Below are 229,839 nucleotides of genomic sequence, written 5' to 3' on the forward strand. Positions count from 1 at the left end.
CGATCATTTCCTTGAAGCCTACCATCGGGCGCATCCGGGAAAGATGTCGCTGGCCGCAGGCATGCGCAAGACACGCCATGTCTCGCTGATCGTTCCCGATTTCGGCGACGACAAGCAGAACGCGGCGCTCGACCGGGCGGTCAACGATTTCATCCAGAAGATCACCAGCATCGCCGGCAAGGGCAGCTGACGCTGGGCTATTTCGGGAGGACAGCCATGAAGAAATTTCTGAATTCCGTCGATACGGTGCTGACCGAGAGCCTCGACGGCTTCGTTGCCGCGCATGCCGACATCCTGGCGCTCGGCGAGGAGCACAAATTTGTCCGCCGTAGGGTGCTCAAGCCGGGCAAGGTGGCGCTGATCTCCGGCGGCGGCTCGGGTCACGAACCGCTGCATGGCGGGTTCGTCGGGCACGGCATGCTGGATGCCGCCTGCCCCGGCCAGGTATTCACCTCGCCGACGCCTGACCAGATGATGGCGGCGGCTGAAGCCGTCAATACGGGCGCCGGCTGCCTGTTCATCGTCAAGAACTACGAGGGCGACGTGATGAATTTCGACATGGCCGCTGAAATGACGGCAGGCGTGATGCAAATCGTGACCAATGACGACGTCGCGGTCGAAAACTCGTCCTACACCACCGGCCGGCGCGGCGTCGCCGGTACGCTGGTGGTCGAGAAAATCGTCGGCGCGGCAGCCGAACAAGGCATGCCACTGGAGTCTTTGAAGGCGTTGGGCGAGCGCGTCAACGGCGCGACGCGTTCGATGGGCGTGGCGCTGACCAGTTGCACCGTGCCGGCGGCGGGCAAGCCGACCTTCGACATCGGCGACGGCGAGATGGAGTTCGGGGTCGGCATCCACGGCGAGCCTGGGAAGCGGCGCGACACCTTGAAGAGCGCCGATGCTATCGCCGAGGAGATCTGTACCGCAATCCTGGGTGACCTGGGCGACGGTGCCAGAGGCCAGGCGCTGCTCTTCGTCAATGGCTTTGGCGGCACGCCGTTGATGGAGCTTTATCTGATGTACAATAGCGCCCGCAAAATCTTCGAGAAGCACGGCGTGACGGTGGCCCGGTCGCTGGTCGGGTCCTATGTGACCTCGCTCGACATGGCCGGCTGTTCGATCACGCTGAGCATGCTCGACGACGAGGCGGCTGTTTGGTGGGATGCGCCTGTGCACACCGCCGCGCTGCGCTGGGGCATGTAGCGGCGGAGAATGCCCCAGAAATAGTCGGTGATAAGACCGACAGCAGCAGCGTGGTGCCTAGAGTATCCGTCTTGGTCAAGGACTCGATGGGGCCCATTTTCGGTCGTCGCTGATTAGAGTGTTTGCGAGGACGATGAGCTTTCGCATGATAGCGGTAATGGCGACTTTTGGTGGTTTGCCGCCGGCTCTGAGGCTTTCGTATTTTACCTTGAGTGGTTCGTTGAAGCGGGTGGCGACGAGGGCCGGCATATAGAGTGCCTGCCTGAGGGTTTGCCGGCCGCCCTGGATGAAGCTCTTACCCTTCCATTGGCCGGATTGGCGATCAACCGGTGCGAGGCCTGCGAGACTTGCAGCCTGCTTGTTGGCAAGGGTTCCCAACTCCGGCATGTCAGCGACGAGGGCGAAGGCGGTCGCCTCGCCGAGCCCCGGAATGCTGATGAGAATGTCGAAGCGGCGGCTGAGATCAGCTTCGCTGGCGATCCGGATACGGCATTCGGCGTCGATCGCCGCGATCTGGGCGGCGATCTGTTTCAACCGTTGCTCGGCCTGGCGCTTCAAAAGCGGGATGGTCAACGACTTTTGTCGGTTCAATGTGGCGGTGCGGTCCTTGATCAGCGCTCGCCGGGTGGCGACCAGTTCGCAAAGCGTATCAAGGGTCTCGTTGCGGATCGGTCGGATCTGCGGCGTCATCAGCGCTCCGAAGCGAGCCAGCATAGCGGCGTCGATCCGGTCGGTCTTGGACAACTGGCCGGCGGCCTTTGCGAAGGCGCGCGTGTGCTGCGGGTTCATCTTGACCAATGGCAGGCCCTTGGCACCCAAGGTGCGCTCGAGCAGCCGGTGGTAGGCGCCGGTTGCTTCATAGACGATACGGGTGGGCGTCAGTTGCGCCAGCCAGCGGATCAGCTCGCGCAGGCCATTAGCGTCGTTGGCATATCGCCGCTCCGTCCCTTCCGGCAGGAGATGGACGTCTAGGCGATCTTTCGAGATGTCGATTCCGAGCGTGCGTGCTATGATTGCGGTCATCTTTTCCGTCCCGTGCTTGTCATCCGGGCCTGGAAACCCGGCTATCCGTTCAGGCCTCATGGAAAAGAGAGGGGCGATCATCCTCTAGCTCGGTCCATCACGACCGGCGGTTCATCGATCCCACCCCTCCCGCCGCCTGCGGGTGGTGAAGGCCCGCAGGCGGCAACCCACTTTGGCCTCGAAACAACCGAAAGTCATAAGACAAGCGGTTCCTGATTTGACGGAATCGAGAGGGATTCCGGATCAGTCGGTTTTGTGATTCAAGATGCTGGCTGGAGTGGAGGCCAGCATCTGATGACGCGACCTCTTTCGGATGATCTTCGCGAACGTGTTGTAGCGGCGGTTTTGGGTGGCGAGAGCCGCCGGTCGGCCGCGAAACGGTTCGGCATTTCGCTTTCGGCGGCGGTGAAGTTGTTGCAGCGCCATCGGGCGACCGGCTCAGTTGCGCCTGGCAAGATGGGCGGACATCGCAAGAGGGTGCTGGAGCCGCACCGTGCCTTCATCGAGGCGCGTATACGTGAGACACCGCATCTGACGCTGCACGGTTTGAAGGATGAGTTGGCCGCACGCGGGGTCAAGGTCTCGCACAACGCGGTGTGGCAATTCCTGCGCCGCGAGGGGCTGAGCTTCAAAAAAAACGCTGTTCGCCCTTGAGCAGGCACGCGCCGATATTGCCCGCAGGCGTCAGCGATGGCGCTCCTGGCAGGCCGGCCTCGATCCGCAGCATCTGGTCTTCATCGATGAGACCTGGATCAAGACCAACATGGCTCCGCTGCGCGGTTGGGGGCCGAAGGGCAAGCGGCTGCGCGGCTTGGCTCCGCACGGCCACTGGCGCACGCTGACTTTCCTTGGCGCGCTGCGCTGGGATCGGCTCGCGGCACCTTGCGTCTTCGACGGCCCGATCAACGGCCAATGCTTCCGCGCTTATGTCGAGCAACAGCTCATCAGCGTCCTGAAACCCGGCGATATCGTCATCATGGATAACCTGGGAAGCCATAAGTCGGCCGCCATCAGACAGATGATCAAGGCCGCCGGCGCTAGGCTTTGGTATTTGCCGCCCTACTCTCCCGACCTCAACCCGATCGAGCAGGCCTTTGCCAAGATCAAGCACTGGATGCGCCAAGCCCAGAAGCGCACCCTCGAGGACACTTGGCGCCACATCGGCCACCTCGTTGAAACGATCGAGGCAACCGAATGCAACAACTACTTCGCAAACGCCGGCTACGCTTCCGTCAAAACGTGAAAGACTCTAGCCAGACTGTTGCCCTCCTCACCCTGCGTAAGATAAAGAATCGGCGGGTTTGGGGAGTGGAGCATGCGTTACAATTGGGATCGGGCGCCGACGGGTTTCGAGCGCCACGGAAAGATGCTGGCAGCCGCCTTGCTGATCGCCGGTGGGGTCGGCCTTATGCTCGCTGCCCTCCCGCTCTAGGGACAACAACTCGGGTAGCGGACTACTTCTCAGCGCGTTGCCTCAGCGCGCCTGGCCAGTCACGGCGATGAAACGGCGGTCGCGCCCTTCAAATCCCTGACTGAAGCGCTGCACGAGCACGACAAGCACGCCCGGTTTTCCATCCGGGGTGAATGCGTAAGATTCCGACAGGCTGTAGGAAGTCGGGCAATTCCTCGAACCGGGCACCGCCTTGTCCTCATGGAGCAGCTTGATCGGCTTGCCGTCCTGACCCTGCAGCGTCAGGCGAAAGCCGAGCGCCTTGCCGATCGTCTCGCCTTGCTGCGTCCCGTCGAAACTCGCTGAACAATCCGCAGTACTATCGGCAAGGATCTGCTCGAGCTGGATGGTCGAAATGCCAAGCTCGTCATAAGCCGGCGAAAGCCATTTCTGCGAAACCTGCTCGAGGCGCGCAATGTCGTTGTAGGCGACCAAGTCGTCGGGAAAGGTGAATTTGTCTAAGCCCGTCCGCTCGCCGCGCGGCGCTATGGCGTATTTGGCCAGCAAGGGCGCCGCCTGCGCCGCGGCACGCTCCCGCGCCTGCGCAAGCGTCAGTGTCGCATCCTCCGTCTCGTCGACGATGACGATCGGCTTACCGCCGACGAACTCATCGGTGCGCGTGTCGATGATGTCGATCTCCGACCAGCCCGAATCCGAAGCACCGGCATCGAGCGTGCCGTACTGTTCGAAGGCGAAGTAGTTGCCGTCTGGCGAAAAGCCGATGACACGCCGGGCCGCCGCGTCGCCGGCCTGAGCAGCTGAAGCGAGCACCAACGCCAGCGTCGCAACCGCGGCAAATTCAAGCCCGTATCGCAGTTTCATCGCGCCCTGCCCCCAATGTCGAAAATTCGGCCGATATCAGCCCCGCAGACCACGACGACCCTGCGTTTGCGGCCGAATTAGAACGACGGCAAACGAAAAGCACAAATACATGGTTACAGAAAGCAGCATACGCTATTTCAAGGACAGCAAACATTCCTGGGGAGGAAGCTGGATGGCGTCACGCTACCATGAGGTCTATGACGACTGGAAACGCGACCCGGAAAAATTCTGGGCCGATGCGGCGAGTGCAATCGACTGGTTCTCGCCCTTCGAGACCGTGTTCGACGCGAATGCCGGCGTCTATGGCCGATGGTTCAATGGCGCCTCGTGCAACACCTGCTTCAATGCCGTCGATCGTCATGTGACGGGCGGTCGCGCCGACCAGATCGCGTTGATCCATGACAGCGCGATTTCCGGCACAATCACGAAATTCACCTATGCCGAGCTGAAGCGGGAGGTGGTCGCGCTGACCTCGGTGCTCAAGAATCGCGGCATTAAGAAGGGCGATCGCGTCATCATCTACATGCCGATGGTGCCGGAAGCAGCCTTCGCCATGCTCGCCTGCGCGCGGATCGGCGCAGTGCACTCGGTGGTCTTCGGCGGCTTTGCCTCGCATGAGCTCGCCACCCGCATCGACGATGCCAAGCCGAAGCTGATCATCTCGGCGTCCTGCGGCCTGGAGCCAGGGCGCGTCGTTGCCTATAAGCCGCTGCTCGACAAGGCGATCGAGATGTCGCGACACAAGCCCGAAAGCTGCCTCATCCTGCAGCGCGATCAACTGCGCTGCGAGCTCAGGGAAAACTACGACATCGACTATGCCGACGCCGTGGCGCGCGAGCGGGCCGCCGGCGCCAATGTCGACTGTGTTCCGGTGCTTGCCACCGATCCGCTCTACATCATCTACACGTCGGGCACGACCGGCCAGCCGAAGGGCATCGTGCGCGACAATGGCGGCCATATGGTCGCGCTGAAATGGTCGATGGAAAACGAGTTCGGCGTCAAGCCGGGCGAAGTGTTCTGGGCGGCTTCCGATGTCGGCTGGGTAGTCGGCCATTCCTATATCGTCTATGGCCCGCTGCTGCATGGCTGCACAACGATCCTGTTCGAGGGCAAGCCGATCGGCACGCCCGATGCCGGCACCTATTGGCGTGTGATCGCCGAGCATGGGGTCGTCGCGCTGTTCACCGCGCCAACCGCCTTCCGCGCCATCAAGGGACAGGATCCGAAGGGCGAATTCGTCCCGAAATACGATCTGTCCAAATTCCGCACGCTGTTCCTCGCCGGCGAGCGCGCCGATCCGGAAACCATCAAATGGGCGGAGCAGAAATTGAACGTGCCGGTGATCGATCATTGGTGGCAGACGGAGACCGGCTCGCCGATGACCATCAACCCCGCCGGACTGGGCCTGTTGCCGGTCAAATACGGCTCGCCCGGCGTGCCGATGCCCGGCTACGATATCCGTGTGCTGGACGATGCCGGGCATGAGGTCAAGCGTGGTACGCTTGGCAATGTCGTGGTGAAATTGCCGTTGCCCCCCGGCTGCCTGCCGACGCTGTGGAATGCCGACGAGCGGTTTCGCCAAGCCTATCTCGAGGAGTTCCCCGGCTTCTACAAAACCGCGGATGCCGGCATGATGGACGATGACGATTATCTCTATGTCATGGCCCGCACCGACGACATCATCAATGTCGCCGGCCACCGGCTGTCGACCGGCGCCATGGAGGAGGTGCTGGCCGCGCATCCCGACGTTGCCGAATGCGCCGTCGTCGGTATTGCCGATGCTATGAAAGGCCAGGTTCCACTCGGCTTCGTCGTGCTGAATGCCGGCGTCGACCGCGACGCCGGCATCATCGAAAACGAGGCGGTCACGCTGGTGCGCGAACGGATCGGCCCGGTCGCTGCCTTCAAGACGGTGGTGACGATCAAGCGCCTGCCGAAGACGCGCTCCGGCAAGATCCTGCGCGGCACCATGCAGAAGATTGCCGACAAGGAGGAATGGGCCATGCCGGCAACGATCGACGACCCGGCCATCCTCGACGAGATCACCGCCGCGCTGAACCGCCGCGGCATCGGCCTGTAGGGACGCCGAAGCCGAGTTGCGTCCGAAGCTCCGGTATGGAACGACCGGCGCCGGACATGGTATCCACGCGGTGTGTCGCCATGTTGTTCCGAAATCGAGGCGCACCCACAGCCATGCGAGATGCCATACGTGACCCTGTTCCAGCGATCGAGAAAGCCCCAGGCCGCGGCGCGCCAGCGGCTGGAGATCGATATGCGGGGCACAGTCGTCTATGCGATCGGCGACGTGCATGGCTGCTACAAGGAACTCCGCGCCCTGGAGCAGAAGATCCTGCTCGATTCGGCGCCCTTCGAAGGGCGCAAGCTCATCATCATGCTTGGCGACTATGTCGATCGTGGACCCCAGTCGGCGCGTGTGCTCGATCATCTGCTGGCGCCGCCGCTCCATGGTTTCCAGCGCATCTGCCTTGCCGGCAATCACGAAGTCGTGATGCTGAACTATCTCGACGGGATCATTTCGAGAGAGTCGTGGCTGGCGATAGGTGGCCTGCAAACGCTGTTTTCCTACGGCGTGGATCCGTCGCGCATGGCCGATCTCTACGGTTCAAGCGAGGAGGTCGACAAGCGCATTCGGGAAGTCATTCCAGCCGACCACATTAGCTTCATGCGCGCGCTGCCGGTCATGGTCTGTTCGGCGAAATTCGTGTTCGTTCATGCCGGCATCAGGCCCGGCATCGACCTCGCCGCGCAGGACGAGGACGACCTGCTGAATATCCGTTCGGACTTCTTCGACGCTGCGCATCTTCTCGACCGCTATGTCGTGCACGGACATACGCCGGTCGAGTTTCCGAAGCTCGAGGGACGCCGGCTTGGCATAGACACCGGCGCCTTCCAAAGCGGCCAGCTCACCGCCCTCAGGATCGTGGACAACCGCGCCAGGTTGATATTTTCCTGAGCGCGATATCGTCGCTCAGGCGGCTGCCTTAGTACGCGCTTCCGATTTTTCCAGATAGTAGCTCGAATATTTGTCGAAGAATTTTTCCGAGCCGCCGATCGCGCCATACTTGGCCAGCTTCTTCAGTTCGACCTTGTTCAGCACCGCGCCAATGATCTTCTTGGCGATGTAGGGCTCCGAGCTGAGCACGGATTGCACCATCGCACGCGGCGTGCGTCCCCACTCGGTGACCAGCACGAAGCCGTCGACAAGCGGAGCGAAGGCCTTGGCGTCGACGACAGGCCCGAGCGGCGGCAGATCGACGATAATGTATTCGAAGGTTTCCTTGGCGTTATCGATGAAACGCCGCATGCCGGCTGAAGACAGAAGCTCGCTGGTATGCGAAAACTGGCCACGCAGGACGGCCGGGATGATCGCCAGCTTAGTCTGCCGGTCGATCTTGCCGACCGACTGCCACGTCTGCCCGCTCACCACAGCTTCCATCAGGCCCTGCTCGGCCTCCATACCGAGGCTGCGGCTGAGGCCGGGATTTCGCAGGTCGCCGTCGATCAGCAGCGTTTTAGATCCGTTGACGGCAAGCAGCCCGGCAAGATTGGCCGCCACCGTCGACTTGCCTTCGCCGGGAAGCACCGAGACCACGCCGATGACCCGGCTGCCCTGGCCCTCCATGACGACGTCGAAGGCGATCTTTGCGTTGCGCAGCGTCTCGGAGAACATCGATGCCGGTGCATCGACGGTTACCCGCATCCGCGCACGTTTTTCGGCTGCCGACAAGGTTTTGGAGGGCTGGGATTTGGAGGACGTGGCGGTCTTGGATTCAACGACTTTGACGTCAGGCTGACCGCCATTGCGTTGCTCATCCTTGCCAGCCTTGCCGATGACCGGGAGATAGCCGAGGAATTTGAGGCCGACACGGTCGCGCACATCCTCGCCGGTCCTGAAGAAGCGTTCCCTGAATTCATTCAGACCACCAACCCCGGCCCCCATCATTATGCCAAGCGCCAGCGAAAGCCCCAGCACGATGGCCGTTCGCGGGGTTGCGGCCGACTGCGGCATCGTCGCGTCCGAGATGACCCGGATCTTGCCGACCGGGAAGGATTGCTGCTGGGCGGCCTCCTCGTAGCGGTTCAGGAACGTCTGGTAGAGCGTCGACAGCGCCGTCGCCTTCTGGTCCAGCTCACGCAGCTTGACCTGCGACTGGTTGTCGATGGAGCTCTTGCCAGCCGCCAAGGCGACATTTGCGCGGAGCGCGGTTTCGCGCGCCAGAGCGACCTCGTATTCGTTTCGGTAGCTTTCGGTCAGTTGCTTCAGCTCGCCGAAAATCTGCGCCGATATGTCGGCCTTCTCCTTGGCGAGCGCGACGGCCTGCGGGTGTTGCGGGCCGAAATTCGCTTCGACGTCCTGCTGCCGCTTGGCGACGGTGAGATAGCGGTTCTTCAGCGTCGTGATGACGGAGCTGCTCGGCTGGTCGTTCGATATCGCTGCGTCCTTGAACGCATTATCCGAGCCGCTTTCGACGATCGACTTGTACTGCTGATAGCGGGCGCCGGCACGTGCGGTATCGGCCTGCGCGACGATCAGCTGGGTGTTGAGATCGGACAATTGCTTGTCGCTGATCAGCTGGCCGTCATTGACGGCCAGTCCATGTTCGGCCCTGAACTTTTCGACCGCCAGTGCAGCCGCCTGGGAGCTCTCGCGGAGCTCGGTCAGCCGGCCTTGCAGCCAGACCGCCGCCCGCTCGGTCGCGTCGAAGCTGGCATCGAGCTGATCGGCGAGATACGCGTCGGCATAGGCCTTGGTGATGGCGGTCGCAAGCGCCGGATCCGTCGCTTGGAAGGAGATGCTGATGACAAAGCTTCGTCCGATCCGCTCGGCGTCGAGTTGGTTCTGCAGTTTGAAGATTGCGTAGTCGCGGGGCGACGACGATGCGGTGATCGCATCACGCGTCGCAGCATCAAGCTGAGTGACATCGGATGTGCTAGCGGCGCGCTTGGGGCGGACAGACTGGATGACACCGCGCACAAAGCTTGCGACCTTCGACAGGGCCGATGTCGGAGGATTCATGAAAGCGTCGTTCTGATCGAGCTTCAACTTATCGACGACTACCCCCGCCAGCCTGGCCGACTGCAAAATTTCGATCTGGCTTAGAACGGCGGAGTCGGTCTGCATGCTGACCGACGCCGCCGAAATGTCGTCGACGACCTTGTTCAATCCTTCGTCGATCAGCACGCTGCTCGTCGCCACATAGGTAGGAGGCGTGGTCTGCAAATAGAGCACGCCGAGAAAGAGACCGATGACGGCGCAGGCGGCAACCACTTTCGCCTGCCGCGCGGCCATGCCAAGCAGGCGCTCGATGTCGATGAAGTCTTCGGCGTTTGCCGCATTTGAAGCCGGCAATTGCGTCCTCTTGTCGACAGGAAAATTGGCATAGTTCATCTTCGGTCCAATTCTAGTTTGCAGGCGCTACCGCCTCGAAGATCGGGACATAGGGTGCAAACCTTGCGCCGGACAGTGCGCGTTGCGCGCAGCGCAACGGCCTGTCCTGCGTCATCAGCCGCACCCACAATGCCTCGAAAAAATGGACATTATGCGGCTTCTTCCCGACGCTGATGCGACTGGACGAATTCCTGCAGCATCTCGAAGATCGGGCCCTTCATATCCTCTCGCGCCAGCGCGAAAGCGACATTGGCCTGGATGAAGCCCTCTTTCGAACCGCAGTCGAACATGCGGCCGTTGAAAGGCTGGGCAAAGAAGGCCTGCGTCTGTGCCAGGCGCACCATTGCGTCGGTCAGCTGGATCTCGTTGCCGGCGCCGCGCTGCTGGCTGGCCAGCAGCGAGAATATCTCGGGCTGCAGGATGTAGCGGCCGTTGATGTAGAAGTTCGACGGTGCGTTGGCAGGAGCCGGCTTTTCGACCATGGCCGTCACCTCGAAGCCCGTGCCGACATCCGCGCCGCGCCCGACAATGCCGTATTTGCTGGTCTCGGTCGGATCGCAACGCTCGACGGCGATAACGTTTGCGCCAGTTTGCGCATAAAGATCGGCGACCTCGGCGAGACACCCGCGCCCGCCGAAGGACACCATGTCCGGCAAAAGCAATGCGAAGGGCTCGTCACCGATGACTTCGCGCGCGCACCAGACGGCATGGCCGAGGCCTTGCGGCGACTGCTGGCGGATGAAGCTCGTCGCGCCGGCGACGGGAAGCAGGCTTTCAAGCGATTCGAGTTGCGCCTTCTTGCCGCTCTGCTCCAGGGTTCCGATCAGTTCAGGATGCAGGTCGAAATAGTCCTCGATCACGGCCTTGTTGCGGCCGGTGACGAAGACGATGTGCTCGATGCCGGCCTCGAACGCCTCGTCAACCGCATATTGCACGACAGGCCTGTCGACCACTGGCAGCATTTCCTTCGGCATGGACTTGGTCGCCGGCAGGAACCGCGTTCCAAGCCCCGCCACCGGTATGACTGCCTTCCTGACTTTTTTCATTGCATGTTCCTTCTGAGGAGATCGATTTCAACCTGTCGCAGGCGGCGAAAACTGTCTTCATTCATTCGCCTGCAGCCCTTCACCTCCCCGCCACCACGGCAAACTGTGCCGCTACCCTTCGCAGCCGGACGGCGATCGGCATGCTCATATGCCGAACCGCCGCCGGATCGCTGAGCGCCGTCCATATCGCCTTGAGCGGGGACCGCGCCTTGATGTGCTGGACCAGCGACAGGAATGATACCGCCCGCCGCAGGCTGCGAGCGCGCCTGGCGAAGGCCGCCGCGGCCGGAGCATCCATGGAATGGGTCGCGGCGAAGCTGGCATCGGCCCTGCGCATCGCCTCGACGTGGTGAAGTTCGAGCACCCGGGAGATGGAACCGGTGCGAATGTGGTAGATATAGCCCGTCGTCGGCTCGACCACGCATTTGCCGCCTTTGGCCAGAGCACTGGCCAGGAGGATATAGTCTTCGCCAATGATCAGGCTTTCATCGTAACGAAGCCCGTTCTCGTTCAGGAACCGGCGCTGGAAGATCGGCTTGAGGTAGCCGAGATTGAACCTCGATTCGAAGAGGACATTGCCGCCGATGAAATCCGCCAGCGAGATTTCACCGAGGCCTTCCAGATAGTCGGCCGGGAACATCGTCTCTTCGGCAACGCCATCCTCGCGAACGACCTGCAGATTATCGACCGCGATCTCGGCGCCCGCTTTCTCCGCGCGTTCGATCATGGTGCAGATTCGCCCGGGATAGACCGCGTCGTCCGAATCGAGGACCGCGACCCACCTGCCGCGGGCAAGCTCAAGGCCGGCATTCCGTGCGCCTCCGGGGCCACGGTTTTGCTCAAGCGCGACAACGCGCACGATGTCTTCGGGGTAGGATCTCGCCAGGTCGAGCGTCCGGTCGCGCGACTTGTCGTCGACGACGACGACCTCGACGCTGACATTGCGCTGGGCGACGGCGCTGGCAATCGCCCGATCGATGGTCGCCTCGGCATTGTAGGCGGCAATCACGAAGCTCACGTCAGGCTGCACGCTTGCCCCCTTGCTGCGGCGAAGACAGGCCGTATTGGCGGATTTCACGAACCCCGACGAGGCCGCTGACGACGCCGGCATGCATAATGCCGCGAAGCACGCTGCGGTTCCGGCGTACGGGGTCGATGGCGACCGGAATTGCCGACAGGAAACTGTAGGTGGCCTTTGCCGTGGCAATGCCGACCTGCTTGAGCCGGGCAAGGCCGTGTGCGTTGCGCCCCAGAAGGTGACCGTGCGTCTGCCCGACGCGGAACCGGCGGCGGCCGAGCCAGTCGAATGCCGCCCTGGCAGGTGGCACCGCTTCGTCGACCCAAGCCTCCGGCGAAAAGGCGATGCGGCCGCCGGCCTTGACCATCTGGTCGAAGAATTCCGTATCTTCGCCGCCGGTCTGGCCACGTGCCAGGCTGAAGCGCCGGCCGCGCAGGCTCTCAGCGCCAATCCTGAGCAGGACGTTGCAGGTGTAGCCGGTGCGGATTTCGCCGCGCACCCAGACCGGCGAGGTCGAGTGGAAATCGCCTTTGCGCATCCAGGCGGGCGCCTCCGGCCGGTACCGGGCTTGCACCGGCCCAAGCACCGCCGCAGCACCAGTTGCCTCCGCCGTCGCAACCAGTTCGGCAAGCCAGCCAGCGGTTGCCGTCTCGTCGTCGTCGATAAAAGCGACGAAATCCGACGCACTGGCATCGAGGCAAGCGTTGCGCGCGATCGAGATGTTGCGGGCCGGGGCGTGCCGGTAGGTCACCGGCAGCCTCAGCTCCCCTGCCAGCTTGGCGACCAGCGGTTCGGCCGTCGGCGTATCGTCGTTGTCGGCAATGACGATACCGACATTGTATCCCGCAGGCATATCCATGGCTGCTACGGAGCGAAGCGTGTCGGCAAGCTCCGGCCGGCGAAATGTGCAGACGCAGATATCGATGCTTAGATTTTTCCTGACCGGGTCCATCACGCTACCCCGCGCTGCGGTCGCGGTGCGAGCAGTTGCAGCCAGAAACCGACCGACCAACCGAAATGCATGACCATTGCCGAGACCCCAGCAAGTGCAATGTCGGGTTTGCGCTGACTGAGGGCGGTCCAAAAGCCGTAGCCGAGGCAGACCGACGCCCATAGCAAAAGCGGCACGGCCGCCAGCCAGTGGACGAAGGAAAAGGCGGCGAGAAGAACCACGGGGAACACCAGAAGCGGCACCATCTGCCGGATCTTCGGGATCATGCGGTGCTTGAGAACGTTCTTCGCCCGGCCACGGCCATAGCCGAGGTACTGAAAATAGAGACCCTTCAGCGAGGAGCGCGGGTAGTAGACCATTTGCGTCTTGCCGGTCATCCAGATGCGGTAACCGGCCTGGCGGAGCCGATAATCGAGCTCGGCATCCTCATTGTGGCTGAACGTTTCGTCATAGCCGCCGACTGCGGTGAAGGCCGAGATCCGCATCATTGCGTGGTGGCCATGATCGACCCACTCCCCGGCCGAAAGGTGCCGGTGCTTGGAGCCGCCGGTGCCGAGCCTGGAGTTCTGCGCCGCTGCCGCTGCTTTCTGCACCATGCCGCTGCCACTGGTCAGCATCGAGACGACGACCGAATCCGCGTGGGTGGCCTGCGCTTCTTCGACCAGCCGGTCGCAATAATCCACGGGATAGCCGCCATGCGCGTCGATGCGAATGAGATAGTCGACGCCATCCCCGAATCTGGCGACGGCGAGATTGATCGCCGCGCTCTGCAAGCGCTTTTCATTGTGGAGCAGGATCACCCGCCGATCTTTTGCGGCGATGTCTGCGACGATCGTCCTGGTGCCGTCCGTACTGCCGCCATCGGCAACGATGATCACGGCGCCCAGCCTCTCGGCCGCAGGGCGAAGCTCTCGAAGCAACGCGCCGATATGGGCCGCTTCGTTCAGGCACGGAACCACTATCATGGAGGATGGGAGCGTTTCGGTTTGCGTCATCGGCAGTCCTTCTATGCCAATGCTTCGGCAGCATATGGACCGGGAGCCGCGACCAGGCCGCGGAGTTTTTCGACGAGCGCCCGGCAATCGGCGCGGTCGTGGCTCCAGGTGCGCGGATTGCGGGCGAGAACACGCGCCCTCAATGTCTCGAACCGATGCTGCTCCATCGTGCCGACGGCAGCTTCAAGCGCCTCGGGCGTGGCTTCTGGCAAAAGAACGCCGATGCCTTGTCGGTCAAGGAACCGGCCGGTTTCGGTGTTACCCATTGAAATCGGCACGGCTCCGAAGCGGCAGCCCTCATATAGCCGGTTGGGCAGCAGCCATTCGGAATTCAGGCCCTGCTCAAAAAAGTCGATTGCCCAGGAAAAGTGAACCTCGCGGTAGATCGCCGCCATGTCCTCGGGATTGCGGTAGGGCCCGCCAAACGACAGCCAGGGTTCCGATTCAACAAAACCATGGAAATCAGGAAATTCGGACAACGCCGGCCGGCCCCTGAGGACGATTTCAAAGCGGCCGTCGAGACGGCGCGTAAATTCGGCCAGAAGCTCCAGGGATCGGCGGCAGCGGAGCGCACCGAACCAGCCGATCCGCCATGGCGGCGCAACGGGATTCTCCGCCGTAATGCGGTCATCCAGCGAAGCCGCGGCCGGCTCGAAATACTTGTTTTCGAGCAGCTCGACCGGCGCGGCAATCTGTCCGAACGGCTTGAAATAGTTAGCGATGAAGGCCGGAGAGCTCGTCACCAGAAGCTTCACATCCCTGGCCAGGAAGCGTTCTGCGCCGCGCATCGCCCAGCCCAGCGGATCGTCGCGAAGCAGCAGGCGATGGATGTCCAGGCACTCGTAGACGATCGGCACTGTTGCCTGGAAGGCCGACCTGGCCCGGCGGGCAAGCGCCAGCATTTCCAGATTGCGCGCGATAATGAGGTCGGGCCGTCGCATTGAGCCCAGCTTCGAACCGGTCGAGACCACCGCCTTCATGATCGCCGCCAGACGCTGGGCGAATCGGCCGTCACGAGTCGGGCCGAGATCGATCGGCTGCAAGCCCTCGACATCAGCAACTGCGCTTGCCGTACGGCGAAAGCCCGCCAGCGTAACCTGGGCGCCGCCTGCCTTGAGCATTATGATCCGCCGGCGCACTGCCGGGTCGGAGACGTCGTGTACCAAGTACAAGACATGCAGCATGAAAACTCGACCGCTGTTGGCCCGCCCGCGACGATGCTAGTACAGCTCTTGCTGCATCGCAACATTTTTGGTTGCAGCGTAGCAAAGTTCCACATTTTTTGTTGCACTGCAAAATCGATGGGTTAATCTCGCTCTGCTTGGGCCGCATGGACCGCGCGTTGGCCTGCCATCGGGCTGCGCGCCAATAATCAAGACGCGAGGACCATCCTGGCGTGCAGCATTTTCGGCCAACCCGCCCCCTCGGCATCCGTCGACCGAACCGCGGGACTACTCACGAAATGAGGTCATTCCATGAAGATCGCGGTTGAAAACACCGTCTGCTTGAATACCGGGGATGCAGCGATTCTCCTGGCGATCCGCCATGTTTTCAAGACGATCGTCCGGGACGACATCCAGTTCTACGTCTTCGACAGCCAGCCGGAGGTAGCGGCGAGGCTCTACACGAAGAAGGACTATCCTGATCTCGAATTCCACAAGCTGCTGTCGGAATCGCTGTTCCGCTACAAATACGGCAGCGGCCTGAAGAACCTGTTCAAGCCGATCTACAATTGGCTCGTCCTCAATGCCCTGCGGCGGTTCGGCATCCGTGGCGTTCTCGGGCGTTTGTTCGGCTCAAGCAATCGCCGTGGTCTCGAGGTCTACAAAGATGCCGACCTCGTGGTCACGACAGGCGGAACCTATCTCGTCGAGACCTACAATCTGGAGCGGCGCCTCAATCAATTCAGGATCGACGCGCTTCTGGGCAAGGACCCCGTCTTCTTCACGCAATCGCTTGGCCCGTTCAACAAAAGTTACAATCGCCGGGAGTTGAGCCCGATCTTCGATCGGAGCCCGCTTATCCTGCTGCGCGACGAACGTTCGAGAGGCCACATTGTGGACATGGTGAAAGACCTCGGCAAATGCCACGTCGTGGCCGACGCCGTCTTTGCCCTGGCCGACACCGACAGGATCGGAAAAATTCTGGCCTCTGGCCAGTCGGCGACCGTCACCGGCCGCGTCGCCATTTCCGTCCGTCACTGGAACTATGTTAGCGACGGCGAGGGCGGCATGCGCCGCTACATCGACTCGATCCGCGAGATCGCGACCATCCTGGTCAGGGACCACGCCAAGGAGGTCACCTTCGTCTCCACCTGCCAGGGCGTGCCGGAATACGCCCATGACGATTCCAAGACGGCGCGGACGATCGTTGCCGAACTCGATCCGGAGATCGCCAAGCATGTCAGCGTGGACGCTTCGTTCCACACGCCGGAGCAACTGATGGAACTGGTGAAAGGCTTCGACTTCGTTGTCGCAACGCGCATGCACATGATGATCATGTCGCTCTGCGTCGGCACGCCGGTGCTGCCGATCGCCTATGAATTCAAGACCAAGGAACTTGCCAAGCGGATCGGCGTCGCCGACCTGCTGCTCGACATCGACACGGTGACGCCCGAGGAAGCGAGCGAGAAGCTCGGCAAACTTACCGCCAATCTCGACCTCTATCGCAGGACGAGCCTTCAGGCAGTGCTTGAGGAGCATGCGTCGGCGATGTCGGCAGGTGAGCTTTTGAGGCCGGTGATTGCCGGCCTAGCGGGCGTTGCGCATGGCGCTGGAAAGCGTGGTGAACAGGGCGCTGCGCGACTGGCGAAGGGCAAGCATGAGGACCAGTCCGATCGAATAATTGAGGGCAACCGCCAAGACCACCGCGAGCAGGTCTGACTGGCCGGTCAGCGATGCCGGCAACTCCCGGTACACGGACCAGGCAAGCAGCGACGACGCGATAAAAAGCCCCTGCATGACCAGGAAGTCGGCTGCGGTCACCGGGCCGACCCGGTGGACAAGAACGGCAAGTACCGGGACGCGCAGCACATAGCCGCTGATCGCGTAGGCCGCGGCAACGCCGACGGCGCCCCAGTGCAAGCCGATGATGAAGGCGGCGACCGTCGTCAGCGACGAGTAGATGCCCCAGTGGAACATGGTCTTGGTCTTGCCCTGGCAGATGAAGATCCATCCGGTAGTGCTCGAGACGGACTGGATCAGGCTGGCGATGCCCAGCCAGGCGAAGATCGGCGCCACCGCCGCCCAGCGCTCGCCGAAGAGAAGCCCGACGACCTGGTCCGACGTCAGCGTCAGCGCCGCGATGCCGGGCATGGTGATGGCCGCCAGCATCCAATTGGTTCGCACATAGATGTCGCGAAACCGCGCCTTGTCCTCATGGATGCGGCTCAGCAGCGGCACCATCACGCGTGTCAGCGGCTGGTTGATGTTCTGCAGCGGAAACAGCAGGAGCTTATAGGCGCGGTCATAGTAGCCGAGTTCGATCGCGCCCGAATATTTTCCGATCAGGATGTTGTCGAGATTGCGCGAGAAGAAGTTGGCCAGATTGAAGCCGGTCAGATTGGCGCCGAAGGACAATATGTCGGTATCGACCTTCAGGTCCGGCCGCGACGGCGTCCAGCGCGCCACCTGCCACGCCGCAGCCAGCGCGACAACGGCCGAAACCGCCGGGCCGATGACCAGCGACCAGTAGCCCAGTCCCGCATAGGCGGCGATTGCGGTAGTCGCAAGTCCGGCAGCGGCGGTAATCACATCGTTCAGTGCGAGCTGGCCAAAGCGCAAATGGCGGTTCATCAGCGCCAGCGGCACCGCGGCGAGACTGCCAAGAAGCAGCGGCAAGGCAGAGCCGATGGTGATCCCGACCATGCGTTGATCGCCGTAGAAGGCAGCGATGGCGGGCGCCAGGCATGCAACCACCACGGCACTGCCCAGCCCCACCAGCGCACTGATCCAGAATACCTGGTTGAGCTGCTCGGTGCTGATGTCCTTGCGCTGGACCACAGCCTGTTGCAGGCCAAGGTTTTGAAGCAGTCCGACAAAGGCCACGATCGGCCCGACGGAAGCCACCAAGCCGAAATCCTCGGGCACGAGCAGACGGGCAAGCACGATGACCGAGAGAAACTGGATCGCCATCTTGAAGCCTTGCGCGCCGATCGTCACCACGCCGCCGCGCAGGGCGACGCGACCGAACTGGGGGGGCGGGTTGGCGTTCATGCCGGGTGCCTGGCTTCGGCCAGCTGGGCAACGATCTGCGCAAAACGTTCGTTGAGTACGTCCGCGTTGAAATCCTGCTCGATCTTGCGGCGCGCCGCACGTGCGATGCGCTCGCATTTGTCCGGGTTCTCGGCCACCCAGACAAGCTTGCGGGCCAACGCCGCAACGTCTCGCTCCGGTGCGAGGAAGCCTGTCTCCTGATCCTCGATCAACTCGGGAATGCCCGAGTGATAGGTGCTGACCACGACCAGTCCGGCGGCCATGGCCTCCATCAGCGCCACCGGAATACCCTCGAGATCGCCGTCTCGCGCGGCAACGCTTGGCAGCAGGAATACGTGGGCATCGCGCAGGCGCTGCTTGACCTCGGCGTGCGGGCGCGGCCCGAGGAAAGTCACCCGGTCGGCAATGCCGAGCTTTGCGGCGAGCTTCTTCAACTCTTCCAGCAATTCGCCGCCGCCAATCACCGTATAGACCCAATCGCGCCGCGGCAGGCTGGCGAGCGCCCGAAGGGCGAATTCGATGCCCTTCTTCTCGGTCAGCCGGCAGACCGAGATGAAGGACAGCGTGTCCCGGTCCCAGGAACGCCAATGGTAGCCGATCTCATCGGGCCGCACGCCCATATGGTGAACCATGACCTGCGCGGAAGGTGCGCCGACGCCGATCAGGGCATCGCGGAAAAACGCGTTCACCGGGAGCTGGAGAACGCCCTTGTCGAAGACAACCTTGTAGCGCGTGAGCGTGTTGTCATGCAGCGGTTCGCCGACATCGCGGCCGTGGAATATGGTCACCAGCGGAGCGGAAATCCGGCCTCGTTTCATGGCGCGGGCGACGCGCATGCCGTTATTGCCGAAATGCGCGACGATCACATCGGCGTTCTGCAATTTGCGCGCAAAGGCGATGTCGATAGCGGTCGAGAGCTTATCCCAGAACCTGCCCGACCATCTCCTGAGCGTCGGGCGAAAGCGCCCCAGCCCGCCCCACCAGCAGACGACCTTGCCAGGTAGCGCCTGCCAGCGGCGATCGTCGATGTTGCTGTCCTTGCCGAAGGACGTCTCGTTGCAGATGACGCCGACCTGCATGCCGCGCTCGAGGCACCCTTCTATCTGATCGAGGACGAAGGTCTCCGACAAAGAGGGGAACTTATCAACTACGAAGCAAATCTTCATCGAATGGACGATCTTTCGAGGCCGGTCGGCGATCTGCTCGCGCGGATGAGGGCTGACGCCAGTCGCCGTAGTGCGAGGCGCTTCAAGCGTCCGGTGTTGTGCGCGATGTTGTCCCAAGCCATCCCCTCGGGTCAGGCGCGAAGGCTGGCTTTTGGGCGACATGCACGGCTTTGGGCGAAATGCATCAGGCGGCACGCTCCAGTGCGCCTTGCCTGGCGTTGTCGAGAACGCCGAGGAAGGTCGCGAACTGAATGTCGGGATTCATCTGCGGCCGCTCCGAAAACAGCTGCGCCGCCGCCGACAGCCGGTCGTACTCGGCCTTGTCGCTCCATAGCCGCCTGACCGCGGCGACCCAGTCGTCGACCGGTGCGTCGTAGTCGAGCACAATGCCGCCGGTGCCAATCGCTTCCGGCAGGCCGCCGCGGCGGGACCCGACGACCGGAATACCGCTGCAATGGGCCTCGGATGCCACCCGCCCCCAAGCTTCTTCCCATTTGCTGGGCGCCAGCAGGATCTTGGTGCGGCCATAGACGGTCTTCATGTCGCTGGTGCGGCTTTCCAGCCTGACGTTGCGCAGCGGCGAGATGATCCGTTCGATCTGCGCCCGGTGGTCGTCGTCGAGCTTCCAGCTTTCGACGAACAGGAACGGAATTTCGGGGCATTGGCCGGCGATGCGCACGGCGAGTTCGAACCCTTTTTCATTGTAAGGATTGATCAGTGTGACGAATTCACCGGTCGTCGGCGTGCTGTAGAGCCCGGGATTGATGGTCGGCGGGATCACGGTCGAATCGATGCCGAACTTTTCCTTATAGGTGAGCGCGGTGAATTCGGAGTTGGCGATATAAAGTGCCGAATGCAATTCGCGCAGGTCGCCGGCCAATTCGTGGAATTCGACGTTCCGCAGATAGACCACCAGCGGCACGCCGAGCGCCTGCAGCGCCTTTCCGATCGGCACCGATTTGTGGCACTGCACGACGGCGACATCGGGATCGAGCCGTTCGACCGCGAAGTGCGCAGCCTCCCAGGGAAACCATGCCCGCACGACCGGATAGCCAGGATAGCTGTCGATGACCGCACGCTGGCGAAGCAGCTTCATCTTGGCACGCGCCTTGAAACCGAACATGCCGTCACCGAACAGCGCCGCCAGAACCGAGGCGTCATGACCGTGCTCGCGCAGTTGCTCGACCAGATGATGCGTGCTCGACTGAACGCCACCGCTGAACTGCGGCGTGTAGCCGTTGCCGCCCGCAAACAGAACTTTCATGGACCTGGCTCCTTGCTGGACCGCCCTGGCGTCACGCCGCCATTCTGCCGATGCTGTGGTATTCAATGCCGTGGCGGGCGATGACCTTGGGGTCGTAGATATTGCGTCCGTCGAAGATGACGGGCGTGGTCAACGCGTTCTTCAGCGCATCGAAGGACGGCGCGCTGAAGCTTTTCCACTCGGTTACGATCAAAAGCGCGTCGGCGCCTCGCAGCGCAGCCTCCTTGGTGCCGCACAGCTGCAGGTCGTCGCGCAGCCCGTAGATCGCCTGGCATTCCTGCATCGCCTCGGGATCGTAGGCCTGAACATTGGCCCCGGCGGCCCAGAGCGCCTCCATCAGCGTGCGGGACGGGGCCTCGCGCATGTCGTCGGTATTGGGCTTGAAGGCCAGGCCCCACAGCGCAAAGGTCTTGCCCTTGAGATTGCCCTTGAAATAGCGGTCCACCTTCTCGAACAGGACCGACTTCTGCTGGTTGTTGCGCTCCTCGACGGCGCGCAGCAGCTTGGCGTCGAACTTGACGGCCTCGGCGGTCTTGATCAGGGCGCGCACATCCTTCGGGAAGCACGAGCCGCCATAGCCGAGGCCCGGATAGATGAAGTGGTAGCCGATCCGCGGGTCGCTGCCGATGCCCTTGCGGACCTCCTCGATGTCGGCACCCAGTTGCTCGGCGAGGTTGGCCATTTCGTTCATGAAGCTGATCTTGGTGGCCAGCATGCAATTGGCCGCGTATTTGGTGAACTCGGCACTGCGCACGTCCATCACGATCATCTTTTCGTGGTTGCGGTTGAACGGCGCGTAGAGCTCGCGCATCACCGCCTCGGTGTCCTCGTTGCTGGTGCCGACGATGATGCGGTCGGGCTTCATGCAGTCGCTCACAGCGGACCCTTCCTTGAGAAATTCCGGATTGGAGGCGACGTCGAAAGCCAGATCCTCGCGCCCGCGCGCCTTCAGCGTCTCGGCGATCCTTGCCTTTATCCTTTCGCAGGTGCCGACCGGCACGGTCGACTTGCCGACGACGATCTTGGGCGTGTCCATCTCACGACCGATGGCCTCGGCGACGGCCAGCACATATTTGAGGTCTGCCGAACCATCCTCGCCCGGAGGCGTGCCGACGGCGATCATCTGAATCTGGCCATGCTTGATCGCCGCGGCGGCGTCGGTGGTGAACTTGATGCGGCCGGCGGCATGGTTCTCCTTGACCATGTTTTCGAGCCCAGGCTCGAAGATCGGGACATGACCCTGGTTGAGCCGCTCGACCTTTTTTGCATCGATGTCGACGCAGACCACCTGATGGCCGACTTCGGCAAGCACCGCCGCCTGTACAAGACCGACATAGCCGATTCCAAAGACAGTCAAATTCATTCGGTTTCATTCCTGTTCAAGGCTTCGGGCCTGTTCGAGCTTCGGTTTTCCGACCACCTTCGGCCCGGCCGGTTCAGATGCGCTTCTAGTTCGTGTTGCATGCCAGCGATTCCGGGAATTGGCAGGGCTGGCCGAGTGCGGTGAACGCAACGCGATCCACCTGCATGGTGAGCTTGCGGCCGGGATCCGAGAACGGCCCCATCCAGCCCTTCATCGTATCGCTGCCCCACAGGCTGAAATAGATCCTTTGCGAATGGGTGGGCAGCTTCGCCGGATCGGTGATCTCGTGGACAAGCTTGCCGTTGACGTACCAGCGCAGCCGGTCCTTTTCCCAGACGAAGGCGTAGTCGTTGAAGGCCTTGTCGGTGCCGCCGGCGACGTCGACCAGTTTCTCGTTCTTGCCTTTGCCGGCTATGTAAGCGTTGACTTGGACCTTGGACGTGTCCTTGGTCAGCACCTCGAAGTCGATTTCATCATGCGGCTGCTTGTCGGCATCGCCGACGAAGCTGAAGAATGCCGCGTTGACGCCGGAGCCCGTGTCGGTCTTCATCCGCGCCTCGTAGGTGCCGTAGCCGAAGCGCTGCTTGGTCTGGATCTCGGCGCAGGCGAATTCGCGATCCTTCAGCTTGCGCTTCTCGAAACCGAGCGTCAGCATGCCGTCGGAAAGCCCGATCAGGCTTTTGGACCAGGTACAGTTCTGATGCTTGCCGTTCGTCCAGCCGTCGGAAACATACCAGCGCGCGCGACTGAGGCTGGTGAAATCATCGACAAAGGACGGCGCGGTTGGGAGATCCTGGGCGCGGACGGGCACCAGGCCCGCAACCAGGCTGACGAGAACGAGCAGCAGAAACGCGCTATCTGAACAGAACCGCCGCAGCTTGCCCGGCATCGGGCGCGTGAACGGGGTGCCGCGGGTTGCCGGGGCGGACGTGCTTTTAGGATCTGCGTTCATATCAAACTCACCTTGTGCTGTGCGCCCCCCAAAGCGATCGTTCGAACCGTGACGAAACAACCTGATCTTGACCTCTGTCGCTCCTAAGCTCCGTGTTGTGCCTAAAACCATTGCGCCGACCCGGGGTGTTCGCTCAGCCTTTGCCGGAATCGGCGGGCTTCACAAAATCGGTCCTTATGTCGGGACCGTTCTGCCGCTTCTCCTCGAAGATTTCATCCAGCGAATGACGGAGATCCTTCATCATCTGCATCTGGCGCGACAGCGCTGCGATCCGCCGCTCGCAATTCAGGATCGACCTGGTCAGTTCGCCGACTTCGGAAGACCTGCGAGAGGAGACCGCTCCGTTCTCCATGGCCTCGACCAGAAAGGCGGCATTGGTAGCCGTCGTCCTGTAGCGGTTCTCAAGTCCGCTCTTCTCCGCCTCGACTTCGGCCGCGATCTGGTCCAGCAGCTTTGCCAACCGATCGAGGCGCGAGGTGTCGGTCTGCGTGTCGCGCGCCGGATCTCTCGATCGGAAGCGAAAGATCGAGGCCATGTAGTCAGCGCCCCATCATCGTCGAGCTGGTGACCGGCCTTGGCGCCAATCCACATTCAAAAGACATTTCTTGCATCGTCCAGCTCCTCCGACAGGGGATGTCTCGGGCCAGTTCGGTTGGCCGTCCAAAATTGCTGCACCGCAACATAGATTGCCATTCCCTGCGCGCATAGGCAACCACCTAGATCGTAAACTCATGAATCTCGTTGAAATGGTGCGAGCCGACCGAAGGGTAAGGGCGCGGCTACCGCGATCGCACGTTGACGGGCCTAGCTTTCGCTGGCCGTGCTGGTTCCGGCCATGAGGAAGCGCAGCGGCGGCACATGCTGACGCTTCGCGGCGAGGCCAGCGCGGCGAAACAGCGCATCCAGCTTGTCGGAGGCAACGCCGCGGACGATCGCCGTGAGGTTGGACGAGCCGGCCAAGGCGTAGGCCGCGGCCGACGCCAGCCCGCGCTCAGCCTTCACGTCTAAAAACTTCCGCAACCGGTATTTGTCGCGGATGTGCCGCTCGTGCCTTCTCAGCGCAGCCTTCGATGCCTCCGGCAAACTGTCGATCGCAAGCAGTGCCAGGTCGGCATCGGCCAGATGCTTCAGGTCCTGGGTCTTGTGCCGTCCACTCAGCGAATCGGCGCGCACGATCGCGCCGTAGCCACAGGATTTGATGACCTTGAAGCGCGCGCCGTGGGCAACCGCGCGCGCATAGAGTTCATAGTCTTCACCCAGGCGCAGCTTCTCGTCGTAGCGCAGCCCATGCCGATCGAGGAAGGCGCGGCTGATCACTGGCTTGAGGAAGCCCAGTTCCCCTCGTTGCACACGGCGCCTGGAGATGTTGGCGTCGATGAAACCCTCGAAATCGAGGAATTCCGGTTCGGGAGAGAACGGTGGAGCAACGATTTTCGAAACGTCGGTTGCCGCGTCATCCCTGACAAGCATGATGTTGTCTGCAGCGAAATCCCAATCGGTGCTGGCGAACAGTCTGTGAAACCTGCCTTCGAAAAAGAAATCATCAGCGTCCAGAATGCTGATGAACGGCGACCTGGAACCGGCTATCGCGGCGTTGCGGGCAAAGGAGGGGCCGCGATTGACGTCGAAGCGGATGACGGAAAGGCGGCCCGTGCCGTCGTCGGCTGCGTGGGCGACTTTCGCGGTATCGTCGGTGGACGCGTCGTCGACGACGACAACTTCCGCAACCTCCGGCTCGCGTAATGCCGATGCAATGGCAGCCGGGATTGTCCGCGCCGCATTGCGCGCGGCGATGATCACGCAGACCTGGGATGATGTCATGGACATGCCTCTCGATTGCAGAAGTCGTTGCGGATTTCCTCGCCTCGTCCGCTCAATGCCCCACCGCCCATCTGAAATGCATCGGCCCAAATGCCTATGCTGCAATTGCGAAGCAGCATCGCCAAAATCATCGGCGCCGTCCAGTTTTTCATTTCGCTGGGTGTCATGGCCCGGTTGCGCAGGCGGCGAGCCTCAATCGGGATGGCTCCAGAAATGCGGCGCTTGGCAGAGCCGTTCCTGCACGCTCCATCAGAGCGTTCGACTGGCGGAAACCAGTTGCTGGTCCTCGCCGACCGGATGGCGGTGACGCAGAGCGAGCGCGTCGAGGCCGGCAGTGTCAAGCAATTGAAAGGACAGGAATGCCGACAGCCGGTGTTGTTGAGGCGAGCAATCCGTCAGAGGACCGGCAAGCTTAGCCACAGGTCACATGGACATCGCAGACCGCGGCCATGCCTGAAATCAGTGAAGGCCCCTTCTGGCGCTGAATTTCTCGCCTTCGGCCGCTTCGTTCGAACTCAGCTTTCGTTCAGCGTCGCGAATTTTGTCGGCCGGGGTCGGGGCATTTCTGGCGATCATGGCAAAGACCAGCAGAAAATAACCCAGTTGGATGACTATAGCGCAGCCGATGACACGAAAAAGCGTCGTACCGAGCGAGGCGCCGCCCAAATACGACCAGACGATCACGATCGCCAGCGCAAAACACATTCCGATAATGAACTTTGGCAGTGACATACCCGATAGCCCATCAACCGGCTCGGGAAAAAATGTCGACAAGCCCACCCCGAGCACCTCCCTTAAACTCTGCGAGCTTATTTAGGTTGCCCGCATCTGGCCGGTTGCTTCCGGCCTAGCCCAATCTGTCCATAGTCCGACAGCAACAATTTGCAACTCTATTGACCCGCGCAATAGGCGGCAAGGGCAGCTGCGGAATAATTTTAAACGAATCCTCGGGATCGACTCTGCCATGGTGCAATGCACACGTCGGCATCACCACTGATTGCCGGATATCGACTCGCTCCAGTAAGATTTATAATATTGGCCAGTATTTTAGCATAACATCAGTCGATATTTTGAAATTCTAAATGATGGCAAAGCTCCACAGCAGGGTATAAAGAGCGATTCGCCTAAAATCAGCCCCAAAATTGGACTAGCTTTTCCAAAATTGCCCATAATCTGTCTCTTTTGCGACATAAAGGCGAAATTTTGTGCAGGACGAGTTTATTATTTAGTCAGTTCATGACGCGACTATTACAGCCGTCTGGGAAATTGTGTGTTGCGCTGCAACATTTTTTTGGTATCGTGCGGTAAACCATCCGTTCAACGTATGGAGTTTACGCATGAGGGACGTAGCCAAGCCGGCCGATGCGGATTTTTCGCAGGCCGGCGTCGATTTTCCGCCACCGATCGGCGGCCTGCTCAAACGCAGCTTCGATATTGCCGGTTCGCTGATCGGCCTGATCGCTCTCAGCCCGCTGTTCGTGATGATAGCGCTGCTTGTCAGGTTTTCCGATGGCGGGCCGATTTTCTATGGCCACAGCCGGATCGGCCGCGGAGGACGGATTTTTCCGTGCCTCAAGTTCCGCACCATGGTTCCAGACGGCGAGCGGGTGCTTGCTGCCTATCTCGCCTCGAATCCGGAGGCCAACGCCGAATGGATAGCGACCCGCAAGTTGAAGAACGACCCGCGGATCACGCGCGTCGGAGCGGTGCTGAGGAAGCTCAGCCTCGATGAGCTGCCGCAGATCATCAACATCCTGCAGGGGGATATGAGCCTGGTGGGGCCCCGTCCCGTGGTGCGCGATGAGCTGGAGATCTATGGCAATTCGGCCGTCTATTACCTGAAATCGCGCCCCGGCCTGACCGGGCTCTGGCAGGTCAGCGGACGCAACGATGTTTCCTACGACAGCCGCGTCGCATTCGACAGGCACTATGTCGAGAACTGGTCGATGTTCGAAGACATTCGCATCATCATCAAGACCGTACCTGCGGTCTGGATGTCGCGAGGCTGCTACTGACGGCCGCTTGCTGGCCGTGCATCGAGGAGCGACTGTCCAGAATTCGGGCCTAGAACTCGGGCCCCTAACTCAGGCATCGGCAGCTCATCGGGCGGGGCAAACCAGATCGGAAACGCTCAGTTGAAAGCAGATATAATCGATATCTTTTGCACCGGCATTCTCTCCAGACGCATGCGGCGAGTACGGCTTTTGACGACTTGCCTCACAATGGCGACCGGCCTGACGCTGTCGCTAGCCCTGCCACAGTTTGCCTTCGCCGACGACTATCGGCTAGGAGCACAGGACAAGCTGACCATCCGCGTGGCGGAATGGCAGACCGTCGAAGGCACGTTCCGTGACTGGTCGGCCATCAATGGAGAATACACAGTCGGCCCCGCTGGAACCTTGTCGGTGCCGTTCGTCGGTGAGATGCCCGCATCCGGCAAGACGACTTCGGAGATCGCGGCATCGCTCGGCGAGGCGCTGCAGCGCAAGCTCGCTCTGGCCGACAAGCCGGAGGCTTCCGTCGAAATGGCGCAGTACCGGCCATTCTACATCTCTGGCGAGGTGCAATCGCCCGGCCAGTACCCTTGTGTGCCTGGGTTGTCCGTGCTGAAAGCGATGAGCATTGCCGGCGGAGCCCGGCGGAACCCGGAGAGCGGGCAGCGCTTCGACCGCGACCTAATCAATGCCAAAGGCAATTTCGACGTACTACAAGACCAATTGGTCAGGCTGACCGTCAAGCGCGCCCGCGTCGAAGCGGAACTGGCGGACAAGCCGACATTCGCGGTGCCGAAAGAGGTGGCCGACGATCCAAAGCTGCCCAGCATCGTTGCCGATGAGACGGCGATCCTGGCGGCCGACCAGAAGAAACTCAAGCTGCGCTTGCAGGCGCTCGACGATTTGAAGGCGCTGCTGCAGAGCGAGATCGATTCGCTGCAGAAAAAGATCGTCAACCAGCAGAAGCAGGTCGATCTGGCGAAGGAGCAGCTCAACGGCATCGGCTCGCTGGCGCAAAAAGGCCTGGTCGTCAACACGCGGGTTTTGAACTCGCAGCAAACCATCGCCGACCTTGAAGGCCAGATCCTGGATTACGAGACGGCGATTCTCACGGCCAAGCAGTCGATCAGCAAGGCCACCCAGGACGCCATCGATCTGGAGAACACCCAGAACTCCAGCCTCGCGACCGACCGGCAACAGACGGAAGCCGATCTCAACGAGGTGACGCTGAAGCTGAATATGGAAAAGGCCTTGATGTCCGAAGCCTTGTCGGGCAGCCCCATGCCGCAATTCTACGGCAACAACGAACCAGCGGCCTTGTCATTTTCCCTGGTGCGGGTGGTCGACGGGAAGACCAGCGAAATCACCGCCGATGAAGACACACCGGTGCTGCCAGGGGACGTGATCAAGGTCAAACCGGCGCCCCTGGCCATCCAGTAGCTTCTTTCCACCGGAGCGAAGCACCAACCCCGCAGGCAGCGGTCTGCGGGTTTTTGGGCTTGGTATCTTATGGATCAGAAAACAAGGCAGCCTTCGGGCAACGAACCGCCTGGATCCGCCCGCTCTACCCTCGCACGGCGTCCGGTTCCTCGATATGGTTCACGGCGTTCCACCGGGAAGGAGCGACGGCCGGCACCCTCACCAGCTTGAAGTAGCTGTAATACAGCAGGAACGATCCCATGATGTAGGGATTGAGGGTCTCGACCTCGACGAAGGAGCGGATGAACAGAAGCACCATGACGCCGGCAAGAATCACCGAGTCGGCTTGCCATGTCCTGAATATCAGCGCCGAGACGTGCCCCCAGAGCGTGCGCAGGATGATCAGCGAAAGCAGTGTCGCACCGACGAAGCCGAGTTCCACCAAGGTCTCGATGTAGGTGTTGTGGAAGTGGAAGCCGCTTCGCGCGGCGATGTAGAATTCGTTCCACAGCCGCTCGGCCTCGGAGAAGCCCTGCACCCAATAGGCCGCGTAGCCGACGCCGAGGATGGGCGATTGCTGCGCGGCATTCCAGCCCTGTTGCCAGAGGTAGGTTCGTCCGGTGAGCGTCGAATCCTTGCCGAAAAGGCCAAGGACAAAGTCCATCAGCCCGAGATTCAGCGCAATCACGGTACAGGCGACCAGCGCGCCCGCACCGATCATGAAAATCACCCGGCGATGTCGGAGCGAAAGCAGCTTGCCGATGGAAAGCAGGGCGACCAGAGCCAGAACCGCCGGGGTCGATGCCATCGAAGTGGCCGAATGCGACACGACCAGCAGATAGCCCGACAGAAGGACAATCGGTACGATCAACAAAAAGCTTATCCTGCCGCGCCTGAGAAAGGCGAGGTAGCCAACGCAGAAATAGATGCCAAGCGATGCGACAAAGCCGATCTGGTTCTTGGAGCTGAACGCGCCGACGAAATTATACGTGCCATCGAGAACGTCATAGGAATAACTCGCGACCTTGAGCGAGTAGAGCAGGACGACGAAAATCCCGATCAGGGCGCCTATGGTCAAGGTCCGGACGCTGACGGTGCGCGCGGCAATGTAGGCGCAGGCGATATGGGAGCAATATTGGACGGCCGTCCTTGCCGTCGTGCCGGGGGCTGCCGACCAGAACACCGAGAAGCAGACATAGGTTGCAAAGGCCAGCGGAAGCCAGGCGCTGGAAGCGTGCCTTAATATCTTCCGGTAGTCGACCAGGATGAGCGGCAGCCAGACTGCATAGTAGGCCAGGATCATAGCCTGGCCGAAAATGGTCGAGTAGGAGAACGCCCAGATAGAGACGGCAACGGCAAAGCTGCCATAGACCGTGTTCTTGTCCGGATCGATCAACAGAGATTTTGGAATCTTCATCTCGGTAGCGGTTTTCCGTCCTTGCAGCTCAATGCCGATTTCATGGGCCGCTCATGGGCCGATTCATCGGATCGATGGGAGGCTCGCCTGCAGGCGCTCGCATTGTGCAGTGCAATATAACCCATCCGGCGCCGCCTGTCACCCGGATGCCAACTGGGCGTCCAATTGCGCGGTGCTGGCCCATCACAAGCTGTTCTGAGGTTGCAAGTCCGCGCTTGAACTTGTCGGCCGTTGACTTCACATTCGCCGCCAATTGGGAGGAAGACCACATGCCGATGAGTTTCGCGGGACGATTTGCCGGACGATCTGCTGTTATCACCGGCGGCGCCTCAGGCATCGGCCTGGCGGTCGCGCAAAGGATCACTGACGAAGGCGGGCGTGTTTCGGTCTGGGATCGCGATGCCGCTCAGATCGAGCAGGCCAAGGCCAGTGTTCCAGGCCTGCACAGCGTGACCCTCGACGTCGCCGACCCCATAGCGGTCGAAGCCGCCGCCGGAGAGACGATCGAAGCGCTTGGCGTAGTCGATGTGCTTGTCACCAGCGCTGCCATCACCGGACCGAACATGACGGCCTGGGAGTATTCGGTGGAGGATTGGCGCCGGGTCATCGACATCAACATCAACGGCGTCTTCTTCTGCAACAAAGCGCTGGTCCCGCATATGCTCGAACGCAATTACGGCAGGATCGTCAACATCGCCTCGATTGCCGGCAAGGAAGGTAACCCGAACGCCTCGGCCTACAGCACCTCCAAGGCGGCGGTGATCGGCATGACCAAATCGCTCGGCAAGGAACTGGCCAAGACCAAGGTGACGGTGAACTGCGTCACGCCGGCGGCTGTGCGCACCGCGATCTTCCAGCAGATGAGCCAGCAGCACATCGACTTCATGCTGTCCAAAATACCGATGGCGCGGTTCGGCGAGGTCGAGGAGGTGGCGGCGCTGATTTGCTGGATCGCGTCCGAGGAATGCTCGTTCACGACGGCTGCCGTCTTCGACGTCTCCGGCGGCCGGGCGACCTACTGAGGCAGGCCGGACGCAAACCGCCCGACCGGATCGCGGCGCCTCAGTCGTGAAGCTCTCGCGAGATCGGCGGGCCGATGGAAAAATCGCTGAATGTCACTTCGAAACCCTCGCGCTGCGGCGAACAGCACATCATGCCGACATCGACCGTTTTCGACGGCGGGAAATAGGCAAGCCGCACCGGTTTCCAGTGCTTGTCGGTCGCGTCCAGATACTGGACGCGGATCGTCTCGGCATGGCGGGTCAGGCGGATCCTGACCCCGTCCGGATCCGCCGGAATGCTGGCCAGCGACCAGTCAGAGGCATCGTTGGTGACGACGACGGAAAAATACATCAGCCCGTCTGTGTATTCGATGCCGGCCTTGATCCAGTGCGTCTCGCTCAGGCGGACCATAAGCCCGGCCTGATCGTAAAGCACCTCATAGTGCCCCTTGACCGCGACTTCGGCGCTGAAATCGCCCTCGACCTCACGATAGAGGAAATGGCCATTGTCACGCCAGAAGCCGTAGAACGTCTCGCGCCAGAAGTCGGTCTCCTTGCCGGTTCGCACATCCACCGTATTGTTGCCGAAGGCGTGGTGCGGCGGCGGATTGAGCCAGGTCAGGTCGGTATTCTCAGATGTCATCGATTTGCTCGCCTGCCTGGCTGGTCCGCCGCCCTTTCTTAGCCGGCAAACGTGTAAGCGGTCTTCACCGTGGTGTAGAACTCTGCGGCATAGCGGCCCTGCTCGCGCGGGCCGTAGCTCGACCCCTTGCGCCCGCCGAAAGGCACGTGGAAGTCGACGCCGGCCGTCGGCAGGTTGACCATGACCATGCCGGCTTCCGAATTGCGCTTGAAATGCGTGGCGTGCTTGAGGCTCGAGGTGCAGATGCCGGATGTCAGGCCGAACGGCGTGTCGTTGGCCACGGCCAGCGCCTCGTCATAATCCTTGACGCGGATGACGTTGGCGACCGGTCCGAAAATCTCCTCGCGCGAGATGCGCATGGCGTTGGTGGTTTCGGTGAACAGCGCCGGCTGCAAATAGAAGCCGCGGGTTTCACGATCGAGCCGCTCGCCGCCGAAGGCAAGGTCCGCGCCTTCCTGACGGCCGATGGCGATATAGTCTTCGTCCTGTTTCAACTGGCTCTGGTCGACAACCGGTCCGATCTGGGTCTTGGCATCGAGAGCGTCGCCGATGACCAGCTTGCCCAGGCGATCTTTCATCGCCTCGACGAAGCGGTCATGGATGCCGTCCGTCACCACCAGGCGGGACGACGCCGTGCAGCGCTGGCCGGTCGAGAAGTAGGCGCCGTTGACCGCGCAGTCGACGGCGACGGCAAGGTCGGCATCGTCGAGCACGACGAGCGGGTTCTTGCCGCCCATTTCGAGCTGGAACTTGCGCATGTGCTCGACGCTGGCGGCGGCGACGCGCTTGCCGGTGCCGACAGAGCCGGTGAAGGTGATGGCGTTGAGGTCAGGGCTGTCGAGCATGGCCTGGCCAACCACCGAACCTTTGCCCATCACCAGGTTGAGCACGCCCTTGGGCAGCCCGGCGCGGTGCAGGATGTCGACAATTGTCCAGGCGCTCTCCGGAACGAGTTCCGCCGGCTTGAAGACGATGGTGTTGCCGTAGGCCAGCGCCGGAGCGATTTTCCAGGCCGGGATGGCGATCGGGAAATTCCACGGCGTGATGATGCCGACGACGCCGACCGCTTCGCGGGTGATCTCGACGCCGACGCCGGGCCGCACGCTTGGCACCAGCTCGCCCGACAGGCGTAGCGTCTCGCCGGCGAAGAAGTCGAATATCTGGGCGGCGCGGACAGTCTCGCCGATGCCCTCGACCAGCGTCTTGCCTTCCTCGCGCGCCAAGGCCCGGCCGATTTCATCTTTCCGCGCGGTGATCTCGTCCGACGCCTTCCTCAGCACCGCATGGCGTGCCAGCAGGCCCGATCGGGACCATGCCGGAAATGCCGCCTTCGCCGCAGCGATGGCCTGCCGGGCGTGCTCGGCGCCCCCCGACGCATATTCGCCGACCACGTCATCGAGATTGGACGGGTTGATGTTGCGGGAGCCGGCATCGCCTACCCACTCGCCATCGATGAGGTTCTTTCGAAACGGGATCATGTCGCTGTCTTCCTTGTCGTCCTTCGATCGCCGTCTATCTGGACCACCGACCGCCGCACCGCAAGGCCGAAGGCAGGCAAACTTCTCCTCCTCGACAGGCATGTGATAGGTGTCGGGGCGGGAAAGACGATTCTAGTGCGGTGCGACGCGGATCGCACGGGAGGAAAGGTATCATGTCCGACAGCGCCTTGCCGCTGGTGATCAGCGCACCCGAACCGCGCACGCTCGACCTGATCTTCACGCCGGCTGCGCTGGCGAAATTTCGATCGAAATACCGCATCGTTGAAACATCGCCCGAAGATGTCAGAGCCCTGCCTGCCGATATCCTTGCCGAAGCCCGCTACATCGTCGGCCAGCCACCTATCCCGCCGGAGACGCTGGAAAAAATGAAGGCGCTGCGCTGCATCTTCAATGTCGAGAGCAACCTCATCAACAACATGCCGTATGAGACGCTGTTTTCGCGCGGCATCCATGTCGTCACCACCGGGCTGGTCTTTGCCGAACCGGTGGCCGAGCTCGGCCTTGCCATGGCGCTCAACCTTGCCCGCGGCATCGTCGATGCCGACCTCGCTTTTCGTCAGGGCAAGGAGCTGTGGGGCGGCGACGGCAACCGGACGGCGCGGCTTCTTTCCGGTGCGGATGTCGGCATCATCGGCTTCGGCGATCTTGGCCGTGCGCTCAACCGGCTGCTGTCGGGCTTTCGCACGCAGACAAAAGTCTTCGACCCGTGGCTGCCGCCGTCGATCCTGATCGAAAACGGCGTCGAGCCGGCCTCTCTCGACGACGTACTGTCGAACAACGATTTCATCTTCGTCGTCGCTTCGGTGACTAGCGAAAACCAGGGTTTCCTTGCTGCCGAGGCGTTTGCCAGGATGCGCAAGGGAGCCGCTTTCATCCTGCTCAGCCGAGCCGGCGTGGTCGATTTTCCGGCACTGATGGACGCCGTCCGCAGCGGCCATATCGTCGCCGCCAGCGATGTTTTTCCTGAGGAACCGCTGGCCCAGGATGACCCGGTCCGCACATTGCCGGGATTCCTGCGCTCCGCCCACCGGGCCGGTGCGCTCGACATCGCCTTCAAGCGGATGGGCGACATGGTGCTGGAAGACATGGACCTGATCGACCGCGGCCTGCCGCCGATGCGTTCGAAGCGGGCCGAGCGTGAGACCGTTTCGCGAATGCGTTCAAAACCGGTCGACAAGAATTAAGCCGTCTGCCGACGGTCGCACATGCTCAGACGGTGAAGGACCAAAACAGGCAGGCCAGTGTCGCTGCGGCAAAGACGACGAAGAACAGGCTTCTCAACAGGATGTTGCGGCGCAGCTCGTTGATGAAGAGATGGCATCCGACGACGGCTGCGACAAACAGGAACCGCCAGTTCAGCAGCGCCGAGAGCACATCGCGCTGACCGAAAGCAAGTCTCGCGGCGAGACATCCAACGATGACCGCAAACAACACGATGACCGTCCAGAAGATCGCATCGGCGGCATGTGTCAGGACGATGCCAGCGAGCCTGATCGGCAGAACCATCATCAGCAGTGCGCTGAAAAAATAGATCGCCGCGAGCGGAATGAACGTCCCCGCATCGGCGACGTCGCTCAAGCGCTTGGCGCCGATCGCGCCATAGGGATAGCCATGCCTGGCCACCGTCAGGCTGAGCGCCATCAGCAAGGCCGTCAGCACGGCGGCAAGCGCGAATGAGGTCAGGGCTTTGCTCATAGGGTTCCCGTTCCGAGCGAATCGAAGTCAGAACGTTGGTAGCCCATGGTTTGTAAATTGCTAGTAAGCATCGTGCAGCGGCGCGGCAGAGTTCCTCGGCGCATTCACTCCGCAGCTTGTAGACGCCGCCCGTCGATAATGGTCTTGATCTCGGCGCGGCAGGAGCCGCAATTGGTGCCGGCGTGAAGCGCGGCGCCGATTGCCGCGACGCTGGTGCAGCCGCCGCGCACCGCTTCCGCGATCTGGTTGGCACCGACCCCGAAACAGGCGCAGACGATGGCACCGCGGTCGACGCTCTTGCCGCCAGGCCTGCCGGCGACAATCGCCAACCGCGCCTGCCGATCGGCATGGTCGGCACCCAGTTGTTCGACCGCCCAGCCGCGCGACACCGCTACCGGGGTAGGCGCAAGATAGAGCGCGCCGACCAGCCGACTGCCCGCGAAACGGGCGAAGCGATGGTGCCCGCCGGCGATGTCGTGATAGGCGAGTGTTTCCCCTTCCATGCCTAACAGGGAGGCGGCAAACCCGGTCCAGTCGCGGCTGTCCTGCAGCGCAATTTCAAGGCGCCAGCCGGCGGGGCAGCGGGCGAGGCTCCAATAATCGGCGTCGATGGATGCTGGCCGTTCGGCAAGCACGGCGAATCCGAAGGCCGTGGCGGCGAACCGCTCGATGCGGGCGGCAACGTTCTTCGAGGCCGGCTGGCCTGAAATCGCATCGGTCGTCGGCGCGACGAGTGCATCGACGCGCGCGCGGGCGGAGAACTGATCGGTCCAGTGCATCGGTACGAATACAGAGCCCTGGCGTTGCCGCACCGTCACCAGCGCGCGGACCAGCACCTCGCCATGGGCAGTCGAGACGCGGACGATGTCGGCATCGCCGATGCCATAGTGCTGCGCATCCGCCGGGTGGATTTCGACGAACGGTTCGGCCATGTGCTGCGACAGGCGCGGGCTCTTGCCGGTCCGCGTCATGGTGTGCCAGTGGTCGCGGACGCGCCCGGTGTTGAGGACGAGCCGGTAGTCCGGGTTGGTGCGGGTTTGTGCGGCTGGGCGGATAGCAATGAAGCGTGCCTTGCCGTCGGGCGTGTAGAAGTTGCCGTTGGCGAAGAAGCGGGTACTTTTGTCCTCCGGCTGGCGCCAGGCACCCCCCTCTGGCCTGCCGGCCATCTCCCCCTCAAGGGGGGAGATTGGCAGTTTTGACGCTGCAACGCTGGAAATTGGCGAAGGCCGTGGTGGCGGCGGATCTCCCCCCTCGAGGGGGAGATGGCCGGCAGGCCAGAGGGGGTCGGCACGACCGGGCTCCACCTCGTTGGGACGGAATGGCGTTGGAGAGGCTTCACCGACCCCACCCCGTCCCGCTTGTTTCGCTTCGCTCAACGCGCGTGCCGACCCTCCCCTCAAAGGGGAGGGTGAGGCCGGCGCTGGCCATTGGAACGGCAGAAGATCCTCATAGGTCTCTGCACCGATATCGCCATACGCGCCGATGTCGAAATCGCGTGCCCCGTCATTCTCGAATGTCGACAGCGCCGCATGCTCGGCGAAGATGTCGGCCGGCGACACATGCGAAAAAGCCTCACCAAACCCCATCCGCTTGGCGACTTCAGCGATGATCCACCAATCTGGCCTTGCCTCCCCGGGCGTGGCCAAAAACGCCCGCTGGCGCGAGATGCGGCGCTCCGAATTGGTGACGGCGCCATCCTTTTCACCCCATGCGGTGGCCGGCAGCCGGACATGAGCATGGCGGACCGTGTCGGTCTCGCCCAGCACGTCCGAGACCACGACAAACGGACAGGCCTTGATCGCCGCTTCGACCGCATCGGCATCCGGCATCGAATCGACCGGATTGGTCGCCATGATCCACAGCGCCTTGATGCGTCCGTCGGCCACCGCCTCGAACATCTCGACCGCTTTCAGGCCGGGTTTTTCGGCGACGGTTGGGGCATTCCAGAAGCGCTGCACGCGTTCGCGGTGCTCGGGGTTTTCGATCTCCATATGGGCGGCCAGCATGTTGGCCATGCCGCCGACCTCGCGGCCGCCCATGGCGTTGGGCTGGCCGGTCACCGAAAACGGCCCGGCGCCGGGCTTGCCGATGCGGCCGGTGGCCAGATGGCAGTTGATGATGGCGTTGACCTTGTCGGTGCCCGAAGACGACTGGTTCACGCCCTGGCTGTAGACGGTCACCGTCTTCGCTGTCGCGGCAAACAGGCCGTAGAAGCGGGCCAGTTCATCCTCGCCAAGGCCCGTGGCCGCTGCGATGCCGGCAAGGTCGAGCGCCGAGGCAGCGAAAAGCGCTTGCCCGAAGCCGGTCGTGTGCGCCGTGATATAGGTGCGGTCCAGCGCGTTGTGCTGGCCGAGATAGGCGAGCAGGCCGGTGAACAAAGCGACGTCGCCATCGGGCGCGATCGCCAGATGCATGTCCGCGATATCCGATGTCATGGTGCGGCGTGGGTCGATCAGCACCACCTTCAACTCGGGCCGCTTTTCCCGGGCGGCGGCAATGCGCTGGTAGAGCACCGGATGGCACCAGGCGAGATTGGAGCCGACCAGCACGATCAGGTCGGCAAGTTCCAGATCCTCGTAATTTCCCGGAACGGTGTCCGAGCCAAAGGCGCGACGGTGGCCGGCGACCGACGAGGCCATGCACAGGCGCGAATTGGTGTCGATATTGGCCGAGCCGATGAAGCCTTTCATCAGCTTGTTGGCGACGTAATAGTCCTCGGTCAGCAACTGGCCGGAGACGTAGAAAGCGACCGCGTCAGGGCCGTGCTCGGCAATGGTTTGCGAGAAGGTCGAAGCGACAAGGTCGAGCGCTTCGTCCCAGTCGGTGCGGCGACCGTGGATCTCCGGATATAGCAACCTGCCGTCGAGGTCGGTGGTCTCGGCCAGCGCCGAGCCCTTGGAGCAGAGCCGGCCGAAATTCGCCGGGTGGTCCGGGTCGCCACGAACGGTTATTTCGCCGTCCGCGGCGACCTTCGCCAGCACGCCGCAACCCACCCCGCAATAGGGGCAGGTGGTCCTCACCTCGCGCGCTTCATCAATCTTCATGGTTCACGCCGCGCGGCTGGCCAGCGCTTCCGGCGCAATGAACAGCCGCTCGCCGTCGATCCGGACCGCAATGGTGCGCACCACGCCCTCGTCCGCGCCGAGCGCCTTGCCGGTTTCCAGCGAGATCACCCAATTGTGCAAGGGACAGGTCACCGCCGTGCCATGGACGATGCCCTGGCTGAGTGGCCCACCCTTGTGCGGGCAATGGTCCTCGATGGCGAAGACCTGATCGTCCGCCGTGCGGAAGACGGCGATCTTACCTTGAGGCGTTGCGACGCAGCGGGCGCCGCGGCGCGGAATGTCTGACATCGAGCCGATAGATACCCAGTTCATGTGGCTATTCCTCTTTTGCGCGTGTTCTTGTCCGAAAACCGCATTCCACTTTTCGGGAACACGCGCCTACTCCGCCGCCTGCGCGAAACCGACCGAAGCCATCGGCCGGAATTCATGCTTGTCCTTGCCGGAAGCACGTTCCGACCACGGATCGACCTGGGCGAATTTCTGCGAAAAGACGAAGCGGTCGAAATAGGTCTTGCGCTTCTCGCCATCGTCCATGATCTGGCGCTTGATCTCGGCGATGCCGACGCGCTTGGCCCATTTGTAGATGCGCTCGAGATAGCGGCCCTGCTCGCGATACATCTGCGTCAACGCCACGATATGCTCCAGCGCATCGTCCTCGGTCTTGACCAGGCCGAGCACTTCGGTGCCCTTGATGTCGAGGCCGGCGGCGCCGGCGAAATGGATTTCGTAGCCACTGTCGACGCAGATCACGCCGACATCCTTGCAGGTCGCCTCGGCACAGTTTCGGGGACAGCCCGACACTGCCATTTTGACCTTGGCCGGGGTCCACGAGCCCCACATGAATTTTTCGATACGGATGCCCAAGCCGGTCGAATCCTGCGTGCCGAAGCGGCACCAGTCCGAGCCGACGCAGGTCTTCACCGTGCGCAGTCCCTTGGCATAGGCGTGGCCGGAGACGAAGCCAGCCTGGCCGAGATCGGCCCATACCGCCGGCAGGTCTTCCTTGCGGATGCCGAGCATGTCGATGCGCTGGCCGCCGGTGACCTTGACCATCGGGATCTCGAACTTGTCTACGACGTCGGCGATGGCGCGCAATTCGGCGGCGTTGGTGACGCCACCCCACATGCGCGGCACCACCGAATAGGTGCCGTCCTTCTGGATGTTGGCGTGGACGCGCTCGTTGATGAAGCGCGACTGGTAATCGTCGGCGTATTCGTCGGGCCAGTCGCAGACGAGATAATAGTTGAGCGCCGGCCGGCATTTGGCGCAGCCGCAGGAGGTCTTCCACTCCAATTCCTGCATGACGGCGGGAATGGTCTTCAGGCCCTTGGCCTTGATCAGCCTGCGGACCTCGTCATGGCCGAGCGTGGTGCAACTGCACATCGGCTGGACCGCCGCGGGGTTGTATTTGTCGCCGATGGTCAACACCATCAGCTTTTCGACCAACCCGGTGCAGGAGCCGCAGGAGGCCGACGCCTTGGTGTGGGCGCGCACGTCGTCGAGCGAGGTCAGGCTCTTGCCAGTGATCGCGCCGGTGATCTTTCCCTTGCATACGCCGTTGCAACCGCAGATTTCCGCATCATCCGGCAAGGCTGCAACGGCCGCCATAGGGTCCAGGGGGGCGCCTCCCTGGTAGGACTGGCCGAAGATGAGCGTATCGCGCATCTCGGATATGTCGGTCTGCTTCTTCTTGAGGTCGTTGAACCAGGCGCCGTCCGCCGTCTCGCCATAGAGCACGGTGCCGATGATGCGGTCGTCCTTGAGCACCAGGCGCTTGTAGACGCCGGCCGCGGCATCGCGCAGCACGATCTCCTGGCGGTCATCGCCCTCGGCGAAGTCGCCGAGAGAGAACAGCTCGATGCCGGTGACCTTGAGCTTGGTCGGCGTGTCCATGTGGACGAAAGCCGCCGCCTCATTGCCGGCCAGATGGCTGGCGGCGACGCGCGCCATGTCGTAGAGCGGCGCGACCAGCCCGTAGACCTGGCCGTTGACCTCGGCGCATTCGCCAATTGCGTAGATATCGGGATCGTTGCTGCGCATGCCGGCGTCGACGACGATGCCGCGATTGACGGCAATGCCGGCTTCCTTCGCCAGCGCCGCATTCGGCCTGATGCCCACCGCCATGACGACAAGCGTTGCGGGAATGACGGTGCCGTCGGCAAGCTCCACCCGCTCGACCTTGCCGTTGCCGATGATCGCCTGGGTGTTGGCCTTGGTGATGACCTTGATGCCGCGCTGCTCGACGGCGCGCTGCAGGAGATAGCCGGCGGCCGGATCGAGCTGACGCTCCATCAGCGTCGGCATGACGTGCAGCACGGTGACGTCCATACCTTGCGCGTTCAAGCCCGCAGCCGCCTCCAGGCCGAGCAGGCCGCCGCCGATGACCACCGCCTTGGCCCGCGACTGGGCGGCAAGCATCATCGCCCGGACGTCATCGAGATCGCGATACGTGAGTACGCCGGGCAGATCATGGCCTGGCACCGGAATGATAAACGGCACCGAGCCGGTGGCGATGACCAGCTTGTCGTAGGGCTCGGTCACGCCATGATCGGAGGTGACGGTCTTTGCCTGCCGGTCGATGGCGACGATCTTGTGGCCCTTGTAGAGGGTGATGCCGTGCTTGATGTACCAGCCGTCGCCGTGGATGATGATCTCCTCATAGGCCTTTTCGCCCGACAGAACCGGCGACAGCATGATGCGGTCGTAGTTCACGCGCGGCTCGGCGTTGAAGATGGTGACCTGGTAGCGCCCAGGCGCCTTTTCCAGGAGGTGCTCCAGCATGCGCCCAGGGGCCATGCCGTTGCCGATGATAACGAGTTTCTCGGTCATGTCCTGATCCACTCCGGTCTCACTCAGCCGCGTAGGAAAGGCCTGAAGCTTCGTCAGACGCCGTGCGCTCCATCCGCCGGATGGAAAAATGCATCCAGGCAAAGCAGGTGGCGACGATGACGAAGAGCAGCATGAAGCAGCTCGACCAGACGCCGGTGAGGTCGTTGAGCGCGCCGAAGACGATTGGCAGGATAAAGCCGCCGAGCCCGCCAATCATGCCGACAACGCCGCCGACCGCGCCGACACTCTGCGGATAGTAAGCCGGGATGTGCTTGTAGACGGCAGCCTTGCCAAGGCTCATGAAGAAGCCGAGCACACAGACAACGGCTATGAAGGCGAGCGGGCCGACCTCGAAATGGAAGGCGATCGGCCCGCTGACACCGCGCACGACGTAGTCTGCCGAGGGGAGAGACAGAACGAGAGTCGCGGCGGCACTGACAGCGAAGGTCCAGTAGAGCACGGTGCGGGCGCCGATCCGGTCGGAAAGCACGCCGCCATAGGCGCGGAAAATACTTGCCGGAATTGAATAGGCCGCGCCGATCATGCCGGCGGTCGCAAGCCCGAAGCCGTAGACGCCGATCAGGTAGCGGGGCAGCCACAGCGACAGCGCCACGAATGCACCGAAGGCGAAGAAATAATAGAAGGCGAAACGCCAGACCTGCAGGTTCTTGAGCGGCGCGAATTCCTGCAAGAAGCTTCCCGCGGGTGCAGCCTTGCCGGCGCGACGCTCGCGAATGACCGGATCGTCGCCGGTCGTGAACCAGAAGACGGCGGCCATGACAACGAGTGCTGCCGCCCAGATCAGCGCGACCGACTGCCAGCCCCAGGAGAGAAGCACGAACGGTGCCAGGAACTTGGTGACCGCGGCGCCGACATTGCCGACACCGAAAATGCCAAGCGCCGTACCCTGCTTGCCGGCCGGGAAGAAGCGCGAGACATAGGCGACACCGACGGCGAAGGAACCGCCGGCGAGCCCAACGCCTAGCGCAGCGACCAGCATCTGCCCGTAGGTGTGCGCAAAAGCGAGCAGGAAAGTCGCGACCGCCGCCGCAAGCATGGTAGCGGTGTATACCAGCCGTCCGCCAAAACGGTCGGTCCAGACACCGAGCACCATACGCACGAGCGAGCCGGTGAGGATCGGCGTGCCGACGAGCAGGCCGAACTCCGTCTCGTTCAGGCCCAGCTCCTGCTTTATGCGCACGCCGATGATTGAAAAGATCGTCCACACCGCGAAGCAGACGGTGAAGGCGATGGTGGACATGGCAAGCGCCTGCCGGGGAGCACTGTCCTGGCTGGGCGCTGCTGGGAGATTTGCGGTCATTTTCTGGCTCCGGTTTGCGGCGTGGGAGGCACCGCCCTTGTCTGTTCGTTCGCGACTGTCAGCGGCGCGGCGCCGCGGTCAGCGCGCTGACGGCCAGAAAATCGCGGCGTGTGAAGTCCGCGAGGGACGCGCCAGTTCCGATCCGTTTCGTCATCGTCGTCTCCGGGTGGGCGCCGCTTGGGACCAGCGCCGTCGATTGCGTCAAAACAAAAAAGCCGCCGGCCAGGTCTTCGCGTCCAGAGTTCCGGGAGCGCGTGTGGACCTGAGCGGCAGCTTTGCCTGTGGCGCCCGCCATTGGACGCCGTGTCACTTGGCCCTTGCGGACCCACATTTTGAAAAGCAGGAAGCGTGCCAATTCGACAGCGCTCTGAATTATCGAATGAAACCAATGTGAACCGCAGCCGCGCGACTTTTGACCAAGCTCGGCAGCGGATCAAAGATTAGTCAGAATGCCTTGCACGGCAGCATAATATTTGTGCAATGCGGTAGATTGCCCGTTGCCGATGCAGATTGCCAATGATGATGACGAGTTTTCAGGTTATTGCCTTACTCCGCGGCTTCGACGAAGCGGTGGCGTTCGTAGAGGAATTTCAGCACCGCCTCGCGGCAGCGCAGGAAGGTGCGGTCGGAGGAAAGCTCGATGCGCCGGCGCGGCCGGGCCAGCGGCACGGCAAGAACCTCGCCGATAGTGGCCGCCGGGCCGTTGGTCATCATGACGATGCGATCGGACAACAGCACCGCCTCGTCGACATCGTGGGTGATCATGATCGTCGTCGAGCCGAGCCTCGAATGGATATCCATCACCGCGTCCTGAAGATGGGCGCGCGTCAGCGCGTCGAGCGCGCCGAAGGGTTCGTCGAGCAGCAGGATCTTCGGCTCCATGGCCAGCGCCCGGGCAATGCCGACGCGCTGCTTCATGCCGCCCGATATCTCGGCCGGACGTTTGTCCTTGGCATGCGCCATCTGCACGAGATCGAGATTGCGCATGATCCAGTCATGCCGCTCGGCCCGGCTCTTGCTCCGGCCAAAGACCTTCGTGACTGCCAAATTGATGTTTTCGTAAACGGTCAGCCATGGCAGCAGGCTGTGGTTCTGGAACACCACGGCGCGTTCGGGGCCGGGGCTGTCGACTTCCTTGTCTTCGAGCAGAACCGCGCCGGCCGAGACCTTGGTCAGGCCGGCGATCAGGTTGAGCAAGGTCGACTTGCCGCAGCCCGAATGGCCGATGATCGAGACGAATTCGCCCTTGTCGATGGTCAGGCGGATGTCCTTCAGGACGTCGCTGACCTGGGTGCCGCGGGCGAAGGATTTGTCGATGTGGTCGAGCTTCAGATAGGCCGTCATGGTGCCCTCCTCACTTTGCCGTTGTGCCGCGGGTGACGAAGGCGCCGACCGCCGCGACCAGGCGGTCGAGGCAGAAGCCGGTGACGCCGATATAGGCGAGCGCGACGATGATGTCGGGCAGCCGCGACGAGTTCCACGCGTCCCAGATGAAGAAGCCGATGCCGACGCCGCCGGTCAGCATTTCGGCGGCGACGATGGCCAGCCACGACAGGCCGATGCCGATCCGCAATCCAGTGAAGATGTAAGGCGCGGCCGCCGGCACCATGATCTTCACGAAGAAATCGAACTGGTTGAGCCGGAGGATACGGGCGACGTTGCGGTAGTCCTCGGGGATGTTGCGGACACCGACCGCGGTGTTGATGATGATGGGCCAGATCGAGGTGATGAAGATGACGAAGATCGCCGACGGGCTGGAATCGCGGAACGCCGCCAGCGACAGCGGCAGCCAGGCGAGCGGCGGCACCGTACGCAGGATCTGGAAGACCGGATCGAGGCCGCGCATCGCCCAGATCGACTGGCCGACGAGGGCGCCGAGCGCCACGCCGACGATCGCCGCAAGGCCGAAGCCCATGGCGACGCGCTGCAGCGACATCAGCACCCGCCAGGCGAGCCCGATATCCTGCGGGCCGTTGTCGAAGAACGGATGGGCGATCAGGTCATAGGCCTCGTTCCACACCTGGCTTGGCGGTGGCAGGCTGGCTGTGGGCGACGAACAGGCGACCTGCCAGACGACGAGCATGATGGTGATGACAATGACCGGCGGCACCAGCGTGCTTGCCAGCTTGGCGGCGATCGCGGCCGGGTCGAAGCGGCGCCGCGCCCTGGCTGTGAAAGCGATGACCTCGGCGGGCTTGGCCGGCGCGGGGAACGGCTTCACCTTGCTGTCCTCGATGGCTTGGATAGACATTTTTTCGAAAAACTCCTTGGCAGCACGTGCAAGGCAGGCGGCGCTGCCACCGCCTGCCCCGCATCTATGTCAGGCTCAGGCCGACACCTTGATCTTCAGGCTGTCGAGATAGGCGGACGGGTTCTCCGGATCGAAGATTTTGCCGTCGAAGAAGGTTTCGGGGCCGCGCGATGACGAGGCCGGGATATCGGCCGCGGCGACACCAAGATCCTTGGCCGCCTCGCGCCACAGATCCTCGCGATTGACCTGCGCAACCAACGCCTTGATGTCGGTGGTCGGCGCGAACTTGCCCCAGCGGATATTCTCGGCGAGGAACCAGCTGTCGTGGCTCTTGAAGGGATAGGACACGCCGCCCTGCCAGAACTTCATGTAGAGATCGGTTCCGTTGGCGACGCGGCCATTGCCGTAGTTGATGTCGCCCTTGAGGCGGCCGATGATGTCGGCGGTCGGCACGTTCATCCATTGCCGCTTGCCGATGATGGCGGCCATCTCGTCCTTGTTTTCTTTTGCTTCGCACCATTGCTGGGCTTCCATGACAGCCATCAGGATCGCCTTGGTGGCGTTCGGGTATTTGTCGATGAAGGCGGCGCGCAGGCCGAGCGCCTTTTCCGGATGGCCCTTCCACAGTTCGCCCGTGGTGGCGGCGGTGAAGCCGACGCCCTGATGGACGAGCTGCTCGTTCCACGGCTCGCCGACGCAGAACACGTCCATGTTGCCGACCTTCATGTTGGCGACCATCTGCGGTGGCGGCACGACGATGGTCGAGACGTCCTTGTCGGGATCGATGCCGCCGGCGGCCAGCCAGTAGCGCAGCCAAAGATCGTGCGTGCCGCCCGGGAAGGTCATGGCGGCCTTGACCTTCTTGCCCGACGCCTTCTTGGCGGCGAAGGCGTCCTTCAGCTTGGAGGCGTCGCGGCCGACGCCGGTGCCGGCATATTCCTGGGCGACAGAAATGCCCTGGCAGTCGTAGTTGAGCCGGGCCACGATCGCCATCGGCAGCGGCTGGTTGTTCTGCGTCACCTTGCCGGTGTGCATCAGATAAGGCATCGGCGTCAGGATATGGGCGCCGTCAATGCCGTTGGCTTCGCCGCCGAGCACCAGATTGTCGCGCGTTGCCCCCCAGGAGGCCTGCTTGAGCACCTCGACATCGGGCATGCCGAATTTCTCGAACAGGCCTTTTTCCTTGGCAATCATCAGCGGCGCCGCATCAGTCAATGCGATGAAGCCGAGCTTGGCACCGGTGACTTCCGGTACGGCGGGTGCCGCATAGGCGCCGGAGGGCAGCAGCGCACGCGCCGCGGCCAGCGTTGCCGCGGTGGCCGCGCTGATCCTCAGGAAATCGCGGCGGCTGATCGCCGTTTGGGCGGAATAGCTCTTGATGCGTTTCGTCATCGTCATCTCCGGTTGGGCGCGGCTTGGGATCGGCGCCGTCGATTGCGTGAAAACAAAAAAGCCGCCGGCCAGGCCTCGCGCGTCCGTCCATCCGGGATCGCGTGTTGACCTGAGCGGCAGCTTTGCCTGTAGCGCCCGCCATTGGACGCGCATTCCGTGACTCCGAGAAGAGTCTGCCTATTACAAGGCAGGAACCGTGCCAGTTTCGGAATGGACGGCAAACATCAATGAGATCAACGACATGCCACAATCTTCGGCGCCCCGGCCCGCCGGGCGAGCAAGCCAAAGATTGTTCATTAGCGCATTTGCACGCACATTTTTTGTGCAGTGCACAAGAATGGCGCGGAAATGATCAGGCTTCGGCGCGCGCCAATTTCTGGCCGGCAATGTAGGCGTCGATCTCGTCGGGATCGAAGATCTGACCATCGAAGAAACCGTCCGGGCCAAGAACCAGGCTGGCACCAGCCGAGCCGACCGGCGTGGCAACGGTAAGCGCTCCCTCGACCTTGGCATTGGCACCCGGCAGAGCGACGCCGAGCGGCTTCAGCGCCGCGCGATAGAGGTCGGGCCTATAGGTCTCGCGTGCCAGCGCCATATTGGCGGCGCTGTGCTTGACCTGCCCCCAGCGCACCATCTGCGTGTAGAACCACAGCGCATGGCTCTTCCACGGGAAGTTCGCCGCCTTGTCGAAGGGCAGAAAGAAGTCGCCGACGCTGAGTTCGGCGCCGCCGCCGAGCGCAAGATGGCCGCTGAGGATCGGCATCTGCAGCGCCGGCGCAAGGCCAAGGAAGGCCGGCTGCGCCATCAGGGCCGCGAGTTCTCCGCGGTTTGCCGGATCCTGGCACCAGCGCGCCGCATGATGCAGCGCGCGCAGCAGGGCCGAAAGCGCGTCCGGCTGTTTTTCGGCCCATGCCTTGCGCACGCCGACGACTTTCTCCGGGCTGGTCTTCCAGATGGCCGCCTTGACCGTGGCGATGCGGCCGGTGCCGGCGACGACCGCAGCACTGTTCCAGGGTTCGCCGACGCAGTAGCCGTCGATCCTGCCGGCGGCGAGCGCGTCGGCCATGAAGGGGGGCGGCACGATGACGATTTCGATTTCATGCGACGGGTCGATGCCGCAGGCGGCGAGCCAGTAGCGCAGTTCGTAATTGTGCCCGGAGTGCGGATGGACGACGGCGAAGCGAAGCGGATCGCCGCCGGCATTCGCCCGTTCGCGGATCAGCGCCCCCAACGCCCTGCCGGCCCGCGCCGGATCGAGGTCGGGTCGGGCGCCGTGCGCGGCCATGCCCGCCCAGACGGCGTTCGAAACCGTGACACAATTGCCGCCGAGGCCGAGCGAGAACGGCACTACCGTGTCGGAGGCGAGCGGCGTCAGCCCGAGATTGCAGGCGATCGGCATCGGCCCCAGCATATGCGCGAGATCGAAATGGCCGATAGCGATGCGGTCGCGGATGTTGGCCCAGGACGTTTCCCGGTTGAGCGTCAGATCGACGCCTTCGCGCAGGGCGAAGCCGATTTCCTTCGCTGCGACAAGGACAGCGCTGTCGAAGAGCGGCATGAAGCCAGCATTGATCCGGTGCTCGGCGGCCATCGTCAACTCTCCTCGGGATCCAGAAGGCCTGCCGCCGTCACCAGGCTCTGGGCGATTTCGGCGATCTTGCGGTTCTGGTTCATGGCGGTCTTGCGCAGCAGCGTATAGGCCGCGTCCTCCGACAGGCCACGCGACTTCATCAGTATGCCCTTGGCACGATCGATCACCTTGCGGCTTTCCAATTCGCAGCGGGCCTCTTCCAGTTCGCGCGCCATGCGCGAAAACGCGTTGAAGCGGCTGATCGCCATGTCGAGGATCGGCTTGACCCGCTCCTGGCGCAGCCCATCGACGACATAGGCCGACACCCCGGCTTCCACCGCGGCTTCGATCGACGCCTGGTCCGAGCGGTCGACGAACATGGCGATCGGCCGCTTCACCACGCGCGAAAGCTGGAACATGTTTTCGAGCATGTCGCGGTTGGGATTTTCGAGATCGATGACGATCACGTCGGGTTCGATCTCGGCGATCCGCCGCGCTATGCCGGTGACGTCGTGGATAACCGTGACCTGCTGATGACCGGCCTCCCGCAGTCCCGCTTCGATTATCGAAGCACGGATGTGGTTTTCATCGATCACCAGGACAGTGAGGGATTTGCGGATCATGCCCGCATTTTGCGCAGGTGAGACGATTGTGCAATGCGGCATGGCGAGATTTATGGAAACGAAGCCGCGCGCCGACGGAGGAACTGGATGCGACAGCCAGCGTCGCGGGCGGGGACAACGAACGGGCAACGCGCCTGTCCGGCGTCCGCTACTGGCAGGTGATCACCGCACTCTACGCCATCTCGAGCCTACTCGCCGACACTGCTCTACATCGGCCTGATCAAGGCGCTGTCGCTCGCCGCTGGTGCTGCCTTCGGCGGCAGCCGCGTGATCGGCGGCACCTCGATCTCCGGCGACCGCGGCGGCTACACCGGCACATCATCGGCGCGCTGATCCTCACCGTGCTGACGATGCTGCTGATTATTTTGCAGATGCCGGAAGGGGTACGGCGGATTTTGTTTGGGCTGATCGTGCTGTTTGTGACGGCGGCGTATTTGCGGATGGAGGAGAGGCGGTCCGCTTTCGGGGGCGAATTCGACAGAAAGCGGTCTCGTTCCGCTCACAAAAACCCATGTCTGCTGTACAACATTGTTCGATTCTACCCAAACACGGAAGCTGACGGATGACTAAGCTTCGCAATGGCATTGTGTTGTAACGCCACTAATTGGAGCTGACTTGCTTGCCTCATTCTGCCAAGAAGCACGCTGTGGATGTTGCACGTAGGGGAAGCAGGTGCCAACGGTTTCGCAGTCTTTTCAGCCGCCGCTCTACTGGCAGCAGTTTGAAGATCTCGCGCATGGAATGCTAGGCGAGGTCTATAACATTCCCGACGCGCAGCAGTTCGGCCGTCCTGGCCAGGCGCAACATGGGGTCGATGTCTATGGGCGCTCGAAGCGCTATGGAATGATCGGTGTTCAGTGTAAGCGCCTCGCCGACCTCGATTCAAAGGGCAACCCATATCCGGGCGGCCCGATTAGCCGGAAGTTCCTGCGCGATGCGGCAAAGGAAGCACTCTTATTCAAGCCCCAGCTTTCGCTATGGATCCTAGCGACCCACTGCCAGGCGCGACACTGCGGTCCAAGGTTGGACCAACGAGCTCAACGAGGATTGGGAAGACGAAGGGCGTAATCGTCGCGCAGTGGTCTGGACCTGGGACGAGTGCGTCGCCTATCTCAATAGCTTTCCCGAGTTGCAGCGCTGGTACTATCACGACGTCATCAAGGTCCGCGGCGCTGAAGATCTCGACGAAGTGATCCTGAGCACGATTGCCATGGCCTTCTCGAGGCCGGCCTTTGAGGTGCCACTTCATTGCGAAAGCCCGGAGGAGTTTCTCAATGCATTGTCAGACACACAACGCGCTGTACGCACAGGCGAACTTCTCGACCGTGAAAGTCGACACGTGATACGCAAGGCCGTGGGAGGCTGGCGCGAACTCAATGATCTCGACTCTCGAGATGGCCTCAGGCGCGTCGATAGGCATCTCCGAGAATTGCGCGCGCAAGTCGAGCAAGGGCGTAAGGACGAGCGAATTCGTCATGTGAACGGCTTCCTCGACTTCGGCGATCCGGCCCTTGCTAGCCATCTTGACGACCTGCGCAGCCGGTGCGTCCGAGATCTCAACAAAGTGCTTACTCGGGCAGGTTTGCCGTCAGTCTGAGCGAGGGTGATCGGCGCCGCGCAGGCGCGGGAACGTCCTGTAGCCGGCACGGTCATTTGGGCCGGCAAACAAGTACGACTGACCTTTTTATATTGGTTGCGCAAGTTGCCGCGCGGAGCTGTGGTTATCCCGGAGGAATAATGCTTACCCCGCTGCAGATCCGGACAACTCGTTGCCTCGACGGTTTGCACTACTCGTTCGAGCTATTGACCTATTTTCACCAAAGTCTTCACTCGATCTGCAGCAAAATCCCAGAGGGAACTTCGAACGTGGTTCCGGCTCTGGCCCATTGTTGGGGCTTTGTGGACACGCTGCATCGGATCAGATCGATCGTTCTTGCGCTGCCGACGCTTAGTCAAAAGGGAGCTGAGATAAGAGCCTTTTTAAAGGCCACGGACCTTGCCGAGACTTTCCGCCATTACATTCAGCATCTCAGTAGCGAACTTTCGAAAGCTCCACACACGTTCCCGGTTTGGGGCTCTATTGCATGGGTGGACGAGTATGATGATCAGAAGTCGCATGTGGCCCTTTTCGGGGCAATGATGGGTGACACCACCTTTGCCGGATGCGTGTACGACCGATTAAACAAAGCGTGGGTTAGCAAAGTCTGCCTCACTGTAGCCCAACACTCCTTCAATTTCGATCCGATTTTCGAGGCCTCCGTAAGGTTCAGAGACTTTGTGGTGCCATTCATTGTTGATGGCGGCGCCACACCTATCGAACTGCTGGACAAGCCCCCAATCTTCACGATGAGAGTGCTACACTCGCCAGAGGAGCAGCCAAACGACGAAAAGGACCCTGGCCAACAATGATCTGGCTTCGATCTCACATCGAAAAAATTAAAAGTCTCGTTGAAGCAAACACAGTCGCGAGCCTAACCTATGCTGCCTTGGAGTGTCGCTTAGCAATCGAACTAGTCTGTTACGATCGGCTAAAGGTAGCTCACGATTATATTTCGCACGACGATCTAAAAAAATGGCAGCCAAAGGATGTCGTCAAAAAACTCATCCAGGACGTTGATGCCAACATTGCCAGCACTTTCACGCTTTCCATTTCAACAAGGCCGGCCGACGAAACCGCCGATGAAATGACGCAAGCAGACTTCGATAGGTACGATTACGTCCCTGTAGGCACGCAGATCGGTTTTGATGCCAATAAGATCGGCAAATTATGGAATGCACTCTCGTCTTTTTTACACGTCACAGCTCCGCGCTCGGCGAGACATAGTGTTGAAGCTTACGGGAACCCTGAGGCCATAGGGCGCAAGATCTCAGAGGCTATCGACGAACTTGAGCGACTTGCCTCAGGAACCCTTATATCAAGCGGTGTTGGTGAGACCGTAAATTTCGAGTGCAATTGCGGAACGTTTAACAAGCGTCGCGCAGCTCTTCTTAAATCCGGTCAGACAATTAATTGCATCAATCCAGAGTGCACCGAACGGTGGGATGCTGTCTTCGAGGACGACAGCATTAATTTCCAGCGCCGCACCATCGCCGTCAATTGCAGACGTTGCGGCCATCCCACTGGCATTGCAGAGCGTCCCGCGCTTGAGCTACCTCTTAATACGATGGCATATTTCATATGCGAACAGACCGCTTGCCAAGAGAAGAACCCGGTGATGTGGCGCCTAATGCAGGGTGCACCAGACAATGCGCCACAGAAGTAGCAGCAAATGGGCCTCAATTGTGTTGTTATCTTCGCCGTGCGAAGTTGGAGCTTAGTTATTGACCTTTCCGAAGGCCGGGCGTGCCGCTAAGGTTCCCATCTTCGAGAAGATGGGGTCTTGGGAGTGGGTCTTGAGGATTAACATCGCATACGCGCCGCTATTGCAACGGCGAATACTTCAATATGCTGCTCTATCTTTCCTGTTCGCCAGTTCCCTCCCTGCTTTCGCAGAGGACTGGTGCGTGGGAAAGGATGCTGTGCCGATTAATGATGGTCACTACCAGTTCTCTGTTGAAAGCTGGGTTAGGGCCAGGGCCAATGCTTTCATGTATGGTCGCTGCATCAAGGTGCTCGATCCCACCACAAAGCTGCGCAACCATTGGGAGGGCGTTCTTCCCCAGGCCATAGCCACAAAGGATCGGCCCACCACGGGCGGGCAGGACTACATCGACAAAGCTAGCGAGAACGGCGTTGCGAAGCTTCACTACGGGAACTCCGACGACAGCTTTGATGCGATCTATAAGCGACATAAAAGCGAGCCGAACGGGACAACGCCTGAGAAGAGGGAAACGACCTATCGGGAGAAGATCTCAACCGCAATCAGGTCGGCTGGGTCGTTTGTTTTGGAGAGTATCTATTCGTTTTCGGCCCCACTCGTTTATGGGGATGACGAGAGCGTCGCGGACATCGACCTCCTATTCAAGTCTTCCTTCGACGGCCAAACCTTCACCTACAGCCTCAGCTACTCCAAGCAAGCATTGTCGCCGCAGTACGCGGAGACCGGTCTCTCTGTTCAATTCAAAGGGGAAGAAATCTCTCGACTGGAGAAGCTTGCCGACACTCAGTGGTCCCTGTCGAGAGGCAAAGACGAGTTGTCCTTCCAAGCGACGGCGAAGATCGCCGATCAAGCTGATTTTATAGACCACGAGATGACACTGCTTGATCAAGACGGCCGTCCCATCGCGACTGTGCCGATCTCTTACATGCTGCCAGCAGAGAATTGAAATGGCCTCGCCTCTTGATGCTCTCAAGTACGGGCAGAGCTATCTAGCGACGCTGCCACCGCTGATCGCACCGTGGTTCGGTCCATTTAAAGAATTGGGTTGGATCAATTCAGAATGGTCGCCAACTATAGACGGTGTCGCGAGCGTCGTAGTAGCCCTTTACCTTCTCTATCTAAGTGGACGCGGCTTCTTCGAAAGAGACAGGAGCCTGTTTGGATCATCATTCAAATGGGCCGTCGCACTCACTTCGCTCCTAGCTCTATTTTGCTATCTGATGAAGCACTACCTAATCTATCTTTTCGACCCTGATTGGCTGTTTCTTGGGTACGCCTCCGGCGAAGGCCGCCTTGCGGGAGGATGGCACGGTAGCGAGGCTGCGCTCTTAAGGTCGTCCTTACGAGCGTAGTTAGCAGCACAGCATGAGCCATGTGACGTTATTGACCGGGCCGGAGCGGCGGCGCCGTTGGAGTGAAGCGGATCAGTGCCGGATACTGGCCGCGGCATTCGCGCCCGGGGCCACGGTGGCGGCGGTGGCGCGTCAGTACGATGTCGCGACCAGCCTGATCTACAAGTGGCGCCGCACGATGAGAGCCCGCGAGACGGGCTTTGCCGAAGTTGTCGTGGCTCCCGACGAGCCTGTCGCCGTTTCGCGGCCGGCGGCATCCCCAGCGGTGATCGAGCTGGAGGTCGCCGGCAAGGTGCGGCTGCGGATTCCGCTGACCACGCCGCCGACACTGGCGGCGGCGATGGTGAAGGCGCTGGGCGTTTCATGATCCCGGTCCCGAGCCAGGTGCGGATCTGGTTGGCGGTCGGCCGGACCGATATGCGTCGTGGGATGCAAGGCCTCGCTCTGCAGGTTCAGGAGACGTTGGGCCGGGATCCGCATGCCGGCGATATTTATGTCTTCCGCGGCCGCAGCGGCAATCTGATCAAGATTATCTGGCATGATGGGCTCGGCATGTCGCTGTATGCAAAACGGCTCGAGAAGGGCCGGTTTCTATGGCCGTCGCCGGCGGACGGCATGGTTTCCATATCGCCGGCGCAGCTCGCCTACATGCTCGACGGGATCGATTGGCGCAACCCGGTTCACACCTTCCGCCCGCAGCGCGCGGGCTGAGTTTTTCTTTGAGTTTGCGCCATTTTCCGCGAGTCAGCGGACGCGTTTTATGATTCACTCCAGGGCATGGTTGCCACCGCCCAGGATGCTGTTCCGGACGATATCGGCGCGCTGAGAGCAGCGCTGACCGCGGCGCTGGCCAGAGCCGAAGACGAGGCTGCGCGCGCTGCGCTGGTCGAGGCCGAACTGGCGGTCGCCAGGGCCAAGGCATCGGATGATGCGGCGCTGATCGCGCATCAGCATCTGACGATCCGCAAGCTGCAGCGGGCGCTGCATGGTCAGAGTTCTGAACGCTCAGCCCGCCTGCACGATCAGATGGAGCTCACCTTCGAGGAACTCGAGAGCACCGCGACGCAAGACGAGATCGCCGCCGAACAGGCCGCGGCCCGGACCACCGAGGTGGCGCCTTATGTGCGCAAACGACCGGCGCGCCAGCCATTTCCCGAGCATCTGCCGCGCGAACGCGTGGTCGAGCCGGCGCCGACCGCTTGCCATTGCTGCGGCGGTCATCGGCTGCGCAAGCTGGGTGAGGATATCACCGAGACGCTGGAGGTGGTGCCGCGGCAATGGAAGGTGATCCAGCACGTGCGGGAGAAGTTCACCTGCCGCGACTGCGAGACGATCAGCCAGGCTCCGGCGCCGTTCCACGCCACCCCGCGCGGCTGGGCCGGTCCCGGCCTGCTGGCGATGATCCTGTTCGAGAAGTTCGGCCAGCATCAGCCGCTCAACCGCCAGGCCGAACGCTATGCCCGCGAAGGTGTGCCGCTCAGCCTGTCGACGCTCGCCGATCAGGTCGGCGCCGGCGCCGCGGCGCTGATGCCGCTGTTCAAGCGGCTCGAAGCCCATGTGCTGGCCGCTTCACGTCTGCACGGCGACGACACGACGGTGCCGGTCCTGGCCAAGGGCAAGACCGATACCGGCCGATTATGGACCTATGTGCGCGATGACCGACCGTTCGGCGGCGCCGATCCGCCGGCGGCAGTGTTCTACTATTCCCGCGATCGTCGAGGCGAACATCCCGCGGCGCATCTCGCCGGCTGGAGCGGCATTCTGCAGGCCGATGCCTTTGGCGGTTATGGCGATCTCTATGCGACGGGTCGTCAGCCGGCGCCTGTTCTGGAAGCCAGCTGCTGGGCCCACAGCCGGCGCAAAGTGTTTGAGCTGGCCGATGTCGAAGCGGCGGCGCGCAAGAAGGCGCACGGCGAGAAGCCCAACCTGGTCTATCCGCTAGCGGTTGAAGCCGTGAAGCGCATGGATGCCCTGTTCGATATCGAGCGCGCGATCAACGGCCTGTCGCCGGCCCAACGCCACGCCGGGCGCCAAGAGCGGAGCGCGCCGCTGGTCACCGAGCTCGAGCGCTGGATGATCGAGACGCGCGACAAGCTCTCGCGCGGGCACGACCTGACCAAGGCGTTCAACTACATGCTGCGCCGCTGGTCATCCTTCACCCGGTTCCTCGAGGATGGGCGGATCTGCCTATCCAACAATGCTGCCGAGCGAGCCCTGCGCGGCATCGCTCTCGGCAGAAAGTCCTGGCTGTTCTGCGGTTCCGATCGCGGCGGACAGCGCGCGGCCGTTCTCTACAGCCTGATCGTCAGCGCCAAGATGAACGATATCGACCCGCAGGCCTGGCTCGCCGACGTCCTCGCCCGACTGCCCGCCTATCCGGCCCATCGGATCGATGATTTGCTGCCGTGGAATTGGAGATCCGCAAAATTGCGGACCCAACCAGCGGCGGCCTGATCATGCAGCGCAATAAGGTGCATCACGTCTACACCGTCGAACGTGTCGCCAGGGACCTCGGCGTCAGCGAAGCGCTCATCCAGGAACTGACCCTCGGTCTCGAGCCCGAGGACGGCGTCATCTGGGTGTACGGCGCCAACGATGACGACGAGATCTTGGCCTTCACCGATGAAGGCTTCGAGGAGGTCAAACTCCTCCTCGAAGAATATCATCGCGTCTCCCCATCGAAAGCTTGACCCAGCACTCCGGTGCTCAGGTCCTCATGGCCACCAGATACGGACGTCTGCGGTCTTCACCGGATGGGTACTTTCTTGGCAACATTCCTTGGGCCGTAGCCTATGTCGCTATGTTCGTCGCGTTGTTGCACGCGCTCCTTTCAGGGCTGTTTTATCGCAAGTTTTGATGCGTGTTGCGCCCCTGTAGCGGGACCGATCTCCACCACCGATCCCATCGAACCAGCCAAAGTAGCGATCTAATCGCGGCACGGAATGACTGTTTGGTGTTGCACCGCGACCTCCAGCGTACTCACCAACGATGTCTGCTTTCAGGCAACGCGATGCTTACTTCAACTTCCAACATTGGGCGCAAAGCAGACTTCACCGGCCTGATCCAGCGGCGCTTTCTTGGTGCGCGCACCCGCCCCCCTCACCCCACCGCGCTCCCCTGCTCCGCCTCGTCCGCATTCGGATCGCCCGGCGCAGTCGCCCAGGCCAGCTCCACCAGCGTCACCGTCCGCCTTCCGACCCCGTCAAGCTGGCAGACGATCAGCCCCTGCTCCTCGAGCGGCGCTGCGGCCGGACGGTTTCGGGCGGCGGGGCCGCCAGGATGATGGCGCGGGCATCCTCCAATGCCGATTCCGGCAGCGGCATCAGGCGCGGGGTCGCGTTGCGCGGACTTGTATCGGTCGGGCCGATGCGCAAGCCGAGCGGACGGCGCGACAGCGCCGGGCCGAGCGCCATGAACTGCCCGCGCTCGAGGTCGCGAAAAGCCTCGGCCTGGCGCCGCTCCATGCCGAGAAGGTCGGCCGCGCGCGCCATGTCGATATCAAGAAAGGTCCGGCCCATGAGGAAATTGGACGCCTCGGCGGCGACATTCTTGGCAAGCTTGGCCAGCCGCTGGGTGGCGATGATGCCGGCCAGCCCGCGCTTGCGGCCACGGCACATCAAATCGGTCATGGCGCCGAGCGAGAGCTTGCGCGCCTCGTCCGAAACCTCGCCGGCAACCGCCGGCGCGAACAGCTGCGCCTCGTCCACCACCACCAGCATCGGGTACCAGTGGTCGCGGGCGACCTCGAACAGCCCCGCCTAGTGCGAGCACGTTCTCAAATCTGTGCACAACTTGTACAATTGGTCGAGCGCTGCGAAGCTTGGTATCGACGGTTTAATACTGCGGAGGCCGAGGGCGAGGTGAAAGCGGCTAACTTTGCCCGCCTCAGCTACAAGGAGAATCTAGAACTCATCGTGGCAATGGGACAACGCACAAAACCTTATGCGGGCACGGTCAGATCTCTGATTAAGCAAGAAGTAGCAGCAGGGCGGGAGTGGCTTGGTGCAATAGTTTGGATCTGAATCAGGCGTTCGTCCCGAAAGCGGAAGGGCAGCTTTCGGCCCACTTGCCGCAAGCAAGATCGGTCAAGACGAAGCGTCCCGGCCCCTTGACCATCAGGACCCCATGCAGCAGGCCGTAGACCTCGCGATGGGCCATGTAATTGGCTTTCGATGACTTTCTGGTTGGCCGCCAGCCCGTTGGCGAACAACTCCTGATTGGATGCCGCCCGGGCTTGGAATGTTGACGTTCTCCCGCCGTCCAATTGCCGCCCGCGTAGGTAACGCGGATACTTCACCAGGTCCCGAAATCACATGACGCGCAGCCGCCGTCTCTGTCTGATCTTTGGAACTTAAACATATCGGTAGAAAATAGCCGTAACCATCTTTCATCTTGCCGCGTATGGTCCGATCATCGGTGCAAGTTTGAGGACATGCAATGAAGAAAGTCGCTGCTCTCCTGGTACTTTCTCTCGTTACCATGCTGCCCGCCATGGCAGCCGCGCAGTCCTACGTGCCGGAGCTTGGGCCATCGCCGCCGCAGGATGCTATGCAGCTGTATCCCGACGGCGTCGAGAAGGCGGTGGCCGCCCTGCCGGACATCGTCAAGAAAGTCGCGGACGCATCCAACGTTCCCGGCTTCGCCGTGGCGGTGGTGCATGGCGGCAAGATGATCTTTGACGAAGGCTATGGCCTTCGCGACAACCGGGACGACACCTCTAAGGTCAGCAGCACCACCATCTTCCAGGTCGCCTCGGTGTCGAAGTCGATCTCGGCCACGGTGGCCGCCATCGCCATGACGAAGGACCACAGCTTCGACTGGGATACCCCGGTCGGCAAGATCTGGGATGGCTTCCGCCTCAATCTCGACTATGTCTCGGGCAACGCCACCATCGGCGATTTCTTCGCCCATCGCTCGGGCTTGCCGATGGCGGCGGGCGACGAGCTCGAGGATCTCGGCTTCCAACGCAAGCAGATCGTCGGCAGCCTATGGATGGTGCCGCTCGATCTCTTCCGCATCTCCTATCACTACGCCAACTTCGGCACGACGATCGGCGCCGAGGCGGTGGCCCATGCCGAGAAACAGCCTTGGGAGCCGCTGGCCAAGAGCCTGCTGTTCGATCCGCTAGGCATGCGTTCGAGCAGCTACCTGCACAAGGACTTCATTGCCGCCGGCAACGACCGCGCCCTGTTGCATGCGCGCGTGGCGGACAATGTCTTCAAGCCGCTCTACGACCGCGATCCCGACCAGCAGGCGCCGGCGGGCGGCGTCTCCTCCAGCGCCCAGGATCTTGCCAAGTGGATGATCCTGCTGCTTGCCGACGGCGCGTATAACGGCCAGCCCATGATCGACCCGAAGATCCTGCAGCCGGCCATCACACCGCAGATCGTGACCTACCGCGGCGAGACGCCCGATACGCGGGCCAGCTCCTATGGCTATGGCTTCAATGTGGGGGTGAACGCCAATGGCCGCACCACCATGGGCCATTCCGGCGCCTTCCTGCTCGGCGCCGGCACCACCTTCCAGGTCTTGCCCTCGGCCGATGTCGGTATCGTCGTGCTCACCAACGGCTCCCCCGTCGGCGCCGCCGAGGCGGTCGCCGCCAGCTTTATGGACATCGTGCAATATGGCCAGGTGACCCGCGACTGGTATCCCTACATCAAGCCGCGGTTCATGGGCTACTACAAGCCAGTGGGCGACCTCGCCGGCAAGGACAAGCCGACGAACCCCGCCAAGGCGCGCAGTCCATCCTTCTACGCCGGCGAATATACGAGCAACTATTTCGACACCGCCAACGTGCTGGCTGATGGCGAAAAGCTGGTGCTCGAACTCGGCCCCAAGCCCATGCGATTCACGCTCGAACACTGGGACGGCGACACCTATGCCCTCACCCCCCGCGGCGAGAACGCGCCGATCGGCTCGCTGTCATCGGTGACGTTCGTCGGTTCCCCCGGCAGCATTCACGCGCGGGTGATGACGGTGGACTATCTGAATGAGAACGGGTTGGGGCATTTTCAGAGGTAGGGGTGGAGGCGTCGGGTGCTCAGCTCAAAACGCGACGTCTGAGTAGTGGTTCGGCAATGAGCGCTCTTGGCGGATTGTGTTGAAAAACTCCGGCTTGAAGCAGCTCTGAAGCACTGATTCAATCTCCTTGGTAAAGGAGATTGAGTCGATGATGGGCGAACCGACGGTGATGCAGGAGGCGCTGTTCTACGAGTTCAGCATCGAGCGTCACGTCCCTGCTGACCATCTGTTGCGCTCGATCGTCCGCTTCGTCGACCTGTCGGGGCTACGCTCGCATCTGCGGCCGTTCTACAGCGAGATCGGTAGGCCCTCGATCGATCCGGAGCTGATGATCCGGATGCTAATCGTCGGCTACTGCTTCGGCATCCGTTCCGAGCGCCGGCTTTGCGAGGAAGTGCATCTGAATCTCGCCTATCGCTGGTTTTGCCGGCTTGGCCTGGAGGGTGATGTCCCCGATCATTCCACCTTCTCGAAGAACCGGCACGGCCGCTTTCGCGACAGCGATCTGCTGCGCGAACTCTTCGAGACGACGGTGCGCCGTTGCATCGAAGAAGGTCTCGTCGGCAACGAGGGCTTCGCCGTCGATGCCAGCCTCATCAGGGCGGACGCGAACAAGCAGCGCTCTGCCGAGGGATCGGAGCAGGTCGACTGGGAGACGATGGCGGCAACGCGCCGCTCGGTACAGGAGTATCTCGACACGTTGGACGATGCCGCGTGGGGTGCAGCGAGCGAGGTGAAGCCGAAGTTCATATCGAGGTCCGACCCGGCGGCTCAGTGGACGGGAGCGATGAAGGGGCATGCCTTCTTCGCCTACGCCACCAACTATCTGATCGACCTGGATCACGCCGTCATCGTGGACGTCGAGGCAAGCCGGGCCATACGCCAGGCGGAAGTCGGCGCGGCACGCACCATGATCGATCGCGCCCAGGATCGCTTCGGCCTCTATCCGGAACGCCTGGCCGCCGACAGCGCGTACGGCTCGGCCGAGATGTTGGGCTGGTTGGTGCACGAGCGCGGCATCGAGCCGCATATCCCGGTCTTCGACAAGTCGGAGCGTCGCGATGGACCTTCGAGCGGGCAGAGTTCAGCTATGATCGCGAGCGCGATCTCTACACCTGTCCAGGCGGCAAGGAGCTCAGGCAGTATCGTCGGCGGTTCGCTTCACCCCGCGACGGTGTCGACGACGAGGGCTTCATGCGCTACCGCGCCAGCAAGCTCGACTGCGACGTCTGCGCCCTCAAGCCTCGATGCTGTCCGAACGGTCCAGCCCGCAAGATCCTACGCTCTATCCACGAGGGTGCGCGGGACATGGCCCGCGATATTGCCGCCACCGACGCCTATGTCACCTCGCGTCGCGAGAGGAAGAAGGTCGAGATGCTGTTTGCCCACCTCAAGCGCATCCTGAAGCTGGATCGCTTGCGACTACGAGGACCAAACGGTGCTCGAGACGAGTTCCATCTGGCAGCCACTGCCCAGAACCTCCGGAAACTCGCCAAGCTGATTCCGGTGCCGATGCCGAAACCGGCATGAGGCGGAAGACGTCTGCTCACGACCTAACATCAGTCGATGTCGTGGCCGAGACGCGGCCGACTTTTTCAACGATATCGGCGCTTTGCTGATCTTGAGCGACGTCAGCTTTCGCCCAAACCGCCCTGCCCCCATCACACAGCCAAACTCCCCTGCTCCGCCTCCGCGGCACCGGGATCGCCCGGCGCCGTCGCCCAGGCCAGTTCCACCAGCGTCACCGTCCGCCGTCCGACCCCGTCGAGCTGGCACACGATCAGCCCCTGCTCCTCGATATAGCTCAGCAGGCGCCGGGCGCGGCGCAGCGAGTGCGAGCCGTAGGCGCGGGCGATCGCCGCGTCGCTCGGGCAGGGCCAGCCTTCCTTGGCGGCGCGGGCGATCATCATGAACACGCCCTGCATGTCCTCGGGCAGCAGCGAGGCGCGCGCCGAGACGTCCTGCCAGGCGTCGTCGCCGGCCATGTCGGAGCCGAGGCCGGCGCGGGCGCGGGTCAGCATGCGGCGGAACTCGGGCAGGTCGGGCACGACCGAGGCGAGGCCCTCGATGCGGCAGCGGACCACGAACTCCTGATAGAGCACGCCGATGACGCGGAAGCCGGCATCGGGTTGCGCCAGCACGGCGCGCAGCACCCGGTCGACGCGCTCGCGCCGCTCCGCCAGATCCTCGGCGCTGATCGGCGGTTCCGCCGGTTCGGGGCGGATTTCCAGCGCCGCCGATTTTGCCGCCATCAGCTGATCGAGCAGGTCCGGCGACGAGCGGCGCTGCGGCCGGACGGTTTCCGGCGGCGGGGCCGCCAGGATGATCGCGCGCGCGTCCTCCAGTGCCGCTTCCGGCAGCGGCATCAGGCGCGGGGTCGCGTTGCGCGGACTTGTATCGGTCGGGCCGATGCGCAGGCCGAGCGGACGGCGCGACAGCGCCGGGCCGAGCGCCATGAATTGCCCGCGCTCGAGGTCGCGGAAAGCCTCAGCCTGGCGCCGCTCCATGCCAAGTAGGTCGGCGGCGCGCGCCATGTCGATATCAAGAAAGGTCCGGCCCATGAGGAAATTGGAAGCCTCGGCGGCGACGTTCTTGGCGAGCTTGGCCAGCCGCTGGGTGGCGATGATGCCGGCCAGCCCGCGTTTGCGGCCACGGCACATCAAATTGGTCATGGCGCCGAGCGAGAGCTTGCGCGCCTCGTCCGAAACCTCGCCGGCAACCGCCGGCGCGAACAGCTGCGCCTCGTCCACCACCACCAGCATCGGGTACCAGTGGTCGCGGGCGACCTCGAACAGCCCGCCGAGGAAGGCGGCGGCGCGGCGCATCTGGTTCTCGGCGTCGAGCCCTTCGAGATTGAGCACCGTGGAGACGCGGTGGATGCGCGCCCGCTCGCCGGCGCTCTGCAGGCCGCGCTCGGTGTGCTCCTCGGCATCGATCACCAGATGGCCGAAACGGTCGCCCAGCGACACGAAGTCGCCTTCGGGGTCGATGATGGTCTGCTGCACCCAAGGTGCACTCTGCTCCAAGAGCCGGCGCAGCAGATGGGATTTGCCGGAGCCCGAATTGCCCTGCACCAGAAGGCGCGTCGCCAGCAGCTCCTCAAGATCCAGCGCCGCCGGGGCGCCTGCGCTCGTCTGGCCCATCTCGATCGCAACGGTCATATCTTCGACTCTCCTTGGGGAGAGGGCTTATCAACCGCATCACAGCCCGTCGAGCGCGCCATGGCCGGCGCTCGGTGTTGCGCACAGGCTGGATGCTGCCTGGTCAACGATACGAAACGTACCGTTTCGATTCAAGACTGCCACTAAGGAGTGGATTCCTGTCCTTCGCATCGGCTACCGGATAGAGGCGCCCGACGCGGTCATTGACGCGGTGGAGATCGAGCGGCCGAAGCCGATTTTTTGCGGGCATTTGCCCGCTCCTCCAGGTCTCGCCAGAAGCCAAGCACTGTCGCCACGATCGCTTCCGGCGCGTCCTCCTGCATAAGATGCTTCGCGTTCGGCACGACGTGGAAGGAAGCGCTCGAAATGCGGCGCGCGAGCTCGCGACCGTCGGCGATGGGAATCCACTGGTCGTCCTCGCCCCACAGGATGGCAACGGGGCAACGAATCTCACCGTATCGCCACTCGACCTCTTGCGAGTATTTGTCATCCATCTGAGCGACCTGGCGCCAGAAGGCTTTTTGGCCTTCGGCTCCCAGCCACGGCGCGAGGTAAAGCGCCATCTCTTCCTCGCGTAGCGCATTCGCTACGGCGCCGCCGATGTAGGCGCGCAGGATCGCTTCGTGAATGTAGTGCGGGAGGCCGGAAAAGACCGTCTCGTGTTTCTTGGCGGCCTGAACAAGTGGTGAGCCTTGCGGGCTGATTGCGACCGGATCGATCAGAACCAGCGACCGGTAGTCGAGCCCGTTGAGCAAATGACCGCGCAACGCTGTTGAGCCGCCGAGATCATGCGCAACGATATCGGGGTCACGCAGGCCCCAATGATCGTAAAGGGCCGCGAAAAGCTCGTTCTGCATGCCACGGGACACGTCGCTGTCGGGTTTGTCGGATCGACCATAGCCGAGCATGTCAAAGCAATAGATTCGCCTCTGTTGGGCGAGCAAAGGCGCAATTCTACGCCATGCCGACGATGAGAAAGGCGTGCCATGGAGCAATACCGCGGGTGAGCCCTCGCCCATCGCGCCCCAGGCGATCGAGTTCCCTGAAAGGTGAAGCGTTCAGGAAGAGGCCAGTCCGCTGTCGCCATCAGTCTTTCCTCCGATCCTAACGCAGCCAGCGACCTATCCAATGACAACCTGTACGTCAGGTTCCAATGGTCCGCTTCTTCGCCGGCTGGGCCTGCCTGGCCCTCTGCGAGCCGGCGCGCGCGGCGGCTGCAAGAATGCTCTCCATCAGGTCCTTTTCGCGCAGCGGTTTGCCGAGCAGCGGCACGTCGGGGGGCCGGTCGGCTATGGCGTCTGCATCAGCATATCCCGTTATCATCACCGCCGGCCAATCGGCCCGCAGATTGCGGGCGAACCGAATGACCTCCAGGCCCGAGACGAGCGGCATGGCAAAATCGGTGACGATGACGTCGAAATCGTACGGCGCCCGCTCGATCATCGCCAGCGCTTCCGCACCGCCCCCGGCACAGGTCACCGCAAAGCCGTGTTGGCGAAGGGATTGCGCCGTCAGTTCCCGAAGTACGTTGCTGTCGTCGATCAGCAGGACCGATGGATAGTCCTCGCCGGCATTCACGACGGTGTCGTCGGCATCGGACTTGTCGGCGATTTCGACCGGACGCTCGATTGAACGCGGCAGCCACAGCTGGACGGATGTTCCACTGCCGACGGTGCTCTCGATGCGGAGCGTGCCGCCGGATTGCTTGACGAAACCATGCACCGTGCTCAGACCGAGGCCAGTGCCTTTGCCGACCGGTTTTGTGGTGAAGAACGGTTCGACGACCTTGGCGAGAATGTCGGCCGGTATGCCCGACCCGGTGTCCTTGACGGTGACCACGACATAGTCGCCCGCCAAAATATCCTCGGCTGCACTGCCTAGCGTTCGATTTTGCGCCTCCACGATTATCGTGCCGCCTGACGGCATGGCATCGCGTGCGTTGAAGACCAGGTTCATCAGCGCGAGCTCCAACTGGCTGGCATCGACATGCGCCGGCCACACGGTGTCGTCGACAAGCCAATCGAAACGGATCAGGCCTCCCAGGACCGGGGCCACCAACCCGTTCATGGTGTCGCCGAGCGCGGCGAGGCGCACGGCCTGCGGCCTCAGTGTCTGGCGGCGCGAGAACGCAAGCATGCGGTTGACGAGTTCGGCGCCTTGTTTTGCCGACCGGCGTGTCAGTTCCAGAACCTGCCTGGCCTGTCCGTCGAACTCGGCGTGGCGCTCGAGCAATCCCAATCCGCTGAGAATTGCGGCAAGCAGATTGTTGAAATCATGCGCCAGGCCGCCGGTAAGCTTGCCGATCGCGTCGATGCGCTGCGATTGCAGCAGCTGGTTCTCAAGCTCGCGCCGCTCGGTAATGTCCAGCAATGTGCCGAGGATCTCTGGCTTTTGGCCGTCGGAGCCGTTCGACAGGACGCCCTGGTCGAGAAAAATCCGGTAATTGCCGTCGGCGCATTGCCAGCGGAATTCGCAGGTGTAGGAGCCGGTAGCCTTGGCCGCGAGCAGGACCTCCCTCACTCTCGACAGATCGTCGGGATGAACCCGGCTCAGGCCGAAGCCTGGATCGGAGGTCAACCGTTCGGCAGGAAAGCCGGTCAGGCGTTCGACCCCTTCGGTGACAAAGCTGGCGCCGAACGGCGGCTCCGCCGCCCGCGCATGGAAGCAGACCGGAAGAGAGCTCAAAATGGCATGCTGCCGCTCCTGGGCGCTGCGCAGCGCCCGCTCGGCCTCGAGCTTTTCCTTCTGCGCCTGCAGTGCCTGGGCCAGCAGCCCTTGCTCGGCAGCCGCCTTTTGCTGGATTTCCAGCGTCTTCTCATGAAGCTCGACGAACACGGCGACCTTGGAACGCAGCATGGCCGGGTCGAAGGGCTTGAACACGTAATCCACCGCGCCGGCGTCATAGCCGCGCAGCATGTGGGCGTCTTCCTTGTTGATGGCGGTGAGAAAAATTATCGGCGTTCGCCTGGATTGCTCGCGCTGGCGGATCAAGCCCGCCGTCTCGTAGCCGTCCAGCCGGGGCATCAGCACATCCAGCAGAATGACGGCGAAATCCTCCTTCAGCAGTGCGCGCAGCGCCTCTTCGCCCGACTGCACGCAGACGACTTCGCCGATAGGGGCCAGAACCTCGCCGATCGCCAGCAGATTGCGCTCGTCGTCATCCACGGCCAGGATGCGCGCCTTTGCCGGCCCCGCTGCCGGCGCCATGACCTCCAGCTTTCTTGCTCCGTGCCTCGACAGTTTCTGCATCGAGCGGCCGTCAGTTCACTGCCATGAGCGTCTTTTCCGGACCATGGACACGGGATCGCGAGCGGCCGATCCAGACACGCAGCAATGCCAGCAGCAGATCGAGGTCGACAGGCTTGGCGATGTAGTCGGAGGCGCCGGCGTCGAGGCACTTCTGCCGGTCGCCCTTCATTGCCTTGGCGGTAACCGAGATCAACGGGATATGGGCGATCGCCGGCATGCTGCGGATCTGCCGCATCGTCTCGTAGCCATCCATCTCCGGCATCATGATGTCTATCAATGCGGCGTCGATGTCCGGGCTCTGCTCCAGAAGCGCAATACCTTCCCGACCGCGCTCCGCATGCAGCACCTGGATGTCATAGGTTTCGAGAACGCTGGTGAGCGAATAGATGTTGCGGATGTCGTCGTCGACGATGAGGACCTTTGCGCCGGCGAGGTCGAACTTGTCCGGCTGTTCGGCTGCCGCACCATCGTTTTCGTGGCCTCGCCCCGGGAGCGTCGCTGATATCAGGAGAGCCAGCTGAGCGAAATTCTCCGCCCGCGGAACATCTGCCAATGCCGGATGCAAGGCGAGCGACTGTTGCAGCGCTTCCGGATGAGGCGCAAAGAACAGCAGTCGCGACACCGATTGTCCGAACAGGACGGCAATCTCATCCAGCATCTGGGCGTTGTCCCTGGCCGAGCGGCCAAAGCCGAGCACAACGGCATCGTAGTTGGCGATGCCGATATCGTCCGCATTCGCCGCGACGCGGCCGATCGCCGTAACCGAGGTGACGCCGTCGCGGATCGCGTCGATCAGCGAAAGGCGGCGCTCGGGATCGGTATCGGCAATCAGGACGCGGCGCTGGACGCGGAGCTGTCTGGAATGAATGTCATGGAAGACCTTCATCAGTTCGTCCGACGACACGGGCTTGGTTGAAATGCTGGATGCGCCCTTGCGGGCAAGCACCTCGATATCTTCGGCGCCCGAAATGACATGGACGGGAATGTCCTTGGTCTTCGGGTCATGGCGAAGCAGATCGAACAACACCCAGCCGTCGATATCCGATAGTCCGAGATCGAGCGTGATCGCGTCGGGGACCAGCTTGCGGGCCAAAGCCAACGTGCCGGAGCCCGCGGTCGACAGGACGCCTTTCAGCCCGGCCGAACGTGCGAGGCCGAGCAGCAAACCGCCGAAGGTCGGGTCGTCCTCGACGATCAGCACGACCCGATCTTCCGGCGAGATCGTGTCGCGGTCATCGAGCAATTCGGAGGATGGCGGGCTCGGCTGCGCTGTCGTCGCGGCCACCTCCATCGCCGGCAGCAACGCCGCTTGCGGGGCCAAGGCCATCCGCGGCCCATCGAATGGAATGACCAGCGTGAACGTCGAACCCTTGCCCGGCGTGCTCTCGACCCGCAATTCGCCGCCGAGCAGCCGGGCAATCTCCCGGCTGATCGAGAGCCCAAGCCCGGTGCCGCCATATTTGCGGCTGGTGGTGCCGTCGGCCTGCTGGAAGGCTTCGAAAATCAGCTTCTGCTTGTCTTGCGGAATACCGATGCCGGTATCGCTGACCACGATCGCGAGCGCCTCCATCGGTTGCGCCGAACCGTTGTGACGGCCCGTCTTTTCGGCCCGGAAATTCAAGCGGACCTCGCCTTGCGAGGTGAATTTGAACGCGTTCGACAAAAGGTTGAGCACAATTTGCTGCAATCGCTTCTCGTCGGTGCGAACGGTCTCCGGAAGCTCGGGGTCGACATTGATGGTGAAGCCAAGTCCCTTGTCGGTCGCCAGCTGCCGGAAGGTTCGCTCCATATGCTGGCGAAGATGCACCACCGGCATGTCATTGATGTCGATCGAGACGGTGCCCGATTCGATCTTCGACAGATCGAGGATGTCGTTGATGAGGCTCAAAAGGTCGGTGCCGGCCGAATTGATGGTGCGCGCGAACTCGACTTGCTTGTCATTGAGATTGCCCTGCTGGTTGGTTGCGAGCAGGTTTGAAAGGATGAGCAGCGAGTTCAGAGGCGTGCGGAGTTCGTGGCTCATATTGGCGAGGAATTCCGACTTGTATTTCGAGGTAAGCGCCAGCTGCTCGGCCTTCTCCTCCAGCGCCCGCCGCGCCATCTCGATTTCGAGGTTCTTATTCTCCACCTGCTTCTTTTCGTTCTCGAGCAGCTGCGCCTTTTCCTGCAGCTCCTCATTGGTGGCGTGCAGCTCTTCCTGCTTTTTGGTCAGCTCGGTCTGACGCGCCTGCAGCTCCGAGGTCAGCAGCTGCGACTGCTTGAGCAGGCCTTCGGTGCGCATGGTGGCGGCGATGGTGTTGAGAACGATGCCGACGGATTCCATCAGCTGGTTGAGGAACGACTGGTGCGTGTCGCGGAATTCACTGAACGAGGCGAGTTCGATGACGGCCTTCACCTCGTCCTCGAACAGAGCCGGAAGAATGATCACGTTCGCCGGCGCGGCATTGCCGAGACCCGACGTGACGCGCAGGAAATTCGGCGGCACATTGTCCAGCATGATGGCGCGCTTGTCGGCGGCACTCTGCCCGACAAGGCCTTCGCGCAGATCGAGGCGTTGCTTGATCTCCGCTTTGCTTTCGGCGCCATAGGAGGCGGCGAGCTCCAGATAGAATTCATCCTCGTCGCGGTTGGTCACGTAGAACACACCATATTGCGCATTCACCAGCGGGGCGAGTTCGGACATGATGAGACGCGAGACCGTGGCCAGGTCGCGCTCGCCCTGCAGCATGCGCGAGAAGCGGGCGAGATTGGTCTTCAGCCAGTCCTGCTCGGCATTCTTCAGCGTCTGGTCCTTCAGATTGCGGATCATCTCGTTGATGTTGTCTTTCAGCGCCGCGACCTCGCCGGAGGCCTGGACGCTGATCGAGCGGGTCAGATCGCCCTTGGTCACCGCCGTCGACACCTCGGCGATGGCGCGCACCTGGGTGGTCAGGTTGGCCGCGAGCTGATTGACGTTGTCTGTCAGGTCGCGCCAAAGGCCGGCAGCGCCGGGCACGCGGGCCTGGCCGCCGAGCTTGCCTTCGATGCCCACCTCGCGGGCGACGTTGGTCACCTGGTCGGCGAAGGTCGCGAGCGTCTCGATCATGCCGTTGATGGTGTCGGCGAGCGAGGCGATCTCGCCCTTGGCATCCACCGTCAGCTTGCGCTTGAGATTGCCTTGCGCGACCGCGGTCACGACATCGGCGATGCCGCGCACCTGGTTGGTCAGGTTCGTCGCCATCAGGTTGACGTTGTCGGTCAGGTCCTTCCAGGTGCCGGCGACGCCCTCGACCCGCGCCTGGCCGCCGAGCTTGCCCTCGGTGCCGACCTCGCGGGCGACACGCGTCACTTCGCCGGCAAAGGAGTTCAGCTGGTCGACCATGGTGTTGATCGTCGATTTCAGCTCCAGGATCTCGCCCTTGACGTCGACGGTGATCTTCTTCGACAGGTCGCCGCGCGCCACAGCCGTCGTCACCTCGGCGATGTTGCGGACCTGGCCGGTTAGGTTCTCGGCCATCGAATTCACATTGTCGGTCAGATCCTTCCAGGTGCCGGCAACGCCGCGCACCTGCGCCTGGCCGCCGAGCTTGCCTTCGGTGCCGACCTCGCGGGCCACGCGCGTCACCTCCGAGGCAAAGGAATTGAGCTGGTCGACCATAGTATTGATGGTGTCCTTCAGCTCGAGGATTTCGCCGCGCACATCGACGGTGATCTTCTTCGACAGGTCGCCAAGCGCCACTGCAGTCGTCACCTCGGCGATGTTGCGCACCTGGCCGGTCAGGTTGGCGGCCATCGCATTGACGTTGTCGGTCAGGTCCTTCCAGGTGCCGGCAACGCCGCGCACCTGCGCCTGGCCGCCGAGCTTGCCGTCGGAACCGACCTCGCGCGCCACGCGCGTCACCTCGGAGGCGAAGGAATTCAGCTGGTCGACCATCGTGTTGATGACGTCCTTGATCTGCAGGATCTCGCCCAGCGCATCGACCGTGATCTTCTGGGTCAGGTCGCCGGTCGCAATTGCCGTCGCCACCTTGGAGACGTCGCGCAACTGCACGGTCAGATTGCCGGCCATGGCGTTGACGTTGTCGGTCAGGTCCTTCCAGGTGCCGCCGACACCCTCGACATGCGCCTGGCCGCCGAGCTTGCCTTCCGATCCCACTTCGCGCGCCACACGCGTCACTTCCGAGGCGAAGGAGTTCAGCTGGTCGACCATCGTGTTGACGGTGTCCTTGAGCTCCAGGATTTCGCCTTTGACGTCGACGGTGATCTTCTTCGACAGGTCGCCGCGCGCCACTGCGGTGGTGACCTCGGCGATGTTGCGCACCTGGCCGGTCAGGTTGGCGGCCATCAGGTTGACGTTATCGGTCAGGTCTTTCCAGGTGCCGCCGACCCCCTTCACCTCGGCCTGGCCGCCGAGCTTGCCTTCGGTGCCGACCTCGCGCGCCACGCGCGTCACTTCGGACGCGAAGGAGTTCAATTGATCGACCATCGTGTTGATGGTGTCCTTGAGCTCGAGGATTTCGCCTTGCACCGCGACGGTGATCTTCTTCGACAAGTCGCCCGAAGCGACGGCGGTCGTCACCTCGGCGATGTTGCGGACCTGGCCGGTCAGGTTCTCGGCCATCGAATTGACGTTGTCGGTCAAGTCCTTCCAGGTGCCGGCAACGCCGCGCACCTGAGCCTGGCCGCCGAGCTTGCCCTCGGTGCCGACTTCGCGGGCGACGCGCGTCACTTCGCCGGCAAAGGAGTTCAGCTGGTCGACCATGGTGTTGATCGTCGATTTCAGCTCTAGGATCTCGCCCTTGACGTCGACCGTGATTTTCTTCGACAGGTCGCCAAGCGCCACAGCCGTGGTCACCTCGGCGATGTTGCGCACCTGGCCGGTCAGGTTTTCGGCCATCAGGTTGACGTTGTCGGTCAGGTCCTTCCAGGTGCCGCCGACACCTTCCACGCGCGCCTGGCCGCCGAGCTTGCCTTCTGTACCGACCTCGCGCGCAACGCGCGTCACTTCCGAGGCGAAGGAATTGAGCTGGTCGACCATCGTATTGATGGTGTTCTTGAGCTCGAGGATTTCGCCCTTCACATCGACGGTGATCTTCTTCGACAGGTCGCCGGAAGCGACGGCGGTCGTCACCTCGGCGATGTTGCGCACCTGTCCGGTCAGGTTCGTCGCCATGGCGTTGACGTTGTCGGTCAGGTCCTTCCAGGTCCCGGCCACACCCTTCACGCGCGCCTGGCCGCCGAGCTTGCCTTCGGTGCCGACCTCGCGCGCCACGCGCGTCACTTCCGAGGCGAAGGAGGCCAGTTGCCCGACCATGGTGTTGACGATCTTGCCGATGCGCAGGAATTCGCCGCGCAACTGCCGGCCGTCGATTTCGACCATCATCGTCTGCGACAGGTCGCCCTTGGCGACCGCGCCGATGACGCGCGCCACTTCGGCCGTCGGCTGAACCATGTCTTCGATCAGATCGTTGACGGAACGGACGCTCGATTCCCAACTGCCGGTGGCGTTGCGGACACGGCCGCGTTCGCCGATCCGGCCATCCTTGCCGACGACCTTGCTGAGGCGTTCGAACTCGCGCGTGACCTGATCGTTGAGTTCTACGATTTCGTTGAAGGTATCGGCGATCTCAGAATCGAGGCCGGCGTAGACATTGTCGATGCGAACGGAGAAATCACCGCTCCGAAAAGCCTTCAGTGCGTTCAGTATTTGACGGCGATCCAATTGCCTTGTGGATGCAAGCACGCTCACAGCGCCCCTCCCAGCTCACGGATTTCTTGAATGTCCTGGTGAAACTGTCCCCTGCGGCCGACACAACTCCCCGCAAGCGCAACAACGCGGCATGCTCGATTTGGTTCCAGACGAAATTGCCGCTATGCGGCAGGAATTTCGGCGTCGCATTCATGAAACGACGAGCAACAAAGGTCCATAGTGATTGTATCGATCACTATTTCTGTCCAACGGAACATCTCGAAAAAACTCTCGTTGGGTATAGATCGCGATAGCGCGATGCAACTCGATGGAGACACTAAGATGATCAAAATTCTCTCTGCATCCCTACTTGCTATCGGCCTGGCTACATCTGCCATGGCACAATCGATGGGCTCCGGGACCGGCGGAACGGGTAACGGCCCCAATACCGGCGTCAACACAGGCACTTCCGGCGGCAACACCGGGACTGGCAGCGCAACTACCCCGAACACGATCGATCCGAACGCAACGAATGCCACCACGCCGCAGACAAACGGTATGGAGGACCGCTGCAAGGATACGGCGGGCAACGATGCCGACAACAACACCCCCAGCGGGGCTATGACGTCGGATATGCAGAACTGCAACAAGTAACGGAGCGGTCATTTCAGCCCGCGGCTGGTCGAGTCCCGGTGCTCGGGGTTCAAACCACAAATCAGGCCTGTTGAGACATGTGCTGACCGGGCACGGGCTCACCATATTTGGGGAGCCCAGGCCGGACGGCCGATCACACCAATCTCAGCCAGGTTCCGCGATAGGCGGCGGCGGCCAGCCTAGGACCGGCGGCCGTTCCGCTGACTTTCGCGGAGAGAACTGGTGGAGCCAATCGGAATCGAACCGACGACCTCTTGAATGCCATTCAAGCGCTCTCCCAACTGAGCTATGGCCCCACTCCGGCAGTTCGCCGGCGCCGTTTCCGGCGAAGAGATCCGGCGCGGGTTCTAGACCGCGCCGTTAGTGCTGGCGGCTTCTAACCCCGCCTTCAGTCAATATCAAGCCTTCAAGAACCGCTTTTTCCAGGCGGCACGGCGAAAGCCGGCGAATGCGGTTCGCTCAGACTTCGTCGTCGTCTTCGCCGACACCGATCATGTCGGCAACGTCATCATCTTCTTCCTCCTCGTCGGCGAGAAACGTATCATGCTCGTCATCGCCAAGATCGACGTCGTCCTCATCGTCGCCGAGATCGGGAAGTTCGTCGGCCTTCGCGTCCTCGTCCGCCTCTTCGAGCGAGACGACCTCGACGCCCTCTTCCTCCTCGGCGTCCACTTCCTTCTCGGCAACTTCCTCTTCCTCCTCGAGGGGGGCGATCTTGCCTTCTTCGAAATAGGAGCGCGGATAGCTCTTGCCCGTATAGGGCGAGACGATCGGGTCCTTGTTCAAGTCATAGAATTTTCGACCCGTCTCCGGGTCGATGCGTTTGGTGCCAAGTTCGGGTTTTGCCACAGCAAGCCTCGTCGATGAAAGTTTGGTCCCCTTAACCAGAGTTTACGGCGCTGTCAAAGCGAAAAGCCGGCGTCCCAAAAAGCTTGAATTCGAAGGCCTTCATACCAAGGGGATGACCATTTCGGTACGCCATGATAGGAGACCCCGCAAACCAGCAGAAAATGGCCGGCCGCCGGCGTTTCCAGGAAAGAACCATGTCGCACACTGCCGCCCCGAAGCAGGCCACCGCCCGCAAATCATCTGGCCTTTCAGGCGCGGCACGGGTGCCGGGCGACAAGTCGATCTCGCACCGCTCGTTCATGTTCGGTGGCCTGGCCTCCGGCGAAACCCGCATCACCGGGCTGCTGGAAGGCGAGGACGTAATGCGTACGGGCGCCGCCATGAAGGCCATGGGCGCCCATATCGAGAAGCATGGCGCTGAGTGGGTGATCCGCGGTACCGGCAACGGCGCGCTGCTGCAGCCGGAAGGCCCGCTCGATTTCGGCAATGCCGGCACGGGCTCACGCCTCACCATGGGCCTGGTCGGCACCTATGACATGGAAACCACCTTCATCGGCGACACCTCGCTGTCCGGCCGGCCGATGGGCCGCGTGCTCGAACCGCTCCGCCAGATGGGCGTGCAGGTGCTGAAGGCGACGCCTGGCGACCGCATGCCGATCACGCTGCACGGGCCCAAGCACGCTGCGCCGATCACCTACCGCGTGCCGATGGCATCGGCACAAGTCAAGTCGGCGGTGCTGCTGGCTGGGCTGAACACGCCTGGCATCACCACCGTCATCGAGCCGGTTATGACGCGCGACCACACCGAAAAGATGCTCAAGGGGTTCGGCGCCAATCTGTCGGTCGAGACCGACGAGCGCGGCGTGCGCCACATTTTCATCGAAGGCCAGGGCAAGCTCACGGGGCAGACGATCGCAGTGCCTGGCGACCCCTCCTCGGCCGGCTTTCCGCTGGTGGCGGCGCTGATCGTGCCGGGTTCGGACATTACCATCGAAAACGTGCTGATGAACCCGACCCGCACAGGCCTTCTGCTGACGCTGCAGGAAATGGGCGCCCGGATCGACATTCTCGACCGCCGCAATGAAGGCGGCGAAGACGTCGCCGACCTGCGCGTGCGTTACTCCGAGCTGAAAGGCGTCACCGTACCGCCCGAACGGGCGCCGACGATGATCGATGAGTATCCGGTGCTTGCCGTGGCGGCCAGCTTCGCCGAGGGCGAAACGCTGATGCTTGGCCTGGAAGAGCTGCGCGTGAAGGAATCCGACCGGCTGTCGGCGGTCGCCAACGGTCTGAAGCTCAACGGCGTCGATTGCAGCGAGGGCGAGGCCACGCTGGCCGTGCGCGGAAAACCCGGCGGCAAGGGCCTCGGCCAACACCCCAACGGACAGGGCACCATCGTCCAGACCCATCTCGACCACCGCATCGCCATGAGCTTTCTGGTGATGGGGCTGGCGACGGAAAAACCGGTAACCATCGACGATCAGGCTATGATCGCAACGAGCTTTCCGGAATTCATGGGGCTCATGAAGGGGCTGGGCGCGGAGATCGAGTAGCTTGATGGCAATCAATAGCCTTGGGCGTTGGGGCCAAACTGGAACGTCGGCGGGACAGCGCCCCCCTCTGTCCTGCCGGACATCTCCCCCACAAGGAGGGAGATTGGCAGCTTCGGCGCTCCGCTCAATCCTCCGACGTAGACAATTGGCGAAAGCCGCGATGGCCGCCGATCTCCCCCCAAGTGGGGGAGATGTCCGGCAGGACAGAGGGGGGCGCGAAGGATCGCCACGCCAATCTGGATCATTGCGCTTTTCGAATCCGGTGGGCGGCCAATGACCTCAACCTTCACCATCGCCATCGACGGCCCTGCCGGCGCCGGCAAAGGCACTCTCGCCCGGCGGCTGGCCGATCACTACCGGCTGAACCTGCTCGACACCGGCCTTACCTATCGCGCGGTGGCGCATTCGCTGCTCCGGCTCGGCCTGCCGCTCGACAATGTCTCGGCCGCTGAAACGGCAGCTCGTCAGGTCGATCTGGCAAAGCTCGACCGCGCCGTGCTTTCGGCACACGCCGTCGGAGAGGCTGCCTCGAAAGTGGCTGTCATCCCGTCGGTGCGGCGCATCCTGGTCGACAAGCAGCGCGCCTTCGCAAAAACCCCACCGGGTGCGGTGCTCGACGGCCGCGACATAGGCACTGTCGTCTGTCCCGATGCCGACGTGAAACTCTATGTCACGGCCAGTGCCGAGGTGCGGGCAAAGCGGCGGCTGGACGAAATCGAGAGCATCGGCGGCACTGCCAATTTCGATGAAATCCTTGCCGATATCGTGCGCCGCGACGAGCGCGACATGGGCCGCATGGACTCGCCCTTGAAGCCGGCCGCCGATGCGCACTTGCTCGACACGTCGGAAATGGCTATAGAGGCCGCGTTTCTGGCAGCTCAGGCGATCGTCGACGATGTCTTGGCCAAGAGAAACGAAGCCTGAGCCGGGTTTTCCTGCCGCCGCCGATTGCCGGCGACAAAAGAATTCCCATATTGGGCGTGAACCAGCCTGCCAGCATTCTTCATGCGCCGGAATTGCCGCTCAAGGGCGGCCAAGGGCTTTTTGCCCGGAACGCCGGCAGGCCAACGCAACGCTAACCCACGGCGCCCGCCCCGCGACAGATTGCGGGGCATTCCAGGAGAAACTATGTCAGTTGCAAATCCCACTCGCGATGATTTCGCGAGCCTGCTCGAAGAATCATTTTCCGCCGGCCATTCCGGCGAAGGCCAGGTCGTCAAGGGCATCATCACTGCCATTGAGAAGGACATGGCTATCATCGACGTCGGCCTCAAGGTCGAAGGCCGCGTGCCGCTGAAGGAATTCGGCGTCAAGGGCAAGGACACGACGCTCAAGGTCGGCGACACGGTCGAGGTCTATGTCGAGCGTATCGAGAACGCGCTTGGCGAAGCCATGCTGTCGCGCGAAAAGGCTCGCCGCGAAGAGAGCTGGGTCCGCCTCGAAGAGAAGTTCACCAAGGGCGAACGCGTCGAAGGCGTCATCTTCAACCAGGTCAAGGGCGGCTTCACCGTCGACCTCGACGGCGCCGTGGCGTTCCTGCCGCGCAGCCAGGTCGATATCCGCCCGATCCGCGACGTCTCACCGCTGATGCACAACCCGCAGCCCTTCGAGATCCTCAAGATGGATCGCCGCCGCGGCAACATCGTGGTGTCGCGCCGCACCGTGCTCGAGGAGAGCCGCGCCGAACAGCGTTCGGAAATCGTACAGAACCTCGAAGAAGGCCAGGTGGTCGAAGGCGTCGTCAAGAACATCACCGACTATGGTGCGTTCGTCGACCTCGGCGGCATCGACGGCCTGCTGCACGTCACCGACATGGCATGGCGCCGCGTCAACCATCCGACCGAAATCCTCAATATCGGCCAGACGGTCAAGGTGCAGATCATCCGCATCAACCAGGAAACCCACCGCATCTCGCTCGGCATGAAGCAGCTCGAGAGCGATCCGTGGTCCGAGATCGGCACCAAGTTCCCGATCGGCAAGAAGATCAAGGGTACCGTTACCAACATCACCGACTACGGCGCATTCGTCGAGCTGGAGCCGGGTATCGAAGGCCTCATCCACGTTTCGGAAATGTCGTGGACCAAGAAGAACGTGCATCCCGGCAAGATCCTGTCGACAACGCAGGAAGTTGACGTGGTGGTGCTCGAAGTCGATCCGGCCAAGCGCCGTATCTCCCTCGGCCTCAAGCAGACGCTGGAGAACCCGTGGCAGGCTTTCGCCAGCAGCCATCCGGTCGGCAGCCAGGTCGAGGGCGAGGTCAAGAACAAGACCGAGTTCGGCCTGTTTATGGGCCTCGAAGGCGACGTGGACGGCATGGTGCACCTCTCCGACCTCGACTGGACCCGTCCGGGCGAGCAGGTCATCGAAGAGTACAATCGCGGCGACATGGTCAAGGCGCAGGTGCTCGACGTCGACATCGACAAGGAGCGCATCTCGCTCGGCATCAAGCAACTGGCCAAGGACACGGTCGGCGAAGCGGCAACTTCGGGCGAACTGCGCAAGAACGCGGTCGTCACCTGCGAGGTTATCGGCGTCAAGGATGGCGGTCTGGAAGTGCGGCTGGTCGACAGCGGCATCGAGACCTTCATCAAGCGCTCCGATCTAAGCCGCGACCGCGACGAGCAGCGCCCCGAGCGCTTCACCGTCGGCCAGAAGGTCGACGCCCGCGTCATCGCCTTCGACAAGAAGACCCGCAAGCTGCAGGTCTCGATCAAGGCGCTGGAAATCGCCGAAGAGAAGGAAGCGGTCGCCCAATACGGTTCGACCGACTCCGGCGCTTCGCTGGGCGACATCCTGGGTGCCGCGCTGAAGAAGCAGGGCAGCTAAGCCAATACCGCGCCTCGCGCGGGTTATAAACGAAACAAAAAGCCCCGCCGGAACGATCCGGCGGGGCTTTTGCTTGTGACCTTTTGCTTGTGACGGACCGCAGGCTCAGGCCCGGCCGTAGAGTGGCACCAGCGTGCCGCTGATGGCCATGTTGGCCGGCGAGGCAAGGTAGGCAATGGCCTCGGCCGCCGCTTCAAGGCTGACCCATCTGCTGAAATCTGCGTTCGGCATGTCAGCACGGTTGGCCGGCGTGTCGAGCGTCGAGGGCGCCACGGCGTTGACCAGGATACCGTTGCCCTTCAGCTCTTCGGCCATCGCCACGGTCATCGCGGCGACCGCCGCCTTGGCCGCAGCGTAGGCCACCTTGCCGGAGCCGCGCCGCGGATCGAGCCCGGCTCGAGCGGTGACATTGACGATGCGGCCCGGCACGGAAGATTCCAGCATCGAGCGTATCGCCGCGCGGCAGCACAGGAAGGTGGTGCGGGCGTTGGTGTCCATCATCTCGGCGAAGGAGGCGGGCTCGATCTTCTCGACCGGCGCGGCGGTGAAGCCGCCGGCCAGATGCACCGATGCCCATAAATCCGGAACGCTGGAATAGAAGGCGTCGACCTTGGCAGGGTCGGCAAGGTCGACATTATGCGCCAGCCTGACGCGGTCATGCGCCGGGAAGGGAAAATGCGCAGGCGCGGCAGCGTGGGCATTGGGCACATGGCAGATCGCGCCCTGCTCCAGCAGTTTTCCTACGACCGCGCCGCCAAGCGCACCGGTGCCGCCGGTCACCACGATATGTCTGCCGTCCAGTGTTTCCGTCATATTCGACCGCTCCGTCATTGCGCGCCGCCGATGCGGAAGGTCGCGCCTTTCGCGCGATCACTCAACCGAAATCTCGATGACGTAAGGTCGTCCAGTCGCCCGCGCGCGCCCAAGCGCGTCCGCTAAGCCGCCGGCGCCGGAAATCCGCTCTGCGGCAATGCCATAGGCTTCGGCCAATTTGCAGAAATCCGGCGGGGCCGGGGAGACGCCGACCGGCTCGACACCGACGTCGAGCATCGAGGTTTCGATCTCGCGGTAGCCGCGATTGTTCCAGACGGCGAAGATCACCGGCGCCGCCGCGTCGAGCGCGGCGCCCAGTTCCGGCAGGGTGAACTGGAAGCCGCCATCGCCGGTGAGGCAAACGACCGGCGCCTCAGGCCTGGCAAGGACGGCACCGATCGCCGCCGGCGGGCCATAGCCGAGCGCGCCGAAGCCGGTGGCGGCGTTGAACCAGCCGCCCGGCCGGTCGTGATCGTAGTAGAGGTTGGCGGCGTAGACCGGCTGGGTCGAATCGCCGACGATGATCGCGCCAGGCAGTGCATCACGGATCGTCTCGACGGCGCGCAATTGCGCCTGCATAGCCGGGCCAATCTCGGCAAAGGCCGCTTGCCGCGTCGCGGCGGCGCGAGCGGCGCCGTCGCCCGATTGCGCCTCGCCCGTGCCGAGTTCGGCATGCAGCGCCTCGAGCGCCGCTCCGCAATCGGCCTGGATCGAAATCCGCGCAGGCCGGCGGGCTAGCTGGTCGGCGCCGATGTCGATGCGGATCAGATTGGCGGGCAGGACAAAACCGCCGTCGCCATAGCCATCATAGTCGGTCGGACCGAATTCGGTGCCGGCGGCAATGACCAGGTCGGCATCGGCCATTAGCGCACGCACCGCCTTCAGGCTGGGGCTGGCCGGCACGCCAAGCGGATGGCGATAGAGCAGGCCGCGCGCATTGGCGGTCTGGACGACCGGCGCTCCCAACCTCTCGGCCAGGCGCTGCAACGGCGCTTCGGCAGCTTTGGCGCCGCCGCCGGCCAGGATAAGCGGCCGGCGGGCAGACGCGCATAGCCTTGCCGCCTCTGCAATCGCCGCCACATCCGGCTCGGGCGGCGCTGAATTCCGCAGCAGCGGCACGATGCCGTTGGCAGGCAGGCTCATGACATCGGTCGGGATCTCGATGTGCACCGGACCCGGACGCGAGGATGAAAACAGCGCAAAGGCACGGGCGAGCACGCCGGGCAGTTCGCCGGCCTCGGTGACACGGTGCGAAAACAGCGCCACCTTCTCCATCATGCCGCGCTGGTCCGGCAGTTCATGCAGATGGCCAAGGCCTTTGCCCAGCGTCGGTGTGGCGTTGACGCCCGAGATTACCAGAATCGGCACCGAATCGGCGCGCGCCTGGCCCATGGCGGTGATGGTGTTAGTCAGCCCCGGCCCGGTGATGACGAAGGCGATGCCCGGCTTGCCGCTGGCGCGCGCATAGCCGTCGGCCATGAAGCCGGCGCCCTGCTCGTGGCGCGGCGTGACGTGACGGATCTTCGACCGCGCCAGCCCGCGGTAGAGCTCGACCGTGTGTACGCCCGGAATGCCGAAGACGATGTCGACGCCGTGCGCTTCGAGCAAGGTGATGAGCGCTTCGCCGATGGTCGTCATTGTCTTAACACCGGGCGTGTGAGGCAAGTCGGGCCGCCCTCGCAGGCAATGCACAGCGCATCGGCCTCGAATGTCGAGACCGTACAGCCAGCGGCCTGCATGGCAGCCGCCGTCTTCGGAAAACCGGCAACGGCGATGACCTGGCGCGGCGCGGTCGGCAGGACGTTCAGGCTGAGCCCGTTCGAGGCGAAGAATTCGTCGGCATCGCCCTCGACCAGCCGAATGCCACGTTCGCGCAGCATCTGATGGAAGGCGACCGGCAGGAGCGGCGCATAGACCAGCGCCAGATCGTCGGCGAGCGGGCTGATCACCGACATCAAGTGCAGGCAGGCCTCCTCGCCTTGCCAGAGCGGCAGGTCGAAGCCGTAGACCTGGATGCCCTTGGGTGAAAGCAGGTTGGAGAGCTGCTGGATGCCGTGCTGATTGGTGCGCACGCCGCGGCCGACGGCCAGCGTGTTTGCATCCACCCACACGCAGTCGCCGCCCTCGACCTGGCCGGGAGCCTCGATACGGCCGAGGACGGGGATGCCCATGCGCCCGTAGGCTGCCTCGTGCAGGCCGGGCTCGGGCCGGCGCAGCGCCTTGCCCATGGCAAGGATGACCGCGCCATGATCGGTCATCAGCGAGGGATCGTGGGTAAAGACCGAATCGGCAAGCCCGTCATCGGCGTCGTTCAGCCATTCGATTTCGGCGCCTGAGGCCGAAATCAGCCTGGCCAACGCTTCATACTGGACCGCCGCTTTTTGCGGGTCGAAGCCGGGACCGTAGTGCCAATCCAGTGCTTTGGCTCGATGCATGGCGCTGGCGGCGGGGCGCATCAGCACACGCTGCAGCGGCCCGGCCATCGACTGCGACCCGTATGCTTTGCCCACTAAATTCTCCTGAAACGCGCCCCTCCTGCCAATAGCCACTCGGCTGGCCGTGATCAATGGTCCAAAAACTGCGGTTGACGGAGGCAAGCGGAACAGTCCATCTTGAGAATCGGAACGCTGTCCAGTGACGGGTAATGGGTAAAAAATTCCAGCAAGAACTGCCTCGGCTGCTCCGCGGGGCACCGCGACGATGACAGCGCCGGCCACCGCCCTGAAGCATACGGCGCAGAACGGCGCTGCCGAAGCCATCCACGTCGAGAACCTGCACAAGAATTTCGGCAAACTGCATGTATTGAAGGGCGTTTCGCTGTCGGCGCGCGATGGCGAGGTGATCGCCATCATCGGCGGCAGCGGCTCGGGCAAGTCGACGCTGCTGCGCTGCATCAACTGCCTGGAGAACCCGACCAGCGGCATGATCCGGGTCAATGGCGAAGAGATTAAGCTGAAGGCCGACAGCTACGGCCACACCGTGCCCGCCGACCGCAAGCAGATCGAACGCATCCGCTCCAAACTCGGCATGGTCTTCCAGAACTTCAATCTGTGGAGTCACATGACGTTGATCGAGAACGTCATCGAGGTTCCCGTGCATGTACTCGGCGTCAAGCGCGATGTGGCGATCGGCGAGGCGGAAAAATTGCTCGCCCGCGTCGGCCTGGCCGAAAAACGCGACGTCTATCCCGCCTATCTGTCGGGCGGCCAACAGCAGCGCGCCGCGATCGCCAGGGCGCTGGCCATCAATCCGCGCGTCATGCTGTTCGATGAGCCGACCTCGGCGCTCGACCCGGAGCTGGTCGGCGAGGTGCTGAAGGTGATCGGCGACCTGGCGCGCGAAGGCCGCACCATGGTGCTGGTCACCCATGAGATGAAGTTCGCCCGCGAGGTCGCGACGCATGTCGTCTACCTCCATAACGGGCTGGTCGAGGAAGAAGGGCCGCCGGAACAGATCTTCGGCGCACCAAAATCCGAAAGGCTGAAGCAGTTCATCCGCAACATCAGTTAAACCGTGGGCGGACGAAAACCGGGAACAACAACAAAACTGGGAGTCATGACGATGAAGATTATTCTCAAAACCGTTGCCGCAGCGCTGCTGCTTGGCGTTACCGCCATGGGCGTGGCCAAGGCCGATCCGGTCAAGATCGGTGTCGCTGCCGAGCCCTACCCGCCGTTCACATCGCCGGATGCGTCCGGCAAATGGGTCGGTTGGGAAATCGAATTCATCGACGCTGTCTGCGCCGAGGAGAAGCTCGACTGCGTCATCACGCCGGTCGCCTGGGACGGCATCATCCCGGCGTTGACGACCAAGAAGATCGACGTCATCGCCAGCTCGATGTCGATCACGGACGAACGCAAGAAGACGATCGACTTCTCCGACAAATATTACAACACCCCGACTGCGATCATCGGGCCGAAGGACCAGAAGTTCGGCTCGACACCGGAGGACCTCAAGGGCAAGATCATTGGCGTCCAGGTCTCGACCGTACACGCCGACTACGCCAAGAAGCACTTCGCTGACGCTGCGGAAATCAAGGAATACCAGACCCAGGACGAGGCCAACCAGGATCTTGCCGCCGGCCGGGTCGACGCGGTGCAGGCCGATTCCATCGCCCTCGACGCCTTCCTGAAATCCGACCAGGGCAAGCAATGCTGCGATCTGAAAGGCATGGTCGCGCCGGATCTGGCCATTCTCGGGCCCGGCGTCGGCGCCGGCGTCCGCAAGGAAGACACCGAGTTGAAGGAAAAGATCAACGCCGGCATCAAGGCCATCCGCGCCAACGGCAAATATGACGAGATTTCGAAGAAGTACTTCGACTTCGACATTTACGGCGCCGACACGCAGTCGAACTGACGACCTCATCCATGAGCGATTAACCACGCGGCCCCGATAGAGCCGCGTGGTTCGTCGAAATCCATCGACGCGAGCTTCCGCGGGCGGAGATCGCCGGCGGTTTTAGCACCAGCAATTCGAGGGCGACGCTGATCGACGCATTTGTTCCGGCTTGGGCCGCCTCTGCCATCGCGCTTCTCTCGCCTGTGCCGCCGGGCTGGGGTGGAACGCTCATCGTTGGGCTGCTCCATACGATCGAGATCGCGGTCGGCGCCACCTGTCTCGGCCTTTTGATCGGCATCGGCGGCGCCTCCGGCAAGCTGTATGGTGGTCCGGTGGTGCGCGATCTCCTGGCGGTCTATACGACCGTCGTGCGCGCCGTGCCGGAGCTGGTGCTGATCCTTCTGCTCTATTACGCCGGCACCGACCTGATCAATCAGATGCTGACGGCAATGGGCTATCAGCGCATGGACATTAGCGGGCTGGCGGCCGGCATTGCCGTGCTCGGCTTCGTCCAGGGCGCCTATTCCACCGAGGTGATCCGCGGCGCGATCCTCGCCATTCCGCAGGGCCAGATCGAAGCCGCGCGCGCCTATGGCATGTCTCCCGGCCTGCTGCTGCGGCGCATCACGCTGCCAGCGATGCTGCCGTTCGCCATACCCGGCCTTGCCAATCTCTGGCTGATCGCCACCAAGGACACCGCCCTGCTGGCGGTCGTCGGCTTTTTCGAGCTGACATTGGCGACACGGCAGGCGGCCGGCGTAACCAAAGCCTATCTGACATTCTTTGTCGCCGCCGGCGCGATCTACCTTCTGTTGACGCTGGTTTCGAATCTGATCATCGGCCGCATCGAGAGCTGGGCCCGCCGCGGCATGCCCTCGCTCAAGGAGGCCCGGTGATGGCTGACCCGGCGATGAGTGGCGAAGCGGCGGCCGTCGAGATAGCCGCACGCGCTTCGCTGTGGCTGAAGCCGCATCGTATCGTGCTGATCCTGATCGCGCTGGGACTGGTTTTGGCGGCGGCTGTCTTCATGCGCTGGGACTGGCTGCCTAAATATTACGGGCTAGGACTGCTCGGCATCTGGCGCGCGCTGTGGATTCTTGCCGTCACCTGCACGCTGGGCTTCCTGCTCGCCGTGCCGCTCGGGCTGGCGCAGGCTGCCGGCTCGTTCTGGTTCGCGGCACCCGCCAAGGTCTTCTGCACCGTCATCAGAGGGACGCCGCTGCTGCTGCAACTCTGGTTGCTCTATTACGGGCTGGGCTCGCTGTTTCCACAATATCCATGGATTCGCGAGTCTTGGATGTGGCCCTATCTGAGGCAGGCATGGCCCTATGGCGTCCTCGGGCTGACGCTGTCCTTCGCCGGTTATGAGGGCGAGGTGATGCGAGGCGCTTTTGCCGGCGTGCCGAAAGGCCAATTGGAAGCCGCCCGCGCCTTCGGCATGAGCCGCTGGAAGATTTTCCAGCGAATCTGGCTACCGCAGGCCTTCTATCGCGCGCTGCCGACACTGACCGGCGAAACCGTGCTGCAGCTGAAATCGACGCCGCTGGTGGCGACCATCAGCGTGATCGATATATTCGCCGTCTCTTCAAAGGTGCGTCAGGATACCTACCTCACCTATGAACCCTTGCTGCTCCTCGCGTTGATCTATATGGCGATCACCGGCATCCTCGTCTTCACGCTAGGCAAGATCGAGACGCGGATTCCGAACAAGATTGGTTAGGTGAAATGGTGAATAGTCAGTAGTGAGTAGCCCGTAGTGGTACCGGCTAAGTCCCATTCATCACTATTCACTATTCACCATCACCATTCCCTCGGATATCCATGGCAATCACAATGCAACTCAGTCTCGACCAGGCGACCGGGCTGTGCCGGATGGCCGCACTTGGCGCTGGCGCCAATGAAGAGGCGGCGCAGTCGCTGGCTGCCTCGATCGTCGCGGCCGAGGCGGAAGGACTGTCGACCGTCGGGCTGTCGCACTTCATCGATTATCTTGAAGCGCTGGAAGCCGGCCGCATAGACGGCAACGCCGATCCGGTGATCACCAGGCCGGCGCTCGCGGTCTATCTCTCCGATGCGCGCAGCGGCTTGGCGCATACCGGTTTCGACCGCACGATCGATGACCTCGCCAAGGCGGCGCGGCTGTTCGGCGTCGCCATCTTTTCGCAGAAGAATGCCTATACGTGCGGCGCGCTCGGCTATTTCACCGGACGGCTGGCCGCGCAGGGATTGGTGTCGTTCGCCGCCACCAACGGCCCGGCCGTGCTTGCTGGCTCGGGCTCGGTCAAGCCGGTCTACTGCACCAACCCGATGTCCTTTGCGGCGCCCGCCGCGGACGGGGCGCCGCTAGTCATCGACCAGTCGTCGAGCGCCACCGCCTTCGTCAACATCCGCAAGGCGGCCGAGGACGGCGAGAAGATCCCCGAAGGCTGGGCACTGGATGTCAGCGGCAATCCGACCACGGATCCGGCAGCCGCCATGAAAGGCGCCATGCTTGCCTTCGGCGGCCAGCGCGGCGCCAACATCGCGTTGATGGTCGAGGTGCTCGCGGCCGGCCTGTCTGGTGCCAACTGGTCGCTCGATGCGCCATGGTTCAGCGGCGGGCCGGACAGTCCGGGGACCGGCCTGTTCGTGCTTGCCGTCGAGCCCAAGCTGCTCGATCCGGACTTCGAAAAGCGGATGAAGGATCAGCTCGACCGGCTGCGGCGGCGCTATGGCGTGCATGTGCCGGGGCGTGCCCGGGCCGAGGCCGCGGAGAAGGCGGCGGCGCGCGGCATAAGCGCTCCGAAAGCCGTCGTGCAGCGCATTTCCGAATTCGCCGCCCGCTATTCGTCCTGAAGAAATTCGTTTATCCGATGAGCGGCTGACGAGGCCGGCCGATCCGGCAGCGCGAGCCTACTTCCCGCAATAATGATCGTTGATGACGTTCGCCGCATTCGCGTCCGGTCCTACCCTGTTGTAGGAGCAGGGTTCGGCGGCCGTCGTGAACAGGTGGTTGTCATAGTAGCGCGGGCCACCGAACAGAATGTCGATGATGTCGCCGTTGGCCGGAACGTAGCGTTCGGGTTGAGCTTGGTGGTGATGCCGGTTTGCCGCGAATGCCGAGGCACCAATGCTGCAGCCTGTTGCGAAAGCCAGAGCGAAGAGCGCAACGCGTTTTGTCGTCATCGGCAATATCCTCCATTCGGAATCAAACCATACATCTAAAACCGGCGACCGAACAAAGGTTCCTGTTCCTAATGGAGTTACCCTAAAGCCGGGCGTCGGCGGGTTTTCTGCCGTTTCGAACGGATACCGGAAATCATGCTTCAACAATGCCGGGCGACCTATGGTCACCCTTTGCCTTTGGCGCGAAACCGACTATGAAACGGCTTCAACCAAGCCATCTGGATAGCCCGCCGGAGCCAGCCATGACCGAAATCCTGCAGACCCCAAAGCTCGTCGTCGTGTTCGGCGGCTCCGGCTTTGTCGGTCGTCATGTCGTGCGGGCGCTGGCCAAGCGCGGCTACCGCATCCGGGTCGCCTGCCGCCGGCCCGATCTCGCCGGTCATTTGCAACCGCTTGGCAATGTCGGGCAGATCCAGCCGGTGCAGGCCAATGTCCGGGTGCGCTGGTCGGTCGACCGCGCCGTGCAAGGCGCCGACCACGTCGTCAATCTGGTGGCAATCGCGCATGAGGCCGGCCGGCAGAAATTTACTGCTGTCCACGAGTTCGGCGCGCGCGCTGTCGCCGAAGCGGCGCGCGCCGTCGGCGCCGGCCTTACCCATATCTCGGCTCTGGGAGCGGATCTCCACGCGCAATCGGACCATGCGCGTACCAAGGCGCTCGGCGAAAAGGCCGTTCTGGAGACGGTCCAAGACGCCGTGATCTTGCGGCCATCGATCAATTTCGGGCCGGAGGACGGTTTCTTCAACCGCTTTGCCAACATGGCCCGCTTTTCCCCAGTGCTGCCGCTGATCGGCGGCGGGCAGACGAAATTCCAGCCGGTCTATGTCGGCGACGTCGCCGAAGCGGTGGCGCACTCGGTCGACGGCAAGGTCCAGGGCGGCCGGATCTATGAACTCGGTGGGCCGCAAGTGCTTACCTTCAAGGAATGCATGCAAGAGCTGCTTGTCATCATCGAACGCAAGCGGTTTTTGCTGCCCGTGCCATGGTGGCTGGCGAACCTCCAGGCATCAATTCTCGGGCTGCTGCCCAATCCGTTGTTGACCAAGGACCAGGTCCTGCTGTTGCGCCAGCACAATGTCGTGTCGGAAGCCGCCGTCAAAGACAACAGGACGCTCGCCGGCCTCGGGATCCAGCCGCGGTCGATCGGAACCATCCTGCCCAGCTATCTCTGGCGCTACCGCGCCGCCGGCCAGTTCCAACGCAAGTCCGCCGCATAATACCGGCGCGAACGGACGTCCGGTTGCCTACGCCGCGCGCCTGGTAACCTGCATCGGCAGCCCGCCTTGCGGCTGCGTCGTCAGCTTCTGCACCGGCCAGGGGCGGGTTTGCGCGGTGGTGTCGAAACGATAGCGCGAAAGCATGATCGCCAACGCGATGATTGCCTCCTGCATGGCAAAGCTGGCGCCGATGCAGACGCGAGGCCCGGCGCCGAACGGCAAATACTGGAAACGATCGATCTTTTCGCGATTCCCCGGATGAAAGCGCTCCGGCATGAAAGCGTCGGGCCGGTCCCACAATTTTCGATGGCGGTGGACGACCCACGGCATCACCAGCACTGCGGCACGTCGCGGTATGTAGAGGCCGTTCCAGGTTTCGGGCTCGATCGGTTCGCGGTTGATCGACGGCGCCGGCGGATAGAGCCTGAGCGCCTCTTCGAAGGCGGCGCGGGTGAGCGGCATGGCGTCGAGCCATTTCGTCGGGTCGGGCTCAAGCGCCAACACCGCATCGATCTCGTGCTCGATCTTTTCGCGCTCCCACGGCGCTTCGGCAAGGCAGTAGAGCGTCCAGCCGAGCGCCCTGGCCGTAGTCTCGTGGCCGGCGCCGATGAAGGTGATGATGTTGTCCTCGACCTCGGCCCGGGTCAGCCCGCCCGGCCCTTCCGCCTTCAACAGCAGCGTGAGAAAATCCTGCGGCACCGTGTCCGGAGCGCGCCTCAGCCGCGCCTCGCGCATCTGCACCGTGTCGGTGACGATCTTGCGGAAGTAGGCCATGGTCTTGCGGCCGCGGATGCGGGTCAGGCGCGGCAGCCAATCGGGTGCCCGCAACAGGTCGAGCGGATCGACCCGACCCATCGTCTCGAACAGGCGGTCGATCTCCTTGGCGAAGCTGCCCGGCTCGCCCGATATCTCGCCCGAAAACAGTGTCTCGGCCAGGATGTCGAAGGTGAGCAGCGTCATGTCGTGGGCGATATCCGACGTGCCACCTTGCTCGTAACGGGTGACGAATTCGAGGGTGCGCCTCAGCATCGGCTCGGCAAAACCGAAGATATGGCGCGGCGTGAACACCGGCGACATCGCCTTGCGCGAACGCCGCCACACCTCGCCCTCGGCGGTCAGCAGGCCGTCGCGCAGGATCGGCCGCAGGATCAGCTGGCGAACCGTCGCCATCTTATAGTTCTTGGCGTTATCGACCAGCACGTGGCGGATGAGACCGGGGTCGTTGGCGATGACCAGCGGCCCGCCGATGCCGGTCACCGAAATCCAGGGCTCGTTGTAGGTCGGCTCCCCCCACAGTTCGAGCGGATTGCGATAGACGATGCGGATCATCTCCAGCGTCGAGGGCGGCGCGGTGCGCGGCTTCGGCGCTGGCGGGACGAAGGGGACGGGCTGACTGTCCATGACTTGCTCCGCTGACACCCCAATGTAGTGGCGGGCAAGGCAGGCGTCCATGTGACCGGACGACAAGGCGAAGCATCCGCTCTCTGGAATGTGACCGGGGCACCGGAAAGTGCCTGCTTGCTGTGTCCGGCTGCGTGTCTTAGGTGGCAGCACCACAGATGCCACTAACCGGCGGGAGCCTGTCTTGAAGCACCAGTTGAACGTCATCATCGGCAGCACGCGGCCGGGCCGCGCCGGGCCGGTTTTCGCAAAGTGGCTGGAGAGCTTTGCGCGCGAACACGGGAAAATCGAGCCGGTGCTCACCGACATCGCCGCCTTCAACCTGCCGGTACTGGACGAGCCGCATCATCCGAGACTCGGCAAATACGAAAACAGCCACACCAAAGCCTGGTCGAAGGCAATCGACGCCGCCGACGCATTCGTCTTCGTGGCGCCGGAATACAATTATTTCGCAGCCCCCGCGATCGTCAACGCGGTCGACTACCTGCTCAGGGAATGGCGATACAAGCCGGCCGCCATCCTCAGCTACGGCGGTGTCTCCGGCGGCTTACGAGCGGCGCAGGCGGTCAAACCGTTGCTGACCGCCGTCGGCGTCATGCCTATTCCGGAGGGCGTGGCGCTGCCGATGTATCAGAAGCTGCTCGACGAGACCGGCGCCTTCCTGCCCAGCGAGCAGGTGCTCGGCGGGGCCAGGACCATGCTGGACGAGCTGTTCCGCTGGAGCGAAGCGCTGAGGCCGATGCGCGCCAGCCAACAACGCGAACGCCCGAGCTCGCCGATGCCATAACTTGCTCATGCCATAAAGAGATGGAATGCTCCGGCAAATGACCGGGCCGGGGCGGTTCGATTTGCGTCTTCTGTTTGCCTTGCTGCTGATCCTCTCGACGGCCTCCGCTGCCGTGGCGGAGCGGCGCGCTGCGCTGGTCATCGCCGAGAACGACTACCGGCTGATCCGGCCGCTCGCCAATCCCGTCAATGACGGCGAGATCATGGAAACGGTGCTGAGGAAGCTCGGTTTCGAGGTCTTCCTTGAAACCAACCGCGACCTGCGGCGCATGCGCCGGGCGCTCGACGATTTCCGCGAGGATGCCAAAGGCGCCGACGTGGCACTGGTGTTCTTCTCCGGCCACGGCGTCGAGATAGCCGGCGAGAATCGGCTCCTGCCGGTCGATGCAGACGCGTCGTCGCTCGCTACGCTGCAAAGGACCAGCCTGCCGCTGGAGGAGATCCGCGCGACCGTCGCCGCCACCAGCAAGGTCGGACTGATCGTGCTCGATGCCTGCCGCAGCGATCCATTCGCGGCTACGGGCGGCGAAGGCCGCGGCGCAATGGCGCTGGTAAAAGAGGTCAGCGACAAGATCCGGCCGGGTCTTGGCCGCATCGGGCGGGCAGAAAACATCCTGTTTGCCTTCTCGGCGGCGCCCGGCGAGACCGCAGCGGATGGGACCGGCCAGAATTCGCCGTTTACCGCGGCGCTGACGAAATACCTCGGCACCGAAGGTCTCGAGATCCGCTCGGTGCTGACGCTCGTGCAGCAGGAGGTCTACGACCTCTCGCGCGGCAGGCAATTGCCCTATGTCGAGAGCGGCCTGCCGCAGCTGTTCTTTGCCGCCTCGGCCAAGGAGAAATTGCCGGAACGCGAACGCCTGCTGCTGGCCATGGCCGAGGTAACGCCCGAGATGCGCGGCGAAGTGGAGAAGATCGCCAGCGACGCCGACATGCCGCTGGCACCGCTCTATGGCGCGTTGATCAGTTCCGATGCCGGCCACCTCTCCGCGGACAGTCTGAACGCCAAGCTGCGTGAGGCAGCCGATGCCTTCGTCAAGGTGCGGAGCGAAATGCAGACGCTTGGCTCCGACGATCTCAGAGTGGCGGCGTTGCGCCGGCAGGCCGAAGAGCAGCTTTCGCTGGGAGCGTTCGATGCGGCCCGCAAAAAGCTTGCCGAGGCAGCGGAGATCGACAATGTCTCGCGCAACACGCTGAAGGCCAATTTCGTCAGCCGCACGCTCTCCGAGGCCGCAACGCGCTATCTGTCCGGCGGGGCGGCGCGCGCCGACCTCGACTACGCCACAGCCATCAAGGATTATCAATCCGTGCTCGCGCTTTATGGCGAAGCCGGGCAGGTGGTGCTGTCGCTGGACGACGCCGACCGCTTGATCCGCACGCTGGACGAGCTCGGCAAGCTCTATACCACGGTCGGCAATATCGATGCGGCCGGCCGCGCCTTCGAGGCGCTGCAAGCCGATCTCGAGCGGCGGTCGCATCATGAAACCGATCCCAACGTGAAGCGCGACTTCGCCGTCAGCCACGTCAAGCTCGGCAATGTGCGGATGGCGCAAGGCAATCTGCCGTCAGCGCTGCAGAATTATGAGACCGCCAGGACCATTCTGCAGGGCCTGACCGAGGCAGAACCGGACAATCTGGAGTGGTTCGGCGACCTCGCCATGGCCGACGACAAGATCGGCAACGTACTGGCGACGCAAGGCGATCTGGCCGGTGCCGCAGAGGTCTACCAGGAAAGCCTGTCGATCAAGAAACAGCTCGCTGCGAGAGAGCCCGACCGTGCCGAACTGCAGCGCGACCTGACCATCACCTACGACGAGATCGGTCACCTTGCCCATGTCGCGGGCCAACTGGACAACGCACAGGCGGCCTATGAAGAGAGCCTGAAGGTGCGGCTGGCGCTGGCGGCGGACAGACCGGGAGACGCCAACCGGCAGCGTGACGTCTCGGTCAGCCACGATACGATAGGCGACCTGCTGCGCGAACGCGGTGACGCCGCCGGGGCGCTGGCGGCCTACAAGGAAGGCCTGGTGATCGTCAAGCAACTGGCGAAACGCGATCCGGACGACACCGAACTGAAACGCGACCTGTCGGTCGGCAACGCCAAGATCGGCAACGCGCTGAGCGACCAGCAGAATTGGCCGGCGGCACTTTCGGCTTATCGTGAGGCACTTTCACAAGCCAGCGCGCTCGCCGCCGGCGACCCGAGCAACACCGATTGGCAACGCGACCTGTCCGTTTGCCTCGAGAAAGTCGCCGGCGTCCTGGCGATACAGGGCGACCACAAAGGCGCACTGAAAGCCTATCTGGACAGTTATGCGATTGCGCAGCGGCTGGCCAAGCTCGATCCCGCCAATTCCGACTGGCAGCGGGACTTATCGATAACGCTGTCCGAAGTCGCCACGCTGCGCCTCAGGCAGCGCGACGTCAGGGGAGCCCGGCAAGCCTTTCAGGACAGCCTGGCCATTCGAGAGAAACTTGCCCGGTCCGATCCGGACAACGCCACCTGGCAACGCGATCTGGTGGTCGCCTATATCGACTACGCGCAAGTCGCAAAGGACCCTAAAGCCGTGCTTTCCAAGGCGCTCGACATGACGCTCGAGCTCGACCGAAGCGGTCGGCTGGCGCCGCGATACAAGTTCATGGTCAAGTTCCTGCGTGAGCGGCTGGCCAGGATCGAAGTCAAGCGCCGGTAGCCGGCCAACGCGACGGTCATTCCGTTCGGAAACGCCTGCAAACCTTGGAAAAACCGCCTTTTGCGCCTATATCTACGACATTAGAAATGCGCGATTCGACGCCGATTTTTCGCGCTCTGCACACGGCATCAATCAGACAGGTTTTCATGAGCGAACAGACCGACATCGCCAACGGCGTTGAAGCCGAATACGGCGCCGATTCCATCAAGGTTTTGAAGGGCTTGGATGCCGTTCGCAAGCGGCCAGGCATGTATATCGGCGACACCGACGACGGCTCGGGCCTGCACCACATGGTCTATGAAGTCGTCGACAACGCCATCGACGAAGCACTGGCCGGCCATGCCGACCTGGTGACGGTGACGCTCAACCCGGACGGATCGGTGACGGTCATCGACAATGGCCGCGGCATTCCGACCGATATCCACACCGGCGAAGGCATTTCTGCGGCCGAAGTGATCATGACGCAGCTGCATGCCGGCGGCAAGTTCGACCAGAACTCCTACAAGGTGTCGGGTGGCCTGCACGGCGTCGGCGTGTCAGTCGTCAATGCGCTATCGGCCTGGCTGAAACTGAAAATCCGGCGCAACGGCCAGATCTACGAAATGAGCTTCACGCATGGCGACGCTGACGCGCCATTGCAGGTCACCGGCACTTATGAACAACAAAAGGTCGCCGGCACCTATGAAGGACGCAGCGGCAGCGAAATCACGTTTTTGCCGTCGTCCGAGACCTTCACCATGGTCGAGTTCGACTACGGTACGCTGGAGCACCGGCTGCGCGAGCTCGCCTTCCTGAACTCCGGCGTGCGCATCGTTTTGACCGATGCCCGCCATGCCGACATCGTGCGCCATGAACTGCATTACGATGGCGGGCTGGAAGAGTTCGTCCGATATCTCGACCGGACGAAGAAGCCGTTGCTCGACAAGCCGATCTCGATCCGCGCCGAGCGCGACGGCATCACGGTCGAAGTCGCCATGTGGTGGAACGACAGCTACCATGAAAACGTGCTGGCGTTCACCAACAACATCCCGCAACGCGACGGCGGCACGCATCTGGCAGGCTTTCGCGGTGCGCTGACACGCCAGATAACAGGCTATGGCGACTCCTCGGGCCTGACCAAGAAGGAAAAAGTGGCGCTGATCGGCGACGATTGCCGCGAAGGGCTGACCGCGGTGCTGTCGGTTAAGGTTCCCGACCCGAAATTCTCCTCGCAGACCAAGGACAAGCTGGTGTCGTCCGAAGTCCGCCCAGTGGTCGAAGGGCTTGTCAACGAAGCGCTCGGCACCTGGCTCGAGGAGCACCCGACCGAGGGCAAGGCGGTCATCGAGAAGGTTATCCAGGCCGCTGCCGCGCGTGAAGCCGCGCGCAAGGCACGCGACATCACCCGCAAGAGTTCGCTCGGCGTCACCTCGTTGCCCGGCAAGCTAGCCGATTGCCAGGAGCGCGATCCGGCGAAATCCGAGATCTTCATTGTCGAGGGCGACAGCGCCGGCGGCTCGGCCAAGGGCGGCCGTTCGCGCCAGAACCAGGCCATTCTTCCGCTGCGCGGCAAGATCCTCAATGTCGAGCGCGCCCGCTTCGACCGCATGCTCGGCTCCGACATGATCGGCACGCTGATCACCGCGCTCGGCACCTCGATCGGCAAGGACGAGTTCAACGCCGACAAGCTGCGCTACCACAAGATCATCCTGATGACCGACGCCGATGTCGACGGCGCCCACATCCGAACCTTGCTGCTGACCTTCTTCTTCCGCCAGATGCCGGAACTGATCGAACGCGGTCATCTCTACATCGCGCAGCCGCCGCTCTACAAGGTGACGCGCGGGAAGAGCTCGCAATACATCAAGGACGAAGCCGCCTTCGAGGAATTCCTGATCGGCTCGGGGCTGGAAGAAGCGTCGCTTGCGCTTAGCACAGGCGAGGTGCGGGCCGGACAGGACCTGCGCAGTGCCATCGACGACGCCCTAGCTGTCCGCCAGCTCATCAACGGATTGCACACGCGCTATAACAGAGGCGTGGTCGAGCAGGCAGCGATCGCCGGCGCGCTCAACCCGGAGATTTTCACCGACCTCGGCCGCGCCAACGAGACGGCCGAGCGTGTAGCGCGCCGTCTCGATATTATTGCCGAGGATACCGAACGCGGCTGGATCGGCCGCATGTCGACCTCGAACGAGGGCATCGGCGGCTACGTCTTCGAGCGAACGGTGCGCAGCGTCAAGGAGTTCGCACATCTCGACCTGGCGCTGATCAATTCCGCCGACGCACGCCAGCTCGACCGCTATGCGCCGCGCCTGGCGGAAATCTACGGCGAGCCGCCGGTGCTGCGCCGCAAGGATGTCTCGGAAACCATTTCGGGGCCGCTGGCACTGCTCAATGCCGTGTTTGCCACCGGCCGCAAGGGCCTGACCATGCAGCGCTACAAGGGCCTTGGTGAAATGAACGCCGAGCAGCTCTGGGAAACGACGCTCGACCCGAATGTGCGCTCGCTCTTACAGGTCAAGGTCAATGACGCGACTGATGCGGACAGCTTGTTTTCACGGCTGATGGGCGACGAGGTCGAGCCAAGGCGCGAATTCATCCAGGAAAACGCGTTGTCTGTGGCCAATCTGGATATCTGAGCCGCGATCCAGAGCCCGATCGGCAGATATGATGTGCATTGGTGCGCGTCGGCGCACCAATGTTGTCTGCTGCATTGCAATAGAGACCACCACGGATCGCCGGGAACGGAAAGTCTTTCAAGGCATTGTAGTTGATCACAATCGCCGCAGGAGGCATCCATGGGACGTGGCATTTTGCTCTGGCTTCTCGGAGTCCCGATTCCAATCATTATTCTGATCATGCTGTTCGCACGGTAGGGGGCTTCGATGCCGTCAACCCTAACGACTGTCGACGTTTCCGCACCGACGGAATCCTCTTCCCCCGCCGTCAGCTGGGGGCCAATCGTCGCCGGGGCCTTTGCTGCCTCGACACTTACCTTCATTCTGATGCTGCTCGGCTCCGGGCTTGGGCTGAGCATGGTGTCGCCATGGTCCGGCTCGGGTGCGTCAGTCACCACTTTCGCCGTTTCCACCGCCGTCTGGCTGATCGTCGTGCAGTGGCTGTCGTCGGCCCTGGGCGGCTACCTCGCCGGACGCCTGCGCACCAAATGGGTCGGCATCCACACCGATGAAGTCTTCTTCCGCGATACCGCTCACGGCTTCCTGGCCTGGGCGCTGGCGACGCTGCTCGTCGCCGGCGTGCTCGGCACGGCGCTTTCGGCCGCGATAGGTACCGGTGTCCAGGCTGCTTCGACTGTGGCATCGGGCGCGGCAATGGGCGCTTCGGCAGGTGCTGCTGCAAACGCTGGTAGCGCCTCGACTAACGACGCCACATCGTATTTCGTCGATACGCTGTTCCGCCCGGCCGATCCGGCAAGGCTCGCTGCCGCCAATCCGGAGAGCGACGCTGCGGCAACGGCGCAGGCATCGCGCATTCTGATCGCGAGTGCCGCAGCAGGCGAAATATCGGCCGACGACAAGACCTATCTGTCAAGGCTGGTGGCCGCCCGCACAGGCCTGTCCGAAGCGGATGCCACCGCTCGCGTCGATGCGGTAATCGCCAGAGCGCAGGACGCCAAGGTCAAGGCCCAGCAGGCGGCCGACACCGCCAGAAAGGCCGGCGCCACCTTCTCGCTGATTGGCGCGCTGTCGCTGGTCGTCGGGGCCTTCATTGCCAGCGCGGCTGCAGCACTTGGCGGCAGGCAGCGCGACGAAGAGGAAGCGATTTTCCTGACCAATCGTTGATCGGTGACTAAGCGAACTCGGTCCGCTTCGGGAAGATACCCTCGAAGGGGACCTTGCTTTGAACTGCCGGCGCAGCATTGTCGTGCGCTGCCCCCTCGATAGCTCAGTCCCCCAGCTTGCGGCCGAGATCGACCGCATCGCGCAGCACGGCTAGGTGCGAGCGCGGCTGTGCGCCGGCCGGCGCGTTGATCTCGACACCGCTCGCCGCCAGCGACCAGTAGAGCCTGTGCGTGAAGACGCGGCCGCGCGAGCCGCGCAGCTCGACCTGAATGTTTTCCACGCCCGGACCGAAGTTCTCCGTCATCGGCCCGGAAATCGGATCGCCCGTCAGCCAGCCATTGCCCCTGTCGAAAATGTTGGTCCAGCGCGTCGCGGCAAACATCGCGCCATGATGCACGGCCCGCTGCGGCTTGCCCGAATGGCTGCGCCCTTCCTGGTAGAGCATGGTCCCGCCCGCCACCCTGTCGGCGATCGGCGGGCACGCCGAGAACAGCCGCTCGGCGATGTCGCGCCTGAATTCGGCGAGGTTGTAGGTCACCAAAAACTCGCTGTGGGTCAGCGGGCTGCCGAGCGTGACGAAATCGCTGATCTTCCACGGCAGCGGATGATCGGCGTCGCCGACGCGAAGATGCCGGTAGAGCTCCCATTGGCTGCGCCGGAATGCAGGGAGGTCGTCGAGGCTGTCGGGCCAGGCGGAGGCATCGGCGGCCAGCGTCGCCTTGTCGACGGCGTGGATCGCCTTCAGCCTCGCTTTGTCGCGAATGGCTTCCAACTTTCTAGGCCTGAAATCGGCCCACAATATCTGCAACAGATCATAGGCGATGATCGACCCCAGGCTGTGCGAGACCAGCACGATGCGGTCATAGGCGTCGTCCATCATAAGACGCTTCAGCAGCTTGAGGCCACGCTCGCGGACCAGGGCGCGCTTCTCGACCGTTGCCGCTTCGGCCCGGACATAGGCGGCGACATCGCCGAAATAGGGCAGGCCAAACTGGTCCACCGACCAGATGACGAATGATGCCACGACGGTGACAAGCGCGCCGGTCGTCCACGAGATGTAGCCTTGCCAGGCCGACGTTGCGAGCGCCAGCGCCGCGCCGAGGACGACGATGGTGGCCAAAAGCGTGACGGCGTAGAGTTTGCGCACATCGTGCGGAATATCGGCGGGCTTGCGCCAGAGCAGGGTCGCCACCCAGGCAGCAAGGCGGCTCCGGGTCGTGCCCTGGGTGATGTCGGCCCAGTAAAGCTCGTAGAAATCGGTGCGGCGGCCATCGACATCATAGGGCGTAGTGATCCGGCGGAGTTCGTGCGAATTGGTCCGGCTGTCGGGCGTGATCCAGCTCTGGTTGATCTTCGCACCCATCGGGTCGGCCGGATCGGCGACATGGGCATAGAACGGAGCACGGGCCGGATCGTGGCTCCATACGGCCTGGACAAACCCCCTCAACGTGTCCATGGGCCGCTGTTCGCCCATGCCGTGCACGACCACCACCGCCTGGCCGCGCTTGCGTGGCGCCTTCTCTGCTGCGGTCAGATCGGCGGCCGGCGATGCAGCAGAACCAGAGTCGGGCACCAGCACCTCCACGATGACGCCGTTAGCAAGACGACGGGTCGGCATCGTATCTTCAGAACCGGTAACAGCCAAGAAAAAGCCCGGCGCGGAGCCGGGCTGTATTCGACGATCGGCACTGAGTTGGCAACGACGCCGTTTCAGTGATCCATCGCCTTGACGATCTCCTCGGTCATCTTCTTGGCGTCGCCGAGCAGCATCATGGTGCCGTCCTTGTAGAACAGCGTGTTGTCGATGCCAGCGTAGCCGGAGCCGAGCGAGCGCTTGACGAACAGGCAGGTGCGGGCCTTGTCGACGTCGAGGATCGGCATGCCATAGATAGGTGAGGACTTGTCGTCACGAGCCGAGGGATTGGTGACGTCGTTGGCGCCGATGACATAGGCGACGTCGGCCTGCGCGAACTCAGAGTTGATGTCCTCCAGTTCGAACACTTCGTCATAAGGCACGTTGGCTTCGGCCAGGAGCACATTCATGTGGCCGGGCATGCGGCCGGCCACCGGATGGATGGCGTATTTGACGTCGACGCCGTTGGCCTTGAGCTTGTCGGCCATTTCGCGCAGCGCGTGCTGCGCCTGGGCGACGGCCATGCCGTAGCCCGGCACGATGATGACCTTTTGCGCATTCATCATCAGATAGGCGGCGTCCTCGGCCGAGCCCTGCTTGACCGTGCGCTCGATGCCGTCGTTGGCAATGGCTGATATCTCGCCGCCGAAGCCGCCGAGGATGACCGAGATGAAGCTCCGGTTCATGCCTTTGCACATGATGTAGGACAGGATGGCGCCCGACGAGCCGACCAGCGCACCGGTGATGATCAGCGCCAGATTGCCGAGCGTGAAACCGAGTGCCGCCGCGGCCCAGCCCGAATAGGAATTCAGCATCGACACGACCACCGGCATATCGGCGCCACCAATCGGGATGATGAGCAGGATGCCGAGCACCAGCGAGGCGGCAACGATCAGCCAGAACACCAACTTGGACTCGGTGGTGACGAGCAGCACGATCAGCACGATCAGCGCAATGCCCAGGGCCGCGTTGATGAAGTGGCGGCCACCGATCATGATCGGCTTGCCCGACATGCGGCCGTCGAGCTTCAAGAAGGCGATGACCGAGCCGGTGAAGGTGATGGCACCTATGGCAACGCCGAGGCTCATCTCGATCAGTGCCTGGGCATGAATATCGGCGACGGTGCCGATGCCGAAGCTTTCCGGTGCATAGATGGCGGCGGCCGCCACCATGACCGCGGCAAGACCAACCAGCGAGTGGAAGGCCGCGACCAGCTGCGGCATCGAGGTCATGGCAATGCGCCGTGCCGTGACCGCGCCGACCGAGCCGCCGATCAGCAGCCCGAGCACGATCAGCGCGAAGCGGCCGGCGGAAGGGGTGGCCAGCGCCAGCGTCGTGGCGATGGCGATGCCCATGCCGATCATGCCGTACATATTGCCCTGGCGGCTCGTGGTCGGGTGCGACAGGCCGCGCAATGCCAGGATGAACAGGATGCCGGAGACCAGATAGAGGAAGGAGGCGAAGTTGGCGTTCATAGCGGCCTACTTTTCCTTCTTCTTGTACATAGCCAGCATGCGCTGGGTGACGAGGAAGCCGCCGAAGATGTTGACCGATACAAGCATCAGCGCAACGAAGCCGAAGCCGGTGGCGACGCCCGAGGCCGAGATGCCGACGGCCAGCAGCGCGCCGACCACGATAACCGACGAAATGGCGTTGGTGACCGCCATCAATGGCGTATGCAGCGCCGGCGTCACCGACCAGACGACGTAGTAGCCGACGAAGATCGCCAGGACAAAAATGGCGAAGCGGAAGACGAAGGGATCGATGGCGCCGCCTGACAGCGCGTGCGCGGCGTCGCCGGTCGCCTCAGTGCCGGGAGCGACGGCAAGGTTCTGCACGGCGAGCCGCACGGCAGCTGTGGCCTGGTCGAGCTGGTCGAGGGCTTTCTGCAGGGTCTGATCCATCACGCGATCCCTCCGGTGGTCTTGGGCTTCCTCGAAGCGGCCGGCCTCTTCGCAGCCGGCTTCGCCGAAGCCTCGGCAACCATCGTCCTGGCCGGAATGGCCGGCGGTTCGACATGTTGGCCCTTTGACGGCTCCTGCTCAGCCCTGACGAAGGCGGGATGCACGACCTTGCCGGCATCGGTCAGCATGGTTGCCTTGACCAGTTCGTCGTCGCGGTTGATGGCAAGCGTCTTCGTCGCCTTGTCGACCAGCGTCTCGAGGAAGGCATAGAGGTTTCTCGCATAAAGCAGCGAGGCGGATGCCGCGACGCGGCCCGGCACGTTAAGGTGGCCGACGATCTTTACCCCGTTGGCCGTGGTCACCACCTTGCCGGCTTCGGCGCCCTCGACATTGCCGCCGCGCTCGACCGCAAGGTCGACGATCACCGAGCCCGGCTTCATCGAGGCGACCATCGCCGCCGAAACCAGCTTCGGCGCCGGTCGGCCGGGGATTAGCGCCGTGGTGATGACGATATCCTGCTTGGCGATGTGCTCGGCGGTCAACGCCGCCTGCTTGGCCTGGTACTCCTTCGACATTTCCTTGGCGTAGCCGCCGGCCGTCTCGGCCGCCTTGAACTCCTCGTCCTCGACGGCCAGGAATTTTGCGCCGAGCGAGGCAACCTGCTCCTTGGCGGCCGGGCGTACATCGGTGGCGGTGACCACGGCACCGAGGCGACGCGCGGTGGCGATGGCCTGCAGACCGGCGACCCCGACGCCCATGACGAACGCCTTCGCAGCCGGTACGGTGCCCGCCGCCGTCATCATCATCGGCAACGCCCGGTCATATTCGGCAGCCGCATCGATCACCGCCTGATAGCCGGCGAGGTTGGCCTGGCTGGATAGAACGTCCATCGACTGGGCGCGGGTGATGCGCGGCATGAACTCCATGGAGAAGGCAGTAATACCGGCCCTGGCAAGGGCTGCGACGGCAGCATCGTTGCCGTAGGGATCCATGATCGCGATGACAGCGGCGCCGGACTTGTAGCCCTTCAGCTCGGCGTCCGTGGGGCGGCGCACCTTCAGCACCACATCGGCCCTGGCTGCATCGCCGGCCTTGCCGATCGTGGCACCGACCCTGGCGAACTCCTCGTCGGGAATGCGCGACGCCGTGCCGGCGCCGGTTTCGACAATCACGTCTAAACCCAGTGCCGCCAGCCGCTTCACCGTGTCGGGCGAGGCCCCGACGCGCGGCTCGTTCGCATCGAGCTCACGAGGGATGAAAACCGTCTGTCCCACCGCATGATCCTTTCGGCCGAAACCCGTTACCGCAAGACGCCGGCCGGCCCCCGGCGGCGTCCTCGACAAAAAATTGGAGGAGTTATCGGAGAATAAAGGCGCCGACGGCCAGGATCAGAACGAACAGTATAGTTCCTGAGAAGAAGCCTCCCGCAAAAAAGCCGAAAGCCATTGCCAGAAGCACGGCGAGGCAAAAGAGCGATCCGTATTTCGCGAGCCTGAGGAAGCCGGCATAGGTGCGGTCGTGCTCGGCATAGTCCATCTTCGCGCCCAGTTCGACAGGACCGGTCGGCGTGTGTTCAGCCATAGGAATACCCCTTCGAAGACATCTTTCAGGCACATAGCGAAAAGCCGCGTTAAGGGCAATGGCGCTATTGCCGCATCGCCGCAGCCAACAATCTCAAGCAAAACTTGAAATCGCTGCGCGGAGCGCGGTACCAATCCCAAAGGATGGCAGGTCCGCCATTGCCGATGTCGTTAGCCGGCGAGATGCGGGAACAGCCCGAGCAGGCCGACAACGATCAGATAAAGGGCGACGATATAGTTGAGCAGCCGCGGCATCACCAGGATCAGCACGCCTGCAATCAGCGAGATAAGCGGGGTAAGGGCGAGCGTCGAAATGGTCATATCGGTTCCTTTGATCGGATCGCTGTCGAAGCGATGCGTGGCGGATGTCGGCCATGCCAACCTACCACCAGCACCCTTGCCCAGAACGCCAACGTGACCGGAAAGCTCCATGGGCTCGTTCAGGCGGCTTCGCGAAAATACTTGGCGGTGGGCAGGATGGTCAGTGGGGCGAGTTCGCCGGCACTGGGCGTATCGAACAACATGCGCTGCTCCATCGGCGTCGAACGGAAGAACGGAAAGCGCGACAGCGACCGTTCGCGAATAGCGCCAACATCAGCACGGTAGAGCACGACCTTGTTGTAGACGCCAGGATAGGCACGCGGCTCACTGATCTTCTCGGCGTAGTAGATCCGCTTGTAAAAGCCGGCGTGATCCTCGCGGATGGTCGAAAGGCAATAGGGCGCGTTGAAGTGAAAGCATGCCATACCGGCGAGCCGCAGCGTGAGATAAGGTATCTGCGGATACACGCGTGACCATTCCGGGTCGGAGGCGAACCGACTGGGGCAGACGAAGCTCATGCCCTCCCTCAGCATCGGCATGACGATATCACCGAAAGCCTTGGTGGAAGGCGATCTTGGCGTCGACAGCGTGACGTGATGAATACGCAGCGTGCTGACGAGTTCCTGGTCGATGTAGACACCGAACCGGAAGACGTTAGGCGCCTCGTCGAGTTCGTCGTGAATGGTGTGGTTCTCGTTATCGGGAACCATATCGTTGGAACGGTACGACTTGTAGCGTAGGCGATAGATGTCCTCGAGATCCTCGCCCTTGTCGCAACGGCGATATTCCGTCCGTTCCAGCATCGCCGAAACATTCCTGGCGAAGCTGGACATTTCGGGCGCACTTTCCCCACCAGCGCCCGCCGCATGGCCGAGCGAACTCAACTGGGCACACATGAACTCTATTCCCCGCGATTACCGCCACCAGCCGACACTACGGACGGGTCATGAGATGTAAAGATGAAAATAAGTAGGAGCTCGTTTACCGCTCGTTAAGGTTAACAATTAATAAAATTATACTAAAATACGTGGTTTTCTCAGCGCAAAATCAGCGCCGCGGCGCCTTCCTTGCGGTCTGGATATCCTTGGCGAAGGGCCAGACGGTGCTCGACATCGTCTCGATGCCGGACGCGCTGAGTGCCGATCCGAACAGAAAGCCCTGGACCATGTCGGGCTTGACCTGCAGGGCCAATATCTTGAGCTGTTCGAAAGTCTCGACGCCTTCAACGGTGACCGAAAGTCCCAGCGGCCGCGACAGGTTGACGATGCCCTTGAGCAATTCGAGCGACCGTCTGTTCTGAGTGACATCCATCAGGAACGAGCGGTCGATCTTGATCTTGTCGAGCGGCAGTTTATGGAGATAGCTCAGGCTCGAATAGCCGGTGCCGAAATCGTCGAGCGCAATACGCACGCCGAGCCGCTTCAATTCCTCGATATATTGGCGTGTCAGCGACTTGTCGTCGAGCAGCGCCGTCTCGGTGACCTCGATCTCGAGGCGGTCGGCCGGCAGACCGGAACCGGCCAGCGCATCGCGAACCTTCTGGATGACATCACGATTGCGGAAATCCTTGGCCGAGAGATTGACCGACACGCTGGTCTGGGCCGGCCATTTGGCGCATTCCGTGCAGGCCGCATGCAGGACGAAGGTGCTGATTTCGGAAATGATGCCCATTTCCTCGGCCAGAGGAATGAAGATACCGGGAGAGATCGGCCCGAGATCGGGATGATCCCAGCGGCACAGCGCCTCGCAACTGGCGATACGCATCGTGCTCATCGCCACGATCGGCTGATAGACAACCCGCAATTCGTTGTTTTCCACAGCGCTGCGCAGGTCCGCCTTCATCAGCTGACGGCTGCGGAACGCAGCGTCCATGGAGGCCTCGAACAGCCGCCAGCCGTTCTTGCCAAGCTCCTTTGCCTTGTAGAGTGCAAGGTCCGCCTTGACGATCATGGCATCGACGTCGGTATCCTTGACCCGCGAGAGCGCCGCACCTCCGCTGGCCTGGATGCGCAATCCGTGGCCGGCGACATCGACCTCGCCCTGTAGATTGACAAAGATCTCATCAACCTGGCCGGTCAGATGGCTTTCATCTTCGATGCGTTCGAAGAAGATCATGAACTCGTCGCCGCCGAAGCGGCTGACGGTGATACCTGGGCCGGCAATTGCCGCCAGCCGCTCAGCAACGGCGTAAATCAATCCGTCGCCGACCGGATGACCAAGCGTGTCGTTGACGCTCTTGAAATCATCGAGGTCGAGGACGACCAGTCCGCAGAGACGGTCTGGATCTCCCGAGGCCATGGCTTCCACCACCAGTTCATGGAAATACGCGCGGTTGGGCAGGCCGGTGAGACTGTCGTAACGGGCCATGAAGCGTATTTTGTCCTCGGCCTCGACGCGGGCGGTCACATCCTCGAAAGTGACGACGCCCAGTTCCTGGCTGCCTTCCCGGGCAGAAAATTCATAGTGCTGGCCGTTGGCTAGCGAGACCAGAACCTTGCGGTCGCGGCCCTCGCGCAGGGCGCGCGTCAGTTGGGCTTCGATGTAGCGGCAATCCTTCGGCGCCAGCATGCCGCCGGCAACGCCGCGCATCAGCAGACCGTGGATCGAGCGTCCGAGCAAGGCATCGGGCGATTTGAGCGACATCAGGTGCGCGGCTTCGGCATTGGCCACCGCTACCCGGCCGTCCGGACCGAGCATGACAAGACCATGCGACATGGTGTTGAGGGCGCGGTTGAAACGCTGTGCGATGCGGTTCGCCTTTTTTTCCTCCGAGACGGCGGCAAAAAGCACGTCGCGGACCGTGTCGGCGAATTTGCGAATCGCAAACAGGAATGGCGCGGACAGGAGCCCGAGAAGGATGTGGTAGATATCGCCACGTAAAAGGAACCCCAACGAGATCGGCCACGTCAAGGCAAGCGTCAGGATGGTGACCATGCGCGGGGAGCCATAGTTGCGCCCGGCAATGGAGGTGGCCGTGGCCAGAGTCAGGCAGACGGAGGCGATCTCAGCGAAACTGTCGCGCGCAAAATAGATGCCAAGCAGGCAGAAGGCGCCAAGCGTGAGCCCGTGCAAGGAGCCATAGAGGATGTAGTCGTTCTCGCGCTTGTGCGCCTCTTCCCAGGTCGTCGGCGGGGGCAAGCTGTTGTATTTGCGGAAGTTTCTCATGCGGAAGATACCGACGAGAACCATCGCGATCGCGACAAGCAGATAAAGCGGGTCGCCGCTTTTCCACCAGACAAGGCCGATCAGGAAGGTCTGCGCGACAATGCCGATCGAAAGCGTCACGCCGTCGCGAAACAGAGTTTCCACGAACGGAATGTAAACGTCGACCGGAATCTCGTTTTTTCGTCTCAGATTCACGCCTGGATCCCAACCCTGGGAACCCAGCAGTGTCACATTGGCCTTAAGAAAGCTTTAGAGCGGCGGTTCGAGCCCTGCCGGCGTCCATCGCTGACGTTGCGGAAACAGGGAAACTACAGTTCAGGTAAACAAGGCGTATCACGGTGCTAAATCATTCGGCGGCTTGAAGCTGCGGCCGCAGCGGCGCCGTCGAAAGGCGGTCGAGCAGGCGCTGGCGTTCGCCGGCGGCTTTTTCGGCACTGGCCTGCTTGACGTGGCCAAAGCCGCGGATGAGCGCCGGCACCGAGACAAGCGCGGCAGCGGCCTTGATGTTGCCCGGCGCCAGCGCGCCGGCGACAAGCTCCAGGTCGGCTTCATAGAGGGCAAGAAGCTGCCGCTCCATGCGCCTCTCGGTGCTGTAGCCGAACAGGTCGAAAGCAGTACCGCGCAGCCCCTTCATCGCCGCCAGCAGGCGGAACCCGTTCATCATCCACGGACCAAAGCTCGATTTCCTCGGGCTGCCGTCACTGCCGCGCCTGCCCATGATCGGCGGTGCGAGATGGAATTCGAGCTTGTCGTAGCTCTGGAACTGCTTTGCGAGCTCTGCGGCAAAGGAGCCGTCCGTATAAAGCCGCGCCACCTCGTATTCGTCCTTGATCGCCATCAGCTTGAACAGGTTCTTTGCGGCAGCCTCGGTCACCACGGTCGAACCGGGCACAGCATTGGTTTCGGCCTTGCGCAGCGTCGCCAGTCTGTCGGCATAGCGCTTGCCATAGGCGGCGTTCTGATAGGCGGTCAGGAAGGCGACGCGGCGAGCAATTATATCGTCCAGCGTCTCGGCGGTGGCGGCATGCTGCGTGGCCTTGCCCGGCTGGGCGAGAAGGCTGCGGACGAAATTCGGCTGGTGGGCGGCGCGGCGGCCCCAGCGAAATGCTGCGACATTCATCGCTACCGCCTCGCCGTTGAGCTCGATCGCCTTCTCGACCGCCTCCGCCGACAGCGGCAAGCCGCCGTGCTGGAAGGCGAAGCCGAGCATGAACATGTTGGCGCCAAGCGAGCTGCCGAACAGCGCGGTGGCGGTGCGGGTGGCGTCGAAGAAATGCGCCCTGTCGTCGCCCGCGGCAGTTCTTATCGCTTTCTTCAGCCGCTCGACGGGCAGCGTGAAATCGGCCGAACGGGCGAACTCGCCCGGCATGATCTCGGCGGTATTGGCGAGGAAGATGGTATGGCCTTCGCGCACCGCGGCCAGCACCTTCTTGGCACCCGAAACGACGAGATCGCAGCCGAGCACGAGGTCGGCCTTGCCGGCCGATACGCGAATGGCGTGGATGTCGTCCGGCGTGCGGGCGATGCGGACATGGGTGAACACGGAGCCGCCCTTCTGGGCGAGGCCGGCCATGTCGATCATGCCGCAGCCCTTGCCTTCCAGGTGCGCGGCCATGCCGAGCACTGCACCTATGGTGACGACGCCGGTACCGCCGACACCGTCTATGATCGCCGCCCAGCCTTGTTCACCGAGCGTAAATTGCGCCGGCGCCGGCACCCCCGCGAGCGGGTCGGCCGCGCCGGCTATGCCTTCAGCTTTCCTGATTTTGGCGCCGTGGACGGTGACGAAGGAGGGGCAGAAACCGTTGACGCAAGAGAAGTCCTTGTTGCAGCTCGACTGGTCGATCTTGCGCTTGCGGCCGAATTCGGTCTCGACCGGCTGGATCGAGACGCAATTCGACTGCACGCCGCAATCGCCGCAGCCTTCGCAGACCAGTTCGTTGATGAAGATGCGCTTGTCGGGATCGGGGAAGGTGCCGCGCTTGCGCCGACGGCGCTTCTCGGCGGCGCAGGTCTGGTCGTAGAGCAGCACCGAGACGCCTTTGACCGAACGCAACTCGCGCTGGACGAGATCGAGATCGTCGCGGTGGTGGATGGTGGCGCCGGCCGGAAATTCCACCTTGCCGGTATATTTGTCCGGCTCGTCGGTGACGATGGCGATGCGCTCGACGCCCTCGGCGCGCACCTGCCTGGCGATCATGTCCACCGTCAGGCCGCCCTCGTGCGGCTGCCCGCCCGTCATCGCGACGGCGTCATTGTAGAGGATCTTGTAGGTGATGTTGGCGTCGGTCGACAGCGCGAAGCGGATCGCCAGCACACCCGAGTGGTTGTAGGTGCCATCGCCCAGATTCTGGAAGATGTGCTCGCGCTTCGAGAACGGCGCCTGGCCGACCCACTGCGCGCCCTCGCCGCCCATGGCGGTGAAGCCTACGGTGTTGCGGTCCATCCATAACGCCATGAAATGACAACCGATTCCGGCGGCGGCGAGCGAGCCGTCCGGCACCTTGGTCGAGGAATTATGCGGGCAGCCGGAGCAGAAGAAGGGCGTGCGCGAGGCGATGTCTGACGTGTCGGCCAGCATCGCCTGGAACTGGCGCAACTTCGCCACCCGCGCAGCGATTTCTTCCGACGGGCCGATCGTTCGCAAAATCCTCTCGCCGAGCGCGATGGCAATATCGTTGGGGTCGAGCGCGCCCTTGGCCGGGAACAGCCAGTCGCCGCGTTCGTCTCTCTTGCCGACGATGACCGGCTGCGTCGCGGTGCCGTAAAGGTTCTCGCGCAGTTGCACCTCGATAAGCGAGCGTTTCTCCTCGACGACGACGATGGTATCGAGGCCGCGAGCAAAGTCGGCGATGTGCTGCAGGTCGAGCGGCCACGGGCAGCCGACCTTGAAAAGCCTGATACCGATACGACTGGCGGCCGCTTCGTCGATGCCGATGTCTTCCAGTGCCTGGCGAACGTCGAGATAACTTTTGCCGATGGTGACGATGCCAAGCTTCGGGCTGCTGCCGCCCGAATAGACGATCCGGTTCAGCCCATTGGCGTGGATGAAGGCCGAAGCGGCGGCGCGCTTGTATTCATGCAACCGCTCTTCCTGACCGAGCATATCGATATCGTTACGGATGTTGAGGCCGCCGGGCGGCATGTCGAAGTCCGGGATGACGATATCTAGCCGGTCGAGCGCGGCATCGACCGAGGCCGTCGATTCGATGTTGTCCTTGACGCATTTCATCGCCGCCCAAGTGCCGGCAAAGCGGGACATGGCAAAGCCGTAGAGGCCGTAGTCGATGATCTCCTGGACGCCGGCCGGATTGAGGATCGGCACCATGGTGTCGACGAACAGGAACTCGGTGGCATGCGCGTTGGTTGAGGATTCGGCCATGTGGTCGTCACCCATCAGGGCCAGCACGCCGCCATGTTTCGACGAACCGGCGAGATTGGCGTGGCGGAACACGTCGCCGGAGCGGTCGACGCCCGGACCCTTGCCGTACCAGACCGAAAAAACGCCGTCATGGGTGCCCTCGCCCAGCAATTCGGCCTGCTGCGAGCCCCAGCAGGCGGTGGCGGCGAGCTCCTCGTTGAGACCGGGCTGGAAGACGATGTCCGACTGCGCGAGCTGGTTCCTGGCCTTCCACAGCTGCATGTCGAGGCCGCCGAGCGGCGAGCCGCGATAACCGGAGACGAAACCGGCGGTGTTCAGGCCAGCCCGGCGGTCACGCTCGCGCTGCATCAGAAGCATGCGGATGACTGCTTGGGCACCCGACAGGAAGATGCGCTCCTTTGCCAGGTCGAACTTGTCGTCGAGCGCGACATTGTGCAGCGTCATCAGGCATTTCCTGTGCGGAGGCCGCGCCTGGAGGTGCGCGGCCAACGTCGGAGTCGAGTGCCCACAGTCTTTCTTCCCTTGCCGGGGAGGTCAAACAAAATCGAAGGTGCCAGGCGGTCCGCAACAAACGATCCGTGCGCGGCCGTGTGGCGCCACGAAACGCCTGTCGGGGAGGATGGCCGAGCACGAAAATTCCGGCGGCGGTCGGTGCCGCTGGTGACGCATCATGCAGCCTTTGGGCAACTGGGCTTCGGTTCGCCGGGCAGCTTGCCGTCGACATGGCCGGCCAGGTCCTTGTTGAGCTCGTAGACTGGCCCGACCACCAGAGGCCGATCGGGCAGGACCGACTGGTCGAGCGAGGACGTCAGAGTGGTCTCGAAACTCTGCAGCAACTTGCCGCTGGAATCCTCGATGCGGATCGACACCGCATAGGGCTTGTCCTTGACGACACAAGTGAGTGGCGGACTGGTGAGCGTCACATGCGGCAGCTTCGGCCATATTTTCTGGGTGACGATGATCGGATCACCACCGGCCGGGTTCTGGAAGGAGACCACGGCGACCTGTCCCTCACCCACCGGCCGCAGCGGATTGAGGGTGATGACATAGGTGGCGATACCCAGCCGGTAATTGAACTCGAACAGCTTCCCGGAAATGGCGAACAGCTGGTCCTTGCCGGAATCACGGCAGGCGCCGAGCGCGGCCGCCGCGAACAACGCCGCGACGACAATCATCGCGCGCGAGAATCTTTTAGACATTGGTGACCTCCCTGGCCGCGGTCCGGCGGCGATAGTATCGGTTTGCCTTCTGTCGGTTGCCGCACACCGCCATGTCGCACCAGAGGCGGCTGGAATTGCGGCTTCGGTCGACAAACAGCCAGCTGCAGTTGGGACATATCCTCAGCCTGGCGATTGTGTCGCCGCGCAGCAGCGACAGCGCCGAGACCGCGAGCGCCGCCTCGAAGGCAATCGGCGTTGCCGGGTCGCCGAACGGTTTTCCGGGCGTGCCGATTTCGGTGCGGCTATGGGCGAGGCCATCGGCGCAGGCTTCCAGGAATTTCGGCATATCGCCGGTCGCGATCGCATCTTTCGACACCGCGCCGCGAAATAGCCGATCGGTCGTCTCCCGGATCGACAGCACCACCGGTGCGATCTTTTCAGGCGCCGGCGCCACGAGCCGCCTGCCGCCGAGCTCGGCGGCGCGAAAGCCGCTCGCCGCTTCGGCAAAGCGGGCGATCTCGGCCGGATCGTCGAAACGGTCGAAGGTTTTCTCCGGATCGTTCCGCAAAACTACGGTATTCGCCGTGTCGAGCGCAAGCATGCCACCGGTGAAGCGGTGCGGAGTCCAGGATACTGTCATACGGCGAAATCTAACCGATAAATCGCGTTTGACAAGTTAGATTCCGGGTGCAACGCTCCTCACTGAGTGATCGCCGTATTGAGAATGTCGTTCGTCCCAAACCTCTGCCCCGATTGCGGGGCATGCATCGAGGGTCTTGCATGCTCTATTTCTTCCAGCAGGTTCTGAACGGCCTGCATTCGGGCGCGCTCTACGCATTGCTTGCCTTCGGCTACGTGCTGACCAACGGCATCCTGCACCGCACCAATCTTGCCTATGGCGCGCTGTTCGCATTTTGCGGGCATACGATGATCCTCACCGCGGCGTTCGGCTATCAGGCGCTGTGGCTGACGCTGTTTGCATCGGTCGCGCTCGGCGTAGCGGCGGCATTCCTTTATGCGGCGCTGCTCAGCCATGTCCTGTCGCGAAGCATCTTCGAACCGCTGGCCGACCGCTCGCCCAACGCCATCGTGGTGACGACACTCGGCATATTGCTGGTCTTGTCGGAAGCCAGCCGCATCGCCGCCGATACCCATGACCTATGGTTGCCGCCAATGCTGGCCCAGACCATCGTCTTCGCGCAGAATGCCAGCTTCAAGGCGACGTTGACGCTGATCCAATTGCTCGATTGCGCCGCCGTGCTGGCGGCTATTGCGCTGGCTGCGTGGGGGTTCACACATTCCAGCTTCGGCCGAAGCTGGCGTGCCGTATCCGACGATCCCAAGGCCGCTGCGATGTGCGGTGTCGATGTCCGCGCGGTGTTTCGGCGTGCGGTGCTATTCGGCGGCCTTTGCGCGGCACTGGCTGGCGTGCTCGCCGCCTTCTACTACGGTAACATCAGCTTCGGCACAGGGTTGGTCTACGGGTTGAAAATCCTGTTCGTGACCGCAGTGGGCGGCTATCTTTCGCCTTTGCGGGCGGCACTGGGCGCCGCCGCTTTCGGCATGGCCGAATCGCTATGGGCCGGCTATTTCCCGCTCGAATGGCGGGACGGCTGGATGTACCTGTTCCTCGTCGCCATGCTTGTGCTGATCGGCGCCGGCCGCGACCAACAGAAGATCGCCTGAGCCGCATCCGACTTTGGTTGGATGAAAGAGCAGCGTGTCCTTGGAGATGCATAGGACGCGGCAGCATTTTGCCGGGCATCACCTCACAACCGTGTTTATGCGGGCTGTCCCATGTTGACCCGCCGAACCACGCACTGCATACCGTTGGTCCACAGCGATGCGACGGACACGGAACCGCCGCGCTCTGACACAAGGGAGGAATGCATGGCAGGGCTTCTCGCTCTTTCCAGAGCCATTGATCGTTTGAACGAATTCATCGGCAAATGGGTTTCGTGGTTGATCCTGCTGGCAATCCTGGTAAGCGCCGCCAACGCCGTCATCCGCAAGGTGTTCGACATGTCCTCGAACGCCTGGCTGGAATTGCAATGGTATCTGTTCGGCGCCGCCTTCATGCTGGCCGCCGCCTACACGCTGAAGCAGAACGACCATATCCGCATCGATATCGTCTACGGCATGTTCTCGCGCCGCGTGCAGCACTGGATCGACCTTTTCGGTCACGTCTTCTTCCTGATGCCGTTCGTGACGCTGATGGTGGTCTATTTCGTTCCCTATGTGTCGCTGTCGTATCGCAGCGGCGAGATGTCGAACAATTCCGGCGGGCTGATCATCTGGCCGGCGAAGGCGATCCTGCTGGTCGGCTTTTTTCTGCTCGCGCTGCAGGGCATTTCCGAAATCATCAAGAAAATCGCCATCATGCGTGGTCAGATGGACGATCCCACTCCGTTCATATCGGTGCATGAGCAGGCCGAGCTAGAGGCCAAGGCGCTCGTCGAAGAGGTGCGCTCGTGATCGAGTTCATCGCCCAGAACATGGCGCCGATCATGTTCGCCTCGCTGGTCGTCTTCCTGCTGATCGGCTACCCCGTCGCTTTCTCGCTCGCCGCCAACGGCCTGATGTTCTTCTTCATCGGCGTGCTGCTGTCGCCCTATTCGGGCGGCTCGATCAATCTCGCCTGGCCGTTGCTGCACGCGTTGCCGGATAATTTCTATGGCAGCCGGGTGATGTCGAACGATACGCTGCTGGCGATCCCGTTCTTCACCTTCATGGGCATCGTGCTCGAACGATCCGGCATGGCCGAAGACCTGCTCGACACGATCGGCCAGTTGTTCGGACCGGTCCGTGGTGGCCTGGCCTATGCCGTGATTTTCGTCGGCGCGCTGCTGGCCGCGACGACCGGCGTGGTGGCAGCTTCCGTCATCGCCATGGGTCTGATTTCGCTGCCGATCATGCTGCGCTACGGCTACGACCGGCGGCTGGCATCCGGCGTCATTGCCGCGTCCGGGACGCTTGCCCAGATCATCCCGCCGTCACTGGTGCTGATCGTCCTGGCCGACCAGCTCGGCCGCTCAGTCGGCGATATGTACAAGGGAGCGCTGATCCCCGGGCTCATTTTGACCGGCATCTACATGCTCTACATCCTGCTTATGTCGATCTTCCGGCCGAAGTCGATGCCGGCCCTGCCGCTGGAGGCCCGCACGCTCGGCCACGGCGTGCTGTCGCTGCTGGCGGCCTTGCTGGCGGCGGTGGTGGTTTCCTATGCGGCGTATCGCTACCTCGCCCCGAACCATGGCGGCAACGCCGATATCCTCGGCGCCAGTATTGGCGTCATCTTCATCTATGTCGTGGCGATCGTCGACCAGCGCCTGAAGATCAACCTGATGTCCAGGCTGGCGCAGCAGGTGATCATCGTGCTGATCCCGCCACTGGCGCTGATCTTCCTGGTGCTGGGCACCATCTTCCTCGGCATCGCCACGCCGACGGAAGGCGGCGCCATGGGCGCCGTCGGCGCGCTGGCGATGGCGGCGATGAAGGGGCGGCTCTCGCTCGACGTGATCAAGCAGGCGCTGGCCTCGACAACCAGGCTGTCGTCCTTCGTCCTGTTCATCCTGATCGGCGCGCGGGTGTTCTCGCTGACCTTTTACGGCGTCAATGGCCACATCTGGGTCGAGCACCTGTTGACGTCGTTGCCGGGCGGTGAAGTCGGTTTCCTGATTGGCGTCAATATCCTCGTCTTCGTGCTCGCCTTCTTCCTGGACTTTTTCGAGCTTGCCTTCATCATCGTGCCGCTTTTGGCGCCAGCGGCTGACAAGCTCGGCATCGACCTGATCTGGTTCGGCGTGCTTTTGGGCGTCAACATGCAGACCTCCTTCATGCATCCGCCCTTCGGCTTCGCGCTGTTTTATCTGCGCTCGGTCGCCGCGCGCGTGCCCTATCTCGACCGGCTCAGCGGCAAGCAGATCGCGCCGGTCACCACAGGACAGATCTATTGGGGCGCGGTGCCCTTCGTCTGCATCCAGGTGATCATGATCGGCCTGACCATCGCCTTCCCGCAGATGGTGATGCACTATAAAGGCACCGTCGTCGATCCGGGCACCATCAACTACCAGGTGCCTGAAACGCCTGGCATCGGCTTGTCGCCGCTTGGCACGCCGCCGGCCAACGGCGGCACTGCCCCGGCCTCACCTTCCACACCGGATTTGTCGCAGCCGCCGAGCTTCGACGAAAAGCCGCCCGCGAAACCGATGGCACCGGCAATCGATCTGTCGCAACCACCGAGTTTCAACTGAGGAAGGCCCGGTAGCCATGAAGGCGGTGCGGTTGGAGCGAGTGGGTGGCCTCGCTGTGTGCGAGGTCGAGAAACCGACCGCCGGGCCGGACGATCTGTTGGTGCGCATCGAGGCGTGCGGCGTCTGCGGCACCGACAGGCATCTTTTCCATGGTGAATTCCCGTGCACGCCGCCGGTGACGCTCGGGCATGAATTCTCCGGCATCGTCGAGGCGATCGGACCTGCCGTATCCGGCTTTTCCGTCGGCGACCGCGTCACCGGCGATCCCAACATTGCCTGTGGCCGATGCGAGCATTGCCAGACCGGCCGGGTCAATCTCTGCGGCAATCTACGCGCCATCGGCATCCATCGCGATGGCGGCTTTGCCGAATATCTTGCCTTGCCACAGAAACAGGCCTTCGTCTTGCCAGGCGATCTGAAGCCGACGCATGGTGCTTTCTGTGAGCCGCTCGGTTGCTGCCTGCATGGCGTGGACCTTGCCGCGATCAAACCAGGCTCGTCGGTCGCGGTGCTTGGCGGCGGCGTGATTGGCCTGCTCACCGTTCAGCTGGCAAAGCTCGCTGGTGCGACGACGATCATCCTGTCGACGCGTCAGGCCTCGCGGCGGGCTCTCGCCGAGGAACTGGGCGCAACGGCGACGGTCGATCCCAGTGCTTCCGACGTCACCGACGCGATCGTCGGCCGGTCGGGTTTGATGCCGGGCGGCGTCGACGTGGTGTTCGAATGCGCCGGCGTGAAAGACACCGTCGAGCAGGCGATGCGGCTGGCGAAGGCGGGCGGCACAATTGTCGTCGTCGGCGTTATGCCGCAAGGCATGAAAGCGGCGTTCGAACCGTTCGACCTGCTGTTCCGCGAGTTGAAGGTCCTGGGCTCCTTCCTCAATCCCTTTACCCATCGCCGGGCCGCCGATCTTATCGCCTCGGGGGCGATCGAGGTAGACCGGCTGATATCGCGACAAGTCAGCCTCGACGAGGCGGTGGCGATCATTGCCAACCCATCGGCGCCCGGCGAGGTCAAGGTCCTGGTAGTGCCTCAGGGCTGATCCATCGGGCCGGTTTGCCACCGGCGGGTTTCGCGGTTCTGCGTGGCATCGATGGCTTCATCCTCAATCCGATGAAGCCGGGCTGATGAAGCCGGGGAAAGGCGACCCCGCCACCTATGCCGACGCCGGCCTGCAACCGGGTGAGGTCCAGCAACTGATGCGTGGCCGCATCAAGTCGACTGCTTTCTATTGCCATGCGCCGGGTGGGATACTGGTGGAAGTCAGTGCGTCCGAAGGCTGACAGGGAAGGACCGCGGGGTGGCCCGCGGTCCTTTGACAAGATCCATCAAACGCCTGGAGCGGAATGCATTCGAACCAAACCGGGCATCCGCTTTGTTTTAGCCATTTTTCTGCGACGCCGAGTGGAGCCACTCGGCGTAGCAAAATGTTCTAGAGCTTGCTGTTGCGCTGCTGGACCATCATGAAGGTGTCGTAGTTGTACTCGGCCACCTGCGCCCAGAGATAATGCTCCTTGCGGAACGCCTTGATCGAGTCCCAGATCTTCTTGAACGGCGCGTTCGAGGTTTCCATCTCGGCATAGACTTCGTTGGCTTTTTCGAAACAGGCGGCCATGATCTCTTGGCTGAACGGGCTCAACTTGGCCCCGCCGGCAACCAGCCGCTTAACCGCCGCCGGATTGAGATAGTCGTATTTCTGCAGCATGTTGGCGTCGGCCGCTTGAGCGGCAGTATGCACCAGCGACTTGTAAGCCGGCGAAAGTTCGTCGTATTTCGCCTTGTTGAACATCAGGTGGACAGTCGGTCCACCTTCCCACCAGCCGGGATAGTAGTAATAGGGCGCAACCTTGTAGAAGCCGAGCTTCTCGTCGTCGTAGGGGCCGACCCATTCGGCGGCATCGATCGTGCCTTTTTCCAGCGCCGGATAAATGTCGCCACCGGCGATCTGCTGCGGAACCACGCCGAGCCTTTGCACCACTTTGCCGGCAAAACCACCGATACGCATCTTGAGGCCGGAAAGGTCGGCGACCGTTTTGATCTCCTTGCGGAACCAGCCACCCATCTGCACGCCGGTATTGCCGCCCGGCAGCCCGAACAGACCCTGCGTCGCCAAGAACTCGTTGAACAGATCGATGCCGCCGCCATGATAGTGCCAGGCGTTGATGCCGCGCGCATTGAGCGAAAACGGAACCGCCGCTCCCAGCGCCCACGTCGGGTCCTTGCCCCAGTAATAGTATGCCACGGTATGGCAGGCCTCGACGGTGCCGGCAGTGGTGGCGTCGGCGGCCTGCAGGCCGGGAACGAGTTCGCCGGCGGCGAAGACCTGGACCTGGAAGTTGCCGTCGGTCGCCTCCGACAGCATCTTGGAAAACACTTCGGCGCCACCATAGATCGTATCGAGCGACTTCGGGAAGGACGACGCCAGCCGCCAGGTCACTTTCGGATTGGACTGGGCGATGGCCGGCGCGGCAAGTGTCGCGGCAGCGGCCGCGGCGCCAACGCCGGCGGTGCCGGCCTTGCGGATGAACGAACGACGATCCATGAAGTTCCTCCCTTTTGGATCAACTGACCGACATTCGGGACGCTTCGGCGCCCGGATCGGCTTCGAGCCCGACAATACACAGGCAAGGAGTCGAGTCCAGCGCGGCAGCCCGGTTTGAGTGGCGCATTTCGGGGAAATTCACGGCGTTGGGGCAGATCTTGCAACTATAGTCTAAGGTCGATTAACTGGCCTACGCGACACGCCGAAACTTGCCATGGAAATGCGCCTTCGGATCGCCTATTTTGCAGGCAGACAATTCGTTGCACCCGATGGGATTCGAACCAAATGCACCAGCCGCTCGTCGCCATATCGACCGACGTCCGCCAGTTCGACAATTACACCTGGCATGCCGCGCCGCAGCAATATCTTGAAGCGGCGCTTTCGGGGGCAGGCGTGTTCCCGCTGCTGGTGCCGTCCTTCGGCGACCGGCTCGACTTCGACGAACTGCTTTCCGCCGTCGACGGCGTCATGGTCACCGGTTCCAAGTCGAACGTTCATCCCTCGCTCTATGGCGGTGACGCCAGCGAAGCCAATGGTCCCTACGACCCCGCCCGCGACGCCACCACGCTGCCGCTGATCCACCGGGCGGTGGAGCGCGGGGTGCCGTTGCTTGCCATCTGCCGCGGCATCCAGGAGATGAATGTGGCGCTGGGTGGCACGCTGGCCACCGAAATCCAGGAACGCGCCGGTTCGCTCGATCATCGTGCGCCGGCAAGCGACAATCAGGACGAACGTTTCGCCATCCGCCAGAGCGTGTCGATAAAATCCGGCAGCTGCCTGGCCGGGGTCTTCGGCGCCGGCGACATCATGGTCAATTCGGTGCATCGCCAGGCCATCGACCGGCTTGGCCCGAAGCTGCAGGTCGAAGCGGTCGCCGCCGACGGCACTGTCGAGGCGGTTTCGGTGCGCGATGCACGGGCTTTCGCCGTCGGCGTCCAGTGGCATCCCGAATACTGGGTCAAATCGGACAGCATCTCGGTAAAGATATTTCGCGCATTCGGCGATGCGGTGCGCCTGCATCAGGCGGCGAAATCGGGCGCGCGCGCCGCGGCGGAATAATCCCGCCGCGCTCGTCAGTCGCCGGACGACGCCAGCGTCAGCAGCGGCAGCGCCGGCGCGTAGGATTCGTAACCATCGCCGTCGGCGACTGAGAACATGACGATCGGATCGGTGCCGTTGGCGCTGAAGGTGACCGTGCCGTCATCCTGCTCTCGCCAGAACTTCGCCTGCTCGACGCCGGGCAACACCCGGCGGCAATTCGCGGCGACCGTCAACAGCGACAAGCCTTGCGAAATCTCGGCGCCACGGCTGACCGCACAAGACGCCTCGTCACCATGGGCGACCAGCCGGTAGTTGCCGGATGAAGGTGGCGACTCACTGGCTGCACGGCTTTCACCGCTACCGGCGTAAAACAGCTGGACGCTGCCGAACAGCACAGCAACCGCCATCAATGCAGGAAGCGTTTTCATCCTGTTTCTCCGCGCATTTCAAGCGCGCCGCGTTCGAAGAGATCAGGAGGCGCGCTTCATCTTGCTGTCATGTGCTGTCAGGCGGACAGACACTAGGAAGGGACCAGAATGATTCCGAAGGGTTAAGCTGAAGTTAATAGATATGGCAGCCCGCTTACGGCCTTGCCTTGACATTTGCCGTCTCCGGCACCGGCGTCAGCGCCTTGCGCTGCGAAAACCACGAGACCAGATTTTCGACGCACAGGTCCGCCATGGCGCGGCGGGTGTGCTGCGAGGCCGAGCCGACATGTGGCAAAAGCGAGGTGTTGGGCGCGGCAAGCAACGCCGCTGGCACATTCGGCTCGTCGGCAAAGACGTCTAGCCCTGCAGCGGCGATGCTGCCGCTGGCAAGTGCGACGGCAAGGGCTGATTCGTCGACCGTGCTGCCCCGGCCGATGTTGACGAAAACGCCGTTCGGCCCAAGGGCCAAGAGGATTTCGGCATTGACTGCCTTTTCCGTCGAAGCCCCGCCGGGCGCCACCGAGATCAGCGTGTCGACCGCCTCGGCGAGACCTTTCAGCGTCGGGTGATAGTCATAGGATAGGCCTTCGACGCGGCGCCGGTTGTGATAGGCAATGGGCAGCCCGAAAGCGTCGAGCCGGCGGGCAATGGCGAGGCCGATGCGGCCCATGCCGAAGATGCCGACATGGCGACCGCGCAAGGTCAGCCGGCTCAGCGGATAATTGCCGTTGCGCAGCCAATTTCCGTCGCGCAGCCAGGCCTCGGCGCGCGGCAGTTCGCGGACGGTATTGATCAGCAGGCCGAGCGCCGTATCGGCGACCTCCTCGGTCAGCACATCCGGTGTGTTGGTGACCATGATGCCGCGCTGTGCGGCGTGGTGGACATCGACAGAATCATAGCCGACGCCGAAATTGGCGATGATCTCGAGCTTTGGCAGCGCGTCCATCAACGCGGCGCTTATGCCGCCAAAGGCGGCTATGCCGCGCACCGTAAGGCGCATCTCGTCGGTGACCAGCGAGGGATCGGCGCGTTCGATCCGAACGCGGCTGAACGCCCCGTCAATGCGGCCGACCGCATGATCGTTGAACTGGCCCGGCACCAGAATGGCGACAGCTTGCTGTTCGGTTTTTGTCATGCACGTTCCACCGGTTTGCCGGTCGACTGGCGCACATGCAGTTCCGGCTTGATCAGTTCCTGCGACGGTCGCACCGTCTGTCCGTTGAGTTTGTCGAGCAGCGCGCTGGCGGCGCGGCGGCCAACCTCGCGCTGGCCGTTCCAGACCGTGGTTAGCGCCGGCGTCGCGATCGCCGCCTCCTCGAGGTCGTCATAGCCGGTAACGGAGATGTCGATGCCCGGCACCAGACCGGCGCGCGCAATGCCGTTCATCAGGCCGATGGCGACGAGGTCGTTCCAGCAGCACGCCGCGGTCGGCCTGTCCTTTAGCGCCAGGAACTGCCCGGCAGCCTCGAAGCCCGCTTGCTTGGTGCGCGGACCGGCGATGCGCCAGGACGGCCTGACCTCAAGCCCCGCCGCTTCCATGGCGTTGACATATCCCTGATAGCGGTCGCGGCCGGTCGACGTCTGATCGGTACCGCCGATCATTGCGATGCGCTTGTGGCCAAGCGAGATCAGATGATTGGTGGCAAGCCCGGTGCCATAGGCATCGTCGCCGCGAAACACCGGCACGTCGGCACCTTCGACGGTGCGTGCAATCAGCACTGCCGGGAGACCGTTCTCCTCGGCCATGATTATGTCTTCGGGCGGCGTGCCGATGGCCGGCGACATGATGACGCCGTCAGCGCCCAGCTGCAGAAGCGTGTCGATGAAGGTGCGTTGTTTCTCGAGTTGGTCGTAGTGGTTCGACAGGATGAAGGTTTGCCGGCTGCGGTCGAGCTCGCTCTCGATCGAACGCAATATCTCCGCAAAGAACGGGTTCATGATGTCGTGGACGACGACGCCGACTATGCCCGAGCGCGAGGTGCGCAGGCTGGCAGCGCGGCGGTTGTAGATATAGCCGATGGCGCGGGCATGTTCCTTGATGCGGTCGCGGGTGCCGCCGGCGACCAGCGGGCTGTCGCGCAAGGCCAGCGAGACCGTGGCCGTGGACACGCCGAGCGCATCCGCGATGGTCGAAAGCTTGATCTTCTGTGCCAGCGCCCTGCGCTCCTGAAGCAATTTAAACTGTTTAAAGGCCGGCTCTTATGCCATCGATCCCGAGCAAATCAAAGTTTTTTTGCCAGCGCTTCCGCCTCCGCGTCCAGCGTCGCGCGGTTGCGCAAGCGAAGCCGGTGCTCGCGGTGGACGATGTAGAGGCCGCTGGCGACGATGACTGTGGCACCGGCCAGCGTCCAGCGATCGGGAAACTGGTTGAAGACGATCAAGCCGGAGACGATCATCCAGATCATCTGCGAATATGGATAGGGGGCCAGGGCCGTGGTGGTGGCAAGGCGATAGGCCTGCACAAGAAGCCAATGGCCAAGGGCGCCGAAAACGCCAAGCATCAGCAATATGAACCAGTGCCAGCCATCCTGCGGCAGCGAAAGCGAAAACGGCAGTGTCGGCAGCAGCAGCACGGCCGGCGCCAACGCCGAAAACAGGATCAGGCTTTCCGAGGTTTCCGTCGCGGACATGCGGCGCGTCATGATGACGTAAAAACTGTTCGATAGCATCGAGCCGAGCGCAAAGAGATGGCCGACGCCAAAAACCCCGATGCCCGGCCGGGTAATAATGAGGACGCCGACAAAGCCGCTCATGATCGCCAGCCAACGCCGCCAGCCGGCCCATTCCCCTAGCAACGGACCGGCAAGCGCGGTGATCACCATCGGGCCGAAGAAGTAGATCGAGGTGGTTTCCGCCAGCTGCAGCGTCCGCAGCGCCAGAATGTTGCATATCGTCGATCCGAACAGGAGGAGACCGCGCGTGAGATGCGCCGGCAGGTTGGCGGGACGAAAGCGCAACGGCTCACGCCATCCGCGCAGAAAGACGCCGACGATCAGGACATGGACCGCGAAGCGGGTCCAGGCGACGATCAGCGCCGAGACGCCGGCCAGGACAAGGTATTTGCTGCTGGTGTCGAGAAAGGTGAAAAACACGTAGACGGAAAGCATGCACAGGATCGCCGCCGGCGACGTCGCGCTTTCGTCATGTCTTGGGGAAGTATTCAATTTCAGGCCGGACGGGAAGCAAGGCAGTCCTTCACCAATGCGGCAATTGTCGCCTGCCCGCAAGCCAAAACAGGCTGGTACAACGACAGCCGCCGACCAGGCTCAGTTTTTGTCCCTGGTGGCCGAAGAGTCAGGTGTGCATGCGGGCACCCTTGGTGATCTTGTCGACGAGCTTCTTTTCGGCGCGAAGCGCGATGCCGACCACCTTGGCATCCTCCGGCGCAAATTCGGCAAAGACGGCACGGTTGGCCAGATCATACCCAGTCGAAAACATTTCCTCGACATAGAGCGAGACCGTCACACCACGCTCCAGCGCCCGCCGGTGGATCGCGCCGAGCGTCTGGCCGTCCGCCGAAAGCACGATGACTGGCTGGATCGACAGCGGGTTGTAGATGTTGCCGGCGCGATCACGGTAGGGGTCGCCGATGATGTCGGGAAACTGCGCGACGATGCCACTGGTCAGAAAGGCGGTGACGTTGAGCTTTTGCCAGACGGGAAGATCATCCTTGAGCACGATTGCAAATTTCGTATCGAACATGCGACAGTTTCCAATCCAAAAGAGGGCCAATCCGAGGCTGCGAGTGAAGCTATGCCGCACGGTCTAGACGGGGAAGCCTTTCAGGGTCTTGGACGTTTGTGCGTGGATGCAGCCGAGAACTGCATCGTACCGGCACCCCGTGCTGCCGGCATGGAGCGCATCGAGGCCCGGTTCCACGGCAATGCCTTCGATCTCCATCGCCACGACACCTATGCGATTGGGGTGACGCTTTATGGCGTGCAGCGCTTCCGCTATCGCGGCCAAACGCATCAGAGCTTGGCTGGCCAGATCATTATCCTTCATCCCGACGAACTGCACGATGGCGGTGCCGGCACCGAAGATGGCTTGCGATACAGAATGCTCTATTTGGAGCCGTCCCTGATGCTCGATTGTCTCGGCGGCGGGTCACTGCCTTTCGTCGGGGATGCCGTGGTGACGGACCGCGATCTCCGCGCGACGCTGCTTTCGGCGCTCGGGCCGCTGGATCAGGAACTGGACGAGTTGTTTGTCGTCGATTTCATGACGCAGCTTATGCAAAGCCTGGCCCAGCACGCCGGTCAGCCGGCGAAACCGGTAGCGAAAACTGCGTGGCGCGCCGCCAGCCTGGCGCGCGACTATCTGGAGGAAAATGTCGCGCGGATTGTACATTCGGATGAATTGGAGGCGATAACCGGATTGGACCGTTATGCCCTGTCGCGGCACTTCCGCGCCACTTTCTCGACCAGCCCGCACCGGTTCCTGTTGATGCGCCGGCTTCAGCGAGCCCGCCGTATGATCGAAGCCAACGAACCGCTGGCAGAGATCGCCATCGCGGCCGGCTTCAGCGACCAAAGCCATTTCAATCGGCATTTCAAGAAGGCGTTCGGCGTCACGCCGGGACGCTGGTCGGCACTGACGCGACGGCCGTCAGCGGCGAACGTGTGACCTTATTCAAGGATTTTGTCCTCGATATCCAGTTCGTCATCCGGGAGCACCATTTCGCCGTTCGACAGGTTCGCCTCGACACGCGCAAGCAGCTTGAACAGCGCTTTCTGATCCTTCTTGTCGAGACCCTTCAATGCCTGCTTTTCGGTCTTCTTCACCGATTTCTCGATGGCGTGGATGATTTCGCGGCCGGTGTCGGTGAGGAAAATATGCGCCTGGCGGGCATCGGCGGAGGAGGCGCGCTTTTCCAGAAAACCCTGCGCCTGCAGCCGGTTGATGGTCTTGGTGATGGTCGGCGGACGCACGCCGAGGCGGCCGGCAAGGTTGCCGGGCGTCTGCCCGTCGTCGCGGTCGAGCGCCAGCATGATCTGGTCCTGGCCGGCATAGAAACCATGCGCCAGAAGCCGGGCGGCGAGCGCCGTGCGCGCCAGCCGCGCCGCCGAATGCAGCCGGCTCATTGTTGCAGTCTTGTCCGCCTTGGCCATGCTCATCCCCTCCTCGGCCGAACCGGTGCGGGCAGCATAGAAGCAGGCCGCCGATTGGCAATGACGATCGAAAACATTCCGGCTCGGAAAATAGCTTTGCCGGCAAGCATCGCGATGTTCGCCGTGGCTAATGCCAGATGTTTATTTCAGTTAGATGACAAACGACTTTCCGTGACGGCTGGATGGCACGTGGCGAGGCGTTCTCAACCGGCCTTCACCGCGACCACCATCAAGGCCTGATAGGCGTCCGCCGTTTCTCGCAGCGCTGCCTGCGACAGCGGCCCGGCCTGCCGCGCAATGCCATCCCGCGCGTTCGATGTGTCGCGTTTGCCGGGACGGTCGTTATAGGGCGCGACGGTGGCGAATATCTGCTCGCTGAGGCTGTCGGGGAAAAACATCTGGCCGGTCATCACCGAGCGGTCGTCGGGGAAGATCTTGAAATGGATGTGAGTGGTGCGGCCGCGATACCAGCCGGGATAGATGGTGGCGAAAGAAGCAATGCCGCTTCCATCGGTTCCCTGCCAGCCCCGGAGAAAGCTCTGGCCGGACGTGTCGACATCCTGACCGTCGCCCTGTCCGGGATAGCCGGAATAGGCGCCCTGGGCGTCGCAATGCCAAATATCGACGCGAGCGCCGGGAAGCGGCCGGCAGTCGGCGTCGACGATTTGCAGCCGCACATTGAGGGCGATGCCCTTCTTGCCCTCGGTGATATTGGCGCGTTCGAGCTTCGGGTCGAAATAGAACGGCCCTTCGGTGACCTCGGGCGTGATGGCGCAGACGCCGGCACCGGCTTCGAACAAGGCAAGCCCGGCATAGGGCGAAACCTGCCCGGCCCTTGCGCCGGCGGGCAGGAATATGCCGCCGGCGGTGACCGCAACGAGACCGAGCGCCTGCCGACGGCTTAGTGGCAAGGACTTGTCGGACATCTGGCGCCTCTTCAGTGCGAACAGCCCCCGTAAATGATCCTCGGCCTATCTAGGCCCTACCGCCAGCCCGCGCCAATGAAAGTTCGGCAATGTGAGGAAAGTTCGGCAATACCGGCCTCTCTTTGGCCCACCGGTTTGCCTCGTGCAAAAGCCGAGCACACGTCCTATATGGAGCCGACAATCCCTATTCGAGGCACAATATGAGCGACGCACAGACGCAGATCCCCGTAACTGTCCTCACCGGCTATCTCGGCGCCGGCAAGACGACACTGCTCAACCGCATCCTTTCGGAAAACCACGGCAAGCGCTACGCCGTCATCGTCAATGAATTCGGCGAGATCGGCATCGACAACGAGCTGATCGTGGAATCCGACGAGGAAATCTACGAGATGAACAATGGCTGCGTCTGCTGCACCGTGCGCGGCGACCTGATCCGCGTCGTCGAAGGCCTGATGCGCAGGCCCGGCCGCTTCGACGCCATCGTCGTCGAGACCACTGGCCTCGCCGATCCCGTGCCGGTAGCACAAACCTTCTTCATGGACGACGACGTGCGTTCCAAGACCAGGCTCGATGCGGTGGTGGCACTGGTCGACGCCAAGCACCTGCCGCTGCGCCTCAAGGATTCTCGCGAGGCCGAGGACCAGATCGCCTTTGCCGATGTCGTCGTGCTCAACAAGACCGACCTGGTCACCCCCGAAGAGCTGAGCAAGGTGGAGGCAACGATCCGCGCCATCAACCCGGCGGCACGAATCCATCGCACCACGCGCGCCAGCGTGGCGCTGTCCGAGGTGCTCGATCGCGGTGCGTTCGACCTGTCCCGGGCGCTGGAGAACGATCCGCACTTCCTCGAGGCGCATGACGATCACGACCATCATGATCATGACCACCATCACCATGATCATGACGGCCATGATCACCACGATCATGACGGGCATCATCATCATGCGCACCCTTCCGACATCCATGACGTGACCGTGCAGTCGGTGTCGCTGCGCGGCGGCGAGATGGACGCGAAAAAGTTCTTCCCGTGGATCGAGAAGGTCACCCAGATGGAAGGCCCGAACATCCTGCGGCTGAAAGGGATCATCGCGCTGAAAGGCGATGACGAGCGCTATGTCATCCAGGGCGTGCACATGATCATCGAGGGCGACCACCAGCGCGCCTGGAAGGACGGCGAGAAGCACGAGAGCCGGCTGGTGTTCATCGGCCGCGAACTCGACGCCGAGCGGCTGAAGACAAGCTTCGAGGCCTGCCAGGCCGCTTGATTTAGCTGCCCCTTCTTCCTTCTCCCTTGTGGGAGAAGGTGGATCAGCGCGTAGCCCCAAGACGGTTGAGGGTGTTGGACGGAGCGCTGTCGGCGTCAAGCTGGAGCACCCCTCATCCGACCGAGCTTGCTCGAGCACCTTCTCCACAAGGGGAGAAGGGGCAGCCCGCAACGCTGGCGGTCTCTCCTCACGACGATCCAAAAGCACGGGTTGAGACCCGCAACTCAACCCCTTAAGGGTGAGGCAGCAGAAATCTCGAACGGAATTGTCTCTCATGCCCACAGTTGCCCCGCTCGATCTCGAAGGCCACTGCCTCGCCGCCGTGTTCCTCGGCGACGTGCCGCATTTTGCGCTGGCTGACGGCACAATCCATCGGCTCGACCATGGCCACAAGACGGGGCAGGCCAATGACGGGCTGCTCGCCGCCTTCCATGATGCGGCGAACGACCGGCTGATCACCGGTGGTGAGGACGGCAAGATCTTTGCCGTGACCGCAGACGGCAATACAGCGGAATTGGCGACCGCAGGCAAAAAATGGATAACCAGCGTCGCCGCCGGGCCGCAAGGCGCTATTGCCTATGCTTCGGGCAAGATTGCCTATGCGCGCTTTGCCGACGGCAAAACCAGGGAATTCTCGCATCCGCGCTCGGTCGAGGGGCTTGCCTTCTCGCCCAAGGGCATGCGCTTCGGCGTTGCCCGCTACAATGGCGCGACGCTGCATTTCCCGGCCGCCGACGGCAAGCCGGTCGAACTCGAATGGGCCGGTGCCCACACCGGCATCACCTTCTCGCCGGACGGCGGCTTCGTCGTCACCACCATGCAGGAAAACGCGCTGCATGGCTGGAAGCTCGCCGACGGCAAGCACATGCGGATGTCCGGCTACCCCGGCAAGGTCAAAAGCCTGTCGTGGAGCGCCAAGGGCAAATGGCTGGCGAGTTCCGGCGCGCCGGCAGCGATCGTCTGGCCGTTTTCCGGCAAGGACGGGCCGATGGGCAAGGCGCCCCTGGAACTCGGCACGCGCGGCAATGCGATGGTCACCTCCGTCGCCTGTCACCCGAGCCAGGATGTTGTTGCTATCGGCTATGATGACGGCATGGTGATGGCGGTGCGCTTCGCGGACGCCAGGGAAGTGCTGTTGCGCAGGCCGGGCAAGGGCGCCGTCACCTCGATGATGTGGGACAAGGAAGAGCGCCGCGTCGCCTTCGGCAGCGCGGCGGGCGACTGCGGCGTCATCGATATTTCGGCGTAGCCTGTTACTTACTCGGCTCCGCAAGATACTTTGCCGGTCAATTCAGCCGGTTTGCCGTCCTTTTCGGCATCGGCCGTGACATCATAGATCGAGAGCAAATAGCGGCCGTCATAGACGCCTTCATCGCTGGCCTTGGTCAGGATCGCCAGTTCGACATAGCCGTAGGCGTTTTCGACCTGCCGTTCATGGTAGACGAGCAGCCGCAATTCCTTGTTGTCGAGCCAATATTGCGTGAGGTTCTGATCCCCGAATACCGTCTTACGCAGACTGTCGTCAGCCGGCCTGCCCAGAATTTCGAGCTCGCCGCTAAAATTGAAGGTCGGCCCGCCCATGCCTCTGGTGACCCCGGCACCGACCTGAAATTTGACGGCTGCATCCTCGGCGGAACACCAGATGCCGCCGGACGCCAGAGCCGCACCAACCGACGACAGCAGCGTTGCTGCGCAGACGATCGCCCGCACCATCTTGTCCCCTCCAGCCGAAGTACCATTGGCGCCCGAAGGCGGCTCGCGGTCAAGCGCCCGTTTTCATTCAAATGACCGCTGACCCAACACAGGGCAGCCGCCCGGCCAATTGCGATGGCGGATGCCGATTGTCTAAAGTGCGACTGAGAGGGCCTCCATGAACGTCATCAACCATTCAAAGACTTCCATCGGCGGCATCGGCCCGGCCCGGATCGCCGAGTTGCGCGCGACCGAGGCAGAAGTCTTCCGCCGGGCGCGGCCAAAATCGATGGCGAAAATCGGCCATGGCCTGCCCTGCTTCTTCGGCGGCGTGCCGATGCATTGGATGAACGACTGGCCGACGCCGTTCCCGATCCTCGTCGATAGTGCCAGGGGCGCCATCATCAGAGATATCGACGGCAACCGGCTCAACGATTTCTGCCTTGGCGACACCGGTTCGATGTTCGGTCATTCGCCGCCGTCGGTCGCACGCGCCATCCGCCGGCAGGCCGGACGCGGCCTGACCTACATGCTGCCTGCCGAGGACGCGCTCGCCATCGGGCCGCTGCTGCAGCAGCGTTTCGGTTTGCCGTTGTGGCAGATCGCGACGACGGCGACCGATGCCAACCGCTTCGCGCTGCGCGTTGCCCGCGCCGTTACCGGCCGGGAGAAGATACTGGTCTTCAACGGCTGTTATCATGGCTCGGTCGACGAGACGATGGTGCGGCTGGTCGCCGGGAAAGCGGTGAATCGACCGGGACTGGCCGGCGAGTTCCGCGACCTGACGCGTGCGACTGATGTCGTCGAGTTCAACGATCTGCCGGCGCTCGACGCGGCACTCCGGGGCAACGATGTCGCCTGCGTCATCGCCGAGCCGGTGCTGACCAATTCCTGCATGGTGCTGCCCGAAGCCGGCTTTCATGATGGCTTGCGGCGTCTCACCCGTGCGACCGGCACGCTGCTTCTAATCGACGAGACGCATACAATCTCGACCGGTCCCGGCGGCTATACAAGCAAATACGGGCTGGAACCGGACCTGTTCGTGCTGGGCAAGCCGATTGCCGGCGGCGTACCGGCGAGCGTCTGGGGCATGAGCGAAGACGTTGCGGCGCGCTATGCCGCTTATATCAGCCGGAAAGAGCCCGGCTACTCCGGCATGGGGACAACGCTGTCGGCCAATCCGCTGCAATTCGCAGCGATGCGCGCCACGCTCGAACACGTCATGACCGACGAGAACTACAGCCATATGGACCATCTGGCGCGGCGGCTCGACGCCGGGCTGACTGCCGTCATCGATCGCTATCGTCTGCCTTGGCATGTTGCTCGCGTCGGTGCCCGTGTCGAGTTCATCTGCGCGCCGGGCCCGCTGAGGAACGGCGGCGAAGCGGAAGCTGCGCATGCGCCGGAGCTCGAAGCGGCAATCCATGTCGCGCTGGTCAATCGCGGCGTGCTGATCGCACCCTTCCACAACATGATGCTGATCTCTCCTGCAACCAGCGCCGCCCAGGTGAACCGGCTGATCACCGCCTTCGGCGCGGTTGCGGCAAAGCTTACGGCGTGAGACAAGCTTGCGGCATGAAACAAGCGCCCAAGCAAAGTTTGAACCTGGTCACGGCATCCCCTTCGGGCTCGACGCCTGCCGAGGCGCAGGCCTTTCTCGACGCTCATCCCGAGATCGAAGCGTTCGACATTGTGCTGACCGACGCCAATGGCGTCGGGCGCGGCAAGATCGTGCGCCGGCACGAGTTGATGAGCATCTTCGAGGGTGGCCGGCACATGCCGATCTCGATCCTCGGCCTCGACATCACCGGCGAGGATGTTCACGAGACCGGGCTGATCTGGACGACGGGCGACGGCGACCTGCGGGCGTGGCCGATCCCCGGCACACTGGTGCCGCTGTTCGGCACCCAGCCGCCGCGCGGCCAGGTGCTGATGGCGATGTACCATCTCGATGGCCAGCCGATGTCTTCCGACCCGCGGCTGGCACTCGCCCGCCAGGTAGACATCCTCGCGGCCAAGGGCCTGCATCCGGCCGGCGCCTTCGAGCTCGAATTCTTCCTGCTCGCCAACGAGCGCGATGCCGAAGGTAAGGTGCAGCCGGCGCACGCGGTGCTTGACGGACGCCGCTCGGCCAAGACGGAGGTCTATTCCGTGGACCATCTGCACGGCATGGAGCCGCTGTTTTCCGACATCTACGCCGCAGCCAAGGTGCAAGGCATCCCGGCCGAGACGGTCATCTCGGAATATGCGCCCGGCCAGTACGAGCTGACGCTCAACTACCGCAAGGACGTGATGCGGGCGGCCGACGATCTCGTGATGCTCAAGCGGCTGGTGCGGGCGCAGGCGCGCCGTCATGGCGTCACCGCTTGCTTCATGGCCAAGCCGATCGAGAAGTATGCCGGCTCGGGCATGCATTTTCATGTCTCGCTGCTGGACGATGCCGGCAAGAATGTCTTTGCCGAAACCGGCGGCGAAAGCTGGTCGCTGCCGCTGCTGCGCGGGCTCGGCGGACTGATCCAGACGATGGCGGAATCGATGCTGGTCTTTGCGCCGCACGCCAACTCATGGCGGCGCTTCGTATCGCAATCCTATGCGCCGGTGGCACCGACCTGGGGCGTCAACAACCGTTCGGTGGCACTGCGTGTGCCGGCCGGCGATGCCAAGAACCGCCGCATCGAGCACCGGCCATCGGGCGTCGACGCGAATCCTTACCTGGTGGCAGCAACGGTGCTGGCAGGCATCGTCAAAGGCCTTGACGAGGGCCTCGATCCCGGTCCCGAAACCACCGGCAATGGCTACGAATCGGCCGTCACGCGCACGACGATGCCGGTCGACTGGCGTGCCGCGATCGAGGCGGCAAGGGCGTCGGCCTTCCTCAAGGGTGCATTGGGCGAAGACCTGCACCGGACGTTCGTGGCGATCAAGCAGTCGGAATATCTGCGCGTGGCGCGCACGGTCAGCGAACTGGATTATCACCTCTATCTGCACGAGGTGTAGGCATCACGTTGGCCACGCCGAATAAATTCAACGGAACCTTCGGTGGGCTTCGCTCATTCCGGTTCTGATTGCAGGAGCGGACAAGGCCGCATCAGCCATGATCGCCAGGATGCAGACGACCCCCACGTCGCACCATGCCAAGGTGCAGCCGAGAGGCTTGCCGACCGGCAAATCCCCGGAAACGACAGAAATCGACGCCAGGACGATTCCCGAACTGCGCGAAACGGCCAAGATCTGCCGCCGCTGTCCGCTATGGCACGACGCCACGCAGACCGTGTTCGGTGAGGGCCCTGATAAAGCCAAGGTGATCTTCGTCGGCGAACAGCCGGGCGACCAGGAGGATCTGGCGGGCAAGCCTTTCGTCGGTCCGGCCGGCAAGGTGTTCGATGCGATCCTGGACGATGCCGGCGTCGATCGGCTGAAAGTCTACGTCACCAACGCGGTCAAGCATTTCAAGTTCGAGCCGCGCGGCAAGCGGCGCATCCACTCCAAGCCGAACGCCGGCGAGGTGCAGGCTTGCCGCTGGTGGCTCGACAAGGAGATCGATCTGATCAAGCCTAATCTGGCGGTAGCGCTCGGCGCAACGGCGGCGCAGGCGCTGCTCGGCAAGGTGGTGCCGATCATGAAGATGCGCGGGGCGGTCGTGGAGCGCGACGACGGCTTGCGTGTCTTCGTCACCATCCACCCGTCCTTCATCCTGCGCATTCGCGAGCCGGCGGACAAGCAGGCCGAACGCGAGCGGTTCCTGCAGGATATGAGAGCGGTGAAAAGGCTGATTGCGGCCTGAACCTATCTGATCAGGATCGCCCTCAAATCATTGACGTTCGTCCCAGTCGGTCCGGGCGCGAAAAGATCGCCGACGGCGTTAAACGCGGTCCACGCATTGTTGCCGGCAAGCATGGCCTTGGCATCGACGCCCGCCATACGCATCCGCGACACCGTCGAGCCGTCGGCGAAGGCGCCGGCATTGTCTTCCGAACCGTCTATGCCGTCGGTGTCGGCGGCCAGTGCGTGGACGCCGGCCATGCCGCTGATCCCAATGGCGAAGGCGAGCAGGAATTCCGAGTTACGGCCGCCTTTGCCTTTCGCGCGCAAGGTCACCGTCGTCTCGCCGCCCGACAGGATTAGCACCGGCTTTGCGAATGGCCGGTTGCGCGTCGCCACTTCGCGCGCGATCGCGGCGTGGACGCCGCCGACCTCACGCGCCTCGCCCTCGATGGAATCGGAGAGAATGACCGCCTGAATGCCTTGGCGCTTCGCTTCGGCCGCTGCGGCTTCCAGCGAGACGCCGGCGGAAGCGATCAGATGCACCTCGTTGCGGATAAAACGCGGGTCGTCCGGACGTGGCGCATCGGCCGCCGGCGAATTGATATGCGCCATGACCGAAACCGGCAGGTTCATGCCATAGGCAGCGATCGATGCCAATGCGTCCTCACGGCTGCCTACATCCGGCACGGTCGGACCAGAAGCGACCAGAGCCGGATCGTCGCCCGGAATATCAGAAACAACCAGCGAGACCACCTTGGCAGGATATGCGGCGGCCGCCAGCCTGCCGCCCTTGATCGAGGAAAGATGTTTGCGGATGGTGTTCATCGCGGCGATCGGCGCGCCGGAGGCGAGCAGCACCTCGTTGACGGCGATCTCATCGGCCATCGTCAGACCTTCGGCAGGTGACGGCAGCAGCGCCGAGCCGCCGCCCGAAATGAGCGCCACGACGAGGTCGTCCGCAGTCAGTCCCTGGACTTTTTCGAGCAGCCGTCGCGAGGCTTCGAGCCCCGCGGCATCCGGCACTGGATGCGCCGCCTCGATGATCTCGATGCGCCGGCAGGCCGCGCCATAGCCGTAGCGTGTGACGACCAGCCCTTCGATCGGCCCGTCCCACACTTTCTCGAAAGCCGCTGCCATCTGCGCCGAGCCTTTTCCTGCACCGATGACGATCGTGCGGCCCTTCGGCCTTGCCGGCAAATGATCCTTGATCGTCCTCTGGGGATCGGCGGCGGCAACGGCGGCGTTGAAGATCGAAATCAGAAAGGGCTTGGGGTCTACCTCTGTCATTTTGCTTCCGCCGGCAATGCCAGCTCGCGCGCATTGATGCCGAGATACTCACACAGCGTATCGACGACCACGCCATGGTCCTCACGCTCCGGCAGGCCCGAGACGGCGATCACGCCGATGACGCCGGCGCCCTTGACAGTGATGGGAAAGCCGCCACCGGCCAGCACGTAGTCGGCAACGTCCAGCCCCTCGCCGGGCTTGAAGCTGCGGTCGGGGCGCTGCTGCTCCAGCACCACGCGGTAGGTGCTTTTCAGGAACCGCCGCACCACGTTGATCTTGCGCCGCGCCCAGTCCGGATTGGAAGCGTTCGAGCCGGGCATTGCCGCATAGAACAGCGGCCGGTCGAAGGTTCTGATATCGACGATGATCGGCAGGTTTTCCTTGAGAGCCCGATCGCGGATCGCCGAACCGATCTCGAAAGCGACAACTTCATCGAAGGCGGAGAAAACAAGCGTGGCTTCCTGCTTCTTGATCAGAGCGATGTCGTCCGCAACGGCCATGTCGTTCCCCTGTCAATCTCGCCTGTTGCTTTGGCGGATGGCTGCCGCCCGGTCAAGCCGGCCGCATACGACGGCTAAACCGCCATATCCGTCTTGGCCGCGCGGCCGGCGACATAGACCTCGCGCACGGCGCGGTCATCGCCGAGCGTCTGCAGCAGAAACAATTCCTCGGCGAGCGTGTCCGCCGTCTCTACCCGCAGCCGCATCGCCGGCGTGGCGCGGGCGTCGAGCACGATGATATCGGCGTCGCTGCCTTCCTCCAGGGTGCCGATCTTTTCCACAAGCGACAGCGCCTCGGCATTGCCGCGGGTCAGTTGCCAGAACGACTGGAACGGATTGAGCTTCTCGCCGTTCAGCGCGACCACCTTGTAGCCCTCGTCCATGGTGCGCAGCATCGAATAGTTGGTGCCACCGCCAACATCGGTAGCGGCGGCGATGCGGAGCGGCTTCTCGCGGCGGCGATACCGCTGATAATCGAAGAGGCCCGAGCCGAGAAACAGGTTGGAGGTCGGGCAGAACACCGCCACCGAGCCGCTATCGGAAAGCGCATCCGCCTCGCGTTCCGACAGATGGATGCAATGGCCGAACAGGCTTCTGCGCCCGAGCAGCCCGTAATGCTCATAGACATCAGTATAGTCGCGCGCCTGCGGATGGAGCTGCTGCGTGAAGGCGATCTCGGCGTGGTTTTCCGACAGATGCGTCTGCATGTGCAGATCAGGATATTCGCGGCAGAGCGCGCCCGCCATCTCCAATTGCTCGGGCGACGAAGTGATGGCGAAGCGCGGGGTGATGGCATAGTGCTGGCGCCCCTTGCCGTGCCACTCCTCGATCAACGCCTTGCTGTCGTCATAACCCGATTGCGGCGTGTCGAGCACGCCCTCCGGAGCGTTGCGGTCCATCATCACCTTGCCGGCGATGTTGAGCATGTTGCGGTCGTGCGACTCGGCAAAGAACGCTTCGGCAGATTCCTTGTGTACCGAGCAATAGGCTGCGACAGTCGTCGTGCCGTGACGCAATACTTCATCCAGGAACAGCCTGGCGATACGGCGGCCATGCTGGGCGTTCTGGAATTTGGTCTCTTCCGGAAAAGTGTAGGTGTTCAGCCAGTCGAGCAGCTCGGCGCCGAAGGAAGCGATGACCTGCATCTGTGGAAAATGCGCATGCGCATCGATGAACCCGGGCAGCAGCAGATGCGGCCTGTGGTCGATCTTTTTTGTTCCCTCGCCCGCCTTTTTCTCGACCTCGGCATAGGCGCCCGCGGCAACGATCCTGCCGTCGCGGAGCAGCAAGCCGCCATCTTGCTCGTAACGCCAGGCGGAATGGTCGTCGACAGTTTCGGGCCAGCGCAAGAACGACAGCGTGCGGCCGCGCAGCAGCGTGCTGGTCATTTCCTTGCGCCTTCGAACCATGCCACCAACAGCGCCCGTTCCTTATCGGTGATCTGGGTGACGTTGGCGGGCGGCATAGCGTGGCTGCGTCCGGCCTGCAGGTAGATCTCGCCGGCGTGCTCGGCGATGCCGGCATCGGTATCGAGCATCACGCCCTTCGGCGCGTGGTAAATGCCCTCGTAGGACGGCTCCGCCGCGTGGCACATCGAACAGCGGCCAAGCACCGTATCACGCACCGCAGGAAAGTGCGCCGAGGCGACATAGACCTGGGCCGCCGACGACGCCTTCGCCTCGCCGGTCAGCAGCTTCGGTGCCGTCGACAGCCATATGATGACGACGAACAGGACGGCGGCCGCCAGCCAGGTCCAGGTCGGATTGCCTTTGCGCGCATGCCTGGTGTTGAAATAGTGCCGGATCAGCACGCCGATAATAAACACCAGCGAGGCGATGACCCAGTTGAACTCTGTCCCGAACGCCAGCGGATAATGGTTCGACAGCATCAGGAACAAAACCGGCAGCGTCAGGTAATTGTTGTGCAGCGAGCGCTGCTTGGCGATCTTGCCGTATTTCGGATCGGGCTTACGGCCGGCGATCAGGTCGGCGACGACGATCTTCTGGTTGGGGATGATGACCATGAAAACGTTGGCCGACATGATCGTCGCGGTGATGGCGCCAAGATGCAGGAAGGCGGCGCGCCCGGTGAACAGGTGGGTCAGTCCCCAGGCGATGAATACCAGCACGCCGTAGAGCACCAGCATAAGGCCAGTGTCGCTGTTGCCGAGCGGCGAACGGCACAAGAGATCGTAGACCACCCAGCCGACGCCAATCGTCGCCAGCGACAGCAAGATGCCTGTAGGCACCGACATCGCAAGCACATTTGGATCGATCAGGAACAGGTCCGCCCCGGCATAGTAGACGACGCACAACATGGCGAAGCCCGACAGCCAGGTGGCGTAGGATTCCCATTTGAACCAAGTCAGGTGCTCGGGCATCTCTGTCGGTGCCACCAGATATTTCTGCACATGGTAGAAGCCGCCGCCATGCACCTGCCATTCCTCGCCGAAGGCTCCGGCAGGCATGCCCGGACGCTGGCGCAGGCCGAGGTCGAGCGCGACGAAATAAAAGGACGATCCAATCCAGGCGATGCCGGTAACGACGTGCAGCCAGCGCACGGCGAAACTCAGCCAATCCCAGAATATCGCGAAATCCATCATGAAAAATCGTCCCTGCCGATCCACTGACTTTACGGACTGGAGCGCAAACGGAAAGGGCCGAGGCGCACGATGACTTTCAAAAAAAATTGGAAAATACTAGGCTGATCATACGCAGCCACATGAGAGCGACGAAAGCCGCATGGCCTATCTCGATAATATCGCCGTTTTTGTCCGCGTCGTCGAGCTCGGCAATTTGTCGGCGGCTGGGCGCGACATGCGCATTTCGCCGGCGGTCGCTTCCAACCGGATCAAGGAGCTCGAGAAGCACCTGGGCGTCAGGCTGTTCAACCGTACGACGCGGCAATTGATGCCGACCGAGCACGGCACGGTGTTCTACTCCGGCGCCAAGCAGGTGCTGGAGGCGGTCACCGAGGCGGAAGCGGCGGTCAGCGCGTTATCCGGCCAGCCGCGCGGCACCATAAAGGTGACAGCGCCGCTCGGCCTCGGGCGGCGGCTGGTGGCATCCGGCATCCCGGATTTCCACGACAGGTACCCAGATATCGAGGTGCGGCTCCGGCTTTCCGATCACAATGTCGATATCATGAAGGAAGGCATCGACGTTGCGTTCCGGCTGGGCATCATCGAGGATTCCAGCCTCAGGATGCGCGGCATCATGGAATGCGAGCGCGTGCTGGTAGCGGCCCCGGAATATCTGGACGTGCGCGGCGAGCCGACCGAGCCGCAGGAGTTGATTGGCAAGAAACACGATTGCCTGATGCTGCGCTATTCGGGCGCGCGCGAATATGTCTGGACGTTGCAGACGCCGAACGGCCCGCAAAAGTTCGAGGTGCACGGCCCCTACGATACCGATGATGGCGACGTGCTGACCGGCTGGGCGCTGTCCGGCCGCGGCATCATCAACAAGCCGCGCTTCGAGGTCGAGCCGTTTATCCGCGACCAGCGGCTGAAGGTGATCCTGAGTAACACGCCGCCGACGCCGGTGCAGTTTGCCGCCGTCTACCCGCACAAGAAGCTGCAGGATCCGAAGGTGCGGCTGCTGCTCGATTTCATGGCCGAGCGCTGCCAGCGGCTGATCAGGGATATTCTGGCCGGCAAATGATCGCCCGCTGGCCGGTTGCTTTCCGTCCAGCCGACGAGATAATTCCCAAGGAATCTCGCTCAACAGGGAAAAGCGATGGCCAACGGCGCCACAATGTGTCTCGCCGTTTCACTGTCTCCGGAAGCCGCCCCTTCCCATCCGCCCGACGCCGGCCCGGACTTCAGTCTGCTGACGCGGTTCGTGCAAGAAGCCGAAGCGGCCGGTCTGGACATGGTGTTGCTCGGCGATTCCGCGCCGGTTGCAGGCGGGCTGAACCGGCAAATGCGCTTCGAAGCAACGACCTTGGTGGCGGCCCTGGCGACGGTGACAAGCAGGATCGGCCTCGTCGCCGCGGCCTCGACGGTCGCCCACCAGCCCTACAATCTCGCGCGCCGTTTCGCCTCGCTCGATATTATCAGCCATGGCCGCGCCGGCTGGAACGCGAGCATGATGCCCGACCCGCGCGAGGCGGCCAATTTCAGCCGACCGGACGGGTTTTCCGGCGACGATTTCCGCCTGCGCGCCGAGGAATTCATCGGCATTGTGCAGGGCTTGTGGAAAGGCTGGGACGAAGACGCGCTGCTGTTCGACAAGTTTGGCGGGCGCTTCTTCGATCCCGAGAAGATGCACCTTCTCGACCACAAGGGTGAATATTTTTCCGTGCGCGGGCCGCTCAACGTGGCGCGGTCGCCGCAGGACACGCCGGTGCTGGTCATGTCCGGCCTGTCCGAGCCCGCCATGGATATCGCCGCCCGCACCGCCGATGTCGTCCTGCTGGATGAGCGATCGATCGACTGGGCTGGCGATCTGAAGCGCCGTGCGCTTGCCTTCGGGCGCAGGCCGGAGGCGCTGAAGGTGCTGATGAACGTTACCGTCAGCGCCGAAATAACCGCCGCGCCGGACATGTTTGCGGACAGGCTCGAAGAGTGCTTTCGCTCGAAAGCCTGCGACGGTTTCAACATCGACACGCCGCTCACGTCGGCGCTCGACGATTTCATCGGTCTCGTGCTGCCGGAGCTTCGCCGCCGCGGCCTTGTCCGGTCCGGCTACAGCGCGGCGACACTGCGCGCCCATCTCGGGCTTGCAGGGGAGGATCGGCAATGAGCGCCGGTCGAGGCCAGATGAAGCTCGGCGCCTTCCTGTGGGCGACAGGCCACCACATCGCCGCCTGGCGCCATCCGCAGGCGCATGTCACGGCCGGCATCGACATCGACCATCACATCCAGCTGGCGCGGACGGCGGAGGCGGCGAAGTTCGACATGATCTTCTGCGAGGACGCCGCCGGCGTGCGCGAGGCCAATGTCAACATCGCCAGCCAAACGTCGCGCTCGATCGGCTTCGAGCCGATCAGCCTGCTTGCGGCGCTCGCGGTGCAGACGGAGCGCGTCGGCCTCGTCTCTACGGCGTCGACGAGCTATAACGAGCCTTACGGGCTGGCGCGGACCTTCCTGTCGCTCGATCATCTGAGCGGCGGGCGTGCGGGCTGGAACCTTGTCACCTCGGCCAGCCATATCGAGGCCGCCAATTTCGGCTCGACCGGTCTGCGCCCGCATGCGGACCGTTACGGGCGGGCGCGCGAATTCGCTGCGGTGGTTGCCGGCCTTTGGCGAGGCCAGGGTGGATACGAAGGCAGAAGTTTTTCGGTGCGTGACCCGCTCGATCTGCCGCGCTCGCCACAAGGTGCACCGGTCATGGTGCAAGCGGGAGCGTCGGACGAGGGTCGCGACCTCGCCGCCCGGACCGCCGACGTGGTCTTTACGGCGGCGCAGACATTCGAGGAAGCGAAGGCCTTCTACGACGACCTCAAGGGACGGCTCGCGGCCCATGGGCGCAAGCCGGACGACATCAAGATCATGCCCGGCGTCGCGCCGGTCGTCGCGGCAAGCGAAGCGGAAGCCCGGGCAAAACATGATGAACTGCAGGAGCTGATACCGGACGATGTCGGCGTCGCGCTGCTTTCCAGCTATCTCAGCATATCCGATCTCTCGCGCTATCCCATTGACGGACCGCTGCCGCAGCTGCCGGCCAGCGAAGGCATGCAGAGCCGGCAAGCGCTGGTCATCGAACAATCGCGCCGCGACAACCTGTCCATTCGCCAGCTTGCCCGTCATTTCGCCGGCGCGCGCGGCCATTGGCGCGTCGTCGGAACGCCGGCCCAGATCGCCGACGAGCTCGAGGCACGCTTCGACGGTGGCGCGGCAGACGGTTTCAACATCATGCCGTCCTATTTTCCCGGCGAACTCAATGCCTTTGCCACGCTAGTCGTGCCGGAATTGCAGCGGCGCGGGCTGTTTCGCACGGACTATGAAGGCAGCACGCTGCGCGACCATCTGGGCTTGAAAAGGCCGGCGTAAACGACGAGCGGAACGAAAGTCGGAGATCGCCGTTTTGGGATGCTGTGCCGCGCGGCGATGAGGGCGTCTGCGCGCATATTCGATTTGACCATCCCAAACTTCGCCCTCTTCAAACCACGCGGACGCTACCGCCACAGGAGCCGATCATGGATGCCATCGCCACCCGCAACGACCTGCAATCCAATGCCAAGAAAGAGTGTATCGACCTTCTCAATGCCCGCCTCGCCGACGCCATCGATCTGGCCTTGATCACCAAGCAGGCGCACTGGAACGTCAAGGGACCGCAATTCATCGCCATTCACGAGATGCTCGACACGTTCCGCGAGGAGATCGACGGCCATGTCGACACCATTGCCGAGCGCGCCGTACAGCTCGGCGGCACGGCGCTCGGCACCTCGCAGGAGGTCTCGAAGGCGACTATGCTCGAGGCCTATCCGACCGACATCCACAAGACCCGGGATCACCTGGCGGCGCTGATCGACCGGTATGCCGCAACCGCCAAGCGGGCACGCGCGGCAATCGACGAAGCGGCTGGCGCGGGTGACGCCGACACAGCCGACATCTTCACCGCCTATTCGCGCTCGCTCGACAAATTACTGTGGTTCCTGGAGGCTCACACGCAGGAGAAGGAATAGCAGGAAACGTCAGCCCGCCATCGCCTTGCCGCGACGGGCTTTGGACGGCGCTGCCGGTGCTATCGCGTGAGCGGCCAACGCCGTCATGATTTCGGCCGCGGCGAGTGCGGCGATCACTTGCGGGCGCTTGTCCTTGACGGCACCGCCGCCGATCGGCGAGACGAGGCGGGCAAATTCCGCCTCGTTTCCGTCCGCCGATTTGAGGAACCAGTTCCGGAACGTCGCCTTCTTGGTTCTGGAACCGATCATGCCGACATAGGCGGCATCCCGGCGTTTCAGCGCCTCGGCGACGATCAGGAAGTCCAGCGCATGGTCGTGGGTAAGGACGACGAAGGCGGATCCAGCCGGGGCTTCGCGCACCATTGCCTCAGGCATCGGCGTCAGCTTGGTTTCGACCGTATCCGGCATGCCCTCCAGCGCCTCGGCTCGCGTCTCGACAACGACGACATGCACCGGCAGCAAAGCCACCGCCGAGGCCAGCGCATGGCCGACATGGCCGCCGCCGAAGATGTAGACATGCGGCAGCTGCGCCTCCTCGGCCGCCGCCGCCGCAACAAGCTTGGCTTCAAGCGCGGCGTCGACCAGCCGGATCAGCAGCTCGACCCTGCCGCCGCAGCATTGGCCGATCTCCGGGCCCAGCGCGATGTCGAGGGTGGCGCGGATATCCCTCCCCCTTGAGGGGAGGGTGGCGGCGAAGCCGTCGGGTGGGGTCGCCGCGGCAGTGCTCGACGCTCTGGCGGTACCTTCTGAGACGACCCCCTCTGGCCGCTCCGCGGCCTGCCCTTCGCTATGGCTCCGGGCGTTCGTCGCTGAAAAAGCCAAATCGTTGGCTTTTTCTCGGCCATTGGCCGACCGCTCCTCACCCCCTTCAAGGGGGGAGAAAAGCATCTGCCGCGCTTTGTCGATCGCCATATATTCGAGCTGGCCGCCGCCGATCGTGCCGAAAGTGGCCGATCCTGAGACGAGCATGAAGGCACCCGTTTCGCGCGGCGTCGAACCTTTTGTCCCGGCCACCTCAACCAAGGCGACCCGGCCGGCACCGGCAAGAAAGGCCTTCAGACTCTGCACTTTCGCGTCCATCATTCGCGTTCCCTATTGGGAAATATAGAGTTTTTCGGCCTGAATTGCACGTTTTCCGGGATTCAAGTGCCGGTCTTGGCTTCCCGCTTCAGCCGTTCGATCGCCATCAGCACACGCTCCGGCGTGGCCGGCGGGTCGAGGCGCGGGCAGATCTTATGGCTGGCAACGCTCGCCACTGCGTCCGACAGCGCATGCAGCACCGACATTGCGAGCGGAAAGGGCGGCTCGCCGACCGCCTTAGAGCGGTGCACCGTCGGCTCGCCTGCTTGCGCCCAGTCAGCCAAAGTCACATTAAAAATCTTCGGCCGGTCCGACGCGAGCGGGATCTTGTAGGTCGATGGCGCATGGGTGCGCAGCCGCCCCTTGTCGTCCCACCACAGTTCCTCCGTCGTCAGCCAGCCCATGCCCTGGATGAAGCCGCCCTCGATCTGGCCGAGATCGATGGCGCGGTTCAGCGAGCGGCCGGTTTCGTGCAGGATGTCGGTGCGCTCGACGATATATTCGCCGGTCAGCGTATCGACCGAGACTTCCGAGCACGCGGCGCCATAGGCGAAATAGTAGAAGGGGTGGCCCTCGCCCTTGTCGCGGTCCCAATGGATTTTCGGCGTCTTGTAGAAACCCGCCGCCGAAAGCTGGATGCGCGCCATATAGGCCTGCCTGACGAGATCCGCGAAGGCGATCTCCTGGTTGCCGATGCGCACGCGGTTGGGCAGGAACAGCACCTGGTCGCGCGGCACCTGGTATTTCTCGGCGGCGAAATTGGTCAGCCGGTCCTTGATCTGGCGGGCGGCGTTCTGCGCCGCCATGCCGTTGAGATCGGAGCCGGAAGACGCGGCGGTGGCCGAGGTGTTCGGCACCTTGCCGGTCGTCGTCGCGGTGATCTTGACCTGATCGAGGTCGATCTGGAACTCTTCCGCCACAACCTGCGCCACCTTGACGTAGAGGCCCTGCCCCATCTCAGTGCCGCCGTGGTTCAGATGAACCGAACCATCGGTATAGACATGCACCAGCGCGCCGGCCTGGTTGTAATGGGTGGCGGTGAACGAGATGCCGAACTTGACCGGCGTCAGCGCCAGTCCGCGCTTGATGAAGCGGCTGTTGGCATTGAAAGCATCGATGGTGCGGCGGCGCCTCGCATAGTCGGAACTCGCCTCCAGCTCGGCGACGATGCGGTGGATGATGTTGTCCTCGACCGTCTGGTGGTAGGGCGTGATGTTGCGGTCGCTGGTGCCGTAGAAATTCTTCTTGCGGATTTCGAGCGGGTCCTTGCCGACGGCAAACGCGACTTCGTCGATGACGCGCTCGGCGCCGACCATGCCTTGCGGACCGCCGAAGCCGCGAAAGGCGGTGTTCGATACCGTATTGGTGTAGAGCGGCGCCGATTGCGCGTGCACCGCCGGCCAGAAATAGGTGTTGTCGCAATGGAACAGGGCGCGGTCGGTGACCGGGCCGGAGAGGTCGGCCGAGAAGCCGCAGCGCGCCGCGAACATGAAATCTACGCCCAGAATATTGCCCTCGTCGTCGAAGCCGACCTCGTAGTCGACGAGGAAATCGTGGCGTTTGCCGGTGGCGATCATGTCGTCGTCGCGGTCGGGCCGGATTTTCACGGCCCGATGATGTTTCTTCGCGGCGATAGCAGCCAATGCCGCAAACTGATTGCCTTGCGTTTCCTTACCGCCGAAAGCGCCGCCCATCCGGCGGATTTCCACCGTCACCGCGTGGCTCGGAATACCGAGCGCATGGCTGACCATGTGCTGGATTTCGCTCGGGTGCTGGGTCGAGGAATAGATGGTGACGTCGCGGTCCTCGCCAGGGATGGCCAAGGCGATATGGCCTTCGAGATAGAAATGCTCCTGGCCGCCGATGCGCATTTTTCCCTTCAGCCGGCGCGGCGCCGCGTTGATCGCCGCCGCTGCATCACCGCGCTTCAGCGTCAGCGGCGGCGTGACCAGCTTGTCTTTCCGGGGATCGAGCTCACTGACATCGGCGACGAACGGCAATTCCTTGTATTCGACCTTGGCCAGCCTCGTCGCGCGGCGCGCCTGCTCGCGGGTTTCGGCGATGACGCAGAAGATCGGCTGACCGAAAAATTGCACCTTGCCGTCGGCCAGCACCGGCTCGTCGTGACGGCCGGTCGGCGAAATGTCGTTCTCGCCTGGCACGTCGCTCGCGGTCAGCACATCGATGACGCCGGGTGCGGCGCGCACCGCCGAAAGGTCCATGCTGGTGATGGTGGCATGCGTCGCCGTCGAAAGCCCAAGGCAGCCGTGCAGCGTGCCGGCCGGTTCCGGCATGTCGTCGATATAGACGGCCGTGCCACTGACATGCTTGTGCGCGGAATCATGGCGCTGGTCGGTGGCGACGCCGCCGGCGATTTTTTGCGCTTTCAGGTTTGGGGTGGCGTGCTTGTTCATCATGCCGCCTCGTGCCGTGATACCTGGATCGGCGCCCGGGTGCCGGTGGTTTCGGCAAAGAAGCGCAGCAGCAGGTTGCGCGCCGCCAGCGCCCGGTATTCGGCGCTTGCCCGCATGTCGGTTAGCGGGGTGAAATCGCCGGCGTACGCGGCCATCGCCGCCTCGACCGTCGCTTCCGTCCAGGGCTTGCCAAGCAATGCCTTTTCGACGCCAAAGGCTCGCTTCGGCGTTGCCGCCATGCCGCCATAGGCGATGCGCACATCCGCCACCGTGCCATGCTCGGCGAGCTTCAGGAAAAACGCGCCTAGCGCTGCCGTAATGTCTTCGTCGCGGCGCTTGGTGATCTTGTAGACGGCAAATTTCGTCTCGCTGCCCGGCACCGGAACATGCACGGCCTCGACGAATTCGCCGGGCTGCCGGTCCTGTCGGCCATAAGCGATGAAAAAATCCTCGAGTGGGATCGTCCGCCGCTTGTCGCCGCGGCGCAGCGTCAGGCGGGCACCGAGTGCGATCAGCGGCGGCGGCGTGTCGCCGATCGGCGAACCGTTGGCGATATTGCCGCCGATTGTGCCCATGTTGCGCACCTGGTCGCCGCCGATGCGGTCGAACAGCGGGCCTAGCGCCGGGATGCGCTTCGCCAGCGTCGCGAAGGCTTCGCTATAGGTGACACCGGCGCCGATCGAGATGACGCCCTTGTCCTCGGACATCCCGCACAGACCATCGAGGTTCCCGATGAAAACCGCCGGCGCAATATCGCGCATGTGCTTGGTAACCCAAAGGCCGACATCGGTCGAACCCGCAACGATAGTGGCGCTCGGCTCCTTGACCAGCACGCTGGCCAGATCGTCGGCATTGGCCGGCACGATCAGCTGCTTGTTGCCCGAGCCGATCTCGATGCGCGAACCGTCCTTCATCGCTTCGAGCTTGGCCGTGACTGCCTTGCGCTCCGCCGCCAGCGGATCCTTTGCCGCCTTGCCGTAGCTGGAGATGGCACGTGCGGCGCGCATGATCGCCTCGTAGCCGGTGCAGCGGCAGAGATTGCCCTGCAGCGCCTTTTCGATGGCGGCGTCCGACGGCTCCGGCGACCGCATCCACAGAGCATAAAGCGACATGACGAAACCCGGCGTGCAGAAGCCGCATTGCGAGCCGTGGAAATCCACCATCGCCTGCTGCACGGGGTGCAGTTTTCCTGCGTCGCCGCGCAGATGCTCGACGGTCACGACATGCGTGCCGTCTTGCGAGCCAAGGAAGCGGATGCAGGCATTGACGCTTTCATAGACCAGTGTTCCACCGGAGAGCCTGCCGACCAGCACCGTGCAGGCGCCGCAGTCGCCCTCGGCGCAACCTTCCTTGGTGCCGCGCAGCGAGCGGTCGAGCCGCAGCCAATCGAGCAGTGTCTGGTCGGGTGCAACCGTGTCGAGCGCGACGTCCTCGCCATTGAGGATGAAGCGGATTTCGTTGCGTGTCTTGATCCCAGCCATCTCAGCTTCCCCGATAGGTCGAATAGCCGAAAGGCGACAGGAGCAGCGGCACATGATAGTGCACCGGCTCGGCCATGCCGAAGCGGATCGGCACATGGTCGAGGAAGGCCGGTTCCGGCAGTTTTGTCCCTTGCCGGCGCAGATAATCGCCGGCCGCAAAGATCAGCTCGTATTCGCCGGTACGGAATTCCGCGCCGGCAAGCAGCGGAGCATCGCAGCGGCCGTCATCATTGGTGACGACCGTCTTCAGATGCGTCCGGGCCTGGCCGTCAAGATGATAGAGCTCGATCGACAGACCGGCCGCCGGCTTGCCGGCCGCAGTGTCGAGGACATGGGTCGTCAGGCGCCCGCCTTCGGCTTTCGACGTTTCCGCCACTGGCTGCTCCATTCCTTGCACGGTCGAACACTATTCATGAATTGTGCGCCAATTAAAGGCGATGCATAAGTCCCGGTCGAGCGGAGCGCGACAAAAACACTTTCAAAAATTTCGGGGGAATGCGCAGGCACTCCTTTCGACTATTCTGATCACACTTTCCGGCAGGAGCGAGAATGCGTTACGAACGAGACATGCGCGGCTACGGAGCCAATCCGCCGGATCCGAAATGGCCCGGCGGGGCGCATGTCGCGGTGCAGTTCGTCGTCAACTACGAAGAGGGCGGCGAGAATTGCGTCCTCCACGGCGACAAGGCTTCGGAGGCTTTCCTGTCGGAGATCGTCGGCGCCGCGCCCTGGCCCGGCCAGCGCCACTGGAACATGGAATCGATCTACGAATACGGCGCCCGTGCCGGCTTCTGGCGATTGCTGCGCCTGTTCGGCGAGGCACAGGTGCCGATCACCTGCTACGGCGTCGCCACGGCCCTGGCGCGTTCGCCCGACCAGGTCGCGGCGATGCAGGAGGCCGGCTGGGAGATCGCCTCGCACGGGCTGAAATGGATCGACTACCGCGACCACGCGCCAGAAGACGAGCGCCGCGATATGGAAGCCGCGATCCGGCTGCATTATGAGGTCACAGGGGCGCGGCCGACCGGCTGGTACACCGGCCGCACCTCGATCAACACCGTGCGTCTGGCAGCGGAAGAAGGCGGTTTCGACTATGTGTCGGACACCTATGACGACGAATTGCCTTACTGGTTCGAGCATGTGACACCGGACGGGTCGGCGAAGCCGCAGCTGGTCATCCCCTATACGCTCGACGCCAACGACATGCGCTTTGCCACGCCGCAGGGCTTCAACTCCGGCGACCAGTTCTTTGCATATCTCAGGGATAGCTTCGACACGCTCTATGCCGAGGGCAAGGCAGGGCGGCCGCGTATGATGAATATCGGCCTGCACTGCCGCCTGGTTGGGAGGCCGGGCCGGGTCGCGGCACTGAAGCGCTTCATCGACTACGTCAAATCACACGACAAGGTCTGGCTGGCACGGCGCATCGACATTGCAAGACATTGGCAGGAGACGCATCCGTTCCGGCTGCCGGCGCTGCGCCCGTCGAAAATGGAATTCGAGGCCTTCGTCCACACATTCGGCGGCGTCTTCGAGCATTCGCCTTGGATTGCCGAGCGCGCCTATGAGCTGGAGCTCGGCCCGGCGCATGACAGTGCCGGCGGGCTGCACAATGCGCTCTGCCGCGCCTTTCGCGCGGCGAGCGAGGCCGAGCGGCTTTCAGTTCTCAACGCCCACCCCGACCTTGCCGGAAAACTGGCGCAGGCCAAGCGGCTGACGGCGGAATCGTCGAGGGAACAGGCTTCGGCCGGCCTCGACGCGCTGACCGACAAGGAGCGCGAGCTGTTCGCAAAACTCAATGCCGCCTACGTCACCAGTTTCGGTTTCCCCTTCATTATTGCGGTGAAAGGCAAGACCAAGGAGGAGATCCTGGCCGAGTTCGAGGCGCGTATCGGCAACAGCCACGATGTCGAATTCGAAACCGCCTGCAGACAGGTCGAGCGCATCGCGCTGCTTCGTCTCAAGGACATGCTTCCGCAATAGGCTTTGGCTGCCGCGATAGGCCCTGGCTTCCGCAACAGGCTTGAATTTATGGATATGATGAAAATGGCCGAGCGAACCTATTATGCGCCGCAGGGCGGACATCCCGGCCAGACTGAATTGCTGACCGGCCGCGCTGTATTCACACAGGCCTATGCCGTCATCCCCAAAGGCGTGATGCAGGACATCGTCACCAGCGCTTTGCCGTTCTGGGATGGGACACGCGTCTGGGTGCTGTCGCGGCCGCTGTCGGGTTTTGCCGAGACGTTTTCGCAATATATCGTCGAGCTCGCGCCCGGCGGCGGCAGCGACCGCCCTGAGCTTGACGCCGCCGCCGAAGGTGCGCTGTTCGTGGTCGAAGGCGAGCTAAGCGTTTCGCTTGCCGGCAAGAAGCATAGCTTAAGGCCGGGCGGCTTTGCCTTCCTGCCGCCGGCGAGCGGGTGGACGGTGCGCAATGAAGGCGGCGGCGCCGTCCGCTTCCACTGGATCCGCAAGACTTATGATGCAGTCGACGGCATCGACGCGCCGCAAGCGTTCTTCGCCAACGAACAGGACATCGCGCCGACGCCGATGCCGGGTACCGAAGGCCGATGGGCGACGACGCGCTTCGTCGATCCGGCCGACATGCGGCACGACATGCATGTCACCATCGTCACGCTCGAGCCTGGTGCGGTCATTCCCTTCGCCGAGACGCATGTCATGGAGCACGGGCTCTATGTGCTGGAGGGCAAGGCGGTCTACCGTCTCAACCAGGACTGGGTCGAAGTCGAGGCCGGCGACTATATGTGGCTGCGCGCCTTCTGCCCGCAGGCCTGCTATGCCGGCGGGCCAGGCAAATTCCGCTATCTCCTCTACAAGGACGTCAACCGCCACGCCAAGCTTGGTAGCGCCGGCGTGGCGAGACCTACACCATGACCCGCATCGTCGCGCGGCCGCTGACCCGCGAGAATTTCGCCGAATTCGGCGACGTCATCGATATGGGCGGCGACAACCATTATCCGATCAATGGCGGCAAGGCCGAGCGGTATCACGATCTCGCCACCGTGGAAGCACGAGGGCCGAATGCGCGCGTGCTGATCTCGATGGTGCGTGGCACGCCCTATGAGCTGCCGTTGAAGCTTACCATGGTGGAGCGCCATCCGTTTGGCAGCCAGGCCTTCATCCCGCTGTCGCCACGGCCGTTCCTGGTCGTCGTCTGCCATGATGGCGATGAAGGCCCGGGCGAACCGCATGCGTTCATCACCTCGCCGGGGCAAGGCATCAACTATCCGCGCAATTTGTGGCACGGCGTGCTGACGCCGATCGGCGAGCCCCAGGACTTCCTGGTCGTCGACCGTGGCGGCGACGGCTCCAACCTCGAAGAGTGCCACTTCTCGCACGCCTATGAGATTCATCTTCCCGATGGGAGCCGGTGATGGCTGACATTTCGCTGATCGACCGTCTGCTCGACGTCATCGAGCACGACATCGTGCCGAAGACCGCCGAAGGCGTCGCGCATGGCAACAAGCTGTTCGGCGCGGCGATCCTGCGCAAGGACGACAGCTCGCTGGTGCTTGCCGAAACCAACAACGAGACGGAAAACCCGCTCTGGCACGGCGAGGTGCACTGCCTGAAGCGCTTCTACGAAATGCCGAAGGCGGAGCGCGTCGATACCAAGGACGCGATCTTTCTTGCCACGCACGAGCCCTGCTCGCTCTGCCTGTCGGCTATCACCTGGACCGGCTTCGACAATTTCTACTATCTGTTCAGCCATGAGGACTCGCGCGACAGCTTCGACATCCCGCACGATCTGAATATCCTGAAGGAGGTCTTCACCCTCGATCCCGGCGGCTACAATGCCGAGAATGCCTACTGGAAGAGCTTTTCGATTCGCAGACTCGTACGATCGCTGCCCGAGCCCGAACGCAAGCGGCTGGAAGCACGGATCGGCACAATCTCCGCCCGCTACGACGAACTGTCCGGCGCCTATCAGGCGAGCAAGGACGAAAACGACATTCCGCTGAGTTGACGCGGATTGACCAGCCGAATTCGTTGGCTGGCCCACGACGCATCGGCAGCGGCTCCATCATGTGGCCGCATGAAAACCGTCACTGAATTTCCCCGCAAGGTTGTCGAATTTCCGGACATGGCGATCGTCATGCCGGACGGCTGCCGCCTGTCGGCGCGGGTATGGATGCCGGCCGATGCTGCCGACGATCCCGTGCCGGCAATCCTCGAGCACCTGCCGTATCGAAAACGTGACGGCACGATCTATCGCGATAAGCTGACGCATCCCTATTTCGCCGGCCATGGCTACGCCTCGATCCGCGTCGACATGCGCGGCAATGGCGATTCCGAAGGGCTGATGGACGACGAATATTCCGAGCAAGAGCTGCAGGACGCCTGCGATGTCATCGCCTGGGCGGCGGCCCAGCCCTGGTGCAACGGCAATGTCGGCATGATGGGCATTTCGTGGGGCGGCTTCAACTGCCTGCAGGTAGCAGCCAAGCAGCCGGTGGCGCTGAAGGCGGTCATCAGTCTCTGTTCGACGGTCGACCGCTATGCCGACGACATCCACTACAAGGGCGGCTGCCTGCTGATCGAGAATTTCGGCTGGGCCTCGACCATGCTGTCCTATTCGTCGCGGCCGCCGGATCCGTTGCTGGCCGGCGACAACAGATGGCGCGACCTGTGGCTGACCCGGCTGGAGAACCAGCCCTTCCTGGCGCCGCTGTGGCTGAAGCACCAGCATCGCGATACCTATTGGAAGCGCGGCTCGATCTGCGAGGACTATTCCGCCATCCATGCCGCGGTGCTGTCGATCGGCGGCTGGCATGATGGCTATCGCAATACGATTTCCTATCTCGCCGCCAATATCGAGGCGCCCGTCAAGGGCATCGTCGGCCCCTGGATCCACAAATACCCGCATTATGCCGCGCCCGAACCGCGCATTGGTTTCCTGCAGGAGGCCTTGCGCTGGTGGGATCGCTGGTTGAAGGACATTGACACCGGCGTCGAGACCGACCCCGCCTACCGCACCTATGTCATGGACAGCGTGCGTCCGGCGCGCTGGCATCCCGAGCGGCCGGGCCGCTGGGTCGCTGAATCAGAATGGCCGTCACCCAACATCAAGACGCAAGAGGTTGAGCTTATCGCTGAAGGCAAGCACGCTATCGTCGCTTCGCCGCAAAGCTGCGGCCTTGCCGGCGGCGAATATTTCCCCTTCACCTTTGGACCGGAACTGCCGGGTGACCAGCGTCCCGACGACGCGCTGTCGGTGTGTTTCGACCAGCCGGTGCTGACCGAAGTGGTTGACATCGTCGGTGCTCCCGAAGTTGTGGTCAGGGTCTCGTCGGACCGGCGCCAGGCGAACATCGCGGTTCGGCTGTGCGACGTCCATCCGGACGGAGCGTCGGAGCTGATCTCCTACGGCGTGCTCAACCTGACGCATCGCAACTCGCATGAATTTCCCGAAGCGCTGGTGCCCGGCGAAACCGTCAGCGCCCGGGTGGTGCTCGATCAATGCGCCTATAGCGTGCCGGCCGGCCACCGCTTGCGTGTTGCCATCTCCAACAGCTATTGGCCGATGATCTGGCCGTCGCCGGAACCGGTCCGGCTGGAATTGTCGGCCGCGGCGTTGATGCTGCCGCTGCGCCCGCCGGCGACAGGCGACGAGGTCACCTTCCCCGCCCCCGAAGGCGCCACGCCCTGGGCAACCGAAACGGTCCGCGCCGCCAATTCCGAGCGTCATGTCGACCGCGACGAAAAGACCGGAATGATCACGCTTTCCATCGTCGATGATTTTGGCGAGGTGCGCGACCTGGAGCATGGCCTCGCCAACGGCAGCGTCGCCAGAGAGACATGGGCGATCCATCCCGACAATCCGCTGTCAGCGTCGGGCAAAACGCATTGGACCCAGACGCTGTCGCGAAATGAATGGTCGGTGCGCACCGAAACCTTCGCCGAAATGCGCTCCGACGCGCAAAGCTTCATGGTTAGCGCCAGAATTGAAGCCTATGAAGGCGAGAAACTGGTCTTCGAGCGCAACTTCGAGGAGAAAATCCCGCGCGCACTGCTTTGAGCGCTTATAGCGATTGGTCCAATTGCGACGCACGATTTACGCCACGGCATGTCGCATTCGGTCTTGCTTACCGCTTTCCCTTACGGTCATTATTCTCCCGATCGAAATGAGAAAAAACGACCATAAGGTCGGACCAACAGAGTGAGGAACTCAACATGTCGAACGAACTGGAATATCTGAGCCGGCGCGTTGCGTCCGGCAAGCTGAGCCGTCGCGATTTTCTCGGCCGGGCGGCAGCGCTCGGCGTCACCGCAACCTTCGCCAATTCGCTGCTTTCCAGCGCTTCCCGCGCGGCGGGTCCGGTCAAGGGCGGCACGCTCAAGGCCGGCCTGGTCGGCGGTGAATCCACCAACAGCCTCGATCCGGCGCTGTTCATGACGCAGGTGCCGTTCGCCTTCGGCAAGATGTGGGGCGAACTGATCGTCGAGCTGTCTCCCGAAGGCAAGCTCGAGAACCGCATTGCCGAGGAGATCGGCTCGTCGGACGACGCCAAGACCTGGACGCTGAAGATCCGCGATGGCGTCGAGTTCCACAACGGCAAGAAGGTGACCGCAGAGGACGTGGCAGCCACCCTCGAACGTCATTCGGACGAGAAGTCGAAGTCCGGCGCGCTCGGTTACATGAAAGGCATCGAGAGCATCAAGGCCAGCGGCAAGGGAGTGGTGCTGACGCTGAAGGAGCCGAATGCCGACCTGCCCTACCTGCTTAGCGACTATCACCTGATCATTCAGCCGAATGGCGGCAAGGACAAGGCCGATGCCGGTATCTCGGCGGGTCCTTACAAGGTCACCACCAACGAGCCCGGCGTGCGCCATGGCGGCGAGCGCTTCGCCAATTACTGGCAGGGCGACAAGATGGGCCATGCCGACCAGATAGAGATCATCGTCATCAACGACGCCACGGCGCGCACGGCGGCCCTGCAGGGCGGCCAGGTCCACATGATCAACCGCGTCGAGCCGAAGATCGTCGATCTGATCAAGCGCGTGCCCGGCGTCACCATCCGCAACCATTCTGGACCCGGCCACTACGTCTTCATCATGCACTGCGACACCGCGCCGTTCGATAACAACGACTTGCGGATGGCGTTGAAGCTGGCAATCGACCGCGAGGAAATGCTGAAGAAGGTGCTGCGCGGCTACGGCTCGCTCGGCAACGACTTCCCGATCAATGCATCGTACCCGCTATTCACCGAGATCGAGCAGCGCAAATACGATCCCGACAAGGCCAAGTTCCACTACAAGAAATCGGGCCATGACGGTGCCGTCCTGCTGCGGACGTCGGACGTCGCCTTCCCCGGTGCCGTCGACGCGGCACAGCTGTTCCAGCAAAGCGCGGCCAAGGCCGGCATCAAGCTGGAGATCAAGCGCGAACCGGGCGACGGCTACTGGTCGGAAGTCTGGAACAAGCAGCCCTTCTGCGCCTCCTACTGGGGCGGCCGGTCGACGCAGGACCAGATGTACTCTACCGCCTATCTGTCGACGGCCGACTGGAACGACACACGGTTCAAGCGTCCGGATTTCGACAAGATGGTGCTGGCGGCTCGCGCCGAGCTCGACGAGGCCAAGCGCAAGGCAATGTACCACGACATGGCTGTGATGGTGCGCGACGAGGGCGGCCTGATCCTGCCGATGTTCAATCAGTTCATCGACGCGACGGGCGCCAAGGTTGCCGGCTGGGTGGATGATCCGCATCAGGAGTTGATGAACGGATATGCTCTCGCGAAGTGCTGGCTCGAAGCCTGAGCCCGGCCTTGCGGATATGTCCTCACCCATCGTGAAACTGGTGGCCCAGCGCATTGCGCTGGGCGTCATCCTTCTATTGGCCGTTTCGGTCCTGATCTTCGCCGGCACCCAGATCCTGCCCGGCGACGTCGCGCAAGCCATTCTCGGACAGTCAGCGACACCGGAGTCGCTCGCCAATCTGCGCGAGCAGCTCGGCCTCAATGATCCGGCTTACATCCGTTATTTTCGTTGGCTCGGCGGCATCCTGACCGGTGATCTCGGTACGGCTATGTCGAGCGGTCAGGATATCGCAACCTCAATCAAGGGAAGGCTGTGGAACACGCTGTTCCTCGCCTTCTGGGCGGCGATCGTGGCGGTGCCGCTGGCGATCATCCTCGGGCTGATCGCGGTGCGCTACCGCAATGGCTGGGTCGACAAGCTGATCTCGGGACTGGCGCTGGCCTCGACGTCCTTTCCGGAATTCTTCGTCGGCTATGTGCTCGTCTTTTTCTTTGCGGTGCAACATCAATGGTTTCCCGCCATTTCCACCGTCTATGACGGAATGCCTTTCGGCGAACGCATCCAGGCCATCGCATTGCCGGCGGCGGCGCTGACCCTGGTGGTGCTCGCCCATATGATGCGCATGACGCGCGCCGCGATCCTCAACGTCATGCAGTCGGCCTATGTCGAAACCGCCGAACTCAAGGGGCTTTCGGCCTTCGCGGTTATCCGCAGGCATGCCTTCCCCAATGCGATTGCGCCGATCATCAACGTCGTCATGCTCAATCTCGCCTACCTCATCGTCGGCGTCGTCGTGGTCGAAGTCATTTTCGTCTATCCGGGGATGGGCCAATACCTCGTCGACCACGTCACCAAGCGTGACGTGCCTGTGGTGCAGGCGGTCGGGCTGATCTTCGCCGCCGTCTATATCAGCCTGAACATCATCGCGGACATAGCGGCTATCGTCGCCAATCCGCGCCTCAGACATCCGAAATGAGGGGGGCGGGTATGCTCGTCATCAAACGCATCCCCATCCCGGCATTGGTCGGAATCGTGCTGACGGCGCTGTTCGTGCTGGCAGCAATTTTTGCGCCGTGGATCGCGCCGCACGGCAATGCCGAGATCGTCAGCGACGTCCCTTGGGAACCGATGTCGGCGGCGCATTGGCTGGGCACCGACAATCTCGGCCGCGATCTGTTGTCGCGCATGATCTATGGCGCCCGCATCACCCTGTTCATCGCGGTGCTGGCGACCGCGCTGTCGTTCTCGCTCGGCGCCATCCTCGGCTTCTCGGCAGCGGTTTTCGGCGGCTGGTTCGACACGCTGCTGTCGCGTCTCGTCGATCTCCTGATGTCGATCCCGACACTGATCATGGCGCTTGTCGTGCTGTCGGTGCTGCCATCCAATCTGGTGACGTTGATCCTGGTCATGGGCGTTCTGGATTCGACCCGCGTCTACCGCCTGTCGAGGGCGGTCGCCGTCGACATCAATGTCATGGATTACGTCGAGGCGGCCAAATTGCGCGGCGAAGGCAGCGGCTGGATCATCTTCCGCGAAATCCTGCCCAATGCGCTGTCGCCGCTGGTTTCGGAACTCGGCCTGCGCTTCATCTATGCCGTGCTGTTCCTGTCGACGCTGTCCTTCCTCGGTCTTGGCGTGCAGCCGCCGGACGCCGATTGGGGCGGTATGGTCAAGGAAAACAAGGATGGCATCGTCTTCGGCATAGGCGCCGCCCTCATTCCGGCGGCGGCGATCGCAGCGCTGGCGATTTCCGTCAATCTCGTCGCCGACTGGGTACTCAACCGCACGACAAGCCTGAAGGGAGGACGCGGGTAATGGCTGACAAGCAACCGAAGCCCGGGCAACCGAAGCCCGGGCAACCGAAGTCCGGCGTGCTGCTCGACATCCGCAATCTGCGCATCGAGGCCACCGTATATCCGCCGGGCGAGGCGCCGAAGAACATCGTGTTGGTGCACGATGTCTCGCTGACGCTCGAAAAGGGCAAGGTGCTCGGATTGATCGGCGAGTCCGGCGCCGGCAAATCGACCATCGGCCTGTCGTCGATGGGCTACGGCCGCGGTGGCGTGCGCATTACCGGCGGCGAGGTCATCCTCAATGGCCGCGACATCCTGAAGGGCGGCAACGAAGGGTTCCGCAAATTGCGCGGCCGCGAGGTCTGCTATGTCGCGCAATCGGCGGCAGCGGCCTTCAATCCGGCGCACAGGCTGATGGACCAGGTGGTCGAGGCAGCACTCCTGCACGGCACGGCGACGCGGGCCGAAGCCGAAAAGCGCGCCGTGGCGCTGTTCAAGAAGCTCAGCCTGCCGAACCCCGAAAGCATCGGCGAGCGCTTCCCCCACCAGGTGTCGGGCGGTCAGCTGCAGCGCGTGATGACGGCAATGGCGCTGTGCTCGGAACCCGACCTGATCGTCTTCGACGAGCCGACCACGGCGCTCGACGTGACGACGCAGATCGACGTCTTGGCGGCGATCAAGGATGCCATCCGCGACACGCATGTCGCGGCGCTCTACATCACTCACGACCTTGCCGTCGTCGCCCAGGTCTCGGACGAGATCATGGTGCTGCGCCACGGCCGGCTGGTCGAATGGGGCGGCACCCGCCAGATCATCAAGGAGCCGCGCCAGGAGTACACCAACGCGCTGGTTTCGGTGCATGAGATCGAACACCAGGAGCAAAAGCCCGGCACGAGCCCGTTCCTGTCGGTCAAGAATATCACCGCCGCTTATGGCCGCAGTCACATAAAGGTGCTGAAGAACGTCTCGGTCGATATTTTCCCCGGCCAGACGCTGGCGGTGGTCGGCGAGTCCGGCTCCGGCAAATCGACACTTGCGCGCGCCATCACCGGCCTCTTGCCGCCCGAACAAGGCACCGTCACCTTCGACGGGCGTCCGCTCGCCAACCGGCTTGCCGACCGGCCGAAAGAGGATCTTCGCCAACTGCAGATGATCTACCAGATGGCCGACGTGGCGATGAACCCGCGCCAGACGGTCGGCACCATCATCGGCCGGCCGCTGGAATTCTATTTTGGGATGCGCGGGCGTGAGCGCGACAAACGCGTCGCCGAACTGCTCGACAAGATCGAAATGGGCAAGGGCTATGTCGACCGCTATCCGGCCGAGCTTTCCGGCGGCCAGAAGCAGCGTGTCTGCATCGCCCGTTCGCTCGCCGCCAAGCCGAAGCTGATCATCTGCGACGAGGTGACCTCGGCACTCGATCCGCTGGTGGCCCACGGCATACTGGAGCTGCTGCTCGGGTTGCAGAAAGAGGAAAACGTCGCCTATCTGTTCATCACCCACGACCTGGCCACGGTCAAGTCGATCGCCGATTCAATCGCCGTGATGTATCGCGGCGAAGTGGTGCGCTACGGCGCCAAGAGCACCGTGCTGACGCCACCCTTCGATGCCTACACCGATCTTTTGCTGTCGTCGGTGCCAGAAATGGAGATCGGCTGGCTGGAAAAGGCGATCAAGGGACGGCGCATGGCCAGCGCGGGGAACTAGCGGGCCGGCCATTGCGCCCGACGATCCGATCCGGGCGTGGATCGAACGGCAGGCCCCAGACGTACGCCCTGACTTATCCGATTAAACTGCATGGAGCCGCCTATGGCGCTCAAGACAAAACTATTGCTCATCATCCTCGACGGCATGCCTTACCGGAACTGGCGGCGGCTGATGGGCAATCTCGAAGGCTGGGTGCAATCCGGCGACGCGCGCGTGTGGAAGATGCGCTCCGTGCTGCCGTCGACCTCGGCATCCTGCTATGCCTCCATCCACACAGGCGTGCCGCCTCAAGTGCACGGCATCCTGTCCAACGAAAACCGGTTTCGCGTCGAACAGCCGGACATCTTCTCCGAAATCAGCAGGGCCGGCGGCAAGACGGGTGCGGTCACCCATTCCTACTGGTCCGAATTCTTCCGGGCCTATCCTTTCGACCTGGTCGAGGACATGGAGTTCGACGAGCCGGGCGGGCCGATCAGCCATGGCCGGTTCCACACCATGACCGGCTACAATGACATCAACCAGATGACGCCGAGCGACGTCGACCTGTTCGCGACGTTGACCATGCTGACCAGGCGCTACGGCATCGACTACGGCATCCTGCACAGCTGCACGCTGGACTCGATGGGCCACCGCTTCGGCCATGACTGCCACGAGATGGATCATGCCGTCTATGCAATGGACGCCATGCTCGCCGGCTTCCTGCCGCGCTGGCGGGAGGCCGGCTACGAGGTGATCGTCACCGCCGATCATGGCCAGACCAATCGCGGTCATCATGGCGGCCACGACGAGGAGATGCAGGATTTCGCACTTTACTACTTCGGATCAGGCGAGGGTCCGGAAGCCAATACGCTGCTCGATCAGCTGCAGCTCGCGCCGACGGTGCTTGCGCGCCTCGGCGTGCCGGTGCCGGCGACAATGAAGGCCGAGCCATTTCTCGACTGATTGGTGCCTGGCCTGCTTTGCTTGCGGAGAATATGAAGCCGGGCCGAAATGAGCGACGCCAAATGGAGACCAGATACAGGAGTCAAAGTTCGAGACAGACCTTGCCAAAATGCTTTTGGGACTCGTAGTACTTGAAGGCACTGGCGATCTCCTGCAGCGGAAAACCGCGGTCGATAGCAGGCTTCAAACGGTTGGCCTCTATGGCACGAATCATGTCGGCCTGGTCTGCCCTGCTGCCAATCGAGATTCCGCTGACCCTAATCTGATTGGAAAACAGCGCCGGGATCGAAACTTGTGCGGCAAAACCAGTCAAGACACCGATCAGTGCGATGTGGCCGCCCATCCTGCATGCTGTTATCGACTGCGCCAGCGTGCCTGGCCCGCCAACCTCGATCACATGATCGACGCCGCGTCCGTCCGTCAATACCCTTACCTCCTGGCCCCAATCCGGCACCGCCTTGTAATTGACGACAATGTCGGCCCCAAACCGCTTTAGCTTTTCCAGCTTCTCCTCCGATGAGGAGGTGGCAATAACCCGAGCGCCGGCAATCTTTGCGAATTGCAGCGCGAACAGCGATACACTTCCCGTGCCAAGGACCAGCACCGTATCACCGGGCTTCACCTGGCCGCACACCATCAGGGCTTTCCAGGCGGTGACGCCGGCACAGGTAAGCGTTGCCGCCTCCACATGCGTGAAGTCTGCCGGTGCCCTTGTGAAGGCATGCCAGGGCATGCACACATACTCGCGGGCATAGCCGTCAACATCATCTCCCAATTCGCCCCTCTTATTGGCTGGCGTCGGTTCGCCTGCCAGCCAATGGGGCCAATAGGTGCTGACGACGGCATCGCCGGCCTTGAATTCTTGGACATCGTCTGAGACCGCAACCACCTCTCCGGCGCCATCGGACAGCGGGATACGGCCATCGGCGCACGGTTTCCTGCCCAGCGCCACCATGCTGTCGTGGAAATTCAAACCACACGCGCGTATCCTGACAAGCAACTCACCCGGCCCTGGTTCCGGGCAATCTTCCTCGACCAGCTTGAGATTTTCCAAGCCTCCCGGCGCTTTCAGCCTAATCAGTCTCATGGAAAGCTCCTTCCGACCGCGCAAGGCTTCATGCGCCCCACCACTCGCGTGGACGCTTGACCGCGTCGAACACCGCCACCGGCGACTGATCCACGAAAATCGCGGCCGCAAAGCTGTTGTTGGTCATGACATTCGCCTCTTCAGGCTGGGTTGCCGTTTGCGATCGGGACCTTAGTCGCCCAGCAGCGGACCGTTGAGTTACAAAACTGTCGGGAATCCCTGCACGGCGATGTCGTCCAATTACGCTCCGCCCGAGGCCGAACGACTGCACCTTGCCCGATGGGTATGAGCCACCTCGTGGCCGCCGTCATTGCGAGCTGGCGGCCGCCTTCTGCTTGGCGCCACTGGCTGAGACAGTATCCCTAAAGGGGGGAGAACGGTACACTCTGGCAACGCTCCCCCTCTTCAGTTAGCCTCCGCAAATATGCGGGCGGAGGCGGTGAACCTTTTTGGGCCGATCAGCGACAGAGCAGGCAGGAGCCAGGCGGCTCGACCGGCGATGACGGTCGCAGAGACCGATCGCGCGCTCGTCGAGCGGGTCGCGAACGGCGACCGTACCGCCGTGCGGCTCCTGTTCATGCGCCACCACGCGCGGGTCTACCGCTTCGTGGCACGCCAGACGGGATCGGAACTGATGGCCGACGATATCGCGAACGAGGTATTCCTCGAGCTCTGGCGGCAGGCGCCGGCCTTCGAGGGGCGCTCGGAGGTGTCGACATGGCTGCTCGGCATTGCCCGCTTCAAGGCGCTGTCCCTGCTGCGCAAGAAGAAGGAAGACTGGATCGACGACGATGACGCGGCCCAGGTCGCCGACGGCGCCGACACGCCGGAAGTCGTGACGATGAAGGAAGACAAGGCCGCTGCCTTGCGACGTTTCATCGATGCCATGCCGGAAGAGCACCGCACGGTGATCGACCTTGCCTATTATCACGGGCAATCGGTGAGCGAGATCGGCGAGGTGCTCGGCATCCCGGTCGCCACGGTCAAGACCAGGATGTTCTACGCCCGCAAGAAACTCGGCGAAGCCCTCAAGGCCGCCGGTTACGACAGGGGGTGGCCATGAGCGCCGCTGAAAAAATGTCGCGCCGCGACAAAATGGAAATGCTGCTGCCGTTTTATCTGAACGGCTCGCTGGAGGGCACCGAGCTCGAAGCCATCGAAGAATGGCTGGCGAGCGACCCGGCGGCGATGGCCGCACTAGGCGAGGCCGAGGCCGAATTCTCCAGCACCGCTGCCGCAAACGAGGCAATCCGCCCGCCGGCCGATGCGCTCAGCCGCTTTGCCAGGGCGCTCGACGCCGAGACCGGCCCGGCCCGCGCGCCTGCGGCATCGTCCTGGCTGGCGCAGGCCTGGAGCCGCTTCATGGCGGTGCCCGCCGGCGTCGCCTGGGCGGCGACCGCGGTGCTGCTGGCTCTGGTCGTCGCGCAATCCTTTGTGCAGACCGGCAACAGAGGTGGCGATTTCGAGATTGCCGGATCGGAGGACGATCTGGCCAAAATGCCGTTTGCACTGGTGAAGTTCAAACCGGATGCGAAGCTGTCCGACATCGTCGCTTTTCTCGACCAGAACCAGTTGAAGATCGCCGGCGGGCCTACCGCCGACGGCGTCTTCCGCCTCGGCGTTCCGGCCAAGACCGCCGCGGACTATCAGAACCTGCTTGACCTTATTGCCGCCCAGCCTTTCACCGAAGCTGCCCTGGAGGGAAGGAAACCGGCTGATGGCGGCTAAGGCGGTCATTCGATTGACGGCGGCGATGACAATCTTCGCCGCGTCCGCAATGGCGCAGACCAACGACCCGAACCTCACCCAGGCGGAGATCTACTGCCTGAACCGGGGAAGTGCTGCCAACGCCGACTGCGCCAAAGGTGGCGGCGGCGTGAAGGATGGCGGCAAAGCGCCGGCTCCTGGAACGACGGGCGCGGTGTTTCTTCCGGCCTTGATTGTCGACCTGTTCCCCAATCCTGCCGTAGTCACCGAGGCGCCGATACCTCCTGGCAATACTGCGGCGCCGCCGTCCGCTCCGCCTTCGGGCGCGCCGGCAATACAGGCTGCCGCGCCGGGTGGTCCGGTCGTAGCACCCACCGATCTTGTCGCAACCGAGCCGCCGCGCGCCGTGATCGGCGATTTCGTGCCCGACGAGGTGCTGGTCACCGTCAATGGCGATGCCAACGCGGTCCAGCAGATCGCCGCCTCGTTCGGCCTCGAGATACGCTCGCAGCGGCAGTCGCGGCTGCTCGGCAACACACTGGTGCGCTTCGGCATACCCGATGGCCGCCCGGTCGGCGTCGTGCTGGCGCAACTTGCCGCCGACGGCCGCACTTTGCGGCGTGAGGCCAACCACGTCTATGCGCTGCAGCAGGCGGCCAGCATCGTCATTTATGCGTTCGAGCGCATCGCGCTCGACGCCAATGAAGCCAGCGGCGAGAATGTCCGCGTCGGCGTCATCGACACCGGCATCGACGACAGCAACCCGGCGCTTTCCGGCGTTATTGCCGGGCAGTTCGATGCCATGCCCGACGTGCCGATCAAGGCGCGCGACCACGGCACTTCGGTGGACGGCCTGATCGCCGGCACCGGCGCGTTCAAAGGCATGGCGCCGGGCGCCAGGATCTATCACGCCCGCGCCTTCGAGGGCGGCAAGTCGACCATGGACGTGATCCTTTCGGCGCTCGACTGGGCGGCGGAGCAGGATGTCCGCATCATCAACATGAGCTTCGTCGGTCCGAAGAACGAGCTGCTCGGCATCGCCTGCCGCAATGCACGCGCGCTTGGCATCGTGCTGGTCGCGGCCGCCGGCAATAACGGACCGAAGGCGCCCTATGGTTATCCGGCCGCCTTCGACGGCGTGATCGCGGTGACGGCCACCGATGCCAAGGACGGGCTGATGCCGCAGGCCAATCGCGGCGCCTACGTCTTCATTTCCGCTCCCGGCGTCGAGATGGTGGCGCCGAGCGGCGCCGGCTCGGACGTGGTGACCGGGACTTCCTTTGCAGCGGCGATCGTGACCGGCGCGATCGCCAATCTGTTGCATGCCGCGCCCGACCGCTCCGCCGACTGGGTCGAGAAAGCTCTGGCCGCCACGGCAAAGGATCTCGGCCCCACGGGGCGCGACAATGATTTCGGCTTTGGCCTTCTGAACACCAAGGCGGCCGAGGCGGCGAAGGACTAAGTCTTTTGTTTGAAGCTTCTGCCTTATCAAAGCTCAATCAGTTGGTTGTCGCAAATGGCCGAGAAAGGTGGAGGCCGTGTAAAAGCTCGACTCTGGCCGACGCTCTCAAGGGCAGCAGCATTATTCGAGAACAGAATTCTACGCTCAGGATATCGCGACGGGTTTCCACCGGCCTCGGTGGAGAGCGGCCATTTACCGAGCCGTCTCACAACGCTGTCGCGAAACTTGTCTCACGCCGTGCTATAATGACCAAGCCAACCTGCACTACGCCGCAGTAGGGAAAATGCTTCACCGCGGGCACACAGAATGTAGACCTGTGGTCGCCAGTCCTGATCAGAAATAAAAACGACAGGGAGGATGACGTGTCCCTCGACGCCAGTGACTTCGATCAAGCAGTTGAAGAATACCACCTGGCTCTGGATGAGTTCATGAAAGGAAACCCCGCGCCAGCGAAGAAGCTCTTTTCCCAACGAGACGATGTAACACTGGGCAATCCGTTTGGCCCTTTCGCGCATGGATGGAAACAGGTCGTTGAGACGATGGAGCAAGCGGCATCGAACTACAGGGACGGCGACGCTACCGGCTTCGAGAACATAGCGAAGTGTGTGACGTCTGAGCTGGCATACATCGTCGAAGTGGAGCGGCTCAGGTCCAAGGTTGGCGGTCGGAGCGATGTCACGCCTCTTGCGTTACGCGCGACGAGCGTCTTTCGCCCAGAAGATGGTCTGTGGAAGATTGTGCATCGTCATGCCGATCCGATAACGACGGCTCAGCCGGCCGATTCGGTACTCCGCCGATAGCGGTTGTGGTATGGGGGAAGCGATCGATCCTCCTTTGTTGCTGCAGCGCGGCTATTCTTCAGTCCGTTCTCTGCTAAGGGTTGGCCCGCGTCATCGGGCTCGCAGGGTCGGACGGCCGCTCTGGGTCGAACTCGGTCGCCCGGAGTGATCGGGTTTTGACCTTTAGGCAGGCGCGCCGGCGACCGATCCCCTGACCACCAGGTCGACCGGCCAGACCTCGCCGCGAGCCCCCTCCTCCAGGCCGGAAATGCGCGCCGCCAGCCGTTCGGCGATGCGTGCGCCCGCCAGGCGGATCGACGAACGTGTGGTCGACAGCGGCACCGAAAAATTTTCCGGCTTCAGGACAATGATTTCGGCTTTGGCTTGCTGGACACCAAGGCGGCCGAGGCCGCCAAAGAATAGCCCGCTCAAGTCGCGTTTTGCCGAGGACGTGCCAGAAAATAGAACGCGGCGATGTGCGTGATCATCAGCAGCGGTACGTAGATGATCGGGATCGCGTAGGTTGCGCCCAGTTCCCCCGCGCGTGCAGGAAGCCCGATCTGAATGGCGTGATAATAGTCGACGATGAGGTCGACCGTCCCTACGACATTGAAGGCGACGACCAACGGCCAGAAGAGCGGGCGTATCCTCACCGTGAGCAGCGCCAGCATGGCCAGCACGCCAGTCGCGAAATCGCCATAGGCGGCGAACACGGCGAAATTGGCGGGCAGATTGGGGCTTACGACGCCTGGAACCATGAAGACGAGCCCGAAGAAACGGAAACTGTGCAGGGTGGCAATGGCCCGTTGCGCCGCGATCCGGTCCATCGACTTCAGCCACGGCCAGACATACGCACCGAAGCAGAGCAGCCACGCGACATAGCCCAGAACAAGATGGGTTTGAAACAGCACTTCCGTGGACATCTGACGTCCTCTCAACAGTTGGTTCACACGGCCTCGAACACCGCGGTCAGGACGCCGAGCCGGCCTTGCATGAGATTTCGTCCCAGGTTGGTCGAAAGCTGAGCGAAGTCCGGTCCCATCACCACGCCGAGATTTGGTGAAGGCGGCGGCCCGGATGCGCGCAGTTGCGCGAACCAGGCCTTGGCGGTCTCGGTGTCGTCTTGCCACGCCAGCACGCGGAAGCCGGCCGGTTCGATCGCCTCGCCCGTCGCTTCGGCTGTGAGGAGGAAGCTCGTCGCCGGCGTTCGCGCCCAAGGCAGCGGATAGTGCGGCTCGCCAATGGCCGAGACGACGTCGAAGGTGGCAAACCTGCCGCCTGGTTTCAGCACGCGCCGGATCTCGCCGTAGAGCCGCGCCCGGTCGGAGATGTTCATCGCCACATGCTGCAGCAGCACGACGTCGAAACGGCTATCATCGAATGGAAGCTCCAATGCGCTGGCGGTCTGAAACGACAGCTGCCCGCTTTGTCCCGTGCGCTCGGTCAGATAGCGCGCAGCATCCACGAAAGGCTCGCTGAGGTCCACGCCGGTAACCCGGCAGCCATAGGTCGCAGCCAGAAAGCGCGCCGGCCCGCCGACGCCCGAGCCGACGTCCAGAACCGACGTGCCGGCCGCGATCCCCGCCAATTGGGCAATCTCGGCGGTCGAGGCAAGCCCACGGGTGTGAAACTGGTCGAGGGTGCCCAATTGCTGGGGCGTAAGAAGCTGATCCTCCGGGCCGAGGGCAGCCAGTACCGTGGTCAGCCGCTCGGTCAGGCCGGTCGCGCGATAATGGTCGCGCACGCCATCAAGTTCATCGGTCATTGCAATATATCTCCTGGGCAAGATGTCTCCTGGCTTGCAGCTCTTACCTAAGCCCGCTTCCATAATCCGACTATCCGCTGTAATCAGAACAACCTATGAAGCAGGACTACACAATCCGGCGTGGTGCACTGGAGGGCGTCGAGGTGTTCCTGGCTGTCGCCAGGCACCGCAATTTCCGCCGTGCCGCCGCCGATCTCGGCGTGACGCCGTCCGCCGTGAGCCAGGCGGTGCGCACGCTGGAAGCCCGCATGGGCACAGCGCTGTTCGTCCGCACGACGCGGAGCGTCGGTCTGACCGAGGCCGGCCAGCGCTTCCTCGAGCGGGCCGGCCCTGCCTTCGAGGAGCTCGTCGCGGCTGGCGAGGCTGCCCGCGATATCGGCCGGCGGCCGACCGGTCTGCTACGCCTGTCTGTGCCGCGCGCCATCGTGCCGCTGATGTTGGAGCCGGTGCTCGCGTCGTTCTGCCAAGCCTATCCTGAGATCGAACTGGAGATCGCCGTGAGCGACCAGATGGTCGACCTCGCGACCGGCGGGTTCGATGCCGGCATCCGCCTCGGCCAGCTCATCGCCGCCGACATGGTCGCGGTGCGGCTAACAGCGCCGTTCTCGTTCGTGGTCGTCGGCAGCCCTGACTATCTCGAGCGCCACGGCCGTCCCGAGCGTGTCGACGACTTGCGCTACCACGCCTGCTTGCGTTTGCGCCGTTCGAACGGCGCCATCGCGCCCTGGTCGTTCATCGACGGCAATGGTGCAATCGAAGCGGTCGTCTCAGGCCCGCTGATCGCGCACGACTATTCGACATTGGTCGGGGCTGCGATGCGGGGCGTTGGGCTGGCGCAGACGCCACGACCACTCGCCGAAGGTCTGATAGAAGAAGGAAAACTCAAGTCGGTGCTGGACAGCATCGCCACGACGACGCCGGGTGTCTTCCTCTATCATCCTGGCAAGCGCCAAGTCCTGCCGAAGCTGCGCGCCTTCATCGATCACCTCAAATCCGCGGCCTGAGACCAGGACGCACTCGCTGACGCTGAGCAACAGCCGCCAAGGTCGACTTTGGTCGTTCAGAGTGATTGAGTTATGCCCCTAGGCAGGCGCGCCGGCGACCGATCCCCTGACCACCAGGTCGACCGGCCACACCTCGCCGCGAGCGCCCTCCTCCAGGCCGGAAATCCGCGCCGCCAGCCGTTCGGCGATGCGTGCGCCGGCCAGGCGGATCGACGAACGTGTCGTCGACAGCGGCACCGAAAAGTTTTCCGGCTTCAGCCAGGGAAAGACGTCGTCATGGGCGATCAGCGACAGGTCGCCCGGAATGGTCAGGCCGAGATCGCGCACCGCGCGCACCACGCCGAGCGCCATGATCAGGCTGGAGCAGGCGATCGCGGTTGGCGCGTCGCTTTGTTCCAGCAGGCGCCTGGCGGCGCGGTAGCCGTTCTCCTCGGTCATGGTGAGGGAACAGACATGCTGATCGCGAAGCACCAGGCCGCTTGCCGCAAGCGCGCGCCGCACGCCGCGCTCGCGATGGATGGCGAAGGTCTCGCGATCGTCGCCATTGATCAGCGCCAGCCGCCTGTGCCCGAGTTGCACGAGTAGCCGCGCCGCCTCGTGGAAGGCGCCCTCATTGTCGATGTCGGTGAAGGGGTAGTCGAAATCGAAGCCTTCGCTGCGGCCATGGACGATGAAGGGAATGCCGAGCGTATTGACGAGTGCCACCCGCCGGTCGGCCGGCCTCGGCGAGGAGATATAGACCGCGTCGACCTGCCGGTTGGCGACAATGCGGCGGTAGGTCGTCTCCTGGTCGTCGGCATCGGCCGGTGACAGCACCAGGTCGAGCTCGTGCGAACGCGCATAGTCGCCGAGGCCGGACAGGAACTCGACGAAATGCGGGTCGATATCGACGGTCGTTCCCGTGGGCAGCACATAGCCGATCATGCCGGTCTTGCCGGTCGCCAGCCGGCGCGCGCTCGGATTGGGGCGATAGCCGTGACGCTTGGCGGCATCGACCACCCGCCGGCGCGTTTCCTCGTTGACTTCGGGGTAGCCGTTCAATGCGCGGCTGACCGTGGTCTGCGAAAGCGCCAGCATGTGGGAGAGCTGCTTGAGGTTCACCGGAGGCCTCCAAACCTCAAAGCGCTTTTAATCTGAATCGATGTGGCCGCTACGAACCGCGTTGCCGAGCGCGATGACCATACGCACGGTTCGGACCGGTTTGAAGCCGAATTTGCTGCTGCACCGCCAGAAAACTGTGCTGCAGCGCACTTCCGCCGGCACTCGACCGCAGAAATTAAATCGATTAAGCCGGCTTCCTCTTGACTCCCGATCAATTCAGTGGCGAGATCAAAATGACCAAAGCGCTTTGGAAGACTCTACGAAAAGGTTGCAGTTCCTTTCCGACTGAGTCACAGTCCTGCAGCGCCGGCGGACGGAATGGAGGTTTCGTTCGGTGTTTGTCACCACTGGGAGGGAATACCGATGAAGAAAATGCTTCTGCTGGGCGCTGCGTTTGCCACGCTCGCCCTGGCCATGCCCGCGCAAGCCGAACTGAAGTTCAAGCCGGGCGAAGATCCCCGTTTCAACTGGGCCAACTACGAAGAGCTCAAGAAGGTCGACCTCAAGGGCGAGACGCTGACGATCTTCGGACCGTGGCGCGGCGAGGACGAAGGACTTGTCCGCACCGTTCTCGATTACTTCTCCGAAGCCACCGGCGCCGAGATCAAGTACTCCTCGTCGGAGAATTACGAGCAGCAGATCGTCATCGACACGCAGGCCGGCAGCCCGCCCAACATCGCCGTGCTGCCGCAGCCGGGGCTGATCCAGGATCTGGCATCGAAGGGCCTTTTGACGCCGCTCGGCGACGACACCGCCAACTGGGTCAAGGACAATTACGGCGCCGGCCAATCCTGGGTCGACCTCGGCACCTTCAAGGACAAGGACGGCAAGCCCGGTTTCTTCGCCTTCCCCTACAAGGCCGACGTGAAATCGCTGGTCTGGTACTCGCCGGACAATTTCGAGGAAGCCGGCTACAAGGTGCCGAAGACGCAGGAAGAGCTTGCCGAGCTCGAGAAGAAGATCATCGCCGACGGTGGCACGCCATGGTGCATCGGGCTTGGTTCGGGCGGCGCCACTGGCTGGCCGGCGACCGACTGGGTCGAAGACATCATGCTGCGCACCCAGACGCCCGAGACCTACGACAAATGGGTGAAGAACGAAATTCCGTTCAACGATCCGGCCGTGGTCAACGCCATCGACATTTTCGGCAAGATCGCGACCGACGACAAGATGGTCGAGGGCGGCGCCAAGGCGGTTGCGGCGACCGATTTCCGCGACAGCCCGAAGGGCCTCTTCTCGGTGCCGCCGAAATGCTATCTGCACCACCAGGCATCGTTCATCCCGACCTTCTTCCCGCAAGGCACCAAGATCGGCGAGGATGCCGACTTCTTCTATTACCCGCCCTACGCCTCCAAGCCCGAGCTCGGCACTCCGGTGCTCGGCGCCGGCACGCTGGCCATGATCACCAAGGACTCCAAGGCAGCGCGCGCCTTCATCGAATTCCTGAAGCTGCCGCTCGCTCATGAGATCTGGATGGCACAGGGCGGCTTCGTGACGCCGTTCAAGTCGGTCAACAAGGACGCCTATGCCAGCGACGCGCTGAAGAAGCAGGGCGAGATCCTGGCCAACGCCTCGACCTTCCGCTTCGACGGGTCCGACCTGATGCCGGGCAAGATCGGCGCCGGTGCGTTCTGGACCGGCATGATCGACCTGGTCGGCGGCAAGTCCGCCCAGGACGTCGCCACCGACATCCAGAAAAGCTGGGACGCGATCAAGTAAGCGGCCGGCTTGAGTTCCCAATCTGATGCGATCCGGGCCTCAAACGGCCCGGATCCTATCCGGTGCTTGGCGTCGCGTCGATTGTCGTGAGCACAACGCATTCCGGCATGACGCGCGCCCAGTGACCTGCTTACCGGCTGGTCGCGCTCCAGACAACTGAATCGGCGCATGATCCCGTCGCCAAAGCCATTCTCGACTGGCGGATCCGTGCGCAGGGGGAGGGACCCATGGCGGCTCAGATTTTTTCGGCGATATTCGTCATCATCATCGGCGTGGGCGGCTGCGTCGCCTATTTCTGGGGCGCCAACAAGGCACTCGACACGATCTTTCCGGCACGCGGCGTTTCCGGCAAGGCGGCGATTAACAATCTGCGCCGGCAGGGGGTGATCCGACCCTGGCTGTTCGTCGGCCCGGCGATGATCATCCTCACCATCTATCTGATTTACCCGGTGGTGGAGACGCTGAGGCTGTCGTTCCTCGATCGCGGCGGCGGCCATTTCGTCGGCTTGGCCAACTATCAATGGGCGTTCGGCGACCGCGAGTTCCGCAACTCCATCCTCAACAACATCATCTGGCTGGCGGTGGTGCCGGCCGCCTGCACCTTCCTCGGGCTGATCATCGCCGTGCTCACCGACAAGATCTGGTGGGGCACCATCGCCAAGAGCCTGATCTTCCTGCCGCTGGCGATCTCCTTCGTCGGCGCCAGCGTCATCTGGAAATTCATCTACGAGTATCGCGGCGACGGGCAGACGCAGATCGGTCTGCTCAACGCCATCATCCAGTATTTCGGCGGCCAGCCGCAGGTCTGGATCTCGCTGCCGTTCTGGAACAATTTCTTCCTGATGGTCATCCTGATCTGGATCCAGACCGGCTTTGCCATGGTCATCCTGTCGTCGGCCTTGCGCGGCATTCCGGAAGAGACACTGGAAGCCGCCGTCATCGACGGCGCCAACCCTTTCCAGATCTTCTGGAAGATCATGGTGCCGCAGATCTGGGGGACGATCGCCGTCGTCTGGACCACCATCACCATCCTGGTGCTGAAGGTTTTCGACATTGTGCTGACCATGACCAACGGCCAGTGGAACAGCCAGGTGCTGGCCAATCTGATGTTCGACTGGATGTTCCGCGGCGGCGGCGATTTCGGCCGCGGCGCCACCATCGCCATCATCATCATGATCGCGGTCATTCCGATCATGGTCTGGAACATCCGCCAGGCGAACAAAGAGACGGAAGGACATTGAGATGGCCGCGTCGACCGGAAAGTCCTTTGTCAGCCGTTTCGGCGTCCATATCGCCGTCTTCATCTTCGTTGCGATCTGGACGATCCCGACGCTCGGCATTCTGGTCTCGTCGCTGCGCGACAAGGACCAGATCATCGCTTCGGGCTGGTGGAACTCGTTCACCAGTTCCAGCCAGACGGAAGCCGGACGGCTGCCGCCCGCCTCGGCGCAGGTCGAGAAGGACGGCAAGTTCGTCCTGCAAGGCAATATCTTCGGCGACGGCCCGGCCCGCAACATCAGCGCCTTCGGCGTCAAGTCGGCAGCGCCGACGCAATATCCCGCCGGCACGACAGCCGATCTCGGCGACGACGTGACCCTGCAGCTCAATGCCGACGGCAGTTTCGTCATGACCTCGCCGAAGGCTTTCGAAAGCGAACGCGGCCAGCGCGTCTATTACGCCTCGTCGGCACCGCCGAAATTCACCACCGACAATTACGACACGGTGCTGTTTTCGGAAGGCATCGGCCGCTCCTTCATGAACTCGCTGACCGTCACCATTCCGGCCACCGTCATCCCGATCCTGATCGCCGCGTTCGCCGCCTACGCGCTGGCCTGGATGCGCTTTCCCGGCCGGGCCCTGCTCATCGCCGTCATCATCGGCCTCCTGGTCGTGCCGCTGCAGATGTCGCTGATTCCGCTGTTGAAGCTCTATAACGGTGTCGGCAGCTTCTTCGGCGTGCCGTCGAAGACCTATCTCGGCATCTGGCTGGCGCATACCGGCTTCGGCCTGCCTTTCGCCATCTATCTTCTGAGGAGCTATATTGCCGGCCTGCCACGCGAGATCATGGAATCGGCGCGCATCGACGGCGCCAGCGATTTCGAGATCTTCGTCAAGATCGTGCTGCCATTGTCGTTCCCGGTGCTGGCCTCGTTCGCCATCTTCCAGTTTCTCTGGGTGTGGAACGATCTGCTGGTGGCGATGGTTTTTCTTGGTACCGAGGGCGACCAGATCGTGCTGACCGCCAAGCTCAATGCGTTGCTCGGCTCCCGCGGCGGCGACTGGGAGATCCTGACGACATCGGCCTTCGTCACCATCATCGTGCCGCTGATCGTGTTCTTCTCGCTGCAGCGCTATTTCGTCCGCGGGCTGCTTGCCGGCTCGGTGAAAGGAGGTTGAGATCATGCAATCCGCTTTGAAGGCCACCCCGAAGCCCGATCTCGCTATCGATCGCGACTGGTGGCGAGGTGCCGTGATCTACCAGATCTACCCGCGCAGCTACCAGGATTCGAACGGCGACGGCATCGGCGACCTCAGGGGCATCATCCAGCGGCTGCCCTATATCGCCTCGCTCGGCGTCGATGCCATCTGGATCTCGCCATTCTTCAAATCGCCGATGAAAGACTTTGGCTACGACGTGTCGGATTATTGCGATGTCGATCCGATGTTCGGCACGCTGGCCGACTTCGACGCGTTGACCGCAGAGGCGCATCGGCTTGGCCTCAAGGTGATGATCGACGAGGTGCTCTCGCACACCGCCGACATCCATCCCTGGTTCAAGGAAAGCCGGTCGAGCCGCAGCAATCCAAAAGCCGACTGGTACGTCTGGGCCGATGCCAAGCCGGACGGCACGCCGCCCAATAACTGGCTGTCGATCTTCGGTGGCTCGGCCTGGCAGTGGGACACCAGCCGCCAGCAATATTACCTGCATAATTTCCTGGCCGAGCAGCCCGACCTCAATTTCCACAGCCGCGCGGTCCAGGACGCGCTGCTCGATGTTACCCGCTTCTGGCTGGAGCGCGGCGTCGATGGCTTCCGCCTCGATACCATCAATTTCTACTTCCACAGCCAAGGCCTGGAAGACAATCCGCCGCTGCCGCCCGAACAGCGCAACGACCAGACGGCGCCGGCCGTCAACCCCTACAACTACCAGGACCATCTCTATGACAAGAGCCGGCCTGAAAACCTCGGCTTCCTCGAACGCTTCCGCGCCTTGCTCGACGAATATCCGGCGACGGCCGCGGTTGGCGAGGTCGGCGATTCGCAGCGTGGGCTGGAAGTGGTGGCGGCCTATACGGCCGGCGGCAAGCGCGTGCATATGTGTTACTCCTTCGACTTCCTGGCGCCGGAGAAGATCAGCGCGGCAAAGGTGCGCTCGGTGCTGGAAACCTTCGGCAAGGTGGCCAGCGACGGCTGGTCGTGCTGGGCCTTTTCCAACCATGACGTGATGCGCCCTGCCTCGCGCTGGGCAGCCGGCGAGCCCGACCCGACCGCCTATCTCAAGGTCATCTCGGCGCTGCTGATGTCGTTGCGCGGCTCGGTCTGCATCTATCAGGGCGAGGAGCTCGGGCTCAGCGAGGCCGAACTTAGCTTCGAGGATCTGCAGGACCCATACGGCATCCGCTTCTGGCCGGAATTCAAGGGCCGCGATGGCTGCCGCACGCCGATGGTTTGGGACGGCGCTGCCCGCAATGGCGGCTTCTCGACGGCAAAGCCCTGGCTGCCGGTGCCCAGCAAGCACCTTGCGCAAGCCGTCAATGTGCAGCAAGGCGACGACGGCTCGCTGCTCGAGCACTACCGGCGCTTCCTGGCTTTCCGCCGCGCTCATCCGGCACTGGCCAAGGGCGATATCGAGTTCATCGAAAGCGACGGTGACACCGTCGCATTCACGCGCCGCGAAGGCAACGAGCAGATCGTCTGCGCCTTCAATCTCGGAGCAAAGCCGGCCGAAGTCGATCTTGGCGGCCGCTCACTGCAGCCCTTGCCGGGACACGGGTTTTCGGGAGAGACTGGCGCCGGCACAATCCGCCTCGGCGGCTACGGCGCCTGGTTCGGGCGTATCGACTGAATTCAAGGAAGAACTGGAGGGTACCATGGCCGATGTCACGCTAAGGCAAGTGAAGAAATCATACGGCAATCTCAACATTCTGCACGGCGTCGACCTCGACATAAAGTCGGGCGAATTCATCGTCTTCGTCGGCCCCTCGGGTTGCGGCAAGTCGACCTTGCTGCGCTGCATCGCCGGGCTGGAGGAGATCACCTCCGGCGAGCTCAAGATCGACGGCGAGATCGTCAACGACGTGCCGCCGTCAAAGCGCGGCATCGCCATGGTGTTCCAGTCCTATGCGCTCTATCCGCACATGACGGTCTACGACAACATGGCGTTCTCGATGAAGATCGGCAAGGAAAGCAAGGCCGAGATCGACAAGCGGGTGCGCCAGGCGGCCGAGATCCTGCAGCTGACCAAATATCTCGACCGCCTGCCCAAGGCGATGTCGGGCGGCCAGCGCCAGCGCGTCGCCATCGGCCGCGCCATCGTGCGCAATCCCAAGGTTTTTCTGTTCGACGAACCGCTATCCAACCTCGACGCGGCGCTGCGCGTCGCCACCCGCATCGAGATCGCCAAGCTCAAGGAATCGATGCCGGCCACAACGATGATCTACGTCACCCACGACCAGGTCGAGGCGATGACGCTGGCCGACCGCATCGTGGTGCTGAAGGAAGGCCATATCGAACAGGTCGGCACGCCGATGGAGCTCTACAAGCGGCCCGGCAATCTGTTCGTCGCCCAGTTCATCGGCTCGCCGGCGATGAACATCCTGCCGGCGACGATCGACAGGACCGGCAACCCGACGGTCGTCAGCCATGTCGGCGGCCGCAAGGCAACGGTGCCGATCGCAACGCCTGCGTCGGCGAAAGGCGCTGCGGTGAGCTTCGGGGTGCGGCCGGAGGATCTGATGATCGCCACCGGCGCCGACTATTTGTTCGAAGGGACGGTTGATTATGTCGAGCAGCTCGGCGAGGTCCAGCTCGTCTATGTCGACATCGGCCGCGCCGACCTGCCGCTGGTGACCAAGCTGCCGGGCAATGTCGAGATCAAGCGCGGAGCGACGCTGCGGCTGACGGCGGACGCCGGAGACCTGCATATTTTCGACGCGGACGGGCGCTCTTTCGCGCTCCATGAAGCAGAAGCAAAGGCGGCTTGAAGCAGGCGTTTTTCCGCCATGCAAAAGACAAGAGCGGCGGGCATGGCCCGCCGCTCTTGTTTTTAATTCCAGTTCGGCTGTTAGTTGTTGCCGAAGAGGTTGCGGTCGGCGCCCTGAGGCGCGGACTTAGGCACATCGCCAGACGAATTCAGCAGCTTGTAGATCGGCGAGTTGCTGTCACGCACCGAAAACGTCTGCGTGTTGTCGACATTGGCGGTCGTCTGCTTGTTGATGTCGGTCCCGCCAACATTGTCGTTGCGGGCATAAGCGCTGCCGGCGGCAATCAAGAGAGCGGCGGCAGCAAGAACAATCTTTTTCATTTTGGGTACTCCTGGATTTCTCGGATCCAGGCGGCGGGCATGCCGCCGCCTGGATGGTGGGATCGGCTGTTAGTTGTTGCCGAAGAGGTTACGGTCGGCGCCCTCGACAACCGGCTGCTTTTCAGCCTGGTCCGACGTCTTGACAGAAGCCGTGTAGGAGCTATCGACCGAGACAGCAGGCTGGTTGGCTCCGTTGGAACCAAAGTTGTCGCTGCCAGCGAAGGCGCTGCCGGTGATGGCCAAAACGGCGGCGGCAGCAAGAACGATCTTTTTCATCTTAATACTCCTGAATTTTTCAGATCCCCCGGACGGCGGATAATGCCCGCCGCCCTGATGCTGGGATCGGCTGTTAGTTGTTGCCGAAGAGGTTACGGTCGGCGCCCTGGACAGGCTGCTGGTCAGCATGAGCCGGCTTCTGAATGGAGGCCGTGTACGAGCTGTCGACCGAAACGGCAGGCTGGTTCGCACCCTTGGAACCAAAGTTGTCGCTGCCAGCGAAGGCGCTGCCGGTGATGGCCAAAACGGCGACGGCGGCAAGAGCGATCTTTTTCATTTTAGTACTCCAGTATCTTAGTTTTCCGTCCGTCTAGCGGCGTGTCTTGGGAGGAATTCGCGTCGTTCGGACAGCCCCGATGTGGGAAAGCCAATGGCCAGTTTCCAATCACGAAGTTGTTTGGTGTGGACCAAGAATCTACACCTTGAAATTGTGCCACGGATTCCCTCCGCCACAATTTTAGTATTTGATATCAAATAGATAACTCATAGCGTCGGTCTGGCTGCAAGGTGACTTGGAGAGGCAGCGTTCACAATGTCCTGCACGCATTGTCAACAGAAACGAACCGTTCGGTTCGATTTTCTAAACCGATAAAAGTCGCAACCGAGGTTGTTTGTCGAATCGTTAACCATTTCAGCCAAACGCGGCCTCGCCGTTCTGCCTGTTTTTGGCCCGTTTATGCCGGGCAGCGAAGGCAGCAACCGGGCAAGCAGAACCGGGTCAGACCCCGTAGCGTTCGGTGCGGATGAGTGCCGCCGGCACGCTGGCATCGATCAGTGCCTCGGCGGCGGCCGTCACGAATGCGTTCGAGCCGCAGACGAAGGCGAGCTTCGGTGGCGCAGGCAGCCTCGTCATGGCTTGCACCATCATCGCGGCATCGATCCGCCGCGCATAATCCGCCGGACGGCGGGCCGGCTCGCGCGTCAGCGTCAGCACCAGGTCGAAGCCATCCCGGCGCTCGGCGAGGTCGATCAACTCGTCGCGAAAGATCACCTCGTCCCAAACTCGCGCGGAAAACACCAGGGCGGCGGCGACCAGCGACCCCCGTATCGCCCGGTGACGGACCATCGACATCAGCGGCACCACGCCCGACCCGCCGCCGACGAGCAGGAGCGGGCCGCCATCGCCGTCGGACCAAACGAAATGGCCGCCGAGCGGCCCGCGCAATTCGACCTCGTCGCCCACTGCCGCGATCTCGTGAAAGAACGGCGAGACCTCGCCGTCCTCGAGTTTTTCAATCGCCAGTTCGATGGTCTCGCCGGTCTCCGGTGCCGAGGCGATGGAATAGGAGCGCCGCGCCTGATAGCCGTCAGGCGCCGTCAGCCTGACATCGACATGCTGTCCGGCACGGTAAGCGAAGGGCCGCGATGGCTGCAGGAAAAAGCTGGTGACGCGCGGCGTGCGCTTTTGGATGCGGGTGATGGTGACCGTCTGCCAGGGCGACTGCGCCGCCGGTGCGTCGCTCATGGATCGTTCGTGTAGCGCTGCTCGCGCCACGGGTCGCCATAGATATGATAGCCTCGCAACTCCCAGAAACCCGGCTCGTCACGCTCGGTGAACTGCAGCCCGTTCAGCCATTTGGCCGATTTCCAGAAATAGAGATGCGGAACGAGCAGCCGTGCCGGGCCGCCATGGTCGGGGGTGATCGGCTTGCCCTCGTAAAGCAGCGCCACCATCGCCTTGCCGCCGGTGAGATCCTTCGTCGGCACGTTGGTGGAATAGCCGTCGAAACCCAGCGCCAGCGTGAAGGCGGTGGGCGGCTCGATGCCGGCGTCGGCAAGGATGTCGTCGACCAGCACGCCCTGCCACGCCGTGTCGAACTTGGTCCATGCGGTGACGCAATGGATGTCGCGCGTCATCTTGGTCAAGGGCAGCGCGTTGAACTCGGCCCAGTTCCACTTCTTGATCGGCCGCGGCCCGTGCTTAAGCGTGAACGACCAATCCACGGTGCGCACATGCGGCGTCGGGCCGGCCGACAGGACCGGGAAACCTTGCTCGAGATATTGCCCCGGCGGGATACGTGCATCCGTATCCGTCGGCGGCTTTCGTCCGGAAGAGAAGCCTCGGGTAACCATCGAGAATATCCGTTTGCGCAAGGTCCAATCGACCTTTGTCAGTTTTCTCGAAGACGCGCCCGCGGGCAACCGAAATCTTGGCTCCGGCCTGGCGGCAATGCTCTACATCGACCTTGGCAGCGCGCCGTCTGCTTCAGCCACTGGCGAAGGGCACGGCGACAAACATCTGGGCGTCGCCACGCTCGACAAGCAGCAGCACCGATTTCTTGCCGGACTTGGCAGCCTGCACAATCGCCTGGTTAGCCTGCCTGGCGCTCCTCACCGGATGCTGGTCGACGGTGACGATGATGTCGCCGGGCTGGATGCCGGAAGCCGATGCCGCCTTGTTCGGGTCGACGCGCTCGACCAGTGCGCCGTGCTGGTTGCCTGCCAGGTTCATTGCCTGCCGCACATCCGGGGTAACATCCATCAGGCCGAGACCGAGCGCCGGTGCGCGAAGGCCCTGCTCCGTCGACGGCTGATGCTGATCGCCGGTCACCGATCCCGTCGCCATGTCGTCTTCGTTGCGCCCGACCTCGACGGAGATCTGCTGGCTTTGCCCCTTGCGCCAGACATCGAGGGTTTCCGTCGTGCCGGGTGCAACGTCGGCGACGGCGCGCGACAGGCCCCTTGGATCCTTTATGTCCTGGCCAGCGAAGCTGGTAATGACATCGCCGGTCTCGATGCCGGCCTTGGCGGCCGGCGATCCGTCGCTGACCTGCGCGACCAGCACGCCGGCGGGGTGATCGAGGCCGATGGCGCTCGCCATGTCAGGCGTCACCGGCTGGATCTGGACGCCGAGATAGCCGTACTGGATGGAGCCGCCCTTCATCAGCTTGGCGACGACCTTTTGTGCCTGGTCTGAGGGAATGGCGAAGCCGACGCCGACGCTGCCGCCATTCGGTGAAAAGATCGCCGTGTTGATGCCGACGACATTGCCGTTCACATCCGTCAGCGGGCCGCCGGAATTGCCCCGGTTGATCGGTGCGTCGATCTGGATGAAGTCGTCAAACGGCCCGCTGTGCAGGTCGCGGCCGCGGGCCGAGACGATGCCGGCCGTGACCGTGGTGCCAAGGCCGAAAGGATTGCCGAAGGCGAGCACCTGGTCGCCCGGCATGAGCTTGTCGGAATCGCCCCATTTGACGGTCGGCAAGGGCTTGCCGGCCTTGACCCTGAGCACGGCAAGATCGTTCTTGGCGTCATGGCCGATCAATTTGGCGGGAAGCTCGGTGCCGTCGTCGAGCGTCACCCTGATCGATTGGGCGCCGTCGACGACGTGATTGTTGGTGACGATGGTGCCGTCGGCGCCGACGACGAAGCCTGAACCGAGGGCCTCGGCGCGCGGCGCCTGCTCCGGCGGTGTCTTGGGGGCGGGCTGTCCCTGGTCATCGAAGAAATGGCGGAAATAGTCGTCGAAAGGGGAGGTTCCGCCAAAGGGAGAGGCGTCGCTCGTGGTGTCCGGCTGTTGTGCTTCCATGACCGTCGTGATGGTCACCACCGCCGGTTTGTCGGCCGCCACGACCGGCGCGAACGAACCGCTGGGAGCGGTCATGCCGGTGACGGGAGGGGTCACCGTTGCCGCCAGGACATCATTCAGCCTGGGAGCGAGGGGCAAGGCAAAGGGGCTGACGATCAGTGCGGCGCCCAGCAGAGCGGCGACGCGATGTCTGCGAAGGGTCTTGATTGGTGACATGGCCGTTGTCCGGGCGAGAGATTGATCGGGCGCCGCAGCTTTCCATCACCGGAACGCTTTATCGACGTGTCGGCCTTGCCTGTCTCGCCTGGCACGGCGGCCGACCGGATCGACAGCCCCGCATCTAGGGCGCCGATCGTGGTTTCCAGATAATATTACGAAGATTTAATTTCCGGCTGGCAACCGCCCTGCCGGGCTGGCGCCGAAACCCGAAAACAAAAACCCGCCTTGCGGCGGGTCGTTGGGGCGAATCAGCACCATACCCAAATTACTAGCATAGCTGCCGGCACAAAGCAAGAACAAAATAGCTGAGCAAGACAAATCGCTTCAGATTTGCGCCGCCTCAGCAGAGGCCTCCTATTCGCCTTTCCCGTCGGTCCGGCGGAGATAGGCGGTGGCGATCTCGCGCATTCGCCTGCCGTCGAAGCTCGGTCCATGACCGCCATGGCCGATGCGGATCGGCAGCTCGAGCAGGCGCTGCATGGTGCGGCGATAGGCGGCACGATCCGAATCCGGCAGGTCGTCGATCAGCATGGCGTCGTAGATGGCGTCGCCGGCGAAGAACAGGCCGTCTGCCTCGTCGAACAGCGCGATCGAATCCGGAGAGTGGCCGGGCAGATGCAGGACGCGGAATTGACGGTCGCCGAGGTCGATCCAATCGCCCTCGTCCAGGGTCCTAGTCAGCGGCGCCGGCTGAATCCTGTAATCGGCCGCTTTCCAGCCCTCCGCCGGCAGCCTGGAGACGGCGCCTTCCAGATCATGGAACATGTAGGTGTAGGTCACCGCTTCATCCATGCTGTCGAACTGCGCGGCGCTGTGGCGCGGCCCTGCCCGCAACGGAAACTCGTGCAGCGAGCCGACATGATCGAGATGGATATGCGTGGCGACGACGAGCAGCGGCTTGCCGGCCGGCATATCGATCTGCGGCGCCAGCGGGCAGATCCCCATGCCGGTGTCGACCAGCAGGTCGACATCGCGGCCGCGCAAATGCCAGATGTTGGCGCGCACGAATTCATGCACGAAGGGCTCGGTCAGCATCGTCGTCTTGGCATCGACGATGGTTTTGCTGAACCAGCTGTCCATCAGACGAAAGCCGGCATCAGACGAACGGCTTGCCGACCTTGTACTTTTGCGGAACCAGCCGCTTCAGATAGGCCATGCCCGTATCGGACAGCCGGTTGACGTCGGGCAGCATGAAATCATCCGGCATATGGCGCGTCTTGCCGGCGACGTTCTTCAGCGGCACCTTCTTCAGCACGGTTTTCTTGCCGTCATATTGCAGCGCCACCGAACCGCCGCCCTCGTCGGCCACGGTGACCGCGAAGGCGCCGGCATCGAAGGCCTCCTGCGCGTCCACCGCGCTGATGGCGCCGACATAGCCGCGCGGCATGTAACCGAGCGCATCGACGCGCGCCCGCTTGCCCGGCAATCCTTCGGCGAGCGCACGCTCCAAGGCTGCCGGCAGGTCGCTGCCCGACAGCTTGACGTTGCCGTGCTGGTCGCGCTCCAGCCTTTCCGGCGGCACCAGGCTTTCGACCAGCGCCTTGCCGTCGGCAGTGCTGACGCCCTCGGAGACGGCAACGATGCAGCGCTTGTGGCGGTCGAGCGTGGCGCGCACGTCGTCGATGAAGCCGGCCGCCGAGAACGGCCGCTCCGGCACGTAGACGAGATGCGGGCCGCTGTCCTGGTCGAGCTGCCATGCCGCGGATGCGGCCGTCAGGAAACCGGCATGCCGCCCCATGACGATGCCGACATAGATGCCGGGCAGAGCGCGGAAATCGAGATCGACCGAAAGGAATGCCCCGGCGACGAACTCGGCCGCCGACATGAAGCCGGGCGTGTGGTCGTTGTCCTCGAGATCGTTGTCGATGGTTTTCGGCGCATGGACGAAGGCGATCTTGCCGCCGGCGGCGTCGGTCAGGATGTGCTGTGTGCCCGAGGTGTCGTTGCCGCCGATATAGATGAAGGCGTCGGCACCGGCTTTCTTCAAGCCGTTGAGGACGAGGTCGCAATAGGCGGCATCCGGCTTGTCGCGCGTCGAACCAAGCGCGGCGCTCGGTGTCGCCGCGATCAGCCGCAGGCGGTCCTCGGGGATGGCTGAAAGATCGACGTAATTGCCGTCACGAATGCCGCGCACGCCGTGGATGGAACCAAGGACCTTGGCGCCGGGATGCCGCTTGCGGATTTCGAGCGTGGCGCCCACCACGGTCTGGTTGATGACGGCGGTCGGGCCGCCGCCTTGCGCGATGACAAAAGTTCCGGCCATTGTTCACGTCTCCCGGGGCGATGAAAATCGCAGGCACATTCGCCTGTCTTGCGGCATCGCGCAACGGCAGAGTGATCGTTGAAAGCGAAGCCGCCGTTCAGACGACGACGACCGGGTTTTTCTTGGAGACGCGGCTGTAGAGATCGATGATGTCCTGGTTGATCAGGCGCACGCAGCCCGACGACATCGCCTGTCCGATGCTCCACCATTCGGGCGAGCCGTGGATGCGATAGCCGGTGTCGCTGCCGTTCTGATAGATGTAGAGGGCGCGCGCGCCGAGCGGATTGTCGAGGCCGCCCGGCTGTCCGCTTTGCCATTTTACCAGCTCCGGCCTGCGGGCGATCATCTCGGGCGGCGGGGTCCAGACCGGCCATTCCTTGCCGTACTGGATGTTGGCGCGGCCGGACCAGCGGAACCCGTCCTTGCCGATGCCGACGCCGTAACGGATCGCCTCGCCGCCGGGCTGCACCAGATAGAGCAGCCGTTCCTGCGAGTGGACGACGATGGTGCCGGGTTGCTCGCCGGTCGGATCGACGACGATCTGGCGGCGGAACTCCGGCTTGACCTTGAGATAGGGCACTTCCGGCACATTGAAGCCACCGTCGGTGAGCGAAGCGTACATCACGTCGGGGCTGGTGATGTTCTTGTCGACGCTGATGCTCGGACGGATCGGCCGGATCGAGCCGGTGGTGACATCGTCGAGCTGGAGCGACGGCAGATCCAGCGTCTGATTGCAGCCGGCGACGCCGAGCAGCGCCAGTGCGCCGCCGCCGGACAGCACCGTGCGGCGGGAAAGCTGTATTTCGGTTTCGATTGCGTCGCCATTACGCGGCAGCGACAGACCTTGCGGCAACTCACGCATTTACCCAAACCCTACGCTATCGGCGGGAAACACGGTCCGGCCGGATAGCAGGCATTTTCACCAATCATGGTTGAAAAAGCGTGAAGGTCGGCCGCCTGGCGTTAACGAGGGCTTTTTCGATTTTTGCCTCTTTACATCTTCGCGGGGCCGAGGATTTATCCTCTTCTTTGAGCTCAAGGAGAAGAAAATGTCCTTCGAAAACTGGGCCGCGTTTGCCGCCGCTTCGACAGTCCTTCTGGTCATTCCGGGCCCGACCATCCTGCTGGTGGTGTCCTATGCGCTCGGCCAGGGCTGGCGCATCGCGCTGCCGGTGGCAGTCGGCGTGGCGCTCGGCGACTTCACCGCGATGACACTGTCGATGCTGGGCATCGGCGCGCTGCTGGCGGCGTCGGCCACCGTATTCACCGTGCTGAAGGTGATCGGCGCCTTCTATCTGATCTATCTCGGCATCAAGCTGTTTCGCGCCGGCGGTGCGCTCAGGGCCGAACCACGCACCGATGCGGTGTCATCGGCCAAGATGACGGCGCATGTCTGGCTGGTTACCGCGCTCAATCCGAAAAGCATCACCTTTTTCGTCGCCTTCCTGCCGCAGTTCCTCGACCGGCACGCGGATTTCTGGACACAGATGCTGATCTTCGAGACGACCTTCCTGGCGCTCGCCTTCGCCAATGCCTTCGGTTATGCGCTGATCGCGGCAAGGGCGCGCGACGTGGTGCGCAACCCAAAGGCGATCCGCATCTTCAATCGCACCGGCGGCACGCTGCTGGTCGGCGCCGGGATCGCGACGGTGGCGATGCGATCGGGCAACTGAGGACAGACCATGGCGGTCAGCGATGCATTCGGCCTGACACTGTCCGGCGCGACGGAGGCCGGGCTCTCGTCCTACAGCCGGGCCGTGCGCGAATTGCAGTGTTTCATCGGCGATCCTGTCGGTTCCGTTGACCGGGCAATCGCCGAAGATCCCGGCTTCGTCATGGCGCATGTGTTCAAGGGTTATCTCTTTGGCCTCGCCACAGAGCGCGAAGCGACGGCGGTGGCCAAGGCATGTCACGAGGCGGCGCTGCCGCTTGCCGCGACGACACGCGAGCAGGCGCATGTCGCCGCCCTTGGCCACCTTGCGGAGGGCCGCTGGCACGAGGCCGCCCGCGTGCTGGAGGACATCGCCATCGAGTTTCCGCTCGATGCGCTGGCGCTGCAGACCGGCCACCAGATCGACTTCTTCACCGGCAATGCGCGCATGCTGCGCGACCGCATCGGCCGCGCGCTGCCGTCCTGGCAGAGCGGCATGCCGGGCTATCACGCCATACTCGGCATGCAGGCCTTTGGGCTGGAGGAAATGGGCGACTACGCGCGCGCCGAAAGGCTTGGCCGCACGGCGGTGGATCTCGAGCCGCGCGACGGCTGGGCCCAGCATGCGGTGGCCCATGTCATGGAGATGCAGAGCCGGCAGAAGGACGGCATTCTGTGGATGCGCGCCAATCCCGAAGCGTGGACGCGGGAAAGCTTCCTGCAGGTGCACAATTGGTGGCATCTGGCCCTGTTCCATTATGATCTCGGCGAGACCGGCGAGGTGCTGGCGCTCTACGACGGGCCGATCTATGGCGAGCGCTCGACGCTGGCGCTCAACATGGTCGATGCCTCGGCTATCCTGTGGCGGCTGCATCTCGGCGGCGTCGATGTCGGCGAGCGCTGGACGGCACTCGCCGCCAACTGGTTGCCCAAGGCCAGCGCCGGCCATTATGCCTTCAACGACGCCCACGCGATGATGGCGTTCGTCGGCGCCGGCCTCGACGCGCCGGCCCGCGGCTTGCTCGAGGCGCAGCGCGAGGCGATGCAGGGTAAAGACGACAACGCTGCTTTCACCCGGGATGTCGGCCATCCGCTGACGCTCGCCATCAAGGCATTCGGCGAGGGCAATCATGCCGAGACGATACGCCTGATCCGGCCGATCCGGGCAATCGCCCATCGCTTCGGCGGCAGCCACGCACAACGCGACGTCATCGACCTGACGCTGATCGAAGCGGCATTGCGTTCCGGTGATGGCGCACTGGCGAGGGCGCTTGCGGCGGAACGTGCACTGGCACGGCCGGACAGCCCGTTGTCGGCACTGTTTTCACGGCGCGCAACCGCTCTCGCGGCGAATTGACCAAGGCCACATCTTGCCTTAAAAACTGCCCCGGCCAGATTTTTTCGAGCGTCGAAAAAATCTTCGCGTGTTGACCGGAGCGCTTGTCCGGCGGCACGATTGCCGGGATATCTTCGCCGCCCGTGTCGCAGGACTGGGCGGGGAAGCAAGGAAGACCGTCGCCGCCAGGTATGACGGACATGGGAGGAAACATGTATCTCGGCCTCGATCTCGGCACGTCGGGCGTCAAGGCGCTGCTGGTCGATGCCCGGCAGAGCATCGTCGGTTCCGGCCATGCGCAGCTCGACGTGTCGCGCCCGCATCCCGGCTGGTCCGAACAGAACCCGGCCGACTGGATCCGCGCCTGCGAAGCGGCGATCGCCGAGCTGAGGTCCACGCATGCGAAGGAACTCGCGGCGGTCAAAGGCATCGGCCTTTCCGGCCATATGCATGGCGCCACCCTGCTCGATGCCGCCGACCAGGTGCTGCGCCCCTGCATCCTGTGGAACGACACACGCAGCCACGCCGAGGCGGCTGTACTCGATGCCGACCCGCGCTTTCGCAAGCTGACCGGCAACATCGTCTTTCCCGGCTTCACCGCGCCGAAGCTGGCCTGGGTGAAAAACAACGAACCGGCTGTTTTCGCCAAGGTGGCAAAGGTCCTGCTGCCGAAGGACTTTTTGCGGCTCTGGCTCACCGGCGAGCATATTTCGGAAATGTCGGATTCGGCTGGCACGTCGTGGCTCGATGTCGGCAAACGAGCCTGGTCCGCCGAACTGCTCGCCGCCACGTCGCTCGACGAAAGGCAGATGCCGTCATTGGTCGAAGGCACGGCAAAGGCCGGTGCCTTGCGCAGCGAACTGGCTGCGAAATGGGGCATGCAGACGGGCATCCCGATCGCCGGCGGCGCCGGCGACAACGCGGCCTCGGCCTGCGGCATGGGCACGGTCGGCGCCGGCCAGGCTTTCGTCTCGCTCGGCACGTCCGGTGTGCTTTTTGCCGCCAACGCGTCCTATCTGCCCAATCCGGAAAGTGCGGTACACACCTTCTGCCACGCGCTGCCCGGCACCTGGCACCAGATGGGCGTCATCCTGTCTGCGACCGATTCGCTCAACTGGCTGTCGGGGATCGCTGGAAAAAGCGCCAGCGAACTGACCGCCGAACTCGGCGATGCGCTGCAGGCGCCGACCGGCGTCTCCTTCCTGCCGTACCTCTCAGGCGAGCGGACGCCTCACAATGATTCGGCCATTCGTGGCGCGTTTACCGGGCTTGCACACGAGTCCGGCCGCGTGGCGCTGACCCAGGCCGTGCTCGAAGGCGTCGCCTTCGCCTTCCGCGACAGCCTCGAAGCCCTGGCCAAGGCCGGCACGACGCTGACCCGGGTGACGGCGATCGGCGGCGGCTCGCGTTCGCGCTACTGGCTGAAGGCCATCGCCACCGCGCTTGGCCTGCCAGTCGATATTCCAGCCGACGGCGATTTCGGCGCCGCCTTCGGTGCGGCCCGGCTTGGCCTGATCGCGGCGACCGGTGCCGATCCGCGCGCCGTGTGCACGGCGCCGGCGACCGACGCCACGGTCGAGCCGGTCGCCGCCCTCGGCGATGCCTACGCGGATGCTTATCAGCGCTACCGCCAGCTTTACCCGGCAATCAGGAGCGCCACGGCGTGAGCGGATTCCCGCCCTCGCCGCGGCCTGCCGAAAAGGCCTCACTACGCCGGCACCTTGTCGAGAAAGCCGGTGACGCTTTTCAGCCGGCCATTTTCGATGACGCCGATATCAGTGCCTTCGATGATGGACTCGACGCCGTCCGGCCCGAGGTTCCACGAGAAGCGGATGGTATCGGCGAAGCCGTCCGGCTTGCCTTTCAGCGAGAAGCTGAAGCCGGCAAAGCGCTGCTGCACGCCGTCGATCAGCGCCGCGATGCCGTCATGGCCGTCGCCCTGCATGATCGGATCGCGGTAGCCGATGTCCTCGGTGAAGGTCGCCTCGAGCAAGGCTTTCCTGCGCACGGCGTCGCTCTCGTTCCAGGCGGCGATGTAGTTTTCGGCAATGGTGTTGAGGTCGGTCATGGTCTGTCTCCTTCGTTGAGTGGCTTTGACATGAGCCTTTTCACCCAGCGCCAGCGCGAAACCAATTACGCCTGAGGTAATCAGGCCGAACCATGCGAGAGGAAAAGAACATGACCAGCGGTTTTTTCGGCGACATCCAGCAGATCAAATACGAGGGACCGGATTCGACCAATCCGCTGGCCTACCGGTTCTACAATCCCGACGAGATTGTCGCCGGCAAGCGGCTTGAAGACCATCTGCGCTTTGCCGTCGCCTATTGGCATTCCTTTGCCTGGCCGGGCGGGGATCCGTTCGGCGGCCAGACGTTTGAGCGGCCGTGGTTCCCAAAGGCAGGCGGCACCGACACGATGGAGTTGGCCAAGCTCAAGGCCGACGTCGCCTTCGAGATGTTTTCGTTGCTGGGCGCGCCTTATTTCTGCTTCCACGATGCCGATGTGCGGCCGGAGGGCCGGGACTTTTCCGAAAGTGCGGCGCGGCTCGACGAGATCGCCGACTATTTCTCGGGAAAGATGAAGCAGACCGGCGTCAAGCTGCTTTGGGGCACGGCGAACCTGTTCTCCAACCGCCGCTTCATGTCGGGCGCCGCGACCAATCCCGATCCGGACGTCTTTGCCTATTCGGCGGCGACGGTGAAACACTGCATCGACGTCACCAAGCGGCTGAACGGCGAGAACTACGTGTTGTGGGGCGGCCGCGAGGGCTATGAGACGCTGCTCAACACCGACCTTGGCCGCGAGCAGGAACAGGCCGGCCGCTTCCTCAACCTGGTCGTCGACTACAAGCACAGGATCGGCTTCGAAGGCACCATCCTGATCGAGCCGAAGCCGCAGGAGCCAACCAAGCACCAATACGATTACGACGTCGCCACCGTCTATGGCTTCCTCAAGCGTTTCGGACTGGAGAATGAGGTCAAGCTCAACATCGAGCAGGGCCACGCCATCCTGGCCGGCCATTCGTTCGAGCATGAACTGGCGCTGGCCAATGCGCTCGGCATTTTCGGCTCGATCGACATGAACCGCAACGACTACCAGTCGGGCTGGGATACCGACCAGTTCCCCAACAATGTGCCGGAGATGGCACTGGCCTACTACCAGGTGCTGCAGGCCGGCGGCTTCAAGACCGGCGGCACCAATTTCGACGCCAAGCTCAGGCGCCAGTCGCTCGATCCGCAGGATCTGCTGATCGGCCATATCGGCGGCATGGATTGCTGCGCTCGCGGCCTCAAAGCGGCAGCGCGCATGGTCGAGGACAAGGCGCTGTCCGCCCCGCTCGCCGAACGCTATGCCGGCTGGGATGCGGCCGAGGCCAAGGCGATGCTTGCCGGCAAGCGCACTCTCGAGGAGATCGCCGAGCGCGTCGTCAAGGAAGAGATCGAGCCGCAGCCCAGATCCGGCCGCCAGGAACTGCTCGAGAATATCGTCAACCGGTACGTCTGAGGTGTCGCACCGGCGGGTCTTTTGACCGACCCGCCGGTCCGGAACAGCTTTGCGCGAGGGCGGAACCGACGACAAGGTTTTGCCTCGCGCCGCCCCTCAATCGCCTCGCTCTTGCCTTCAAACAGCCGTCACGAATCTCGTATATGTGGTTCGTGGCGGGAACAGAAAGAAGGAGGCGAAACGATATGCAGCACGAACGCGAAATCGACGCCCTGCTCTCATCTGGCGAGGCCGGATCGATCATCGACCGGCTGATGGCGCTGCCGCACCCGAAGCAAGGTGCGTTGAGCGCAAACGAATGGGATCGCGCGGTCGCCAGCCGCTTCGAGACCCATCTTGCGAGACAGATGCGCTCGCAGATCGACGGCAACAGCGTCCGCCAGGACGCTGCCTGATCCACCTTTGTCTATGCATGTCGTTACCCCAAAACCGCTACGCACTTTTGGGCGACATGCATTATCTCTGGCGCAGCCTGACCGGCGCTTCGCCGAACGCTCTTGAAAACGCCCTGGAAAATGCCGCGGCGGACGAGAATCCTGTCCGCCCGGCAATATCGGCCATGGCCACGCGCGTATCGACCACCAGCCGGCGCGCCGCACCCAGCCGCAGCCTGAGATAATAGGCGCCCGGCGTTTCGCCGATCGACTTGCGAAAAATGCTTTCCAGCGTTCGCGCCGTCACTCCGGCGCGCTTTGCCACCGCGGCAATGGCCAGCGGCTGGTCGACATGGGCTTCCATCAGCCGGATGGCTTGCGCCAGCCTGGGATCGTAGCCGTCGAGACGGCCGAGCGAGACCAGCGGCTGCGCGTCGGTCGCGGCGCGCGCCTGGTCGTAGATGAAGACGCTCGCGACATCGAGCGCCACGGCCATGCCGAGCCGCGTGCGAATCAGATGCAGCATCAGGTCGAAGGTCGGCGAGGCACCGCCGGAGGTGAACACCGGGCCATCGATGACGTAGCGGTCGGGGCGCACGTCGACGCCGGGAAAGGCCGACGAAAAATCCTCCATGTCCTCCCAGTGGGTGGTGGCGCTGCGCCCTTCCAGCAAGCCCGCGCGCGCCACCAGCCACGTACCCGCCTCGACGCCGCCGCAGGCGCGTGCCGCGCGCGCCGCCCGGCGCAGGCCGGACAGCAAGGCCGACGTGGCATAGTTCTGCGTGCCAAAGCCGGCGACGACGACCAGCATGTCGGTTGTGTCAGCCGCATCGAAGCGGCCGCTGACCGCCACCGGCAGGCTGCATGTGGTGACCGGCGCCTCGCCTGTGACCGAGACCAGCCTGAAATCGAACAGCGTCTCACCGGCAATACGGTTGGCGGCGCGCAACGGATCGACGGCCGACGCGACGCACATGATCGACGAGCCGGAGAATACCAGCAGCGTCACCTTGAGCGGCAAACGTTCGGCACGAAAGATCGTCGGTTTTTCGGTTTTGGTCACACGATCTTCGTAAAACGCAAAACAGTTTGCGGCAAGTCAGGCATTCTTGCCCTACGTTCTATTGGGAGAGAGTCCGATGCCGTTAGCGATGAACCGAGAGGTTTTCATTACCTGTGCCGTGACCGGGTCCGGCGGTTCGCAGGACCGCAGCCCGTATGTGCCGCGCTCGCCCAAGCAGATCGCCGATTCGGCCATTGAGGCGGCAAAGGCAGGGGCTGCGATCGTGCACTGCCATGTGCGCGATCCCGAGACCGGCAAGGCTAGGCGCGACGTGCATCTCTATCGCGAAGTAACCGAGCGCATCCGCGCGGCAGACGTCGATGTCGTTTTGAACCTGACCGCCGGCATGGGCGGCGACATGGTATTCGGCCCGCCGGAGAAGCCGCTGCCGCTGAACGAAAAAGCCACCGACATGGGCGGTGCCAGCAACCGCATGGAGCATGTGCGCCAGTGCCTGCCGGAAATCTGCACGCTCGACTGCGGCACCATGAATTTCGCCGAGGCCGACTATGTCATGACCAACACGCCCGGCATGCTGCGCGCCATGGGCGGCATGATGACGGCGCTCGGCGTCAAGCCGGAGATCGAGGCCTTCGACACCGGGCATCTGTGGTTCGCCAAGCAATTGGTCGAGGAAGAAGTGCTGAAGCCGGACGCGCTGGTGCAATTGTGCATGGGCGTGCCGTGGGGCGCGCCGGACGACCTCAACACCTTCATGGCCATGGTCAACAATGTACCGTCGACCTGGAACTGGTCGGCCTTTGCCATCGGCCGCAACCAGATGGCCTATGTCGCGGCCGCGGTGCTAGCCGGCGGCAATGTCCGCGTCGGGCTGGAGGATAATCTCTGGCTCGACAAGGGCGTGCTGGCGACCAATGCGCAGCTGGTCGAGCGGGCGGTCAGCATCGTGTCGAATATGGGCGCAAGGGTCATCGGCCCCGATGAGGTGCGCAAGAAGCTGAACCTGACGAAGCGCGCACCGCTTTGAAAAGCCGGTAGCCGGTTGGGAGGAGCCGCCGATGAAGACCGTGAAATTCACCGCCATGAAGGACGGCGACCGCGAGGATTATGCCTTCCTCACCGAGCACGAGATCGACTATGCGGCAAAGACCGGCGAACGGTTGCTCGACGCGCTCGTCCAGCTTGATGCGGGCCTGTCGGGCTACAAGATCACCCGGCTCGGCCATTCGCTGCAAGCGGCAACACGGGCCTGGCGCGACGGCGCCGACACCGACTGGATTGCCTGCGCGCTGCTGCACGACATCGGCGACATCTACGCGCCCTATAATCACGACGAATATGCGGCGTCGATCCTGAAGCCTTTTGTGCGCGAGCAATGCACCTGGGTGGTGGAGAAGCACGGCGACTTCCAGCGTCTCTATTACGCCCATCACCTCGGCGGCAATCCGCACGCCCGCGACCGTTTCGCCGGGCACATCTATTTCGACGATTGCGATGAGTTTTGCGAGCGCTGGGACCAGTCGAGCTTCGACCCGGATTACGAGACATTGTCGATCGATTTCTTCCGGCCCTTCGTGCTCGAAGTGTTCGCGCGCAAGGCCTATGACGCGTCCTTGATCCGTGCCGGCGAGCGTGTCGCCCTCACCGACCCCGCAACAGCCAGCACAAGAACCGGAGCCTCCGCATGAGCATCATTAACAAGGCGGCCGCCATCGGCGGCGGCGTCATCGGCGCCGGCTGGGTGGCGCGGCTGCTGCTCAACGGCATCGACGTGTCGATCTTCGATCCAGATCCCGAGGCGTCACGCAAGGTCGGCGAGGTGATGAAGGGAGCGCGACGCGCCTACAAGCAGATGCTGCCCGGCGGCCTGCCGAAAGAGGGCAGGCTTACCTTCGCTAAGACGATCGCCGAGGCGGTGGCAGACGCCGACTTCATCCAGGAAAGCGTGCCTGAGCGGCTCGACCTGAAGCACCGCGTTCTGGCCGAGATCGACCTCTATGCGCCGGCCAACGCAATTGTCGGCTCCTCCACCTCCGGCATCAAGCCGACCGACATGCAGGTGGCGATGAAGAAGCATCCGGAGCGGCTGGTCGTCGGCCATCCGTTCAACCCCGTCTATCTGCTGCCGCTGGTCGAGATCGTCGGCGGCGAACAGACCTTTCCCGAGGCGATCGAGGTCGCCAAGGAGATGTACGCCTCGATCGGCATGAAGCCGGTGGTGATCCGCAAGGAGATCGAGGCTTTCGTCGGCGACCGCCTGCTCGAAGCGGCCTGGCGCGAGGCGCTGTGGCTGATCAAGGACGGCATCTGCACGGTCGAGGAGCTTGACGACATCATGCGCTATGGCTTCGGCCTGCGCTGGGCGCAGATGGGCATGTTCCAGGTCTATCGCGTCGCCGGCGGCGAGGCCGGCATGCGCCACTTCATGGCGCAGTTCGGCCCGTGCCTGAAATGGCCGTGGACCAAGCTGATGGATGTGCCGGAGTTCAACGACGAGCTGGTCGAGCTGATCGCCACCCAGTCGGACGATCAGGCGCACGGTCTGTCGATCCGCGAGCTCGAAAAGATCCGCGACGACAATCTGGTCGCCATCATGGAGGCACTGTCGAAGCAGAACAAAGGCAAAGGCTGGGGTGCCGGCGCCCTGCATAAGGACTACACCAGGCAGCTGGCCAAGCTTGCGGCGAAGAAGCCCGTTGCCTCCAAGGCGGCCGAAAAGGCCAAGGCTGAAAAGCCGAAGAAAAAGAAGAAAGGCTGAGACCATGGATTTTGGGCTTTCGGAGGAGCAGAAGCTCATCGTCGAGACGACGCGGGCCTTCGTCGAGAACGAGCTCTACCCGCATGAGCGCGAGGTCGAGCGTACCGGCGTGCTGCGCCGCGAGCTGATCGAGGAGATCAAGGCCAAGGCGATCGAAGCCGGCCTCTATGCCGCCAACATGCCGGCCGATGTCGGCGGCGCCGGGCTCGATACGGTGACTTGGCTGCTCTATGAAAAGGAACTCGGCCGCGCCAATTACGCGCTGCATTGGACCTGCGTGGCGCGGCCTTCGAACATCCTTCTTGCCGGCACGCCGGAGCAGCGCGAGAAGTATCTGTTCCCGTGCATTCGCGGCGAAAAATGGGATTGCCTGGCAATGACCGAGCCGGGCGCCGGCTCCGATTTGCGCGGCATGAAGGCAACCGCCGTGCAAGACGGCGACGACTGGGTGCTGAACGGGACCAAGCATTTCATAAGCCACGCTGACATTGCCGATTTCGCCATCGTCTTCATGGCCTCGGGGGAGGAAGAGTCTTCGCGTGGAAAACGCAAGAAGATCACCGCCTTCTTCGTCGACAAGGGCACCAAGGGTTTCACCGTGCGCGACGGCTACCGCAACGTCTCGCATCGCGGCTACACCAATGCCATCCTCGAATTCGACGATTGCCGGTTGGCGGCCAGTCAGGTTCTCGGCGAGGTGCACAAAGGCTTCGACGTCGCCAATTCATGGCTCGGCGCAACGCGCTTGCAGGTCGGCGCCACCTGCCTCGGCCGCGCCGAGCGGGCGCTTGGCCATGCCATCGAATACGCCGCGCAGCGCCAGCAGTTCGGCCAGCCGATCGGCAAGTTCCAGGGCGTGTCATTCAAGCTCGCCGACATGGCGACCGAGCTGAAGGCCGCCGACCTGATGGTGTTCGAAGCGGGCTGGAAGTACGATCAGGGCAGCGTTACCGACCAGGACATGGCCATGGCCAAGCTGAAGGCCACCGAGATGCTTGCCTTCGTCGCCGACGAGGCGATCCAGATCCATGGCGGGATGGGGCTGATGGACGATCTGCCGCTGGAACGCATCTGGCGCGACGCCCGCGTCGAGCGCATCTGGGAAGGCACCTCGGAAATCCAGCGCCACATCATCTCGCGGGCGCTGCTGCGCCCGTTCGGGGCCTAGAGCATGATCCCAAAAAGTCGAATCTGGTTTTTGGAAAAGATCATGCTCCAACGAAAAGATGACAATGCACAGGCTTGAACGTCTTCTGCGGCCGAAATCGATAGCTGTCTTCGGTGGTGCGCAGGCCGCCGCCGTCGTCGCACAATCGATCAAGATGGGCTTTGCCGGCGAGATCTGGCCGGTGCATCCGAGCAAGGCCGAGGTCGCCGGCCGCAAGGCCTATCGCTCGGTGGCCGAATTGCCCGGTGCGCCGGATGCCGCTTTCATCGGCGTCAACCGGCACTTGACCATCGAAGTGGTCAAGGCGCTGGCCGAACGCGGCGCCGGCGGTGCGGTCTGCTTTGCCGCCGGTTTCCTCGAAACCGAGGCCTATGACGAGGACGGCGAGCGGCTGCAGGCCGAGCTGGTCGCGGCGGCGGGCCGGATGCCAATCATCGGGCCGAACTGCTATGGGCTGATCAATTACGCCGACGGCGCGCTTTTGTGGCCCGACCAGCATGGCGGCATCAGGCTGCCAGAAGGCGGCCGCGGCGTTGCCATCATCACCCAGTCGTCGAACATCGCCATCAATATGACGATGCAGAAGCGCGGCCTGCCGATCGCCTTTCTGATGACCGCCGGCAACCAGGCGCAGACCGGGCTTTCCGAAATGGCGCTCGGCCTGATCGAGGACGAGCGCGTTACCGCGCTCGGCCTGCATATCGAGGCCTTCGATTCGGTAGCCGACTTCGAAAGGCTGGCGGCACGGGCGCGCGAGCTGAAGAAGCCTGTCATCGCCATGAAGGTCGGCCGCTCCGAGCAGGCGCGGCAGGCGACAGTCTCGCATACCGCGTCGCTGGCCGGCTCGGACGCGGCGTCCGGCGCGTTCCTGAAGCGGCTCGGCATCGCCCGCGTCGATTCGATCCCGGCCTTCATCGAGGCGCTGAAGCTGCTGCACGTCACCGGTCCCCTGCCCGGCTACCGGCTGTCGTCGATGAGCTGTTCGGGTGGCGAGGCATCGGTGATGGCGGACAGCGCCGAAGGCCGCTGGGTGACGCTTCCGCCTCTCACCGCCGAGCACCGCGCGCATGTCAAATCGACGCTCGGGCCGTTGGTCGCGGTGGCCAACCCGCTCGATTACCACACCTTCATCTGGAACAACGAGCCGGCGATGACCGCCACCTTCACCGCCATGGTGTCGGGCGGCTTCGACCTCAACATGCTGGTGCTCGATTTCCCCCGCCCCGACCGCTGTTCGGACACCGACTGGTGGGCGACGCTGCGCGCCTTCGAAGCGGCACTGAAGACCAACAAGGCGCAAGGCGCGATCGTGTCCTCGCTGCCGGAGAACTTGCCCGAGGAATATACTGCCGGCCTGATGGCGCGCGGCATGGTGCCGCTATTCGGCATTTCCGAGGCCATGGACGCCGCCCAGGCGGCAGCCTTCATCGGCTGGGCGTGGCGCGAGCCGCAGGCGCAGCCGATCGACACCTCGGCGTCCGGCGCGCCGGCCGGCGACCATGTCACGCCCGACGAGGCCGAGGCGAAGGCGCGGCTCATCGAGGCCGGGCTCTCCGTGCCGAAGGGCGAGCGCGCCGGCAACGCGGTCGAAGCTGTCATCTCCTCGATGGCGCTCGGCTTCCCGGTGGCGTTGAAGGCTCTTGGCGTCATCCACAAGTCCGAGCTCGATGCGGTCCGGCTCAATTTGAGGGATGCCGAATCGGTCAGCACCGCCGCCCATGACCTCGGCCCGCTCGGTACCGGGCTTTATGTCGAGCGCATGGTGCGCGACGGCGTCGCCGAGCTGCTCGTCGGCTTCACTCGCGACCCGATGTTCGGCGCCGTGATGACGCTCGGCACCGGCGGCGTGCTGGTCGAGCTGTTGCGCGACAGCGTCACGCTGATGCTGCCGGCGACCCGCGACGATATCGAGGCCGCTTTGCGCGGGCTGAAACTGTTCCCGCTGCTCGACGGTTATCGCGGTCGGCCGAAGGCCGATGTCGCAGCGGCAATCGATGCGATATCAGGCATTGCCGCTTTCGTGCAGCAAAACGCCGGCGAGATCGAGGAGCTCGACATCAATCCATTGATCGTCTGCACCGAGGGCAAGGGCGCCTGGATCGCCGATGCGCTGCTGGTGCTTGGAGACAAGAAGAATGGTTGAAATCATCACCACCCGCCGCGAGGGCACGATCCTCGAAGTGACGCTCGACCGGCCCAAGGCCAACGCCATCGACCTGAAGACGTCGCGGCTGATGGGCGAGACGTTCAAGGCGTTTCGCGACGATCCGGATTTGCGCGTCGCCATCGTCAAGACCGCAGGCGACAAGTTCTTCTGCGCCGGATGGGATCTGAAGGCCGCGGCCGGCGGCGATGCGGTCGACGGCGATTATGGCGTCGGCGGGTTCGGCGGCTTGCAGGAACTGCGCGATCTCAACAAACCTGTGATCGCCTGCGTCAACGGCATGGCTGTCGGCGGCGGCTTCGAGCTGGCGCTGTCCTGCGACCTCATCTATGCGTCGGATCATTCCTCCTTCGCCCTGCCCGAAATCCGGGCCGGCACGCTGGCCGATGCGGCGACGATCAAGCTGCCGAAGCGTATCCCCTACCATGTAGCCATGGACCTTTTGCTCACCGGCCGCTGGATGGATGTCGCCGAGGCGTATCGCTGGGGACTGGTCAACGAAGTACTGCCCAAGGACAGGCTGGAGGACCGCGTTTGGGAGATCGCCCGGCTGCTTGCCAGCGGCCCGCCGCTGGTCTTCGCTGCGATCAAGGAAACGGCCCGGGTCGCAGAATCGCTGACCTTCCAGGACGCCATGAACCGGGTGACGCGCCGGCAACTGCCGACGGTTGACGCGCTCTACGGCTCGGAGGACAATCTCGAGGGCTTTCGCGCCTTTGCCGAAAAACGCGATCCGGTGTGGAAGGGGAAGTAGTGGTATTGCGGGAATGATGGCGCTCACCCCCTCTGTCCTGCCGGACATCTCCCCCTCAAAGGTGTTCAGGCGGATTCATTGCAATCCATTCAGCGCCCATGACTGACTACAAGAAACTCATCGACGCCGAGACCTGGGCCTTCATCGAGCGGACCAATTCCTATTATCCGCCCGATACGATCGACTACACCATCGCCGAGCAGCGCGAGATCTATAACCGGATGTGCCGCGAGTTCTTTGCCGGCTATCCCCAAGGCGTCACGGCGGAAACCACCGCCATTGCCACGCCGTGGCATCAGGTTCCAATCCGCATCTACCGCGCCCCGGCCCCAGAAGCGGCGGCGATGGTGCTTTATTTCCATGGCGGCGGTTTTATGCTCGGCGGGCTCGACAGCCATGACGACCTCTGTGCCGAGCTTTGCAGCCGCACCGGCTATGAAGTGGTTTCGGTCGACTACCGGCTGGCGCCGGAACACCTTCATCCGGCCGCCTTCGACGATGCCATCAGCGCCTTCGAATGGGCGTCGACCACTTACGAGCGGCCTATCCTGCTGTGCGGCGACAGTGCCGGCGGTAATCTCGCCGCGTCCGTCAGCCACGCGACTCGCGGCCATGCGCGCAAGCCGATCGGCCAGATCCTGGTCTATCCCGGCCTTGGCGGCGACAGCTCCGCCGGTTCCTATGTCAGCCACGCGGAAGCGCCGATGCTTAACGTGCGCGACCTCGTTTTCTACAAGGACATCAGGACCGGTGGCGAGGACCGGACCGGCGATCTCACCTTGTCGCCGCTCGCCGACGCCGACTTTGCCAATCTGCCGCCTACCGTCGTGATCACCGCCGAATGCGACCCGCTGTCGTCGGACGGCGAAGCCTATCGCGACCGCATCGTTGCTGCAGGCGGGCGCGCCTGGTGGTTCGAGGAGCCGGGACTGGTGCACGGCTATTTGCGCGCCAGGCACACGGCCGGCCGCGCCCGCTCGAGCTTTACCCGGATTGTCGATGCGGTAGCGGTTTTGGGAAGGGGCGAGTGGATCTGGTGAGGGATGTCTTCCCGACCAGAACGGGCCTTTGTCGGCCGGTACAGCTCTATTTGCGGCGGCGTCGCCGGCCGGAAACCCGCTTCAGCCAAGGTCCCAAATGAAAGGCGCTCATCAGCAGGTACATCGGGACCATGCCGCCCAGCGGTGACGCCTCTTGGCCGGTCGAGCACATCATATCCGGCGCTCCGCCGAGAAGCGTCAGCAGCGCCATGGTTGCGAAGGTCGGCGCGGCCGCAAAGGACAGCCAATCGGCTACGCCATGGCCGGCCGGGCTCGGATCGCCGGCGGATCCGCCCGCATGAATCTCGCTCATGTCCGTTGTCCCTGGTAGTGAGCGGGATGCGGTCGAATTGAACCGTGCATCCCGCTCCTCCGTTTGTCCTAGCCATATTTCCGCGACGCCAAAGACGTTCTATTCGGTGCGGTTCCGGAACGCGGCCTCTCCGGCGTCCGACACCTCGACCCACTTTTTGTCGGGAACGGCCTCGGCGCCGTAATTGTCGTGCCAGTTCCACCACTTGTACGTCGGCGTCTGGGGATAGCCCTCGGGCGAATCTTCCCAAACCTCCTGGCGGCCGAGCGGCGACAGGTCGAGATAGCTCCATACGGTCCCCATCGCCTCGTCGCCGCGGTTGTTGATGAAGTAGGTACGGAACACGCGATCACCGTCGCGGATGAACACGTTATGGCCGTGCCACTCGTCAACGCCGAAATCGGCATCGAAGCTGTCGGTGATGGTGTACCAGGGCATCTTCCAGTCCATCCGCGCCTTCAGCCGCGCAATGTCGGCCTGCGGTGCGCGCGAGGCGTAGGCAAGCGTGGTGTCGCGGGCGTTCAGATGGGCGAGGTTGCCGACCTGATCGGCCCCCAGCGAGCAGCCGCGGCAAGCGTGGTCGGGCCAGCCGAATACGCCGGGCTCGAAGAAGGCGCGGTAGACGATCAGCTGGCGGCGGCCCTCGAACAGGTCGAGCAGGCTCACCTTTCCGTCGGGCCCTTCGAACGTATAGGTCTTCTCCACCGCCATCCACGGCATCCGCCGGCGCTCGGCGGCCAGTGCGTCGCGAGCCCGGGTCACCGTCTTCTCCTTCACGAGCAGTTGCTGGCGCGCGGCTTCCCACGCGTCAGGCGAAACGACCGGTGGTGTCTTCATCGCGAGCCGCGTCGTCTGCTCGCCTGTGCCATTCTGATGTGCCGTCATTATGCATCTCCCTTGCTGGTTTGTCGCCGCAGGCGCGACGTGTTGGGTCGTGAGCCAGGATAGGGGCGATAGCGGATTGGCGAGAGTGACAAGTGTGACGCGATTCCGACGGGTTCGCTGATCACTGCCGACTTTGCCGCCGCGGCGCCCCCGCGCTCATTCGTGCCCGGACTGCTGAATAGGCCGAGCGCCGGCGAGGTAGCGGTCATTGTCAAACGGTTCGGCCTGGTTGCTTTCCGGGCTCCACAGCTGGCGGTGGGTTCGTGTGAGATCGCCGAGGTAGACATGCAGGGCACCCGATCGCGCGCTGCCGGTATTCGCAACCGCATGCACGGTATTTGACGCCAGATGCACCACGGCAGGCGCTGCGATGTCCTGCCTTTCGGGAACATCGAGTTCGCTGCCGGCAACGGGATAGATGAGGTTCGTCTCGCTGCCCTTGTAGATGCCGATCAAGGCATCCATCAGGTGGTTATGGGGCGGGTACTGCAGGCCGGGCGACAGCGTGATGTGATAGATCGTCAGGTTCAGGCTCGCATACAAAAGAACCTCGTCGTCGTCTTCTTCGTGAGCGAGTGTTCCCGATGCGTGAAAACGGTTGGTGTAGTCGCCCAGGACCGTCCTTACCGCTTCGAGGGGATTTGGCCCCTTCGCGGCATTGACGATATCGTCGGCAACGGCGTAGAGAGGCGAGTTGGCGGGCAAAGGCATATCAGTTATCCTCCCTGAGATGCTCATATTTTCAATCTGAGATGCTCACGCTAGCGAATGCCGATGCCAGCGTCAACCGGACAGCCAGACGGACAAAATATGAAAACGACGAAGTTGACCGCCGAACCGGCAAGGCCGGCCACGGTCGAGGCGACAGCACTGTCAGCCGCCGACGTCCTTCGCAGGGAACAGGCATATGAGCAGCTGAGGAACGACATCATTGCCTGCGTGCTGCGCCCCGGCGAAGCGCTGACTGAGAAACAGATCGGCGATCGATACCTGATCAAAAAGGCGACCATCCGCGCCGCGCTGGCCCGCCTGATGCAGGAAGGGCTGGTCAGGAGCGAGCCGCGCCGTGGCTACGTCGTCGCGACGCTCAGCCTGCGCGATGTCAACGAGATCTTCGATGTCCGTAGCTTGATCGAACCGGAAGTGTTCAGGGTGGCGGCATCGAACATGACCGAGCGCGGGCTGGAGGACATCAGGCTGGCAGCAAAAAAAGTGCTGAAGCCGGAGACGCTACGCAGTCAAATTGCGTTCCTTGCGGCCGATCGTGCCTTTCGTCTGGCCCTTGCGGAGCTCTCGGGAAATCTGCGGCTGGCGCATCTGCTGGACCAGATACTCGACCAGTCGGCGCGGGTTCTCCACCTCGGGTTCAAGTCGCGCGACTTCACCCAGTTGATCATCGCCCAGCAAAAGGAACTGGTTCTTGCCTGCGAGGCAGGCGACGTTTCCGGCATCGTCAAACTTGCCCGTTCGCAGTGCCTGTATCTCAAGAAGCAGGTGCTCGAGGCTTTGCTTGCCGGTTCCAAACTTCAGGACGTCAATTTGCAGCCCTTCGCCTAAGGGAAGTTGGCCATTCGGTGCGACCGCCACCTTGGCGCAACGGCCGCCGGCGGGCCTTGTTTCACCCCACCGCGCGTGCCGCCGCCCGTCCAGCGCTGCGGCCGGAAAAGATGCAGCCGCCGAGAAACGTGCCTTCGAGCGCTGCATAGCCGTGCATGCCGCCGCCGCCGAAACCGGCGGCCTCGCCCACCGCGTACAGCCCCTCGACCGGTTGGCCGCCGGCGCCCAGCACGCGGCTGTCGAGGTCCGTCTCAAGCCCGCCGAGCGTCTTGCGGGTCAGAATGCTGAGCCTGACGGCAATCAGCGGGCCATTGGCGGGATCGAGCAGCTTGTGCGGCCTTGCGGTGCGGATGAGCCGGTCGCCGAGATAGGCGCGCGCACCGCGCAGCGCGGTGATCTGCATGTCCTTGGAGAACGGATTGTCGAGCTGCCGGTCGCGGGCGCGGATTTCGCGCTCGACCTGCCCCAGTTCGAGCAGCGGCTCGCCGCCGGCCAATGCGTTCATGCGGGCGACCAGCGCCGGCAGCTCGGGCTCGACGATGAAATCATCGCCCTTCTCCATGAACGCCCTGACCGGCGCGGGCACGCCGCTGGTGGCGCGGCCAAGCACCTGGCGCCAGCTTTTCCCCGTCAGATCGGGGTTCTGCTCGGAGCCCGACAGCGCGAACTCCTTCTGGATGATCTTTTTGGTCAGGATGAACCAGGAATAGTCGTATCCGGTGCTCATGATACGGCTGAGCGTCGCCAGCGTATCGAAGCCGGGATAGAGCGGCACCGGCAGGCGTTTGCCGCGCGCATCGAGCCACAGCGATGACGGGCCGGGCAGGATGCGGATCGCATGATCGGTCCAGATCGGTGCCCAGTTCCTGACGCCCTCGACATAGTGCCACATGCGGTCGCGGTTGATGAGCCTGCCGCCGGCAGCCTCGGCGATCGCCAGCATGCGGCCATCGACATAATCGGGAACGCCGGTGATCATGCGTTTCGGCGGCGCACCCAGCCGCTGCGGCCAATTCTCCCGAACCAGCTGGTGATTGGCGCCGATGCCGCCGGAGGCGACGATGACGGCCTGCGCCTTCAGCTCGAAATCGCCGGCGATCTCGCGCGAGCTCTTGCGGCCGCGCTCGGCATCGCTCGCCGCCAATAGGTCGCCACGCACGCCGTTGACGACGCCGCCCGTCCGGGTCAATTCGTTGACCCGGTGACGGAATTTGAAGCGGATCAGCCCACGCTTGACGGCCTCGCGCACGCGCTGCACGAACGGTTCGAGCACGCCAGGCCCGGTGCCCCAGGTGATGTGGAAGCGCGGCACCGAATTGCCGTGGCCGACGGCATTGCCGCCGCCGCGTTCGGCCCAGCCGACCACCGGAAAGAATTTCAGGCCGCGCTGCATGAGCCAGGAACGCTTCTCGCCGGCGGCGAAGCCGACATAGGCCTCGGCCCAGCGGCGGGGCCAGAGATCTTCCGCGCGATCGAAGGCTGCGGTGCCCAGCCAGTCCTCGAGCGCCAGCTCATACGAATCCCGGATGCGCATGCGCCGCTGTTCGGGCGAATCGACAAGGAAGATGCCGCCGAGCGACCAGAATGCCTGGCCGCCAAGCGACTGTTCCGGCTCCTGCTCGACGATGATGGCCTTCTTGCCGGCCGCAGTCAGTTCGGCCGCCGCGACAAGACCGGCAAGGCCGGCGCCGACAATGATCACATCCGCGTCGTCGGGCATTTTATTTGGCCATGATCTCGTCCAAAAACCGGTCCCGTTGTGGGATCACGGCCGGCCTAGACTGCCTCCCAGCCTTCCTTCTCGCCGGCGCGGAAGACGGCATCGATGACCTTCTGGTTGAGCACCGATTCTTCCAGGGTGAAGACTCGGTCCTTGCCGCCCTGCGCAGCCCGCGCGAAGGCCTCGACTTCCAGCCGGTACTGCTGCGTGCCGGGAAAGCGGAACACCTGCGCCTCGCTGTGGTTCTGGTTGTGCAGCTCGACGCGGTGATGGTCGTAGAGCCCGGCGTTGAACGGTGAGAACACCTCGATGAAGCCCTTCTCGCCGTGGAACACCATCACCTGCCGCGCCGCCATCTGCGTCGACAGGTAGAAGGACAGCTCGAAGTCGCCGAAATCGGCGCGGATCGAGGAATAGATGTCGGTGCCGAATGTCTTGTCGCGCTCGATCGTCGCCTCGACGCGCAGCGGTTCCTTGCCGGTCGAAAAGCGTGTCGACACCGTCGGATAGACGCCGATGTCGGGCAGCGCGCCACCGCCGAGATCGAGCTTGTTGCGCATGTTGTTGGGATCGACATTGTAATAGGAGAACGCGCCCTGGACATGGCGCAGCCGGCCGATGGCGCCGTTGGCGATCAGCTCGCGCACCTTGATCCATTGCGGATGGTAGACGACCATGAAGGCTTCGCAGACCAGAACCTTCCTGGCATCGCGCAGCTTGATCAGCGGCGGAATGTCCTTGGCATCGAGCGCCAGCGGCTTTTCGACCAGAACATGCTTGCCGGCCTCGATCGCCTTGGCCGTCCATTCGACATGCTGCGAGGTCGGCAGCGGAATGTAGACGCCGTCGATGTCGCTGGAGGCGAGCAGCTCCTCATAGGAGCCGAAAGCGTGGCGCGCGCCGAAGCGTTCACCGAGTGCCCGGGCTTTCGACAGATCGCGGCTGGCGATCGCCGACAGCACGCCATTTTCCGCCTCGACGATTGCCGGCAAAAGCTGCTCGCGGCCGATCTTGGCCGTCGACAAAACACCCCATCGGAACATCAGCTTTCTCCTCTCGATTGCAGGCCTGGAGGTTTGCCCTAATTCAAGAGAAAAGCCAATGCGGGAGCATGGCGGCGAACAGGGCGATCGTCTGCGGCTTGTCCGGATGCCGGCGCCCTTGCGGAACCTGGGTTCCTCGCCCCACGAAGTGGGGAGAGGTGGCTCGGGCGAAGCCCGAGACGGAGAGGGGCCTTGCGGCGGCCGAATTGGCTGTTCACGCGCCCGTTATGGGCTTCGCACCATAATCAGTCCGCGCCCTGCCCCTGCAGGATTCTGGCTTGGCGGCCGTCGTCCCCCTCTCCGTCCCGGCTTCGCCGGGCCACCTCTCCCCCGCTTTGCGGGGGCGAGGAACCCAGGTTCTGCAAAGGCTATCCCCTTCTACCCGTCAGCGTCATGTCGAAGTCGACGACGTTGGAATAAATCGGCGTGCCGACATCCATGCCATAGCGCGACCGCAACACCTTGCCGGTGACGTGGAATTTTATCGTGCCCGCCTTGAGGCCGCCAAGCTCGGCCGTGAATTTTTCCTGAAAGGTCTTGCCGCGCGCCGTCAGCCGGCCGGTGACAAGGGCTGACGTGTCGCCGGTCCGTTTGACGCTGGTCGAACGGAACTGGATCTCCGGATTGTTGGCCGCGTCGAAGACTGCGTCCGAGCGGAGAAAGGCATCGATGCGGCTTTGGCCGGTACCGACGCTTTCGGGGAAGATAGTGAAATTGACTTGGGAGCGGCCGACTGCGCTGTTGTCGATGAGGATACTGCCCTTGAAGCGGGAGAAAGCACCGTCGAGCCCGCCGCCGCCGAGCTTGGCGATGGAGAAGTGGATGCTGGAACTCCCCGGACTGATGGTGTAGCTGCCGGCCGCGTCGCCAAGGGCAACGGCGGCGAAAACAGGCATGGCAAAACAAGCGGCGGTAGCCGCAAATCCGAAGATGCGCGCGTACATGGAAATGGTCCTCTTGGCAGGCAACGCTTTCTTGCGTGCTCGCCCCATCAACGAATGAGCCGCCCGCTCTATTCCGTGTCGCGATGTGACGAAGCCGTGATCATGCGCGTCAGCACGGTATCCCTCAGCCAGAAATGGTGGCGCAGCGCTGCGGCCAGATGCAAAGCGACAAGGCCGATGCCGGCATAGGCGAGATACCAGTGCGTCGCTGCCCAGAAGCTTTCAGCCACGTCCGATTCGCCAAGCGGCAGATTGGGCATAACAAACAGATTGAACGGCACGCTCGGGATCTCCAGCACCGAGACCGAGACCAGCGCCCAGCCGGACAGCGGCAGAGCGAGCTGAAACGCATAAAGCGCGAGATGGACCAGCGGCGCCGTGCGGCGCTCGAAAGGGCCGACCGAGCGCGGCAGCGGCGGGGCCGGTCTGCCAAGGCGCCAGGCGATGCGCAGGATGACCAGCCCAAGCAGCAAGAAGCCGAAGGATTTATGCAGCTGGATCAGCTCGAAGGCGGTGCGCTGGCTGGCGAGCCGCACCATGACGAAGCCGAGCAGGAACTGGCCGATAAAGAGCGCCGCGATCAGCCAGTGAAGGATGATCGCCGTCCAGCCGTAGCCGGTCGGCTGGTTTTTGGGCAGTGCTGACATGTTCGGTGAACGAATGCCAGGTCGGCTTTCTTCCACCTCTCCCTTGTGGGGAGGGTTGGCTTACTCGCCGACCTTGAAGAAATCGACAAAGGCCCTGAGCACCGGCCGCATCTGGCGGCTGCTGGGATAATAGACGAAGAAGCCGTCGAAAGGCGGGCACCAGTCCTCCAGCACGCGCATGAGCTTGCCGGTGGTGAGCGCATCGCGGACATAATCCTCGAACACGAAGGCAAGCCCGGCGCCATCTACCGCGGCGTTGGCAATCAGATGGTCCTCGTCGAGGATCAGCGGCCCCTGTACCGCCATCTCCATCTCCTCGCCGTTTTTCTCGAATTCCCATCGGTAGAGAATGCCGCTGGAGAAGCGGAAACGGATGCAGCGGTGAGCGGCAAGATCGTGCGGATGCAGCGGCCTGGGCCTGGTCTTGAAATAGGACGGCGCGCCGACCACGGCGCCGCGGAGGTTCGGCCCGATGCGCACGGCGATCATGTCGCGCTGCAGGCTCTCGCCCAGCCGCACGCCGGCATCGAAGCCGCCCTCGACCATATCGGTGAAGCGGTCCTCGATGACGATCTCCAGCACGATGTCCGGATAGGCGGCGGCAAAGGCGCCGAGCCTTGGCGTCAGCGCCAGGTGGGCCGCGGTGCGCGGCACGGTCAGCCTGAGATTGCCGGCCGGCCGGTCGCGTGCCTCGATCGCCGATTCCAGCGCCAGGTCGATCTCCGACAGCGCCGGCCTGAGACGCTCGAGCAGCTGCGCGCCCTCCTCGGTCGGCGCGACGCTGCGCGTGCTGCGCGCCAGAAGGCGGACGCCGAGGCGCGCTTCGAGGCTGGAAACCGCATGACTGACCGCGGATGGCGCGATTGCCAGCTCCTTGGCGGCACCGCGAAAACTGCCGCATTGGGCGACCGTTGCCAGCACAGCGAGCTGTGAAAGATGGGTTCGCTTCATTGATCTATTTCTTGGAACAGCCCGTGCAGATGAGAGCCGATTATCGAACGCAGCGCAAGACGCTATCTCTGCCGCATCACAACCATCACAACAAGGAGACACGTGATGCAAACCCGCAAGCTTGGCAATGAACTCGACGTCTACCCGGTCGGCCTCGGCTGCATGGGGATGAGCTTTGCCTATGGCGGCCAGCCGGAGGCGGAGGCGATTGCCACGCTGCGCCACGCCGTCGAGATCGGCGTCAATTTCTTCGACACGGCCGAAGTCTATGGCCCCTACGAGAACGAGGTCCTGGTCGGCAAGGCGCTGAAGCCGGTGCGTGACAAGGTGACGATCGCAACCAAATTCGGCTTCAAGATCCTCGAAGAAGGCAGCGGCATGGAGCGCATGGCCGGCGTCGACAGCCGTCCCGAACACGTCAAGGCGGTTGCCGAAGCGTCGTTGAAGCGGCTGGATACGGAGGTTATCGACCTCTACTACCAGCACCGCGTCGATCCCAACGTGCCGATCGAGGATACGGTCGGCGCCATGGCCGAGCTGGTGCGCGAGGGCACGGTGCGGGCGCTCGGCCTGTCGGAGGCGAGTGCGGCGACCATCCGCCGGGCGCATGCCGTGCATCCGATCGCCGCCGTGCAGAGCGAATATTCGCTGTGGACCCGCGATCCGGAGGAAGAGGTCTTGGCCGTCTGCCGCGAGCTCGGCATCGGCTTTGTCCCCTATAGCCCGCTCGGCCGCGGCCTGCTCACCGGCACGATCGCCAAGCCCGATGTTCTCGGCGCCGACGACTGGCGCCGCGGGTTGCCGCGCTTCCAGGCCGACGCCATGGCGGCCAATGCGGCGGTCGTCGCCGTGCTGGAAAAGATGGCCGCCGAGAAGGGCGTGACGCCGGCGCAGCTGGCGCTCGCCTGGGTGCTGCACCAGGGCGATTTCATTGTGCCGATCCCTGGTGCGCGAAAAATCCGCCATCTGGAGCAGAATACGGCGGCAGCCGATATCGTGCTGAGCCAGGCCGAAGTGGCGTCCATCGGCGACGCCCTGTCGCCGGAGAAGGTGGTGGGCAAGCGCTACACCGAAGAGCTGCTGGCGCTGGTCAATGGGTGAACGGCAATCGACAGCGCAATCGAAACGGGGCGTTTCGGCGCCCTGTTTGCGAGTAACACGCGACGCAAAGTGTTGTGAGACCTCGGCGCGAGGCACCCCCCTCTGTCCTGCCGGACATCTCCCCCTCAAGGGGGGAGATTGGATGTCACTTCGATTTTCGCCAATCACCAACGTTGAAAGAGGGGTAGGACGGCGAAGCTGCCGATCTCCCCCCTTGAGGGGGAGATGTCCGGCAGGACAGAGGGGGTGCCTCGCGCCGACATTTCCTACCAAGGCACGACACTGATCTCCGGCCAGTTCTCCCTTGCGCGAGCGCCCTTCGTCTCGTGCGTCTGCCGATTGTCCAGTGCCCGGTTCGGCGTAATTCGAAATGAAAAGATGTCGTCGAGCCCGAACGGCGCGACGAGCTCCAGCTGGCCGTGGTTGCCGAAGCGGACGCTGACCGCATGCGTCTTCGACGCGAAATAGCAAAGCGCCTCGGCGGACGACGACAGTCTGGGAAAGGAACCGCCAAAGCGCGCCTCAAACCACAGATGCACCCGCGCCTGGTTGCGCACTTCGACCGGCAACGCCAGCCCTTCGAAATGCTCCGCCGCCCGGCGGATGACCGTGTCCTCGGCCTCATAGGACAGATCGCTCTCATCGAAATAGAACAGGTCGACATCCCTGATGCCGTACCCCGAGGGCTTGCCGGTCAGATGATTCCAGACGCTGTTGTAAAGCGCGCCGGACACGACCAGCCAGTCGGGGAGGCCCAGCACCCGTACCCGCGACAGCGTCTCGCCGACCAGCGGATCGGTTGAGACGATATCGAGAAAGGCTGCACGCTGTTCCTCGAAGGGCAGCCCCGAATAGCGCAAATGGTTCATCGCCCTTTGGAGGGCGATTCGCCATGTGTCCGCAAGCTCAGCCGCGCAGCACGCCGCCGGTCTGTTTGCCGACATTCTCGACGATGCGCTTGGCCAATGCCTCGAAATCCTCGTCGGTCAGCGTCTTTTCGACCGGCTGGATCGACACTTCGATGGCGATCGATTTCTTCGCCGCGCCGAGCGCTGCACCCTCGAAAACATCGAACACCGAGACACCGGAAATCAGCTTCCGGTCGGCGGCAAGGGCAGCGCGAACGAGTGTGCCGGCTTCGACCGCCTTGTCGACGACGAAGGCGAAGTCGCGCTTGACCGCCTGGAAGGCGGACAGATCGAGCCTTGGCTTTGTCCGCGTCGGCTTGGCCTTCGGCTCGGGCACGGCATCGATGAACACTTCGAAACCGCAGAGCGGGCCGGAGACGTCTAGTCCCTCCAGCGTCTTCGGATGGAATTCGCCGAAGGTGCCGAGCACGACCTTCGGCCCGAGTTTGATCGTGCCGGAGCGGCCGGGATGATACCAGGCCGGGCCGCCGGCCTCGATCTGCAGCCGCTCGACCGGCGCGCCGCAGGCTTCGAGTGCTGCGATCGCATCGGCCTTGGCATCGAAGACGCCGACGGCGCCGGCGTTGCCGGCCCAATGGCGGCCGGAGCCCTCGAGCTTGGCGGTGCCGCGCCGCACGCCGGCGGCAACACGCCGCTGCTGGTCGGCGCCGTCGCCCTCGTAAGTGCCCGACACTTCGAACAGCGCGACATCGCCGATGCCCTTGTCGGCATTGCGTTGCGCTGCCGCGATCAGCCCCGGCAGCAGTGATGGCCGCATGTCGGACATATCGGCGGCGATCGGGTTGGCAAGCTTCAGCGCCTGCTGGCCGCCGCCGAACAATTCGGCGTGTTTTGCCGGAATGAACGACCAGGTGACGGCCTCCATCATGCCGCGCACGGCAAGTGCCCGTTTGGCGGCGCGGGTGCGGATCTGCAGCACAGTCAGGATCTTGGCGTTGACCGCGTCGTGGCTGCCGAGCGGCTGCGGCGCGATATTGTCGACGCCGTGGATGCGCATGACCTCCTCGACCAGGTCGGCCTTGCCGGCGACATCCGGCCGCCAGGACGGGACCGCCACATTGACGACATCGCCCGTGCCCTCCGGCTCGAAGCCGAGGCGGGCAAGAATGTCGAGGCTCGTCGAGCGCGGCACTTCGATGCCGGTCAGCCGCTTCACTTCCGACAACGGAAACGAGACGATCTTCGGCTGATGGCCGGCATAGCCGACGACTTCAGTTTGCGCCGGCGTGCCGCCGCAGAAATCGAGCACCAGCTTCGTCGCCAGCTCCACGCCGGGAATCATCATTTCCGGGTCGACGCCACGCTCGAACCGATAGCGTGCATCGGTGATGATGCCGAGCGTGCGGCCAGTGCGGGCGGTCGCGATCGGGTCCCAAAGCGCCGACTCGATCAGCACGTCGGTGGTGTTCTCGTCGCAGCCGGAATGCTCGCCGCCCATGATGCCGGCGATCGATTCGATGCCGTCCTGGTCGGCGATCACGCACATCTCCGGCGTAAGCGTGTATTCGCGGCCGTCGAGCGCCAGCACCTTTTCGCCGTCACGCGCCCGGCGCACGGCGAGATTGCCGGTGACCTTCCTAGCGTCGAAGACATGCAGCGGCCGGCCGCGGTCGAAGGTGACGTAATTGGTGATATCGACGAGCGCGCTGATCGGCCTCAAGCCGATGGCGAGAAGCCTTTGCTGCAGCCATTTCGGCGACGGGCCGTTCTTGACGCCGCGCACCAGGCGCAGCGCAAAACCGGGACAGAGCTCCGGCGCTTCGATCGTCACCTTGACCGGCGTCTCGCCCTTGCCGGGGACCGGCTCTATCGGCGCGCTCTTCAGCGTGCCGAGCCCGCTCGCCGCCAGATCGCGGGCGATGCCATGGACGCTGGTCGCATCCGGCCGGTTCGGCGTCAAATTGATCTCGATCAGCGGGTCGTCGAGATGGGCATAGGCTGCGAAGCTGGTGCCGACCGGCGCATCGGCCGGCAGGTCGATGATGCCGTCATGCTCTTCTGACAATTCGAGCTCGCGCTCGGAGCACATCATGCCGTGGCTTTCAACGCCGCGGATCTTGCCGACGGTCAGCGTCACGTCGATGCCGGGAATATAGGTGCCCGGTGCTGCAAAGGCGCCGATCAGGCCGGCGCGGGCGTTCGGCGCTCCACACACAACCTGCACCGGCGCCCTGCCGTCGCCGGTGTCGACGGTCAGCACGCGCAGCCGGTCGGCGTCGGGATGCTGGACCGCCGTCACCACCTTGGCGATGACGAAGGGGGCCAGGCTCGCCCGGTCGTCGACATGCTCGACCTCGAGGCCGATCGAGGTGAGACGCTCGACGATTTCCGCCAGCGAGGCGTCGGTCTCGAGGTGATCCTTGAGCCAGGAGAGGGTAAGTTTCATGACTGTGTTCCGTCTGGTCTGGGCACGCTGCACTTGAAGCTATGCGGCCGCGCGTCGGACATGTGCAGGAAGGCGAGCTGCCCGCGGATTTGCTGCGGCCCGGTTGTCACGCGCTCAAGCCCCCGAACAGCGTCGGCATGTCGAGCGGCCTAAAACCGTAATGCGACAGCCAGCGCACATCCGCGTCGAAGAAGGCGCGCAGATCTGGCATGCCGTATTTCAGCATGGCGATGCGGTCGATGCCCATGCCCCAGGCAAAGCCCTGATATTCGTCGGGATCGAGGCCGCCGTAACGGAGCACATTGGGATGGACCATGCCGCAGCCGAGGATCTCCATCCAGTCTGAGCCCTCGCCGAAGCGCACTTCGCCCGGCCGCGAACGGTCGCACTGGATGTCGACCTCGAGGCTGGGCTCGGTGAACGGGAAGAAGGACGGCCGGAAGCGCATCTTGACGCTCGGCACCTCGAAGAAGGCCTTGCAGAACTCCTCCAGCACCCATTTCATGTTGGCGACGTTGGCCGATTTGTCGATCACCAGCCCCTCGACCTGATGGAACATCGGTGAGTGGGTGGCATCGGAATCCTGCCGGTAGGTCTTGCCAGGAATGACGATGCGGATCGGCGGCCCCTGCATCTCCATGGTGCGGATCTGCACCGGCGAGGTGTGGGTGCGCAAAAGCTTGCGCTCGCCCTGCTCGTCCGGCTGGAAGAAGAAGGTGTCGTGCATCTCGCGCGCCGGATGGCCTTCCGGGAAGTTCAGCGAGGTGAAATTGTAATAGTCGGTCTCGATGTCGGGACCTTCGGCGATGGCAAAGCCGAGATCGCCGAAGATCGCCGCGATCTCGTCGATAACCTGGCTGATCGGATGGATGCGGCCGCGCTCGGCCGGCGATTGCCTGACCGGCAGCGTCACGTCGACCTTCTCGGCGGCGAGACGGGCCGTAATCGCCGCGTCCTTCAGCTCGGCGCGGCGAACAGAAAGTGCCTCGGTGACGCGGTTCTTGAGGCCGTTGATTGCCGGGCCTTTGACCTGGCGCTCCTCGGCGCTCATCGAGCCGAGTGTCTTCAGTATCTCGGAAACCGAGCCCTTCTTGCCGAGTGCCGAGACACGCACCGCCTCGATCGCCTGCTCATCGGCGGCCGAGGCAATCTCGGCCATCAGGGAATTTTCGAGAGTTTCCATGTCACTCATGTTCCAGATCCGATTGGAAGCAAAGAAAAACCCGCGCCAGCCCTGCCAGCGCGGGTTTCCCAAATCAAGTGTCGAATAGCTTGGGAAGCGCTGGTCTTAAGCGACAGCGCTTTCAAAAGCATTCGGCGTGGTATTCTTGAGGTATTCGAGCGCAACCTTGGCCTTGGCCACGAGTGCGGCGAAGGCCTGCGGCTCGTGGATGGCCATGTCCGACAGGATCTTGCGGTCGATCTCGATGCCGGCCTTGTTGAGACCGTCGATGAAGCGGCCATAGGTCAGGCCATGCTCATGCGTCGCCGCGTTGATGCGCTGGATCCACAGCGCGCGGAACGAACGCTTGCGGTTCTTGCGGTCGCGATAGGCGTACTGCATCGACTTTTCCACCGCCTGCTTGGCGATGCGGATGGTGTTCTTGCGGCGGCCGTAGAAACCCTTGGCGGCTTTCAGGACCTTCTTGTGCTTGGCGTGCGAGGTGACGCCTCTCTTTACGCGTGCCATGTCATGATCTCCTTAAAAGCAATTCCAGGAAAAGTGCCTAGCGGTTTTCCGTTCGGAATTGCGTAAAACAAATGCGTGTCCAGACCGAATGCTCTTATTTTGGCGCATGATGTTTCCAAAAAGTCTGCAACTTTTTGGCATCATGCCCTAGAGGCCGTTCGGCAGAAAATTCTTGATGACCTTCTTGCCATCCGGTTCAGCCAGAACCATCGTGCCGCGGGCATTTCGAATGAACTTGTTGGAACGCTTGATCATGCCGTGACGCTTGCCGGCCGCAGCCGACAGAACTTTACCCGTACCTGTGATCTTGAACCGCTTCTTGGCGGCCGATTTGGTCTTCATCTTGGGCATTTTGCTACTCCGTTTATATGCGCACCAATGCGCTTTTTGTTCGCTTCAGGCCGACCAAAGCCCGAAAAGCAAATGAAACCGCCACGGCATGCCCTGCCGGGCGGTTTTTTGGGAACGGCGGTCCTATACGTCAAAGCGGGGGCGCGCGCAACACCCCGTGCTCAGCAACGCTGTACTCAGCAACACTGTACTCACGGGAAACGGAACAGCACCGGCAATATGCCGGACTGCTGGGCGCCGTCGATCAGTTCGAAAGCCGGCAAGGCAACCAGGAAGACCAGACCGTCCAGCAGCGTGGTCCGCAGCAGGCGCGGCTTGAAGCCGCCGGTGTCGCCTTCCTGATATAGCGACAGCTTCGGAAAGAAGCGCGGCACTTCCGCCAGGTAGGCCTGGTATGGCGCGCCGAGAACCTCCTTGAGGAATTTCTCCTCGCGCAGGATAACGATGTAAAAGGCACCCGCGCAGAGCGCTCCGAAGCCGATCGTGGCGGTGATGGAGCCGATCTGTGCGCCAACACCGGCAGCAGCTAAAGTAGAGAAGACATAGAGCGGGTTGCGGGTGATCGAATAGGGTCCGCCGGTCACCACTTCGGAGGATTTGCGGCCGCCGATATAGAGCGTCGACCACAAGCGCCCGACGATGCCGAGAAAGATCAGCAGGATGCCGAGCATTTCGATCGTCTCATGCACTGGCGTATCGGGCGGAAAAATCGACTGCCCGAACAAAAGCATCGCGAACAGGACGACGACGACGACGGCAAGCACCATCCTGCGCGTGTGCTGGTAGCTGCCCAGCCCGTATTTGGCTTCCGAATGCTTGACGTCATTGACCATGCCGGGAATCCGATCGTCGAGGGAACCAGAGCGTCTTTGCTCTCGCCGGCGATAGCAGCGTCTGGCCAAGAAAACAGGCGCCCCGCCGATCGCCGGGACGCCTTGCAACATGATTCAGGCGGATTTAATGCATGTCGCCCAAAAGTGCGCCGCGGTTTTGGGACAACGACATGCACAGAACTAAAGCGCAACGCGCCTTAGCGGGGCGCCAGCACCATCATCATCTGGCGGCCTTCGAGCTTCGGTTCGGCTTCGACCTTGGCGATGGGCGCCACTTCCTCGCGAACCTTGTTCAGAAGCTGCATGCCGAGTTCCATATGCGCCATCTCGCGACCGCGGAAGCGCAATGTCAGCTTGACCTTGTCGCCTTCCTCGAAAAAGCGCCGGACGGCCTTCATCTTGGTCTCATAGTCGTGGCTGTCGATGTTCGGGCGCATCTTGATCTCCTTGATCTCGATGACCTTCTGGTTCTTGCGCGCCTCGGCCGCCTTCTTCTGGTTGGCGTATTTCAGCTTGCCGAGATCGAGGATCTTTACGACGGGCGGCACTGCATTGGGCGATATCTCGACCAGATCGAGCCCAGCCTCTTCGGCGAGCAGCAATGCGTCGTTGATGGAGACATCGCCGCGGTTCTGGCCTTCGGCGTCGATTAGCTGGACCCGGGGAACCCGGATGTCACGGTTGGAGCGCGGGCCTTCCTTGGTGGGCGCCGCTGCTTTGAAAGGTCTGCGAATGGTCGTGGTCTCCTTGAGCCGTTTCGTTAAGGGGTTCTTCAGTTCAGAATTGCGAACGCGCAATGTGGTGAGCGCGCGGTCGGAGTCAATAGCACAGCATTCTCAGGAAATCACCTGCTCGATGAATGCTCCTCTGCACCAAGCGAAGAAAGTAGCAGAGCACTTTTCGTTGAATGCCTTGCTGTGCCAAAAGACCGGCGTGAGGGAATACACCATGACCACCACCCCGATCTTCCTGGACGTCGACGGGACGAGCATCGCCGTCAGGCATGCGGCAGGTGCCGAGCCCGGCATCGTCTGGCTTGGCGGCTACAAATCCGACATGCTGGGCACCAAGGCCGAAGCCCTGTCGGAATGGACGCGCAAAGAAGGCCGGGCCTTCCTGCGCCACGATTATTCCGGCCATGGCGAGTCAGGCGGCGCCTTTGCCGACGGCACCATCTCGAAATGGCTGGACGAGAGCCTGGCCGTTTACCGTCGCTTCACCCAGGGCAGGCAAATCCTGGTCGGCTCGTCGATGGGTGCCTGGATCGCGCTGCGTATGGTGCAGGAATTGCGCAAGGCGGGCGAGAACAGTGTCGCCGGCCTTGTGCTGCTGGCCCCGGCGCCTGATTTCACGTTCGAACTGGTGGAGCCGGTGCTGACCGGGGCGCAGAAGCGCGACCTCAGAAAAAAGGGTTTTTTCGAAGAGCCGTCGGATTATTCAGCCGAGCCTTACATCTACACGCGCGCTCTGATCGAGGACGGCCGCAGCAACCGGGTGATGACCGGGCCGATCGACACGCACTGCCCGGTCCACATCCTGCAAGGACTGGCCGATCCCGACGTGCCGTCGAGCCATGCGCTGAAGCTGGTCAGCCTGCTGCCGGCCGACGACGTCACGCTGTCGCTCATTCCGGACGGCGACCACCGTCTGTCGCGGCCTCAGGATCTCGACATGCTGGTGCGGGCGGTGGACGCGATGGTGCGGCAGGCGGGATAAGGACATGCGCATTTCCATTCCGATGTCTGCCTTTGTGGCGGCGATCGTCGGCTTCGGCGGTACGCTGGCCATCGTCATCGCCGCCGCCAAGGCGGTCGGCGCAACGCAGGTTGAGACCGCAAGCTGGGCGACGGCGCTTTGCCTGGCGATGGCGATCGAGAGCCTGTGGCTGTCCTGGCGCACAAAAATGCCGGTCATCACCGCCTGGTCGACGCCGGGCGTGGCGCTGATCGCTGCATCGACCGGCTTTTCGATGGGCGAGGCGGTTGGCGCCTTCATCGTCACCGCGGTCCTGCTGATCGCCACAGGCATGTTCCGGCCCTTGACCAAGCTGATCGCCAGGATACCGGCTTCGGTCGCGTCCGGAATGCTGGCCGGCATCGTCGTCACCTTCGCCATCAATGCGGTGAAAACCGTTCCCGTCGACCCGTGGCTGATCCTGCCGCTGGTTGCGGCGTTCTTCGTCATCCGCCTGTTCAACCCAGCGCTGTCGGTGCTGTTGGTGCTGATCGGCGGCGGTCTCGCCGCCTTCCTCACCGGCCGGGTCGGCGGTCTGCCGGCACCGGAACTCTCGAGTTTGACGCTGGTGATGCCGCAGTTCACCGCCACCGCGATCATCGGCCTCGCTTTGCCGCTCTACCTCGTCACCATGGCCTCGCAGAACCTGTCCGGCCTCGCCGTGCTGAGGGCAGCCGGCTATCATCCCGAACCCGGGCCGCTGATCGGCGTCACCGGCCTGTTTTCGCTGCTGACGGCGCCGTTCGGCGCCTCGACCACCAATCTGGCGGCGATCTCGGCGGCGATCTGCACCGGACCCGACGTGCATCCCGATCCAGCCGAGCGCTGGAAGACCGGGCCGTTCTACGCGCTGGCCTACCTCGTCTTTGCCCTGTTCGGCGCCTCGCTCGTGGCGATCTTCGCCGTATTGCCGCAGAGCCTGATCGCGCTGGTCGCCGGCCTGGCGCTGATGGCGCCGCTCGCCAATGCGCTGTCGATCGCCTTGAAAGACGAGGACGAGCGGATGGCCGCCACCGTCACCTTCGCCGTCACCGCATCGGGGCTGACGCTGTTCGGCGTCGGTGCGGCGTTCTGGGGCCTGATCGCCGGATTGGTCGTGCTTTTCCTCGGAAAGCCCAAAAAGCGACAATCATTTCAGCCGCTTGTCCGGTTTTGGCGGTTGCTGTCTTGAATCGTCGTTTTCTCCATCCCATTTCGATTCAACGCAGCCGGATTTGGCTGTCTCCAACTGAAGGATTGGGAGAAATGAACACATCTGCATTGATCCGTCCGGCCTGGACGCCGGCGACCATCGCGTTGATGGTGATCGGGTTCATGGTGTTCTGGCCGCTCGGCTTAGCCATGCTCGCCTACATCATCTGGGGCGATCGGCTCGACGGCTTCAAGCGTGACGTCAACCGCGCCACCGACGGCATCTTCGCCGGCTGCCGCCGCGGTTCCGACAAGGCCGCGCGCTGGGGTCATGGCTCCGCCCGCACCGGCAACGTCGCTTTCGACGACTGGCGCGAAAAGGAACTCGAGCGGCTTGCCGAGGAACGCCGCAAGCTCGACGAGATGCTGAGCGAGTTCGACGAATATGCCCGCGAATTGCGCCGCGCCAAGGACCAGGACGAGTTCGACCGCTTCATGGCCAACCGCAACAAGTCGACGTCACCCACCACCGGGTCGACGACGAACAACAAATCCAGCGGCGCGCCAGGCCTGCTCGACGAGTAAGGTCCCGTGCGCAGATAGATAATCCAACGGCGTCGCGTCAGCGGCGCCGTTTCTTTTTTGTTCTAGTCGTTTCCCTCGAATCACGTATCGTCCCGGAATGTCCTTCGGCTTCTTTCGCACCCCGACGAAACCCAAGCCCACGCCCGTCGTGGAGCGCGAGCATTGTGTTGCCGGCCGCACTCTGCCGCTCAAGATCGTCGAGAACGACCGGGCGCGGCGCCTGACGCTGCGCATCGATTCCGGCGGCCGCGGCCTGCGCATCACCGTGCCGCCGGGGCTGCGCCGCGGCGAGGTCGAAAAATTCCTCGACCGCCATCAGGACTGGCTGGAGCAAAGGCTGGCCAAAGTGCCTAATCGGCCGCAGGTGCGGCCCGGCATCAAGATACCGATGCGCGGCGTGCCGCATCGCATCGTCCATGAACCGTCGAAACGCGGCACCGTCACGCTGTCCCGCGACGAGCGCGGGCCGCTGATGATCGTGCATGGCGAACGCGTGCATCTGCCGCGCCGCATCGCCGATTTCCTCAAGCGCGAAGCCAAGCGCGAGATCGAGGCGCTGGTGACCAAGCACAGTGCTGCGGTCGGCAAGCGCGCCAAGGCGATCCGCTTCAAGGATACGTCGAGCCGCTGGGGATCGTGCACGTCGGAGGGCAATCTGTCGTTTTCCTGGCGCATCATGATGGCGCCGCGGCCGGTGATAAACTACCTCGTCGCGCATGAGGTGGCGCATCTCAAGGAGATGAACCACGGCCCGAAATTCTGGAAATTATGCGAGCAGCTTTGCCCGGACACTGACCGCTGCAAGGACTGGCTCAAGCGCAATGGCGGCGCGCTGCAGGCGATCACGTTCGAGTAGTTGTCCGATCAATCGTCATTCGCCGCGTTCAACTCCTCCGGCCGCAACCCCTCATCGACATGGCGCGGCCAGGGCAGGAAATCCTGCTCGAAGGTGTCGTTGCTGAAATAGGCCAGCGCCCGGTGCGCCTCGGCGCCGTTGAAAGCGGCCTTGTCCATCAAATGAGCGATGACCTCATGGGCCTGCGCCAGCTTGTGCCTGAGTTCCGCGACGGTCTTTTCCGGCATGGTCTTTGTTCTCCCGCCTTTGTGCCTGAGCAAGTAGCGCGTTGCGCTCTTGTATTAGCAAGGTGGCGCGTTCCGCTCTTACATTAGCAAGGTAGCGCGTTCCGCGCTGGCGGCAAACAGGATGCTTTTTCTCGACTCTTTGGCCGTTTCGTGCCAATCCCGCGTCATGGCGCTCGACATCAAGATATGCGGGTTGAAGACCGACAAGGCACTGGCTGCGGCATTGGCCGGCGGCGCCAGCCATGTCGGCTTCATTTTCTTTGCCAAAAGCCCGCGCTATGTCGAGCCGGCGGAAGCCGGCCGCCTGCGCGAAGCGGCGCGCACCAAGGCTAAGGCGGTTGCGGTGACGGTCGACGCCAGCGACGTGTTCCTGGATGAGATCGTCGAAAAGATGCAGCCCGACATGCTGCAGCTTCACGGCGCCGAAACGCCCGGGCGGGTGGCCGAGGTGAAGGCCCGCTACGGCTTGCCGGTGATGAAGGCGCTGCCGGTCAGCGAGGCTGCCGATCTCGAGCGGGTCAAACCCTTCATCGGCATTGCCGACCGTTTCCTGTTCGATGCCAAGCCGCCTAAGGGTTCGGAATTGCCGGGCGGCAACGGTCTCGCCTTCGACTGGCGCGTTCTGGCTGGCCTTGACGCCGGCGTCGATTACATGCTTTCCGGTGGGCTCAATGCCGGCAATATCGGCGACGCCCTTCGGCTGGCGAACCCGCCAGGAATAGATGTTTCCTCAGGCGTGGAGAGCGCGCCGGGCGTCAAGGAACCGGCGCTGATCGAACAATTTTTCCGGGCCGTCGGGACAGCACGCGACAACCGCGCCGCCTGACCGCGCTTCAAACCACAGACCAGGAGATCGGCGATGGACAGGCCGGCGACACCCAATTCCTTCCGCACCGGCCCCGACGAGCAGGGCATGTTCGGCATTTTTGGCGGTCGTTTCGTTGCCGAAACGCTGATGCCGCTGATCCTCGAGCTGGAGCGGCACTGGAACGAGGTGAAGAACGACCCGGATTTCAAGGCAGAACTGACCGATCTCTCGACGCACTATGCCGGGCGGCCTTCGAAGCTCTATTTCGCCGAAGGCCTTACCCGGCATCTTCGCGGGGTTTCCGCGGCTAAGGGCCTCGGGGGCGGCGCAAAGGTCTATTTCAAGCGCGAGGACCTGAACCACACCGGCTCGCACAAGATCAACAACTGCCTCGGCCAGATCCTGCTCGCCAAGCGCATGGGCAAGACGCGGATCATCGCCGAGACCGGTGCCGGCCAGCATGGCGTCGCTTCCGCTACAGTGGCGGCGCGCTTCGGGCTTCCCTGCATAGTCTATATGGGTGCAACCGATGTCGCCCGGCAAAGCCCCAACGTGTTTCGCATGAAGCTTCTGGGCGCCGAGGTGCGGCCGGTGACCGCCGGCCACGGCACGCTGAAGGACGCCATGAACGAGGCGCTGCGCGACTGGGTGACCAATGTCGAGGATACCTATTACCTGATCGGCACCGCCGCCGGCCCGCACCCCTATCCGGAGCTGGTGCGCGACTTCCAGTCGGTGATCGGCACCGAGGCGCGCGCCCAGATCCTCGAGCAGGAAGGCCGGCTGCCGGACACCATCATCGCTTGTGTCGGCGGCGGTTCCAACGCCATCGGCCTGTTTCATCCCTTCCTCGACGACAGGCAGGTGCGCATCATCGGCGTCGAAGCCGGCGGCCGCGGCCTCGACGGCATCGAGCATTGCGCCTCGATGAGTGCCGGCGCGCCCGGCGTGCTGCATGGCAACCGTACCTACCTCCTGCAGAACGCCGACGGCCAGATCATGGACGGCCACTCGATCTCGGCCGGCCTCGACTATCCCGGCGTCGGGCCGGAGCACTCATGGCTGCGCGATTCCGGCCGCGTCGACTATGTGCCGATCCTCGACGAAGAGGCGCTGGAGGCGTTCCAGTTGACGACACGCGTCGAGGGCATCATTCCTGCGCTTGAATCGGCCCATGCCATCGCACAGGCGGTGAAGATCGTGCCCGATATGGACAAGGACCAGATCGTCATCGTCAACCTGTCCGGCCGCGGCGACAAGGACGTGCATACGGTGGCCAATATGCTGGGCATGGAGATCTGATCATGGCCACCCGTATCGACCGCCGCATGGCAAAGCTGAAGGCCGAAGGTCGACCGGCACTCGTTACCTATTTCATGGGCGGCGACCCGGACTACGACACGTCCCTGTCGATCATGAAGGCGCTGCCCGGCGCCGGCAGCGACATCATCGAGCTCGGCATGCCGTTTTCGGATCCAATGGCCGACGGCCCAGCGATCCAGGCGGCCGGCCTGCGGGCGCTGAAGGGCGGCCAGACACTGGTCAAAACGCTGAAGATGGCCTCGGAATTCCGCGCCGGCGACAATGAAACGCCGATCGTCTTGATGGGCTATTACAATCCGATCTACATCTACGGCGTCGAGCGCTTCCTCAGGGATGCGCTGGCCAGCGGGATAGACGGGCTGATCGTCGTCGACCTGCCGCCTGAGATGGACGAGGAACTTTGTATCCCGGCACTCAAGGCCGGCATCAATTTCATCCGGCTGGCGACGCCGACCACCGACGACAAGCGCCTGTCCAAGGTGCTGCAGAACACCTCCGGCTTCGTCTATTATGTTTCGATGACCGGTATCACCGGTTCGGCGCTGGCCGACACCGGCAAGGTGGCGGCGGCGGTCAAGCGCATCAAGAGCCATACCCACCTGCCGGTCTGCGTCGGCTTCGGCGTCAAGACCGCCGAGCAGGCGCGCACCATCGGCGCGTCGGCCGACGGCGTCGTCGTCGGCACCGCGATTGTCAATGCCGTCGCCAACGTGCTCGGGCCGAAGGGCGAAAAGACCGCCGATCCGGCCGAGGCCGTCGCCACGCTGGTCAGCGGACTTTCACAAGGGGTTCGCGCGGCACGCCTTGCTGCCGCCGAATAATCTTGATCTTCTGGTTGGCCATGATCTTTGCCGAAAACCGGTTTCCACTTTTCGGGATCATGGTCTAACTCTTCGTAAGGACAGGAGCCGAAGCGATGAACTGGATCACCAATTACGTCCGCCCGAAGATCAATTCGATGCTCGGCCGCCGCACCGACATGCCGGAAAACCTGTGGATCAAGGATCCCGAGACCGGCGAAATGGTGTTCCACAAGGATCTGGAGCAGAACCAGTTCGTCATCCCGTCCTCCGGCCACCATATGAAGATATCGGCCAAGGAACGGCTGAAATTCTTCCTCGACGACGGCAAATACGAGACGCTGGAAAACCCCAAGGTCGTTCAGGATCCGCTCAAGTTCCGCGATGAGAAGCGCTACCTAGACCGGCTGAAGGATGCCAAGGCCAAGACCGGCATGGAAGACGCCATCATCAATGCGCTGGGCACTGTCGAAGGACTGCCGGTGGTGGTGACGGTGCAGGATTTTGCCTTCATGGGCGGCTCACTCGGCATGGCGGCCGGTGACGCCATCGTGCATGGTTTCGAGGTCGCCTTGCAGCGCAAGCGGCCGCTGATCCTGTTTGCGGCCTCCGGCGGCGCCCGTATGCAGGAAGGCATCCTGTCGCTGATGCAGTTGCCGCGGACCACGGTCGGCGTCGACCGGCTGAAGGAAGCTGGCCTTCCCTACATCGTCGTCCTGACCAACCCGACGACCGGCGGCGTCACCGCTTCCTATGCCATGCTGGGCGACGTGCATATTGCCGAGCCAGGCGCGCTGATCGGCTTTGCCGGACCGCGTGTCATCGAGCAGACCATCCGCGAAAAGCTGCCCGACGGCTTCCAGCGCGCCGAATATCTGATGGAACACGGCATGGTCGACATGGTGGTGTCACGGCTGGAGATGCGTCAGACGATTGCACGGCTGCTGAGAATGCTGCTCAAGCTGCCAGAAGAGCAAAAACCGCAGGAGCCGGAAATCCTGCCGCCGTCGGTGATTCCGGCCGAAGCCCGGCCGCACGCCTGACGCGACATCACGCGGCGCGAGCGGCTGTTGTGTGCCGTTGCGCACGCGCCTAGGATTCTTCCATGACCACGCTTGCCGCCGACCGCGAAATCGAAAGCCTGATGGCGCTTCACCCGAAGGGCTTCGACCTTTCGCTCGACCGCATTTCGCGGCTGCTCGAGCGGCTCGGCAATCCGCAGGACCAGCTGCCGCGGGTCATCCACATCGCCGGCACCAACGGCAAGGGCTCCTGTGCCGCCTTTTCACGGGCGCTGCTCGAAGCCGCCGGCTACCGCGTCCACGTCCACACCTCGCCACATCTGGTGAACTGGCACGAGCGCTACCGGCTGGCCGCCGATGGCGGCGGCAAGCTGGTGGACGACAAGGTCTTCGCCGAAGCCATCGCCCGCGTCGCCAAAGCCAATCAAGGCCAGAAGATCACCGTCTTCGAAATCCTCACCGCCGTCACCTTCCTGCTGTTTTCCGAACATCCGGCCGATGCCGTCATCCTCGAGGTCGGCCTTGGCGGCCGCTTCGACGCCACCAATGTCATCGCCGAGCCGGCCGTGTCGGTGATCCTGCCGGTGTCGCTCGACCACGAAGCATATCTCGGCGACCGCGTCGAGCTGATCGCCGCCGAAAAGGCCGGCATCATCAAGCGCGGATGCCCGGTCGTCATCGGCGCGCAGGAAAGCGAGACGGCCCAGCAGGTGCTCATCGAAACCGCCGAGCGGCTCGACTGCCCCGCCTTCCTCTATGGCCAGGACTTCCTTGCCTATGAGGAAAACGGCCGCATGGTCTATCAGGACGAAGACGGATTGATGGACCTGCCGCCGCCGCGCCTGCCGGGACGCCACCAATTCGCCAATGCGGCGGCGGCGATCGCGGCGGTCAAGGCGGCGGGTTTCGAGATCAGCCACCGCGCCGCCGAGAAGGCGATGGCCAATGTTGCCTGGCCGGGCCGGATGCAGAAGCTGCCTCAGGGCCGGCTGAGCGAACTGGCGCCAAAGGGCGCCGACATCTGGCTCGACGGCGGCCACAATCCCGGCGCCGGCGTGGTCGTCGCCGAGGCGCTGGCCGAGCAGGAGGAAAAGAACCCGCGGCCCCTGTTCCTGATCTCTGGCATGATCAACACCAAGGACCAGAGCGGCTATTTCCGCGCCTTCAAAGGGCTGGTCCGGCATGTCTACACCGTGCCGGTGAGCCTGAGCGACGCCGGCGTGCCGAACGATGAACTGGCGACGCGCGCCATCGAGGCCGGCCTGTCGGCCGAACCGGTTAGTTCCGTCGCCAATGCGCTGATGCTGCTGCGCGACACATGGGACGGACCGCCGCCGCGCATCCTGATCGGCGGGTCACTTTACCTGGCCGGCGCGGTATTGGCCGAAAACGGCACGCCGCCGGTTTGAGGCGTGCTTCAGCCTGGCCACGATAACGCCACACCTATCAGACCACCGCGAGGAGCCAATCATGATCAAGGTAAAGCAGCTCGCTCACGTTTGCATTTTCGCGAATGACCTGGAGATGACGCGAAGCTTCTATCGGGACGTCCTCGGCATGGACACCCAGTTCAATTTCCTGCGCGACGGGAAGATTTTCGGCTTCTACCTCAATTGCGGCAGCCGTAGCCATGTCGAGGTGTTCCAGAAAGACGGCGCCAGCTATAGCGACTTGAACCAGATCAACCACTTCTGCCTCGAAGTGGAAAACATCGACGCCGCGATCGCCCATCTGAGGTCAAAGGGCGTTGATATCACCTCAAAGAAACGCGCGTGCGATGACACCTACCAGGCCTGGATCCGCGACCCCAACGGCGTGAAGATCGAACTGTTCGAATATACTGAGAAAAGCGCACAATTCGTCGGCGGCGATCGTATCGCGGATTGGTGATCGCGCCTCGCCGGACAATTGTAGCGGCGCAGCCGATGGTTGGTGGACTACTTCAGCTCGACCTCGATGAAGGCGAATTCGCCATCGTTTGCGCTGATGACGTCATGTTCGACGCCCTCGTTGCGGAAATACGGCGCGCCCTTCTTCATCTCGGCGAAGGATTCGCCATCCTTGGTCAGGAGCTTCACCTTGCCGTCCGTCAGCGGCACGACCACATAGTCGTGGCCATGGCGGTGCCAGCCGGTGTTGTCGCCCGGGGCGAAGCGGTATTCGGTGACGATGACGCGCTCATTGTCGATGAAGACGGTGGCCTTGGCGGATCCGGTCATATCGCTTCTCCTGCTTTAAGCCAGACAAGAGCATGAGACGGCAAGTGGCGAGTGCCAGATCTGCGGATCGGTGACGCCACAAGAAAGCCCGGCGCGAGGCCGAGCTTTTCTGCAAAATTTTGATCGGATCAGGCGAGACTGCCGTTGATCCAGTGCGACAATGCCGTTTTCGGCGCAGCACCGACCTTCATGTCGGCGACTTCGCCGCCCTTGAAGATCATCAGTGTCGGGATCGAGCGCACGCCGAACTGCGCGGCCAGCTCAGGATTCTCGTCGATGTTGAGCTTGGCGATCTTTATCTTGCTGCCGAGTTCGATGGCAATGTCCTCGAGCGCCGGGGCGATCATCTTGCACGGGCCGCACCACTCCGCCCAGAAATCGACCACGACCGGCTCCTTGGCGTTGAGCACGTCGGCCTGGAAATTGCTCTTGTCGACCTTGACGGTAGCCATGCTGAGATCCTTTCGATTTGTTCGTCGCACCAAATGTGGTGGTGATCGCGTCCGTCTTCAAGCAAGTGTTGTGTCACGCTCCCGTGAGTCTAGCAAGCGCGTCGTCCATGGCCCCTGCCGGCAGCTCGATCAGCCGCGGCGCCTCGGTAAACAGCAGCGCCGCCGAGACCTCGCGTCCCGGATAGAGCGGCTGAAGCAGCGCGCGATAGAGTGCGAGCTGCAAAACATAGGCTTGCGGCACTTCGGCGAGCGTAGCCGGCGCTGGCCGATTGGTCTTGTAGTCGACGATCGAAACCTTGTCCGGCGTCACTGCCAGCCGGTCGATCTTGCCGGAAATCGAGCGCAGTTTGCCCCTCACTCCCAGGCTGCCCATGATGGCAACTTCAGCGCGCGAGTTTGGTGCAAACAGCGGCGCAAAGCGGCTGTCGGCAAGAATTCTGAAAACGCCAGCCAAGGCCTTGTCGCGCTCGTCGTCGGGCCATTCCGCGCCGGCTCTTGCCAGATAGCGTTCGGCGGCATCCCGGCGTTCTCCCTCGGCGATCCCGGGCAGCATCTGCAGCAATTTGTGCAGCGCCAGCCCGCGCATGACGGCAAAGCCGGGCTCGGCGTCGGCATCCAGTACCGGCGAACGCGTGTCGGCCACCGCTTGCCGCGCCTCGTCGATCAGCACCGAGGCGCCGGACGGCGAGAGCGGCCGCGGCAATTCCTCGAAGGGCGGCAGAGGCCGGAACAGGGTTTCAGGCAGTGGCGCAAAGCGTTCCGCCTGTCGTGCCTCATCCACTGCCGCCAGTGGCATGGGCGGCAGCTTCGTCACCTGGAAACGATGCACGGTCTCGCCAGTGGCGCGATGCCGGCGTTCTTCGCTCTCCGCGGCACCGACCAGTGCGCGGCTGACGATCGAATGCCAGGTGCCGGTATTCGGCGCCCGCTTGCCATGGTAGCCGCAGACGATCAGCCGATCCTCGGCGCGGGTCATGCCGACATAGAGCAGCCGGCGGTATTCGTCTTCGGCGAGCTCGCGGGCGCGGGCCGATGCGGCGCGTGAAAATCCATTGGCGACATCGCCGGCCGAGCGCCAGAGATAGCCCTTGCCCTCCCAGCAGTCGCCCGAGCCTTCGAACGGCATCAATCTCGGCAGATGCTGGTCGCTGAACGGCGCGGAACCGCCATCGACGAGGAATACCACCGGCGCTTCCAGGCCTTTGGCGGCATGCACGGTCATGACGCGAACCTCGTCGCGGGTCTGGTCCATTTCGCGCTTGATCTCGGGGCCGGCGTTTTCCAGCGTCGACAGGAAGGATTCCAGCCCTGGCAGGCCGGTTCGCTCCTCGGCCAGGCAGAAATTCAGAAATTCGTCGAGGATATCGCCGGCCTCCGGCCCGAGCCGCGCGATCATCGTCTTGCGCAGGCCGTCGCGGGCGAGAGCCGCGGCATAGAATTCGAACACCGGCTTGAATGCGGCTTCGTTCGACCATGTGTCGAGCCGGCTGACGACGGCGGCCAACGCATCGCTTTCGCCGGCATGCCGGCGCAGCGAGGCGATCAGCGAGACGCCCGACGGCCTCTCAGCAGCAAGCGCGAAAAGCTGCTCTTCCGAGACATCGAAGATCGGGCTGCGCAGCACGACGGCCAGCGACAGATCGTCCTCGGGCTGGATGAGAAAATGGCCAAGTGCGATCAGGTCTTTCACCGCGATGTGGCCGGGCAGGCTGAGCCGGTCGGCGCCGGCCACCGGAATGTCGCGGCGCTTCAGCGCCCGCGTCAGCGCATGGACGAAGCGATCGCGTTTGCGCACCAGCACCAGCACGTCGCCGGGGCGGAGTTTCTTGCCACGCCCTTCGATGACCTCGCCGCCGCCGATCCAGCCGGCAATGGTCGCTGCGACGTTTTCAGCGACGCGGACTGCCGGCGCGTGGGCATGATCCACCGCTTGCGTCCAATCGTCGGGTTCGTCGACGACGTCGGCGCCGATCGACGGCCAGACCTCGACATAACCCGGCGCATCGGTACGGATCGCCTTATGGTCGAGCGGATCGGGATCGTGGCTGATGCCGCGCCGCACGTACGGGTCGGCAAAGACCCGGTCGACGGCGGCAAGAACATCTTCGGTCGAGCGGAACGACCAGGTCAGCTTGAGATCGGCGAAGGCGGCGGCGGCAGATCTAACTTTGCCGGCAAACAAAAGTCGGCTGTCGGCAAAGGAATCCGGGGCGGCTCCCTGGAAGGAATAGATCGACTGCTTTTCGTCGCCGACAGCAAAGATGGTGCGGTGGACGGCGTCGCGTGCGCCGAGCCCGGCAAAGAACTCCTCCGCCAGCCGCTTGACCACCTCCCACTGGTCGGGACTGGTGTCCTGCGCCTCGTCGAGCAGGATGTGGTCGATGCCCTGGTCGAGCTTGTACTGCACCCATGGGCCGGCGTCGGGCCGCGCCAGTAGATTGACCGTGCGGGTGATCAGGTCGTTGAAGTCGAGGAAGCCGCGGGCGCGCTTCAATTGCTCGTAGCGGGCGATCAGCCAGTCGGCGATGGTCAGCGCGGCACGCGTGCCTTCCAGCATCCTGAACAAGGCCAGCCGGTCGGAGATTTCGAGAATGGCGTCGACCGCCGCCAGATAACGTTCGGCAAGATCGGGCAGCCGGTCAAGCAATGCCCTTTTAAACGTCTTTGCCGGATCGTAAGGCTCGCCGTCGGCCCTCAGGAAAGCCTTGGAGAGCAAATTCAGGCGACGGACCGGATGCTCCTCGGCGAAGGCAAGACGGGCGTATGGCAGCAGATTGTTCAGCACGATGCGCGCATCAGCGGCCTCAGCCGCCCGTGAAAAGGTGACGAGATAATCCGGCAGGAAGCCGGGCAGCGGCCAGACGGAGGCGGCTATGCCTTCGGCGGTCTGGCCGGCGCGAAACTGAAACTCGTCGAACAGCGCCTGAAATCCATCACCGCCGGCCGCGGAGATGAACGCACGCAAACCATCGCGCTTGCGCACGATCTCGGCCAGCAGTGCGTCGAGCCCATGTTCGCCACCGCGCTCCAGCACGGTGGCAAAAGCTTCGGCCAATGCCACATCGCCTGCAACGCCGCCCGAAATCATGTCGCGGCGGGCGGCGGCGAACAGCGAAGCCTCCATCTGCGGATCGAGCATTTCGAAATGCGCCGGGATATTGGCTTCGAGCGGGAACTGATGCAGCACCGATTCGCAGAAGGCGTGGATGGTCTGGATCTTCAGCCCGCCCGGTGTTTCCAGCGCCTCGGCAAACAACCGCCGCGCCCGGCGCATGGTTTCGCGGTCGGGCTGGCGGCCGTCCAGCGCCTCTATCCGTGTCGAGAGCTCGGCATCGCCCAGGGCCGTCCATTGCGATAGGGTCGAAAACACCCGGTTCGCCATGTTGGCGGCGGCGGCACGCGTATAGGTCAGGCACAGGATCTTGGACGGATCGGTGCCGCGCAGCAGAAGCCGGATGACGCGCTGGGCGAGCACATGGGTCTTGCCGGATCCGGCATTGGCCGAGACCCAGGCGGAATTGCGTGGGTCGGAGGCGCTTTCCTGACTGGCGGCAGTGTCGCTCGGGATGGGATAGGCCTTTTTCATACCTCCCCTCCCTCGTCGTCGGCATCGCCGCCGGCCGACCATTCGAGCACGCGGGCGAGATGGTCGTAGTCGCCGTCGGTCTCACCCTCGCGGAACGGCAACGCCCGCGACAGATAGCCGGTCGCCGGGTCGGCGTAGTGAATCAGCAGTTTTTCCAGCCGCGCCCACGCTTCTTCGGCGAGATCGGCGGCGGTTCGCGGCTTGCGGTTGTATTCGAGGATGGATTCCTCGAACACCTCGCCATTCGGCTTCAGCCGCACGAAGGCCAGTTGCGACGGCTCGCGCGCGCCAAGCTCCGCAAAAGCGCCGCGCCTGAGTAGCGCGCCCTCCAGCGCCAGTTGCGGCGCGAGCAGCGTGTGCGCCTGTGCTTTGGATGGCGACGAGCCGGTCTTGTAATCGAGAATGTCGGCCATTCCGCCAGCCAGCAGATCGATGCGATCGGCATAGCCGGACAGGGTCACGCCGGATCGGCCGACACCGGACTTTTCGGCGCGTTCCTCGGCGTGCCGCCGTGCCACTGCTGCGGCCCGGCCGCGCTCCCATTCGATGATGCCGGCGGCAAGCTTTTCGAAGCGTGGCCACCACACCGCCTCGACATCGGCCGGCAGGGCCGCCTCGGCAAAGCAGGAGCGGCCGGCGGCGATGAGCCCGTCCAGCGCCTCCGGCGCGCGCGGATCGGCAACCCTCGCCGAGAAGAGGTGCAGAATGGCGTGAAACAGCGTGCCGCGCTCGGCGGCGCCCGGATCGCGAATGACCGGATCGAGCGGCATCAGGCCGAGTATCCTTCTGGCATAGACCGCATAGGGATCGCGACGTAGCGTTTCGATCTCGGTGACCGAGAAGTGGTGCGGCCGTGCGGCGAGCGGCGGTTTCGGCTGCGGCCGCGGCGCAAAGTCCTGCTTTTCGCCGGCATCGAGCGCACGCGCCCAGGCAAGCAGTTCATCGCCGCGCCGGCGAAGTGCCGCAGAATGGTCCTCGCCGACGAAGGTAAGGATACGCTGCAGCCAGCGCGACGGCACCGACGGAGCGTCGCCGGAACGGGCGGAGCGAGCCAGCACCACTTTTTTGGCGCCCATGGCCATCTGGAAATCATGGGCGGCAAGGCCGATGCGCCGCTCCGGCGGTTCGAGATCGATGCCGGTCTTCATCAGCCGCGACATGAAGCGGTCGCTCTCCGGCTTGCGCGGCCACACGCCTTCGTTGAGCCCGCCGACGACCAGCGTATCGACGTCCTGAAGCCGCGCTTCCAGCACACCCCAGATGGCGATGTTCCTGTCGGTGCCCTGCGCCGGCTTGACCGTCTCGGGCGCGATCAGCGCCTCCATCACGTCAGGCCATTCGTCAGCGGCGAAGGAGAACGACACCGAGGCCGCGACCAGACCGCGCAAGAGCTCGGCAAGCTTTTCGCCGGCATCGCCGGCATAGAGTTCGCTCAGGCTGCCGTCGGCGGCGCGTCCGAGGCTTTCGAGCACGCCGACACTGGCACGCACAAGCGTGGCAAGATCGGCATTCTCCTCGCCGCGAAAAGCAACCAGCGGCGCCAGCGCGGCCGTTAGCCGGATCAGCAGGTCGCGGGCCTGGTCAATGCGCCTGACCGAAAGCCGCGGCCACCAGAAGGGTGGGCGGCGATTGCCACCGTAGTCGAATTCGGTAAGCCGGGCATCGAAGAGTTGCGGCAGCGACGCCACGCCCGGGCGACCGGTGCCGCCGCGCAGTGCCACGAGTTCGACTATCTCGGCCGCATGGCGCACGCTCGCCCGCTCCAGGCCGAGGCCAAGCAGGGGATGCTTGAGCAGCGACAGCAGGGCGACCGGGTCGCCCGGGCGGAAGGCTGCCTGAAGCGCCAGCCTGAGCAGGCTGGCGGCTGGCGTGTTGATGAGCGGCGTGCCGCCGGAATCGTCGGCGGCAACGCCGAAGCGCAACAGCTCGACCGAGACGCGCCGCGCCAGAGCGCGGTCGCCGGTGACGAGTGCGGCGCGCTGGCTGGGCCGCTCGACGGCCTGTTTGAGCGCGACGGCGATCGCCACGGCTTCGTCGCGTTCACTGGCCGCTTCGAGAAGCGTCACATCGGCGAAGGCCTCGGCAATATCGCCGGCCGTAAAGCGGGCGCGCGTCTCGGCCCAGAGCTCGGTGGTCTCCGCCGGGCGCAGCGCTTCGCCGACAAGTGCGGCGCGCAGCGCAAGCGGTCGCGGCGCAACAGCGATCTCCTCGACATCGGCGCGCGGCACGCCGATCTTGCCGATCAACTTTGCCAGGCCGTATTGCGGGTGGCCAAGCAGGGCCGGGCGCGCGCCCGGTGTGGTGATCGCGGTAAAGGACGGCTCGTCCAGCGCCCGGTCGAGCCCGGGCAGCACAACGGCGCCATTGGGCAGACCGGCGATCACGGCAAGCAGCTCGGCCGTAGCGGGAATGGAGCCGGTGGAACCAGCGGCGATCACCGGTCCGGCCGGAGGACTACGCTTCAGCCGCGCCGCCTCCAGCCTTATCAGGGCATTACGATGCGCGGCCGGATTGGAGCGATGGCGTTCCTCGAGCAGCTTTGGCCAGTTCTCGGTCACGATGCTCAGGAAATCGAGCGTCACCTGCCACCAGCCTGCAAGATTGCCGGTTACAAGGTCGGCGAGCCTTGCCCAATCCGTGCCTTCGGTCTCGATCTCATCCATCAGGCGTGCAAGGTCGCGCGCCAGCCAGATGGCATCGGCGGCGGAGGCCGGGATGACTATCTCCTCATCGAACAATGCCGCGACATGTGCCGGCAGGCGGCGTTTCCACGCCCGCACCAGCGGCGCAAGCAGCAGAAGACGCTCTACCGCAGCGATCGGCGGCGCAAGGTCGATGGCGGCCGAAGCTCCTGCCTCGAAGGCGGCTTCATCTTCATCGAACTCGCCAAGTGGGCGGATGACCGGCAGGATCGCCGAGCGGCTTCCCGAGCGCGAGAGAGCATCGACGAAGACGCCGCGAAGCGCCCGCGCCGCACGGCGCGTCGGCACATAGATGGTGAGATCGGCCAGCACCAGCGGATCGCCATCATAGGCAAAGCCGGGAACCAGGCGCCCTGCAAGCAGCGCCTCGGCCAGCGTCGGCAGGAACGGCGCTCCGGGCGGGATCGAGAAAACGCGGCGGGAGCCGCTCATTTCGACTCGGTAAGAGCGCCGGGTGCCTCAGCAACAGCATCGGGCGTGCCGGCAAGCGCAGCGGCGACCGCTGCTTCCGCCCGCGGGATCGCGTCGGGTGTGCCGACAGTGATCCAGTGACCCTGCATCGTCATGCCGAACAGGCGGCCGGCGGCGATTGCCGCATCGAAATAGGCGTTGAGAGAGTGTGGACCGGCCGGCGCATCCTTGAAGATGCGCGGATGGATGATTGCGGCGCCGGCATAGATCACGCCGGCCGGATCGTTGTTCGCACGCCGCAAGGCGCCATCCGACGCCATCAGGAAATCGGTGCCGCCGCTATGCCCGGTTGCCGACTGGAGATCCGCAAGCATCAGCAGAATGTCCATTGTCGCGCCCTCCCATGCAAGGGCAAGTCGCCTGAGATTTGAAACGCCGCTGTCGATCCAGAAGGTGTCCGCGTTAAGCACATAGAAGGGCGCCCCCAAGCTGGGCAATGCCTTGACGATACCGCCGGCAGAGTCGAGCAAGCCGCTGCTCTCATCCGAGATGACGATTCTCGGCGCACTGCGGCGGGCTACATGGTCCACGATCTGTTGCGGCAGGTAATGGACGTTAACGACGGCCTTGGCGACGCCGGCTTCGGCTAGGCAGTCCAGCCCCCAGTCGAGCAATGTCTTGCCGGCGATCTTGACCAGCGGCTTCGGCATGGTGTCGGTGATCGGCCGCATGCGCTTGCCGAGCCCGGCGGCGAGCACCATGGCGGTCGTCGGCATCGGCTGCTCATCCGACGCCTTCAGGCCCAAATCCGTAGCCGTCAAATCGAGCGTTCCTCCAGCAACCCGTGGGCGATGTAGAAATCCTGCAGCCCGGCCAGCGCCGGATGCGCCAGCGCCCGGCGAAGATAATCGCGGATACGCGGCAGATGCTTCAGATAATAAGGCTTGCCGTCACGTTTTTCGAGCCGCACGAAAATGCCGAGGATCTTGGAATTGCGCTGTGCGGCCATGATTGCATAGGTTTCGCGGAATTCGTTCTCGTCGAAGGCGCCGGCGGCGCGGCGCGCGGCGATGTAGGCGGCGAGCGTGTGCTTTTCGATTTCGGGTGAAATGGTGACGCGCGCGTCCATGGCGAGCGACGCGACGTCGTAGGCGGACGGTCCGATCAGCGCGTCCTGGACATCGACGACGCCGAGGCGATCGTGACCGGAACGGTCAGCGCGCCAGATCAGGTTGGGCGAATGGAAGTCGCGCAACATAAGCGTGTATTCGCGCCCTTCGAGCCGATCGAGCACCGCATTCCATTCGCTGCGGTAACCGGCGCGCAGCGCCTCGCTTGGCGGAGCGCCTGATATCGCCGGGACATACCAGTCGACCAGCAATTCGGCCTCGATCATCATGGCGTCGCGGTCGAAAGGCGGCACCTCGTGGAAGACGCCGGGGCCGGCCGGCATGCGGGCCGGCCATGTTTTGCCGTGCATCATGGCAAGCAGTTCGGCCGCCGCCGCATAACGCTCGGCCACCGGCAGGCCGCGCTTGTCCAGAAACCCTTGGGAACCGAGATGTTCCAGCAGGAGAAAACCCTGGTCGAGGTCCTGGTCATGGATTTCCGGGACGCTGACACCGCCGGCCCGCAAGGCCCGGTCGATGGCCACGAAAGCCGAAACGGATTGCGCGGTGTGGGCGATCTCGGCATAGGGTTTGCCGTCGCGGACTGGCGGTCCGAGCACCAGCCTTGGCGAGTTCATCAGCACGCGCGGCGGAAAGCCGGCAAGCGTGACGATCTCGTAGGAGCGAGCCGAGGCATCGCCGATGAAATATCGCCGCTGCGCCTCGCCCCAACCGGCCTGGCCGAGAAAATCGCGCATCGCCAGCGATCGCGCCGCGCGCTCGAAGGCGGCGCCCTCTCCCGACAGTCTCGCCAGTCGGCCGTCGCCCTGCTGGAGAAGTTCGACCAGCACCGAGGTTTTCGGCAAATATGCCTCTGCCCGCTCCGGCCATTCGACCAGTGCAGCCCCTTGCGTCAGCGCCTCGTCGAAGCCCATCTCGTCCAGCTCGGATGCCGTGCCCAGGCGGTAGAGATCGAAATGATGGACCGGCACACGCGCGTCGTAGCTCTGGACCAGGGTGAAGGTCGGGCTCGGCACGTCGAGGCCGGCATCGTCGGCCAATGCCCTGATCAGCGCCCGTGCCAAGGTCGATTTGCCGGCGCCGAGATCGCCCTTGAGAGCGAGCACGTCGCCGATGCGCAGCGACATGGCGAGATCCTCGCCGAGCCTTGCCGTCGCAGCCTCGTCGGCGAGAAGACGCTCCAGCACCAATACCGCCATCGAACGCGCTACTCGGCCGCCGCGCGGATGCCGGACGGCGTGTCGGGAAAGGCGCAAACAACCGTGGTGCCCTTATCCCTGCCGGTCTCGATGCGGACGCTGCCGCCATGCAGTTCGACAAAGCTCTTGACGATCGACAGGCCGAGCCCGGCGCCACGGCGGCGGCCGCCATTGGTGCGCGGCTCGAAGCGCCGGAACACGGAGTCAAGCAGGTCCGGCGGCATGCCGGGACCGTCATCGTGAACGGAAAATTCCACGCCGTTGGCAAGCTGGCGGCAGGCGAGCGTTATGGTGCTCGCCTCCGGCGCGTAATTGGCGGCATTGCTAAGCAGATTGTAGAGTATCTGACGGACGCGGATCTCGTCGCCATGGAAGGTTTTCGGCGCGGCAGCCGCGTCGATCCTAAGCTTGATCGCATGTTCCTCCAGCCGGTCGGCGACCAGTTCGGCGGCGGCCGTAATGGTTCGATCGATGTGAACTTCGGAAATGTCGAGTTCCATGATGCCGGCATCCACCGTCGCCAGATCGAGGATGTCGTTGACGATGGTGAGAAGGACCGAGGAGGACGAGCCGACATGCCCGATATATTCGCGTTGCTTCTGGTTCAGCGGACCAGTCGACGGCAGTGAAAGAAGCTCGGTAAAGCCGATGATGTTGGTTAGTGGCGAGCGCAGCTCATATGAGACGTGCTGCACGAATTCATTCTTGATCTGGTCGGACTTTTGCAGCGCCTCATTCTTGTCCTTCAGCGCCCGCTCGACATTGACGCTGTCGGTAACGTCGACGAAGGTCATCATCACCTGGCCGTTGGGCAAAGGGATGACGGCGTAGCGCAAAACAGTGCCGTTGTTCAATTCGGTTTGGCCGTGGCGGTCGCGGCGCTCGTCGTCGAAGCCGGTGATGGCGGCAACGAACCCGCCCCACGGACTGTCGACGGCACGGCGGTCGCAAAGGTCGCGGATCGTCGAGACATGGACGTTGGGTTTTGAGGCATCGGCATCCAGCCCCCAAAGTGCCGCGAAGGCCGGGTTGGACAATCTCAGCCTGCCGTCGGGACCGAACACAGCGACGCCTTCGGCAAGGTTGTCGAGCGTCTCACCCTGAACCCGGACGGCGGTCTGGTAGCGGCTTTCAAGGTCCATCTTCTCGGTCAAATTCTCGAACACCCAGGTCACGCCGCCCTTGGGCTGCGGGTTGGCGACGACGCGAATGGTCTTGCCGTCCGGCAGATGCCACCAATGCTCCTGCGATTCAACCGCGCGGTAAGCGCCGAGCAAGCTCTCTTTCCAGCGCCGCCATTCGGGCTGCTCGGCAATCTTGCCTTCGCTGCGCAGGCGATCGAGCAGCAAGGCGTTGTCCGGCGCGCTGTGCAGGAAGCCGCTGTCGAGGCCCCATAGTTTCTGGAACGCCTGATTGAAAAACCGCAATTTCTCGTCGGTATCGAAAATCGCCACAGCAGTGTTGAGCTGATCGAGCGTATCGGCGTGGCTCTGCACGGTCCGCTCATACTCGCCGCGAATGGCCTCGATGGCGCTGATGTCGCAGGCAAGACCAGCCGAACCATCCGCCCCGGCAAAGTCGGTCACGGCAAACATACGCCGGTCGCCTTCGATCACCGTGGAGAGCGCCTGTTCGAAGACGGGGTGCGACTTGTGCTGCGCAGCGATCGTGTCGCGCGCCTGGCCGCCGAGGAATTCCTTGCCGTCACGGACCGCCGCTTCGGCATTCTCGGCCTCGACCGCTTCGGCATAGGCCCGGTTGACCCATTTCAGCCGCCCGTCGACGGTGCGCAGCCATGATGGCATCTTGAGCGCATCCAGAAGGCCGATCAGCGTCTCATGGTCGGCGGCTAAGCGCTGGTTCTCGATCTTCAGCCTGGCTTGGCTTCGCTGTGTCTCCGACAGCGAGACGAAGCGAACCAATACATGCGCCGCACTCTTGCGGCCGTGAACCTCGAGCGGCTGGCCGGCCTGCGATTCGATGACCAGATCGAAGGCCTTTGCCTTGTCCCGCAGCGCTGCGACGGCATGTTCGAGTGCGGCC

200 protein-coding genes, 1 tRNA gene and 4 pseudogenes (2 of these 205 running past the window's edge) are annotated in these 229,839 nt (G+C 63.1%); 95 read left to right on the forward strand and 110 right to left on the reverse strand.

Going from position 1 to position 229,839, the window contains the following annotated elements:
- Positions 1-190 carry the 3' end of a hypothetical protein gene (locus RQ479_RS18730; RefSeq protein ID WP_376702157.1) on the forward strand. It extends 233 nt beyond the left edge of the window, so only the last 190 of its 423 coding nucleotides appear in the window; the start codon falls outside the window, past its left edge; the stop codon is at positions 188-190.
- Between the two features lie 26 nt (positions 191-216).
- On the forward strand, positions 217-1,203 hold the full coding sequence (dhaK, locus tag RQ479_RS18735; RefSeq protein ID WP_376702158.1) for a dihydroxyacetone kinase subunit DhaK: 987 nt from the start codon (positions 217-219) through the stop codon (positions 1,201-1,203).
- Between the two features lie 75 nt (positions 1,204-1,278).
- Here the strand turns inward: dhaK and RQ479_RS18740 are convergent, their stop codons facing one another.
- Positions 1,279-2,226 (reverse strand): IS110 family transposase, encoded by a 948-nt coding sequence (locus tag RQ479_RS18740; protein ID WP_376702159.1) that lies wholly within the window; start codon positions 2,224-2,226, stop codon positions 1,279-1,281.
- A 294-nt stretch (positions 2,227-2,520) separates the two neighbouring features.
- Here RQ479_RS18740 and RQ479_RS18745 point away from each other — a divergent pair.
- Positions 2,521-3,469, forward strand: a protein-coding gene (locus RQ479_RS18745; RefSeq protein ID WP_376702160.1) for an IS630 family transposase whose coding sequence is annotated in 2 segments (ribosomal slippage) — positions 2,521-2,856 and positions 2,858-3,469 — 948 coding nt in all. Because the reading frame shifts where the segments join, the coding sequence is not laid out codon by codon here.
- Between the two features lie 231 nt (positions 3,470-3,700).
- Here RQ479_RS18745 and RQ479_RS18750 read toward each other — a convergent pair.
- On the reverse strand, positions 3,701-4,498 hold the full coding sequence (locus tag RQ479_RS18750; RefSeq protein ID WP_376702161.1) for a DUF2259 domain-containing protein: 798 nt from the start codon (positions 4,496-4,498) through the stop codon (positions 3,701-3,703).
- A gap of 172 nt (positions 4,499-4,670) precedes the next feature.
- Between RQ479_RS18750 and RQ479_RS18755 the strand changes: the two genes are divergently transcribed.
- Together RQ479_RS18755 and RQ479_RS18760 are read left to right on the forward strand one after the other, a co-directional pair.
- Positions 4,671-6,578, forward strand: coding sequence for a propionyl-CoA synthetase (locus tag RQ479_RS18755; protein ID WP_376702162.1), 1,908 nt, complete (start codon positions 4,671-4,673; stop codon positions 6,576-6,578).
- Between the two features lie 192 nt (positions 6,579-6,770).
- Entirely contained in the window at positions 6,771-7,472 is a 702-nt protein-coding gene (locus RQ479_RS18760; RefSeq protein WP_376702163.1) for a metallophosphoesterase family protein, read from the forward strand.
- 15 nt (positions 7,473-7,487) lie between these two features.
- Here RQ479_RS18760 and RQ479_RS18765 read toward each other — a convergent pair whose 3' ends face one another.
- The 6 genes from RQ479_RS18765 to RQ479_RS18790 all read right to left on the reverse strand — a co-directional run bounded on the left by RQ479_RS18765 (position 7,488) and on the right by RQ479_RS18790 (position 15,103).
- A complete protein-coding gene (locus RQ479_RS18765; protein WP_376702164.1) occupies positions 7,488-9,908 on the reverse strand; it encodes a polysaccharide biosynthesis tyrosine autokinase in 2,421 nt (806 codons plus the stop codon).
- 149 nt (positions 9,909-10,057) lie between these two features.
- Complete coding sequence (galU, locus tag RQ479_RS18770; protein ID WP_292659383.1) at positions 10,058-10,954, reverse strand: UTP--glucose-1-phosphate uridylyltransferase GalU; 897 nt, start codon at positions 10,952-10,954, stop codon at positions 10,058-10,060.
- Positions 10,955-11,033: 79 nt separating this feature from the next.
- The gene (locus tag RQ479_RS18775; protein WP_376702165.1) at positions 11,034-11,984 is read right to left on the reverse strand and encodes a glycosyltransferase family 2 protein; all 951 of its coding nucleotides are present in this window, start codon (positions 11,982-11,984) and stop codon (positions 11,034-11,036) included.
- Positions 11,974-12,924 carry a glycosyltransferase gene (locus RQ479_RS18780; protein WP_376702166.1) on the reverse strand — a complete coding sequence of 317 codons (951 nt, stop codon included), beginning with the start codon at positions 12,922-12,924 and terminating at the stop codon, positions 11,974-11,976. Before RQ479_RS18780 ends, RQ479_RS18775 begins: the two co-directional genes overlap by 11 nt.
- The gene (locus tag RQ479_RS18785; protein WP_376702167.1) at positions 12,924-13,919 is read right to left on the reverse strand and encodes a glycosyltransferase family 2 protein; all 996 of its coding nucleotides are present in this window, start codon (positions 13,917-13,919) and stop codon (positions 12,924-12,926) included. The genes RQ479_RS18780 and RQ479_RS18785 overlap by 1 nt, the downstream gene beginning before the upstream one ends.
- Before the next feature lie 11 nt (positions 13,920-13,930).
- A complete protein-coding gene (locus tag RQ479_RS18790) occupies positions 13,931-15,103 on the reverse strand; it encodes a glycosyl transferase family 1 (protein ID WP_376702168.1) in 1,173 nt (390 codons plus the stop codon).
- Positions 15,104-15,394: 291 nt separating this feature from the next.
- Between RQ479_RS18790 and RQ479_RS18795 the strand changes: the two are divergent.
- Positions 15,395-16,399, forward strand: a pseudogene (locus tag RQ479_RS18795) (polysaccharide pyruvyl transferase family protein); the annotation flags it as partial.
- 270 nt (positions 16,400-16,669) lie between these two features.
- On the opposite strand, the gene RQ479_RS18800 reads toward RQ479_RS18795, so the two are convergent.
- The 9 genes from RQ479_RS18800 to RQ479_RS18840 all read right to left on the reverse strand — a co-directional run bounded on the left by RQ479_RS18800 (position 16,670) and on the right by RQ479_RS18840 (position 25,479).
- Entirely contained in the window at positions 16,670-18,133 is a 1,464-nt protein-coding gene (locus tag RQ479_RS18800; RefSeq protein WP_376702169.1) for a lipopolysaccharide biosynthesis protein, read from the reverse strand.
- Positions 18,130-19,416 carry a glycosyltransferase gene (locus RQ479_RS18805; RefSeq protein ID WP_376702170.1) on the reverse strand — a complete coding sequence of 429 codons (1,287 nt, stop codon included), beginning with the start codon at positions 19,414-19,416 and terminating at the stop codon, positions 18,130-18,132. The genes RQ479_RS18800 and RQ479_RS18805 overlap by 4 nt, the downstream gene beginning before the upstream one ends.
- A 67-nt stretch (positions 19,417-19,483) precedes the next feature.
- Positions 19,484-20,563 carry a glycosyltransferase gene (locus RQ479_RS18810; protein ID WP_376702171.1) on the reverse strand — a complete coding sequence of 360 codons (1,080 nt, stop codon included), beginning with the start codon at positions 20,561-20,563 and terminating at the stop codon, positions 19,484-19,486.
- A gap of 31 nt (positions 20,564-20,594) precedes the next feature.
- Positions 20,595-21,926 carry a UDP-glucose dehydrogenase family protein gene (locus tag RQ479_RS18815; protein ID WP_376702172.1) on the reverse strand — a complete coding sequence of 444 codons (1,332 nt, stop codon included), beginning with the start codon at positions 21,924-21,926 and terminating at the stop codon, positions 20,595-20,597.
- An 85-nt stretch (positions 21,927-22,011) separates the two neighbouring features.
- The gene (locus tag RQ479_RS18820) at positions 22,012-22,815 is read right to left on the reverse strand and encodes a family 16 glycosylhydrolase (RefSeq protein WP_376705972.1); all 804 of its coding nucleotides are present in this window, start codon (positions 22,813-22,815) and stop codon (positions 22,012-22,014) included.
- 196 nt (positions 22,816-23,011) lie between these two features.
- Positions 23,012-23,413, reverse strand: a complete 402-nt coding sequence (locus RQ479_RS18825) for a hypothetical protein (RefSeq protein WP_292659399.1) — start codon at positions 23,411-23,413, stop codon at positions 23,012-23,014.
- 269 nt (positions 23,414-23,682) lie between these two features.
- The gene (locus RQ479_RS18830) at positions 23,683-24,705 is read right to left on the reverse strand and encodes a glycosyltransferase family 2 protein (protein WP_376702173.1); all 1,023 of its coding nucleotides are present in this window, start codon (positions 24,703-24,705) and stop codon (positions 23,683-23,685) included.
- On the reverse strand, positions 24,696-24,866 hold the full coding sequence (locus RQ479_RS18835; protein WP_376702174.1) for a hypothetical protein: 171 nt from the start codon (positions 24,864-24,866) through the stop codon (positions 24,696-24,698). The genes RQ479_RS18830 and RQ479_RS18835 overlap by 10 nt, the downstream gene beginning before the upstream one ends.
- Before the next feature lie 292 nt (positions 24,867-25,158).
- Positions 25,159-25,479 (reverse strand): exopolysaccharide production repressor exox, encoded by a 321-nt coding sequence (locus RQ479_RS18840; protein ID WP_376702175.1) that lies wholly within the window; start codon positions 25,477-25,479, stop codon positions 25,159-25,161.
- A gap of 557 nt (positions 25,480-26,036) precedes the next feature.
- Here RQ479_RS18840 and RQ479_RS18845 point away from each other — a divergent pair.
- On the forward strand, positions 26,037-26,714 hold the full coding sequence (locus RQ479_RS18845) for a sugar transferase (RefSeq protein WP_352464389.1): 678 nt from the start codon (positions 26,037-26,039) through the stop codon (positions 26,712-26,714).
- Positions 26,715-26,921: 207 nt separating this feature from the next.
- Positions 26,922-28,133, forward strand: a complete 1,212-nt coding sequence (locus tag RQ479_RS18850; protein WP_292659420.1) for a polysaccharide biosynthesis/export family protein — start codon at positions 26,922-26,924, stop codon at positions 28,131-28,133.
- 124 nt (positions 28,134-28,257) lie between these two features.
- Here the strand turns inward: RQ479_RS18850 and RQ479_RS18855 are convergent, their stop codons facing one another.
- Positions 28,258-29,529, reverse strand: a complete 1,272-nt coding sequence (locus RQ479_RS18855) for an O-antigen ligase family protein (protein WP_376702176.1) — start codon at positions 29,527-29,529, stop codon at positions 28,258-28,260.
- Positions 29,530-29,798: 269 nt separating this feature from the next.
- On the opposite strand from RQ479_RS18855, the gene RQ479_RS18860 reads away from it, so the two are divergent.
- The gene (locus tag RQ479_RS18860; protein WP_352464393.1) at positions 29,799-30,551 is read left to right on the forward strand and encodes an SDR family NAD(P)-dependent oxidoreductase; all 753 of its coding nucleotides are present in this window, start codon (positions 29,799-29,801) and stop codon (positions 30,549-30,551) included.
- 40 nt (positions 30,552-30,591) lie between these two features.
- Here RQ479_RS18860 and RQ479_RS18865 read toward each other — a convergent pair whose 3' ends face one another.
- Both RQ479_RS18865 and RQ479_RS18870 read right to left on the reverse strand, forming a co-directional pair.
- A complete protein-coding gene (locus tag RQ479_RS18865) occupies positions 30,592-31,173 on the reverse strand; it encodes a DUF1349 domain-containing protein (protein ID WP_376702177.1) in 582 nt (193 codons plus the stop codon).
- A 38-nt stretch (positions 31,174-31,211) separates the two neighbouring features.
- Positions 31,212-32,648, reverse strand: coding sequence for an aldehyde dehydrogenase family protein (locus RQ479_RS18870; protein ID WP_352464773.1), 1,437 nt, complete (start codon positions 32,646-32,648; stop codon positions 31,212-31,214).
- A gap of 176 nt (positions 32,649-32,824) precedes the next feature.
- Between RQ479_RS18870 and RQ479_RS18875 the strand changes: the two genes are divergently transcribed.
- Entirely contained in the window at positions 32,825-33,856 is a 1,032-nt protein-coding gene (locus RQ479_RS18875) for a hydroxyacid dehydrogenase (RefSeq protein WP_376702178.1), read from the forward strand.
- Positions 33,857-33,881: 25 nt separating this feature from the next.
- Here the strand turns inward: RQ479_RS18875 and RQ479_RS18880 are convergent, their stop codons facing one another.
- From RQ479_RS18880 to RQ479_RS18925, 10 genes are all read right to left on the reverse strand, one after another.
- Positions 33,882-34,367: a hypothetical protein gene (locus tag RQ479_RS18880; RefSeq protein WP_376702179.1), complete on the reverse strand. Its 486-nt coding sequence runs from the start codon at positions 34,365-34,367 to the stop codon at positions 33,882-33,884.
- A 104-nt stretch (positions 34,368-34,471) separates the two neighbouring features.
- Positions 34,472-37,411: a molybdopterin-dependent oxidoreductase gene (locus tag RQ479_RS18885; protein WP_376702180.1), complete on the reverse strand. Its 2,940-nt coding sequence runs from the start codon at positions 37,409-37,411 to the stop codon at positions 34,472-34,474.
- A gap of 3 nt (positions 37,412-37,414) precedes the next feature.
- A complete protein-coding gene (nirD, locus tag RQ479_RS18890) occupies positions 37,415-37,744 on the reverse strand; it encodes a nitrite reductase small subunit NirD (protein WP_376702181.1) in 330 nt (109 codons plus the stop codon).
- A 66-nt stretch (positions 37,745-37,810) separates the two neighbouring features.
- On the reverse strand, positions 37,811-40,261 hold the full coding sequence (gene nirB / locus RQ479_RS18895; RefSeq protein WP_376702182.1) for a nitrite reductase large subunit NirB: 2,451 nt from the start codon (positions 40,259-40,261) through the stop codon (positions 37,811-37,813).
- Positions 40,262-40,280: 19 nt separating this feature from the next.
- A complete protein-coding gene (locus RQ479_RS18900) occupies positions 40,281-41,582 on the reverse strand; it encodes a nitrate/nitrite transporter (protein WP_376702183.1) in 1,302 nt (433 codons plus the stop codon).
- A 546-nt stretch (positions 41,583-42,128) separates the two neighbouring features.
- On the reverse strand, positions 42,129-42,926 hold the full coding sequence (locus tag RQ479_RS18905) for an ABC transporter ATP-binding protein (protein WP_292664312.1): 798 nt from the start codon (positions 42,924-42,926) through the stop codon (positions 42,129-42,131).
- Between the two features lie 10 nt (positions 42,927-42,936).
- Entirely contained in the window at positions 42,937-43,833 is an 897-nt protein-coding gene (ntrB, locus tag RQ479_RS18910) for a nitrate ABC transporter permease (protein ID WP_376702184.1), read from the reverse strand.
- 75 nt (positions 43,834-43,908) lie between these two features.
- Positions 43,909-45,225: a CmpA/NrtA family ABC transporter substrate-binding protein gene (locus RQ479_RS18915; RefSeq protein ID WP_376702185.1), complete on the reverse strand. Its 1,317-nt coding sequence runs from the start codon at positions 45,223-45,225 to the stop codon at positions 43,909-43,911.
- A gap of 352 nt (positions 45,226-45,577) precedes the next feature.
- Entirely contained in the window at positions 45,578-46,816 is a 1,239-nt protein-coding gene (locus tag RQ479_RS18920; protein WP_376702186.1) for a CmpA/NrtA family ABC transporter substrate-binding protein, read from the reverse strand.
- Positions 46,817-46,818: 2 nt separating this feature from the next.
- Entirely contained in the window at positions 46,819-47,418 is a 600-nt protein-coding gene (locus RQ479_RS18925; protein WP_376702187.1) for an ANTAR domain-containing response regulator, read from the reverse strand.
- A gap of 26 nt (positions 47,419-47,444) precedes the next feature.
- Here RQ479_RS18925 and RQ479_RS18930 point away from each other — a divergent pair, with 26 nt between their 5' ends.
- From RQ479_RS18930 to RQ479_RS18970, 9 genes are all read left to right on the forward strand, one after another.
- The gene (locus RQ479_RS18930) at positions 47,445-47,984 is read left to right on the forward strand and encodes a hypothetical protein (RefSeq protein WP_376702188.1); all 540 of its coding nucleotides are present in this window, start codon (positions 47,445-47,447) and stop codon (positions 47,982-47,984) included.
- 512 nt (positions 47,985-48,496) lie between these two features.
- Complete coding sequence (locus RQ479_RS18935) at positions 48,497-49,015, forward strand: hypothetical protein (protein WP_376702189.1); 519 nt, start codon at positions 48,497-48,499, stop codon at positions 49,013-49,015.
- Between the two features lie 140 nt (positions 49,016-49,155).
- The gene (locus RQ479_RS18940; RefSeq protein ID WP_376702190.1) at positions 49,156-49,827 is read left to right on the forward strand and encodes a hypothetical protein; all 672 of its coding nucleotides are present in this window, start codon (positions 49,156-49,158) and stop codon (positions 49,825-49,827) included.
- Positions 49,824-50,681, forward strand: coding sequence for a hypothetical protein (locus RQ479_RS18945; protein WP_376702191.1), 858 nt, complete (start codon positions 49,824-49,826; stop codon positions 50,679-50,681). Before RQ479_RS18940 ends, RQ479_RS18945 begins: the two co-directional genes overlap by 4 nt.
- A gap of 58 nt (positions 50,682-50,739) precedes the next feature.
- On the forward strand, positions 50,740-51,684 hold the full coding sequence (locus RQ479_RS18950; RefSeq protein ID WP_376702192.1) for a hypothetical protein: 945 nt from the start codon (positions 50,740-50,742) through the stop codon (positions 51,682-51,684).
- A gap of 419 nt (positions 51,685-52,103) precedes the next feature.
- Positions 52,104-52,457, forward strand: a complete 354-nt coding sequence (locus tag RQ479_RS18955; protein ID WP_376702193.1) for a transposase — start codon at positions 52,104-52,106, stop codon at positions 52,455-52,457.
- On the forward strand, positions 52,454-52,801 hold the full coding sequence (gene tnpB / locus RQ479_RS18960) for an IS66 family insertion sequence element accessory protein TnpB (protein ID WP_376702194.1): 348 nt from the start codon (positions 52,454-52,456) through the stop codon (positions 52,799-52,801). The genes RQ479_RS18955 and tnpB overlap by 4 nt, the downstream gene beginning before the upstream one ends.
- A 66-nt stretch (positions 52,802-52,867) precedes the next feature.
- Complete coding sequence (locus RQ479_RS18965) at positions 52,868-54,544, forward strand: IS66 family transposase (protein WP_376702195.1); 1,677 nt, start codon at positions 52,868-52,870, stop codon at positions 54,542-54,544.
- 2 nt (positions 54,545-54,546) lie between these two features.
- A complete protein-coding gene (locus RQ479_RS18970; protein WP_376702196.1) occupies positions 54,547-54,780 on the forward strand; it encodes a hypothetical protein in 234 nt (77 codons plus the stop codon).
- 546 nt (positions 54,781-55,326) lie between these two features.
- Here RQ479_RS18970 and RQ479_RS18975 read toward each other — a convergent pair.
- Together RQ479_RS18975 and RQ479_RS18980 are read right to left on the reverse strand one after the other, a co-directional pair.
- Positions 55,327-55,845, reverse strand: a pseudogene (locus RQ479_RS18975) (ATP-binding protein); the annotation flags it as partial.
- Between the two features lie 268 nt (positions 55,846-56,113).
- On the reverse strand, positions 56,114-56,248 hold the full coding sequence (locus RQ479_RS18980) for a hypothetical protein (RefSeq protein ID WP_352721520.1): 135 nt from the start codon (positions 56,246-56,248) through the stop codon (positions 56,114-56,116).
- Positions 56,249-56,527: 279 nt separating this feature from the next.
- Between RQ479_RS18980 and RQ479_RS18985 the strand changes: the two genes are divergently transcribed.
- Together RQ479_RS18985 and RQ479_RS18990 are read left to right on the forward strand one after the other, a co-directional pair.
- The gene (locus tag RQ479_RS18985; protein ID WP_376702197.1) at positions 56,528-58,114 is read left to right on the forward strand and encodes a serine hydrolase; all 1,587 of its coding nucleotides are present in this window, start codon (positions 56,528-56,530) and stop codon (positions 58,112-58,114) included.
- A 148-nt stretch (positions 58,115-58,262) separates the two neighbouring features.
- Positions 58,263-59,644: pseudogene (locus RQ479_RS18990) on the forward strand (IS1182 family transposase).
- A 131-nt stretch (positions 59,645-59,775) separates the two neighbouring features.
- Here RQ479_RS18990 and RQ479_RS18995 read toward each other — a convergent pair.
- The 4 genes from RQ479_RS18995 to RQ479_RS19010 form a co-directional block, all read right to left on the reverse strand.
- Positions 59,776-61,275: a helicase HerA domain-containing protein gene (locus RQ479_RS18995; protein ID WP_376702198.1), complete on the reverse strand. Its 1,500-nt coding sequence runs from the start codon at positions 61,273-61,275 to the stop codon at positions 59,776-59,778.
- 200 nt (positions 61,276-61,475) lie between these two features.
- The gene (locus tag RQ479_RS19000; RefSeq protein ID WP_292660505.1) at positions 61,476-62,294 is read right to left on the reverse strand and encodes an alpha/beta fold hydrolase; all 819 of its coding nucleotides are present in this window, start codon (positions 62,292-62,294) and stop codon (positions 61,476-61,478) included.
- 124 nt (positions 62,295-62,418) lie between these two features.
- A complete protein-coding gene (locus tag RQ479_RS19005; protein ID WP_376702199.1) occupies positions 62,419-64,482 on the reverse strand; it encodes a response regulator in 2,064 nt (687 codons plus the stop codon).
- A 52-nt stretch (positions 64,483-64,534) separates the two neighbouring features.
- Positions 64,535-70,246, reverse strand: coding sequence for a HAMP domain-containing protein (locus RQ479_RS19010; protein ID WP_376705973.1), 5,712 nt, complete (start codon positions 70,244-70,246; stop codon positions 64,535-64,537).
- Positions 70,247-70,534: 288 nt separating this feature from the next.
- Here RQ479_RS19010 and RQ479_RS19015 point away from each other — a divergent pair, with 288 nt between their 5' ends.
- Positions 70,535-70,846 carry a hypothetical protein gene (locus RQ479_RS19015; protein WP_352721529.1) on the forward strand — a complete coding sequence of 104 codons (312 nt, stop codon included), beginning with the start codon at positions 70,535-70,537 and terminating at the stop codon, positions 70,844-70,846.
- Between the two features lie 220 nt (positions 70,847-71,066).
- Here RQ479_RS19015 and RQ479_RS19020 read toward each other — a convergent pair.
- A tRNA-Ala gene (locus RQ479_RS19020) sits at positions 71,067-71,142 on the reverse strand.
- A gap of 163 nt (positions 71,143-71,305) precedes the next feature.
- Entirely contained in the window at positions 71,306-71,695 is a 390-nt protein-coding gene (locus tag RQ479_RS19025; RefSeq protein ID WP_376702200.1) for a TIGR02300 family protein, read from the reverse strand.
- Positions 71,696-71,889: 194 nt separating this feature from the next.
- On the opposite strand from RQ479_RS19025, the gene aroA reads away from it, so the two are divergent.
- The 3 genes from aroA to rpsA all read left to right on the forward strand — a co-directional run bounded on the left by aroA (position 71,890) and on the right by rpsA (position 76,074).
- Entirely contained in the window at positions 71,890-73,248 is a 1,359-nt protein-coding gene (aroA, locus tag RQ479_RS19030) for a 3-phosphoshikimate 1-carboxyvinyltransferase (protein ID WP_376702201.1), read from the forward strand.
- Between the two features lie 273 nt (positions 73,249-73,521).
- Entirely contained in the window at positions 73,522-74,172 is a 651-nt protein-coding gene (gene cmk / locus RQ479_RS19035) for a (d)CMP kinase (protein WP_352464461.1), read from the forward strand.
- 204 nt (positions 74,173-74,376) lie between these two features.
- The gene (gene rpsA / locus RQ479_RS19040; RefSeq protein ID WP_376702202.1) at positions 74,377-76,074 is read left to right on the forward strand and encodes a 30S ribosomal protein S1; all 1,698 of its coding nucleotides are present in this window, start codon (positions 74,377-74,379) and stop codon (positions 76,072-76,074) included.
- A 105-nt stretch (positions 76,075-76,179) separates the two neighbouring features.
- Here the strand turns inward: rpsA and RQ479_RS19045 are convergent, their stop codons facing one another.
- The 3 genes from RQ479_RS19045 to RQ479_RS19055 are packed head-to-tail and all read right to left on the reverse strand — an operon-like array spanning position 76,180 to position 79,370.
- The gene (locus RQ479_RS19045; RefSeq protein ID WP_376702203.1) at positions 76,180-76,887 is read right to left on the reverse strand and encodes an SDR family NAD(P)-dependent oxidoreductase; all 708 of its coding nucleotides are present in this window, start codon (positions 76,885-76,887) and stop codon (positions 76,180-76,182) included.
- A gap of 57 nt (positions 76,888-76,944) precedes the next feature.
- Positions 76,945-78,525 carry a 5-guanidino-2-oxopentanoate decarboxylase gene (locus RQ479_RS19050; protein WP_376702204.1) on the reverse strand — a complete coding sequence of 527 codons (1,581 nt, stop codon included), beginning with the start codon at positions 78,523-78,525 and terminating at the stop codon, positions 76,945-76,947.
- The gene (locus tag RQ479_RS19055; protein WP_376705974.1) at positions 78,522-79,370 is read right to left on the reverse strand and encodes a dimethylarginine dimethylaminohydrolase family protein; all 849 of its coding nucleotides are present in this window, start codon (positions 79,368-79,370) and stop codon (positions 78,522-78,524) included. Before RQ479_RS19055 ends, RQ479_RS19050 begins: the two co-directional genes overlap by 4 nt.
- Positions 79,371-79,587: 217 nt before the next feature.
- Between RQ479_RS19055 and RQ479_RS19060 the strand changes: the two genes are divergently transcribed.
- The 5 genes from RQ479_RS19060 (at position 79,588) to RQ479_RS19080 (ending at position 84,060) form a co-directional block, all read left to right on the forward strand.
- Positions 79,588-80,397 (forward strand): ABC transporter ATP-binding protein, encoded by an 810-nt coding sequence (locus RQ479_RS19060; RefSeq protein WP_352464465.1) that lies wholly within the window; start codon positions 79,588-79,590, stop codon positions 80,395-80,397.
- Between the two features lie 51 nt (positions 80,398-80,448).
- Positions 80,449-81,243, forward strand: coding sequence for a transporter substrate-binding domain-containing protein (locus RQ479_RS19065; RefSeq protein WP_376702205.1), 795 nt, complete (start codon positions 80,449-80,451; stop codon positions 81,241-81,243).
- A gap of 212 nt (positions 81,244-81,455) precedes the next feature.
- Positions 81,456-82,121 (forward strand): ABC transporter permease, encoded by a 666-nt coding sequence (locus tag RQ479_RS19070; protein ID WP_352453687.1) that lies wholly within the window; start codon positions 81,456-81,458, stop codon positions 82,119-82,121.
- On the forward strand, positions 82,121-82,945 hold the full coding sequence (locus RQ479_RS19075) for an ABC transporter permease (RefSeq protein ID WP_376702206.1): 825 nt from the start codon (positions 82,121-82,123) through the stop codon (positions 82,943-82,945). The genes RQ479_RS19070 and RQ479_RS19075 overlap by 1 nt, the downstream gene beginning before the upstream one ends.
- 113 nt (positions 82,946-83,058) lie before the next feature.
- Complete coding sequence (locus RQ479_RS19080) at positions 83,059-84,060, forward strand: Ldh family oxidoreductase (protein ID WP_376702207.1); 1,002 nt, start codon at positions 83,059-83,061, stop codon at positions 84,058-84,060.
- A gap of 57 nt (positions 84,061-84,117) precedes the next feature.
- Here RQ479_RS19080 and RQ479_RS19085 read toward each other — a convergent pair whose 3' ends face one another.
- Complete coding sequence (locus tag RQ479_RS19085; protein ID WP_376702208.1) at positions 84,118-84,534, reverse strand: hypothetical protein; 417 nt, start codon at positions 84,532-84,534, stop codon at positions 84,118-84,120.
- Positions 84,535-84,632: 98 nt separating this feature from the next.
- Here RQ479_RS19085 and RQ479_RS19090 point away from each other — a divergent pair, with 98 nt between their 5' ends.
- Positions 84,633-85,607 (forward strand): complex I NDUFA9 subunit family protein, encoded by a 975-nt coding sequence (locus RQ479_RS19090; RefSeq protein WP_376702209.1) that lies wholly within the window; start codon positions 84,633-84,635, stop codon positions 85,605-85,607.
- Between the two features lie 27 nt (positions 85,608-85,634).
- On the opposite strand, the gene RQ479_RS19095 is transcribed toward RQ479_RS19090, so the two are convergent.
- Positions 85,635-87,008 (reverse strand): cytochrome P450, encoded by a 1,374-nt coding sequence (locus RQ479_RS19095; RefSeq protein ID WP_376702210.1) that lies wholly within the window; start codon positions 87,006-87,008, stop codon positions 85,635-85,637.
- A 184-nt stretch (positions 87,009-87,192) separates the two neighbouring features.
- Here RQ479_RS19095 and RQ479_RS19100 point away from each other — a divergent pair, with 184 nt between their 5' ends.
- From RQ479_RS19100 to RQ479_RS19115, 4 genes are all read left to right on the forward strand, one after another.
- Complete coding sequence (locus tag RQ479_RS19100; RefSeq protein WP_376702211.1) at positions 87,193-87,795, forward strand: NADPH-dependent FMN reductase; 603 nt, start codon at positions 87,193-87,195, stop codon at positions 87,793-87,795.
- A gap of 25 nt (positions 87,796-87,820) precedes the next feature.
- Positions 87,821-90,487, forward strand: a complete 2,667-nt coding sequence (locus RQ479_RS19105; protein WP_376702212.1) for a caspase family protein — start codon at positions 87,821-87,823, stop codon at positions 90,485-90,487.
- A gap of 146 nt (positions 90,488-90,633) precedes the next feature.
- On the forward strand, positions 90,634-93,105 hold the full coding sequence (gene gyrB / locus RQ479_RS19110; RefSeq protein WP_376702213.1) for a DNA topoisomerase (ATP-hydrolyzing) subunit B: 2,472 nt from the start codon (positions 90,634-90,636) through the stop codon (positions 93,103-93,105).
- 246 nt (positions 93,106-93,351) lie between these two features.
- Positions 93,352-94,269, forward strand: coding sequence for a hypothetical protein (locus RQ479_RS19115; RefSeq protein ID WP_376702214.1), 918 nt, complete (start codon positions 93,352-93,354; stop codon positions 94,267-94,269).
- 103 nt (positions 94,270-94,372) lie between these two features.
- On the opposite strand, the gene RQ479_RS19120 is transcribed toward RQ479_RS19115, so the two are convergent.
- From RQ479_RS19120 to RQ479_RS19170, 11 genes are all read right to left on the reverse strand, one after another.
- Positions 94,373-95,887, reverse strand: coding sequence for a hypothetical protein (locus RQ479_RS19120; RefSeq protein WP_376702215.1), 1,515 nt, complete (start codon positions 95,885-95,887; stop codon positions 94,373-94,375).
- Between the two features lie 92 nt (positions 95,888-95,979).
- The gene (locus RQ479_RS19125) at positions 95,980-97,377 is read right to left on the reverse strand and encodes an NAD(P)(+) transhydrogenase (Re/Si-specific) subunit beta (protein ID WP_376702216.1); all 1,398 of its coding nucleotides are present in this window, start codon (positions 97,375-97,377) and stop codon (positions 95,980-95,982) included.
- Positions 97,378-97,383: 6 nt separating this feature from the next.
- A complete protein-coding gene (locus RQ479_RS19130; RefSeq protein WP_352464777.1) occupies positions 97,384-97,806 on the reverse strand; it encodes an NAD(P) transhydrogenase subunit alpha in 423 nt (140 codons plus the stop codon).
- Positions 97,806-99,080, reverse strand: coding sequence for a Re/Si-specific NAD(P)(+) transhydrogenase subunit alpha (locus RQ479_RS19135; RefSeq protein ID WP_376702217.1), 1,275 nt, complete (start codon positions 99,078-99,080; stop codon positions 97,806-97,808). The genes RQ479_RS19130 and RQ479_RS19135 overlap by 1 nt, the downstream gene beginning before the upstream one ends.
- Positions 99,081-99,162: 82 nt before the next feature.
- The gene (locus RQ479_RS19140) at positions 99,163-99,387 is read right to left on the reverse strand and encodes an aa3-type cytochrome c oxidase subunit IV (protein ID WP_292658309.1); all 225 of its coding nucleotides are present in this window, start codon (positions 99,385-99,387) and stop codon (positions 99,163-99,165) included.
- 170 nt (positions 99,388-99,557) lie between these two features.
- The gene (locus RQ479_RS19145) at positions 99,558-99,707 is read right to left on the reverse strand and encodes a DUF3096 domain-containing protein (protein ID WP_013528205.1); all 150 of its coding nucleotides are present in this window, start codon (positions 99,705-99,707) and stop codon (positions 99,558-99,560) included.
- 119 nt (positions 99,708-99,826) lie between these two features.
- Entirely contained in the window at positions 99,827-100,603 is a 777-nt protein-coding gene (locus RQ479_RS19150) for a hypothetical protein (RefSeq protein ID WP_376702218.1), read from the reverse strand.
- Positions 100,604-100,754: 151 nt separating this feature from the next.
- A complete protein-coding gene (locus tag RQ479_RS19155; RefSeq protein WP_376702219.1) occupies positions 100,755-103,067 on the reverse strand; it encodes a putative bifunctional diguanylate cyclase/phosphodiesterase in 2,313 nt (770 codons plus the stop codon).
- A 151-nt stretch (positions 103,068-103,218) separates the two neighbouring features.
- On the reverse strand, positions 103,219-106,698 hold the full coding sequence (locus tag RQ479_RS19160) for an indolepyruvate ferredoxin oxidoreductase family protein (protein WP_376702220.1): 3,480 nt from the start codon (positions 106,696-106,698) through the stop codon (positions 103,219-103,221).
- 224 nt (positions 106,699-106,922) lie between these two features.
- Positions 106,923-107,453, reverse strand: a complete 531-nt coding sequence (locus RQ479_RS19165; protein WP_352717333.1) for a hypothetical protein — start codon at positions 107,451-107,453, stop codon at positions 106,923-106,925.
- Entirely contained in the window at positions 107,446-108,054 is a 609-nt protein-coding gene (locus tag RQ479_RS19170) for a CGNR zinc finger domain-containing protein (RefSeq protein WP_376702221.1), read from the reverse strand. Before RQ479_RS19170 ends, RQ479_RS19165 begins: the two co-directional genes overlap by 8 nt.
- Positions 108,055-108,194: 140 nt before the next feature.
- On the opposite strand from RQ479_RS19170, the gene RQ479_RS19175 reads away from it, so the two are divergent.
- The 5 genes from RQ479_RS19175 to RQ479_RS19195 all read left to right on the forward strand — a co-directional run bounded on the left by RQ479_RS19175 (position 108,195) and on the right by RQ479_RS19195 (position 112,950).
- Entirely contained in the window at positions 108,195-109,100 is a 906-nt protein-coding gene (locus tag RQ479_RS19175) for a branched-chain amino acid ABC transporter permease (protein WP_352464496.1), read from the forward strand.
- Between the two features lie 204 nt (positions 109,101-109,304).
- The gene (locus RQ479_RS19180) at positions 109,305-109,889 is read left to right on the forward strand and encodes a TRAP transporter small permease subunit (RefSeq protein WP_292658329.1); all 585 of its coding nucleotides are present in this window, start codon (positions 109,305-109,307) and stop codon (positions 109,887-109,889) included.
- Positions 109,889-111,667, forward strand: a complete 1,779-nt coding sequence (locus tag RQ479_RS19185; RefSeq protein WP_376705975.1) for a TRAP transporter large permease subunit — start codon at positions 109,889-109,891, stop codon at positions 111,665-111,667. Before RQ479_RS19180 ends, RQ479_RS19185 begins: the two co-directional genes overlap by 1 nt.
- 16 nt (positions 111,668-111,683) lie before the next feature.
- Positions 111,684-112,709, forward strand: a complete 1,026-nt coding sequence (locus RQ479_RS19190; protein WP_376702222.1) for a zinc-dependent alcohol dehydrogenase family protein — start codon at positions 111,684-111,686, stop codon at positions 112,707-112,709.
- An 85-nt stretch (positions 112,710-112,794) separates the two neighbouring features.
- Positions 112,795-112,950, forward strand: coding sequence for a hypothetical protein (locus tag RQ479_RS19195; protein ID WP_352464499.1), 156 nt, complete (start codon positions 112,795-112,797; stop codon positions 112,948-112,950).
- A gap of 149 nt (positions 112,951-113,099) precedes the next feature.
- Here the strand turns inward: RQ479_RS19195 and RQ479_RS19200 are convergent, their stop codons facing one another.
- On the reverse strand, positions 113,100-114,209 hold the full coding sequence (locus RQ479_RS19200) for a TRAP transporter substrate-binding protein (RefSeq protein ID WP_352464500.1): 1,110 nt from the start codon (positions 114,207-114,209) through the stop codon (positions 113,100-113,102).
- A gap of 285 nt (positions 114,210-114,494) precedes the next feature.
- On the opposite strand from RQ479_RS19200, the gene RQ479_RS19205 reads away from it, so the two are divergent.
- Positions 114,495-115,268, forward strand: coding sequence for a gamma-glutamyl-gamma-aminobutyrate hydrolase family protein (locus tag RQ479_RS19205; RefSeq protein ID WP_376702223.1), 774 nt, complete (start codon positions 114,495-114,497; stop codon positions 115,266-115,268).
- A gap of 14 nt (positions 115,269-115,282) precedes the next feature.
- Here the strand turns inward: RQ479_RS19205 and RQ479_RS19210 are convergent, their stop codons facing one another.
- The 5 genes from RQ479_RS19210 to RQ479_RS19230 form a co-directional block, all read right to left on the reverse strand.
- A complete protein-coding gene (locus RQ479_RS19210) occupies positions 115,283-115,678 on the reverse strand; it encodes a hypothetical protein (RefSeq protein ID WP_376702224.1) in 396 nt (131 codons plus the stop codon).
- A gap of 154 nt (positions 115,679-115,832) precedes the next feature.
- Positions 115,833-116,813 (reverse strand): 2-hydroxyacid dehydrogenase, encoded by a 981-nt coding sequence (locus tag RQ479_RS19215; RefSeq protein ID WP_376702225.1) that lies wholly within the window; start codon positions 116,811-116,813, stop codon positions 115,833-115,835.
- Positions 116,810-117,832: a LacI family DNA-binding transcriptional regulator gene (locus RQ479_RS19220; RefSeq protein ID WP_023676245.1), complete on the reverse strand. Its 1,023-nt coding sequence runs from the start codon at positions 117,830-117,832 to the stop codon at positions 116,810-116,812. Before RQ479_RS19220 ends, RQ479_RS19215 begins: the two co-directional genes overlap by 4 nt.
- Before the next feature lie 68 nt (positions 117,833-117,900).
- Positions 117,901-118,785 carry a DMT family transporter gene (locus RQ479_RS19225; protein ID WP_376702226.1) on the reverse strand — a complete coding sequence of 295 codons (885 nt, stop codon included), beginning with the start codon at positions 118,783-118,785 and terminating at the stop codon, positions 117,901-117,903.
- A gap of 187 nt (positions 118,786-118,972) precedes the next feature.
- A complete protein-coding gene (locus tag RQ479_RS19230) occupies positions 118,973-119,380 on the reverse strand; it encodes a DUF2000 family protein (RefSeq protein ID WP_352464508.1) in 408 nt (135 codons plus the stop codon).
- A gap of 51 nt (positions 119,381-119,431) precedes the next feature.
- Here RQ479_RS19230 and RQ479_RS19235 point away from each other — a divergent pair, with 51 nt between their 5' ends.
- Entirely contained in the window at positions 119,432-120,304 is an 873-nt protein-coding gene (locus tag RQ479_RS19235; protein WP_376702227.1) for an AraC family transcriptional regulator, read from the forward strand.
- Between the two features lie 2 nt (positions 120,305-120,306).
- Here the strand turns inward: RQ479_RS19235 and RQ479_RS19240 are convergent, their stop codons facing one another.
- Both RQ479_RS19240 and RQ479_RS19245 read right to left on the reverse strand, forming a co-directional pair.
- Entirely contained in the window at positions 120,307-120,789 is a 483-nt protein-coding gene (locus tag RQ479_RS19240) for a MarR family winged helix-turn-helix transcriptional regulator (RefSeq protein WP_352915193.1), read from the reverse strand.
- 203 nt (positions 120,790-120,992) lie between these two features.
- The gene (locus RQ479_RS19245) at positions 120,993-121,715 is read right to left on the reverse strand and encodes an intradiol ring-cleavage dioxygenase (RefSeq protein ID WP_376702228.1); all 723 of its coding nucleotides are present in this window, start codon (positions 121,713-121,715) and stop codon (positions 120,993-120,995) included.
- Between the two features lie 200 nt (positions 121,716-121,915).
- Here RQ479_RS19245 and RQ479_RS19250 point away from each other — a divergent pair, with 200 nt between their 5' ends.
- Both RQ479_RS19250 and RQ479_RS19255 read left to right on the forward strand, forming a co-directional pair.
- The gene (locus RQ479_RS19250) at positions 121,916-122,980 is read left to right on the forward strand and encodes a CobW family GTP-binding protein (protein WP_376702229.1); all 1,065 of its coding nucleotides are present in this window, start codon (positions 121,916-121,918) and stop codon (positions 122,978-122,980) included.
- 274 nt (positions 122,981-123,254) lie between these two features.
- Entirely contained in the window at positions 123,255-124,229 is a 975-nt protein-coding gene (locus RQ479_RS19255; protein WP_376702230.1) for a WD40 repeat domain-containing protein, read from the forward strand.
- Positions 124,230-124,237: 8 nt separating this feature from the next.
- Here RQ479_RS19255 and RQ479_RS19260 read toward each other — a convergent pair whose 3' ends face one another.
- Positions 124,238-124,693 (reverse strand): hypothetical protein, encoded by a 456-nt coding sequence (locus tag RQ479_RS19260; RefSeq protein WP_376702231.1) that lies wholly within the window; start codon positions 124,691-124,693, stop codon positions 124,238-124,240.
- A 157-nt stretch (positions 124,694-124,850) separates the two neighbouring features.
- On the opposite strand from RQ479_RS19260, the gene RQ479_RS19265 reads away from it, so the two are divergent.
- The 3 genes from RQ479_RS19265 to RQ479_RS19275 all read left to right on the forward strand — a co-directional run bounded on the left by RQ479_RS19265 (position 124,851) and on the right by RQ479_RS19275 (position 128,456).
- A complete protein-coding gene (locus RQ479_RS19265; protein WP_376702232.1) occupies positions 124,851-126,233 on the forward strand; it encodes an aspartate aminotransferase family protein in 1,383 nt (460 codons plus the stop codon).
- A gap of 14 nt (positions 126,234-126,247) precedes the next feature.
- Positions 126,248-127,669 (forward strand): glutamine synthetase family protein, encoded by a 1,422-nt coding sequence (locus RQ479_RS19270; RefSeq protein WP_376702233.1) that lies wholly within the window; start codon positions 126,248-126,250, stop codon positions 127,667-127,669.
- Between the two features lie 109 nt (positions 127,670-127,778).
- Positions 127,779-128,456 carry a UdgX family uracil-DNA binding protein gene (locus RQ479_RS19275; protein WP_376702234.1) on the forward strand — a complete coding sequence of 226 codons (678 nt, stop codon included), beginning with the start codon at positions 127,779-127,781 and terminating at the stop codon, positions 128,454-128,456.
- A gap of 2 nt (positions 128,457-128,458) precedes the next feature.
- Here the strand turns inward: RQ479_RS19275 and RQ479_RS19280 are convergent, their stop codons facing one another.
- The 4 genes from RQ479_RS19280 to RQ479_RS19295 form a co-directional block, all read right to left on the reverse strand.
- A complete protein-coding gene (locus tag RQ479_RS19280) occupies positions 128,459-129,724 on the reverse strand; it encodes a glycerate kinase (RefSeq protein ID WP_376702235.1) in 1,266 nt (421 codons plus the stop codon).
- Positions 129,721-130,224 (reverse strand): heme-degrading domain-containing protein, encoded by a 504-nt coding sequence (locus RQ479_RS19285; protein ID WP_376702236.1) that lies wholly within the window; start codon positions 130,222-130,224, stop codon positions 129,721-129,723. The genes RQ479_RS19280 and RQ479_RS19285 overlap by 4 nt, the downstream gene beginning before the upstream one ends.
- 74 nt (positions 130,225-130,298) lie before the next feature.
- Entirely contained in the window at positions 130,299-131,612 is a 1,314-nt protein-coding gene (gene guaD, locus RQ479_RS19290) for a guanine deaminase (protein ID WP_376702237.1), read from the reverse strand.
- Positions 131,609-132,826, reverse strand: a complete 1,218-nt coding sequence (locus RQ479_RS19295; RefSeq protein WP_376702238.1) for a urate hydroxylase PuuD — start codon at positions 132,824-132,826, stop codon at positions 131,609-131,611. Before RQ479_RS19295 ends, guaD begins: the two co-directional genes overlap by 4 nt.
- A 139-nt stretch (positions 132,827-132,965) precedes the next feature.
- On the opposite strand from RQ479_RS19295, the gene RQ479_RS19300 reads away from it, so the two are divergent.
- The 4 genes from RQ479_RS19300 to dps all read left to right on the forward strand — a co-directional run bounded on the left by RQ479_RS19300 (position 132,966) and on the right by dps (position 136,854).
- Positions 132,966-133,886: a LysR substrate-binding domain-containing protein gene (locus RQ479_RS19300; RefSeq protein WP_376702239.1), complete on the forward strand. Its 921-nt coding sequence runs from the start codon at positions 132,966-132,968 to the stop codon at positions 133,884-133,886.
- Positions 133,887-133,961: 75 nt separating this feature from the next.
- Positions 133,962-134,969, forward strand: coding sequence for an LLM class flavin-dependent oxidoreductase (locus RQ479_RS19305; protein ID WP_376702240.1), 1,008 nt, complete (start codon positions 133,962-133,964; stop codon positions 134,967-134,969).
- Positions 134,966-136,219: an LLM class flavin-dependent oxidoreductase gene (locus RQ479_RS19310; protein ID WP_376702241.1), complete on the forward strand. Its 1,254-nt coding sequence runs from the start codon at positions 134,966-134,968 to the stop codon at positions 136,217-136,219. The genes RQ479_RS19305 and RQ479_RS19310 overlap by 4 nt, the downstream gene beginning before the upstream one ends.
- Positions 136,220-136,365: 146 nt before the next feature.
- Entirely contained in the window at positions 136,366-136,854 is a 489-nt protein-coding gene (dps, locus tag RQ479_RS19315; RefSeq protein WP_023676226.1) for a DNA starvation/stationary phase protection protein Dps, read from the forward strand.
- A gap of 9 nt (positions 136,855-136,863) precedes the next feature.
- Here the strand turns inward: dps and xdhC are convergent, their stop codons facing one another.
- The 4 genes from xdhC to uraH form a co-directional block, all read right to left on the reverse strand.
- The gene (xdhC, locus tag RQ479_RS19320; RefSeq protein ID WP_376705976.1) at positions 136,864-137,934 is read right to left on the reverse strand and encodes a xanthine dehydrogenase accessory protein XdhC; all 1,071 of its coding nucleotides are present in this window, start codon (positions 137,932-137,934) and stop codon (positions 136,864-136,866) included.
- A gap of 62 nt (positions 137,935-137,996) precedes the next feature.
- Positions 137,997-140,348, reverse strand: a complete 2,352-nt coding sequence (xdhB, locus tag RQ479_RS19325; protein ID WP_376702242.1) for a xanthine dehydrogenase molybdopterin binding subunit — start codon at positions 140,346-140,348, stop codon at positions 137,997-137,999.
- A complete protein-coding gene (gene xdhA / locus RQ479_RS19330) occupies positions 140,348-141,829 on the reverse strand; it encodes a xanthine dehydrogenase small subunit (RefSeq protein ID WP_376702243.1) in 1,482 nt (493 codons plus the stop codon). Before xdhA ends, xdhB begins: the two co-directional genes overlap by 1 nt.
- 1 nt (position 141,830) lies before the next feature.
- Positions 141,831-142,205 carry a hydroxyisourate hydrolase gene (uraH, locus tag RQ479_RS19335; protein ID WP_292656185.1) on the reverse strand — a complete coding sequence of 125 codons (375 nt, stop codon included), beginning with the start codon at positions 142,203-142,205 and terminating at the stop codon, positions 141,831-141,833.
- 173 nt (positions 142,206-142,378) lie between these two features.
- Here uraH and puuE point away from each other — a divergent pair, with 173 nt between their 5' ends.
- The 10 genes from puuE (at position 142,379) to RQ479_RS19385 (ending at position 154,053) form a co-directional block, all read left to right on the forward strand.
- On the forward strand, positions 142,379-143,812 hold the full coding sequence (gene puuE / locus RQ479_RS19340; protein WP_376702244.1) for an allantoinase PuuE: 1,434 nt from the start codon (positions 142,379-142,381) through the stop codon (positions 143,810-143,812).
- A 63-nt stretch (positions 143,813-143,875) separates the two neighbouring features.
- Entirely contained in the window at positions 143,876-144,724 is an 849-nt protein-coding gene (locus RQ479_RS19345) for a bifunctional allantoicase/(S)-ureidoglycine aminohydrolase (protein ID WP_376702245.1), read from the forward strand.
- Positions 144,721-145,224 carry an ureidoglycolate lyase gene (locus tag RQ479_RS19350; protein ID WP_376702246.1) on the forward strand — a complete coding sequence of 168 codons (504 nt, stop codon included), beginning with the start codon at positions 144,721-144,723 and terminating at the stop codon, positions 145,222-145,224. Before RQ479_RS19345 ends, RQ479_RS19350 begins: the two co-directional genes overlap by 4 nt.
- Entirely contained in the window at positions 145,224-145,817 is a 594-nt protein-coding gene (locus tag RQ479_RS19355; RefSeq protein WP_376702247.1) for a nucleoside deaminase, read from the forward strand. Before RQ479_RS19350 ends, RQ479_RS19355 begins: the two co-directional genes overlap by 1 nt.
- Before the next feature lie 69 nt (positions 145,818-145,886).
- Positions 145,887-147,869 carry a CocE/NonD family hydrolase gene (locus tag RQ479_RS19360; protein WP_376702248.1) on the forward strand — a complete coding sequence of 661 codons (1,983 nt, stop codon included), beginning with the start codon at positions 145,887-145,889 and terminating at the stop codon, positions 147,867-147,869.
- Between the two features lie 155 nt (positions 147,870-148,024).
- A complete protein-coding gene (locus tag RQ479_RS19365; protein WP_376702249.1) occupies positions 148,025-149,611 on the forward strand; it encodes an ABC transporter substrate-binding protein in 1,587 nt (528 codons plus the stop codon).
- Positions 149,612-149,627: 16 nt separating this feature from the next.
- A complete protein-coding gene (locus tag RQ479_RS19370) occupies positions 149,628-150,587 on the forward strand; it encodes an ABC transporter permease (RefSeq protein WP_376702250.1) in 960 nt (319 codons plus the stop codon).
- Positions 150,588-150,598: 11 nt separating this feature from the next.
- Entirely contained in the window at positions 150,599-151,426 is an 828-nt protein-coding gene (locus RQ479_RS19375; RefSeq protein ID WP_352469848.1) for an ABC transporter permease, read from the forward strand.
- Entirely contained in the window at positions 151,426-153,111 is a 1,686-nt protein-coding gene (locus tag RQ479_RS19380; RefSeq protein WP_352469847.1) for an ABC transporter ATP-binding protein, read from the forward strand. Before RQ479_RS19375 ends, RQ479_RS19380 begins: the two co-directional genes overlap by 1 nt.
- 102 nt (positions 153,112-153,213) lie before the next feature.
- Entirely contained in the window at positions 153,214-154,053 is an 840-nt protein-coding gene (locus tag RQ479_RS19385; protein WP_376702251.1) for an alkaline phosphatase family protein, read from the forward strand.
- Positions 154,054-154,135: 82 nt separating this feature from the next.
- Here RQ479_RS19385 and RQ479_RS19390 read toward each other — a convergent pair whose 3' ends face one another.
- Positions 154,136-155,140, reverse strand: coding sequence for an NAD(P)-dependent alcohol dehydrogenase (locus RQ479_RS19390; RefSeq protein ID WP_376702252.1), 1,005 nt, complete (start codon positions 155,138-155,140; stop codon positions 154,136-154,138).
- Positions 155,141-155,639: 499 nt separating this feature from the next.
- On the opposite strand from RQ479_RS19390, the gene RQ479_RS19395 reads away from it, so the two are divergent.
- The 4 genes from RQ479_RS19395 (at position 155,640) to RQ479_RS19410 (ending at position 159,109) form a co-directional block, all read left to right on the forward strand.
- A complete protein-coding gene (locus RQ479_RS19395) occupies positions 155,640-156,203 on the forward strand; it encodes a sigma-70 family RNA polymerase sigma factor (RefSeq protein ID WP_376702253.1) in 564 nt (187 codons plus the stop codon).
- Positions 156,200-156,868 carry an anti-sigma factor gene (locus RQ479_RS19400; protein ID WP_376702254.1) on the forward strand — a complete coding sequence of 223 codons (669 nt, stop codon included), beginning with the start codon at positions 156,200-156,202 and terminating at the stop codon, positions 156,866-156,868. The genes RQ479_RS19395 and RQ479_RS19400 overlap by 4 nt, the downstream gene beginning before the upstream one ends.
- Positions 156,858-158,309 (forward strand): S8 family serine peptidase, encoded by a 1,452-nt coding sequence (locus RQ479_RS19405; protein ID WP_376702255.1) that lies wholly within the window; start codon positions 156,858-156,860, stop codon positions 158,307-158,309. The genes RQ479_RS19400 and RQ479_RS19405 overlap by 11 nt, the downstream gene beginning before the upstream one ends.
- Positions 158,310-158,671: 362 nt before the next feature.
- A complete protein-coding gene (locus RQ479_RS19410) occupies positions 158,672-159,109 on the forward strand; it encodes a YybH family protein (RefSeq protein WP_376702256.1) in 438 nt (145 codons plus the stop codon).
- A gap of 162 nt (positions 159,110-159,271) precedes the next feature.
- Here RQ479_RS19410 and RQ479_RS19415 read toward each other — a convergent pair.
- The 3 genes and pseudogenes from RQ479_RS19415 to RQ479_RS19425 form a co-directional block, all read right to left on the reverse strand.
- Positions 159,272-159,451, reverse strand: a pseudogene (locus RQ479_RS19415) (transcriptional regulator); the annotation flags it as partial.
- Between the two features lie 65 nt (positions 159,452-159,516).
- On the reverse strand, positions 159,517-160,011 hold the full coding sequence (locus RQ479_RS19420) for a hypothetical protein (protein ID WP_376702257.1): 495 nt from the start codon (positions 160,009-160,011) through the stop codon (positions 159,517-159,519).
- Between the two features lie 23 nt (positions 160,012-160,034).
- The gene (locus tag RQ479_RS19425; RefSeq protein ID WP_376702258.1) at positions 160,035-160,853 is read right to left on the reverse strand and encodes a class I SAM-dependent methyltransferase; all 819 of its coding nucleotides are present in this window, start codon (positions 160,851-160,853) and stop codon (positions 160,035-160,037) included.
- A gap of 95 nt (positions 160,854-160,948) precedes the next feature.
- On the opposite strand from RQ479_RS19425, the gene RQ479_RS19430 reads away from it, so the two are divergent.
- Positions 160,949-161,857, forward strand: coding sequence for a LysR family transcriptional regulator (locus tag RQ479_RS19430; protein WP_376702259.1), 909 nt, complete (start codon positions 160,949-160,951; stop codon positions 161,855-161,857).
- 78 nt (positions 161,858-161,935) lie between these two features.
- Here the strand turns inward: RQ479_RS19430 and RQ479_RS19435 are convergent, their stop codons facing one another.
- Positions 161,936-162,958 (reverse strand): substrate-binding domain-containing protein, encoded by a 1,023-nt coding sequence (locus RQ479_RS19435; protein WP_031213013.1) that lies wholly within the window; start codon positions 162,956-162,958, stop codon positions 161,936-161,938.
- Between the two features lie 363 nt (positions 162,959-163,321).
- Here RQ479_RS19435 and RQ479_RS19440 point away from each other — a divergent pair, with 363 nt between their 5' ends.
- The 5 genes from RQ479_RS19440 to RQ479_RS19460 all read left to right on the forward strand — a co-directional run bounded on the left by RQ479_RS19440 (position 163,322) and on the right by RQ479_RS19460 (position 169,881).
- Entirely contained in the window at positions 163,322-164,677 is a 1,356-nt protein-coding gene (locus RQ479_RS19440) for an ABC transporter substrate-binding protein (RefSeq protein WP_352717278.1), read from the forward strand.
- 227 nt (positions 164,678-164,904) lie between these two features.
- On the forward strand, positions 164,905-165,918 hold the full coding sequence (locus RQ479_RS19445) for a sugar ABC transporter permease (protein ID WP_352717276.1): 1,014 nt from the start codon (positions 164,905-164,907) through the stop codon (positions 165,916-165,918).
- Between the two features lies 1 nt (position 165,919).
- Positions 165,920-167,074 carry a carbohydrate ABC transporter permease gene (locus RQ479_RS19450; RefSeq protein WP_376702260.1) on the forward strand — a complete coding sequence of 385 codons (1,155 nt, stop codon included), beginning with the start codon at positions 165,920-165,922 and terminating at the stop codon, positions 167,072-167,074.
- Positions 167,075-167,078: 4 nt separating this feature from the next.
- Complete coding sequence (locus RQ479_RS19455; RefSeq protein ID WP_376702262.1) at positions 167,079-168,743, forward strand: alpha-glucosidase family protein; 1,665 nt, start codon at positions 167,079-167,081, stop codon at positions 168,741-168,743.
- A gap of 25 nt (positions 168,744-168,768) precedes the next feature.
- On the forward strand, positions 168,769-169,881 hold the full coding sequence (locus tag RQ479_RS19460) for an ABC transporter ATP-binding protein (protein ID WP_376702263.1): 1,113 nt from the start codon (positions 168,769-168,771) through the stop codon (positions 169,879-169,881).
- Positions 169,882-169,961: 80 nt separating this feature from the next.
- Here the strand turns inward: RQ479_RS19460 and RQ479_RS19465 are convergent, their stop codons facing one another.
- From RQ479_RS19465 to RQ479_RS19505, 9 genes are all read right to left on the reverse strand, one after another.
- A complete protein-coding gene (locus RQ479_RS19465) occupies positions 169,962-170,201 on the reverse strand; it encodes a DUF680 domain-containing protein (RefSeq protein ID WP_376702264.1) in 240 nt (79 codons plus the stop codon).
- Between the two features lie 69 nt (positions 170,202-170,270).
- Positions 170,271-170,477, reverse strand: a complete 207-nt coding sequence (locus RQ479_RS19470) for a DUF680 domain-containing protein (RefSeq protein WP_376702265.1) — start codon at positions 170,475-170,477, stop codon at positions 170,271-170,273.
- A 73-nt stretch (positions 170,478-170,550) separates the two neighbouring features.
- On the reverse strand, positions 170,551-170,754 hold the full coding sequence (locus tag RQ479_RS19475; protein ID WP_376702266.1) for a DUF680 domain-containing protein: 204 nt from the start codon (positions 170,752-170,754) through the stop codon (positions 170,551-170,553).
- A 441-nt stretch (positions 170,755-171,195) separates the two neighbouring features.
- Positions 171,196-171,942 carry an FAD-binding oxidoreductase gene (locus RQ479_RS19480; RefSeq protein WP_376702267.1) on the reverse strand — a complete coding sequence of 249 codons (747 nt, stop codon included), beginning with the start codon at positions 171,940-171,942 and terminating at the stop codon, positions 171,196-171,198.
- Positions 171,939-172,550, reverse strand: coding sequence for a molybdopterin-dependent oxidoreductase (locus tag RQ479_RS19485; RefSeq protein ID WP_376702268.1), 612 nt, complete (start codon positions 172,548-172,550; stop codon positions 171,939-171,941). The genes RQ479_RS19480 and RQ479_RS19485 overlap by 4 nt, the downstream gene beginning before the upstream one ends.
- 133 nt (positions 172,551-172,683) lie before the next feature.
- A complete protein-coding gene (locus RQ479_RS19490; protein ID WP_376702269.1) occupies positions 172,684-174,222 on the reverse strand; it encodes a DegQ family serine endoprotease in 1,539 nt (512 codons plus the stop codon).
- A gap of 357 nt (positions 174,223-174,579) precedes the next feature.
- Positions 174,580-175,305: an MBL fold metallo-hydrolase gene (locus RQ479_RS19495; protein ID WP_376702270.1), complete on the reverse strand. Its 726-nt coding sequence runs from the start codon at positions 175,303-175,305 to the stop codon at positions 174,580-174,582.
- Positions 175,306-175,321: 16 nt separating this feature from the next.
- Positions 175,322-176,488: a diphosphate--fructose-6-phosphate 1-phosphotransferase gene (locus RQ479_RS19500; protein ID WP_376702271.1), complete on the reverse strand. Its 1,167-nt coding sequence runs from the start codon at positions 176,486-176,488 to the stop codon at positions 175,322-175,324.
- A 97-nt stretch (positions 176,489-176,585) separates the two neighbouring features.
- Positions 176,586-177,350, reverse strand: a complete 765-nt coding sequence (locus RQ479_RS19505; protein WP_376702272.1) for a L,D-transpeptidase — start codon at positions 177,348-177,350, stop codon at positions 176,586-176,588.
- 187 nt (positions 177,351-177,537) lie between these two features.
- Here RQ479_RS19505 and RQ479_RS19510 point away from each other — a divergent pair, with 187 nt between their 5' ends.
- The 3 genes from RQ479_RS19510 to xylB all read left to right on the forward strand — a co-directional run bounded on the left by RQ479_RS19510 (position 177,538) and on the right by xylB (position 181,142).
- Positions 177,538-178,161: a LysE family translocator gene (locus tag RQ479_RS19510; protein WP_376702273.1), complete on the forward strand. Its 624-nt coding sequence runs from the start codon at positions 177,538-177,540 to the stop codon at positions 178,159-178,161.
- Positions 178,162-178,170: 9 nt separating this feature from the next.
- Complete coding sequence (locus RQ479_RS19515; protein WP_376702274.1) at positions 178,171-179,496, forward strand: tetratricopeptide repeat protein; 1,326 nt, start codon at positions 178,171-178,173, stop codon at positions 179,494-179,496.
- 191 nt (positions 179,497-179,687) lie between these two features.
- Positions 179,688-181,142 carry a xylulokinase gene (gene xylB, locus RQ479_RS19520; RefSeq protein WP_376702275.1) on the forward strand — a complete coding sequence of 485 codons (1,455 nt, stop codon included), beginning with the start codon at positions 179,688-179,690 and terminating at the stop codon, positions 181,140-181,142.
- A 41-nt stretch (positions 181,143-181,183) separates the two neighbouring features.
- On the opposite strand, the gene RQ479_RS19525 is transcribed toward xylB, so the two are convergent.
- Complete coding sequence (locus RQ479_RS19525) at positions 181,184-181,543, reverse strand: nuclear transport factor 2 family protein (RefSeq protein ID WP_376702276.1); 360 nt, start codon at positions 181,541-181,543, stop codon at positions 181,184-181,186.
- Positions 181,544-181,653: 110 nt separating this feature from the next.
- Here RQ479_RS19525 and xylA point away from each other — a divergent pair, with 110 nt between their 5' ends.
- Both xylA and RQ479_RS19535 read left to right on the forward strand, forming a co-directional pair.
- A complete protein-coding gene (gene xylA / locus RQ479_RS19530) occupies positions 181,654-182,979 on the forward strand; it encodes a xylose isomerase (protein WP_376702277.1) in 1,326 nt (441 codons plus the stop codon).
- A gap of 185 nt (positions 182,980-183,164) precedes the next feature.
- Complete coding sequence (locus RQ479_RS19535) at positions 183,165-183,374, forward strand: hypothetical protein (protein WP_352516933.1); 210 nt, start codon at positions 183,165-183,167, stop codon at positions 183,372-183,374.
- Positions 183,375-183,435: 61 nt separating this feature from the next.
- On the opposite strand, the gene RQ479_RS19540 is transcribed toward RQ479_RS19535, so the two are convergent.
- Positions 183,436-184,416, reverse strand: coding sequence for a GlxA family transcriptional regulator (locus tag RQ479_RS19540; RefSeq protein WP_376702278.1), 981 nt, complete (start codon positions 184,414-184,416; stop codon positions 183,436-183,438).
- A gap of 76 nt (positions 184,417-184,492) precedes the next feature.
- On the opposite strand from RQ479_RS19540, the gene RQ479_RS19545 reads away from it, so the two are divergent.
- The 7 genes from RQ479_RS19545 (at position 184,493) to RQ479_RS19575 (ending at position 192,261) form a co-directional block, all read left to right on the forward strand.
- A complete protein-coding gene (locus tag RQ479_RS19545; protein WP_376702279.1) occupies positions 184,493-185,404 on the forward strand; it encodes a 3-keto-5-aminohexanoate cleavage protein in 912 nt (303 codons plus the stop codon).
- A 31-nt stretch (positions 185,405-185,435) separates the two neighbouring features.
- On the forward strand, positions 185,436-186,065 hold the full coding sequence (locus RQ479_RS19550) for an HD domain-containing protein (RefSeq protein WP_376702280.1): 630 nt from the start codon (positions 185,436-185,438) through the stop codon (positions 186,063-186,065).
- Positions 186,062-187,135, forward strand: coding sequence for a carnitine 3-dehydrogenase (locus RQ479_RS19555; RefSeq protein WP_376702281.1), 1,074 nt, complete (start codon positions 186,062-186,064; stop codon positions 187,133-187,135). The genes RQ479_RS19550 and RQ479_RS19555 overlap by 4 nt, the downstream gene beginning before the upstream one ends.
- 4 nt (positions 187,136-187,139) lie before the next feature.
- Positions 187,140-188,303, forward strand: coding sequence for an acyl-CoA dehydrogenase family protein (locus RQ479_RS19560; RefSeq protein ID WP_376702282.1), 1,164 nt, complete (start codon positions 187,140-187,142; stop codon positions 188,301-188,303).
- 64 nt (positions 188,304-188,367) lie between these two features.
- A complete protein-coding gene (locus tag RQ479_RS19565) occupies positions 188,368-190,446 on the forward strand; it encodes an acetate--CoA ligase family protein (protein WP_376702283.1) in 2,079 nt (692 codons plus the stop codon).
- Positions 190,439-191,221, forward strand: a complete 783-nt coding sequence (locus RQ479_RS19570) for a carnitinyl-CoA dehydratase (protein WP_376702284.1) — start codon at positions 190,439-190,441, stop codon at positions 191,219-191,221. The genes RQ479_RS19565 and RQ479_RS19570 overlap by 8 nt, the downstream gene beginning before the upstream one ends.
- A 98-nt stretch (positions 191,222-191,319) precedes the next feature.
- Positions 191,320-192,261 carry an alpha/beta hydrolase gene (locus tag RQ479_RS19575; RefSeq protein WP_376702285.1) on the forward strand — a complete coding sequence of 314 codons (942 nt, stop codon included), beginning with the start codon at positions 191,320-191,322 and terminating at the stop codon, positions 192,259-192,261.
- 46 nt (positions 192,262-192,307) lie between these two features.
- On the opposite strand, the gene RQ479_RS19580 is transcribed toward RQ479_RS19575, so the two are convergent.
- The 3 genes from RQ479_RS19580 to RQ479_RS19590 all read right to left on the reverse strand — a co-directional run bounded on the left by RQ479_RS19580 (position 192,308) and on the right by RQ479_RS19590 (position 194,170).
- Entirely contained in the window at positions 192,308-192,574 is a 267-nt protein-coding gene (locus RQ479_RS19580) for a hypothetical protein (protein WP_376702286.1), read from the reverse strand.
- A gap of 99 nt (positions 192,575-192,673) precedes the next feature.
- Positions 192,674-193,459, reverse strand: coding sequence for a DUF899 domain-containing protein (locus tag RQ479_RS19585; RefSeq protein ID WP_023677589.1), 786 nt, complete (start codon positions 193,457-193,459; stop codon positions 192,674-192,676).
- A gap of 156 nt (positions 193,460-193,615) precedes the next feature.
- Positions 193,616-194,170 (reverse strand): autotransporter, encoded by a 555-nt coding sequence (locus RQ479_RS19590; RefSeq protein WP_376702287.1) that lies wholly within the window; start codon positions 194,168-194,170, stop codon positions 193,616-193,618.
- A 99-nt stretch (positions 194,171-194,269) separates the two neighbouring features.
- Between RQ479_RS19590 and RQ479_RS19595 the strand changes: the two genes are divergently transcribed.
- Positions 194,270-195,016 carry a GntR family transcriptional regulator gene (locus tag RQ479_RS19595; RefSeq protein WP_376702288.1) on the forward strand — a complete coding sequence of 249 codons (747 nt, stop codon included), beginning with the start codon at positions 194,270-194,272 and terminating at the stop codon, positions 195,014-195,016.
- Between the two features lie 61 nt (positions 195,017-195,077).
- Here the strand turns inward: RQ479_RS19595 and RQ479_RS19600 are convergent, their stop codons facing one another.
- The 5 genes from RQ479_RS19600 to RQ479_RS19620 all read right to left on the reverse strand — a co-directional run bounded on the left by RQ479_RS19600 (position 195,078) and on the right by RQ479_RS19620 (position 200,321).
- Positions 195,078-196,736 (reverse strand): FAD-binding dehydrogenase, encoded by a 1,659-nt coding sequence (locus RQ479_RS19600; RefSeq protein ID WP_376702289.1) that lies wholly within the window; start codon positions 196,734-196,736, stop codon positions 195,078-195,080.
- 56 nt (positions 196,737-196,792) lie between these two features.
- Positions 196,793-197,779 (reverse strand): Gfo/Idh/MocA family protein, encoded by a 987-nt coding sequence (locus RQ479_RS19605; RefSeq protein ID WP_376702290.1) that lies wholly within the window; start codon positions 197,777-197,779, stop codon positions 196,793-196,795.
- 368 nt (positions 197,780-198,147) lie between these two features.
- On the reverse strand, positions 198,148-198,723 hold the full coding sequence (locus tag RQ479_RS19610; protein ID WP_376702291.1) for a YceI family protein: 576 nt from the start codon (positions 198,721-198,723) through the stop codon (positions 198,148-198,150).
- A gap of 68 nt (positions 198,724-198,791) precedes the next feature.
- On the reverse strand, positions 198,792-199,370 hold the full coding sequence (locus RQ479_RS19615; RefSeq protein WP_376702292.1) for a cytochrome b: 579 nt from the start codon (positions 199,368-199,370) through the stop codon (positions 198,792-198,794).
- Positions 199,371-199,430: 60 nt separating this feature from the next.
- A complete protein-coding gene (locus RQ479_RS19620; protein ID WP_376702293.1) occupies positions 199,431-200,321 on the reverse strand; it encodes a LysR substrate-binding domain-containing protein in 891 nt (296 codons plus the stop codon).
- Between the two features lie 105 nt (positions 200,322-200,426).
- Here RQ479_RS19620 and RQ479_RS19625 point away from each other — a divergent pair, with 105 nt between their 5' ends.
- Complete coding sequence (locus RQ479_RS19625; RefSeq protein ID WP_376702294.1) at positions 200,427-201,422, forward strand: aldo/keto reductase; 996 nt, start codon at positions 200,427-200,429, stop codon at positions 201,420-201,422.
- A gap of 266 nt (positions 201,423-201,688) precedes the next feature.
- Here the strand turns inward: RQ479_RS19625 and RQ479_RS19630 are convergent, their stop codons facing one another.
- The 7 genes from RQ479_RS19630 to infC all read right to left on the reverse strand — a co-directional run bounded on the left by RQ479_RS19630 (position 201,689) and on the right by infC (position 208,345).
- On the reverse strand, positions 201,689-202,291 hold the full coding sequence (locus tag RQ479_RS19630; RefSeq protein WP_376702295.1) for a nucleotidyltransferase family protein: 603 nt from the start codon (positions 202,289-202,291) through the stop codon (positions 201,689-201,691).
- 37 nt (positions 202,292-202,328) lie between these two features.
- On the reverse strand, positions 202,329-204,737 hold the full coding sequence (gene pheT, locus RQ479_RS19635; RefSeq protein WP_376702296.1) for a phenylalanine--tRNA ligase subunit beta: 2,409 nt from the start codon (positions 204,735-204,737) through the stop codon (positions 202,329-202,331).
- 106 nt (positions 204,738-204,843) lie between these two features.
- Positions 204,844-205,929 carry a phenylalanine--tRNA ligase subunit alpha gene (gene pheS, locus RQ479_RS19640; protein ID WP_376702297.1) on the reverse strand — a complete coding sequence of 362 codons (1,086 nt, stop codon included), beginning with the start codon at positions 205,927-205,929 and terminating at the stop codon, positions 204,844-204,846.
- A gap of 96 nt (positions 205,930-206,025) precedes the next feature.
- Positions 206,026-206,427, reverse strand: coding sequence for a 50S ribosomal protein L20 (gene rplT / locus RQ479_RS19645; protein WP_352522431.1), 402 nt, complete (start codon positions 206,425-206,427; stop codon positions 206,026-206,028).
- A 147-nt stretch (positions 206,428-206,574) separates the two neighbouring features.
- Entirely contained in the window at positions 206,575-206,778 is a 204-nt protein-coding gene (gene rpmI / locus RQ479_RS19650; protein WP_006201248.1) for a 50S ribosomal protein L35, read from the reverse strand.
- Between the two features lie 191 nt (positions 206,779-206,969).
- Positions 206,970-207,611, reverse strand: coding sequence for a methyltransferase family protein (locus RQ479_RS19655; protein WP_376702298.1), 642 nt, complete (start codon positions 207,609-207,611; stop codon positions 206,970-206,972).
- A 197-nt stretch (positions 207,612-207,808) separates the two neighbouring features.
- Entirely contained in the window at positions 207,809-208,345 is a 537-nt protein-coding gene (gene infC, locus RQ479_RS19660) for a translation initiation factor IF-3 (RefSeq protein WP_023677573.1), read from the reverse strand.
- 214 nt (positions 208,346-208,559) lie between these two features.
- On the opposite strand from infC, the gene RQ479_RS19665 reads away from it, so the two are divergent.
- From RQ479_RS19665 to RQ479_RS19680, 4 genes are all read left to right on the forward strand, one after another.
- Entirely contained in the window at positions 208,560-209,327 is a 768-nt protein-coding gene (locus tag RQ479_RS19665) for an alpha/beta hydrolase (protein ID WP_376702299.1), read from the forward strand.
- Positions 209,328-209,331: 4 nt separating this feature from the next.
- Complete coding sequence (locus RQ479_RS19670) at positions 209,332-210,516, forward strand: benzoate/H(+) symporter BenE family transporter (RefSeq protein ID WP_376702300.1); 1,185 nt, start codon at positions 209,332-209,334, stop codon at positions 210,514-210,516.
- A 74-nt stretch (positions 210,517-210,590) separates the two neighbouring features.
- Positions 210,591-211,061, forward strand: a complete 471-nt coding sequence (locus RQ479_RS19675; protein ID WP_352464641.1) for a DUF2852 domain-containing protein — start codon at positions 210,591-210,593, stop codon at positions 211,059-211,061.
- 97 nt (positions 211,062-211,158) lie between these two features.
- On the forward strand, positions 211,159-211,917 hold the full coding sequence (locus RQ479_RS19680; protein ID WP_352464642.1) for a M48 family metallopeptidase: 759 nt from the start codon (positions 211,159-211,161) through the stop codon (positions 211,915-211,917).
- A gap of 8 nt (positions 211,918-211,925) precedes the next feature.
- Here RQ479_RS19680 and RQ479_RS19685 read toward each other — a convergent pair whose 3' ends face one another.
- Positions 211,926-212,144 (reverse strand): hypothetical protein, encoded by a 219-nt coding sequence (locus tag RQ479_RS19685; protein ID WP_352464644.1) that lies wholly within the window; start codon positions 212,142-212,144, stop codon positions 211,926-211,928.
- Between the two features lie 166 nt (positions 212,145-212,310).
- On the opposite strand from RQ479_RS19685, the gene RQ479_RS19690 reads away from it, so the two are divergent.
- From RQ479_RS19690 to RQ479_RS19715, 6 genes are all read left to right on the forward strand, one after another.
- A complete protein-coding gene (locus RQ479_RS19690) occupies positions 212,311-212,970 on the forward strand; it encodes a phosphoribosylanthranilate isomerase (RefSeq protein WP_352464786.1) in 660 nt (219 codons plus the stop codon).
- Between the two features lie 33 nt (positions 212,971-213,003).
- The gene (gene trpB / locus RQ479_RS19695) at positions 213,004-214,254 is read left to right on the forward strand and encodes a tryptophan synthase subunit beta (protein ID WP_352464646.1); all 1,251 of its coding nucleotides are present in this window, start codon (positions 213,004-213,006) and stop codon (positions 214,252-214,254) included.
- 2 nt (positions 214,255-214,256) lie between these two features.
- On the forward strand, positions 214,257-215,096 hold the full coding sequence (gene trpA, locus RQ479_RS19700) for a tryptophan synthase subunit alpha (protein WP_376702301.1): 840 nt from the start codon (positions 214,257-214,259) through the stop codon (positions 215,094-215,096).
- A gap of 95 nt (positions 215,097-215,191) precedes the next feature.
- Positions 215,192-216,118 (forward strand): acetyl-CoA carboxylase, carboxyltransferase subunit beta, encoded by a 927-nt coding sequence (accD, locus tag RQ479_RS19705; RefSeq protein ID WP_352717214.1) that lies wholly within the window; start codon positions 215,192-215,194, stop codon positions 216,116-216,118.
- 62 nt (positions 216,119-216,180) lie between these two features.
- Positions 216,181-217,506 (forward strand): bifunctional folylpolyglutamate synthase/dihydrofolate synthase, encoded by a 1,326-nt coding sequence (locus tag RQ479_RS19710; RefSeq protein ID WP_376702302.1) that lies wholly within the window; start codon positions 216,181-216,183, stop codon positions 217,504-217,506.
- Positions 217,507-217,567: 61 nt separating this feature from the next.
- Positions 217,568-217,987, forward strand: a complete 420-nt coding sequence (locus RQ479_RS19715) for a VOC family protein (RefSeq protein ID WP_352717210.1) — start codon at positions 217,568-217,570, stop codon at positions 217,985-217,987.
- A 47-nt stretch (positions 217,988-218,034) separates the two neighbouring features.
- Here the strand turns inward: RQ479_RS19715 and RQ479_RS19720 are convergent, their stop codons facing one another.
- The 7 genes from RQ479_RS19720 to RQ479_RS19750 form a co-directional block, all read right to left on the reverse strand.
- Positions 218,035-218,316 carry a cupin domain-containing protein gene (locus tag RQ479_RS19720; RefSeq protein WP_376702303.1) on the reverse strand — a complete coding sequence of 94 codons (282 nt, stop codon included), beginning with the start codon at positions 218,314-218,316 and terminating at the stop codon, positions 218,035-218,037.
- A 128-nt stretch (positions 218,317-218,444) separates the two neighbouring features.
- Entirely contained in the window at positions 218,445-218,768 is a 324-nt protein-coding gene (gene trxA / locus RQ479_RS19725) for a thioredoxin (protein WP_023677558.1), read from the reverse strand.
- A gap of 73 nt (positions 218,769-218,841) precedes the next feature.
- Entirely contained in the window at positions 218,842-222,354 is a 3,513-nt protein-coding gene (addA, locus tag RQ479_RS19730; RefSeq protein ID WP_376702304.1) for a double-strand break repair helicase AddA, read from the reverse strand.
- A complete protein-coding gene (gene addB, locus RQ479_RS19735; protein ID WP_376702305.1) occupies positions 222,351-225,488 on the reverse strand; it encodes a double-strand break repair protein AddB in 3,138 nt (1,045 codons plus the stop codon). The genes addA and addB overlap by 4 nt, the downstream gene beginning before the upstream one ends.
- Positions 225,485-226,228 (reverse strand): nucleotidyltransferase family protein, encoded by a 744-nt coding sequence (locus tag RQ479_RS19740; RefSeq protein ID WP_376705977.1) that lies wholly within the window; start codon positions 226,226-226,228, stop codon positions 225,485-225,487. The genes addB and RQ479_RS19740 overlap by 4 nt, the downstream gene beginning before the upstream one ends.
- 56 nt (positions 226,229-226,284) lie before the next feature.
- Entirely contained in the window at positions 226,285-227,796 is a 1,512-nt protein-coding gene (tsaE, locus tag RQ479_RS19745; RefSeq protein WP_376702306.1) for a tRNA (adenosine(37)-N6)-threonylcarbamoyltransferase complex ATPase subunit type 1 TsaE, read from the reverse strand.
- Between the two features lie 8 nt (positions 227,797-227,804).
- Positions 227,805-229,839: the 3' portion of an ATP-binding protein gene (locus tag RQ479_RS19750; protein ID WP_376702307.1), read on the reverse strand. The gene runs 527 nt beyond the window's last position; the window shows 2,035 of its 2,562 coding nt (coding positions 528-2,562); the start codon falls outside the window, past its right edge; its stop codon occupies positions 227,805-227,807.

The sequence above is a fragment of the Mesorhizobium sp. ISC25 genome (assembly GCF_042295465.1).
Lineage (GTDB): Bacteria > Pseudomonadota > Alphaproteobacteria > Rhizobiales > Rhizobiaceae > Mesorhizobium.

Excerpts from the sequence above, each read along its gene's own strand:
- RQ479_RS19740 (WP_376705977.1), bottom strand. The coding sequence starts at position 226,228 with ATGGTGCTCGCCGCCGGGCTCGGCAAGCGCATGCGGCCGATCACCGAC.
- RQ479_RS19715 (WP_352717210.1), top strand. The coding sequence starts at position 217,568 with ATGATCAAGGTAAAGCAGCTCGCTCACGTTTGCATTTTCGCGAATGAC.
- RQ479_RS19600 (WP_376702289.1), bottom strand. The coding sequence starts at position 196,736 with ATGCCCGACGACGCGGATGTGATCATTGTCGGCGCCGGCCTTGCCGGT.
- RQ479_RS19625 (WP_376702294.1), top strand. The coding sequence starts at position 200,427 with ATGCAAACCCGCAAGCTTGGCAATGAACTCGACGTCTACCCGGTCGGC.
- RQ479_RS19230 (WP_352464508.1), bottom strand. The coding sequence starts at position 119,380 with ATGTTCGATACGAAATTTGCAATCGTGCTCAAGGATGATCTTCCCGTC.
- RQ479_RS18785 (WP_376702167.1), bottom strand. The coding sequence starts at position 13,919 with ATGACGCAAACCGAAACGCTCCCATCCTCCATGATAGTGGTTCCGTGC.
- RQ479_RS19120 (WP_376702215.1), bottom strand. The coding sequence starts at position 95,887 with ATGCCGACCCGTCGTCTTGCTAACGGCGTCATCGTGGAGGTGCTGGTG.
- rplT (WP_352522431.1), bottom strand. The coding sequence starts at position 206,427 with ATGGCACGCGTAAAGAGAGGCGTCACCTCGCACGCCAAGCACAAGAAG.
- RQ479_RS19395 (WP_376702253.1), top strand. The coding sequence starts at position 155,640 with ATGACGGTCGCAGAGACCGATCGCGCGCTCGTCGAGCGGGTCGCGAAC.
- RQ479_RS19670 (WP_376702300.1), top strand. The coding sequence starts at position 209,332 with ATGCGCATTTCCATTCCGATGTCTGCCTTTGTGGCGGCGATCGTCGGC.
- RQ479_RS19505 (WP_376702272.1), bottom strand. The coding sequence starts at position 177,350 with ATGCGTGAGTTGCCGCAAGGTCTGTCGCTGCCGCGTAATGGCGACGCA.
- RQ479_RS18880 (WP_376702179.1), bottom strand. The coding sequence starts at position 34,367 with ATGAGCAAAGCCCTGACCTCATTCGCGCTTGCCGCCGTGCTGACGGCC.
- RQ479_RS19075 (WP_376702206.1), top strand. The coding sequence starts at position 82,121 with ATGGCTGACCCGGCGATGAGTGGCGAAGCGGCGGCCGTCGAGATAGCC.
- RQ479_RS19445 (WP_352717276.1), top strand. The coding sequence starts at position 164,905 with ATGGCGGCTCAGATTTTTTCGGCGATATTCGTCATCATCATCGGCGTG.
- RQ479_RS19130 (WP_352464777.1), bottom strand. The coding sequence starts at position 97,806 with ATGGATCAGACCCTGCAGAAAGCCCTCGACCAGCTCGACCAGGCCACA.
- RQ479_RS19590 (WP_376702287.1), bottom strand. The coding sequence starts at position 194,170 with ATGCCTTTGCCCGCCAACTCGCCTCTCTACGCCGTTGCCGACGATATC.
- RQ479_RS18970 (WP_376702196.1), top strand. The coding sequence starts at position 54,547 with ATGCAGCGCAATAAGGTGCATCACGTCTACACCGTCGAACGTGTCGCC.
- RQ479_RS19615 (WP_376702292.1), bottom strand. The coding sequence starts at position 199,370 with ATGTCAGCACTGCCCAAAAACCAGCCGACCGGCTACGGCTGGACGGCG.
- RQ479_RS19250 (WP_376702229.1), top strand. The coding sequence starts at position 121,916 with ATGAGCGACGCACAGACGCAGATCCCCGTAACTGTCCTCACCGGCTAT.
- RQ479_RS19210 (WP_376702224.1), bottom strand. The coding sequence starts at position 115,678 with ATGAAAACGCTTCCTGCATTGATGGCGGTTGCTGTGCTGTTCGGCAGC.
- dps (WP_023676226.1), top strand. The coding sequence starts at position 136,366 with ATGGATGCCATCGCCACCCGCAACGACCTGCAATCCAATGCCAAGAAA.
- RQ479_RS19565 (WP_376702283.1), top strand. The coding sequence starts at position 188,368 with ATGCACAGGCTTGAACGTCTTCTGCGGCCGAAATCGATAGCTGTCTTC.
- RQ479_RS18955 (WP_376702193.1), top strand. The coding sequence starts at position 52,104 with ATGAGCCATGTGACGTTATTGACCGGGCCGGAGCGGCGGCGCCGTTGG.
- RQ479_RS19550 (WP_376702280.1), top strand. The coding sequence starts at position 185,436 with ATGAAGACCGTGAAATTCACCGCCATGAAGGACGGCGACCGCGAGGAT.
- RQ479_RS19665 (WP_376702299.1), top strand. The coding sequence starts at position 208,560 with ATGACCACCACCCCGATCTTCCTGGACGTCGACGGGACGAGCATCGCC.
- RQ479_RS19575 (WP_376702285.1), top strand. The coding sequence starts at position 191,320 with ATGACTGACTACAAGAAACTCATCGACGCCGAGACCTGGGCCTTCATC.
- xylB (WP_376702275.1), top strand. The coding sequence starts at position 179,688 with ATGTATCTCGGCCTCGATCTCGGCACGTCGGGCGTCAAGGCGCTGCTG.
- RQ479_RS19285 (WP_376702236.1), bottom strand. The coding sequence starts at position 130,224 with ATGGCCGTTGCGGACGACATCGCTCTGATCAAGAAGCAGGAAGCCACG.
- RQ479_RS19345 (WP_376702245.1), top strand. The coding sequence starts at position 143,876 with ATGGCCGAGCGAACCTATTATGCGCCGCAGGGCGGACATCCCGGCCAG.
- RQ479_RS19545 (WP_376702279.1), top strand. The coding sequence starts at position 184,493 with ATGCCGTTAGCGATGAACCGAGAGGTTTTCATTACCTGTGCCGTGACC.
- RQ479_RS18815 (WP_376702172.1), bottom strand. The coding sequence starts at position 21,926 with ATGAATTTGACTGTCTTTGGAATCGGCTATGTCGGTCTTGTACAGGCG.
- RQ479_RS19270 (WP_376702233.1), top strand. The coding sequence starts at position 126,248 with ATGAAACAAGCGCCCAAGCAAAGTTTGAACCTGGTCACGGCATCCCCT.
- RQ479_RS19165 (WP_352717333.1), bottom strand. The coding sequence starts at position 107,453 with ATGTCTAAAAGATTCTCGCGCGCGATGATTGTCGTCGCGGCGTTGTTC.
- RQ479_RS18865 (WP_376702177.1), bottom strand. The coding sequence starts at position 31,173 with ATGACATCTGAGAATACCGACCTGACCTGGCTCAATCCGCCGCCGCAC.
- RQ479_RS19685 (WP_352464644.1), bottom strand. The coding sequence starts at position 212,144 with ATGCCGGAAAAGACCGTCGCGGAACTCAGGCACAAGCTGGCGCAGGCC.
- RQ479_RS19595 (WP_376702288.1), top strand. The coding sequence starts at position 194,270 with ATGAAAACGACGAAGTTGACCGCCGAACCGGCAAGGCCGGCCACGGTC.
- RQ479_RS19720 (WP_376702303.1), bottom strand. The coding sequence starts at position 218,316 with ATGACCGGATCCGCCAAGGCCACCGTCTTCATCGACAATGAGCGCGTC.
- RQ479_RS19490 (WP_376702269.1), bottom strand. The coding sequence starts at position 174,222 with ATGTCACCAATCAAGACCCTTCGCAGACATCGCGTCGCCGCTCTGCTG.
- RQ479_RS19195 (WP_352464499.1), top strand. The coding sequence starts at position 112,795 with ATGAAGCCGGGGAAAGGCGACCCCGCCACCTATGCCGACGCCGGCCTG.
- RQ479_RS19500 (WP_376702271.1), bottom strand. The coding sequence starts at position 176,488 with ATGGCCGGAACTTTTGTCATCGCGCAAGGCGGCGGCCCGACCGCCGTC.
- RQ479_RS19425 (WP_376702258.1), bottom strand. The coding sequence starts at position 160,853 with ATGACCGATGAACTTGATGGCGTGCGCGACCATTATCGCGCGACCGGC.
- RQ479_RS19170 (WP_376702221.1), bottom strand. The coding sequence starts at position 108,054 with ATGACAGTATCCTGGACTCCGCACCGCTTCACCGGTGGCATGCTTGCG.
- RQ479_RS18765 (WP_376702164.1), bottom strand. The coding sequence starts at position 9,908 with ATGAACTATGCCAATTTTCCTGTCGACAAGAGGACGCAATTGCCGGCT.
- RQ479_RS19150 (WP_376702218.1), bottom strand. The coding sequence starts at position 100,603 with ATGTGTGCCCAGTTGAGTTCGCTCGGCCATGCGGCGGGCGCTGGTGGG.
- RQ479_RS19380 (WP_352469847.1), top strand. The coding sequence starts at position 151,426 with ATGGCTGACAAGCAACCGAAGCCCGGGCAACCGAAGCCCGGGCAACCG.
- RQ479_RS19145 (WP_013528205.1), bottom strand. The coding sequence starts at position 99,707 with ATGACCATTTCGACGCTCGCCCTTACCCCGCTTATCTCGCTGATTGCA.
- RQ479_RS19655 (WP_376702298.1), bottom strand. The coding sequence starts at position 207,611 with ATGGTCAATGACGTCAAGCATTCGGAAGCCAAATACGGGCTGGGCAGC.
- RQ479_RS18825 (WP_292659399.1), bottom strand. The coding sequence starts at position 23,413 with ATGGCCTCGATCTTTCGCTTCCGATCGAGAGATCCGGCGCGCGACACG.
- RQ479_RS18740 (WP_376702159.1), bottom strand. The coding sequence starts at position 2,226 with ATGACCGCAATCATAGCACGCACGCTCGGAATCGACATCTCGAAAGAT.
- tnpB (WP_376702194.1), top strand. The coding sequence starts at position 52,454 with ATGATCCCGGTCCCGAGCCAGGTGCGGATCTGGTTGGCGGTCGGCCGG.
- RQ479_RS19095 (WP_376702210.1), bottom strand. The coding sequence starts at position 87,008 with ATGGACAGTCAGCCCGTCCCCTTCGTCCCGCCAGCGCCGAAGCCGCGC.
- RQ479_RS19525 (WP_376702276.1), bottom strand. The coding sequence starts at position 181,543 with ATGACCGACCTCAACACCATTGCCGAAAACTACATCGCCGCCTGGAAC.
- xdhB (WP_376702242.1), bottom strand. The coding sequence starts at position 140,348 with ATGAACAAGCACGCCACCCCAAACCTGAAAGCGCAAAAAATCGCCGGC.
- RQ479_RS18945 (WP_376702191.1), top strand. The coding sequence starts at position 49,824 with ATGATCTGGCTTCGATCTCACATCGAAAAAATTAAAAGTCTCGTTGAA.
- RQ479_RS18905 (WP_292664312.1), bottom strand. The coding sequence starts at position 42,926 with ATGACGGCCTATCTGAAGCTCGACCACATCGACAAATCCTTCGCCCGC.
- RQ479_RS19385 (WP_376702251.1), top strand. The coding sequence starts at position 153,214 with ATGGCGCTCAAGACAAAACTATTGCTCATCATCCTCGACGGCATGCCT.
- RQ479_RS18965 (WP_376702195.1), top strand. The coding sequence starts at position 52,868 with ATGGTTGCCACCGCCCAGGATGCTGTTCCGGACGATATCGGCGCGCTG.
- rpsA (WP_376702202.1), top strand. The coding sequence starts at position 74,377 with ATGTCAGTTGCAAATCCCACTCGCGATGATTTCGCGAGCCTGCTCGAA.
- RQ479_RS18860 (WP_352464393.1), top strand. The coding sequence starts at position 29,799 with ATGCCGATGAGTTTCGCGGGACGATTTGCCGGACGATCTGCTGTTATC.
- RQ479_RS19245 (WP_376702228.1), bottom strand. The coding sequence starts at position 121,715 with ATGTCCGACAAGTCCTTGCCACTAAGCCGTCGGCAGGCGCTCGGTCTC.
- xylA (WP_376702277.1), top strand. The coding sequence starts at position 181,654 with ATGACCAGCGGTTTTTTCGGCGACATCCAGCAGATCAAATACGAGGGA.
- RQ479_RS19465 (WP_376702264.1), bottom strand. The coding sequence starts at position 170,201 with ATGAAAAAGATTGTTCTTGCTGCCGCCGCTCTCTTGATTGCCGCCGGC.
- RQ479_RS18835 (WP_376702174.1), bottom strand. The coding sequence starts at position 24,866 with ATGACACCCAGCGAAATGAAAAACTGGACGGCGCCGATGATTTTGGCG.
- RQ479_RS18885 (WP_376702180.1), bottom strand. The coding sequence starts at position 37,411 with ATGAAGATTGATGAAGCGCGCGAGGTGAGGACCACCTGCCCCTATTGC.
- RQ479_RS19400 (WP_376702254.1), top strand. The coding sequence starts at position 156,200 with ATGAGCGCCGCTGAAAAAATGTCGCGCCGCGACAAAATGGAAATGCTG.
- xdhC (WP_376705976.1), bottom strand. The coding sequence starts at position 137,934 with ATGGACGCGAAAGTGCAGAGTCTGAAGGCCTTTCTTGCCGGTGCCGGC.
- tsaE (WP_376702306.1), bottom strand. The coding sequence starts at position 227,796 with ATGGCGGTATTGGTGCTGGAGCGTCTTCTCGCCGACGAGGCTGCGACG.
- nirB (WP_376702182.1), bottom strand. The coding sequence starts at position 40,261 with ATGACCGAGAAACTCGTTATCATCGGCAACGGCATGGCCCCTGGGCGC.
- RQ479_RS19180 (WP_292658329.1), top strand. The coding sequence starts at position 109,305 with ATGGCAGGGCTTCTCGCTCTTTCCAGAGCCATTGATCGTTTGAACGAA.
- RQ479_RS19280 (WP_376702235.1), bottom strand. The coding sequence starts at position 129,724 with ATGACAGAGGTAGACCCCAAGCCCTTTCTGATTTCGATCTTCAACGCC.
- RQ479_RS18760 (WP_376702163.1), top strand. The coding sequence starts at position 6,771 with ATGCGGGGCACAGTCGTCTATGCGATCGGCGACGTGCATGGCTGCTAC.
- RQ479_RS19000 (WP_292660505.1), bottom strand. The coding sequence starts at position 62,294 with ATGGGCGAGGGCTCACCCGCGGTATTGCTCCATGGCACGCCTTTCTCA.
- RQ479_RS18830 (WP_376702173.1), bottom strand. The coding sequence starts at position 24,705 with ATGTCCATGACATCATCCCAGGTCTGCGTGATCATCGCCGCGCGCAAT.
- RQ479_RS19125 (WP_376702216.1), bottom strand. The coding sequence starts at position 97,377 with ATGAACGCCAACTTCGCCTCCTTCCTCTATCTGGTCTCCGGCATCCTG.
- RQ479_RS19065 (WP_376702205.1), top strand. The coding sequence starts at position 80,449 with ATGAAGATTATTCTCAAAACCGTTGCCGCAGCGCTGCTGCTTGGCGTT.
- RQ479_RS18780 (WP_376702166.1), bottom strand. The coding sequence starts at position 12,924 with ATGGACCCGGTCAGGAAAAATCTAAGCATCGATATCTGCGTCTGCACA.
- RQ479_RS18925 (WP_376702187.1), bottom strand. The coding sequence starts at position 47,418 with ATGATCCGCAAATCCCTCACTGTCCTGGTGATCGATGAAAACCACATC.
- puuE (WP_376702244.1), top strand. The coding sequence starts at position 142,379 with ATGCGTTACGAACGAGACATGCGCGGCTACGGAGCCAATCCGCCGGAT.
- RQ479_RS18900 (WP_376702183.1), bottom strand. The coding sequence starts at position 41,582 with ATGACCGCAAATCTCCCAGCAGCGCCCAGCCAGGACAGTGCTCCCCGG.
- RQ479_RS19365 (WP_376702249.1), top strand. The coding sequence starts at position 148,025 with ATGTCGAACGAACTGGAATATCTGAGCCGGCGCGTTGCGTCCGGCAAG.
- RQ479_RS18995 (WP_376702198.1), bottom strand. The coding sequence starts at position 61,275 with ATGACCGTTGCGATCGAGATGGGCCAGACGAGCGCAGGCGCCCCGGCG.
- addB (WP_376702305.1), bottom strand. The coding sequence starts at position 225,488 with ATGAGCGGCTCCCGCCGCGTTTTCTCGATCCCGCCCGGAGCGCCGTTC.
- RQ479_RS19005 (WP_376702199.1), bottom strand. The coding sequence starts at position 64,482 with ATGGCGCCGGCAGCGGGGCCGGCAAAGGCGCGCATCCTGGCCGTGGAT.
- trpA (WP_376702301.1), top strand. The coding sequence starts at position 214,257 with ATGGCCACCCGTATCGACCGCCGCATGGCAAAGCTGAAGGCCGAAGGT.
- pheT (WP_376702296.1), bottom strand. The coding sequence starts at position 204,737 with ATGAAACTTACCCTCTCCTGGCTCAAGGATCACCTCGAGACCGACGCC.
- RQ479_RS19560 (WP_376702282.1), top strand. The coding sequence starts at position 187,140 with ATGGATTTTGGGCTTTCGGAGGAGCAGAAGCTCATCGTCGAGACGACG.
- RQ479_RS19080 (WP_376702207.1), top strand. The coding sequence starts at position 83,059 with ATGCAACTCAGTCTCGACCAGGCGACCGGGCTGTGCCGGATGGCCGCA.
- RQ479_RS18875 (WP_376702178.1), top strand. The coding sequence starts at position 32,825 with ATGTCCGACAGCGCCTTGCCGCTGGTGATCAGCGCACCCGAACCGCGC.
- RQ479_RS19055 (WP_376705974.1), bottom strand. The coding sequence starts at position 79,370 with ATGGCCGGGCCGCTGCAGCGTGTGCTGATGCGCCCCGCCGCCAGCGCC.
- RQ479_RS19225 (WP_376702226.1), bottom strand. The coding sequence starts at position 118,785 with ATGCTTTCCGTCTACGTGTTTTTCACCTTTCTCGACACCAGCAGCAAA.
- xdhA (WP_376702243.1), bottom strand. The coding sequence starts at position 141,829 with ATGGCTGGGATCAAGACACGCAACGAAATCCGCTTCATCCTCAATGGC.
- RQ479_RS19375 (WP_352469848.1), top strand. The coding sequence starts at position 150,599 with ATGCTCGTCATCAAACGCATCCCCATCCCGGCATTGGTCGGAATCGTG.
- RQ479_RS19710 (WP_376702302.1), top strand. The coding sequence starts at position 216,181 with ATGACCACGCTTGCCGCCGACCGCGAAATCGAAAGCCTGATGGCGCTT.
- RQ479_RS19555 (WP_376702281.1), top strand. The coding sequence starts at position 186,062 with ATGAGCATCATTAACAAGGCGGCCGCCATCGGCGGCGGCGTCATCGGC.
- addA (WP_376702304.1), bottom strand. The coding sequence starts at position 222,354 with ATGAAAAAGGCCTATCCCATCCCGAGCGACACTGCCGCCAGTCAGGAA.
- RQ479_RS19605 (WP_376702290.1), bottom strand. The coding sequence starts at position 197,779 with ATGTTCCGATGGGGTGTTTTGTCGACGGCCAAGATCGGCCGCGAGCAG.
- RQ479_RS19205 (WP_376702223.1), top strand. The coding sequence starts at position 114,495 with ATGCACCAGCCGCTCGTCGCCATATCGACCGACGTCCGCCAGTTCGAC.
- RQ479_RS19160 (WP_376702220.1), bottom strand. The coding sequence starts at position 106,698 with ATGACGCTGCACAATGTCGCGCTCGACGACAAGTTCGACCTGGCAAAG.
- RQ479_RS18940 (WP_376702190.1), top strand. The coding sequence starts at position 49,156 with ATGCTTACCCCGCTGCAGATCCGGACAACTCGTTGCCTCGACGGTTTG.
- RQ479_RS19240 (WP_352915193.1), bottom strand. The coding sequence starts at position 120,789 with ATGGCCAAGGCGGACAAGACTGCAACAATGAGCCGGCTGCATTCGGCG.
- trpB (WP_352464646.1), top strand. The coding sequence starts at position 213,004 with ATGGACAGGCCGGCGACACCCAATTCCTTCCGCACCGGCCCCGACGAG.
- RQ479_RS19175 (WP_352464496.1), top strand. The coding sequence starts at position 108,195 with ATGCTCTATTTCTTCCAGCAGGTTCTGAACGGCCTGCATTCGGGCGCG.
- ntrB (WP_376702184.1), bottom strand. The coding sequence starts at position 43,833 with ATGTCTATCCAAGCCATCGAGGACAGCAAGGTGAAGCCGTTCCCCGCG.
- RQ479_RS19105 (WP_376702212.1), top strand. The coding sequence starts at position 87,821 with ATGCTCCGGCAAATGACCGGGCCGGGGCGGTTCGATTTGCGTCTTCTG.
- RQ479_RS19630 (WP_376702295.1), bottom strand. The coding sequence starts at position 202,291 with ATGAACCATTTGCGCTATTCGGGGCTGCCCTTCGAGGAACAGCGTGCA.
- RQ479_RS18820 (WP_376705972.1), bottom strand. The coding sequence starts at position 22,815 with ATGCCGGGCAAGCTGCGGCGGTTCTGTTCAGATAGCGCGTTTCTGCTG.
- RQ479_RS18800 (WP_376702169.1), bottom strand. The coding sequence starts at position 18,133 with ATGAACGCCAACCCGCCCCCCCAGTTCGGTCGCGTCGCCCTGCGCGGC.
- RQ479_RS19420 (WP_376702257.1), bottom strand. The coding sequence starts at position 160,011 with ATGTCCACGGAAGTGCTGTTTCAAACCCATCTTGTTCTGGGCTATGTC.
- RQ479_RS19200 (WP_352464500.1), bottom strand. The coding sequence starts at position 114,209 with ATGGATCGTCGTTCGTTCATCCGCAAGGCCGGCACCGCCGGCGTTGGC.
- RQ479_RS19535 (WP_352516933.1), top strand. The coding sequence starts at position 183,165 with ATGCAGCACGAACGCGAAATCGACGCCCTGCTCTCATCTGGCGAGGCC.
- RQ479_RS19675 (WP_352464641.1), top strand. The coding sequence starts at position 210,591 with ATGAACACATCTGCATTGATCCGTCCGGCCTGGACGCCGGCGACCATC.
- RQ479_RS19310 (WP_376702241.1), top strand. The coding sequence starts at position 134,966 with ATGAGCGCCGGTCGAGGCCAGATGAAGCTCGGCGCCTTCCTGTGGGCG.
- RQ479_RS19680 (WP_352464642.1), top strand. The coding sequence starts at position 211,159 with ATGTCCTTCGGCTTCTTTCGCACCCCGACGAAACCCAAGCCCACGCCC.
- guaD (WP_376702237.1), bottom strand. The coding sequence starts at position 131,612 with ATGACCAGCACGCTGCTGCGCGGCCGCACGCTGTCGTTCTTGCGCTGG.
- RQ479_RS19480 (WP_376702267.1), bottom strand. The coding sequence starts at position 171,942 with ATGAGCGACGCACCGGCGGCGCAGTCGCCCTGGCAGACGGTCACCATC.
- RQ479_RS19515 (WP_376702274.1), top strand. The coding sequence starts at position 178,171 with ATGGCGGTCAGCGATGCATTCGGCCTGACACTGTCCGGCGCGACGGAG.
- galU (WP_292659383.1), bottom strand. The coding sequence starts at position 10,954 with ATGAAAAAAGTCAGGAAGGCAGTCATACCGGTGGCGGGGCTTGGAACG.
- RQ479_RS19585 (WP_023677589.1), bottom strand. The coding sequence starts at position 193,459 with ATGACGGCACATCAGAATGGCACAGGCGAGCAGACGACGCGGCTCGCG.
- RQ479_RS19140 (WP_292658309.1), bottom strand. The coding sequence starts at position 99,387 with ATGGCTGAACACACGCCGACCGGTCCTGTCGAACTGGGCGCGAAGATG.
- RQ479_RS18915 (WP_376702185.1), bottom strand. The coding sequence starts at position 45,225 with ATGACGAAACGCATCAAGAGCTATTCCGCCCAAACGGCGATCAGCCGC.
- cmk (WP_352464461.1), top strand. The coding sequence starts at position 73,522 with ATGACCTCAACCTTCACCATCGCCATCGACGGCCCTGCCGGCGCCGGC.
- nirD (WP_376702181.1), bottom strand. The coding sequence starts at position 37,744 with ATGAACTGGGTATCTATCGGCTCGATGTCAGACATTCCGCGCCGCGGC.
- RQ479_RS19355 (WP_376702247.1), top strand. The coding sequence starts at position 145,224 with ATGGCTGACATTTCGCTGATCGACCGTCTGCTCGACGTCATCGAGCAC.
- RQ479_RS18845 (WP_352464389.1), top strand. The coding sequence starts at position 26,037 with ATGAGGGACGTAGCCAAGCCGGCCGATGCGGATTTTTCGCAGGCCGGC.
- RQ479_RS19265 (WP_376702232.1), top strand. The coding sequence starts at position 124,851 with ATGAACGTCATCAACCATTCAAAGACTTCCATCGGCGGCATCGGCCCG.
- aroA (WP_376702201.1), top strand. The coding sequence starts at position 71,890 with ATGTCGCACACTGCCGCCCCGAAGCAGGCCACCGCCCGCAAATCATCT.
- RQ479_RS18750 (WP_376702161.1), bottom strand. The coding sequence starts at position 4,498 with ATGAAACTGCGATACGGGCTTGAATTTGCCGCGGTTGCGACGCTGGCG.
- RQ479_RS19610 (WP_376702291.1), bottom strand. The coding sequence starts at position 198,723 with ATGTACGCGCGCATCTTCGGATTTGCGGCTACCGCCGCTTGTTTTGCC.
- RQ479_RS19350 (WP_376702246.1), top strand. The coding sequence starts at position 144,721 with ATGACCCGCATCGTCGCGCGGCCGCTGACCCGCGAGAATTTCGCCGAA.
- RQ479_RS18855 (WP_376702176.1), bottom strand. The coding sequence starts at position 29,529 with ATGAAGATTCCAAAATCTCTGTTGATCGATCCGGACAAGAACACGGTC.
- RQ479_RS19305 (WP_376702240.1), top strand. The coding sequence starts at position 133,962 with ATGGCCAACGGCGCCACAATGTGTCTCGCCGTTTCACTGTCTCCGGAA.
- RQ479_RS19360 (WP_376702248.1), top strand. The coding sequence starts at position 145,887 with ATGAAAACCGTCACTGAATTTCCCCGCAAGGTTGTCGAATTTCCGGAC.
- RQ479_RS19470 (WP_376702265.1), bottom strand. The coding sequence starts at position 170,477 with ATGAAAAAGATCGTTCTTGCTGCCGCCGCCGTTTTGGCCATCACCGGC.
- RQ479_RS19255 (WP_376702230.1), top strand. The coding sequence starts at position 123,255 with ATGCCCACAGTTGCCCCGCTCGATCTCGAAGGCCACTGCCTCGCCGCC.
- gyrB (WP_376702213.1), top strand. The coding sequence starts at position 90,634 with ATGAGCGAACAGACCGACATCGCCAACGGCGTTGAAGCCGAATACGGC.
- RQ479_RS19510 (WP_376702273.1), top strand. The coding sequence starts at position 177,538 with ATGTCCTTCGAAAACTGGGCCGCGTTTGCCGCCGCTTCGACAGTCCTT.
- RQ479_RS19015 (WP_352721529.1), top strand. The coding sequence starts at position 70,535 with ATGATCAAAATTCTCTCTGCATCCCTACTTGCTATCGGCCTGGCTACA.
- RQ479_RS19460 (WP_376702263.1), top strand. The coding sequence starts at position 168,769 with ATGGCCGATGTCACGCTAAGGCAAGTGAAGAAATCATACGGCAATCTC.
- RQ479_RS19580 (WP_376702286.1), bottom strand. The coding sequence starts at position 192,574 with ATGAGCGAGATTCATGCGGGCGGATCCGCCGGCGATCCGAGCCCGGCC.
- RQ479_RS18920 (WP_376702186.1), bottom strand. The coding sequence starts at position 46,816 with ATGGCCGCCGAGCACCGGATCAATGCTGGCTTCATGCCGCTCTTCGAC.
- RQ479_RS19090 (WP_376702209.1), top strand. The coding sequence starts at position 84,633 with ATGACCGAAATCCTGCAGACCCCAAAGCTCGTCGTCGTGTTCGGCGGC.
- RQ479_RS18755 (WP_376702162.1), top strand. The coding sequence starts at position 4,671 with ATGGCGTCACGCTACCATGAGGTCTATGACGACTGGAAACGCGACCCG.
- RQ479_RS19430 (WP_376702259.1), top strand. The coding sequence starts at position 160,949 with ATGAAGCAGGACTACACAATCCGGCGTGGTGCACTGGAGGGCGTCGAG.
- RQ479_RS19495 (WP_376702270.1), bottom strand. The coding sequence starts at position 175,305 with ATGGACAGCTGGTTCAGCAAAACCATCGTCGATGCCAAGACGACGATG.
- RQ479_RS19275 (WP_376702234.1), top strand. The coding sequence starts at position 127,779 with ATGCAGACGACCCCCACGTCGCACCATGCCAAGGTGCAGCCGAGAGGC.
- RQ479_RS18980 (WP_352721520.1), bottom strand. The coding sequence starts at position 56,248 with ATGGCCCATCGCGAGGTCTACGGCCTGCTGCATGGGGTCCTGATGGTC.
- RQ479_RS19235 (WP_376702227.1), top strand. The coding sequence starts at position 119,432 with ATGCCGCACGGTCTAGACGGGGAAGCCTTTCAGGGTCTTGGACGTTTG.
- pheS (WP_376702297.1), bottom strand. The coding sequence starts at position 205,929 with ATGAGTGACATGGAAACTCTCGAAAATTCCCTGATGGCCGAGATTGCC.
- RQ479_RS19300 (WP_376702239.1), top strand. The coding sequence starts at position 132,966 with ATGGCCTATCTCGATAATATCGCCGTTTTTGTCCGCGTCGTCGAGCTC.
- RQ479_RS19405 (WP_376702255.1), top strand. The coding sequence starts at position 156,858 with ATGGCGGCTAAGGCGGTCATTCGATTGACGGCGGCGATGACAATCTTC.
- RQ479_RS19440 (WP_352717278.1), top strand. The coding sequence starts at position 163,322 with ATGAAGAAAATGCTTCTGCTGGGCGCTGCGTTTGCCACGCTCGCCCTG.
- RQ479_RS19370 (WP_376702250.1), top strand. The coding sequence starts at position 149,628 with ATGTCCTCACCCATCGTGAAACTGGTGGCCCAGCGCATTGCGCTGGGC.
- RQ479_RS18790 (WP_376702168.1), bottom strand. The coding sequence starts at position 15,103 with ATGCTGCATGTCTTGTACTTGGTACACGACGTCTCCGACCCGGCAGTG.
- RQ479_RS19620 (WP_376702293.1), bottom strand. The coding sequence starts at position 200,321 with ATGAAGCGAACCCATCTTTCACAGCTCGCTGTGCTGGCAACGGTCGCC.
- RQ479_RS19485 (WP_376702268.1), bottom strand. The coding sequence starts at position 172,550 with ATGGTTACCCGAGGCTTCTCTTCCGGACGAAAGCCGCCGACGGATACG.
- RQ479_RS19050 (WP_376702204.1), bottom strand. The coding sequence starts at position 78,525 with ATGACGACCATCGGCGAAGCGCTCATCACCTTGCTCGAAGCGCACGGC.
- RQ479_RS19455 (WP_376702262.1), top strand. The coding sequence starts at position 167,079 with ATGCAATCCGCTTTGAAGGCCACCCCGAAGCCCGATCTCGCTATCGAT.
- RQ479_RS19215 (WP_376702225.1), bottom strand. The coding sequence starts at position 116,813 with ATGACAAAAACCGAACAGCAAGCTGTCGCCATTCTGGTGCCGGGCCAG.
- RQ479_RS19570 (WP_376702284.1), top strand. The coding sequence starts at position 190,439 with ATGGTTGAAATCATCACCACCCGCCGCGAGGGCACGATCCTCGAAGTG.
- RQ479_RS19450 (WP_376702260.1), top strand. The coding sequence starts at position 165,920 with ATGGCCGCGTCGACCGGAAAGTCCTTTGTCAGCCGTTTCGGCGTCCAT.
- RQ479_RS18850 (WP_292659420.1), top strand. The coding sequence starts at position 26,922 with ATGGCGACCGGCCTGACGCTGTCGCTAGCCCTGCCACAGTTTGCCTTC.
- RQ479_RS19390 (WP_376702252.1), bottom strand. The coding sequence starts at position 155,140 with ATGAGACTGATTAGGCTGAAAGCGCCGGGAGGCTTGGAAAATCTCAAG.
- RQ479_RS19295 (WP_376702238.1), bottom strand. The coding sequence starts at position 132,826 with ATGATGGATTTCGCGATATTCTGGGATTGGCTGAGTTTCGCCGTGCGC.
- rpmI (WP_006201248.1), bottom strand. The coding sequence starts at position 206,778 with ATGCCCAAGATGAAGACCAAATCGGCCGCCAAGAAGCGGTTCAAGATC.
- RQ479_RS19045 (WP_376702203.1), bottom strand. The coding sequence starts at position 76,887 with ATGACGGAAACACTGGACGGCAGACATATCGTGGTGACCGGCGGCACC.
- RQ479_RS19190 (WP_376702222.1), top strand. The coding sequence starts at position 111,684 with ATGAAGGCGGTGCGGTTGGAGCGAGTGGGTGGCCTCGCTGTGTGCGAG.
- RQ479_RS18810 (WP_376702171.1), bottom strand. The coding sequence starts at position 20,563 with ATGAAAGTTCTGTTTGCGGGCGGCAACGGCTACACGCCGCAGTTCAGC.
- RQ479_RS19475 (WP_376702266.1), bottom strand. The coding sequence starts at position 170,754 with ATGAAAAAGATCGCTCTTGCCGCCGTCGCCGTTTTGGCCATCACCGGC.
- accD (WP_352717214.1), top strand. The coding sequence starts at position 215,192 with ATGAACTGGATCACCAATTACGTCCGCCCGAAGATCAATTCGATGCTC.
- RQ479_RS19260 (WP_376702231.1), bottom strand. The coding sequence starts at position 124,693 with ATGGTGCGGGCGATCGTCTGCGCAGCAACGCTGCTGTCGTCGGTTGGT.
- RQ479_RS19115 (WP_376702214.1), top strand. The coding sequence starts at position 93,352 with ATGCCGTCAACCCTAACGACTGTCGACGTTTCCGCACCGACGGAATCC.
- dhaK (WP_376702158.1), top strand. The coding sequence starts at position 217 with ATGAAGAAATTTCTGAATTCCGTCGATACGGTGCTGACCGAGAGCCTC.
- RQ479_RS19060 (WP_352464465.1), top strand. The coding sequence starts at position 79,588 with ATGACAGCGCCGGCCACCGCCCTGAAGCATACGGCGCAGAACGGCGCT.
- RQ479_RS19690 (WP_352464786.1), top strand. The coding sequence starts at position 212,311 with ATGGCGCTCGACATCAAGATATGCGGGTTGAAGACCGACAAGGCACTG.
- RQ479_RS18985 (WP_376702197.1), top strand. The coding sequence starts at position 56,528 with ATGAAGAAAGTCGCTGCTCTCCTGGTACTTTCTCTCGTTACCATGCTG.
- trxA (WP_023677558.1), bottom strand. The coding sequence starts at position 218,768 with ATGGCTACCGTCAAGGTCGACAAGAGCAATTTCCAGGCCGACGTGCTC.